Origin of the sequence: Nocardia sp. NPDC049737 (assembly GCF_040674755.1) — a bacterium.
GTDB lineage: Bacteria > Actinomycetota > Actinomycetes > Mycobacteriales > Mycobacteriaceae > Nocardia.
Genome location: NZ_JBFANH010000008.1, coordinates 1 through 230,686, shown reverse-complemented (window position 1 = coordinate 230,686; position 230,686 = coordinate 1). Strand labels below are relative to the sequence as shown.

At 65.0% G+C, this 230,686-nt stretch carries 204 protein-coding genes, 1 tRNA gene, 1 other RNA gene and 8 pseudogenes (1 of these 214 cut by a window edge); 122 read left to right on the top strand and 92 right to left on the bottom strand.

Features of this window, described 5'->3' with window-relative positions:
• The 5 genes from AB0J47_RS13990 to AB0J47_RS13970 form a co-directional block, all read right to left on the bottom strand.
• On the bottom strand, positions 1–1,037 hold the 5' portion of the coding sequence (locus AB0J47_RS13990) for an acyl-CoA synthetase (RefSeq protein ID WP_364345140.1). 589 nt of this gene lie to the left of the window's left edge; 1,037 of the gene's 1,626 nt are visible here — the first part of the coding sequence; it begins with the start codon at positions 1,035–1,037; its stop codon lies beyond the left edge, outside the window.
• A 183-nt stretch (positions 1,038–1,220) separates the two neighbouring features.
• Positions 1,221–1,730: a winged helix-turn-helix domain-containing protein gene (locus AB0J47_RS13985; protein WP_364345138.1), complete on the bottom strand. Its 510-nt coding sequence runs from the start codon at positions 1,728–1,730 to the stop codon at positions 1,221–1,223.
• Positions 1,731–1,830: 100 nt separating this feature from the next.
• Positions 1,831–2,457: a hypothetical protein gene (locus tag AB0J47_RS13980; RefSeq protein WP_364345136.1), complete on the bottom strand. Its 627-nt coding sequence runs from the start codon at positions 2,455–2,457 to the stop codon at positions 1,831–1,833.
• 238 nt (positions 2,458–2,695) lie between these two features.
• Complete coding sequence (locus tag AB0J47_RS13975; protein WP_364345134.1) at positions 2,696–3,916, bottom strand: acyl-CoA dehydrogenase family protein; 1,221 nt, start codon at positions 3,914–3,916, stop codon at positions 2,696–2,698.
• Positions 3,917–3,949: 33 nt separating this feature from the next.
• Positions 3,950–5,341: an acyl-CoA dehydrogenase family protein gene (locus tag AB0J47_RS13970; protein WP_364345132.1), complete on the bottom strand. Its 1,392-nt coding sequence runs from the start codon at positions 5,339–5,341 to the stop codon at positions 3,950–3,952.
• Between the two features lie 132 nt (positions 5,342–5,473).
• On the opposite strand from AB0J47_RS13970, the gene AB0J47_RS13965 reads away from it, so the two are divergent.
• On the top strand, positions 5,474–7,018 hold the full coding sequence (locus tag AB0J47_RS13965) for a glycosyltransferase family 39 protein (protein ID WP_364345130.1): 1,545 nt from the start codon (positions 5,474–5,476) through the stop codon (positions 7,016–7,018).
• 300 nt (positions 7,019–7,318) lie between these two features.
• A complete protein-coding gene (locus tag AB0J47_RS13960; RefSeq protein ID WP_364345128.1) occupies positions 7,319–8,257 on the top strand; it encodes an SMP-30/gluconolactonase/LRE family protein in 939 nt (312 codons plus the stop codon).
• Between the two features lie 233 nt (positions 8,258–8,490).
• Here the strand turns inward: AB0J47_RS13960 and hisN are convergent, their stop codons facing one another.
• Together hisN and AB0J47_RS13950 are read right to left on the bottom strand one after the other, a co-directional pair.
• A complete protein-coding gene (gene hisN, locus AB0J47_RS13955; RefSeq protein ID WP_364345126.1) occupies positions 8,491–9,273 on the bottom strand; it encodes a histidinol-phosphatase in 783 nt (260 codons plus the stop codon).
• A gap of 93 nt (positions 9,274–9,366) precedes the next feature.
• Positions 9,367–9,954 (bottom strand): NAD(P)H-dependent oxidoreductase, encoded by a 588-nt coding sequence (locus tag AB0J47_RS13950; RefSeq protein WP_364345124.1) that lies wholly within the window; start codon positions 9,952–9,954, stop codon positions 9,367–9,369.
• A gap of 129 nt (positions 9,955–10,083) precedes the next feature.
• Here AB0J47_RS13950 and AB0J47_RS13945 point away from each other — a divergent pair, with 129 nt between their 5' ends.
• From AB0J47_RS13945 to AB0J47_RS13890, 12 genes are all read left to right on the top strand, one after another.
• Complete coding sequence (locus AB0J47_RS13945) at positions 10,084–10,941, top strand: helix-turn-helix transcriptional regulator (protein WP_364345122.1); 858 nt, start codon at positions 10,084–10,086, stop codon at positions 10,939–10,941.
• Between the two features lie 64 nt (positions 10,942–11,005).
• Positions 11,006–12,121, top strand: coding sequence for a peptide chain release factor 2 (gene prfB / locus AB0J47_RS13940; protein ID WP_364345120.1), 1,116 nt, complete (start codon positions 11,006–11,008; stop codon positions 12,119–12,121).
• Positions 12,122–12,979: a mechanosensitive ion channel family protein gene (locus tag AB0J47_RS13935; protein ID WP_364345118.1), complete on the top strand. Its 858-nt coding sequence runs from the start codon at positions 12,122–12,124 to the stop codon at positions 12,977–12,979.
• 193 nt (positions 12,980–13,172) lie between these two features.
• A complete protein-coding gene (gene ftsE, locus AB0J47_RS13930; protein ID WP_063041415.1) occupies positions 13,173–13,862 on the top strand; it encodes a cell division ATP-binding protein FtsE in 690 nt (229 codons plus the stop codon).
• Positions 13,862–14,767, top strand: a complete 906-nt coding sequence (gene ftsX / locus AB0J47_RS13925; protein WP_364345115.1) for a permease-like cell division protein FtsX — start codon at positions 13,862–13,864, stop codon at positions 14,765–14,767. Before ftsE ends, ftsX begins: the two co-directional genes overlap by 1 nt.
• 164 nt (positions 14,768–14,931) lie before the next feature.
• A complete protein-coding gene (recQ, locus tag AB0J47_RS13920; RefSeq protein WP_364345113.1) occupies positions 14,932–16,815 on the top strand; it encodes a DNA helicase RecQ in 1,884 nt (627 codons plus the stop codon).
• Between the two features lie 147 nt (positions 16,816–16,962).
• The gene (locus AB0J47_RS13915) at positions 16,963–17,208 is read left to right on the top strand and encodes a hypothetical protein (RefSeq protein WP_364345111.1); all 246 of its coding nucleotides are present in this window, start codon (positions 16,963–16,965) and stop codon (positions 17,206–17,208) included.
• Positions 17,209–17,259: 51 nt separating this feature from the next.
• Complete coding sequence (gene smpB / locus AB0J47_RS13910) at positions 17,260–17,733, top strand: SsrA-binding protein SmpB (protein WP_227996102.1); 474 nt, start codon at positions 17,260–17,262, stop codon at positions 17,731–17,733.
• A complete protein-coding gene (locus tag AB0J47_RS13905) occupies positions 17,730–18,593 on the top strand; it encodes a DMT family transporter (RefSeq protein WP_364345108.1) in 864 nt (287 codons plus the stop codon). Before smpB ends, AB0J47_RS13905 begins: the two co-directional genes overlap by 4 nt.
• Before the next feature lie 254 nt (positions 18,594–18,847).
• Positions 18,848–19,218: a transfer-messenger RNA gene (gene ssrA / locus AB0J47_RS13900) on the top strand.
• Between the two features lie 176 nt (positions 19,219–19,394).
• On the top strand, positions 19,395–19,763 hold the full coding sequence (locus AB0J47_RS13895; protein ID WP_364345106.1) for a type II toxin-antitoxin system RelE/ParE family toxin: 369 nt from the start codon (positions 19,395–19,397) through the stop codon (positions 19,761–19,763).
• Positions 19,760–20,089 (top strand): helix-turn-helix transcriptional regulator, encoded by a 330-nt coding sequence (locus tag AB0J47_RS13890; RefSeq protein ID WP_364345104.1) that lies wholly within the window; start codon positions 19,760–19,762, stop codon positions 20,087–20,089. Before AB0J47_RS13895 ends, AB0J47_RS13890 begins: the two co-directional genes overlap by 4 nt.
• A gap of 35 nt (positions 20,090–20,124) precedes the next feature.
• Here AB0J47_RS13890 and AB0J47_RS13885 read toward each other — a convergent pair whose 3' ends face one another.
• Together AB0J47_RS13885 and AB0J47_RS13880 are read right to left on the bottom strand one after the other, a co-directional pair.
• Positions 20,125–20,274 carry a hypothetical protein gene (locus tag AB0J47_RS13885; protein WP_364345102.1) on the bottom strand — a complete coding sequence of 50 codons (150 nt, stop codon included), beginning with the start codon at positions 20,272–20,274 and terminating at the stop codon, positions 20,125–20,127.
• A gap of 235 nt (positions 20,275–20,509) precedes the next feature.
• Positions 20,510–20,749, bottom strand: a complete 240-nt coding sequence (locus tag AB0J47_RS13880; RefSeq protein WP_364345100.1) for a hypothetical protein — start codon at positions 20,747–20,749, stop codon at positions 20,510–20,512.
• A 116-nt stretch (positions 20,750–20,865) separates the two neighbouring features.
• Between AB0J47_RS13880 and AB0J47_RS13875 the strand changes: the two are divergent.
• A pseudogene (locus tag AB0J47_RS13875) lies at positions 20,866–22,388 on the top strand (ISL3 family transposase).
• A gap of 288 nt (positions 22,389–22,676) precedes the next feature.
• Here the strand turns inward: AB0J47_RS13875 and AB0J47_RS13870 are convergent.
• From AB0J47_RS13870 to AB0J47_RS13860, 3 genes are all read right to left on the bottom strand, one after another.
• Positions 22,677–23,480, bottom strand: coding sequence for a hypothetical protein (locus AB0J47_RS13870; RefSeq protein ID WP_364345098.1), 804 nt, complete (start codon positions 23,478–23,480; stop codon positions 22,677–22,679).
• A gap of 23 nt (positions 23,481–23,503) precedes the next feature.
• On the bottom strand, positions 23,504–24,703 hold the full coding sequence (locus AB0J47_RS13865) for a cytochrome P450 (protein WP_364345096.1): 1,200 nt from the start codon (positions 24,701–24,703) through the stop codon (positions 23,504–23,506).
• Between the two features lie 467 nt (positions 24,704–25,170).
• Positions 25,171–25,605: a hypothetical protein gene (locus AB0J47_RS13860; protein ID WP_364345094.1), complete on the bottom strand. Its 435-nt coding sequence runs from the start codon at positions 25,603–25,605 to the stop codon at positions 25,171–25,173.
• 251 nt (positions 25,606–25,856) lie between these two features.
• Here AB0J47_RS13860 and AB0J47_RS13855 point away from each other — a divergent pair, with 251 nt between their 5' ends.
• The 3 genes and pseudogenes from AB0J47_RS13855 (at position 25,857) to AB0J47_RS13845 (ending at position 28,026) form a co-directional block, all read left to right on the top strand.
• Positions 25,857–27,134 carry a serine hydrolase domain-containing protein gene (locus AB0J47_RS13855; RefSeq protein ID WP_364345218.1) on the top strand — a complete coding sequence of 426 codons (1,278 nt, stop codon included), beginning with the start codon at positions 25,857–25,859 and terminating at the stop codon, positions 27,132–27,134.
• 18 nt (positions 27,135–27,152) lie between these two features.
• Positions 27,153–27,290 (top strand): annotated as a pseudogene (locus AB0J47_RS13850) (FAD-dependent monooxygenase); the annotation flags it as partial.
• A 385-nt stretch (positions 27,291–27,675) separates the two neighbouring features.
• Entirely contained in the window at positions 27,676–28,026 is a 351-nt protein-coding gene (locus AB0J47_RS13845; protein ID WP_364345092.1) for a hypothetical protein, read from the top strand.
• 246 nt (positions 28,027–28,272) lie between these two features.
• On the opposite strand, the gene AB0J47_RS13840 is transcribed toward AB0J47_RS13845, so the two are convergent.
• On the bottom strand, positions 28,273–28,401 hold the full coding sequence (locus AB0J47_RS13840; RefSeq protein ID WP_364345090.1) for a hypothetical protein: 129 nt from the start codon (positions 28,399–28,401) through the stop codon (positions 28,273–28,275).
• Positions 28,402–28,729: 328 nt separating this feature from the next.
• Here AB0J47_RS13840 and AB0J47_RS13835 point away from each other — a divergent pair, with 328 nt between their 5' ends.
• A complete protein-coding gene (locus tag AB0J47_RS13835) occupies positions 28,730–29,629 on the top strand; it encodes an aminoglycoside phosphotransferase family protein (protein ID WP_364345088.1) in 900 nt (299 codons plus the stop codon).
• Positions 29,630–29,683: 54 nt separating this feature from the next.
• On the opposite strand, the gene AB0J47_RS13830 is transcribed toward AB0J47_RS13835, so the two are convergent.
• Positions 29,684–30,433 (bottom strand): SDR family oxidoreductase, encoded by a 750-nt coding sequence (locus AB0J47_RS13830; RefSeq protein ID WP_364345086.1) that lies wholly within the window; start codon positions 30,431–30,433, stop codon positions 29,684–29,686.
• A 102-nt stretch (positions 30,434–30,535) separates the two neighbouring features.
• On the opposite strand from AB0J47_RS13830, the gene AB0J47_RS13825 reads away from it, so the two are divergent.
• Complete coding sequence (locus AB0J47_RS13825; protein ID WP_364345084.1) at positions 30,536–31,399, top strand: helix-turn-helix transcriptional regulator; 864 nt, start codon at positions 30,536–30,538, stop codon at positions 31,397–31,399.
• Between the two features lie 144 nt (positions 31,400–31,543).
• On the opposite strand, the gene AB0J47_RS13820 is transcribed toward AB0J47_RS13825, so the two are convergent.
• On the bottom strand, positions 31,544–31,741 hold the full coding sequence (locus tag AB0J47_RS13820; RefSeq protein WP_364345082.1) for a hypothetical protein: 198 nt from the start codon (positions 31,739–31,741) through the stop codon (positions 31,544–31,546).
• A gap of 111 nt (positions 31,742–31,852) precedes the next feature.
• On the opposite strand from AB0J47_RS13820, the gene AB0J47_RS13815 reads away from it, so the two are divergent.
• The 3 genes from AB0J47_RS13815 (at position 31,853) to AB0J47_RS13805 (ending at position 34,562) form a co-directional block, all read left to right on the top strand.
• Positions 31,853–32,245, top strand: a complete 393-nt coding sequence (locus AB0J47_RS13815) for an ankyrin repeat domain-containing protein (protein ID WP_364345080.1) — start codon at positions 31,853–31,855, stop codon at positions 32,243–32,245.
• A 64-nt stretch (positions 32,246–32,309) separates the two neighbouring features.
• The gene (locus AB0J47_RS13810; protein ID WP_364345078.1) at positions 32,310–33,614 is read left to right on the top strand and encodes a glycosyltransferase 87 family protein; all 1,305 of its coding nucleotides are present in this window, start codon (positions 32,310–32,312) and stop codon (positions 33,612–33,614) included.
• A gap of 39 nt (positions 33,615–33,653) precedes the next feature.
• Entirely contained in the window at positions 33,654–34,562 is a 909-nt protein-coding gene (locus AB0J47_RS13805; RefSeq protein WP_364345076.1) for an EamA family transporter, read from the top strand.
• A gap of 84 nt (positions 34,563–34,646) precedes the next feature.
• Here the strand turns inward: AB0J47_RS13805 and AB0J47_RS13800 are convergent.
• Together AB0J47_RS13800 and AB0J47_RS13795 are read right to left on the bottom strand one after the other, a co-directional pair.
• A pseudogene (locus AB0J47_RS13800) lies at positions 34,647–34,907 on the bottom strand (Rieske (2Fe-2S) protein); the annotation flags it as partial.
• A 144-nt stretch (positions 34,908–35,051) separates the two neighbouring features.
• A pseudogene (locus AB0J47_RS13795) lies at positions 35,052–35,486 on the bottom strand (Rieske (2Fe-2S) protein); the annotation flags it as partial.
• A gap of 249 nt (positions 35,487–35,735) precedes the next feature.
• On the opposite strand from AB0J47_RS13795, the gene AB0J47_RS13790 reads away from it, so the two are divergent.
• The 3 genes from AB0J47_RS13790 to AB0J47_RS13780 all read left to right on the top strand — a co-directional run bounded on the left by AB0J47_RS13790 (position 35,736) and on the right by AB0J47_RS13780 (position 37,912).
• Positions 35,736–36,644, top strand: a complete 909-nt coding sequence (locus AB0J47_RS13790) for an NADP-dependent oxidoreductase (RefSeq protein ID WP_364345074.1) — start codon at positions 35,736–35,738, stop codon at positions 36,642–36,644.
• 97 nt (positions 36,645–36,741) lie between these two features.
• Positions 36,742–37,455, top strand: a complete 714-nt coding sequence (locus tag AB0J47_RS13785) for a helix-turn-helix domain-containing protein (protein ID WP_364345072.1) — start codon at positions 36,742–36,744, stop codon at positions 37,453–37,455.
• Between the two features lie 91 nt (positions 37,456–37,546).
• Positions 37,547–37,912, top strand: coding sequence for a hypothetical protein (locus AB0J47_RS13780; RefSeq protein WP_364345070.1), 366 nt, complete (start codon positions 37,547–37,549; stop codon positions 37,910–37,912).
• 3 nt (positions 37,913–37,915) lie between these two features.
• On the opposite strand, the gene AB0J47_RS13775 is transcribed toward AB0J47_RS13780, so the two are convergent.
• Both AB0J47_RS13775 and AB0J47_RS13770 read right to left on the bottom strand, forming a co-directional pair.
• Entirely contained in the window at positions 37,916–38,518 is a 603-nt protein-coding gene (locus tag AB0J47_RS13775; RefSeq protein WP_364345068.1) for a TetR/AcrR family transcriptional regulator, read from the bottom strand.
• Between the two features lie 27 nt (positions 38,519–38,545).
• Positions 38,546–38,989 (bottom strand): MarR family transcriptional regulator, encoded by a 444-nt coding sequence (locus AB0J47_RS13770; RefSeq protein WP_364345066.1) that lies wholly within the window; start codon positions 38,987–38,989, stop codon positions 38,546–38,548.
• A gap of 83 nt (positions 38,990–39,072) precedes the next feature.
• On the opposite strand from AB0J47_RS13770, the gene AB0J47_RS13765 reads away from it, so the two are divergent.
• Both AB0J47_RS13765 and AB0J47_RS13760 read left to right on the top strand, forming a co-directional pair.
• Positions 39,073–40,233 (top strand): MFS transporter, encoded by a 1,161-nt coding sequence (locus tag AB0J47_RS13765; protein ID WP_364345064.1) that lies wholly within the window; start codon positions 39,073–39,075, stop codon positions 40,231–40,233.
• Positions 40,234–40,346: 113 nt separating this feature from the next.
• Positions 40,347–40,637 carry a hypothetical protein gene (locus AB0J47_RS13760; protein ID WP_364345216.1) on the top strand — a complete coding sequence of 97 codons (291 nt, stop codon included), beginning with the start codon at positions 40,347–40,349 and terminating at the stop codon, positions 40,635–40,637.
• Here the strand turns inward: AB0J47_RS13760 and AB0J47_RS13755 are convergent.
• Genes AB0J47_RS13755 through AB0J47_RS13745 form a run of 3 tightly spaced genes read right to left on the bottom strand, consistent with a single transcriptional unit; the run spans position 40,634 to position 42,362 of the window.
• A complete protein-coding gene (locus AB0J47_RS13755; protein ID WP_364345062.1) occupies positions 40,634–41,176 on the bottom strand; it encodes a thioredoxin family protein in 543 nt (180 codons plus the stop codon). The genes AB0J47_RS13760 and AB0J47_RS13755 overlap by 4 nt on opposite strands.
• A 39-nt stretch (positions 41,177–41,215) precedes the next feature.
• Entirely contained in the window at positions 41,216–42,148 is a 933-nt protein-coding gene (locus AB0J47_RS13750) for a threonine/serine dehydratase (RefSeq protein ID WP_364345060.1), read from the bottom strand.
• 46 nt (positions 42,149–42,194) lie between these two features.
• Complete coding sequence (locus tag AB0J47_RS13745) at positions 42,195–42,362, bottom strand: hypothetical protein (RefSeq protein ID WP_364345058.1); 168 nt, start codon at positions 42,360–42,362, stop codon at positions 42,195–42,197.
• Between the two features lie 175 nt (positions 42,363–42,537).
• On the opposite strand from AB0J47_RS13745, the gene AB0J47_RS13740 reads away from it, so the two are divergent.
• On the top strand, positions 42,538–43,020 hold the full coding sequence (locus AB0J47_RS13740) for a hypothetical protein (protein ID WP_364345056.1): 483 nt from the start codon (positions 42,538–42,540) through the stop codon (positions 43,018–43,020).
• Here AB0J47_RS13740 and AB0J47_RS13735 read toward each other — a convergent pair.
• Together AB0J47_RS13735 and AB0J47_RS13730 are read right to left on the bottom strand one after the other, a co-directional pair.
• Positions 43,007–43,600, bottom strand: coding sequence for a dihydrofolate reductase family protein (locus tag AB0J47_RS13735; RefSeq protein ID WP_364345054.1), 594 nt, complete (start codon positions 43,598–43,600; stop codon positions 43,007–43,009). The genes AB0J47_RS13740 and AB0J47_RS13735 overlap by 14 nt on opposite strands.
• Before the next feature lie 63 nt (positions 43,601–43,663).
• Positions 43,664–44,308 carry a winged helix-turn-helix transcriptional regulator gene (locus AB0J47_RS13730; RefSeq protein ID WP_364345052.1) on the bottom strand — a complete coding sequence of 215 codons (645 nt, stop codon included), beginning with the start codon at positions 44,306–44,308 and terminating at the stop codon, positions 43,664–43,666.
• 23 nt (positions 44,309–44,331) lie between these two features.
• Here AB0J47_RS13730 and AB0J47_RS13725 point away from each other — a divergent pair, with 23 nt between their 5' ends.
• Together AB0J47_RS13725 and AB0J47_RS13720 are read left to right on the top strand one after the other, a co-directional pair.
• Positions 44,332–45,285 carry an alpha/beta hydrolase gene (locus AB0J47_RS13725; RefSeq protein ID WP_364345050.1) on the top strand — a complete coding sequence of 318 codons (954 nt, stop codon included), beginning with the start codon at positions 44,332–44,334 and terminating at the stop codon, positions 45,283–45,285.
• A 31-nt stretch (positions 45,286–45,316) separates the two neighbouring features.
• On the top strand, positions 45,317–46,027 hold the full coding sequence (locus AB0J47_RS13720) for a helix-turn-helix transcriptional regulator (protein WP_364345048.1): 711 nt from the start codon (positions 45,317–45,319) through the stop codon (positions 46,025–46,027).
• A 7-nt stretch (positions 46,028–46,034) separates the two neighbouring features.
• On the opposite strand, the gene AB0J47_RS13715 is transcribed toward AB0J47_RS13720, so the two are convergent.
• The 3 genes from AB0J47_RS13715 to AB0J47_RS13705 all read right to left on the bottom strand — a co-directional run bounded on the left by AB0J47_RS13715 (position 46,035) and on the right by AB0J47_RS13705 (position 48,098).
• Entirely contained in the window at positions 46,035–46,424 is a 390-nt protein-coding gene (locus AB0J47_RS13715) for a VOC family protein (protein WP_364345046.1), read from the bottom strand.
• A gap of 48 nt (positions 46,425–46,472) precedes the next feature.
• A complete protein-coding gene (locus tag AB0J47_RS13710; RefSeq protein WP_364345044.1) occupies positions 46,473–46,886 on the bottom strand; it encodes an arsenate reductase ArsC in 414 nt (137 codons plus the stop codon).
• A 306-nt stretch (positions 46,887–47,192) separates the two neighbouring features.
• Positions 47,193–48,098, bottom strand: coding sequence for an oxygenase MpaB family protein (locus AB0J47_RS13705; protein ID WP_364345042.1), 906 nt, complete (start codon positions 48,096–48,098; stop codon positions 47,193–47,195).
• A 124-nt stretch (positions 48,099–48,222) separates the two neighbouring features.
• On the opposite strand from AB0J47_RS13705, the gene AB0J47_RS13700 reads away from it, so the two are divergent.
• Positions 48,223–48,969: a Sir2 family NAD-dependent protein deacetylase gene (locus tag AB0J47_RS13700; protein ID WP_364345040.1), complete on the top strand. Its 747-nt coding sequence runs from the start codon at positions 48,223–48,225 to the stop codon at positions 48,967–48,969.
• Positions 48,970–49,290: 321 nt separating this feature from the next.
• Here the strand turns inward: AB0J47_RS13700 and AB0J47_RS13695 are convergent, their stop codons facing one another.
• Together AB0J47_RS13695 and AB0J47_RS13690 are read right to left on the bottom strand one after the other, a co-directional pair.
• On the bottom strand, positions 49,291–50,586 hold the full coding sequence (locus tag AB0J47_RS13695) for a D-arabinono-1,4-lactone oxidase (protein WP_364345038.1): 1,296 nt from the start codon (positions 50,584–50,586) through the stop codon (positions 49,291–49,293).
• A 56-nt stretch (positions 50,587–50,642) separates the two neighbouring features.
• Entirely contained in the window at positions 50,643–51,317 is a 675-nt protein-coding gene (locus AB0J47_RS13690; RefSeq protein ID WP_364345036.1) for a TetR/AcrR family transcriptional regulator, read from the bottom strand.
• A gap of 119 nt (positions 51,318–51,436) precedes the next feature.
• Here AB0J47_RS13690 and AB0J47_RS13685 point away from each other — a divergent pair, with 119 nt between their 5' ends.
• The 7 genes from AB0J47_RS13685 to AB0J47_RS13655 all read left to right on the top strand — a co-directional run bounded on the left by AB0J47_RS13685 (position 51,437) and on the right by AB0J47_RS13655 (position 58,447).
• Positions 51,437–52,936, top strand: a complete 1,500-nt coding sequence (locus AB0J47_RS13685) for an MFS transporter (protein WP_364345034.1) — start codon at positions 51,437–51,439, stop codon at positions 52,934–52,936.
• A gap of 352 nt (positions 52,937–53,288) precedes the next feature.
• The gene (gene crcB / locus AB0J47_RS13680; protein ID WP_364345032.1) at positions 53,289–53,747 is read left to right on the top strand and encodes a fluoride efflux transporter CrcB; all 459 of its coding nucleotides are present in this window, start codon (positions 53,289–53,291) and stop codon (positions 53,745–53,747) included.
• A gap of 33 nt (positions 53,748–53,780) precedes the next feature.
• A complete protein-coding gene (locus AB0J47_RS13675) occupies positions 53,781–54,155 on the top strand; it encodes a DUF190 domain-containing protein (RefSeq protein ID WP_364345030.1) in 375 nt (124 codons plus the stop codon).
• A complete protein-coding gene (locus AB0J47_RS13670) occupies positions 54,152–54,514 on the top strand; it encodes a CrcB family protein (RefSeq protein WP_364345028.1) in 363 nt (120 codons plus the stop codon). Before AB0J47_RS13675 ends, AB0J47_RS13670 begins: the two co-directional genes overlap by 4 nt.
• A gap of 47 nt (positions 54,515–54,561) precedes the next feature.
• Positions 54,562–56,202, top strand: coding sequence for a phosphoglucomutase (alpha-D-glucose-1,6-bisphosphate-dependent) (gene pgm / locus AB0J47_RS13665; RefSeq protein WP_364345026.1), 1,641 nt, complete (start codon positions 54,562–54,564; stop codon positions 56,200–56,202).
• Between the two features lie 85 nt (positions 56,203–56,287).
• Positions 56,288–57,583 (top strand): MFS transporter, encoded by a 1,296-nt coding sequence (locus AB0J47_RS13660; RefSeq protein ID WP_364345024.1) that lies wholly within the window; start codon positions 56,288–56,290, stop codon positions 57,581–57,583.
• Between the two features lie 162 nt (positions 57,584–57,745).
• Complete coding sequence (locus AB0J47_RS13655) at positions 57,746–58,447, top strand: thioredoxin domain-containing protein (protein WP_364345214.1); 702 nt, start codon at positions 57,746–57,748, stop codon at positions 58,445–58,447.
• A 36-nt stretch (positions 58,448–58,483) separates the two neighbouring features.
• Here AB0J47_RS13655 and AB0J47_RS13650 read toward each other — a convergent pair whose 3' ends face one another.
• Positions 58,484–60,442, bottom strand: coding sequence for an MFS transporter (locus AB0J47_RS13650; RefSeq protein WP_364345022.1), 1,959 nt, complete (start codon positions 60,440–60,442; stop codon positions 58,484–58,486).
• Between the two features lie 396 nt (positions 60,443–60,838).
• Entirely contained in the window at positions 60,839–61,171 is a 333-nt protein-coding gene (locus AB0J47_RS13645; RefSeq protein WP_364345020.1) for a transglycosylase family protein, read from the bottom strand.
• Positions 61,172–61,912: 741 nt separating this feature from the next.
• Between AB0J47_RS13645 and AB0J47_RS13640 the strand changes: the two genes are divergently transcribed.
• Positions 61,913–62,230: a TetR/AcrR family transcriptional regulator C-terminal domain-containing protein gene (locus AB0J47_RS13640; RefSeq protein ID WP_364345018.1), complete on the top strand. Its 318-nt coding sequence runs from the start codon at positions 61,913–61,915 to the stop codon at positions 62,228–62,230.
• A gap of 391 nt (positions 62,231–62,621) precedes the next feature.
• Here AB0J47_RS13640 and AB0J47_RS13635 read toward each other — a convergent pair whose 3' ends face one another.
• Positions 62,622–63,020 carry a PPOX class F420-dependent oxidoreductase gene (locus AB0J47_RS13635; protein ID WP_364345016.1) on the bottom strand — a complete coding sequence of 133 codons (399 nt, stop codon included), beginning with the start codon at positions 63,018–63,020 and terminating at the stop codon, positions 62,622–62,624.
• Positions 63,021–63,558: 538 nt separating this feature from the next.
• On the opposite strand from AB0J47_RS13635, the gene AB0J47_RS13630 reads away from it, so the two are divergent.
• Positions 63,559–63,631 (top strand) — tRNA-Ala (locus AB0J47_RS13630).
• Positions 63,632–63,708: 77 nt separating this feature from the next.
• On the opposite strand, the gene AB0J47_RS13625 is transcribed toward AB0J47_RS13630, so the two are convergent.
• The 5 genes from AB0J47_RS13625 to AB0J47_RS13605 all read right to left on the bottom strand — a co-directional run bounded on the left by AB0J47_RS13625 (position 63,709) and on the right by AB0J47_RS13605 (position 71,715).
• Complete coding sequence (locus AB0J47_RS13625) at positions 63,709–64,989, bottom strand: tyrosine-type recombinase/integrase (RefSeq protein WP_364345212.1); 1,281 nt, start codon at positions 64,987–64,989, stop codon at positions 63,709–63,711.
• A gap of 330 nt (positions 64,990–65,319) precedes the next feature.
• Positions 65,320–67,035 (bottom strand): replication initiator, encoded by a 1,716-nt coding sequence (locus AB0J47_RS13620; protein ID WP_364345014.1) that lies wholly within the window; start codon positions 67,033–67,035, stop codon positions 65,320–65,322.
• A 288-nt stretch (positions 67,036–67,323) separates the two neighbouring features.
• Entirely contained in the window at positions 67,324–68,745 is a 1,422-nt protein-coding gene (locus AB0J47_RS13615) for a cell division protein FtsK (RefSeq protein WP_364345012.1), read from the bottom strand.
• 193 nt (positions 68,746–68,938) lie between these two features.
• On the bottom strand, positions 68,939–69,388 hold the full coding sequence (locus AB0J47_RS13610) for a hypothetical protein (RefSeq protein WP_364345010.1): 450 nt from the start codon (positions 69,386–69,388) through the stop codon (positions 68,939–68,941).
• 1,199 nt (positions 69,389–70,587) lie between these two features.
• Positions 70,588–71,715 carry a helix-turn-helix domain-containing protein gene (locus AB0J47_RS13605; RefSeq protein ID WP_364345008.1) on the bottom strand — a complete coding sequence of 376 codons (1,128 nt, stop codon included), beginning with the start codon at positions 71,713–71,715 and terminating at the stop codon, positions 70,588–70,590.
• A gap of 863 nt (positions 71,716–72,578) precedes the next feature.
• On the opposite strand from AB0J47_RS13605, the gene AB0J47_RS13600 reads away from it, so the two are divergent.
• From AB0J47_RS13600 to AB0J47_RS13580, 5 genes are read left to right on the top strand one after another with little or no spacing between them, the layout of a single operon-like run.
• The gene (locus tag AB0J47_RS13600; RefSeq protein WP_364345006.1) at positions 72,579–72,860 is read left to right on the top strand and encodes a hypothetical protein; all 282 of its coding nucleotides are present in this window, start codon (positions 72,579–72,581) and stop codon (positions 72,858–72,860) included.
• Positions 72,857–73,189, top strand: a complete 333-nt coding sequence (locus AB0J47_RS13595) for a hypothetical protein (protein WP_364345004.1) — start codon at positions 72,857–72,859, stop codon at positions 73,187–73,189. The genes AB0J47_RS13600 and AB0J47_RS13595 overlap by 4 nt, the downstream gene beginning before the upstream one ends.
• Positions 73,186–73,404, top strand: a complete 219-nt coding sequence (locus AB0J47_RS13590; protein WP_364345002.1) for a hypothetical protein — start codon at positions 73,186–73,188, stop codon at positions 73,402–73,404. The genes AB0J47_RS13595 and AB0J47_RS13590 overlap by 4 nt, the downstream gene beginning before the upstream one ends.
• Positions 73,405–73,458: 54 nt before the next feature.
• On the top strand, positions 73,459–73,968 hold the full coding sequence (locus AB0J47_RS13585; RefSeq protein ID WP_364345000.1) for a hypothetical protein: 510 nt from the start codon (positions 73,459–73,461) through the stop codon (positions 73,966–73,968).
• 33 nt (positions 73,969–74,001) lie between these two features.
• A complete protein-coding gene (locus AB0J47_RS13580) occupies positions 74,002–75,105 on the top strand; it encodes a hypothetical protein (RefSeq protein ID WP_364344998.1) in 1,104 nt (367 codons plus the stop codon).
• Between the two features lie 496 nt (positions 75,106–75,601).
• Here AB0J47_RS13580 and AB0J47_RS13575 read toward each other — a convergent pair whose 3' ends face one another.
• On the bottom strand, positions 75,602–77,353 hold the full coding sequence (locus tag AB0J47_RS13575) for a TOPRIM nucleotidyl transferase/hydrolase domain-containing protein (protein ID WP_364344996.1): 1,752 nt from the start codon (positions 77,351–77,353) through the stop codon (positions 75,602–75,604).
• A 127-nt stretch (positions 77,354–77,480) separates the two neighbouring features.
• Entirely contained in the window at positions 77,481–78,731 is a 1,251-nt protein-coding gene (locus AB0J47_RS13570) for a hypothetical protein (RefSeq protein ID WP_364344994.1), read from the bottom strand.
• Positions 78,732–79,881: 1,150 nt separating this feature from the next.
• On the opposite strand from AB0J47_RS13570, the gene AB0J47_RS13565 reads away from it, so the two are divergent.
• The 7 genes from AB0J47_RS13565 (at position 79,882) to AB0J47_RS13535 (ending at position 86,698) form a co-directional block, all read left to right on the top strand.
• The gene (locus tag AB0J47_RS13565; RefSeq protein ID WP_364344992.1) at positions 79,882–80,724 is read left to right on the top strand and encodes a hypothetical protein; all 843 of its coding nucleotides are present in this window, start codon (positions 79,882–79,884) and stop codon (positions 80,722–80,724) included.
• A 448-nt stretch (positions 80,725–81,172) separates the two neighbouring features.
• Positions 81,173–81,454: a hypothetical protein gene (locus AB0J47_RS13560; protein ID WP_364344990.1), complete on the top strand. Its 282-nt coding sequence runs from the start codon at positions 81,173–81,175 to the stop codon at positions 81,452–81,454.
• A complete protein-coding gene (locus AB0J47_RS13555; RefSeq protein WP_364344988.1) occupies positions 81,447–82,499 on the top strand; it encodes a polyprenyl synthetase family protein in 1,053 nt (350 codons plus the stop codon). Before AB0J47_RS13560 ends, AB0J47_RS13555 begins: the two co-directional genes overlap by 8 nt.
• Positions 82,500–82,550: 51 nt before the next feature.
• The gene (locus AB0J47_RS13550) at positions 82,551–83,705 is read left to right on the top strand and encodes an oxygenase MpaB family protein (RefSeq protein WP_364344986.1); all 1,155 of its coding nucleotides are present in this window, start codon (positions 82,551–82,553) and stop codon (positions 83,703–83,705) included.
• Positions 83,706–83,736: 31 nt separating this feature from the next.
• Positions 83,737–84,720: a zinc-binding dehydrogenase gene (locus AB0J47_RS13545; protein WP_364344984.1), complete on the top strand. Its 984-nt coding sequence runs from the start codon at positions 83,737–83,739 to the stop codon at positions 84,718–84,720.
• A 30-nt stretch (positions 84,721–84,750) separates the two neighbouring features.
• Positions 84,751–85,125 (top strand): DUF2255 family protein, encoded by a 375-nt coding sequence (locus AB0J47_RS13540; RefSeq protein ID WP_364344982.1) that lies wholly within the window; start codon positions 84,751–84,753, stop codon positions 85,123–85,125.
• Between the two features lie 502 nt (positions 85,126–85,627).
• Positions 85,628–86,698: an acyl-CoA desaturase gene (locus tag AB0J47_RS13535; protein ID WP_364344980.1), complete on the top strand. Its 1,071-nt coding sequence runs from the start codon at positions 85,628–85,630 to the stop codon at positions 86,696–86,698.
• A 648-nt stretch (positions 86,699–87,346) separates the two neighbouring features.
• Here the strand turns inward: AB0J47_RS13535 and AB0J47_RS13530 are convergent.
• Positions 87,347–87,868: a DinB family protein gene (locus AB0J47_RS13530; protein WP_364344978.1), complete on the bottom strand. Its 522-nt coding sequence runs from the start codon at positions 87,866–87,868 to the stop codon at positions 87,347–87,349.
• 703 nt (positions 87,869–88,571) lie between these two features.
• Between AB0J47_RS13530 and AB0J47_RS13525 the strand changes: the two genes are divergently transcribed.
• Positions 88,572–89,534: an NADP-dependent oxidoreductase gene (locus AB0J47_RS13525; RefSeq protein WP_364344976.1), complete on the top strand. Its 963-nt coding sequence runs from the start codon at positions 88,572–88,574 to the stop codon at positions 89,532–89,534.
• Between the two features lie 158 nt (positions 89,535–89,692).
• Here the strand turns inward: AB0J47_RS13525 and AB0J47_RS13520 are convergent, their stop codons facing one another.
• Both AB0J47_RS13520 and AB0J47_RS13515 read right to left on the bottom strand, forming a co-directional pair.
• The gene (locus AB0J47_RS13520; protein WP_364345210.1) at positions 89,693–91,207 is read right to left on the bottom strand and encodes an alpha/beta fold hydrolase; all 1,515 of its coding nucleotides are present in this window, start codon (positions 91,205–91,207) and stop codon (positions 89,693–89,695) included.
• Between the two features lie 205 nt (positions 91,208–91,412).
• Positions 91,413–92,261: an alpha/beta fold hydrolase gene (locus tag AB0J47_RS13515; protein WP_364344973.1), complete on the bottom strand. Its 849-nt coding sequence runs from the start codon at positions 92,259–92,261 to the stop codon at positions 91,413–91,415.
• 76 nt (positions 92,262–92,337) lie between these two features.
• On the opposite strand from AB0J47_RS13515, the gene AB0J47_RS13510 reads away from it, so the two are divergent.
• Positions 92,338–93,225 (top strand): helix-turn-helix domain-containing protein, encoded by an 888-nt coding sequence (locus AB0J47_RS13510; protein ID WP_364344970.1) that lies wholly within the window; start codon positions 92,338–92,340, stop codon positions 93,223–93,225.
• A 101-nt stretch (positions 93,226–93,326) separates the two neighbouring features.
• On the opposite strand, the pseudogene AB0J47_RS13505 reads toward AB0J47_RS13510, so the two are convergent.
• A pseudogene (locus AB0J47_RS13505) lies at positions 93,327–93,747 on the bottom strand (ATP-binding cassette domain-containing protein); the annotation flags it as partial.
• On the opposite strand from AB0J47_RS13505, the gene AB0J47_RS13500 reads away from it, so the two are divergent.
• Positions 93,723–93,959, top strand: coding sequence for a hypothetical protein (locus tag AB0J47_RS13500; protein WP_364344967.1), 237 nt, complete (start codon positions 93,723–93,725; stop codon positions 93,957–93,959). The pseudogene AB0J47_RS13505 and the gene AB0J47_RS13500 sit on opposite strands and share 25 nt — an antisense overlap.
• A gap of 54 nt (positions 93,960–94,013) precedes the next feature.
• On the opposite strand, the gene AB0J47_RS13495 is transcribed toward AB0J47_RS13500, so the two are convergent.
• Positions 94,014–94,244: a hypothetical protein gene (locus AB0J47_RS13495; protein ID WP_364344964.1), complete on the bottom strand. Its 231-nt coding sequence runs from the start codon at positions 94,242–94,244 to the stop codon at positions 94,014–94,016.
• Between the two features lie 393 nt (positions 94,245–94,637).
• Here AB0J47_RS13495 and AB0J47_RS13490 point away from each other — a divergent pair, with 393 nt between their 5' ends.
• The 10 genes from AB0J47_RS13490 (at position 94,638) to AB0J47_RS13445 (ending at position 115,066) form a co-directional block, all read left to right on the top strand.
• Positions 94,638–101,585, top strand: a complete 6,948-nt coding sequence (locus AB0J47_RS13490) for an SDR family NAD(P)-dependent oxidoreductase (protein ID WP_364344961.1) — start codon at positions 94,638–94,640, stop codon at positions 101,583–101,585.
• Positions 101,578–106,014, top strand: coding sequence for a beta-ketoacyl synthase N-terminal-like domain-containing protein (locus AB0J47_RS13485; RefSeq protein WP_364344958.1), 4,437 nt, complete (start codon positions 101,578–101,580; stop codon positions 106,012–106,014). The genes AB0J47_RS13490 and AB0J47_RS13485 overlap by 8 nt, the downstream gene beginning before the upstream one ends.
• Complete coding sequence (locus AB0J47_RS13480) at positions 106,011–106,319, top strand: acyl carrier protein (protein WP_364344955.1); 309 nt, start codon at positions 106,011–106,013, stop codon at positions 106,317–106,319. The genes AB0J47_RS13485 and AB0J47_RS13480 overlap by 4 nt, the downstream gene beginning before the upstream one ends.
• Positions 106,319–107,059, top strand: a complete 741-nt coding sequence (locus AB0J47_RS13475; protein WP_364344952.1) for an alpha/beta hydrolase — start codon at positions 106,319–106,321, stop codon at positions 107,057–107,059. Before AB0J47_RS13480 ends, AB0J47_RS13475 begins: the two co-directional genes overlap by 1 nt.
• Positions 107,052–107,867: an alpha/beta fold hydrolase gene (locus tag AB0J47_RS13470; RefSeq protein ID WP_364344949.1), complete on the top strand. Its 816-nt coding sequence runs from the start codon at positions 107,052–107,054 to the stop codon at positions 107,865–107,867. Before AB0J47_RS13475 ends, AB0J47_RS13470 begins: the two co-directional genes overlap by 8 nt.
• The gene (locus tag AB0J47_RS13465; protein WP_364344946.1) at positions 107,864–109,072 is read left to right on the top strand and encodes a nucleotide disphospho-sugar-binding domain-containing protein; all 1,209 of its coding nucleotides are present in this window, start codon (positions 107,864–107,866) and stop codon (positions 109,070–109,072) included. The genes AB0J47_RS13470 and AB0J47_RS13465 overlap by 4 nt, the downstream gene beginning before the upstream one ends.
• Positions 109,065–110,126, top strand: coding sequence for a hypothetical protein (locus tag AB0J47_RS13460; RefSeq protein ID WP_364344943.1), 1,062 nt, complete (start codon positions 109,065–109,067; stop codon positions 110,124–110,126). Before AB0J47_RS13465 ends, AB0J47_RS13460 begins: the two co-directional genes overlap by 8 nt.
• A gap of 64 nt (positions 110,127–110,190) precedes the next feature.
• Complete coding sequence (locus tag AB0J47_RS13455) at positions 110,191–112,056, top strand: class I SAM-dependent methyltransferase (RefSeq protein WP_364344940.1); 1,866 nt, start codon at positions 110,191–110,193, stop codon at positions 112,054–112,056.
• Positions 112,053–113,246 carry a nucleotide disphospho-sugar-binding domain-containing protein gene (locus tag AB0J47_RS13450; protein ID WP_364344937.1) on the top strand — a complete coding sequence of 398 codons (1,194 nt, stop codon included), beginning with the start codon at positions 112,053–112,055 and terminating at the stop codon, positions 113,244–113,246. The genes AB0J47_RS13455 and AB0J47_RS13450 overlap by 4 nt, the downstream gene beginning before the upstream one ends.
• Positions 113,243–115,066 carry a class I SAM-dependent methyltransferase gene (locus AB0J47_RS13445; protein ID WP_364344934.1) on the top strand — a complete coding sequence of 608 codons (1,824 nt, stop codon included), beginning with the start codon at positions 113,243–113,245 and terminating at the stop codon, positions 115,064–115,066. The genes AB0J47_RS13450 and AB0J47_RS13445 overlap by 4 nt, the downstream gene beginning before the upstream one ends.
• A 38-nt stretch (positions 115,067–115,104) precedes the next feature.
• On the opposite strand, the gene AB0J47_RS13440 is transcribed toward AB0J47_RS13445, so the two are convergent.
• From AB0J47_RS13440 to AB0J47_RS13415, 6 genes are all read right to left on the bottom strand, one after another.
• Entirely contained in the window at positions 115,105–115,647 is a 543-nt protein-coding gene (locus AB0J47_RS13440) for a hypothetical protein (protein WP_364344931.1), read from the bottom strand.
• Positions 115,648–115,684: 37 nt separating this feature from the next.
• The gene (locus AB0J47_RS13435) at positions 115,685–116,380 is read right to left on the bottom strand and encodes an MspA family porin (protein ID WP_364344928.1); all 696 of its coding nucleotides are present in this window, start codon (positions 116,378–116,380) and stop codon (positions 115,685–115,687) included.
• A gap of 62 nt (positions 116,381–116,442) precedes the next feature.
• Complete coding sequence (locus tag AB0J47_RS13430) at positions 116,443–117,048, bottom strand: MspA family porin (RefSeq protein WP_364344925.1); 606 nt, start codon at positions 117,046–117,048, stop codon at positions 116,443–116,445.
• Positions 117,049–117,326: 278 nt separating this feature from the next.
• On the bottom strand, positions 117,327–118,178 hold the full coding sequence (locus AB0J47_RS13425) for a class I SAM-dependent methyltransferase (RefSeq protein ID WP_364345208.1): 852 nt from the start codon (positions 118,176–118,178) through the stop codon (positions 117,327–117,329).
• Positions 118,175–118,519: a VOC family protein gene (locus tag AB0J47_RS13420; protein WP_364344922.1), complete on the bottom strand. Its 345-nt coding sequence runs from the start codon at positions 118,517–118,519 to the stop codon at positions 118,175–118,177. Before AB0J47_RS13420 ends, AB0J47_RS13425 begins: the two co-directional genes overlap by 4 nt.
• A 20-nt stretch (positions 118,520–118,539) precedes the next feature.
• Positions 118,540–118,698 carry a ribbon-helix-helix protein, CopG family gene (locus tag AB0J47_RS13415; RefSeq protein WP_062985155.1) on the bottom strand — a complete coding sequence of 53 codons (159 nt, stop codon included), beginning with the start codon at positions 118,696–118,698 and terminating at the stop codon, positions 118,540–118,542.
• 133 nt (positions 118,699–118,831) lie between these two features.
• Between AB0J47_RS13415 and AB0J47_RS13410 the strand changes: the two genes are divergently transcribed.
• The gene (locus AB0J47_RS13410) at positions 118,832–119,419 is read left to right on the top strand and encodes a hypothetical protein (protein ID WP_364344918.1); all 588 of its coding nucleotides are present in this window, start codon (positions 118,832–118,834) and stop codon (positions 119,417–119,419) included.
• 6 nt (positions 119,420–119,425) lie between these two features.
• Here AB0J47_RS13410 and AB0J47_RS13405 read toward each other — a convergent pair whose 3' ends face one another.
• Positions 119,426–119,818: a cupredoxin domain-containing protein gene (locus AB0J47_RS13405; RefSeq protein WP_364344915.1), complete on the bottom strand. Its 393-nt coding sequence runs from the start codon at positions 119,816–119,818 to the stop codon at positions 119,426–119,428.
• A 389-nt stretch (positions 119,819–120,207) separates the two neighbouring features.
• On the opposite strand from AB0J47_RS13405, the gene AB0J47_RS13400 reads away from it, so the two are divergent.
• The 3 genes from AB0J47_RS13400 (at position 120,208) to AB0J47_RS13390 (ending at position 122,522) form a co-directional block, all read left to right on the top strand.
• Positions 120,208–121,227: a winged helix-turn-helix domain-containing protein gene (locus AB0J47_RS13400; RefSeq protein WP_364344912.1), complete on the top strand. Its 1,020-nt coding sequence runs from the start codon at positions 120,208–120,210 to the stop codon at positions 121,225–121,227.
• Positions 121,228–121,251: 24 nt separating this feature from the next.
• Positions 121,252–121,854, top strand: coding sequence for an ElyC/SanA/YdcF family protein (locus tag AB0J47_RS13395; protein WP_364344909.1), 603 nt, complete (start codon positions 121,252–121,254; stop codon positions 121,852–121,854).
• A 65-nt stretch (positions 121,855–121,919) separates the two neighbouring features.
• Positions 121,920–122,522 (top strand): hypothetical protein, encoded by a 603-nt coding sequence (locus AB0J47_RS13390; protein WP_364344906.1) that lies wholly within the window; start codon positions 121,920–121,922, stop codon positions 122,520–122,522.
• A 5-nt stretch (positions 122,523–122,527) separates the two neighbouring features.
• Here AB0J47_RS13390 and AB0J47_RS13385 read toward each other — a convergent pair whose 3' ends face one another.
• Positions 122,528–123,058, bottom strand: coding sequence for a phenolic acid decarboxylase (locus AB0J47_RS13385; protein WP_364344903.1), 531 nt, complete (start codon positions 123,056–123,058; stop codon positions 122,528–122,530).
• Between the two features lie 103 nt (positions 123,059–123,161).
• Positions 123,162–124,043 (bottom strand): LysR family transcriptional regulator, encoded by an 882-nt coding sequence (locus AB0J47_RS13380; protein WP_364344900.1) that lies wholly within the window; start codon positions 124,041–124,043, stop codon positions 123,162–123,164.
• A gap of 128 nt (positions 124,044–124,171) precedes the next feature.
• On the opposite strand from AB0J47_RS13380, the gene AB0J47_RS13375 reads away from it, so the two are divergent.
• On the top strand, positions 124,172–125,512 hold the full coding sequence (locus AB0J47_RS13375; protein WP_364344897.1) for an MFS transporter: 1,341 nt from the start codon (positions 124,172–124,174) through the stop codon (positions 125,510–125,512).
• A gap of 209 nt (positions 125,513–125,721) precedes the next feature.
• On the top strand, positions 125,722–126,675 hold the full coding sequence (ligD, locus tag AB0J47_RS13370; RefSeq protein ID WP_364344894.1) for a non-homologous end-joining DNA ligase: 954 nt from the start codon (positions 125,722–125,724) through the stop codon (positions 126,673–126,675).
• Positions 126,676–126,679: 4 nt separating this feature from the next.
• On the opposite strand, the gene AB0J47_RS13365 is transcribed toward ligD, so the two are convergent.
• Positions 126,680–127,720, bottom strand: a complete 1,041-nt coding sequence (locus tag AB0J47_RS13365) for a DUF4389 domain-containing protein (RefSeq protein ID WP_364344891.1) — start codon at positions 127,718–127,720, stop codon at positions 126,680–126,682.
• Between the two features lie 290 nt (positions 127,721–128,010).
• Between AB0J47_RS13365 and AB0J47_RS13360 the strand changes: the two genes are divergently transcribed.
• Entirely contained in the window at positions 128,011–129,228 is a 1,218-nt protein-coding gene (locus AB0J47_RS13360; protein ID WP_364344888.1) for a hypothetical protein, read from the top strand.
• A 16-nt stretch (positions 129,229–129,244) separates the two neighbouring features.
• Positions 129,245–130,477: an MFS transporter gene (locus tag AB0J47_RS13355; RefSeq protein ID WP_364344885.1), complete on the top strand. Its 1,233-nt coding sequence runs from the start codon at positions 129,245–129,247 to the stop codon at positions 130,475–130,477.
• A 4-nt stretch (positions 130,478–130,481) separates the two neighbouring features.
• On the opposite strand, the gene AB0J47_RS13350 is transcribed toward AB0J47_RS13355, so the two are convergent.
• From AB0J47_RS13350 to AB0J47_RS13335, 4 genes are all read right to left on the bottom strand, one after another.
• Entirely contained in the window at positions 130,482–132,521 is a 2,040-nt protein-coding gene (locus AB0J47_RS13350) for a LuxR C-terminal-related transcriptional regulator (RefSeq protein WP_364344882.1), read from the bottom strand.
• A 221-nt stretch (positions 132,522–132,742) separates the two neighbouring features.
• The gene (locus AB0J47_RS13345; RefSeq protein ID WP_364344879.1) at positions 132,743–133,654 is read right to left on the bottom strand and encodes a hypothetical protein; all 912 of its coding nucleotides are present in this window, start codon (positions 133,652–133,654) and stop codon (positions 132,743–132,745) included.
• Positions 133,655–133,657: 3 nt separating this feature from the next.
• Positions 133,658–134,707 (bottom strand): 3-oxoacyl-[acyl-carrier-protein] synthase III C-terminal domain-containing protein, encoded by a 1,050-nt coding sequence (locus AB0J47_RS13340; RefSeq protein WP_364344876.1) that lies wholly within the window; start codon positions 134,705–134,707, stop codon positions 133,658–133,660.
• A gap of 71 nt (positions 134,708–134,778) precedes the next feature.
• Entirely contained in the window at positions 134,779–135,615 is an 837-nt protein-coding gene (locus AB0J47_RS13335) for an SDR family oxidoreductase (protein ID WP_364344873.1), read from the bottom strand.
• Between the two features lie 401 nt (positions 135,616–136,016).
• On the opposite strand from AB0J47_RS13335, the gene AB0J47_RS13330 reads away from it, so the two are divergent.
• From AB0J47_RS13330 to AB0J47_RS13320, 3 genes are read left to right on the top strand one after another with little or no spacing between them, the layout of a single operon-like run.
• The gene (locus AB0J47_RS13330; RefSeq protein ID WP_364344870.1) at positions 136,017–137,117 is read left to right on the top strand and encodes an aminotransferase class V-fold PLP-dependent enzyme; all 1,101 of its coding nucleotides are present in this window, start codon (positions 136,017–136,019) and stop codon (positions 137,115–137,117) included.
• 32 nt (positions 137,118–137,149) lie between these two features.
• A complete protein-coding gene (locus AB0J47_RS13325) occupies positions 137,150–138,496 on the top strand; it encodes an ATP-grasp domain-containing protein (RefSeq protein ID WP_364344867.1) in 1,347 nt (448 codons plus the stop codon).
• Entirely contained in the window at positions 138,490–139,965 is a 1,476-nt protein-coding gene (locus AB0J47_RS13320) for a pyridoxal-dependent decarboxylase (RefSeq protein ID WP_364344864.1), read from the top strand. The genes AB0J47_RS13325 and AB0J47_RS13320 overlap by 7 nt, the downstream gene beginning before the upstream one ends.
• Positions 139,966–140,140: 175 nt before the next feature.
• Here the strand turns inward: AB0J47_RS13320 and AB0J47_RS13315 are convergent, their stop codons facing one another.
• Complete coding sequence (locus AB0J47_RS13315; RefSeq protein ID WP_364344861.1) at positions 140,141–141,712, bottom strand: FUSC family protein; 1,572 nt, start codon at positions 141,710–141,712, stop codon at positions 140,141–140,143.
• Positions 141,713–141,917: 205 nt separating this feature from the next.
• Between AB0J47_RS13315 and AB0J47_RS13310 the strand changes: the two genes are divergently transcribed.
• The 5 genes from AB0J47_RS13310 (at position 141,918) to AB0J47_RS13290 (ending at position 147,122) form a co-directional block, all read left to right on the top strand.
• A complete protein-coding gene (locus AB0J47_RS13310) occupies positions 141,918–143,282 on the top strand; it encodes a glutamine synthetase family protein (protein ID WP_364344858.1) in 1,365 nt (454 codons plus the stop codon).
• Positions 143,263–144,003: a gamma-glutamyl-gamma-aminobutyrate hydrolase family protein gene (locus tag AB0J47_RS13305; RefSeq protein WP_364344855.1), complete on the top strand. Its 741-nt coding sequence runs from the start codon at positions 143,263–143,265 to the stop codon at positions 144,001–144,003. The genes AB0J47_RS13310 and AB0J47_RS13305 overlap by 20 nt, the downstream gene beginning before the upstream one ends.
• A complete protein-coding gene (locus AB0J47_RS13300) occupies positions 144,000–145,358 on the top strand; it encodes an aldehyde dehydrogenase family protein (RefSeq protein ID WP_364344852.1) in 1,359 nt (452 codons plus the stop codon). Before AB0J47_RS13305 ends, AB0J47_RS13300 begins: the two co-directional genes overlap by 4 nt.
• A 10-nt stretch (positions 145,359–145,368) precedes the next feature.
• Positions 145,369–146,136, top strand: coding sequence for a 3-oxoacyl-ACP reductase (locus tag AB0J47_RS13295; protein ID WP_364344849.1), 768 nt, complete (start codon positions 145,369–145,371; stop codon positions 146,134–146,136).
• 329 nt (positions 146,137–146,465) lie between these two features.
• Positions 146,466–147,122: a TMEM175 family protein gene (locus tag AB0J47_RS13290; protein ID WP_364344846.1), complete on the top strand. Its 657-nt coding sequence runs from the start codon at positions 146,466–146,468 to the stop codon at positions 147,120–147,122.
• 244 nt (positions 147,123–147,366) lie between these two features.
• Here the strand turns inward: AB0J47_RS13290 and AB0J47_RS13285 are convergent, their stop codons facing one another.
• Positions 147,367–147,573 carry a hypothetical protein gene (locus AB0J47_RS13285; protein WP_364344843.1) on the bottom strand — a complete coding sequence of 69 codons (207 nt, stop codon included), beginning with the start codon at positions 147,571–147,573 and terminating at the stop codon, positions 147,367–147,369.
• Between the two features lie 302 nt (positions 147,574–147,875).
• On the opposite strand from AB0J47_RS13285, the gene AB0J47_RS13280 reads away from it, so the two are divergent.
• Entirely contained in the window at positions 147,876–148,022 is a 147-nt protein-coding gene (locus AB0J47_RS13280) for a DUF1059 domain-containing protein (RefSeq protein ID WP_063813334.1), read from the top strand.
• Positions 148,023–148,085: 63 nt separating this feature from the next.
• Here the strand turns inward: AB0J47_RS13280 and AB0J47_RS13275 are convergent, their stop codons facing one another.
• Positions 148,086–148,805, bottom strand: a complete 720-nt coding sequence (locus AB0J47_RS13275; RefSeq protein ID WP_364344839.1) for an SDR family oxidoreductase — start codon at positions 148,803–148,805, stop codon at positions 148,086–148,088.
• Between the two features lie 91 nt (positions 148,806–148,896).
• Between AB0J47_RS13275 and AB0J47_RS13270 the strand changes: the two genes are divergently transcribed.
• From AB0J47_RS13270 to AB0J47_RS13240, 7 genes are all read left to right on the top strand, one after another.
• On the top strand, positions 148,897–149,481 hold the full coding sequence (locus AB0J47_RS13270) for a TetR/AcrR family transcriptional regulator (RefSeq protein WP_364344836.1): 585 nt from the start codon (positions 148,897–148,899) through the stop codon (positions 149,479–149,481).
• A 34-nt stretch (positions 149,482–149,515) separates the two neighbouring features.
• On the top strand, positions 149,516–149,701 hold the full coding sequence (locus AB0J47_RS13265) for a hypothetical protein (protein ID WP_364344833.1): 186 nt from the start codon (positions 149,516–149,518) through the stop codon (positions 149,699–149,701).
• Positions 149,698–150,075, top strand: coding sequence for a P-II family nitrogen regulator (locus AB0J47_RS13260; protein WP_364344830.1), 378 nt, complete (start codon positions 149,698–149,700; stop codon positions 150,073–150,075). Before AB0J47_RS13265 ends, AB0J47_RS13260 begins: the two co-directional genes overlap by 4 nt.
• A 384-nt stretch (positions 150,076–150,459) precedes the next feature.
• Complete coding sequence (locus AB0J47_RS13255; protein WP_364345206.1) at positions 150,460–151,728, top strand: MFS transporter; 1,269 nt, start codon at positions 150,460–150,462, stop codon at positions 151,726–151,728.
• Positions 151,729–151,848: 120 nt separating this feature from the next.
• Positions 151,849–152,199 (top strand): HPF/RaiA family ribosome-associated protein, encoded by a 351-nt coding sequence (locus tag AB0J47_RS13250; RefSeq protein ID WP_364344827.1) that lies wholly within the window; start codon positions 151,849–151,851, stop codon positions 152,197–152,199.
• Between the two features lie 216 nt (positions 152,200–152,415).
• On the top strand, positions 152,416–154,050 hold the full coding sequence (locus tag AB0J47_RS13245; protein WP_364344824.1) for an MFS transporter: 1,635 nt from the start codon (positions 152,416–152,418) through the stop codon (positions 154,048–154,050).
• Between the two features lie 27 nt (positions 154,051–154,077).
• Positions 154,078–154,785, top strand: coding sequence for a TetR/AcrR family transcriptional regulator (locus tag AB0J47_RS13240; protein ID WP_364344821.1), 708 nt, complete (start codon positions 154,078–154,080; stop codon positions 154,783–154,785).
• On the opposite strand, the gene AB0J47_RS13235 is transcribed toward AB0J47_RS13240, so the two are convergent.
• Positions 154,786–155,325 (bottom strand): nuclear transport factor 2 family protein, encoded by a 540-nt coding sequence (locus tag AB0J47_RS13235; protein ID WP_364344818.1) that lies wholly within the window; start codon positions 155,323–155,325, stop codon positions 154,786–154,788.
• Between the two features lie 285 nt (positions 155,326–155,610).
• Here AB0J47_RS13235 and AB0J47_RS13230 point away from each other — a divergent pair, with 285 nt between their 5' ends.
• The 8 genes from AB0J47_RS13230 to idi are packed head-to-tail and all read left to right on the top strand — an operon-like array spanning position 155,611 to position 170,291.
• A complete protein-coding gene (locus AB0J47_RS13230; RefSeq protein WP_364344815.1) occupies positions 155,611–161,931 on the top strand; it encodes an SDR family NAD(P)-dependent oxidoreductase in 6,321 nt (2,106 codons plus the stop codon).
• Positions 161,932–161,941: 10 nt separating this feature from the next.
• On the top strand, positions 161,942–163,321 hold the full coding sequence (locus AB0J47_RS13225; protein ID WP_364344812.1) for an aminotransferase class I/II-fold pyridoxal phosphate-dependent enzyme: 1,380 nt from the start codon (positions 161,942–161,944) through the stop codon (positions 163,319–163,321).
• Between the two features lie 38 nt (positions 163,322–163,359).
• Positions 163,360–165,327 (top strand): CRTAC1 family protein, encoded by a 1,968-nt coding sequence (locus AB0J47_RS13220; protein ID WP_364344809.1) that lies wholly within the window; start codon positions 163,360–163,362, stop codon positions 165,325–165,327.
• Positions 165,324–166,826, top strand: coding sequence for a hypothetical protein (locus tag AB0J47_RS13215; RefSeq protein ID WP_364344806.1), 1,503 nt, complete (start codon positions 165,324–165,326; stop codon positions 166,824–166,826). The genes AB0J47_RS13220 and AB0J47_RS13215 overlap by 4 nt, the downstream gene beginning before the upstream one ends.
• A 40-nt stretch (positions 166,827–166,866) precedes the next feature.
• Positions 166,867–167,832: a DUF1702 family protein gene (locus tag AB0J47_RS13210; RefSeq protein WP_364344803.1), complete on the top strand. Its 966-nt coding sequence runs from the start codon at positions 166,867–166,869 to the stop codon at positions 167,830–167,832.
• 2 nt (positions 167,833–167,834) lie between these two features.
• Positions 167,835–168,647: an SDR family oxidoreductase gene (locus AB0J47_RS13205; protein WP_364344800.1), complete on the top strand. Its 813-nt coding sequence runs from the start codon at positions 167,835–167,837 to the stop codon at positions 168,645–168,647.
• Entirely contained in the window at positions 168,647–169,660 is a 1,014-nt protein-coding gene (locus AB0J47_RS13200) for a UbiA family prenyltransferase (protein ID WP_364344797.1), read from the top strand. Before AB0J47_RS13205 ends, AB0J47_RS13200 begins: the two co-directional genes overlap by 1 nt.
• 34 nt (positions 169,661–169,694) lie before the next feature.
• Complete coding sequence (gene idi / locus AB0J47_RS13195; RefSeq protein WP_364344794.1) at positions 169,695–170,291, top strand: isopentenyl-diphosphate Delta-isomerase; 597 nt, start codon at positions 169,695–169,697, stop codon at positions 170,289–170,291.
• Positions 170,292–170,389: 98 nt separating this feature from the next.
• Here idi and AB0J47_RS13190 read toward each other — a convergent pair whose 3' ends face one another.
• From AB0J47_RS13190 to AB0J47_RS13180, 3 genes and pseudogenes are all read right to left on the bottom strand, one after another.
• Positions 170,390–170,605, bottom strand: a complete 216-nt coding sequence (locus tag AB0J47_RS13190; RefSeq protein ID WP_364344791.1) for a hypothetical protein — start codon at positions 170,603–170,605, stop codon at positions 170,390–170,392.
• Positions 170,606–170,712: 107 nt separating this feature from the next.
• Positions 170,713–170,854 (bottom strand): annotated as a pseudogene (locus AB0J47_RS13185) (DUF397 domain-containing protein).
• A gap of 76 nt (positions 170,855–170,930) precedes the next feature.
• Positions 170,931–171,440 carry a DUF5753 domain-containing protein gene (locus AB0J47_RS13180; protein WP_364345204.1) on the bottom strand — a complete coding sequence of 170 codons (510 nt, stop codon included), beginning with the start codon at positions 171,438–171,440 and terminating at the stop codon, positions 170,931–170,933.
• Positions 171,441–171,690: 250 nt separating this feature from the next.
• On the opposite strand from AB0J47_RS13180, the gene AB0J47_RS13175 reads away from it, so the two are divergent.
• Positions 171,691–172,257 carry a nuclear transport factor 2 family protein gene (locus tag AB0J47_RS13175; RefSeq protein WP_364344788.1) on the top strand — a complete coding sequence of 189 codons (567 nt, stop codon included), beginning with the start codon at positions 171,691–171,693 and terminating at the stop codon, positions 172,255–172,257.
• Between the two features lie 85 nt (positions 172,258–172,342).
• On the opposite strand, the gene AB0J47_RS13170 is transcribed toward AB0J47_RS13175, so the two are convergent.
• Both AB0J47_RS13170 and AB0J47_RS13165 read right to left on the bottom strand, forming a co-directional pair.
• Positions 172,343–173,551, bottom strand: a complete 1,209-nt coding sequence (locus tag AB0J47_RS13170; RefSeq protein WP_364344785.1) for a cytochrome P450 — start codon at positions 173,549–173,551, stop codon at positions 172,343–172,345.
• Positions 173,552–173,840: 289 nt separating this feature from the next.
• A complete protein-coding gene (locus AB0J47_RS13165) occupies positions 173,841–174,725 on the bottom strand; it encodes an NmrA/HSCARG family protein (RefSeq protein ID WP_364344782.1) in 885 nt (294 codons plus the stop codon).
• A 112-nt stretch (positions 174,726–174,837) separates the two neighbouring features.
• Here AB0J47_RS13165 and AB0J47_RS13160 point away from each other — a divergent pair.
• Both AB0J47_RS13160 and AB0J47_RS13155 read left to right on the top strand, forming a co-directional pair.
• Positions 174,838–174,993 (top strand): annotated as a pseudogene (locus AB0J47_RS13160) (XRE family transcriptional regulator); the annotation flags it as partial.
• A gap of 62 nt (positions 174,994–175,055) precedes the next feature.
• Positions 175,056–175,883, top strand: coding sequence for a helix-turn-helix transcriptional regulator (locus tag AB0J47_RS13155; RefSeq protein WP_364344779.1), 828 nt, complete (start codon positions 175,056–175,058; stop codon positions 175,881–175,883).
• Here AB0J47_RS13155 and AB0J47_RS13150 read toward each other — a convergent pair.
• The 3 genes from AB0J47_RS13150 to AB0J47_RS13140 are packed head-to-tail and all read right to left on the bottom strand — an operon-like array spanning position 175,876 to position 177,030.
• The gene (locus AB0J47_RS13150) at positions 175,876–176,064 is read right to left on the bottom strand and encodes a DUF6886 family protein (RefSeq protein ID WP_364345202.1); all 189 of its coding nucleotides are present in this window, start codon (positions 176,062–176,064) and stop codon (positions 175,876–175,878) included. The genes AB0J47_RS13155 and AB0J47_RS13150 overlap by 8 nt on opposite strands.
• Before the next feature lie 3 nt (positions 176,065–176,067).
• Positions 176,068–176,433, bottom strand: coding sequence for a hypothetical protein (locus AB0J47_RS13145; RefSeq protein ID WP_364344776.1), 366 nt, complete (start codon positions 176,431–176,433; stop codon positions 176,068–176,070).
• Positions 176,434–176,466: 33 nt separating this feature from the next.
• Positions 176,467–177,030, bottom strand: coding sequence for a TetR-like C-terminal domain-containing protein (locus AB0J47_RS13140; protein ID WP_364344773.1), 564 nt, complete (start codon positions 177,028–177,030; stop codon positions 176,467–176,469).
• A gap of 100 nt (positions 177,031–177,130) precedes the next feature.
• On the opposite strand from AB0J47_RS13140, the gene AB0J47_RS13135 reads away from it, so the two are divergent.
• The 3 genes from AB0J47_RS13135 to AB0J47_RS13125 all read left to right on the top strand — a co-directional run bounded on the left by AB0J47_RS13135 (position 177,131) and on the right by AB0J47_RS13125 (position 179,756).
• Complete coding sequence (locus tag AB0J47_RS13135; RefSeq protein WP_364344770.1) at positions 177,131–177,568, top strand: hypothetical protein; 438 nt, start codon at positions 177,131–177,133, stop codon at positions 177,566–177,568.
• Between the two features lie 278 nt (positions 177,569–177,846).
• Positions 177,847–178,950, top strand: coding sequence for an MAB_1171c family putative transporter (locus tag AB0J47_RS13130; RefSeq protein WP_364344767.1), 1,104 nt, complete (start codon positions 177,847–177,849; stop codon positions 178,948–178,950).
• 47 nt (positions 178,951–178,997) lie between these two features.
• Complete coding sequence (locus tag AB0J47_RS13125) at positions 178,998–179,756, top strand: dienelactone hydrolase family protein (protein WP_364344764.1); 759 nt, start codon at positions 178,998–179,000, stop codon at positions 179,754–179,756.
• A gap of 137 nt (positions 179,757–179,893) precedes the next feature.
• On the opposite strand, the pseudogene AB0J47_RS13120 reads toward AB0J47_RS13125, so the two are convergent.
• Positions 179,894–181,000: pseudogene (locus tag AB0J47_RS13120) on the bottom strand (transcription termination factor Rho, short form); the annotation flags it as partial.
• A gap of 410 nt (positions 181,001–181,410) precedes the next feature.
• Here AB0J47_RS13120 and AB0J47_RS13115 point away from each other — a divergent pair.
• The gene (locus AB0J47_RS13115; protein ID WP_364344761.1) at positions 181,411–182,268 is read left to right on the top strand and encodes a cyclopropane mycolic acid synthase family methyltransferase; all 858 of its coding nucleotides are present in this window, start codon (positions 181,411–181,413) and stop codon (positions 182,266–182,268) included.
• A gap of 67 nt (positions 182,269–182,335) precedes the next feature.
• Here AB0J47_RS13115 and AB0J47_RS13110 read toward each other — a convergent pair whose 3' ends face one another.
• The 4 genes from AB0J47_RS13110 to AB0J47_RS13095 form a co-directional block, all read right to left on the bottom strand.
• Entirely contained in the window at positions 182,336–182,737 is a 402-nt protein-coding gene (locus AB0J47_RS13110) for a PaaI family thioesterase (RefSeq protein ID WP_364344758.1), read from the bottom strand.
• A 4-nt stretch (positions 182,738–182,741) separates the two neighbouring features.
• Positions 182,742–183,941 (bottom strand): MFS transporter, encoded by a 1,200-nt coding sequence (locus AB0J47_RS13105; RefSeq protein WP_364344755.1) that lies wholly within the window; start codon positions 183,939–183,941, stop codon positions 182,742–182,744.
• Positions 183,942–184,086: 145 nt separating this feature from the next.
• On the bottom strand, positions 184,087–184,836 hold the full coding sequence (locus AB0J47_RS13100; RefSeq protein WP_364344752.1) for an SDR family oxidoreductase: 750 nt from the start codon (positions 184,834–184,836) through the stop codon (positions 184,087–184,089).
• Between the two features lie 54 nt (positions 184,837–184,890).
• Positions 184,891–185,256 carry a hypothetical protein gene (locus tag AB0J47_RS13095; RefSeq protein ID WP_364344749.1) on the bottom strand — a complete coding sequence of 122 codons (366 nt, stop codon included), beginning with the start codon at positions 185,254–185,256 and terminating at the stop codon, positions 184,891–184,893.
• A 166-nt stretch (positions 185,257–185,422) separates the two neighbouring features.
• Between AB0J47_RS13095 and AB0J47_RS13090 the strand changes: the two genes are divergently transcribed.
• The 4 genes from AB0J47_RS13090 (at position 185,423) to AB0J47_RS13075 (ending at position 189,385) form a co-directional block, all read left to right on the top strand.
• On the top strand, positions 185,423–185,998 hold the full coding sequence (locus AB0J47_RS13090) for a sigma-70 family RNA polymerase sigma factor (RefSeq protein WP_364344746.1): 576 nt from the start codon (positions 185,423–185,425) through the stop codon (positions 185,996–185,998).
• Between the two features lie 207 nt (positions 185,999–186,205).
• Entirely contained in the window at positions 186,206–187,714 is a 1,509-nt protein-coding gene (locus tag AB0J47_RS13085) for an N-acetylmuramoyl-L-alanine amidase (protein WP_364344743.1), read from the top strand.
• Positions 187,715–187,933: 219 nt separating this feature from the next.
• Complete coding sequence (locus AB0J47_RS13080; protein WP_364344740.1) at positions 187,934–188,995, top strand: CobW family GTP-binding protein; 1,062 nt, start codon at positions 187,934–187,936, stop codon at positions 188,993–188,995.
• A 198-nt stretch (positions 188,996–189,193) separates the two neighbouring features.
• Positions 189,194–189,385, top strand: coding sequence for a hypothetical protein (locus tag AB0J47_RS13075; protein WP_364344737.1), 192 nt, complete (start codon positions 189,194–189,196; stop codon positions 189,383–189,385).
• 33 nt (positions 189,386–189,418) lie between these two features.
• Here the strand turns inward: AB0J47_RS13075 and AB0J47_RS13070 are convergent, their stop codons facing one another.
• The 4 genes from AB0J47_RS13070 to glp form a co-directional block, all read right to left on the bottom strand.
• Positions 189,419–190,429 carry an AraC family transcriptional regulator ligand-binding domain-containing protein gene (locus tag AB0J47_RS13070; protein ID WP_364344734.1) on the bottom strand — a complete coding sequence of 337 codons (1,011 nt, stop codon included), beginning with the start codon at positions 190,427–190,429 and terminating at the stop codon, positions 189,419–189,421.
• Positions 190,430–190,577: 148 nt separating this feature from the next.
• Positions 190,578–191,015 (bottom strand): molybdenum cofactor biosynthesis protein MoaE, encoded by a 438-nt coding sequence (locus AB0J47_RS13065; protein WP_364344731.1) that lies wholly within the window; start codon positions 191,013–191,015, stop codon positions 190,578–190,580.
• Positions 191,002–192,042: a bifunctional molybdenum cofactor biosynthesis protein MoaC/MoaB gene (moaCB, locus tag AB0J47_RS13060; protein ID WP_364344728.1), complete on the bottom strand. Its 1,041-nt coding sequence runs from the start codon at positions 192,040–192,042 to the stop codon at positions 191,002–191,004. The genes AB0J47_RS13065 and moaCB overlap by 14 nt, the downstream gene beginning before the upstream one ends.
• Positions 192,039–193,307 (bottom strand): gephyrin-like molybdotransferase Glp, encoded by a 1,269-nt coding sequence (gene glp, locus AB0J47_RS13055; protein ID WP_364344724.1) that lies wholly within the window; start codon positions 193,305–193,307, stop codon positions 192,039–192,041. Before glp ends, moaCB begins: the two co-directional genes overlap by 4 nt.
• A gap of 140 nt (positions 193,308–193,447) precedes the next feature.
• Here glp and moaA point away from each other — a divergent pair, with 140 nt between their 5' ends.
• The 3 genes from moaA (at position 193,448) to AB0J47_RS13040 (ending at position 195,232) form a co-directional block, all read left to right on the top strand.
• A complete protein-coding gene (gene moaA, locus AB0J47_RS13050; protein ID WP_364344721.1) occupies positions 193,448–194,506 on the top strand; it encodes a GTP 3',8-cyclase MoaA in 1,059 nt (352 codons plus the stop codon).
• The gene (locus AB0J47_RS13045; protein ID WP_364344718.1) at positions 194,499–194,741 is read left to right on the top strand and encodes a MoaD/ThiS family protein; all 243 of its coding nucleotides are present in this window, start codon (positions 194,499–194,501) and stop codon (positions 194,739–194,741) included. The genes moaA and AB0J47_RS13045 overlap by 8 nt, the downstream gene beginning before the upstream one ends.
• A gap of 83 nt (positions 194,742–194,824) precedes the next feature.
• Positions 194,825–195,232 carry a DUF1003 domain-containing protein gene (locus tag AB0J47_RS13040; protein WP_364344715.1) on the top strand — a complete coding sequence of 136 codons (408 nt, stop codon included), beginning with the start codon at positions 194,825–194,827 and terminating at the stop codon, positions 195,230–195,232.
• Here the strand turns inward: AB0J47_RS13040 and nadE are convergent, their stop codons facing one another.
• Both nadE and AB0J47_RS13030 read right to left on the bottom strand, forming a co-directional pair.
• Positions 195,233–196,099, bottom strand: coding sequence for an ammonia-dependent NAD(+) synthetase (gene nadE, locus AB0J47_RS13035; protein WP_364344712.1), 867 nt, complete (start codon positions 196,097–196,099; stop codon positions 195,233–195,235).
• Between the two features lie 6 nt (positions 196,100–196,105).
• Complete coding sequence (locus tag AB0J47_RS13030; protein WP_364344709.1) at positions 196,106–196,747, bottom strand: helix-turn-helix domain-containing protein; 642 nt, start codon at positions 196,745–196,747, stop codon at positions 196,106–196,108.
• 115 nt (positions 196,748–196,862) lie between these two features.
• Here AB0J47_RS13030 and AB0J47_RS13025 point away from each other — a divergent pair, with 115 nt between their 5' ends.
• The 4 genes from AB0J47_RS13025 (at position 196,863) to nrdE (ending at position 200,791) form a co-directional block, all read left to right on the top strand.
• Complete coding sequence (locus AB0J47_RS13025) at positions 196,863–197,477, top strand: NAD(P)H-dependent oxidoreductase (protein ID WP_364344706.1); 615 nt, start codon at positions 196,863–196,865, stop codon at positions 197,475–197,477.
• A 426-nt stretch (positions 197,478–197,903) separates the two neighbouring features.
• Positions 197,904–198,137, top strand: a complete 234-nt coding sequence (gene nrdH, locus AB0J47_RS13020; protein WP_062985026.1) for a glutaredoxin-like protein NrdH — start codon at positions 197,904–197,906, stop codon at positions 198,135–198,137.
• A gap of 48 nt (positions 198,138–198,185) precedes the next feature.
• Positions 198,186–198,647, top strand: a complete 462-nt coding sequence (gene nrdI / locus AB0J47_RS13015) for a class Ib ribonucleoside-diphosphate reductase assembly flavoprotein NrdI (protein ID WP_364344702.1) — start codon at positions 198,186–198,188, stop codon at positions 198,645–198,647.
• Between the two features lie 38 nt (positions 198,648–198,685).
• Positions 198,686–200,791 carry a class 1b ribonucleoside-diphosphate reductase subunit alpha gene (nrdE, locus tag AB0J47_RS13010; RefSeq protein ID WP_364344699.1) on the top strand — a complete coding sequence of 702 codons (2,106 nt, stop codon included), beginning with the start codon at positions 198,686–198,688 and terminating at the stop codon, positions 200,789–200,791.
• Between the two features lie 60 nt (positions 200,792–200,851).
• On the opposite strand, the gene AB0J47_RS13005 is transcribed toward nrdE, so the two are convergent.
• The 4 genes from AB0J47_RS13005 to AB0J47_RS12990 all read right to left on the bottom strand — a co-directional run bounded on the left by AB0J47_RS13005 (position 200,852) and on the right by AB0J47_RS12990 (position 204,245).
• Entirely contained in the window at positions 200,852–201,220 is a 369-nt protein-coding gene (locus tag AB0J47_RS13005) for an RDD family protein (protein WP_364344696.1), read from the bottom strand.
• 247 nt (positions 201,221–201,467) lie between these two features.
• Positions 201,468–202,460, bottom strand: coding sequence for an LLM class F420-dependent oxidoreductase (locus tag AB0J47_RS13000; protein WP_364344693.1), 993 nt, complete (start codon positions 202,458–202,460; stop codon positions 201,468–201,470).
• A gap of 61 nt (positions 202,461–202,521) precedes the next feature.
• Complete coding sequence (locus AB0J47_RS12995; protein WP_364344690.1) at positions 202,522–202,965, bottom strand: RDD family protein; 444 nt, start codon at positions 202,963–202,965, stop codon at positions 202,522–202,524.
• Positions 202,966–203,252: 287 nt separating this feature from the next.
• Positions 203,253–204,245, bottom strand: coding sequence for an LLM class F420-dependent oxidoreductase (locus AB0J47_RS12990; protein WP_364344687.1), 993 nt, complete (start codon positions 204,243–204,245; stop codon positions 203,253–203,255).
• 156 nt (positions 204,246–204,401) lie between these two features.
• Between AB0J47_RS12990 and AB0J47_RS12985 the strand changes: the two genes are divergently transcribed.
• From AB0J47_RS12985 to AB0J47_RS12975, 3 genes are all read left to right on the top strand, one after another.
• A complete protein-coding gene (locus AB0J47_RS12985) occupies positions 204,402–204,911 on the top strand; it encodes a hypothetical protein (RefSeq protein ID WP_364344684.1) in 510 nt (169 codons plus the stop codon).
• Positions 204,912–205,245: 334 nt separating this feature from the next.
• Positions 205,246–206,610, top strand: a complete 1,365-nt coding sequence (mgtE, locus tag AB0J47_RS12980) for a magnesium transporter (protein WP_364344681.1) — start codon at positions 205,246–205,248, stop codon at positions 206,608–206,610.
• A gap of 165 nt (positions 206,611–206,775) precedes the next feature.
• Positions 206,776–207,240: a hypothetical protein gene (locus AB0J47_RS12975; RefSeq protein WP_364344678.1), complete on the top strand. Its 465-nt coding sequence runs from the start codon at positions 206,776–206,778 to the stop codon at positions 207,238–207,240.
• A 61-nt stretch (positions 207,241–207,301) separates the two neighbouring features.
• On the opposite strand, the gene nrdF is transcribed toward AB0J47_RS12975, so the two are convergent.
• Together nrdF and AB0J47_RS12965 are read right to left on the bottom strand one after the other, a co-directional pair.
• The gene (gene nrdF, locus AB0J47_RS12970) at positions 207,302–208,264 is read right to left on the bottom strand and encodes a class 1b ribonucleoside-diphosphate reductase subunit beta (RefSeq protein WP_364344675.1); all 963 of its coding nucleotides are present in this window, start codon (positions 208,262–208,264) and stop codon (positions 207,302–207,304) included.
• 58 nt (positions 208,265–208,322) lie between these two features.
• On the bottom strand, positions 208,323–208,475 hold the full coding sequence (locus tag AB0J47_RS12965; protein ID WP_364344672.1) for a hypothetical protein: 153 nt from the start codon (positions 208,473–208,475) through the stop codon (positions 208,323–208,325).
• Between the two features lie 225 nt (positions 208,476–208,700).
• Here AB0J47_RS12965 and AB0J47_RS12960 point away from each other — a divergent pair, with 225 nt between their 5' ends.
• Positions 208,701–210,821, top strand: coding sequence for an MMPL family transporter (locus AB0J47_RS12960; protein ID WP_364344669.1), 2,121 nt, complete (start codon positions 208,701–208,703; stop codon positions 210,819–210,821).
• Between the two features lie 87 nt (positions 210,822–210,908).
• Positions 210,909–211,322, top strand: a complete 414-nt coding sequence (locus tag AB0J47_RS12955; RefSeq protein WP_364344666.1) for a hypothetical protein — start codon at positions 210,909–210,911, stop codon at positions 211,320–211,322.
• Positions 211,323–211,378: 56 nt separating this feature from the next.
• On the opposite strand, the gene AB0J47_RS12950 is transcribed toward AB0J47_RS12955, so the two are convergent.
• The 5 genes from AB0J47_RS12950 to AB0J47_RS12930 all read right to left on the bottom strand — a co-directional run bounded on the left by AB0J47_RS12950 (position 211,379) and on the right by AB0J47_RS12930 (position 229,313).
• Positions 211,379–212,323 carry a dioxygenase gene (locus tag AB0J47_RS12950; RefSeq protein ID WP_364344663.1) on the bottom strand — a complete coding sequence of 315 codons (945 nt, stop codon included), beginning with the start codon at positions 212,321–212,323 and terminating at the stop codon, positions 211,379–211,381.
• Positions 212,324–212,689: 366 nt separating this feature from the next.
• Complete coding sequence (locus AB0J47_RS12945; RefSeq protein ID WP_364344660.1) at positions 212,690–225,997, bottom strand: amino acid adenylation domain-containing protein; 13,308 nt, start codon at positions 225,995–225,997, stop codon at positions 212,690–212,692.
• Positions 225,998–226,261: 264 nt separating this feature from the next.
• Complete coding sequence (locus AB0J47_RS12940) at positions 226,262–226,720, bottom strand: hypothetical protein (RefSeq protein WP_364344657.1); 459 nt, start codon at positions 226,718–226,720, stop codon at positions 226,262–226,264.
• A gap of 462 nt (positions 226,721–227,182) precedes the next feature.
• Positions 227,183–228,352, bottom strand: coding sequence for an ABC transporter substrate-binding protein (locus tag AB0J47_RS12935; protein ID WP_364344654.1), 1,170 nt, complete (start codon positions 228,350–228,352; stop codon positions 227,183–227,185).
• 136 nt (positions 228,353–228,488) lie between these two features.
• The gene (locus AB0J47_RS12930) at positions 228,489–229,313 is read right to left on the bottom strand and encodes a VOC family protein (RefSeq protein ID WP_364345200.1); all 825 of its coding nucleotides are present in this window, start codon (positions 229,311–229,313) and stop codon (positions 228,489–228,491) included.
• A gap of 299 nt (positions 229,314–229,612) precedes the next feature.
• Here AB0J47_RS12930 and AB0J47_RS12925 point away from each other — a divergent pair.
• A partial coding sequence (locus tag AB0J47_RS12925; protein WP_364344651.1) for a cbb3-type cytochrome c oxidase subunit I occupies positions 229,613–230,686 on the top strand: 1,074 nt, incomplete at its 3' end.

The following is a 230,686-nucleotide window of genomic DNA, read 5'->3' as shown; positions in this document are numbered from 1 at the left end:
GTCGAGCCGTACAGGTTGTAGAGGACCGGACCGAAGATCTGCGTGGCCTTGACGCACAACTCCGGTGCGAGCGCCGAACCCGCGACCAGAATGCACTTCAGCGAGGTGGTGTCGTATTCGGCGCGGATCTCCGGTGCCAGCTCGGTCATCCGGTGCAGCATGGTCGGCACCGCGACCAGCATTTCGGCCTTGTGATCGGCCACCATCTTTAGCGTGGCCTCGGCGTCGAAGCGGCGGCGCACCACCACCTTATTGCCCATCGCCGAGGCGACCAGATAGGTACCGAGCCCGGTGCTGTGGAAGATCGGCGACACGATGACCTGAGTTCCCCTGACCGGGAATGGGATTCGGTCCACCATCTGCGCGGTGGCCAGCGGGGTCACCTTGCTGCGCGGTGCGCCCTTCGGCAGGCCGGTGGTGCCACTGGTGAGGATGACGAAACCGCCCGGCTTGGACGGTGCGGGCAGGTCCGCGGTCGAGTTGGCGGCGATGAGATCGTCGAGAGTCTGTGCGCCCTCGGGCAATTCGGTGCCCTGGTCGACCCAGGTGAGGTAGCGCGGCAGGTTCGGCGGCAGTGCGTCGAGCAGACCCAGGAATTCGCTGTCGTGCAGCACTGCCTTGACCTTCTCGCGCTCGCAGACCTCGGCGAACTGCGGTTTGGCGAAGCCGGTATTCATCAGCGCGACCCGCACGCCGAGCTTGCCCGCTGCGGCCATGGCCAGGATGAGGCCGCGATGGTCGCGGGCCAGCACACCGATCACGGACCCTTCGGTCAGATTCGCCTGTCGCAGCCCGCGCGCGATGGCCGTGGACTGCTCGTCGAGTTGCCGGTAGGTCAGTTCGCCGCGCTCGTCCACCAGCGCTGGCGCATTTGGCACGACTCGGGCCGAATGCCGGATCAAGGTCGCCTGCGGTCCGTAGACCTTCGATTCTTTCACCGTCCGCAAGGTTTCCAGCGGCTTCTTGGGATCGCTGACCCCGCGAGCCCGCAGCACCCCGAATGCCTTCACAACCTCCAGCGCATGCGCCAACTTCATCGTCGACCACCTCTACCAGCAACTCGCGTCGGCACTTGCCCAAGCGATCTCGAACCACCGTTCTGTCTCACCAACCGTATCAGCGCTATGACCCACATCACACCCGAAGCCGGGCGGGCTGGACAAAAACCGAGCCGGCGAAAGGTGAGAGGCTCCCCACCACCAGTTCCCACCTGGTCTTGATCATCTGCGTGCGGTAGCCAGCGCGACGAGTAGCGCGACGACCCGATTCGGGGGGACTTCGAAGTGGCTGCTGCCCACGGTGTGGAGCCAGCCGGTAGCCGCCAGTTGACGGAGGTGGTGGTAGATCTCGCCGGAGGTGCCCACCTCACCGAGGTCTGTGAGTTCGGCGGCGGTTCTGCTGCCCCGAAGTATCTCCCGAAGAATGCGCAGGCGGACCGGACTACCAAGGGCGGCGAGGCATTCGGCGGCATCGTCCCAGTCGTAGCCGACGATGTCATCGGTGCTGAACTGGACTTGCCAGTCGAACTCTTCCGCGCTGGGTAATGAGCCCGAACCGGCGAACATCACCCCGCCATTGCGCTGATCCGCATTCGTGAACTCCTCATGAAGCCGCCGCAGTGCCCACCCTCCCTGCGGGGCGGATCCACTCGCTTGCCCGCCGCCATCCTTGATGAGGTCCTGGGCCGCAAGTCGGCGTTCGAGCTTCGCTAGTCGGTCCTCCACGCTCACGAGCGCAAATTTACGGAGTTACGTAATTGCTGGCAATGGTTAGCTGATGTGATGCAAAAGCCCGGCACGAAAATCCGTGCCGGGCTCGCGTGCCGGATGGTCAGTTGTAGATCGATCCGAAGGACGGGACCGAGATGGTTGCGAGTTTGTACTGGAAACCGTCCGGGTTGGCGTCGCTGACCGGGACGGGCCAGCGGTGCAACAGAGTGCCGTAGACCGCGCCGACGATGAGGCCGCCACCGGTTTCGACCGGACGGGTGCGGATCGTGGTGTCGACCGTGGCGTCGTTGTGCTCGGAGAGCACCTCGGTGCCGCTGCGGCCGTTGGACAGATTGATCCACAGGACCTGCAGCTTGGCCCCGGTCTGATCCGGTGCGATCGTGCCCGGTCCGCCGAAGAATCCGAATCGCAACCCGTCGTAACCGAGGGCGACGCCGGACCCGTAGACACCCGGCCCGTCACCGCGTCCGATATCGGATTGCGCCGGGATCTGGAACGGCTGTGCGGGCACTGCCACCTGGGTGGCGACCTGCCCGGATGCCAGCAGCCGGTCCACTGCCTGTTCGGCGGCGGGATTGCCGATGGCGGCCTTCCGCAATTGCTGCGTGGCCGTATTCCAGTCGATCGTCGCCGGCTCGGCCGCGGCATGACCCGCGAAGACGGCGACGAATGCGGTGGTTGCCGCGATTGCGGCGGTGAAGCGACGTATCAAACCCAGCCTGTGCATAACCAGTCTCCTGTTGGGGTTCTTGGTACTGCTCGATGGAATTCGTCCGCTGAATCTCAGCTCGCCAAGATACCTTCCGTTACTTCACCGTTTACGGCGGGTGCCTCGAACCCGCCGTGGCCGTGATCGCGGGGCCGAGGTGCGTCGGCGTCGTAGCACGCTGCACAGCCGAGAAAATAAAGAAAACCGGTGCGCATCGTTCGCACCGGTTTCCTATGCAGCACTTGCTATTTCGGCATCACTTCAGCTCGGCGCTGGTCTTGCCGAGGATGCGGCGGGCCACGATGAGCTGCTGGATCTGCTGGGTGCCTTCGAAGATGTCGAGGATCTTGGAGTCACGGCCCCACTTTTCGAGCAGGGTGCGCTGCGAGTAGCCGATGGTGCCCGCGAGTTCGACGGCCTTGAGGGTGATGTCGGTGCCCGTGCGGCCCGCCTTGGCCTTGGACATCGAGGCTTCCAAGGAGTTCGGCTTCTTGTTATCGGCCATCCACGCGGCACGCAGCGACAGCAGGTACGCGGCCTCGTAATCGGCCTCCATACGCAGGAATTCGGCGGCGGCCGCGGGCTGGTTGTTGGCCGGGATGTCGTAGGACGGCTCGATGCCCGCATCCTTCAGGATGGCGCGCAACTCCTCGAGCGCCGCCCGCGCGACACCGACCGCCATCGCGGCCACCAGGGGGCGGGTGTTGTCGAAGGTCTGCATGACCCCGGCAAAACCCTTCTCCACGTTGACTTCCGGACTGCCGAGGATGTTGTCCTTCGGAATCCGGCAGTCCTGCAACAGCAGTACGGCGGTATCGGATGCCTTGATGCCGAGCTTGTGCTCGAGGCGGGCCACCGAAAGTCCGGGAGCGTCGCGCGGCACGACGAACGACTTGATCGCCGCGCGGCCCAAGCTGCGGTCCACCGAGGCCCAGACCACGATGTGGGTGGAGCGCTGACCCGCGGTCACGAAGATCTTCTCGCCGTTGAGCACCCACTCGTCGCCGTCGAGTACGGCGGTGGTGGTGACGGCGGCCGAGTCGGAACCGAAGGACGGTTCGGTGATGGCCATCGAGGCCCACACCTTGCCGAAGCGCTTCAGCTGCTCATCGGTGGCGACGGCCGCGATGGCCGCATTGCCCAGACCCTGGTAGGGGATCGACAGCATCAGGCCGACGTCGCCCCAGGAGGTCTCGAGCGCGTTCAGCAGCGCGGACATATTGCCGCCGTTGGAGTTTCCGAGCAGCTCGGTGGCGTGCTCGTCCGAATCGGAACGGCCACCGGCCGCGCCGCCGATCTTCTGGGTGCCGGAGTCGGCGAGACCCTCGACCATGGCGGCCATGGTGTCCAGCTCGACCGGGTACTCGTGTTCGCCGAGGTCGTACTTGCGCGAGATCGGCCGGAAGATTTCCTGGGCGACCTGGTGGGCCTGGTTGGCGCTGGCCCGCAGCTTCTTGGGGAGTTCGAGATTGATCATGGTGATGTCTCCTGGAAGTAAGGAACCAGCCGGTCAGACGAGCACGACACCTTCGGCGATGCCGATCGCCCGCAGATCGCGGTACCAGCGCTCGACCGGGTGTTCCTTGGTGAAGCCGTGGCCGCCGAGCAACTGCACGCCATCGAGGCCGATCTGCATGCCCTTGTCGGTGGCGAGCTTGCGCGCCAGTGCCGCCTCGCGGGCGTAGGAAAGGCCCTGCTCCGCGCGTGCGGCACCCCGCAGGGTCACCAGGCGCAGGCCGTCCAGTTCGATTGCCATATTCGCGACCATGAACGCGACCGCCTGACGGTGCGAGATCGGCTCGCCGAATGCCTCGCGCTCGTTCACATACGGAATCACGTAGTCGAGCACGGCCTGTCCGGTACCGATGGCCAGCGAGGCCCAGCCGAGGCGGGCCAGGCGCACCGCATCGGCGTATTCCTCGGCGCGGGCCGTGGCATCGCCGTCGCCGAGGATGGCGTCGGTGCCGACCGCGACACCGTTGAGCAGTAGGCGACCGAGACCGGCGGCGCGCAGACCCATGCTCGGATCAGCCTCGATGACCAGCCCCTGGCTGTCCGACGGCACGATGAACAGGGCGGGGCGGCCGTCGAGTTCGGCGGCCACGATGAATAGTTCGGCATCACCGGCGGCCGGGACCAGGCTCTTCACACCGTTGAGGCGGTAACCGCTGGGGGAGCGGGTGGCCTTTGTCTGCAGGGCGAACGGGTCGAACAGCGCCCGCGGCTCGCTGATCACGACCGAGGCCTGTGGCACATTCTCGCCGGTGAAAGCGGGCAGGTAGGTCTGCTGCTGTGCGTCGGTACCCCACTGGGACAGGGCGACCGCGACACCGCTCGGCGCCAGAATCGGCAGGGCCAGACCCATGTCGCCGTGCGCGAGCGCCTCGGCGACCAGCGAGTTGGTGACCGCGCCGCGCTCGGCGGCCGCGCCTTCCAACTCCTCGGGCACATTGATCAGGGTGATGCCGAGTTCGGCGGCGCGCTCGAGCAGGTCGCGCGGGGCCTTGGCGGCGTTGTCGGCCTCGTAGGCGGCCGGGCGCAGGATCTCGGCGGCGAATTCCTTTACCGTCTCGACGATCATCTGCTGCTCGTCGCTCGGGGTCAGATCGAAGAAGTCCTTGTGCTTGGACTCGTTGTCCGCCAGGCGTTTCGGGGCACCGCCGCCGGCGACCTTGCCGAATGCGCGAGTGGCGGCACCGAGGGTGCGGAAACCGGTCTTGGTGCCTTCGTAGGTGACCCGCTCGATCGGCTTGCGCAGGTTGTACTTCTCGGCGAGCTCCGACCCGGTAATGGTCGTCATCACCCGCATGGCCGCGCCCATCCAGTCCCGCTTGGGGTGGGTCAGGCCGACCGCGGACGTGTCTGGACGTCGCGTCGTTGCGCTGTCTCGAGTGCTCATCATCACCTGTTTTTCTCGGGTGGGTGGGTGAGGTCTTTTCCCAGCTATCTTACTCCTGAGTAAGGCTATCTTACTCCAGAGTAAGAAGTGCGTCGAGGGGCGGCATACGCCGCCGAACTGTGTCAGGCTGGACAAGTGCCCAAAGTCGTGGGGCGACCGCTGTGCGTCGTCGCTGTGCTGTTCGCCGCGCTACTCACCGCATTCGCCCCGCGCTACGGCTATCACCGAGACGAGCTGTACTTTTTGGCGTCGGGCAGACATCCGGATTGGGGCTACCCGGACCAGCCGCCATTGACTCCGCTACTGGCCCGCGCGATGTCGGCAATCGATGCCGATTCGTTACTGCTGCTGCGGCTTCCGTCGGTCTTGGCCGCGACATTCGTCGTTGTCGCAGCGGGCTTGATGGCGCGCGAGCTCGGCGGCGGGCGCGGGGCGCAGGTGTTGGCGTCGGTTGCCGTCGCGAGTGCGGCGATGGTGATGGGGATCGGTCATCTGCTGAGTACCGCGTCGTTCGATATGGCGGCATGGGCGTTGGTTTGTCTGCTGGTGCTGGTGTTGTTGCGAGGTGCGGAGGGGGGTGCTGAGCGACTCGGGCAGAGAGCCCGGGCGGACGGGTGCGCGGGCGGGGGTGTTCCTGCGGCGCCGAATGGGTGCTCGGGTGTCGGTAGGTGGTGGCTCGGGGTGGGGCTGGTTGTGGGGATCGGGTTGCAGAACAAGGCGCTGTTGATCTTTCCGGTGGTGGCGCTGACGCTTGCGCTCGTTCTCGTCGGCCCGCGAAAGATATTCGGCACCAAGTACTTTCCGATGGCAGTCGGGTTGGCGTTCGTGATCTGGCTACCATATCTGTTGTGGCAGTGGTGCAATGGCTGGCCGCAGTGGGAGATGAGTCGGGCGATCGCGGGCGGGTCCTCCGGAACATCGGATTCGCCGGTGATGTTCATGCTGTCGCAATTCGGGCTGATGGGCCCATTGCTGCTGCCGCTGTGGGCATTCGGGCTCTGGCGACTGTGGCGAGATCCGCGTCGGCGCGCGTTTCCGGTCGCGTATGCGGTGCTTTTCGCGGTTTTCCTGGTCAGCGGCGGGAAGGCGTACTACCTGGGCGGGATGTATCCGATTCTGTTGGCCGCCGGTGCGGTGCCGGTCGCCGCTCGGCTGGGGGATCGGCGAGCCCGTTGGGCGGCAGTCGGTTCGGTGATCGCGGTGAATGCAATCGTCTCGGCGGTGCTGTTCCTACCGGTATTACCCGTCGCGGCCTTGAGGGATTCGCCGGTCCTCGCGATCAACTACGACGCGGGCGAAACCATCGGCTGGCCGCAATTCGTGCACCGAATCGCCGAGGTGCGCGCCACGCTCGGACCCGATACCGCGATCCTTACCGACAACTATGGCGAGGCGGGGGCGATCGAACGGTTCGGTGGCGAATACGGATTGCCGACTCCGCACAGCGGTCACAACTCCTACTGGTGGTGGGGCCCGCCCAGCGACACAGCCTCCGCGGTGATCGTCGTCGGCCTCGATCGTGACCACCTGACTGGGTACTTCGCCGAAGTCCAACCCGCCGGTTACATCGACAACGGTCTCGGCATCGACAACGACGAACAGGGCCAACCGCTGTTCATCTGCCGCAAACCGCGAGCGCCAATGTCCGAAATGTGGCCTGCGGCGAAACATCTGACCTGAGCGGTCCCGTTGCGGCCATCCACGAGTCCGACCGCAACGAAGAACGATCGACGCCTATCTACAAAGGTGCCGCCCACAGTGCTCGGCCGTTTTTCCGTCGAGGCTGAATCCTGCTGTACGAGTAAGGAGATGTCATGGTTCTGCGCATTGTCGATCAGTTCGTCTCCGGGGTCCTCAATATGATCGCGACGCTGTTCATTCCGTGAGTCGAGTCGCCCGGGGCGGACTGTCCGTCCCGGGCAACATTCCAGCGCGGCTGTTAGGTTGTGCCGCATGGCAAGACGGCCGCGGAGTCGGCGATTGAGGGCAACGCTGCTGACCGCGGCGATTACGGCGGGCATCTTGTCTGGGGGGACGGCCGAGGCGCAGACGCCGTCCGGATCATGTGCGGATGGGTGGGACGTCTCGACGATCGTCAGCGGGGTCGGCAATCTGGAGAATCTCGATACCGACGGGTCCGGTGGTTTCTATGTCACCGGAATCCTCGACGGGTACCTGGCTCATATCGATGCCGCGGGCAAGTTCGAGAAGCTGGTGACCGGTCTGGATCACCCTGCGGGCGTGCGGGTTGTCGGACGGTCCGTGTACTTCGTCACCGGCGATGGTTTGGCGGAGTCGCCGGGCACCTTGCAGCGCTATGACATCGACACCCATGCGGTGACGATTCTGCTCACCGAGCTGAACGGTCCGAACGGACTGCTCGAATTGCCCGACGGCGACCTGGTATTCGCCACCATCGGCATCACCGGCCCGCCGACCGGCATCTCGCGGTATCGGCCGTCGACGGGGGAGTACACCGAGACCTGGTCCAACCTGCCATGGACCAACGGGCTGGCGCTCGCCCCCGACGGCAACTCGATCTACACCGACAATATGACCCTGCGCGTCTTCCGGGTTCAACTCGATGATCCCGATAACGCGACGGTCGTCGCCGGTGCTCCCGATCTGGTTGCGCTGCTCGACGATATGGAAGCGACCCGCGCGGGCCAACTCTTCGTCGCCGACCACATCCAAGGCGCGGTCTTTCAGATCGACCCGGCCACCGGCGCGGGCTGCACGATCATCACCGGCCTGATCAAACCCGGCCCGATACGCAATCCACCGGACGGCGCCACTTCCGTGCGGATCGCTCGCGACGGTAATGGGTGGGCGCTGTTCGTCACAAGCATGGACGGAACCCTGCGTCGACTACGTCCACCCGCAGGCATCGACCTGACCCCCGCCGATTCCAGGCGATAGGAAAGCGACTGCGCCCGAACGTGACTCGCTAGCACCCGCAGAGACGATCGCGGCCACCCCCGACCGATGCCGCCGACATCGCCAACCCGCGTGATCGCCTCGCGCACTGGATGATCGACAACCGCATCGACCAGTAGCTGCCCGACGAATGATTCATCCGGCGCGCCAGCAGCCGCTGAGAATGCACTGGTGGTGGGGCCACTCGTTTGCCGCCCCCAATACATTCTCGAAGCTCAGTTCAAGCGGGTGAGGACAGCGTCGTGGAGTAGCGAGTTGGTGGCTATGGCGTCGCCGTTGTGGGGGCCGGGGGTGCCGGAGAGGGAGCTGAAGCGGCCGCCTGCTTCGCGGACGAGAATGTCGAGGGCGGCCAGGTCCCACAGGGAGACTTCGGGTTCGGTGGCGATATCGACCGCGCCCTCGGCGAGCAGGCAGTAGGTGAAGAAGTCGCCGTAGCCGCGGACCCGCCACACCGCGTCGGTGAGGTCGAGGAACTTCTCCCGCAGACCGCGTTCGCGCCAGCCCGACAGGCTGGAGAAGGCGAGGCTCGCCGAGCCGAGCTCACTGACCGCGGAGACCGAAATCGGTTTCGGCGCATCGGAATCGATGCTGGCCCAGGCGCCGGAACCGGCCGACGCCCACCACCGCCGCGCCAATGCGGGGGCGCTGACCACACCGACCACCGGAACGCCGTCTTCGAGCAGCGAGATCAACGTCGCCCAAATCGGCACCCGCCGCACGAAGTTCTTGGTGCCATCGATCGGATCGATCACCCACTGCCGCCCGCTGAACTCGACGTCACCGCCGAACTCCTCACCGAGCACCGAATCCCCGGGGCGCTCCTGCCCGAGGACCTGGCGTATCGCCTTCTCCACCGCCAGATCCGCATCCGACACCGGCGTCAGATCCGGCTTCGAATCGACCCGCAAATCCAACGCCCCGAACCGCGCACGGGTAATCCCATCGGCCTGATCGGCCAACCGCAGGGCGAGTTCGAGATCGGAGGAGTAATCAGTCACCCTCGAACCCTATCGCCCACACCCTGCCCCGCCAGACGCATCCCCGCTGCCGCAAAAGCAGTGCCCACGGCGCACTGTTCGAGATACCACAAGCTATGCGGCAGCGGAGACGGAGCGGGCGGCGGCGAGGGCATTTGCCCACCAGTGGAGTTGGTCGAGCATGGCCTGCGCGGCGGACGCGGGTTCCGTCGGCTCGCGGAGCTTGCCTTCGGCATCGAAGAGCAGGTAGTAGCGGGGGAAGCTGACGTAATTGCGAACGGTGTGAGCATTGAGTTCGTTGAAGACCTGACGCAGGTGCTCGATGGCGAGCAGGCCCCCGCTCCCACCGCTGTAGCCGACGAAACCGATTGCCTTGCTGTCCCATTGGGTGAAGTGCCAGTCGATGGCAGCCTTCAGCGCGGCCGGGTAGCTGCGGTTGTAGTCCGGAGTGAGGATGACGAAAGCGTCCGCTTCACCGAGCCGCCTAGTGAGGTCGGACATCCCGGCCGGGCGTTCCGGATCGGGGTTCATCGCCGGGGAAACGGCGGGCAGTGCCAATGGCAGGTCGGCCTCGGCAAGATCGATCAGGTCGATCTCGAATTGTCCGTGCCGGGCGGCCTCCTCGACGAACCAGTTGGCCACGGTCGGCGCGAAGCGTCCCTCCCGGACGCTGCCGATGATCACCGCGAGCTTCAAGGACATGGTGTTCTCCTTCGATCGGAAATTGTTCGAGTCCCAATTTGCTGCCCGGCGGCAACACCAGGAAGGCCGCACGAAGAGTGGTAGTGGCAGGGACACCCTCGGCGCCGGTCGCGCTTGTACCGTCGAGGAGTGAGCGACAACGAGTTGGGCCTTTTTCTGCGCACCCGCCGCGAGGCGGTGACACCGGCCGAGGTCGGCCTGCCCACCGGACCGCGTCGTCGAACCCCCGGCCTGCGTCGCGCTGAACTGGCAACCCTGGCGGGCGTGAGCGTGGAATACATCACACGCCTCGAGCAGGGTCGTGACCGCCGCCCCTCACCGCCGGTGCTGTCCGCACTCGCCGACGCCCTCGCCTTGACGCCGAGCGAACGCATCCACCTGCACCGTCTCACCAAGGGCGCTGATCCGGGATTCAGCTGCATGGGCGGTGCGCAACCGCCGCGTGAGGTGCGTCCCGCGGTCCGCGCCATCCTCGATCGCCTGGAACCCGCGCCCGCGCTGGTCGTCAACCGACTGCGCGAGGTGCTCGCCTGGACCGAGGGATACCAACGCCTGATGGCGCCGATCGGACTGCTCCACAACGAACACCGCGCCAATCTCGCTCTGTTCGCCTTCACCGACCCGCGGGCCCGCACCGCCTATCCGGACTGGGACCACCTCGCCGACGAACTGGTCGCCGCATTGAAACAGGGTCCGTTCCGCAGCGACCCACACATCGCCGCTTTGGCCGACGAACTCACCGTAGCCGCAGGTGCCGAGTTCACCCGTCGGGTCGAATCCGTCCCCAGCCTCGCCGCCGCCACCGGCACCACCCGCCTCGCCCATCCCGAGGCGGGCAACCTCCGGCTCACCTACGAAACCCTCGAACTCTCCGCCGACGACGACCAGCAGCTCATCGTCTACCTTCCCGCCGATGACGCCACCGCGACCGCCCTCGACGCCCTCGCCGGTCGCCGCCCAGGCGGGCTGCGTGCCGTCTCCGGCTGAGGACGGCACCCGCGCAGCACCGCGTGTTTCACCGTCTGCACCCCGCCCAGTAGGCTTGAGCATCGTGCATCCTGACGTCTCCGCTGACCTCGCCGAACTCGACGCCACACTGAAGACCGTCGAGTCGGTCCTCGATGTCGAGGAGCTGCGTCGACGGATCGATGAACTCGAGCACCAGGCCGCCGATCCCGATCTGTGGAACAACCAGGAGCACGCGCAGCAGGTCACCAGTGAGCTGTCGCACGCTCAGAGCGAGTTGCGCAGGGTCGAGGAACTGCGCCAGCGCCTCGACGATCTGTCTGTTCTATACGAATTGGCCGAGGAAGAGGAGGGCGAGGCTCGGGTGGCCGCGCTCGCCGACGCCGATGCCGAGCGGGCCACGCTGCACAGCGATATGGAGGCCATGGAGGTCCGCACCCTGCTCTCCGGCGAGTACGACAAGCGTGAGGCGCTGGTCAATATCCGCTCCGGCGCGGGCGGTGTGGACGCCGCTGACTGGGCCGAAATGCTGATGCGCATGTATATCCGCTGGGCGGACCGGCACAAGTACTCGGTTGAGGTCTACGACACCTCCTACGCCGAAGAGGCGGGCATCAAGAGCGCCACCTTCGCGGTGAAATCACCGTATGCCTACGGCACCCTCTCGGTGGAAATGGGCACGCACCGCTTGGTCCGCATCAGCCCGTTCGACAATCAGGGCCGCCGCCAGACCTCCTTCGCCGAGGTCGAGGTGCTACCGGTGGTCGAAACCACCGACCACATCGAAATTCCCGAGGGCGAGATCCGCGTGGACGTCTACCGTTCCTCGGGTCCCGGCGGCCAGAGCGTCAACACCACCGACTCCGCGGTCCGGCTCACACATATCCCGACCGGCATCGTCGTGACCTGTCAGAACGAGAAATCCCAGCTGCAGAACAAGATTTCGGCCATGCGGGTGCTGCAAGCCAAACTGCTGGAACGCAAGCGGCAGGAGGAGCGCGCCGAAATGGATGCGCTCAAGACCAATGAGGGTGCGTCATGGGGCAACCAGATGCGCTCCTACGTGCTGCATCCGTACCAGATGGTCAAGGATCTGCGCACCAACTACGAAGTCAACAATCCGACTGCCGTGCTCGACGGCGATATCGATGGTTTCATCGAATCCGGAATTCGTTGGCGAATGCGAGAGCAGGCGAGCTAGTTGGACGTACCCCAGGCCTTCTCCACGTCCACCGACTTCACCACCTGGCTGCGGTCCGCCGGTCTAGAGATCGTCCTGCTGCTCCTCGGCGCGACGCTGTTCAGCCGTTTCGCCACCTTTATCCGGGATCGGATCACCCGCAGGATCGACGCCGGGTTCCGCAGCAGCGACGCACTGGTGCGTTCCGAGGCGGCCAAACATCGGCATGCGCTGGCCCAGGTGGTCACCTGGGTGGTGCTGACCGTCGTCTATGTCCTGGTCGGCATGGAAGTGCTGCGGCGGATGGGTTTCGCGGTCACCGGTCTGGTCGCGCCCGCGGCCGTGCTCGGCGCCGCACTCGGCTTCGGCGCACAGCGGATCGTGCAGGATATCCTTGCCGGATTTTTCCTGATTACCGAGCGGCAGTATGGATTTGGTGATGTGGTTCGCATCGCTGTTACTGGATCCGCGGAGCAGGCCGAGGGTACGGTCGAGGACGTCACGTTGCGGATCACCACACTGCGCAATGCCGATGGTGAGGTGATCACCGTGCCCAACGGGCAGATCGTCAAAGTGACGAATCTGTCGAAGGATTGGGCGCGCGCCGCGATCGACGTTCCGGTTGCGGCCAGCGTCGATATCACCAGGATCAACGAGATCCTGCACGAGGTCGGTACAAAGGCGTACGAGGACCGCAGATTGAAGCCGCTGCTGCTCGACGAGCCCAGCGTGATGGGCGTCGAAGATCTGACAGTGGACCAGATGAATATTCGAATGGTTGCCAGAACATTGCCAGGCAAGCAGTTCGAGGTCGGTCGCGAGTTGCGGGTGCGAGTCGCCGCGGCATTGCGCCGGGAGGGAATCAGTGAGACCACGTAGATCCACGGCGATCCTGATGGCATCATGGGTCGCCACGTTCGTGTTGTACCTGTTCGTCAAGCCCGATCAACCGATCGTGACATCGCCCGAAAAACTCAATACCGTTCCCGTGGTAATGAATACGGCTACGCCCGGTCATTGACCATGATGTAGCTGGTGGCTGCGCGGCGGTTGCTGGTTACACTGACCAACCGTGATCGCTATGCGGAACGTGACCAAGTCGTATCAGACCTCGACGCGACCCGCGCTGGACAACATCACCGTCGGTGTGGGCAAGGGCGAATTCGTCTTCATCATCGGCCCGTCCGGTTCGGGCAAGTCGACCTTCATGCGACTGCTGCTCAAGGAAGAGGCCCCGACCGCGGGCGAGATCCGGGTCGCCGACTTCCAGGTCGACCGGCTGCCCGGCCGGAAGGTGCCGAAGTTGCGTCAGCGCATGGGTTGCGTCTTCCAGGACTTCCGGCTGCTGCAGCAGAAGACCGTCGCCCAGAATGTGGCGTTCGCGCTGGAGGTGATCGGCAAGCGGCGCCAGTTCATCGACCGGACCGTCCCCGAGGTGCTCGATATGGTCGGGCTCGGCGGTAAGGCCGATCGGCTACCGCACGAATTGTCCGGTGGTGAGCAGCAGCGCGTTGCGATCGCGCGGGCCTTCGTGAACCGCCCGCTGGTGCTGCTCGCCGATGAGCCGACCGGCAACCTCGATCCCGACACCAGCGGCGACATCATGCTGCTGCTGGAGCGGATCAACCGCATCGGTACCACCGTGGTGATGGCCACCCACGACAATCACATCGTCGACGCGATGCGTAAGCGAGTGGTGGAGCTGGACCGGGGTCGTCTGATCCGCGACGACGCGATCGGCGTCTACGGGGTGGGCCGGTAATGCGCGCTGGATTCCTGTTCAACGAGGTCCTCACCGGCCTGCGTCGCAATGTCACCATGACCATCGCGATGATCCTGACCACCGCGGTATCGCTGACCATGCTCGGCGGCGGTCTGCTCGCGCTGCGAATCGCGGATAAGACCCAGAACTACTTCATGGATCGGGTCGAGATTCGGCTCTACCTCACCGACCTGGTTTCGGCGAGCGATCGGGACTGTTCGCTGAATCCGTGTCAGCAGCTGATGTCGGATCTGAAGAAGACCGACGGTGTGGTCTCGGTCCAGTTCGTCAACAGCGACGAGGCGATGAAGGAAGCCACCGAGGTGACCTTCAAGGACCAGCCCGAAATGCTGGACATGATCAAGGACACCCGCTTGCCCGCGTCGTTGCGCGTGAAAATGACCGATGCCGATCAATACCCGCGGATCTACCAGACGTTCAACGGTAAGGACGGGATCCAGAGCGTACTCAACGACAAGGACACTGTGGACCGGCTGGTCGGAGTGTTCGACGGCCTGCGGAACGCGGCCTTCGCGTTGGCGGCGTTGCAGGCGTTGGCGGCGTTGCTGTTGATCGCGAATATGGTGCAGATCGCGGCGTTCAGTCGACGCGAGGAGGTCGCCATCATGCGAATGGTCGGTGCGACGCGTTGGTACACGCAGTTGCCGTTCCTTTTGGAAGCGGTGGTCGCGGCCTTGGCCGGGTCGATTCTGGCGGTCGTCGGGTTGTTCCTCGCGCAACCGTTGGTGGTGAATCGTGGGCTCGGTGCGCTGTTCAACAGCAATGTCTTCCCGCATCTCGCGGGTGAGGACATCGCGCTGGTCTCACTGACCATCGCGCCGCTCGGCATCGTGTTTGCCGCGATCACCGCCTATGGCACGTTGCGTTACTACGTCCGGGACTGACAACTCGCGCTGACGGTCTCGATGTAGCTTGTGCGGGGCCGTCAGGGGAACCCCCGCGCGGTGATCGAAATTGGTTGTCCACATGTGGGCAACTCGGCCGATCACCTGGGATCCGCGCTGACGTAGGAGTTCCGTTGTCCGACCGCGCTCGTAGGATGGGCCGCGTGGAATCCCCCGATGCTTTCGCGGCTGTATCGAACGACGGCGCGGTCGCCGAATCCGGTGCGGCACAAGAGGTGCTACGCCGGGTTTTCGGCTACGACAGCTTCCGCGGTGATCAGCGGGAGATCGTCGAGCATGTGGTCGGCGGCGGAGACGCGCTGGTGCTCATGCCGACCGGCGGCGGTAAGTCGCTGTGCTATCAGGTGCCCGCGCTGGTGCGGCCCGGCGTCGGGGTGGTGGTGTCACCACTGATCGCATTGATGCAGGATCAGGTGGACGCACTCAGCGCACTCGGCGTGCGCGCCGGATTCCTGAACTCGACGCAGTTCCCGGATGAGCGGCGGATGGTCGAGGCGCAGTTCGTCGCGGGGGAGTTGGATCTGCTGTATCTCGCGCCTGAGCGCTTGCGCCTGGAGTCGACCGCCGCGCTGCTGGATCGCGGCAAGGTGGCGCTGTTCGCCATCGACGAGGCGCACTGCGTCTCCCAGTGGGGCCACGACTTCCGACCCGACTATCTGTCCCTGTCGATGCTGCACGAGCGCTGGCCGGATGTGCCGCGCATCGCGCTCACCGCGACCGCGACGGCGAAGACCCGCGATGAAATCATCCAGCGGCTCGACCTCGGCTCGGCCCGCCGTTTCGTCGCCAGTTTCGACCGGCCCAATATCCAGTACCGGATCGAACCCAAGAACCGGCCGGATCGGCAGCTGCTCGACTTCATCAAAACCGAGCACGCCGGAGACGCCGGCATCGTCTACTGCTTGTCGCGCAATTCGGTGGAGAAGACCGCAGCTTTCCTCACCGAGAACGGCGTCGAGGCGGTTCCGTATCACGCGGGCCTCGACACGCGCACTCGCACGGTCAACCAAGCGCGGTTCCTGCGTGAGGACGGCCTCGTCGTGGTCGCGACAATCGCCTTCGGCATGGGCATCGATAAGCCCGATGTGCGTTTCGTTGCCCATCTCGATCTGCCCAAGTCGGTGGAGGGCTATTACCAGGAGACCGGGCGAGCGGGCCGTGATGGCCTGCCGTCGACCGCGTGGATGGTCTACGGACTCGCCGACGTAGTGCAGCAGCGCAAGATGATCGACTCGTCCGACGGCGACGCCACTCACCGCAGGCAATTGCAGTTGCATCTGGATGCCATGCTCGCGCTGTGTGAAACGGTGTCCTGCAGGCGAACTCAGCTACTGGCCTACTTTGGACAGTCGGGACAGTCGTGCGGCAATTGCGATACCTGCCTGATCGCGCCGGAAACTTGGAACGGCACCGTGCCCGCACAGAAGGTGCTCTCGACGGTGCTGCGGCTGAAACGCGAACGCGGACAGAGCTTCGGCGCGGGCCATATCGTCGATATCCTGCTTGGCAAATCGAATCCCAAAGTGCTGCAGCATGATCACCACGAGCTGAAGGTCTTCGGCATCGGCACTGATCTGCGCGATGTCGAATGGCGCGGTGTCATAAGGCAATTGCTCGCACAGGGACTACTCGCCGTGCACGGCGACTACGGTGTGCTCATCCTCACCGAGGCCAGCAACGAGGTGTTGTTCGACGGCCGCGAAGTGCTACTGCGCCGCGAACCGGAGCGTGCGGTCAAACCGGCCAGGACACCCAAGGCAGCCAAGGGCAAGTCTCCAGCTGCCGACCTGGCTTCCGTGGACGTGCCGGTCTTCGAGAAGCTGCGTGAATGGCGGGCCGCGACGTCCAAGGAGCAGGGCGTACCCGCCTACGTCGTCTTCCACGACGCGACGCTCCGGGAGATCGCCGCACGCAAGCCCGAGAGCCTGTCCGAACTCGCGACGGTCGGCGGTGTCGGCGAGAACAAACTGGCCAAGTACGGCGAAGGAGTACTCGCGGTATTGGCCGGAGAAGCGAGCAACGCGTGATCGGGCAATGCGTGCGCACCATCGACCCGGGATAGTAGCCGTCGATCTCGTGATCGGTGGTGCCAGTGAGGCATTTGCGCGCCGAATTGCCTGAATCGCAATGAAATTGCGCGGCGTCGAACCGGTTTCACGGCTAGCGTGCAAGATATGCATTCCGGTGATGGCCCCACCGACGACGGGCCCGACCTGGGCGGCTCGCCGTCCACGGACCCTGGTGATCCGCCGCCGCATCGGCGCGGCACCCATGACCCCGCGGTGGAATCGGTGTGGCTGCGCCGCACCCCGCCGTTACCGCTGCGCCCGCGCGGCATACCCCGCATGACCACGGTATTGCTGGTCGCGGCCTTCATCGCGGTCCTGCTGCTGTATCTCGCGGTCCGGCCGGGTGGCTAGCGCGACAGGCACGGAATAATCCGGTTGCCGAGTCACCTAGAGTTGACCGTTATGAAGGAACAAGGGCGCAAGGTCATCGCGACCAACCGCCGGGCGCGGCACAACTACACGATCCTGGACATCTACGAGGCCGGGATCGCGCTGGTCGGTACCGAGGTCAAGAGTCTGCGCGAGGGTAAGGCCTCGCTGGTGGACGCCTTCGCGACCGTCGACAACGGCGAGGTCTGGCTGCGGGGTCTGCACATTCCCGAGTTCAGCCACGGCACCTGGACCAACCATTCGCCGCGCCGGGTGCGCAAGCTACTGCTGCACAAGCGTGAGATCGAGCGGCTGGTCGGCAAGTCGCGTGAGGGCAACCAGACATTGGTGCCGCTATCGATGTACTTCTCCGACGGCAAGGTCAAGGTCGAGCTCGCGCTCGCCAAGGGTAAGCAGGACTACGACAAGCGACAGGATCTGGCCAAGCGCACCGCTGAGCGCGAGGTCACCCGGGAATTGGGGCGGCGGATCAAAGGCATGCGTTGACCGCTGTTCTACTGGCGCTGGTGGCGGCGGTCGGCTATGGCGTGAGTGATTTCTTCGGTGGTGTTGCGTCACGGCGGGTGACCGCCCTGCGCGTCGTTGTCGTCTCTTATCCGATGTCGACGCTATTCGTCCTCGCGCTGTTACCACTGGTCGGTGGAACCCCGGACACCGCATCGATGCTGTGGGGACTGGCCGCCGGTGTCGCGAGCGGCTTAGCGGTGTGGTGGTTCTATGCCGCGCTGGCCAGCGGCCCGATGGCGGTGGTGTCGCCGTTGACCGCTTTGTTGGTCGCGGGAATTCCGGTGCTGGTCGGTCTGTTGATCGGCGAACGTCCGGGTCCACTCGCCATCGCCGGCATCGTGTTCGCGCTCGGCGCGGTTTACCTGGTGAGCCGGGAGTCGCCCGATGACGTCACCGAAGAGATAACCGGCGGGCGAAAGCTGCGCTTCACCAGGAAAGTCGCGCTGCTCACCGTCGGCTCGGGCGCGGCCTTCGGACTCGCCTTCGTGTGCCTGCACGAAACTCACGCGAGCGCCGGGGTCTGGCCGCTGCTGGCCCAACGCGGCGCCGCAAGTCCGATGGTCTGGCTCATCGCGTTATCAGCGGGGGAGTTGCGACCGCTGCGCGGTGAACCATTGCGGTTGGCGGCCTATATCGCGGTGCTGGACACCATCGCGAATGCCGCGCTGCTGTATGCATTCCACGGTTCGCTGCTCTCGCTGGTCAGCGTGATCGGCTCGCTGTACCCGGCCGCGACCGTCCTGCTGGCGATGGTCCTACTCGGGGAGCGGGTCGGGCGACAGCAGCAGTTCGGGATGGTTTTGGCGCTCGCGTCGGTCGGATTGATCGCGGCGGCCTGATCGCCGTCCACGCATCCAGCAAATCAGAGCTCGCCACCTGCCGAGATCAAGGCGCACTCATGGCGGAACGTTCCCGGGCCGATGCCGTCACAGCATCCGTTGATCTTGGCCGACTCGCGTAGCAGGCCGGAGCCAGCCCCGGTGCGACTGCATCCGTGCAGGTCGGAGGCGTGATTCGCGCCGCATGGATAATGGAATGAACGCGGCATGGCCGAGTGTTAAAGTAACTAGCCCGACAAGGTGTCGGGACGTACGGGGCTGAACGGTTTCGACTGCGTACGTAGATTTAGGGGAAGCGTGTCGGTGCAGGCAAGAGACCACCGTAAGCGTCGTTGCAACCAATTAAGCGCCGATTCCAATCAGCGCGAGTACGCCCTCGCTGCCTAAGTAGCAGGCGTCTCTGTCAGTCCGGGTTCGTCCCTCGACCCGGGTACTGGCATCAGCTAGAGGGAATTACTGTCCGGCTCGGTCGCGGAGTCGGATGGGACATCCAACAGCGACTGGGATCGTCATCCGAGCTTGTTCGCGAGACCCGGAGATCCGAGTAGAGACCTAGCGAACTGCACACGGAGAAGCCCTGAAGACGCGGCGGAGGACCCGGGTTCGATTCCCGGCAGCTCCACAAGATGGGAACCCGCAGGTCAACAACCTGCGGGTTTTCGTTTTTCGATGGCTGGATCGAGTCAGGTGGTGGTCGGTGCCTGTACCTGCGGATTTGCACCGACCGCGGTTCGATTCCCAGCACGTCTCTGAGGCTGCATCGAACCCCCGACGGGCATAAGGATTAGTTATAATCTTCTCGTGCGATGGGGCATTGTGCTGCTAGAGCCAGTCAACGACTGGTTCCTTGACCTGGTGAAGAACGAGCCGATGATCGCCGACAAGATTGAGATAGCGCTGGACGAGCTCGCCGAGCGTGGACCGGAGCTGGGAAGACCTTTGGTCGACCGGATCCAGTCCAGCAAGGCACTACACAACCTCAAAGAACTTCGCCCTCGAACCCCGCCAGGTTCCGAGATCAGAATGCTGTTCGTCTTCGATCCGACGCGGGAGGCGATCGTCCTGGTTGCCGGGGACAAGACCGGCCAGTGGAATCGTTGGTACCGAGACGCGATCCCCCTCGCCGAACAGCGCTATAACGACTACCGAGCAACGAAGGAGGAGTCATGAAGGGTGTGTCTTGGGAAGAGACCAAGCGTCGAGCTCGCGAAATCGACCCGACATGGGATTCCCCTGAGCGCATCGCAGCGCGAGATGAGAGCCGCGAGCAGATGCGCGCGGAGCAGCGCGGACACCAGCTCGCCGAACTCCGCAAGCAGTGCGGAGTGACGCAGGCCAAGGTCGCTGAGCTGATGGGGGTTTCGCAGGCCAGGGTGTCGCAGATCGAGCACGGCAAGATCACGTCCATGGACTTGGTTCGCGAATACATCGCCGCGCTCGGAGGAACCCTGGATGTTGTTGCTCACGTTGGTGATTGGAGCGTCAAGGTCGCCTAGCCTGTTCGGGGCACGTTCACCTAGCCCCACGGTATTCAGCGTTCCCGTGCCTCAATGTCGCGTTGTGCCTGCACGTGGCTCATGAGCGCCAGCGCCAGCTTCTTCAAATCCGGCTGACCACGCAGCGCGCCAACAACAACGACCTGCCGTTCCCGCTTGGGCCGTTTACTTTTCTGTTTTCCCATACCAGCCCTCCGGTCACTACAAGCTGGTGCCAGCTAGTGATCGCCCGTGGCGAGTTCCTGCTCGCGGTCGGATACTCATCAAAACTCGCTAACGATAGAATTAGTCACTGATGTTGTCGTTTGCGTTAAAGCGAAGCTGAAACACAAACGGCGATACTAGATTTCTTCCAGTTTGGCCTGTGAATTCTGCATCGACTATTTGAATCAGGCTCAGGCCCGGACCAAGTTCCACCAACTAGCTGTGACTGGCGAGCCATCGCTGGTAGCTCTGGTGCCGGAACTGGTAGGCAGCGCCGGTTACTCTGAGCAGGCCCGCGCGGCGTGCCCAATCCAGGAAAGGCCCTGGTGCAGAGGTGAAAGATGTTCCGGTGGCGAATAGTAGCTTCGCGCAGGCGTAGCGGACGCTGGCCTTAGCGCGAGCCAAGAAGATCAAGGTAATGATTATCACCCCGATCGGCGTCGCTACCACCTTCATGATAGGCACGATGGTTCCGCTGATTCCGCGAGCCTCGGGTTGAAAGGGACTGTCAGATAGTCGGCTCTGGCTCACTTCCGGTGGTAGCTGAAGCAGGGTGAGGGCACGATGCCTCGATGGCCGAGGTGAATATCGCTGTCGGACTTGTATTTTCAGGGTTGTCGCCGCTGGTTGTCGAGGACGTGGTCGATGAGGGCAGCCGGATCGTGGTGTCGGCCAGGACGGGGCCCGGTCCGGCCGTGTGCCCGCGGTGCGGCGCTGGGTCGGTGAGGGTTCACAGCTATCACAACCGGACCCTTTTCCGACTTGCCGATCGACGGCCGGCTGGTCGTCGTCCGAGTGCGGATCCGGCGGTTAGCCTGCCCAACACTGCAGTGCTGCAAGACTTTCCGTGAGCAAGTCCCTGGAGTGCTTGAACGCTACCAGCGCCGCACCGCCCGGCTGACCTGCCACGTGCGGGCGGTGGTGCGCGAGTTGGCCGGGCGGGCCGCGGTCCGGCTGCTGACCGTGTTGCCGGTGCGGATGTCCCGCCCCACCGCAGTGCGGATGCTGCTACGCATCCCGCTGCCGCACCGGCCGGTTCCTCGCGTGGTAAATGTGGACGACTTCGCGCTGCGTCGCCGAAACCGTTACGGCACAGTGCTGATCGACGCGGTCACCCACGAACGGATAGACGTCCTCGGTGACCGGAAGTCCGAGACACTCGAGGCGTGGTTGCGCAATAACCCCGCCGTCGAGGTCGTCGTGCGCGACGGATCGGCCACCTACGCCGAGGCCATCCGGCGGGCCCTGCCCGGCGCGGTGCAAGCCAGCGACCGCTGGCATCTGTGGCACGGGCTGGCCCGGTCAGTGGAGAAGGTTGTGGCCGCACACGGTCGATGCTGGGCGGCCGTGGGGCCGAAACGGCAGACGCTGGTCCGCGAGACGACCACTTTGGAGCGTTGGCACGCGGTGCACAACCTGCTCGATCAGGGAGTCGGATTGCTCGATTGCGCACGGCGGCTGGGGTTGTCGCTGAACACGGTGAAGCGCTACGCCCGAGCGGCCGAGCCCGACCAGCTTCGCCGCCCGCCGCAATACCGATCCTGCCTGGTCGACCCCTACCGCGACCACCTCCGCCGACGTCGCGCAGAGCAACCCGGTGTCCCAGTGCTGCACCTGTTCAACGAGATCAAGGCCCTCGGCTACACCGGCGGCCTCAACCTGCTGCACAAATACCTCAACCAGGGCCGTGCCGAAAGCGAGCGACTCAGTCCCTCGCCACGGCGGCTGACCTCCTGGATCATGAGCCGGCCCACCGATCTGCCCACCGGGCGCCGCGCTCACCTGGACGAACTTCTCGCATCCTCTCCGGAGATGACGGATCTGGCCAGACTCGTCGGCGAGTTCGCGGCGATCCTCGTCGAGCGCCGTGGCACTGATCTCGACACGTGGATGAAACAGGTCCGAGAGGCCGGGCTGACCGAACTCGACCCGTTTCTGCGCGGACTCGACCAAGACCACGACGCTGCAATCGCTGGTCTGACCCTGCCCTACAGCAACGGCCCGATCGAGGGCGTCAACACGAAAACTGATCAAACGACAAATGTATGGCCGAGCCAGCTTCCAACTGCTCCGACACCGCATCCTGCTGGCATAGCCCCAGCGACCACCGGAAGTGAGCCAAAGCCGTTCATCTGACAGTCCCGGTTGAAACCATTGCAGCCCAATATAATCGGTACTTATCCAACCTGCCTGACCCGGGTTGGAGTCGGTCTGGTGAGGCGAGTGGACGGTCGGAGTGCTGGCGTGCACGGTGGCGACGGGGCAACGGCCGAGAGACCCTGCGCCGCAGGAGTGGATAGGTGCTCCTGGGTTCCTCGGAGCGATCGACGCATCCCGCCACCAAGTGCGCGGCAGGCCGGAACCTGTAGGTCTGCTGGATGAGTCAGCCCTGAGCTACGACAACACGGACTGGGAGTTCGGGGTCGTCAGTGTTGATATCGTGCTCGAATCCGGCTGGGTTGTCGATTCGCCGAGTTGGGTCGTAGATCACCGCGACCAGCGCGGCGACGTTCGCTTGCCCTCGATAGCCGAACATGTCGTCGATGAGTTGGCTCCGAATCTCCTTCGCTCCCAACGATGGCCGGGTCATCTTTGCTTCGACCGCCACCTGTTCCTGACGTAGCACGAAGTCAATACGGTACGAGCCGCCTGCTCTGCGTGGGGTTGTCTCCTCCGGCTCTACGTCATCGAAGTGAAGCCGGAGCACGGCATGCAGGATCTTCTGAAGGTCATACTCGTCCGACACGGTAATGAGGCCGGGGCCGCGACGATTCGGGCGTTCCATAATGGCCAAAGCAGGTGGGAGTCGGCGAAACAGCTCGGTCAGCTGATTCATCGTGTCGTGGACTTCGGGATTGATGGCTAGCCGCCCTTTGGCTTCCAACAGCAGACGGCGCTGTTCAAGCAAGGGCTCCTCGTAGCTCTGCTTCAGTGAGTGTTGCCATCGGCCATGGCTCTTCAGGAAGCGGGGAACGGAGTTGTACAGTGCCCACGGCTTTCTGGGGTAGGCAATGAATTGCTTGATCCTGGGACTTGCGTTCGGATATCTGGCCTCGAACTGCTCGATAAACCGCCCACGGAGATCGTCTGACAGCGAGGAGAGTGAAGCCGAGTACCACAATGGATAGCGGTCCTGTAGCTGGCGTACCGCCAGCACGGCGTCTGACTCGTCCTCGCCTTGGGCCATTCTGCCGAGTTCAGCCAGCTCCTCTATCTGAGTCCGTTCAACGGAGCAGAGGGGGGAAAGGTGACCGGTAGAGCCGCCAAGGACCGGTGGAAGGGGCCAGGCCGCCAGGTCGGTGCGTCGGCCGGTATGGCCAGCTGGATCTCGGGCAGCGCATCGAGAAGCTGATCGATGGCGTTTTGAGCGAGCAGGTAGGCCAGCGACTGCGCGGGGCAGGCGTGTGGGCCGATGCCCCACGCCAGATGCGAGCGATTGCCTGTGTGATTCTCGGTCCGGATCGCGGGGTCGTTGTTGCAGCCGGCCATGCTGATGAGGATCGGCTGGTGCGCGGGCAGCCAGACGTCGTCGATGAGGATCGGCTGACGGGGATAGGTGGTGAGGAGGTTTGCCAGCGGCGGGTTGTTGAACAAGACTTCGTCCAAGGCGTCTCGGGTGGATAGGTTCCCGCCGACGACACTTCCACCGAAACGTTCGTCGGTGAGGATCAGCAGCAGGGTGTTGCCGATCAGGTTCTGTTGCAGTTCGATCCCGGCGCCGTAGACGCTGTTCAGTTGGTGGATCATCTCCAGTTCATCGAGTTCGGCCGGATGCCGCAGTAGTAGCGAGGTGATGTCGTTGCCAGGATGGGTCCGTTTGAGGGCCAGCAGTTCCAGCAGCGCCTCGACGATCATCTTGTTGCCGTCCTCGGCATCGATCCCCTCGAACATCGCGGCCATGCCTGCGGCGACCCGCTGTCCGATCTCCGGCGGGCAGCCCAGCAGAGCATCGGTGACCGCGAATGCGAGCGGTAACGCGTACTGACTGATCAGATCGGCTGTACCGGCCTGGCAAAAGGTGTTGACCAGCGGGATGGCGATCTTCTCCACGGTGGCATCGAGAGCATATAGATCTACCGCGTTGATACTCGTGGTGATTGCCTGCCGGTAGCGCTGGAGGACCGCTCCGTCGTTTCGACTCCCGGTGGGACGCCACTCCATAAGCGGCCGGACGGGGCAGTCGGCCGGGATGTTCTGCTGCCAGGTGCGCGGATCGACAGGGAAGTGCTCGGGATCGTTGAGGATCCGCAGCGCGGTGTCATACCCGACCACCAATGTGGCCGGCACGCCCGGCGCCAGCTCAACCGGAGCCAAAGAGCCGTATTGTCTTCGCATTTCGTCGTAAACACGGTGCGGATCCGCGGCGAATTCCGATGAGTACAGCGACACCCTTGGACCTTCGGTAGCCATCGGCGAGCCGTGGACGACTGGACAGGCCGGGGTGTCCAGTCGGGACTGTGGCGTACTCAAGAATGGAGCTCCAGATGTTCGTGTGTGCTGTTCTGGGGACGCGGTCTTCAGCGCATCCCTGCTTTCGGTCGCCGAACCACTGCTGCAAACTTCGAGAAGCGTACTGTCCAAGGGAATTTCGTGCCACTCGTTCCGCGCCGCGTTGACAGCAGCCGATTCGAAGTATCGTGCGTCGAACGCGGTTGGTGAACGTCTGATGGGGTCGATGGCGTGCTTTCTGGCCGCTTACGGCCTGGCCCGCGGCGCGCCCCTGGCACACGACCGCTCACATCCGCCGAGTACCTACCGGCGTGATTCGAATCGCCAGCCCTGCGACCGTCAGCGGGTTCGAGTTGTGAAGCGTTAGGCCCACGAAAGGCCCGGTCCACATGGACCGGGCCTTCGTTGTTTCGGTTGATCGTTCGGAACTACACGCAGACGCCGCCGAGGTTCAACGCGGTGACGTTGGTGTACCCGGCTGCTGGTTGGTAGTCGGGAAGACCGTCGTAGTAGACGGCGCTGACGATGTGCTGGCCCGCGATATCCGGAATCCAGAGGATGCTTGCGGTGCCGTTGGAGACCGGGACGGTGCCGACGATGTTGCCGCCGAGGCCGGGCAGGCGGCTGGTGAATTCGACGACACCGCTTTGCACCGGGGTGCCGTCGGGACGCTGCACCCTCGCCTGCGCAGTCTGCCCGCAGCCGACCGCCGCAACACTGGTAGCGCCGAGTGCCGGGCCGGTCATCGTTACCGACAGTGTTGGGGCGATCGCCGCATTCGCTTGGGGTGCAAAGGTTGTCGGTACTGTCAGACACGCCGCCGCCAGCGCCACACCGGCCGCGCCGCGCGAGAGTCCGCCCATCATGCCTGCCTTTCGCTGTGCCGACCGAGCCCCTCATGGCCCGGTGTAGGTCGTCGCACGGTACCTGAGACGCGGATCACATATGCGCAGGCCGCGCCGAGAATCTGATGTTCAGAGTGCCGAGGATCGGACGGTCCGAGCTGACGGAGCCCGGTATTCCCGTCCGAAACCGCGTCGCGCGGAGTTAGTGTTGCACCGCGCTACATAGCCACGTTCCAGCAAACCGCGAACGGAGCGTTATGGGACACAGGATGGGTATCGCCGCGTGCATGGCAGCCGGGCTGTTGTTCGTCACGGGCTGCGGAACGTCGACGGACTCCACCGGAACTTCCACGCAATCGACCTCGCCGGGGGCCGAGCCCGCGTATGCCGCCGCTCTTCGGCCGGTGATAACCACGTTGATGAAGGACAACGTCATTCCGGGTGCTGTTGTGGTTGTCAAATCGCCGAAGCAAGGCAATTGGACTGCGGCATTCGGTACTCGAACCATCGACTCGAATGAGCCGATGACGGTTGACGACTATTTTCGGGTCGGCAGCAATACGAAGACGATGACGTCGACGGTCATCCTGCAGTTGGCGCAGGATGGCAAGCTCTCGCTGGACGACCCCATCGACAAGTATTGGCCCGGCGTGCCGAACGGCGATCGGATCACGATTGCTCAGCTGAACGAAATGCGCAGCGGGCTATACAGTTACACGTTCGACCCGCAGTTCAATGCCGCGCTCGACAACGAGCCGCAGAAGGTGTGGACACCGGAGGAGTTGCTGGCCATCGCGTTCGCGCACCCGGTGAACTTCCAACCCGGGGAAAAGTTCGAGTACAGCAATACCAACTTCATCCTGCTCGGCCTGGTCATCGAGAAGCTCACGAAAACGACGGCCGCCGAGAGTTTCCAGAAGCGTATCTTCGAACCGCTGAGCCTGAAGCACACATCACTGCCCGCGGCCACGGACTCCTCGATTCCGAATCCGCATCCCCAGGGCTATGCCTTCGGCACCAACGTTTCCACCATCGACACCTACGCTCTTCCTCCCGCGGAACAAGCCGAGGCCTTCGCGGGCACATTGAAACCGAGCAACCAAACAAATATCAACGTGTCTTGGGCGTGGACAGCCGGTGGCGCGATCTCGACGGCCGACGATATGGCGACCTATGTGAAGGCGCTCGTCGGCGGTGGCCTGCTCGATGCGAAGATGCAGAAGACTCGGGTGGACAGCATTCAGCCGATCGATCCGGCCAATCCGGAGCAGGCCGGATACGGTCTCGGCATCGTGCGTTTCGGTACGCACCTGATCGGACACGACGGTCAGCTCCCGGGTTTCATGACCTTCATGGGCCATGACCCGGCATCGGACCTCACGATCGTGGTCACCACGAACCTCGCGGCAGTTCCGTCGGGTGAGGGGTCCGCCCTGGTGCTGGTCAAAGGCATGCTGCCGACCTTCTACGGTGCTGATGCCCTGCCGGGCAAAGCGACTACGAGCCCGACGAGCAGTTCCACCGAAACAACGACGACCGGTCGATGACAGTACGAGTGATGCCGGATGGATGAGACCGCCGTACTCATCGCGGGCGCAGGCCCGATCGGACTGACCACCGCGATCGAGTTGCGCCGCAGGGGAGTGTCGTGCCGGATCATCGACCCGGTACTGGAATCGCCCCAGTATGCGAAAGCCGTTGGTGAAATCGACATTCGTATTTGAGCCTGTTGCGGAACAGTGGCGCGACGTCGGGAACCGTGCTGTTCATACTGCCGCTGTGCATGAATGCGGTGGGATTCCAGAACTTGGAGTCCTCGAAGACTCCGCGCTCATTTGGTGTATCCGGACAGGCTCGGCGCGAACATTTGGGGGCGGTCATTTTGCGCGGGCGATGTCCACGATCGGCGCGGCTCCCGGGCTGTCTGTGTGCGAGACAGCCGAATCCTATGCTCCGTGGTTGTGATCCGAGCCGCCGGAGACAGTAGCGACGGCGATCATGACGGTCAGCGCATGGAAACCGGAATTTACGCGCCGACGACCAGTCCCGGCAGATAATGCGACGTAGCGGGCAGACGAGGAGGAAGCCGTGCGGTACCAGGCCGGGCTGGCGGGGACGTTGCGAGTCACCGTCGAATTCACCGATACCGCGCGTCGATTGCTCGACATTACGTGGTCGGCCGCCAACGCATCGGCCGCCCGCAAGAAGTTCGAGTACGCGCGGATCTTCCTGGTGACACTGGGTGGCGATCCGGAGCGGATGTACCTGGACCTCGTGGACCGACGGCCGTCGGCATCGGTGCAACTGCCAGCGGAATTGGCCGAGGGCGCATACGCCATCGAAGTCGACGCCTACGGCAGTGCGAGTTGGGGTGATGGGCGGCTCGACGCACGCGGGCGAAGTGCCTCGTTCATGATCGACCCAGGCGAATCAGGCTAGTGCCGCGTCCAAACAGCCCCTGCCGTATCGAGCCTGGTTCGAGGGGTTCCGTCGAAGGCAGTCGAAGGGTGGTCGCCCACGCCGCATCGACTGTCATATGACAGCCCTGCGAGCGGTCGGAGCGGGTGGCGCGGCAAGCTATCTGGAAGCGGCACTAAAAGAACTGTGTGCGGGATGCCAACTGTTCGACGTATGCGACCGAGTTATTCGACCGTGGTCAAGTGCGAGCGCGGTGAGCGGTGAGTATCACTCGGGCCCAAGAAGTTTCGACTGGTTGTGAGGCAGTGCCCGGGAACCGCGTTGCGGCTCAGCGAGCATGGCGGCGATGATGCCGCGCTGTTCGGCGGGTCCGAGATCGGCGATCAGGGTTCTCATCGCGCCTCCATCGGCGTAGCCTCTGAGCTGTGCTGCGCCGCCAGCGAATGCACCAGATAGATCAGATTGCCTACGGTTACCAGACTGTGCACCTGATCATTTCGCACTGGGCCGGCCAATGAATCGCGGTGGAACTGCGGTAGTACTCGCCCGAGATGGGCCGGCCCCGCCTCGCTGACCACCTGGACCTCGAGCCGATCCGAACAACCTGGTTGCCGGGCATGCAAGACCGCGGCCTATGGGCGCCCTCTGGTCGATGTGGTGGTTGATACATCAGATTGGTTGTGAATCAATGCAATTCGTCAGATCGAACCGATACCATGGGAAAATGACCGCGATGCGGCTCGGTAACGGTACGTGGTCGATTCTGCGGGACGCCTGCGCGGGCGTGGGCATCAATTCCGCAGACGCCCAACTACTTCGAGTGACCGGGGAGATCGACTATCGGTTGCCCGGCGGTGTGATAGCGCGGATCGGTGCGCCCGGACAGCAGGGTGCCGCCAAGCGCGCAGTCGATGTCGCCCGATGGTTGACCGCCGCCGAAATCCCAGTGGCACAGGCGGTTTCCGACATTCCGCAGCCGGTAGTGGTGGACGGTCGCCCGGTGACGTTCTGGCATGAGTTGCCGCAGCACCGCGCGGGCACACCCGCGGAGGTGGCCGCGGCGCTGACCCGATTGCACCGACTCGCGCCGCCGACCGATATGGAAATCGGACAGGTGGCGCCCTTCGTCGGACTCGATGAACGCATCGACGCCGCGCACACCATGAGCACTGACGACAGATCCTGGATGCGTAGGCATTTGGCGGAACTACGTGGTCGCTGGGCCGCGCTGCCGACCGGACGACCGTGGTGCGTCATCCACGGCGCCGCGTGGAGCGGCAATGCGGTTGTCGCGGCGGACGACAGCGTGATTCTGCTCGATACCGGACTGTTGTCGTTCGGTCCGCCGGAATGGGATCTGGTGCATGCGGCGATCGAATGCGCCTCGTTCGGCTGGATCACCGATGCGCAGTACGGCGAGTACTGCCGGGCCTACGGCAGTGATGTGATGCGCTGGGACGGCTTCTATCTGCTGCGTGATATCCGGGAGTTCCGGATGGCCACCATGGCCGCGCAGGCGGCGGCCGCGAATTCGGAGTACCAGGAGCAGGCGGATCTCCGACTGGCCTGTGTGCGCGGCGATATCGGCCCACGGGTGTGGGACGGGTGGACAGCGCTGTCCTAACGCGCTTGCGATGCCGAGCGGCGGAGGTCCGGGAGGGCGTCCGCCGCATCGGGTTCAGCCCTGCTGGGTCGGCACGACGATGAGCTCGGCCACATTGACGCGCGGCGGTGCGGCGACGGCGTAGGCGATCGCATCGGCGATATCGTCCGAACCCAGGATTTCGAGTTCGCTGCGCCACTGGGTGAGCCCAGTGCGCTGTTCTTCATCGCGCATACCCGCGCCGAGTTCGGTCTCGACGAAACCGGGTTCGATATTCTTCACCCGGACACCGCGCGGGCCGAATTCCGCGCGCAGATTGCGGGTGAGATGGGCAACCGCGGCCTTCGTCGCGGTGTAGACGCCGTAGTTGGGGAATACGGTGTGTCCGCCGATCGAGCCGACATGCACCAGATCCGCGCGGCGGCCGTCGCGTGCCGCGGCGAGCAGGTCATCGATGAAAGCTCTTCCGGTGTAGAGCAATCCGTTGATATTGGTGCCGACCATCTGATCCCATTCGTCGGTGTCAGCGGCTTCGAACGGCGCGGCGAGCATGACGCCCGCATTCGCGACCACCAGATCGACCGGGCCGAATGCAGCGCGCACCGTCGCCGCGGCATCGCGCACGGATCGCTGATCGACCACATCGGCGACCACCGCGAGGGTCGGTCCACCGATCTCGGCGGCCAGTTCTTCGATCCGATCCTTACGGCGGCCGAGCAGGGCCACCCGTGCGCCATTGTGTGCGAGCTGTCGGGCAGTGGCGGCGCCGATACCACTGGACGCACCGGTGACGACCGCGGTGCGGCCTTCGAGGTTATTTGTCATGAACACCACGTTCGTATCCGCCGCGGCCATCCGCCAGGCTGCGGACTTCCTGGTAGTCGCAGGGCCACCCAGGTCCGACCAGGTTGTCCTACCCTCGGGTACATGGACTCCGAGAACCGATTGGGCGTATTCCTGCGCGCCCGCCGCGAACTAGCGCGTCCGGAGGAGTTCGGGATTCCGGCCGGCGGGCAACGGCGGGTAGCCGGGCTGCGTCGCGAGGAAGTGGCCATGCTGGCGGGTATGAGCGCCGACTACTATGTGCGGCTGGAGCAGGGACGCGATAAGCATCCGTCCGAGCAGGTTGTCGAGGCATTGGCCCGGGTCTTCGCGTTGGACGAGGAGGGGGTCGCGCATCTGCGCGAGTTGGCACGGCCGACGGCTCGGCGCAGGCGGGCAACGCGACGGCCCGAGCGGGTTGCGCCCGGGCTGCTGCGCCTAATGGATTCCTGGCCGAATACGCCCGCATTGGTCCTGGGCCGACATATGGATGTGCTCGCCGCGACTCCACTGGCCACCGCGGTCAATTCCTGTTCGGCCAAGGGCGTCAATATGGTGCGGGCGATCTTTCTGGACCCCCAGGCGCGTGAGTGTTATGCCGACTGGCCCACCATTGCCGCCGATACCGTTGCCAGTCTGCGTGCCACCGCGGGCACCGATCTCGACGATCCACGCCTGACCGAACTTGTCGGAGAGCTGACGCTGAAGAGCGAGGATTTCCGGCGGCTGTGGGCCCGTCATGACGTGCGGGCGAAAACCGCAGGCGTCAAACATTTTCGCAACCCGCTGGTCGGCGATCTCACGCTGTCGTACGAAACCTTTGCCGTGAACGGTGCTCCGGGTCAGATCCTCATCGCCTATCACGCCGAGCTGGATTCGGCCGATGAGCGCGCGCTCGCGCTACTGGGCATGATCGTCGCGGGTGCGGTGCCCGAACCCACTTCCGTACCAGCCGATTCCGATAACTGATTCAGTCTTGGTCGCGCGACGAACCCCGGCGATCCGGAGCGGTCGGTCCTGGTCATCGCGGACTTCGAAGGGGCCGAGCAGCAGTACACGCACGGCAGCAAGCCTGCCGTATCAGGTAGGGGAGTCGACGTTCTGGTGGATCGGCTAACGACTGTGCGGCAGGATGCCGAGTGTCACGGCCAATCCGGCCGCGATGCATCCAGCGGCCGCGGCGCTGGTCGGGAAGGAACGGGTGATGGTGGCGATGCCGGCCACGAAAATCAGGCAGGTTGCCGAGGCCAGCAGCGCGGTTCCGCGATCGACACCGGCCCGCCGGTGAATTCGCTTGTGCGTCACTGTCATGTTCGCTGATTACCCGATTGCCGAGTTATGAAACTGTTATCGACCGCGACAGGCCGAATCATTCCGTGACAACTGCCGTCTCCGACGCGCCTCGAGTGGTAGGACTGGCAGATGGGCAATGACGAGACGGACGCGGACCTGATCGAACTCGCCACCAAGATCTTCGATCTAGCTCGGCATGGCGATGCCGAGCAGCTCACGGCGTACCTCGATGCCGGTGTCCCGGTGAACCTCACCAACGACAACGGCGACACGCTGCTCATGCTGGCCGCCTACCACGGTCATCAGGACGCGGTGCAGGTGCTGCTCGGCCGCGATGCCGACCCGAACCGCGCCAATGACAAGGGACAGACACCGCTGGCCGGTGCCGTCTTCAAGGGCGAGACCGAGATCCTGCGCGCTCTGCTCGCCGCCGGTGCGGATCCGGATGCCGGGACACCGTCCGCGCGGGCCGCGGCCGCCATGTTCGGCAAGAACGATCTGTTGAGCTTGTTCGGGGCGTGACCGATTGGCATGAGCCCGAACGCCGATTCGGCTGCGTTCGGGCGGATCGGTATAGTCGCCGCGGATGAGTAGTGTCACCACCCCAGATAGGTCCAAGCCCGTGAACCGACGATTCGGGCGCGCGGTGTGGCTGGTGCCGGTGCTGCTCGTTGCCTTCGTCACCTGGTGCCTGCTGGCGCCACTGTGGCCCTTCCACCGGATCACCGGTGGGTTCATCGACCTGCAGGTGTACCGGCTCGGTATCGAGGCGCTGCGCGACGGCGCGGATATGTACGGTCAGCTGCCGCAGACCACCATCGGTATCGGCCTGCCATTCATCTATCCGCCGTTCGCCGCGCTGGTGCTGAGCCCGTTCGCACTGCTGCCGTGGGACGCCGCGGCGTTCACCTTCTTCATCTCCTCGACGCTCGCGCTGGCCGTGACGCTGTATCTGGTCGCGCGGCGGCGCTGGCCCGAGCGTGGCGGATTACCTCTTGCGCTACTTGCCACCTCCTGCGCGACCCCGCTGGCCATGCTTTTGGAGCCGGTCCGCTCGACGTTGGACTTCGGACAGGTGAATCTGCTGCTGATGGTGTTGGTCGCGGCCGACGCACTGACCGCGAAGCCGAAGTGGCGGCGCGGCATGCTGGTCGGCGTGGCCGCCGCGATCAAGCTGACGCCGGCCGCGTTCGTCCTCTATTTCCTGGTGCGCCGGGACTATCGCGCCGCGATCACGGCCGCGATCACCGGTGCGGTGGCGACCGCCCTCAGCTTCGCGATCCTGCCCAAGGAATCGGTCAACTACTGGTTCGGCGGACTCGGCAATGTCTCCGGGCTCAGCGGCTCGTCCTTCCATACCAACCAGTCGATCCAGGCCGTGCTCGCCCGCTTCGGCGTGGAGAAGCCGCTGTTCACCGTGCTGTGGCTGCTGCTGAGTGCGGCGCTGCTCGCGCTGGTGGTCCCGGCCATGCGTCACGCCGCCGAGGTGCCCGCGCTCGCGCTGTCGATCAACGCCGTCTTCACGCTGCTGGTCTCGCCGATCTCCTGGTCGCACCACTGGGTGATGATCGCGCCCGCGCTGTTCGCGATGGTCTGTTACGCGACCACACTGCCGCGCGGCCGGGCGATCGGCTGGTATGTGGCAATCGTCCTCACCACGGCAGCATTCGTCTACGGGCCGCAGAATTGGCTGCCCGGCGATAATCGCCGCGAATTGGCTTGGACCCCTTGGCAACACCTGTGGGGGAATACCTACGTGTGGTTGAGCGTTTTGCTGGTGGTTGCGTACCTCGTTGCCAGCAGGCGGACGAAGTCGCAAGTGGGCGAACGCGATCGCGCGTCGAAGGATGTCGATCTAGTCGATCTGGCAGGTCCTCGCCCGGCGGCCTGACCATTTCTGGGATGCCGGGTTTTGGACGGAGGGTGCCGCGTGGTCGCGATCGATATCGAACGGAATCCGAAGCCGGCGTGGCCGCTGACGCCCCTGCGCGCGGTGCACGCGCGCGGGCTCGGCGGGGTGCCGCCGACGGCACTGGTGCTGATCGGGATCGTCAGCGTGCAGGTCGGTGCGGCGCTGGCCAAACAGCTGTTCACTGCCACCGGTGCTGCGGGGGCGGTCACGCTGCGCCTGTTCTTCGCCGGAGTAGTGCTGCTGGTCATCTGGCGGTCCTCGCTGCGAATCGAGCGGCGCGCGCTACTTGTCGTGCTCGGCTACGGCACCGTGCTCGCCTCCATGAATCTGTGCTTCTATCAGGCCATCGACCGGATTCCGCTGGGTATGGCGGTCACCCTCGAATTCTTGGGGCCGCTCACCGTCGCGCTGGCGGGCTCGCGGCGATGGACCGATCCGGTGTGGGCGGTGCTCGCCGGTGGCGGCGTGCTGCTGCTGACAAAGGCGGGCGGTGATGTCGGCTGGTCGGGTGTGCTGTTCGCGTTGGCCGCGGGAGCCCTGTGGGCGAGCTACATTCTGCTGAGCGCCGCACTCGGTGACCGGACCAGCGGCGGCGGGGGATTGGCCATTGCGATGGCCTTCGGCGGTGTGCTCATGGTCCCGGTGGGCATTGCCGACGCGGGGGCGACGTTGTTCCAGCCGTCGGTCCTCGCCGCCGGTTTCGCGGTCGCGATGTTGTCGTCGGTGCTGCCGTATTCCGTGGAACTCGAAGCGTTGCGGCGCATTCCACCGCGCGTCTTCAGCGTGCTGATGAGCCTGGAACCGGCGGCCGCCGCACTCGCCGGACTGATCGTCCTCGGCCAGATCATGCATGCGGCGCAATGGGCGGGCGTCATCTGCGTGGTGGCGGCCTCCATCGGAGCGACCCGCACAGCGCGGCGGAAATAGTCAGCACCCTGCACTACCCGGGGCGAAGATCGGGATTTCGCACCACCACGGCTTGATCACCGGCGGTGTCGCCGGTGCGCCCGCGACGATCCAGTCGCCCTGTACGGATACCTCGCGGGGTGACAGCGGTTCGTTGGCCGGACCGGTGGCGACGGACCCGTCGAGATTGAATTTGCTGCCGTGACAAGGGCAGTTGATGGTGCTGCCCGCGATTTCGTTGAGGGCACAGCCCTGATGTGTGCAGATCACTGAGAAGCCCCGGTAATTACCGGGATTCGGTTGGGTCACCACGGTGTCGCCGAGGATGAGGCCCGAGCCGACCGGTACATCTGAGGCGCGGGCGATGGCGTTCTCCGGTGCGCCCTCCTCGACCCGCGGCGCAGGTGCGGGTTGTTCCGGGACCTGTTGATGGGTGGCGGGTAGCGGTGCGAACGCGCCCGCGACGATCCATTCGCCCTGAACCGAGATGGTGCGCGCGGCGAGCGGCTGAGTGGCCGGACCAGTGGCCACGGATCCGTCGAGATTGAATTTACTACCGTGACAAGGACAGTTGATGGTGCCGCCGCTGATCGTGCCAACCGCACAGCCCGCATGCGTGCAGATCACCGAAAAGGCTTGGTAATTACCGGGACTCGGCTGGGTGACGACGGTATCGCCGAGTAGCACTCCGGAACCGATCGGCACATCGGAGGTGCGGGTAAGCGCGGTGCCGGGAACCGGTTCCGGCCCGGCCTGCACCTCGGTCGGGGGCGGCGTCGGTTCCGCGGACGGCGCGGCGGCGACCGAACTCGACGAACTCGGCACCGCGGTGGCAGTGGAAGTGGCTTGGTTCGAGGAGGTTTCGCTCGTAGAACAGGCCGCGACAACTGCCGCCGCCCCTGCTCCGATGACGATTGTTCGACGGTTGACGTGTTCGACGCTCATCGGGACCTCGGCGTTGTCGGCTCGTTGTTGTAGGTGTTACGAGATGGCCGCCGATTCGGTTCGAGGTCGTTTCGGATTCTTGCCGAGGTTGGCGCTGCCTACCGCCCGGGTGAGACCGGACCGGGCGGGGCAGCCACCGGCCATTGAACAGAACAGTTCTGAGACCAGAGGTAGGTGTTCGATGAGACTCTCCTGAGAAACTCGGCGGCGCTACCCATAGGCGCGCGGTGTGACCCGTAGGCTGGAATGATGCGGGCGATTGCGTTCTACGAATTCGGCGGTCCGGACGTACTGCAGATCGTCGACATCCCGATCCCGGAACCGGGCCCGGGCCAGGTCCGGGTGGCGGTGCGAACCACTGCGGTGAATCCGGTGGATTGGAAGATCCGTTCTGGCGCATTATCTTTCGGCGAACCGGTGTTTCCGCAGTATCCGGGTGGTGAGATCGCGGGTGTGATCGATGCGGTCGGTCCCGATGTCACCGGGGTCGCGGTCGGCGACGAGGTACTCGGCTGGGCGGTCGCGGCGTATGCCGAATACACCCTCAGCAACGCCGTTGCGAAGAAACCCGAGGAATTGTCCTGGCCGGATGCCGCATCGCTCCCGGTCGCGGTATCGGCAGCGGAGAAGTCATTGGCGGCACTGAAAATACAGCCGGGCGAAACACTGTTGATCAACGGTGCGTCCGGTGCGGTGGGGTCGATGGCGGCGCAACTGGCCGCGGCCGAGGGGGCCACCGTAATCGGCACCGCATCCGCGGCCAATCAGGATATTGTGCGCGAACTCGGCGCCACGCCGATCACCTACGGCGTCGGATTGGTCGAGCGCGTGCGCGAACTCGCGCCCAATGGCATCGACGCGGTCTTCGATGCGGCCGGATATGGTGTGCTGCCGGCCGCCATCGAATTGCGCGGCGGCACCGACCGGATCGTGACGATCGTCGACCCGACAGCCCGCGAACTCGGCATCACTTTCCTCGCCGGTAGCGGTGCCCAGCGGCCGACCGAACTCCTCCACCAGGTCGCCGAACGGGTCGCCAGTGGTGCGTTTCGGCTGCCGGGCCCGGCGCGGACCTTCCTGCTCGAGCGCGCGGCGGCCGCACAGGAGGAGAGCGAAAAAGGGCGTGGCCCAGGCAAGGTCGTCCTCAACGTGAGCTGACCCCGTCCCGGAACGCCTTGTTGCGAACGACAACCGGCGTACCATCTTTTCTTGCCGTGTGCCGATCGGAGCCGCGGCAAAGAGGAGGACGGGCGCGATGGCCGGTAGTCCATCGGCGGACGGAACGGGCCGCGGTGTGCTCGATGCCGGTTTCCAGATCCTGGAGGCCATTTCGGCGGCACCGGAGGGCTGTGGACTCTCGCAACTGGCCCGCACCACCGGATTGGCGAAGGCCACCGCATATCGGTTGACCGAACAATTGGTGGCGCTCGGTGCCGTACAGCGAGTGGAGCAGCGGTATTTCGTCGGCGAGCGGATGGCGGAGCTCGGGCGGCATTGGCAGGCGGCGCCGATCCTGCGCCGGGCCGCGCAACGACCGGCCCGGGTATTGTCCGCATTAACGAATTCGACTGTCGCGGTGTGCATTCTCGACGCGGGCGAGGTTCGCATGGTCTCCGGGATCAAAGGTGCGGAGTTCTTCGTCAACACCACCGCGGATCCGGAGTTGGTCTACCGCACCGCGCTGGCACAGGTGCTGTTCGCGGGACGCGCCGACAATACTGTCCCGCCACCGACATATTCGGCCGCGGAATGGCAGCGTGTCTGCTCCGGAATCGTCGACGCCGGAATGGTTTCCGTCGACCATCACAAGCTGATCGCCGGGATATGTTGTGCCGCAGCGGCTATCCGTCAACCGGGCAGGTGTGATGCGGCCGCGATCGGCTGTATCTCTCTGGCCCAACAGTTTCCGCCGAATCTGCCCGGTCTGGTCGCACATACCGCCCGTGAAATCGAGAAGAATCTTCGCTGATCGGTTCGTTCAGTGGACCGGGCCGTTCCTGCATGCTCGGCGGGCGAACCAGGATAGATGGGCTGTCGAACGCTGAAGGGCCGATCCACCGATGCAAGACTCCGATCTCTGGGGCCACCGCTACGTCTCCTCATCCGTCACCGAGAATGGCCGACCGCGATTCCTGGTCCGCGGCACCCGGATCACCCTGTGGTTCGTCGACGAAACCCGCCGCCTCTCCGCCCACGCGGGTGCCAATACCGTGATGTTCGAGGTGGATCCCGACAGCGGCGTCCTGAAAACCCGATCCCCGTTCTCCACCGTGCTGTCCTACCCTCGGGAATTCGCCGCCCAGGACTCCTGGCTCACCGAATTCCTGCTGCTCGCGCCCACATGGACCACCACCGGTGACGGCACCCTCATCCTCAGCGACGACCGCATCAGGATCGAGCTGCAACAAACCGCCGACTGCCCCTGATACCTAGCTCGCCGGAATAAGAAAGCTTTCGACAACTCGGCGGACCTTGGACACCGCATCGGCTTCGCCGAGGCGCAGTGCGGTATTGGCGGCGCAGAGGACGGCGTCGATCTGGAAGGCGGCGAGATCGATATCCAAATCGGCGATTTCGCCCGCATCGACGGCATACCGGAGTTCGCGCGCCATGGTTGCTATCCAGTCGCGCTGATCGCGCACCAGGGCAGCGCGCACCGGGCCGGGGCGACTGTCGAACTCCGCCATATTCGCGACCCGATAGCAGCCGCCCGCGAACAGCGGTGTCTGCGCGTAGACGATCCAGTGTTCGATCAGGGCGCGAAGTCGTGCCACCCCATGCGGTTGTGCGCGGGCGGGCTGGATGACGGCATCGACGAACATATCGCGGGCGAAATCGAGCGCCGCGAGTTGCAGCGTCTCCTTGGTCTTGAACAGGGTCTGCACCCCCGCTTTGCTGAGCCCGGTATCGGTCGCCAACTTGCCGAAGCTCAAACCGTCGAGACCATCGAGGGAGGCCGTGTCGACTGCCTGGCGCAATACGAGCTGGCGACTCCGGGCACCGCGCAGCAGGCGCTTGTCCTCTGTAGTCATAACCAAAGAGTACGTCCGACCGTATAGCTAATCAACCGGCGTCACCATAGCGTGCAATAGATCGCGCAGAGTTCGCTGCTGAGTGGCGGTGAGCGAGGTCAGTGGCGACTGCGCCCCGAGTAGGTCGAGCGCCTCGGCGCGCCGCCGCTCCCCGGCTGCCGTCAGCACGATCTGCTTGGCGCGTCGGTCGGTCGGATGTGGTTGTCGCCGAACGAGATCCTGCTGTTCGAGGCGGTCCAGCACGAAGGTCGCGTTCGACGGCTCGCACGACATTCTGGTGGCCAATTCGCGCGCGGTAATCGGCTCCGACAGTTCGCGCAGGGCGATGACCTGCGACGGCGTCATATCCAACGTCTCGGCGACGCGGCGAACATGCACGTCGAGGCGGTGGGTGAACTGATGTACCAGCTTGCAGACATCGCGGTCGATCTCGGTATCCACGGCGAGATTCGGTGGTGCCTGCTCCTTCATGCCGCCGAGTCTAGTGCCATGCTTCGAACTGTGATAGTTCTAGTTCAAATCATTTGAGTTGTCACTATCTGGGGAGTGAATGTATGCGTCCTGCTGTCTTTGCGCTCATGCTGGTGGTCTTCAGCCTGACCACCGGCGAATTCGTGATCGCCGGAATCCTGCCCGAGGTGGCGGGTGGACTCGCGGTATCGGTGCCCGCGGCGGGTCTGCTGGTAAGTGCCTATGCGCTCGGCATGATCGTCGGCGGGCCGGTGGTGACCGCGGCGACGGCGCGGCTGCCGCGCAAACCACTGGTGGTCGGTTTGGTCGCGGTGGCGGTCGTCGCGAATCTGGGCTCGGCTCTCGCACCGAACTATTCGACCGTGCTGCTGGCCAGATTCGCCGCGGGACTCGTGGTGGCAACGTTTTTCGCCGTCGCCATCGCGGCGGTCATCTCGACGGCCGAACCCGGCCGCGAGGCATCGGCGGTGGCGCAGGTGGCACTCGGCATGAATCTCGGTATTGTCGGCGGCACTCCGATCGGCGCGGCTATCGGCCAAACTTTCGGCTGGCGTGCGACATTCGTGTCGGTTGCGTTGTGCGCGGCGGTCGCGCTACTGCTTGTGCTGCGTTTCCTGCCGACGATGCCCGCGCTGTCGAGCGGATCGGTGCGCGGCGAGCTGCGCGTATTCGCCGATCGCCGTGTGCAATTGGCGATTGCGCTTACCGCGCTCGGCAATGTCGGTGTGGTGACGGTCTTTACGTACTTCACCCCGCTGCTCGCCGAGGTGAGCGGCTTCGCGGCGGGGGTGGTTCCCGCGCTGCTGCTGGTGTACGGAGTCGGCGCGGTGCTCGGCAATTATCTCGGTGGACGGCTGGCCGATAGGGCGCTGATGCCATCGCTGGCCGTTCTGCTCGCAGCCCTGGCGGGCACGCTGGTGTTGCTGTGGGGAGTCGCCGATATTCAATTGATTACGGTGGCAATGATTTTCGTACTGGGTGTGCTAGCCTTCGCGATCATTCCCGGTATGCAGACCCGGGTCGTGACCTCGGCGGGCGGGGCACCCACACTGGCGATCGCGGTCAATGCCGCCGGATTCCAACTCGCCGCCGCATGCGCGGGCCGCATCGGCGGCTGGGCCATCGATGACGGACCGGGGCTGCGTTCGATCTATCCGATAGCCGCTGTCCTCACGGTATCGGGCTCGGCGATGGCACTGTACATGCTGCTGCGTGATCGCAAGCCCGCGGTGGAATCGAGCTGACCGGTATGTCGTTGAATCCGATTGCTGCACAATCTGTCTCGAGTTGAGCCGCTATTATCTGGCTAGACGCTTACCAGCGTCGCCGATATCAGAAGAGGGGTACGACTGTGAGCATGATTCTCGCCGCGGCACATGACACGTATGGAGCAGTCCTGGCCCAACTCGGCAATCCGACACCGGAGGCGCCGCCCCTCGCGGACAAGATCCTGCAGATGGTCCGCTATTTCACCTGGTTCATCCTGCTCGCGGGCATTACCGCCATCACCTACGCGGGCGGTCGGTTCGCCTGGGAGAAGTGGTCCGGTGGTGGCCTGCAGTCGCCGAAGATGGTGGCCGGAGCCATGATCGGCGGCGTCGTCGCGACCAGCGCGGGCACCATCATGAATGCCGTAATCGGCAGCTAGGCACGCCATTTGATGGAGCAACCCATGCTCGGCCGGTGCGGCTCGGGCACGGGTGCTCCGGTGAGTACCGCCTCGACGGCGGCGCGTAATTCGTTGCCGGTCACCGGTTTACCGTTGCCGGGGGTGGATTCGTCGAAGGCGCCGCGGTACGCGAGTTCGAGGCGTGCGTCGTAGAGGAAGAAGTCCGGTGTGCACGCGGCGCGGAAATCTCGGCCCACCTGCTGTGTTTCGTCGATCAGGTAGGGAAACTTCCAACCGGCGCGATCGGCTTGGGCCCGTAGGTGTTCCGGCGCGTCATCCGGGTAGGCGTCGGCATCATTGGTGCAGATCGCCACGGTCGGGATGGTCAGTGTGCCGAGCACCTCGCCGAGCTTCGACTCGAGGTGTCGCACATACGGGCAGTGGTTGCAGGCGAAGACGACCAGTAGCCCGGACCCGTCCGCATAGTCGGCGCGGGCATGCAGGTGACCGTCGAGGTCGGGCAGACTGAATTCCGGAGCGGGTGTTCCGATCGGGACCATCAGGGATTGGACCGACATGAGGTGCCTCCATCCGAGTCGATATCGAGCGTAGTGCGTTTATCGCGCCAGATCCGCCGGATCGGTGTTGGCCCCGCACAGTACGACGCAGACCCGTTCACCCGGCTCGGGCCGATAGGCCTGGGTGGTCAATGCCGCGAGAGCCGTTGCGGCGGCGTGTTCCACGGCAACGCGGCGGTCCTGCCACAGCGCCAGCCGGGCCGCGATAATGTCGGCGTCGGGGACGAGCACCGAGGTCACGTCATAGTTCTGCGCCGCGTGTAGTGCCAGTTCGGTGGCGCGGCGGGCGCCGAGAGAATCGGCGGCGACCGAATCGACCGGCGCGTCGACGATCCGTCCGGCCTGGATCGCGTCGTGCAGCGCCCGGCAGCGTTCCGGCTCCACCGCGATCGTCCGGACGCCGTAGTGCTCCGCGGCCGTGGCGACTCCGGCGAACAGACCACCGCCGCCGACCGCGACGACAACGGTGTCCAGCCGTGGGAGCTGATGGTGGATCTCTACCATCAGCGTGCCCGCCCCGGCGGCGACGTAGGGGTTGTCGTAGGCGTGTGAGGGCAAAGCGCCACTGGTATCGGCGAATTCGCGACAGGCGGCGAGTGCTTCAGCGTATTCGGTGCCGACCAGGCGTACATCCGCGCCGTAGCCGCGCAGCCGTTCGACCTTCACCGTCGGCGCGGTAGTCGGTAGGAATACCGTCGCCGGTACTTCCTGTTCGCGGGCCGCCCACGCACACGCGAGTCCGGCGTTTCCGCCGGATGCGATGGTTACGCCCGCATCCGGCAGCGTCCCGTCGTCCTGGTGCGCCTGGATGAAGTTTCGGGCGCCACGGGCCTTGAACGAGCCGGTGTGCTGCATGAATTCCAATGCCAGCCACAGCTCACCCGTTGCGTCCCCGGGTGCGATGGCGACCGGCCGCACATGCCCGGTGATCCGATCGGCGGCGGCCTTCACATCGCCGTAGCTCAGCTCCATTCGCACTCCTGTCCTCGGGTTGCTCATTGCTCATCCTGCCCTCTCATCAGGCGTTGGGGAGCGCCCGGTGCAGGGGGTCGAGTAGATCGGTGAGGTGGTGGTCGTAGGGCGCCTGATCGAAGACCGTGGTGTCGCGCATGGTGAAGCCGTAACGGGTATTCGGGGAGGGCGCCGAGGCGTAGCGGACGTGCGCCACGTCGAGGGCGCTTGCCAAACGGGCGATCTGCTCCGGAGTATCGAATCATCTTGGCTCGCATGGGCGATCAACAATTCGGTGGTAGATATCCATCGAGTCCTCTTATTTGCGAACAAATTGCTGATATTCCCACCATGTAGTCTGCGTCCCATCTGGAAGTTGTAGTCATGCTCTGTCGAAGAGAGGTTGACCTGTGAAACTGATCTGGATGACGGTGACGGCCGCACTTGCCGTTGCCGTGGCGGGCTGCTCCGATGACAAGTCCACGACGACCGCATCGAGTTCGTCCGTACCTGCGCAGACGAGTTCGGTGAGTGCGACACCGATCGAAAACGAGGAGCCGGGCGAGGGCGTGCGGATTCCGTTGGGGGAGACCAGGAAAGTGCCGATTCCCGCCGATGCCGTGATGGATATCAGGGTGCCCGTCGACTGGGGCGCGGCTGGCGCCGGACTGCGCTGCGCGGTAACCGACAGCACCGGACGCAACGAAGACCTCCGTTCCACGAATACGAAAAAACAGGAAACAATCGGCGGAAAAGAATGGATGACGTTGTGGACCTTTTCCTCACCCGCGGGCGCCGAGGTCACCGTCGGATGTAAGGATCCGGAGGCGAAAATCGCCGCGGGCGACGATCATCTGATCCGGGTCGTCCCGCGTGGCATCACCCCGCACTGAATCGCTGTGACGCGGGCGCCCACCCCGCCTCCCGGGCCTGTGGTACGCCACCGCGATTGTCTACCGTGTAGACGATTTCCACCGATCCGCCGGGCAATGCGCGCGAACTGTCGAGGGTGAGGCCGGTGTCGATATCCAGGGCTTCGGTCAGCCGCATCCCGCCGCCGACGAAGAAGGGCAGCACGACCAGTTCGAGCTTGTCCAATGCGCCTAGTGCGCGGAAGGTTTCGATGGTGCGCGGACCGCCGATCAAGTGGACATCACCACCGCGATTGGCCGCGCGCAGCTGCTCGAGCAATCGCGTCGGATCGCTGTCGACGGTGACGTGATCGGGAGTGCCCGCGGGGCGCTGCGATGCGAGCACGAACACCTGCAGTGTCGGCCACGGCCAGCGGTCATTGGTCAGCGCGGGCGCGAAGGTGGTGTGCCCCATGAGCGCGGCCTCGCAGGTCGCGACGAATTCCGGAACGCCGTGGCTTTCGCCGGGCACATACGCCGGGTCGACTACCTGTGGCGGCCACCCAGTGGGCGTGGTGATGTAGCCATCGGCGCTCATGCACAAGCGAGAACGGATTCGCATACGACGTGCCTCCTCGGTGGTGTGGTCCAGTCTGCTCGATACGACGACGCGGCCGCCGGGAATTCATCGGCGACCGATCACCAATCCCAGTAGGCGCAAGGCGAGTTCGGTATCGCCCGTGACGTGCACGCGGTCGACCACATCCGCCGGATCGAGTTGGCGCGTGCCGAGGCGACCGAGGGTGTTCAGGTCGGTGGTGACGGTGGCATCGGCATTGGCGAGTTCACCGGGTGTCACGGTGGCTCGTCCGTCGTCGATGACGATGGCCGCAGCGGAACCGTCGATGTGGAACTGGATCGTCGCCCGCATGTCGGCGGGAGGGTCGATCAGTGTCGCGAGGAAGACGAGCGTCCATTCGGCGCGGTAGCTCTCCTCGGGCCGTCGCGGTTCGTCGAAATGGTGCCGCATGCCCCACATGGCAAGGGGGACAAGCGCTGCCGCGAGTTCCCGACCGGCCGGGGTGAGTTCGTACACCTGCGACGCTGCCGGTGGCGGCAGGGTGGTCCGGCTGATCAGGCCGTCGTCGTCGAGCTGTTTGATGCGCGCGGCGAGCAGGCTGGTCCCGATGCCGTCGAGTGCGTCGGCGAGGTCGGTGTAGCGCTTCGGGCCCGCCATGAGTTCGCGGATGATCAGCAGCGTCCAGCGTTCGCCGACGAGATCGAGGCTGCGGGACAGTCCGCAGTACTGGTTGTAGGTGCGCCGCGCCATCGCCATCCTTTGAGTTCGAAATCATGGTGTGCTTACTTCTAAATCTTATGTTAGCTTCGAGTTGGGGGGTTGGTCGAACTCAGGAGAGACCCGTGACTACATCGCTGACGAATTCCGCCGAACTCACCGCACTTTCCGCCGATATCCCGACTGCCGTGCGCCACCACTTCGTTCAGATCGATGGCCTGCGCATCCACTACGCCGAGGCGGGCGCGGGTGAACCGCTCATCTTGCTGCACGGCTGGCCACAGCACTGGTGGGAGTGGCGGCACGTGATCGCACCGCTCGCTCAGCGGTATCGGGTGATATGTCCGGATATCCGCGGCCTCGGGTGGTCCGAAGGATCCGGTGACGGCTATACGTTCGAGCGCTTGGCGCGTGATCTCGTCGAATTGCTGGATCGGTTGGAAGTGGATCGAGCGCGGGTGGTCGGACGTGATTGGGGGCTGGTCGTGGGGTATCGCGCCTGCCTGAACTGGCCGGAGCGGTTCGACCAGTTCGTCGCGCTGGCCGGTGTGCATCCGTGGACTATCGATGGGGTGCGTCCCGCGGTATTCACCAGACCGTGGCACGTCTACGCGCTTGCCGCGCTTGGACGTTCGTCAGCACTCCAAACGGTGCTGACAAAGCGGAGTCTGCGCGCGTGGCGGCACCAGGGGCGCTTCAGCGATGCGGAGGCCGCGGTCTATCTGTCCCGGATGCGCACACCGAGTGCGCATGCGGCGACCATCGACTTCAATCGCAATGTGATGTTGCACGAGGTACCGCATTTCGCACGGCACTACCGCATGATGCGGCTGCGGGTGCCGACCCTGCACCTCAACGGCGCCTGCGATCCGCTCTCCGAGGGCGTGCCGGACAGCTATCGCGATTACGCCGACGATATGCGCCTGGAACGGATCCCGGACTGCGGTCACTACGTGCCGGAAGAGCGGCCGCAGTGGCTGGCCGACCGGCTGCTGACCTTCCTCGGCTGAGGCGCGAGGCGGCGCGGGTAGCCTCGGATTCGTGGCAGAGGTAGTGCCGGGATACCGGGAGCAGCCGTCGCGGCTGCCGGGCGCCGTGGTGTGGACGAATACCAATGTCACCGGGGCCGCAGCCTTACCGGTGTTGCCGGACGGATGTATGGATCTGCTGTGGAGCAATGGCAGGTTGCTGGTGGCCGGACCGGACACCCGGGCGTATATGGCCGATGGTGCGACGGGCACTCGATGGGTCGGGATTCGATTCGCACCGGGCAGCGCGCCCACACTGCTCGGGGTGCCCGCGCACGAATTGCGCGATAAACGAGTGGAGTTGCCGGATCTGTGGCCCGCGGCGGCGGCTCGGCGGCTCGCGGAACAGGTCGGGGCGGCTGCGGATCAGACCGCCGCATTGGAGGCGATCGCAATGCGGCGGGCCTACCACACCGAACCGCCCGACCCGGTATTGCGACGGATCGTCGATGCGCTGAATGCCGGATGGTCGGTGGCGGCGACGGCCGAAGCAGCGGGGCTCGGTGCGCGGGTATTGCATCGACGTTCGCTCGCGGCCTTCGGCTACGGGCCCAAGACATTGGGCCGAATCCTGCGGCTGCAGCGGGCGCTCGCGGTGGCCCGCAGCGGAGTACCGCTCGCGGACACCGCATTTCGTACCGGATTCGCCGATCAGGCCCACCTCGCGCGCGATGTGCGCGAACTGACAGGTATGCCGTTGAGCGAGTTGCTCACCCGCTCATAGCGAAGGCTCAATCGGACAGCGGGGCGTACAGATCGACGCTATTGCCATCCGGATCCAGGATCGTCGCGTAGCGCTGGCCCCAGAAGGCGTCCCATGGCTTCAGTTCGCCGCGGTATCCGGCATCGATGAGTTCGCTGTAGACCGCGTCGACCTCGGCGGGGTCCGCGCACTGGAAGGCCAGGCCGAGTCGCCCTGCGGAAGTCGGCGGCTGCCACTCGGAGTGGAACGACTTGATCACGGCCTCGGTATCCAGCGTCAGGCGCATACCGCCGGGCAAGGGGGCCTCCATATGCCCGTCATCCGCCTCCGGGAATTCGAGACCCAGGCGTCGGTAGAAGGCGAGGGAGGCGGCCATATCGCTGACGACAATGCCGATGACATTGAGTTGTGGAGTCATACCCGCAGCGTATGCCGCCCTTCGGTGGGCGTCTTGAACAAATCGGACTCAGCAGGCGGTGGCCGGGATCAGTTCCGCGATGAGGTTCTCGACCAGGATGCGGATCCGGTCGCGGATCGAGCGCACGATGGCGATGTCCTCATCTGTCGCCTCCGGCAGCATCCAATCGCGGTAGCTGATACCGGGGAAGAACGGGCACACGTCGCCGCAGCCCATGGTGACGACGACATCGGACATGGCGACCGCGTCCACGGTCAGCAGCTTCGGCGCGTGCGCCGAGATATCGATATCGAGTTCGGCCATGACCGCGACGGCGGCCGGATTGATGGTGTCGGCGGGCGCGCTCCCCGCGGAGTGCACATCGATGCGGTCGCCGGCGAGCGCATCGAGGAATCCGGCGGCCATTTGCGACCGGCCCGCATTGTGGACACAGACGAACAGCACGCTGGGCTTGTGAGCCATGTGCGGGAATACCTTTCAGGCTGGTGCGTGGTTCTGGGCGCAATGTCGGGATTGTCGGACGGTTGCACCGGGTCTGCGTCGTAGGGTGCGTGATACGTATACCAGGATGGGTGGAATATGTTTCGCGACGAGGGGGGCGACTTTGTCCGCCAAAGCATCTCGAGGCCCGTCGCTCGAGAGTTGTTGCCGCACGCGGGATATCGACCGAGAAGAAACCGGTCGGTCAGAAATTCAGTGTTTTGCCTGGATATGACGCGGCCCGCGGTGCCGGAGCGGCAACCGCGGGCCGTGCACGCGCGCGAGGCGTCACATGGGACGCAGGTTGATGACCTTGCGCAGCCGCGCCCGATCGCGCTCGAGCCGCCGCGCCTCGTATGCGATCGGGAAATAGCGCACCCGCTCCGGTAGCAGCGGCACCGTGCGGGCGATGAACCACCCCAATGCCTTCAGCTTGCGCTCATCGGACTCCGACCACGTCAGGCCGAGCTTGCGCCGGGCTGCCTCCGGGGTGGTGCCGACGGTGACGAAGTACTGCAGCCACCCGACGGGTGCGGATGCGCTTTTCCAGACCGGGTGCAGTACCCGTGGCAACTGGGTCGGCGGTGCGATCGTCCGGATCACCTTCAGGTAATCGTGTGCAGTACCGGTCGCCTGCAGGTGGTTCTCCACCATATCTGTGAAGAATTTCTCGAATTCTGTGTAGTCCGCCGGAATCTCCTTGGGGGCGACCGAGAAATTTCGCATGAGTTGCACCGTCTCCTGGAAGTACGCCTCCTTCTCGGCCGCGGTCAGTGGGCGGCGGGCGAAGTATTCGGTGCTCACGGTGAAGGCGAAGGTGCCGGTGTGCAGCACCCAGGCCCAGGGCCCGGAGGCCAGCGCCTTGTGCCGGACGCCGTCCGGAGTGGTGGTATTGAGCGAGGCGTGCATCTTGCGCAGGCGATCCGCCTCGGCGATCGCCTCGTCGCCGCCGTAGATCCACATCATCACCGAACCGAGGCTGCGCACCGCGCGTCCGAGTGGATCGGTGCGGAAAGTGGAGTGTTCGTCGACGACGGCGGCAATGGTCGGTTCCATGGTCTGCAGCAGAAATGCCGAACCGGCGGTGAGGGAGAAGGTGATCAAGCCGGTCTCGTCCCACATGCGCGTCCCCGGTGCGAACGGGCGGCGCTCCGGTGTGGTCCGCGAATCGGCGTCCGGTGCGACGGCTGTCATTGCGATCTCCTTTGATCGACCATCTAAGAACTTGAGAGACTTAGTGTAACAATCTCTCACAAATTTGGCTTGTCGACCGCTCTGTCCTGGGCACCGCTGACACGGCCCCCTAGGCTGAATCAATGTGACGACCGACTGGCGCAAACGGGACGGGCGGATCGGCGTGCTCACCGGCGCGGGCATCTCCACCGATTCCGGCATTCCCGATTTCCGCGGCCCCCGCGGCGTGTGGACGAAAGACCCCATCGCCGAACTGTTGTCGACCTACGATGCCTACCTCTCCGATCCGGAGCTGCGCAAACGCTCCTGGCTGGCCCGCCGCGACAATCCTGCCTGGCAGGCCCAACCCAATGCCGCGCATACCGCACTGGCCGATCTGGAACGGGCCGGACGCACCATCACGATCATCACCCAGAACATCGACCGGCTGCATCAGCGCGCCGGATCCTCACCGGGCCGGGTGATCGAAATTCACGGCAATATGTTCGAAGTCGTCTGTATCGGTTGCGAATACCAGACGAGCATGGCCGCCACCCTGGCTCGCGTCGCGGCGGGCGAGGCGGATCCGCCCTGTCCGGCATGCGGCGGCATTCTGAAATCCGCGACCATCATGTTCGGCCAGCAAATGGATCGCCGCACCATGACCAAGGCCGCGCTGACCGCCGAGTCCAGCGATGTCTTCTTGGCAGTGGGTTCCTCGCTGCAGGTCGAGCCCGCGGCATCGATGTGCGCGATCGCGGTCGACAGCGGCGCGGATCTGGTCATCGTCAATGCCGAACCGACGCCCTACGACAGCATCGCCACCGAGGTCATCCGCGAACCCATCGGCACCGCCCTACCACGCTTGGTCGCTGACGTACTGGCAAGTTGACGCTAACCCGCTTGGTCGCCGAACTAGTACTGGCGAGTTGACGCGCGACTCTGCCCCAACGGAGCGAGTTTTACGGGCGACACCTTGGCGGTCCAAGCGCACGCGACGCAGGCGCGCAGGACTCAACCATCCACCGTGCATCAGGTGCCGAACTCCCCCGCCATCACCGACCGCCACGGAGTGTCTTACAAAGAGTCAAGGACAACCGCCGCAGGGCTCTCATCCATAATCTCTGTCTTACGAGCGGCCCGTTCGCGGCCCGACGCGAGACACCAGGGGGCCGCCAACACGCGGCGCCCGCGCCGCCAACAACACAGCAAATCAAACACAACCGAGTACCCGCTCGACGTAGCCGTTGGCGAAGCGGCCTTTGGGATCGAAGCGGCGGCGCACCTCGGCGAAGTGATCCCAATCCGGGTAGCGCGGCCGCAGTGTTTCGGCGGTCTGGAAATGGCGTTTGCCCCAGTGCGGGCGGCCGTTGTATTTATCGAAAACCGCCTCGCAGGCGCGGAAATACGGCTCGAAGTCCATACCGCGGTACTGGTGCACGGCGATGTAGCACGTATCGCGCCCGTTCGCGGGGGAGAGATACGCGTCATCGGGGGCGACCCAGCGCACCTCGATCGGCATCGGCGTATCGAACCGTGTCGCGAGCTCCTTGATCTCGCGAATGGCGGCGACGGAATGTTCGCGCGGGATCGCGTATTCCATCTCGGTGAAGCGAATCAGCCGGGGCGAGGCGAAGACTCGATAGGAGCGGTCGACCTGGCGGCGGTAGCTGCCCGCATATGCCGCGCCGCGATGAATCCACGGGACCAGCCGGGGCCGGCGCTTGCCGAGTCGGCACAGCGCGTCGAAGGCGTAGTTGGACATCAGGATGTCGGCGAACCAGTCGGCGGCCCTACCGCGCGGCTGTTCCGGCAGGTCGACGGGGTTATTACGCTTGGTCATGGCCAGCGGGCTGTGCCCGAACATGTAGAACTCGAAATGCTGGTTGCCCTCGACGTAGGAGTCCAGATCCGCGAGGACCTCCTCGACCGGTACCGGGCGTTCGATCCCCTCCAGCACGAATGACGGCACCAGTTGCAGGGTGACCGCGCTGATCACGCCGAGCGCCCCCAAGCTGACCCGCGCCGCGCGCCAACCCTGCGGATCGGACTCCTCGTTCAACTCGACCCGGCTGCCGTCGGCGAGTATCAGCTCGATGGATTGCAGTACGGCCGAAAGGTTTTGCAGCGTCGCGCCGGTGCCGTGGGTGGCGGTGGCGGTCGCGCCCGCGATGGTCTGTACGTCGATATCGCCGAGATTGGGGAAGGCCAGGCCGAGCGGATGCAACGCATTGCTCGCGGCATTGAGGGTGATGCCCGCCTCGACTCGGGCGCGGCCGGTCTCCCGATCCACATTGAGGATGCGGTTCAGCTTCGCGAGGTCGAGCAGAATCCCGTCGGTGAGGACGGCATCGGTGAACGAATGACCCGCACCGGCGACACGTACAGTCTGTCCGGTGGCGGCGGCGCGGCCGATGATCTCGGCCAATTCTTCGGTATTGCGCGGGGCGGCGATGGCAGCGGGCGCGCACTGCTGATCCCCGGTCCAGTTCCCCCACGAGTTGGTCATGCGTCCAACTGTAAGGGCTGGCTCGGAGCAGCGCTAGATATGTCCGGTTTTCTGCGCTAGCGCTTGCGGCCCGCGCAGACGAACGACTTGGCCTGTTCGACTTCTTCGTCCGTCAGGGGCGGTGCCGGCAACGGTCGGCGTGGAGTGTCATCGCTGCGTACGCCGTTGAGTGCGATGGCCATATAGCGCTGCCACGCATTCGGATTCACCGGCTTGGAGAACTCGGCGAGCGCGTCGACCATATGGATCAGTGCGAAGAAGTCCGAGGGCTCGATATCGGGCTGCAGTGCGCCGGCGTCACGCGCGCGATCGATGACCGCGGCGACGGTCGGCTTGATCCGGTCGCGCAACTGGGCGAAGCGCTCCAGATCCTCCTCGAGTTCCAGCATGACCTCGCTGAAGCCGCGATTGGTAGCCAGATGAGTGCAGGCGTACTCGAAGAATTGGACCAGCCCCAGCCACGGGTCGGGATGCTTGGCCGCGGTATCCGCGGCGACGGCGAACTCGCCGACATTCTGTTCGAAGACCTCGGCGATCAGTTCCTTCTTGTTGGCGAAGCGCCGGTAGACGGTGCCGACGCCGACCCCGGCGCGTTCGGCCACGTCATCGAGGGTGATCTCCAGGCCGTGATCGGCGAAGAGCTGACGGGCTGCCTCGACGATGCGCTGCTGATTGCGGGCAGCGTCGGCGCGTAGCCGCCGAGGTGGAGGCACGGTAGTGGCGGGATTCACAGGCACATCCTAGCAATAAGCGGGATTAAGTGGAGGAGTTGTCTCCGTTATTGTGTTAGCTTAACTCGGTAAGCGGAGGAAGTTCCTCCGGATCAAGCCTCGAGACAAATAGGGGACACATGACTACCACGTTGGACCGTGGGGCACCCGCCCCCGAGACAACTGACTCGGGCCGCCGCGGTTCGCACGCTCTGCGCTGGTGGGTGCTCGCCGTACTCGGCGTGGCTCAGCTCATGGTTGTGCTCGACGCGACCGTCGTGAATATCGCGCTGCCCGCAGCGCAACAGGACCTCGGTTTCAGCGATGGCGACCGACAGTGGGTTGTCACCGGCTACGCCCTGGCCTTCGGCAGCCTATTGCTGCTCGGTGGCCGACTCAGTGACCTGTTCGGCCGACGTAACACCTTCATTATCGGCCTGATCGGATTCGCCGGCGCCTCTGCGGTCGGCGGTGCGGCCACCAGCTTCGAAATGCTGGTCGCGGCCCGCGTCGGACAGGGCGTCTTCGGTGCGCTGCTCGCGCCCGCAGCACTGTCGCTGCTCACGGTGACCTTCACCGAACCGGGTGAACGCGCCAAGGCCTTCGGCATCTTCGGTGCGGTCGCCGGTGCGGGTGGCGCCATCGGTCTGCTGCTCGGCGGCATGCTCACCGAATGGGCCTCGTGGCGCTGGGTGATGTTCGTGAACCTCGCCTTCGCGGCGGTCGCACTGGTCGGCGCGGTGCTGCTGCTGGCCAAGCATGTGGTCGTCGAGCGGCCCAAGCTCGACATCCCGGGCACCGTCGTGGTGACCGCCGCACTGTTCGGCATCGTCTACGGATTCTCGCACGCCGAATCGACCAGCTGGGGCAACCCGGTCACCCTCGGTTTCCTGATCGGTGGCGCGGCCCTGCTCGCGATGTTCGTGTGGATCGAGACCCGAGTCGCGAATCCGCTGTTGCCGCTGCGCATCGTGCTGGACCGCACTCGCGGCGGTTCGTTCCTGACGGTTTTCGTCATGGGCATCGGAATGTTCGCGATCTTCCTGTTCCTGACCTATTACATGCAGCTGAGCATGGGGTATTCGCCGATCAAGACTGGTCTGGCGTTCCTGCCGATGGTGGCGGGCATGGTCGTCTCCTCGACCACGGTGCCCTCGCTGCTGCTGCCGAAGGTCGGTCCGAAAATGGTGGTCGCCGGTGGCTTCCTGGTCGCCGCGCTCGGCATGGCATGGCTGACCCAGATCAGCCTGGACAGCAGCTATGTCGCGAATATCCTGCCCGCCCTGATCCTGATGGGTCTCGGTCTCGGTGGCGCGATGTCGACCGCCTTCCAAGGCGCGACCGCCGGTGTGCACCACGAGGATGCCGGTGTCGCCTCGGCAATGATCAACACCAGCCAGCAGGTCGGCGGGTCGATCGGCACGGCGCTGCTGAGCACCATCGCCGCGTCGGCCGCGACGGACTACCTGTCATCGCACACGCCGGGTCCGCTGGCCGTGGCACAGGCGCAGATCGAGAGCTACACGACCAGCTTCTGGTGGGCCACCGCGATTTTCGCGGCGGGTGCGGTGATCACCGGATTCCTGATGCCGAATACGGTTCCGGCTCCGTCGGAAGGTGAACCGGTAATCGTGCACTGATCTGTTCTGCTCGAACAGCACAACGCCCGCATCAATGATGATGCGGGCGTTGTGTTTTCCGGAATGTTCAGCAGTCCGTCCGGCTACGAAAGACCACACTTGCCACGAATCGATCTGCCGAACAGTTGCTGGCGTCCGCTTTTCGCCGTCTTCCGAGGCGCTGCGGGTACCGCCCTTCGTGCCGCCATCATCGCTGCGGACCTGTGTCCGTAAGCGGAGGTGGAAACTTCGGCCAACCTTCCCGGCATTCGTGTGCCCTCGACGCCGCCGTGTCAACGAACGATGCTGTTCATCGGGTGTGCCGCCGTGCCGGATGTTCGGCTCGGCCGACCCGACCGTTAGCATTGCGCCGGTGACATTCGGCTCGGCAGGAGGTCAGCGGATGGGTCAGCGGGCCCGCAACCCTGCCGTCGAACCGTTGGTGCTGGTGGTGATCTCGCTCGGCGGTGGTCTCGGCGCGCTGGCGCGCTACGGCATCGGCGTGTGGTGGCCTTCGCAACCGCATCAGGTCCCCTGGGCGACCTTCACGATCAATGTCGTGGGATGCTTTGCGATCGGAATTCTGATGGTTCTGATCACCGAGGTGTGGGTAGCCCACAGACTGCTCCGCCCATTTCTCGGTATCGGCGTGCTCGGCGGCTTCACCACTTTTTCCACCTACAGCCTCGAGGTTCGTAGACTGCTCGAATCGGGTGCCGCGGTCGAGGCGCTCGGCTATCTCGGGGGGACGGTGGTGGCCGGACTGGGGGCGGTTGTGCTCGGCATGTTTTCGGCACGGTGGGCTACTGGTACGGCACGGCGGACGAGTTGAATAGTGGACAGCGCGACGGAAGGGGGTCAGGCGATGAAAGATTCACCGACGGGCACTGGTCCGGCGGCGGGACAGTGGCAGTCGGCGGCGCGGCTGACGGTGCTGCTCGACGAGGACGACAAGTGGCGGCACGGGCCCCTGTTCCACGAGATCGTGCGGCGCGCCCGCGACACCGGCCTGGCCGGCGCCAGCGTGTGGCGTGGCGTGGAGGGTTACGGCTCGTCCTCGCGCATCCACACCAGTCGGATCCTAGATCTGGCCGAACATCTACCCGTGCTGGTGATGATCATCGACGAGGTCGAGCGGTTGCGTGCCTTCGTCGAACAGAATTCCGAGGTACTCGCCGGGGTGACAGTCGCATTGTCCGAGGTCGAGGTCTGGCAGCCGAGTCTGGGAGTCGCCCGATGATGGTGGTGCTCGTCCTGGTCGGCGGCATGGTCGGTGCGCCTGCGCGGTATCTCATCGACCGTGCGGTGGCCGCGCGATTCGAATCTCTGCTGCCGCTGGGCACATTGACCGTTAACATTGTCGGTTCGGCGTTGCTCGGTGGACTGATCGGCGCCGGCGCGAACCACTGGCTGTTGGCCGCCGCGGGAACAGGTTTCTGCGGTGCGCTGACCACATTCAGCACCTTCGGCTACGAGACGATCAGGCTCGCGGCCGAGGGCGCCTACGCCTATGCGGTGGGCAATGTGGTGCTCAGCGTCGCGACCAGCTTGACCGCGGTGTTCGTCGCCGCGGCCACGACCCAGTGGTTGTGGACATGATTTTGATGACGAGCCGGGCGCAGCCGACACGGAAGGGAGACCCGAGCATGGCCCATGATCGAGCCGGGCGACCCGCGCGTCCCACCGACCTGGAGGACATCGCGCGTCTGGTGACGGCCTACTACAGCCGCATCCCGAATCCGGCCGAGCCCGCGCAACAGGTGGCGTTCGGGACCTCGGGACATCGGGGCTCCAGTCTGGACACCGCGTTCAACGAGGCGCATATCCTGGCCATCACGCAGTCGATCGTGGAATACCGTGCCACGCGCGGGATTACCGGTCCGGTCTATCTGGCCCGCGATACCCACGCATTGTCCGAACCCGCGTGGACCACCGCGCTCGAGGTGCTGGCCGCCAATGATGTGACCACGATGATCGATGCCCGCGATCGCTACACCCCGACGCCCGCACTGAGTCATGCGGTGTTGCGGCACAACCGCGGTGGGGCCAAGCATCAGGCCGATGGCATCGTCGTCACGCCGTCGCACAATCCGCCGCGCGACGGCGGCTTCAAATACAACCCGCCGCACGGTGGTCCGGCCGATACCAAGGCCACCGATGCCATCGCCAACCGTGCCAACGAACTGTTGCGCAGCGGACTGGCCGGGGTGCGGCGGACCACGCTGCGGCATGCGCTGGAGAACTGCGTCGAGCGCTACGACTACCTCGACCACTACATCGCGGATTTGCCGAATGTGTTGAACCTGGATGCCATTCGTGGCGCCGGGATCCGGCTCGGCGCCGACCCGATGGGTGGGGCCAGTGTCGACTATTGGGAGGAGATCGGGCAGCGCTACGACCTCGAACTCGAGGTTGTCAACCCGTTCGTCGATCCGACCTGGCGGTTCATGACGCTGGATTCCGACGGCAAGATCCGGATGGATCCGTCCTCGCGCTATGCGATGGCCTCGCTGATCGCGATCAAGGACGATTACGACATCTCCACCGGCAACGACGCCGACGCGGATCGGCACGGCATCGTCACCCCTGATGGCGGACTGATGAATCCGAACCACTTCCTCGCGGTCGCCATCGAATATCTGGTCGCGAATCGGATGGGCTGGGATGCGCTCACCAAGATCGGCAAGACGGCGGTGAGTTCGTCGATGATCGACCGGGTGGTCAGCGTGCTCGGGCGCGATGTGTACGAGGTGCCGGTCGGCTTCAAATTCTTCGTGCCCGGATTGTTCAGCGGCAGTCTGGCTTTCGGCGGTGAGGAGAGCGCGGGCGCATCGTTCCTGCGGATGGACGGCACCGTCTGGACCACCGACAAGGACGGCATCCTGCTCGCCCTGCTGGCCACCGAAATCGCCGCGGTCACCGGCCAGAGCCCGTCCGCGCGCTATGTCGAACTCGAGAAGCGCTACGGCAGTCCGGCCTACGCCCGCATCGACGCCGCCGCGACCCCGGAACAGAAAGCACTGCTCGGGAAGTTGACACCGGACATGATCAGCACAAAGGAGATCGCCGGTGAGCCGATCACCGCGGTCCTCACCCGAGCCCGCGGCAATGGCGCCCCCCTCGGCGGACTCAAGGTCACGACCGAAAACGCCTGGTTCGCCGCCCGCCCCTCCGGCACCGAAGACAAGTACAAGATCTACGCGGAGTCCTTCCAGGGGCCCGAACATCTGACCCAGGTCCAAGCGGCCGCGGAAGAAGTGGTGGGGCAGGCGCTGTCCGGTGAGTGATAGATCGACTGCGGGGTCGTCGGGGTCGCTAGGTTCGAGAGCTTCAGCGGGGGAGCAGGGCGGCGCGGGGGCCGGATGGGGTGGGGTGGCATCCAGGGCGCTGCCGGTTGAGATCTGGGTGTTGGTGGGGGCGTCGTTTGTCATCGCCGTCGGGTTCGGTCTGGTGGCGCCGGTGTTGCCGCAGTTTGCGCGGGGGTTCGGCGTCGGGGTTGCCGCGGCTTCGGCGATTGTGAGTGCGTTTGCGTTGATGCGGTTGTTGTTCGCGCCGGTCAGTGGGCGGTTGGTGCAGCGGCTGGGGGAGCGGTCGGTGTATCTCGGGGGGTTGTTGATTGTCGCTGTTTCGACCGGGGCCAGTGCGTTTGCCCAGAGTTATTGGCAGCTGCTGGTTTTGCGGTCGGCGGGTGGGGTCGGGTCGACGATGTTCACGGTGTCGTCGCTGGCGCTGGTGATCCGGATGTCGCCGCCCGCGCAGCGCGGGCGGGTCTCCGGGCTGTGGTCGACGAGTTTTCTGATCGGTTCGGTGAGCGGACCGTTGGTCGGCGGTGCGCTTGCCGGGCTCGGATTGCGGGCGCCGTTCCTGATCTACGCGGCGGCGTTGCTGCTCGCTACCGCGGTGGTCTATGTGAATCTGCGGCATTCGACCCTGGCCGCACCCGAACCGGTGGGCGGGCTGCGGCTGATGTCGTTCCGCGAGGGATTGGCGCGGTCGGAGTATCGGGCAGTACTGCTATCGAACTTCGCCAATGGTGCGGCGGTATTCGGCGTGCGAATGGCGCTCGTGCCGCTGCTCGTTGTCGAAGTGCTGCATCAGAAACCGGGCATGGCCGGTGTGACACTGACAGTGTTCGCCGCAGGCAATGTGGCGGTGCTTTTCGCATCCGGCAGGCTCTCCGACCGTTTCGGACGCAAACCATTCCTGATCACCGGATCGCTGATCTGTGCGGCCGGTACGGCCGGACTCGGTCTCGCGTCGAACGTGCCCTGGCTGCTGGTGACCTCATTCGTGGCCGGGCTGGGTTCGGGCATGTTCACTCCCGCCCAGCAGGCCGCGGTCGCGGACGTCATCGGACCGAAGGCCCGCGGCGGCCCCGTCCTCGCGGGCTTCCAAATGGCCGCCGACCTCGGCACCGTCATCGGCCCGGTCGCAGTGGGTGCCGTGGCCCAACACTTCTCCTACGCCCTCGCCCTCGCCCTGACCGGCGCATTACTTGCCATCGCCGCCGCCATCTGGGCCTTGGTCCCGGAACCACTGCACCGACGAGGCGTCGAATCGAAAGTGGAGATCGCCGCGGATCACCCATCCGACTACATCTACCGCCCCGACGGCGCCGAGTGCCTCGTAGACACCCCCGCCCCAGCTCCTCAAAACGCCGCCCGCTGACCTGGACGTCTGATCACCAGGTAACCCTGGAGGGGCTCTCCGTTTGCCCGCATAAACGCATGGTGATCAGTGGTCCAGCAGCACCCCGTGCGCGGGGTGGCGTGTGATTGGGGCAGAGTGTTCGGGGTGAGCGAATCGGGATCGAAGTACACGCCGCGGCCGATGTCCAGTGCGGCGACATATGCCCTGGGTGGCGTGGCGCTCGCGCTCATCGTGTTGATCGTGATCCTCGCGTTCCGGTGGGGGCGCGACGACGCCACGATCCGCAATGACGGCTACGGATCGGTGCACAGCGCGGACGTGCACGCGGTCCTGGACCAGAACAACGGCACGATTCTGCTCGGCCGCCCGGACGCGGCGAAGACCATCGATGTGTACGAGGATCCGCTGTGCCCGTCCTGCGGCGCGCTGGAGCGACTCTACGGTCAGGAGATCGCGCAGCAGATGGACGAGGGCAAGCTCGCGGTCCGATACCACCTCGTGACCTTCCTCGACCCGAAGTCGAAGAGTAAGGACTATTCGACCCGCGCGGTCGCCGCGAACGAATGTGTCGCGGAAACCGGTTCGGGTCCGGTGTATTCGAAATTCCACGCGCTGCTGTTCACCTCGAAGCAGCCGGAAGAGGGCGGCGCGGATCTCAGCAATGACGATCTCGCCAATGTCGCGAAGGAATCGGGCGCCTCGCTGGCGGCGGTGCAGTGCATCGGCTCCGGCGCGAAACTCGATGCGGCGAAGATCCACGCGCAAATGGCACGCGCGGCGTTGACCGATGCCAACGGCGAGGTCGCCACGCCCGCCGTCTTCGACGGCAAGAACAAGGTCGAGGTGAACAACCACGAGTGGGTCCTCGACCTGACGAAGTAATCGTGCCGGGCGGTGGCGCCGCCCGGCACGACGCACCTACCCGGCGGGCTCCGGCTCCGGCTCACCCTTCGCGATCGCGCTCAGTTCGCGCTCGACGAGTTCGTCGTGCGCCCTGGCCTGCGCGGCCGCCTTCTTCGGGCTCCAGTGTCCGGCCATCAGGAAGACGAACGGTAGGAACACCACCTGCGCGACCAGGCAGATCCACCACCAGCGTTCCCACTGCTTCGGCGAATCGGCTTGCGCCTGCTGTACTTCCTTGGCGTGCGCGGCCAGATAAGCCTGATCATCTGCCGGGATGGTGCCGACCGACTGCAACTGCGTAGTCGCCTGCGCCAGTTTGGGGCCGACGGTCGCGGCCACCGCGAGGTCGGCGGCCGGAATCTGCTGCACGGCTTGCAGGCGCGCGATCGCCTGATCCACCGGAATACCGAACTTCTTCGCGACCTGTCCGACCGCCGCCAGACCCGCGTTCGCGTCGGCCGGATTCGTGGTCAGTGTGGTCAGTGTCGCCGAATCGATGGCCTGCAGCGTCGCCAACTCCTGCGGATAGCGGGTGTTGAGACCGACCGTGGTCTGGATATCGGCGGGTGACGCCCCGGTCAGCTTGGTCAGCGCGGTGACCTGTGCGGCCTGATCATTGGGGTTGTGCTGCAGTGCCGCAAGGGTTTCCGTGCCGACCGTCTGGATGGTCGCGAGTTGCTGGGCGTATTTGTGTGCGATCTCCGATAGCCGCGGTCCGTAATTGACCAGCGGACCGGCCGCGTTCACCACGATCAGCAATCCGAACAGCACCACGGTGACGACGCTGCGCAGCGTGCCGCCCCACACCGCGAGACCCACCGCCGTCGCGGCGGGATTACGGGCCTCGACCGTCTCGGTGAAGCTCGCCATCCAGGTGGAGTAGGCGATGCCGGTGCCGACCGCGATCACTACGAAAACCGTCGCGAACGAGTAGTAACCGGTATCGGGCTGATCGGTGTAGCCGATGAACAGGTACATGCCGACGATGCTGATGAGCGCGCCGACGATCATGAACGGCTTGCGCACCTTCAATTTGTCCGACACGATCCCGGCCAGCACCAGGGCGATCGCATTGGCGGCCCAGTACCAGTTGCCGAGCGCATTGGCCTTGGCCGGACTGAATCCGAAGTTCGTCGCCATATACACCGGAAGGAACGACACGATGGTGTAGAAGAAGGCGAGGAACAGGCTGATCGCCAAGGCCGAGCCGATGATGTCGGGGCGCAACATCTGTCGCCACACACCCTGCTCGAGTTCCTTGACATCCAGACCGCGGGCGCGGGCCTCGATCAGCGCACGGTCGCGCAAGGTCACCATGATCTGGTCGCGCAGTCGCGGATTCAGCTCGCGCAATCCGATCACCGCGACTACCGCGATGACGAGGCTGATCACACCGCACAGCCGATAGTGGTACTGCCAATCCGGATGCGCGTCGAGCGTGTGAGTGGAGATCTGCGTCGTGACCAGGGCGCCGATGACCGGCCCTAGCGTCCAGAAGCCCATTGCCGATGCCCGGTCCAGCTGCGGGGAGAAGTCGCGAATCAGAGCCGGTGTGGCCACCAGCACCGCACCCTCGACAATGCTGACCAGGCAGTACACGAGCAGGTACTGCTCTTTGGTGGTCGTCGCGGGCACCGCGAACAGGGTCAGCAGCGAGCAGATCACCACGCCGTAGGCGACGATATTCGCCCGCCCCCATCGATCCAGCACGCCCGCGAGCACCGAGGCAACCGCGCCGAAGGCGGCGCCGATGATGAAGATCCAGACGAAGTAGGCGAAGGACAGGTCGAAGTAGCCGATGAGTTCATTGCCCACGGCGCCGGTGACGAATAGTTGGTAGTAGAGCGCGATCGAGGCGATGACCACGACGGCCAGGTACCAGGAGCGGGCGGGTGTATCGGGATAGTGCGGTAGTTTGCGTTGCCACAGCCCTGTGAGCAGGGTCGGCGGATCCGCAATCTGGGTCGAGCTCATGGTCGAGATGCCTTTCTAGCCACGGCATTTCGTAAAGGACCTGAACCGTGTGTGGATCAGGGCGATTTGCCGGGTGGACACAGGGTAGTGAGATGGATCACTGCCCGCAGGTGTTTCGGACCATGAGAACGCTCGATTTGCGCAATTGGAATAGACGGTACCGATGAGTGGGACCATTGGTTGACGCCGCAAGCATCTCGAGCTGGGGTGGGGATTATGAATTCGGCCGCCGCAGTAAGGGTTTCGATTCCGAGGCGGGGGCGGATATTCGCCGGAATAGCACGGCGGTTGCGCACGGGGGCTGGAAATAATTCCGGCAGTGGCGATTTCGTTGCTCGTACCGACGACAACGGGGCCCGTGCACGATGGCACGGACCCCGTCAGGTCTATCCGGGCTTACAGGTAAGCGCCGCACACGGGCCAAGCGCCCGGGCCCTGGGTGGCGAGCACATTCTCCGCGACGCGGATCTGCTCCTCACGGCTGGCGCCGCTCGGGCTGCCCGAGCCGCCGTTGGCGGCCCAGGTGCTCTGCGTGAACTGCAGGCCGCCGTAGAAGCCGTTACCGGTCGCGATGCCCCAGTTGCCGCCGCTTTCGCACTGCGCGACGGCGTCCCAGTTGTGGCCGGAGGCCGACGCGGTGGCGGTGGACAGGCCGAACGGAACGGCGGCGATGGCACCGGCGACGGCGGCGAGACCAAGGGCACGGGTGAACTTGCGGTTCTGAGTCATGTGGATTCCTGGCTGCGCCCGCTCGGCTCCGGCGGACTTCCGCCGTGTCCCTGCCCCCAGCGATGTCGGGGACCCTCGAAACCGCGGGGCAGGGTTACCGGCGTTCAGCGATTCGAGTTCGAGCCCGTCGCATTGATCCGGGCTGTCGACGACGACGCTAGCGAAGAATTCGCGACAGATCACGTTGAGATAACGTCCGAATTGCCTCGACCCTAACTGCGGATTATCGACATTCACGCAGTTCGAATGCGTAAAAATGTATATATACGACCGTTCGTGATAGTTACGTTATGTGTTCGGGATCACTACGAAATAGTGATCTGGATCGCGTTTGAGCGCTGGATCCTGGGGTCTATGTCTGGTTTCGCCGCCAGTCCGGCTCGGTGCGGATGGTGAAGTTGTGACCCGCTGGGGTATTTGTGAATCCCGCTCGCCCTCGGATCGAAGTCGACAAATCGAGCTTTGCGGCATGTGGGTGTTATGTGACGCTTCGAGCGCGAGCTGCCTTACCGATGTCGACGTGGCGCCGCACGGGGCTTCGACGCACACGGCCCGAGTGATGCCGACAGCACATAGCTCGTGGCGACTGGAGACGTGCAAATGGAATGTTGCGCCGCAAACGGCGATGGGTGCCGAGCGGTCACGTGAGGGGCGCGCAACCTGGAGGTGTCAGGGGCCAGTCAATGGGGCAACGGGCGGGGGCACCGCGCCCCCGGCCATACGGCCGAGCGTTGGTGAGGGATGCTCCGTCTCGGTATCGCCGAGGCCGACCGAATGCCTGAGCTGGCGGCGGGCCTCTACGACGTCCTCTTCGGGATCACGGTCGGCGATCTCGCGTCACATTTGGTGGCAGCCTTCGGCCTCGCGGCCGACAAGGCAGAGGTCGTGGCGAACGAACTGATCGGCCTCGTCATCCACCCAACGCTTCCCCGCCTGCTGTTCGGAGTCGAACCCCTCGTGGACGCGATGCCAGAGGAGACCCGGCTGGCGGCCGATGTCGACCTCGACGAGATCAGGCACCTCCTCCGCATCGTGATGCCTCCGCCGGCCGCAGCGTGAGGCCGGCGACTGTCGACGGCCACCGCACTCATGCTCGGCCTTTCGCGCAGGAGCGCGGCACGACCGCTGTGCTCACGCAGGCGCGCCGGTCGGCTGCAGCAGGCCCGGCGCGCCCAACCTCGCAGCGAACCCGATCCATCGCCCGGAACTACCGCTCCCGAGCCGGAATGTGTTCGGCGGTGGCACACTTCGCGGAGTGCGAACGCGTCGCGCACCGACCAAGAGGATCCTGCGGGCAGCTCGAGGCGGCTATGTGTCAGCTCCGCTGTCGTACGCCCGCTGGCAGTTCTGGATTTCCTCGCCGTGCTCGACAGTCCAGCTGTAAAGATGCCCAAACGGCTCGCGCAGGATGGACGAGGTCGTCCGGTTCGCGATCGCCCGCGATGCCTGACTACTCGGCGCCGCGACTGGTGAAGTCGAAGGATTCGCTGTCGATGCCCCAGGAGATGACCCGTTCGGGGTGAATTCGGATGACCGCGCGTTCCTGGGGTTGGAACGGTGGCTCCTCGTCGTCGAGCGCCTCAGCCGTGCCGCGTACCTCGATGCCGCGAATCACGTACGGCTCCAACGAAACCTGTTGGTCGATGACGAACGACACCCGGCTGCCCGCCTCGACATTGCGGTACTTGCGACTGGCACGCATCCGCATGCCCCCGATGTCGATCGTGCCGTCGGCGTTCACCCGATAGCTGGTCGGGTTGTTCTGCACAACGCCGTCGGGCGACACCGTGGCCAGCCGCCCGATCCCGGCCTCCGCGAGGAACTGCTGTTCATTGATGGTGAAGGTCATGTCAGGTACACTCCTGGTGAATTCTATGTCTAGCAGCGCTAGATAGTGGAGCAACGGTAGCATTCGTCCACTAGCTTGTCTAGCGTTGCTAGATTTCAGCTCGCTACCGCGGGGTCGCACTCGGATCAGCAAGCTGCACATGCCCGTTCCGGCCGAGCGCCTTGGTCCCGGCCTCGGGCAAGACTTGCTTCCAGTTGCCCACCGACGCCGTACTTGCATCCGCCCCCGTGCTGCCTCCGCCGCGCTCATCTCTCCGTCAACACCGACAACACCACCCGCACCTTGTCCTCGACCGGAGGCTTCAACCGCTGTGACCGCGCCACAGACCGACTCCTCCCCGGCTCGATGTGCCCGGAGCGCAAACCGAGCAACCCTGGCAAGAATCTTGACGCACTAGAGACCAACACTATCGAACATGCGTTCGATAGTGTTGTTGGACAACCCCCTACGTCCCCCCGAATCGAGGCGATTTGGTTGCCGACACGCCAGTGGTGTAACTTCGTTCAGGCAGTCAGGGAAACCCGACGGCAACCCACTCGGGGCTATGGCGCAGCTGGTAGCGCACCACACTGGCAGTGTGGGGGTCAGGGGTTCGAGTCCCCTTAGCTCCACTCTTTTCGCAGGTGAGGGCCGCTTTTTGGTTCGGTGAGACGACCCGGAAGCGGCCAATCCTCCAACAAACTCCCAACTAATTCCCCGGACCATTGACGGCGCGTTCGAGTGCTTCCGCCGCCGCGTGGTGAGTTCGCCCGCGTGCCATGTAACGCCGCTGGGTCATGGCGGGGTCCGCATGGCCGAGTACGTCAGCGGTGATCCGTGCCGACAGGCCCGCGTCATCGAGAATCGTCGCGACGGCGTGGCGGAAGCTGTGCGCGGTGATGTCATCGGCCATGCCCAGCGCTTCGCGTACCCGCTGCCATTCGTGGCCGACGTTCTGGGGATCGCGCAGCGTCCACACGGCCGAGGGAAAAACCAGGTCGAGTGTCGGTGTGTCCGGGTCCGGCGGGGCGGCCAGCTTGCGGGCCGCTAGTACCGCTTTGCGCCGCTTGAGCATCTCGACGGCGAAGTCAGGCAGGGCGATTGTTCCCCGGCGGTTCTTGGGGTCGTCGTCGCGGTCTATGCGTACCAGGCCCTCACCTTTGACGCGCACGACCTTGCCAGTACTGCGCAGAGTCCGGGCCTCGAGATCAATGTCAGTCCAGAGCACGCCGAGAATCTGACTGCGCCGCAAGCCCGTTGCCGCCAGCAGGGTTACCACATCGGCCAGATCGGCACTGTCGCAGTAGTCCGCGACCGTGGGCGGGGTGTACGCCTTCACCGGAGTTTTCCGGCTGCGCTCGGCGCGCGAGAGCTTGCGCGGGCACGGCACTTGCGAAGTCCGCACCGCCACGAGGATGAACCGCAGTTCATCAATGGTGATGTCACGTGCGCCGCCGGTACGGCCCTTGGCCTCCACGTTCTTCGCCATCTCCGACTCACGGACAGGGTTGACCGTGAGGGTATCTTTACGCACCGCGTAGCGGAACATGCCCGACAAGACATTGCGGCCGGTCCGCATCGAAGACGGGCCTTTTGCCGCGCCGACCTGCTTGAGGAATGCCTCAACCGATGACGTGGTGACCTCCAGTAGCCGCCGCTGCCCGAACGCGGTGGTGAACAGTTCCGCTGCCACGTCGTAGCGTTCCAATGTGCTGCCCGCGCGGCCCTGTTCGACCAGATAGCCCCGGTACAGAATCCACAGCTGTTGCACCGTGGTGGAGTCCGACAGTTCCCCGCCGAGGTCCACCCGGATAGCCGCCGCAGCCGCCATCACCGAATCCAGAGCGTGAGACCCGTTGCGGTCGGGTATCTTTCGGCCGCGTGTGTCGAGCCTGACCGGGGAGACCCGTCTCAGGTCACGCCGTTTGCCGGAGGCGTCGCGGACGAGTATCCGCGCTTCCCAGTGCCCGGCCGATAACTCGGTCAGCATCGGCGTACCGGGGACGCCGATAGGGCGGGCCGGTCTGCCCCGCCTCACCGCCGCATCTTCTCAGCGGCGCGGTTCACTCGTCGGTGCGTGCCTCTAGCGCCGCGTCGAGCGCGTTCAAATCCCACCGAAAATCCTTTCCGACCCGCTTGGGTCGCGGTAGCCACGGGTACTTGTCACGATTGCGATTCCAGCGGCGCAGCACTTCGGGATGTACGCAGATGTGCGCCGCAGCGGCTTTAGTGGTGGCCCACTGTCGAACCGGCCATGATCGTGCGTGTTCAGAAGACCCCGGACCGGCAGGAAGATCAATACTCATTTGATTGCTCCAGATTAGCTGTGTTGGATGGCGGTCGATCTCTCCGGGCCGGGTGGAGGTTCGGCGGCGAGTATGGCCCGGTCGTATTCGGCGCGCCAGGCGATGCGTTGGGCGATGGCGGCCATGAGCAGATGTGCCCATGATGGGATTCGGGTGCCCGGTGCGAGTTTCGACCAGGTGTAGCGGTGCGGGTCGGGGGCGGGTTTGTCGATCCCTGCCGCCGCGAGGGTGGCGCGGACGAATTCCATCCGGTCGGCTTGGTGGTCGCCGAGGGTTTTCCCGGTCCATAGTTCCGAGGTCAGTACCCGGTTACCGGGCAGGCCCAGGGTTTCGCGTCGGTGTGCTCGTGCCTTGCAGCGGCCGGGTTGCATCCTGGATTTCGCGCCTTTGGGGACGATCCCGTACAGCAGCCACACCGCGCACCGTTCCGAACATGGTGTGCGGCACAGCGCTTGGTGTAGCCGGTCGTAATGGGCGTGTTGCCGAGGAGTTTTCGCCTCCAGAACCTCACTGACCGATTTGGTGAGGTACTTGCACAGGTAGCCGATGTGGCGGGTGGCTTCCTCTGTGCCGCCGAGGATGCCTTTGGAATGGACCTGTATACCGAACCACACCAGATGCGCAGGGTCCTCGTGATCCCAGGTGGTTTCCATCGCGGCATCCCAACTTTGCAACGGTGTGCGCGTATCCGGGTCGACGAACGTCTTGGCCTCGCGGTCCCACAGCGGCACCCGCACTCCGTCGTAGAGCATGCGTTCAGGTCTGGGCCACCACACCTGGTGGTAAGTCGCGGCCGTGACTTGTCGGATGATCCGGTGCGGGATGTCGCCGCGGATTGCGATGTGTACGTGCGGTGCGCCGCGTCGTTGGGGTTCGACGCTGGCGAAGTACTGCACGTTCCAGCCGACCACGCGGCGCAGGTTCTGTATCCAGCGCGAGAACAGCCGCGCGAACCAGATCGCATCCCACGCCGCCCGCTCATAGTCGTAGCTGTCAGGATCGATGGGAGTGCCGTCGTCACAATCCACGCGCCCGTAGCTGTCCAGCGTGAGAGTGATCATCATCGACGGTTTGAACTTGCCCGCGTACTCGCGCCCAATCGTGCGGTTCTGAATCGGATTACGCGGCAACTCCGGCACATCCGGACGGCGACGAGTCGACCTGGCACGCCCGGAATCCTGCTCACCATCCCCGCAATCAGAATCAGAATCCCCGTCGGTGCCGTCGTCGCTGGCGTCGACCGCTTCGGGTGCGGGTGTTTTGCCTCGCATCCCCAACGCGGTCAGTTGTTTATCCGCCCACGCGATGTCAGCGAGCAATTCCGGAATCTCGCCCAGGTGCCCGGCTTCCCCGGCACGGACCCGTTCACACTCGGCGATCAGATCCGCACGATACGCCATCAGTCCCGTCTGATCGAAACTCGGTCGCGCACGCGGGATTTCGGGCTCGTGGTCCAAATGCCAGCCTTCCCGGATTTGGGCCAGCCGCAACGCTTTTGCCTTCTTCGCGCACGCCGGGCACACCCCTTCCATCGTGTTGCCGCACGGCACCGGGATATGCGAGATAGCCCCGGTTATGGTGTCGGTGCGTTCGAGGACCATCGGCCGGATACACACCCCGAACCGTTTCGCGGTCTCCACCGCCACCTCATCGAACGACGGCCCCCGCCGAGATGGTTGCTCGTCGTCCTCGTTGGCGTGTGTCTGGCCGTCATCGACCGTGTCTGTCATGAGATCCACCTGTCCCGTAGTAGAACGCGGCACCGCGCCGGACGCACCGAATGAGCACAGACATCGGCGCGATGCCGCAGAGAACGAAAGAACTACTGCCGGAACAGATTTCAAAGATTGGATGTGACGCCGCCGGTACGACAGCCACCAGGCGCTACCCGCGCCGAAAGATTTTCCAGATGCGCTACCCGCGCTGGAATCAAAGATTGAGATGCGCTACCCGCGCTGAATGAGAATGCCGCTCGCAGAGGATGTTTCGTACTGTCGCCCGGCGCGGCTTATACCAGGCTACCTGTGATTTTCACGATGAGGTGAGGCCGGTTCACGCCGCGTCGGGGTTGTCCTCGAGTCGGGGTGTGCCGTCAGGATGGCGGGGCAGGGTGGATAGGTGCGCATGATCCACTCGATATCGTCATCGGTCACCCAATAGGCGCGAACCCTGGTGATTTCCACCGATGTCTCGTGCTCGATGTAGGCCACGCCGGGGGTGGTTTCGGGGATTTCATCACACAGCGCGCCCCGGTCCCGCCCGCTCTGGCCGAACAGCATGTTCGGTTGCGTCGGCTCACTCATCCGCAGACCTACCCGGTAGGGGTATAGCTGCCGGAGTTCGAGGACGTCTTTGGACGGGTCTTGCAGGCATCCGACCATCGGCACCGCCACCGCCCGCGACTGGGTGAGCACGACCCCCATCAACCGCGTGATCTCGTCTTTGATCTTGCGGTCGCTGTAGTAGGCGGTCAGGCTCGCGGCTTCATCGATGATCACCACGACCAAGGGTTCGGCCATGGTCGGGGTGATCTTGCGTTCGGCTCGGGGCATGTAGAGCACACCCCGGGATTGCACCAACGCCGCCGCGTCCCGCAGCAGTTCCAGCGCCATGGGGCCGTTGTCGTAGGCGAAGCGCGCGAACCACTCCCGAGCCGCCCCGTACTCCATTCCGCCCTTCGGGTCGATGACCCACAACACGACGCGCCCGTCGCGGATGGCCGGACCAAGTGCGGCGATCAGTGACCACACCACCGACCCTTTACCCGAGCCCGTCTTTCCGGCGACGAGGACTTGATTGCCGAGCAGCCGCAACCGCCAGGGTTCCCCGAGTTCGGTCAGCCCGATCGTCAGTGCTTCCAGATCAACGGTTTTCGGTACCACCCGAGGCAACGGGATCGGGCCGATCAGGCGATCGGTGTGGATGACTTGGAGCCGCACGAACCCGGACTCGGCGTTACGCACCCGGACCCCGACCGCACCGAAGGCGTGGCGCAGCGCATCGGACTGCTTGGCCCACATCGCCACGGTTTGACCGCCGACCAGCTTGACCACCAGTTCATCGGCGGTGTCACTGATAGTGGTCCTCACCAATCGGGGGGTTTGGACGCCGCTGTCGAGGATCTTGGTCAGGCCGTGGATCGCGGTCAGTGTCTGCCAGCGCCGTTTGTACCGCTTCCACGACAGATAGCGTGAGGTCATCCGACCCCACACCCAGCGCCGCCACGAGCGTGGCCACCAAGCCCACCACCACACCCATCCCGCGACCGAGAATGCCACCGCCCCAACGGCATAGGGCCAGCCTCGCCACCACCACAATGCACCCGCACCGGCCAGCGGTAGCGAGATCATCGGGAACAGCACCGCCCACCACAGCAGATGCGCCAACCCCAATACCGTCATTTCCAGCGCGTAGAACACTGCCTTCCCGAGCTCATCCATCACCGTGGGTGTCGGGGACGGAGGTTTCTGATACTCCGCAGAGCGAACCATGATCAAACCCTTCTTCAAATGATGTGTATGAATGTTGTTGCCCTACAGGTGATTACGATCACGCGATCGGTAGGGTTGTGCGGGGTGGGTCCGCTCATGAGACGAGTGGACCCACCCCGCTTTTGTGTGTCACCGCCTGAGATCAGGCGCTTTTCGCAGTCGAACCGCTCGAGCGCGGGCCGGGAGCCGGGGCATACCCGGTCGCGCGCACGGTGTAGTCGAGATACTTGAATTCGTTCTGACCAGCGGTCCGGGGTTGTAGCGTGACATCGGTCAGCGTGATCGGCCGGAGGTTGTTTCCGATCTCCGCTGTCGTGGGTACCGGTTCCTCATTCGCCAGCAAGGTGATTTCGTAGCTGGCGCGGCGGGCGTTGCGTACGGCGGGATCACTCACGGTGATCTTCCATTGCAACAATCCGGTCACCGGGTCGCGCTTGTGCGGTCCCACCCGGTTCGGATCACCGGTATATTCGGTATCCGCACGGACCTCTCCCAACTGGTAGAGACCAGCGTGGAAATGACTTTCGAACGGCACCGGGAACCGATATTCCTTGCGTGGGTCCTTTTGATCTTTCAGTGATTCGGTAGTCAAGGGCGTAGCCTTTCTGGGTTCTGTTCTGATGTGTCTCGAAGAAGACCGTCAGCAACCTCACAGACGGTCACGACACGGCACGACAACCGCGCCGTCAAGGGCTCATGACCAGCACAACCGGCGGACCACGCGCCCCGCAACACACCCCAGTACCTGGGCACCAGCCCGCCAGCTCCCCACACCTGACAGCACCGTCCGACTTTCCACGCACGCCCCCATGCACTACTGTGGACACAGCAGAACCTCTGTTTCTGCGACAAGTGATAAGAGGGGACTCCAACACCGACCATCAATCGCATTGGAGTTTCTTTTTCGTTCACGGCTGTCCCCTCGTTGGCGCGGGGGGACAGCTCACAAAAATTATCCGGAATTACCGATATGTAATTCTTTCCGCATAATTCTCACCTCCTTTTCTCCTGCAACCATGATCACCCGATGAACCGCGGATGTGTCGCCTACCCACACTCGCGGTGTGCCATCGATTGCCCAGGACATACGTCCACGCGAGGTCACAGCCTCCAAGCACATGGCAGGACAACAGAAATCGCGCGGGCAAACCACACCATCACGTACCGCGCAACACTCAGCGGCACGGACACTTCCGCGCATGAATCGGGACTCACCCATGATCGGGTGCCACTCGACCGATTCGTACCAGGGCAGGCCGGAACCCGGCGTCACCGGAACAACCTCCTTTCTCCCAACACCGATCCGTAAGCCATCCCCTGGCACTTCCATTGGACCCGTCCCACCAGCACGCGTCAAGCAAGCCCGCGACAAACCCACACACAAATCATGGGAAACCTCAACGCATGTCGCGTGGATCACACTCCATGCCATGCATCGGCACTGCCGCCTGATAGACCTGCTCAGCACTGAATCTCCTTGTCCGTCAGTAGAAGGCGCCCAACCGGCCGCGCGCATCACACGCAAACAGCAAGGCATCCGCATCGGAAAATCCGCTACCGGAACAAGGATTCAGAAGAAGGGTGACACCGCCGGGTCGACGCCACGGGCGCTACACGCGAAAAGGATTCGGTGACAATGCAAGCGCTCTACCGCGCGGGGGCCGCACTAACACGTATCGCTCACAAACAAGACGGCACCATCGAGCATACCCCCGCCCGGGGGTTAGCCCGGATCCGACCGAAACTGATTGTGTACCAACAACTTCCGATCAATGACCGGACGGGGACGGTTTACCAGCCGCCGCGCCCGTTGAGCATCAGCTCAATCTCAACAACCCGCCGCTCCAACCGCGCCGAATGAATACCATCCGTAGCCTTCCGGGCAGCTCCGATAGTCTCCTGCGCCGCGTCGAAATCTCGGTTTCGCGCGTACGACTCCGCCAGCCAAGTCTGATAGAGCGCGACCTCCCGCGCTCGCTCCTTCGGATAGTTGTCGATCGCCTGTTGCAGCAAAGGCCGGGCGCGCGACGGATCACCCAGTTCCACGAAGCATCGACCCGCCATCACATCGATTTCGGATCGGTCCACCCAGTACACCCATTCGGGTTCCTCGACAGCAGCTGTCCGACGCTCATAGGTGTCGTCCACGGTGTCTAGGGCGCGCATTGCCCCATCACGATCCCGGGCGCGGGCCGCGGCCCATGCCACGCGCTCAGTCAGCAGCGCTGCGACCACCGGTGTGGCCCCCTGTGCTCCTTTGACCGCAGTGCGGGCCAGAAGGACTGCCTCATCCGGGTGGCCGACGTTCGCGATCTGATAACTCAAGCTCGAGAGCAGTTGGCCCGTGAGTATGCGATCCCCTGCCTGACTAGCCGCTTTCGCACCGTCCAGGTAGGTGTACTTGGCGTGCCCGTAGTACCCGGCATCGCTGGCGACCCATCCAACGAGCTGCGATAGCTCGCCAGCCGCCGTCAAGAGTCGTCGGCCGATGTCCTCGGCATAGCTGCATTCGTTGATCACCGTTCGGAGGTCTTCAAGCTCCTTGACGACCAGCGGGAACAGATCCTTGCCGCCGACCGAGTCGTCGAGATGGCGGAGGTCAATAACGCGCTGTTCAACATCGTCGGCGAGTGAACGCCCAACCCGGTGCCCAACCGCCGAGTGAGTGACCGGAGCGGAATCGGACACCAGCCACTCATGAGCCAGCCGGATCGGGTCATCCGGCGGTGCCGTCAAGGCTGATACGGGGATGTTCAACGCACGCGAGTAGGCAACGATGTGCTCCGGCTTCACGTCCCGCTGATCATTCTCCAACATGCCGAGCATCGACTTGGAGAAGTGAGTCCTGGCCGCGACAGCCGACAGGCTGACCCCCTGTGATTCGCGGGCCAGCCGAAGCAGTGAGCCGGGCTTATCCATGGATCTGCGGCACCGATCTGTGGACTCTAGTGGACGCTGAACTTCTTCTGTGTCAAGCCTTCTGACACGAGACTACTACTCAGTGCACGTCAGCCGACGTTTCATCAAGAAGCCCGACGCCCGTGCACTGCGCTCATCACCCGGATATCGGCCGATTCCCGTGCCCTCATCGGCACGCCAACATTCGGGACGGGTGCAACTAGCCGCCGTACTGAGGGAGTCACGATGTCCAGCCCAGATCTACCACGCCGCCCAGCATTCGTTGGCCCGCCGATCCCATGGCCGGTCGACCGCCGTCGCGATGTCATCGAGCAGTGCATCAACGCTCTACACGAGTGGCAACCCGAGCAAACCCACACCGAACCCGACGCAGAGGTCTAAACCGATGGACCACACACCTTTTGGCGATACCGCGATGTCCCGCTGCCACTTCTACAGGCGGGCATGCGATCTGCCCGCGAACGTCGACCCGCCTCAGCTCGGCCGAATCGTGATGAAGGTCGAGCACGTAGGGGCGCTGACCATGCCCGCTCGCCTCGGCCAGTCCGTGAAAACCCATATGCAGCAGCGAGGTTCGGACGTTGGCCCGGTGTGCTCACACCCACGCCAGAACAGGTGGACATTCCTGATTCGACCGGACATCCCGGATGATGTACGCCTGTTCGCCGAGATGTACCGCCTCGATGTCCAGGTCATACGAGAGGGCGGCACCGTGGCGTTACCGTCGCCAGCCGACCAAGGCACACAGTTCCGACGCTGGATCGAACCGCCACGGTGCACGTTCCGGCCGTCCGGGCTTGTAGTGGTCGATGCGATTCGAGCGTGTTCGGGTCGGTATCGGCCCGTGCGGAGGTGGGCTGCTCATGTCTGAATGTGACTGTGGGCCGTGGCTCAAACTCTCGATGTGCGGGATTGGGAGCTTCAACGGCAAGACCGGGGAGTTGGAATCCGTACGGTGCCCGTCCCGGTTCTGTATGACCATGGCCCCGCTGGTCGACGGGAAGATCGGCGACCCCTACGGCATCACGGACATGCTGTCACCGTTGCCGTGCCCGTGGATCGGGGTTCGGGTTGTGAATGACGGCGACGACTTCATGCCCGATGACTCCGCACCGGTCCCCCCGACACAGGCGCAGCGGCCATGACAGTAAATACCCTGGCGCCGAAGGCGATCGGTGTTCTTTCCCTCGATGTGAGCGGCCCGCACCGGTTGCGGGACGAGCAAGTGATCACCGAGTTGGCGCAGCGACGCGGTTACGCCCTGACTGGGTTGGTCACCATTGGTGATGACACGTTCATGCCGACAGCTCTCATCGTCGGGACGGCACGCGGCAAGGGAGCGGCAGCGGTTATCGCGCCGAGCATGGCCCACTTCAGCAGCCGCGTCCGGGCTATCGCTCTGGCGTGTGACCTGATCACGCCAACCAAGTTCGTAGCCTGCACCAGCACCGACCGATTACGAGGGACGTCATGAGTGAACAGGTTTCCCCGCTACCGGACGTACCCGACGTACACCTGAGCGTGTTCGTGCACGGGGTGCGGATGGACTTCGCCGCATGTCTGACCGCCGCACTGACTTTCATCGAAGAGCATCGGGCACGTCACTACGTCGACGCGGTAAATGTGCTTCCAGGCGACACCACCGGCCTTCAGCGCCTACCGAATGAACGGCTCTACCTTTCACCGTGAGATGAGAGACTGACCGGGCACGGACAGTGACGACCATACGGAGGGATGATCGGCGTGGGAAATGACGAACAGATCGGTTTCGATATCGAATTCGATGACAAAACCCAAGCGTTCTTGGATTGGGTTGCGCCGGAGCGGATGGAATCGGAGATACGAGCTTTCCTTACCGAAACAACACCCGGCGTCGCTGATTATGCGGATACATGGTGGAAGCCGCCAATGACGAAAGAGATCTTGGAGGCCGTCAAAGAATTCTTCCGCGACCGCGAAGGGTTCTTTGCACTCGCAAATCGGGAAGCTGCGGACCGATTCATCCGATTCTACGGTGAGTGCTTTGTTCGACGTGCCGGGATGAAATGGACTAACCGCCCCGAGTGGAGCGGCGCACCACTGTATACCGATTTCAGTCCGGCCGTAGACGACGGCAACGGCGAGGATGTCAGAAGTCTGGTCTCCATGTCGGATTACTTGTTCCTCGAAGATGATGGTCCAGACATGGCGGATTACGTGATCACGTCGGCTGCTCGCGACATGCGGGGAGCCCGAAACCGCACAAAGAACTGATCTAACACTGCATAAACGGGGGTGGGTACAGCCGTGCCCGACGAATACGACGCCATCCGATCAGAGCTGTCCAACTACGAAAAGGGTCTGTATTTCGAACTCGGGCGGGCACATATACGCGGCGAAACCCCTGAAAAAGGATGGGTGCGGCAATTCAAGATAGAAACCGGCAAAGGTGCTCGTATTCTGGATTCGGCCCGGACCGAAGGCCGAGGCACGCGCGGTGTGGAGCGCAAATCCGGACGGGTCAATGAACGGGATGCACGAGAGCAGTTACAAAAAGAGCGGGCAGGACTCGACTCCAGGCAGCTGACTCACAGCACATGGGAAACGGTCGAAGGTGAAAAAGTCCCGGATAAAGTGCGCGAGGACATGCACGCATTGGAACGTGACTTTCCCGGCAGGTTCCGTCACGAGATCGTTTCCCGCGCCGATGCGGCGCGGGCGATACGACTCGGGCAATCCCTCGTGTCCCAACAGCTCGAATTGATCAGGGCTTACGAGCTGGTGCGTGCCGACCGTGCACGTAAACGGTTAGGAAAGATCCGGGAACTCGTGCGGGCGCGGGAAGCCAAGGCGAAAGACGAACGCGCTCAAGAGAAAGAACCTCAGCAGCGAGGAATAACAAAAGAGCGAGACGAGCAGGTACGGGAGAATAAGGCGCGAGACGAACGTGCCAGGGTCGAACCCGAGCCTGCCACACGGGTAGTGCGGGAACTTCCGACCTGGGCGCAGATACTCACCCGAGAAGACAACCGAAATAACGCGCAACCACCCACCCGCGCTGACCGTGACGCGCAAACGGTGGAGATGCCCAGTCTTGAGATTAAACCGGGACGCGCACAAGAACCCCCAGCACCGCCACCCGCACCGCAACGAACGCCGGAGCAGGAACACGAAAACTCCCGAGCGCGAGCTATACAGGAACGCAACAACGCGCGAGCACTAGCACGAGAGAATGGGCTATCGCCGCAGATAATGGGCATTCTCGGACTCAACAGCAATGAACCGCCCAAGATGATTAACGTTGACCAGGCCCGAGCACACGCCGAGTCCGAACGGGACCGGTCGATACATCAGCAGCGCGAACGTGAACGGGCCGAACGCGAACGTGAGGGTCGACACCGTGGCGAGTAGCGCTGGAATACTGAGCCCCGCTGTGCCGGATTCGGCTACCCCAACCCTAAAACCCTGCGTGCGGGGTGCCTGCCGGGGGTGCGTCGCGGATCGAGCGGGATTCCCGAACCGTCCCGCGAAATCTGTTGTGCCGCAAGCTTGATGGTTTCATGTAGAGAGTGAAAGAAGATTGGGAGACCCCCGTAAGAGAAAGAAAAGAAGAAAGAAGCCGGAAACCCCAAGTAAGAGAACTTGCCGAATTTCCCTCTACGAAGATCAAGAGCGGCGCGCATGCGCGCGCCGCCCGGGGTGCCCGCCCTCCCACTCCGCTCCCAGGCGGGCACCCCGGACCAGACGCCAGGATGGGGAGCCGAACTTCCACCACGGGCCATGCACACACCACCGCGGAGTTGATCAGGTCGGCTCCGTTCCGAAATGCTGCCGCACCCCTCCGGGGCTTGCCGCCCGCGACACTGCTTCAGGTCCAGCGTGTAGAAGATCCGGGTAGTCGTTAGAGCTACTGCGAGGTGGTGTCCGAATCGCGAGCGCTTTCCCCGATCGCAGCTTGCTGCGCCCTGTTATACAGATCAAGAACGAAATCGCGTAGCTGGGGAAGATTTCGTCCCTCATGCAACTTTCGAGCTAGCACTTCGGATGTCCAACTCGGTCCATGGCCCGATACTTGTGGAGCGAATCTCTCAAGTTCACCAACCGGAACGACGAATATTCCGAAGTCGCGAAGGGCCGACACAAGTTCCGTGCAGGCCCGGTAAGGATCTCCTTGGGGTACCCCAGCCAATCCTGTCCGTTTCACCTTGTCCCATCCCGAGTTGATCTTGAGTAGCCCCTTCAAGCTATTCAAAGACTTTCGGTCCAGTGGGTCGGGCATAGAATCTATTGCGCTTTTAAATGTGCCGAGGAGGTCTGCATGAGTAAGTTTCTCCTCGGCAGATCGCAACGCGGAGTCGAGAATTCTATACGATTTCTCGATAGATGAGAAATCTTCGCCCAACTCATTCAATATGCGATTGATATCTTCCTTTTGGCGCAGCAAATCGAAATCGGCAATAACGAACACCGGAACTGACACCGCCTTGAGGGCCCTAACTAATGTATGTAACCGTTGTTTGCCTCCGCTAGGAACGAAAAGTATTTCAGGCATACGGGAGGTTGGCAACTTTGTACCTTCGTTTCGGATACTGTCCAGAACTGCCGAGTAAAGTCGGCAATCTGAATCAGCCTCACATATAACTACAGCATCGTGAAATAGGCCATCGAGCACGTTGGAATGTTTAAGCAGGGGGTCATTCCAGAGGTCGGTGAGATCTTCATTAAGAAGTACCGAGGCCTCGTTGTGGTCGCCATTCCGTGTGATTCGCACGATGGTGGACGGCACCTCTGCGTTCAACACCCCCTGGACGATATCGCTGCTGTGCGTGGCTATCACGACGTGCTTATCGTCTACGCTACGCTGCGCAAGCAGCTTCCCCAACATCCGCGCCTGTGGTGGATGTAAAAAGGCTTCCGGCTCGTCTACTAAGGTTATAAAATGATTCCCAGCCATAACGTGAATCATTAATCCCATAAAACTTTTCATGCCGTCGCCCTGATCGTCGATAAGTGGCATGACATGTAGCTTATGAAGGTATTCTTGATCAGGGACTCCATTTTCGTGGGTGAAATCCGGCTTTGCAAGTCCTACACGCAGGCTAACGCGCGAGCCACCCTGCCTGTCAACGACAGTTCTCAATCCGAACGCTGACCGTGAAATCTCATCAAATGCACGCTCAAGCGAGCCGTCGAGATACGCTTTTTGGAGCGGACTAACAGGCGGTTCCTGAGCGTAATCCAGATTGCTGGTACTGTTGGCACCTGTTAAGCGATTCATCGCATTGGCGTGAAAAACAAACATATCTCGCATTTGCTCAAGGCTGCCAGTTTCGGCATTCCAAAGCTTGCCAAATTGCTCAAGAGTGTTAGTCATCCAATTGGGCGCATGGTACATTTCTAAGTCTGACCCCTGTCTACGCCTAGGGACATTATTGGTTACCCACGTCTCAAAGTCATCTCGAGTGCCACTCTTGCGGATTGTCACACCCGCAACGCAGCGTCCAGACCTGGGTTGTTGGCAGTGCTCGTAAATATCGCGTAGTGCCTGGCTCTTGCCTGCGTTATTAGGGCCGACAAGGACAAGGACCCCAGCAGGCGGCAGACTGACCACTGTATGGTCGCTGAAAGTAACAGTTTCGAGGCGCACTTGAAGCGGCATATCTAAATAATATATGACTATGGTCTCGCCCGCCGAAACCTGTTAGCAAGTGAGCTCTGCCGCGCCGCTGGAGTTTGCTGCATGCTGATACAGGTCCAGTATATGGCGAACTCAGACACTGAAAGGCTCAATATAGACCGGCCGTATCAACGCCGATCGGTTGGGCTGATTCGAACACGAAGTCCTTGATATCGAACAAGAGTGAGCAATCTTCCATGTACTGGTCCATAAGATCCTCATATGAAGCCCCTCCACGCGCGAGGTGGTGGACTGCGCTATTCCGCAAAGTATTGAAAGTTCGCAATCGACTGACCAGACCGCCGGGAAATCCATTGTTCTCAGCTAGCTGTACTGTTTGTCCGAATGTAATTCGCTCGCTAGGGTGGAACTCTCGACTGCGGTGAACGATGAGCCAGTTCCGGAGTTCAATCTCGATTAGTGTGGCGTCGATCGAGACGACTTCAAGAAGGTGTTGCCCCTTGGCTGCGAGCGTTCGCGTGGCGCTGATTCGCCGAGCATTACTAGCACCGATCTGCTCATCTATAAACCCGAATGACTGAGCGTTGCTAACAATGCGTAGACCGCCCGTGAGGTCACCAAGTTCTGCCAACTCTTCGCTGGTCAAACCCTTTGCGTGCCGCTTCCGTCTTATTTCAACAATACGATCCCGGACGACCTTGAGTTTGCCGAGCTTGGCAACCTCGGAGTCCATGAGTTGACATTCGAGTGCAAGATCAATTATGTCCACGATCGGAGCCCTGCTGTCGATGGTTTCCTTTGTCATCTCTTGGCCGACTTGGATCAAGTCCGGCGTCACTGCCTCGATGGTGCTGTGTGCGGCTAATTTGCGGTGCGCGATTACGATGCTGCGTGTACCGGCTGGAAATGACTGCACGGCGTTCTTGACAGAATCCCCGAACGCGTCGGGAGTCTTGCGGTATTCCTGCCGTCCGACCACTGAATATCCGGTCGCGAGCTTGAGGCCGATTCGGATTGCACTTTGAGCGACATCCGCACTTTTAGTAGAGGCGAATACGATTGGTTTTTCGGATGCACAAAGGTGAAGCACGAGTTCGCGCAGTCCAGATCGGGGTGTCGGCGGGTTCTCCAGCAACCAGGTGCGCTCAAGCTCCCGATACACGTCATCCGCTCTTGATAGGTACTTGGGGGCAGCTTCTGCAATTAAAGTCATGAATGCGAGCGGATCGCGCGTGCCTAAACTATGTAGGCTCGAATGCATTCCGTGTTCCCTGAGTTTTCTTGCGATACGCTCTGGGATTATCGGGCTTTTGTCTCGAAATGCGATCTCTTCGGCGACGATTATCACGGCATCAAAGGTGGATGCGAATGCCGGTGGATTCTCGCGGTAGCTGCTCATCTTATTGCGCTGGTTGCCAGTTTCTGTGAGGCGAGTTGACGGAACCTTTCATCGTACCTGCGGTAAGGGCCGTATCAGGTTGTAACGCAAGGGCTGTCACCCTGTGGTGGCCAGATGTCAGCGCCGCGAGCTGTGTGCCATCCCGTCGTTGCAAAGCCGGTGTGCGGCCTGGTCTCGGTGAGTCAGCGTCGCGTGAGCCACCTTCAAACCGATGGTGCAGCCGTACTCTGTGCTTACACCGGCGAACTCGCCGTCAGCCGTCACAGCCAAACCGCCGCACCTACCGCATTGACCGCTGCCTACCGCCGCCCTGCCAAAACCAGGTGAGAAACCCGGTCCGCGTAGCTGATGGTTAACCAGTGATGGAAAGTCGTGGCGTGTCACGGATTAGACACGCCGATGCCAGCCGCAGGATGCTCCCAACTAAGTCCCAACAAATTCCACCAACGTAGCGATCTACCGAATGTGTGTTCGATGGTCCTCAGTAGTCGATTGTCGTCGTATGAGCTGGTCAGATGATATTTTTCCGACAGTAGAGTCGTTCGTAGTTGTCTGTGGTAGTCATGAGTTCTCGTAATGTGGGGGTCAGGGGTTCGAGTCCCCTTAGCTCCACTGAATGACAAATCCGCAGGTCAATGGCCTGCGGATTCTTTGCGTTTGTGTATTAATCCGAACCATTTCGGTTCTGTAGCGGGCACGGCCCGGGGCAGAGCGGCATGTCGTGTAGAGCTTCCGGATGGGCTTGTGGCTGTCTGCTCGCTATCGATGGTGTCGGCGCCGGCGCAACCGGTGCAGAGGGGTACTGGTGCAACTGCGTCGTCAGGGGGCGGTCAGGCCGTACATGCTCGGCCTCGCGCACTGGCTATACCTGCAACGAGTGAGCGGTAATGCCGATGTCCGAGCAGCCAGAGCCGTCGATATACGGAGCCCGTGCGGCTCGCGGGTTCGCCCGTGATGACAGATTGGTCAACCTCCGCGAGCTAATTGTGCGGATCGGCGAGCACGCTGGGCCGCCACCTCAGCAGGGCCGAGGCCCAGGATGGGACCGGTCGGCGACTGTGGATTCGGGAGGTGATACCGGTCTGCTGCTTCGAGTGTGGCGAATCCATTTGCGATCACCTGCTGCCGCCTGCCGTGCCAACATCGAGGTATGACGCAAATCCCTAGAGGCAGAACACCTTTCGACGACATCTATGACCAGCCGGATCCTCGGGGGTTCTTCGGCGGTCTCGGCCGGTTCGACTACCAGACCCCGCAGCATGCCCAACAGGTATTCCGCCGTCTGGCCGCGGCACGCGCACGATCGGGACCGGTGACGGTGCTGGACCTGTGCTGCTCGTACGGCATCAATGCGGCGTTGCTCAACCACCACCTGACCCTCGCCGACCTGTACGCCCGCTATACCTCCCCGGGGATGGCCGCGCTGGACACGGCCGAACTGATCGAGTCCGACAAAGACTTCTACGCCGCTCGTCGCCGTGATGATGCCGTGCCGGTGGTCGGGCTGGATATCGCCGCCCCGGCGATCGACTACGCGCTGGCCGTGGGTCTGCTCGACGCCGGCTTCTCCGAGAATCTGGAGACCGACACCGCTTCCGCGGCCCTGCTGCGCGCGGCCGGAGCCGCCGGTTTGATCACCGTGACCGGTGGCGCGAGCTTCCTGACCGCCCGCACCATCCACCAGTTGCTGTACGCCGCAAAGGAGCCGGTGTGGGTCGCCGCGTTTGTGCTGCGCACCGGCTCCTACCAGCCCATCGCCGATGCTCTGGCCGAGCATGGGTTGGTCACCGAGGTCGATTCGGAACGCACGGTCGTTCAACGTCGATTCACCGATCCCGACGAACAGCGCTACGCCGTCGCGGCCGTCGCCGCGACCGGCGCCGACCCCACCGGAAAGGAGACCGAGGGCTACTACCATGCCGCATTGCATCTGTCCCGGCCTCGGGACCGGACCGTGCCCTACGCCAGCCTCGCCGGGCCCGAAACCAGCTGAGCGATGCCTGGATACCACGCGAGACTCACACACCCGCGGCATCCGCTCACGCCGCTGGCGCGCGCCGAAGCCGGGCTGCGGCCTGCGCTCAAGTCGACTCACCAGCGAACGCGCACATGCCGATTTCAGGTCGTCCGGTGTGCTCGAGATGAAGCCGGATTCCCGTAGCTGTCAAGACCATCCGCGAGCTTGCGGGGCCAGACAAAACGAAATGTGCTGGTACACCTCGGTGTTCGCGGTTCTCCCAGTGGCACCATAGGGATGGTTCCGAGTCTTCGCGAGCCTGCTGATCTTGGGTGATGGGCGAGAATCTGCTTTGTTGTTGTGGCCAAGATTCTCGGCGTGTCCGAGTGGAGCCGGTGTCACACTGTGTTGGCCGGGCCATTCCATCCTGTTCTCGGGACCGCACGGCGTCAGATACCGGTCGTGTGGATGGAGGCGTGGTCGCATGTCGCAAAAGTCGGATCATCCCGGATCTCGTGGCGAGGACGCCGTGCTTTTAGCAGCCGGTCTAGCCGAACTGACACTCAGCCGCATCGGACCGATGGTCGGCCGGATGTGGGGACTACTGCGACGGTCGGACCTGGTGGCGCTGGCCGGTGCGGCGGACGCCGATTTGAAGGCGCGCGGCAGGCTGGCATTGGACAGGTATGCCACAATTCCCCCGGCCCACCTGGAGATCCTCGCCCAGCGGGTTGCGGCGCGACGTGCTACCCCGCGCGATGTCTGACCGATACGACCCCGCTGCGTTCAAGGCCCGCATCGACACCACACTCGAGCAGTTCGTCGCGCAGGAGAATGACCAACTCCTGGCGGTCGACCCGCAACTGCGGCCGGTGGCCGATCAGATCGTGGTGGCGACAACGCACGGCAAACGGTTGCGGGCGGCGTTTTGTTACTGGGGCTGGCGGGCAGCGGGACAACCGGACAGTGACGCGCTCGTGCGGGCCGCGGCGGCGATGGAGTTGGTGCACGCGGCGGCCAGCGTGCAGGACGACATCATCGACGACAGCCCGCTGCGGCACGGCCTGCCCACCGCACAGATCGCCCTGCGCACACCGTTGCGCGGGCGCCCGAACGCCAAGAAGTCTGCCAGGGCCCTCGCCATGCTGGTCGGGGATCTGTTGATGGCGTCGGCCGGGCAGTTGTTCATTCTCAGCGGACTGCCCGCGGCATATCTGTCGCGCGCGCGTCCGCTGTGGGCGGCGCTGGCGCGGGAGTTGATCGCAGGTGAGTGCTTGGAGATTCTCTGCACCGGCGCGGCACCGGACACCGCAGAATCGTTGAAGGTGGTCCGGTACAAGACGGCGAAGTACACCGTCGAACAGCCGTTGCTCATCGGCGGCGCGCTGGCCGGCGCCGATCCCCGGCTGCTGAAAGCGTTCTCTGCGTACGGGTTACCGCTCGGCGAGGCGTTTCAGCTGCGCGACGATCTGCTCGGCCTGTTCGGCGATCCGGCCCGGACCGGCAAGGCGAGCCTCGATGACCTCCGCGCCCGCCGTCCGACTGCCCTGCTCGCCGAGACTTGGCGGGCCGCTGATCGCGGACAACGAAAACAGTTGCACACCTTGCTGGATCGACCCGATCTCGGTCCCGACGATCTCCGGGAGATGCGCGAGCTGATGAGCTGTGTCGGATCTCCCGAACTGATCGAACGGATGATCGGCGAGCGGGTCGAGGAGGCCACACACGTATTGGTCGGCCTGGATGTTCCACCGCCCGCCGCCCGAGCCCTGACCGAGCTCGCGCACGCCGCCACCACACGCAGGCATTGACCTTGCCGCAGAAGCACTTCCACCGTCTCGCCGTCGACACAAGGAGCCATGGTGACCTACACCCACACGTCGATGGACGCACTGCGGCAATACGGTGACGAACTCGCCGACTCAACGGTGGCCACGTTGTTCGAACGTGGCGAGCTCGGCACGTTCAACACCCTCATGCGCTATGTCTCCACCGTTGGCGCGCCCCTACCCGACGGTCTGCCCGATATCGCCCGTGAATACCTGCACGAAACCAGCGCTCCGCCTTCCTGGGTGGACTGGGGCGAGATGGAGAAGGCCCGGCTGTTCTTCATCGACAACAACGTGCACATCTCCACGGCCCTGTCCTTCGCCTCTATGCCCGCCTGCTACCTCGTCCCGCATATCGCGAAACTGCTGTCGGCCACGCACTCCCTGGAGTACCCCGCCAAACGCATGGCCGAGACCGGGCAGTTCACCGTCTACCTGATGCAGCCCGACGCCTTCGAAGCAGGCAGCCGCTTCATCCCCGCCGTCCAGAAAGTCCGGCTGCTGCACGCATCGATCCGCTACCACCTCTCCAGGGAAAACCGTTGGGACACCAACACCCTCGGCACGCCGATCTGCCAGGAAGACTTGATCGGCGGCCAAATGCTGTTCTCCATCCTCGTCCTCGACAGTCTGCATCGGCTCAACATCCACATGAGCGTCGACGGGGCCGAGGCGTACTACTACGCATGGCGGGTAGTCGGCGCAATGCTCGGCGTCGACCAAGCGCACGCGCCCAAAGACCTCGAATCCGCTCGAGAATTCCTCGACACCTACCTGACCCGCTACATGGGTCCCAGCGACGAAGGCGTCCACCTCACCCGCCAACTCATCGACCTCTACGAGGAGGTTGTCCCTGGCACCCTCTTCGACCCCGTCGTCTCCGCCCTCATCCGCTACCTGATCGGCGACACGAGCGCTGACTGGCTCCAAGTACCCCGCACCGCTTGGGATACCGCCGTCAAAACCGTGCCCGGCCTGCTCGGAGTCCTCGAAACCATCGAGGACAAATCCCCGCTGGGCGCATGGGCGCTGGACCGCCTCGGCCACCTCACCACCCGCTTCGAACTCAGTTCCCTGACCCGCGGCCGCGTCATGCAATACGCCATCCCGGAACATCTCAAACAAGACTTCGGCGTCTCGTCCACACTCCCACGCACACGGCGCTGGACACCCCCGCCTGCCACCTGAATCAACCGCGAAGCCGCACAACCGTGGCCAGGTGGGCATCACCACGTTCACGGTGATGACCACCCTGGGCACGCGGTCGCGACGTCGCCACTCGCCCGCGCTCGGCGACAACGTCGGTTTCGGCTGCGTGCCCGGACAGCGTGGCATACCCATGCCGTCGGGCGGGATCGTCGAAGACGTCGGCAGCGATGTGCGCACCGTGCGGAAGGGCGACTTCGTGATCGCGCCGTTCGCGTGGTCGGACGGCACCTGCGACTTCTGCCGCGAAGGACTGCAGACCTCCTGCCGGCACGGAGGCTTCTGGAACTCCGGCGACGTCCGCGGCGGCCAAGCCGAGGCCGTGCGCGTGCCGCTCGCGGACGGCACCCTCGTCGCGGTCCCGGTCGAGGAGAACTCGCCGCTGATCCCGTCACTGCTGACCCTCTCCGACGTCTACGGCACCGGCTACCACGCGGCGGCCAAGGCCCGCGTCACCACCGGCACCACAGTGACGGTCATCGGCGACGGCGCGGTCGGTCTCCTGGCGGTACTTTCGGCCAAACAACTTGGCGCGCAACAGGTCATCCTCATGGGACGGCACAAGGACCGTACCGACCTCGGCCGCGAATTCGGCGCCACCGATGTGGTGTCCGAACGTGGTGCCGAAGGCGTCGCCGCCGTCCGCGAGCTGACCCGCGGCGACGGCACCCATGTCGTCATCGAAGCTGTCGGTCACCTGCCCGCCTACGAGCAGGCGATCGGTGTCGTGCGACCCGGTGGCACCATCAGTCGTGTCGGCGTCCCCCAATACGAGTCCGCCCCAGTCGGTTTCGGCAGCCTGTTCGGACCCAACATCACCCTCACCGGCGGGCCCGCGCCTGTCCGCGCCTACATCGACATCCTGCTGCCCGCAGTCCTGGCCGGCAGCGTTGAACCCGGCAAAGTCTTCGACCGAGAAATCGCCCTCGCGGCAGTCCTCGACGGCTACCGCGCGATGGACAATCGGGAAGCCCTCAAGGTGCTCGTCCGCCCCTGACCCACCGACCGAACCAGAAGGAGATTCGGCATGACCGCATGGACCCCGGCCCAACTCGACACGATCGAGCGCGTCGACGAAATCGGCATCAGCTCCCTCCGAAAGGACGGAACCCTCAATACACCGCGCACCATCTGGGCCGTCCGTGACGGCGACGACGTCTACATCCGTTCGGTCAACGGGCCCACCGCCGCCTGGTATCGCGGAACGCGAAGCCGCCACAAAGGTCACCTGCAAGCCCCCGGCGTCGACGCCGATGTCACGTTCACCGATGTCGACGGTGCGATCAACGACCGGGTGGACGCCGCGTACCGCGCCAAATACCGCCGCTACGCCGCCTCGATAATCGACGCGATCACCGGCCCGCCCGCCGCCGAGACCACGATGCGCTTGGACGCACAGTAACGGCACACGCCCGGTCGAATTCGGTGTTGTGGGATGGTAGCGCTCAGCGCGAGGACACCGATCATCCTGGCGAGCTTCTCCAACCAGGCGACACGCTCATCTATGCCGGCACCGGGGTTGGGCTCAGACGCCCGCGCCTTGCTCCACCTCTCATGGGCGGCCCCCAGGATCTGCTCGGCTACGCGCCGGGGAACAGCGGGATAGCCGTGCCACGATTGGCGTGCGGGCAGCCTAAGAGACTGTGCGGGCTGCGCGATATGAAAACCGCCAGGTCTCAGTGAGACCCTCGGTCTGCGGTGCGCATTCGCTATCACACCGCAGTCCGATTCCATGTCATACCAAGGGCTTACATCGAACGAGAATCCGGCCGATAGCTTCGAATCGTCACCTCCCCGACACACCGAGCAGTTCCCGCTGAAATCAAATCTCCGATCGACATCGACCGGGCCGGTATAGAGGACGGGCCGAGGTGGCATCTCCGACCCAGCTCTCAGGAAGATCTATGACGACACCGGCCTTGGTCCCCGAGTCATTTCCACGATCATCGCGGCGCGGCGGCGCCGACGGTGATTACGCCCGTCTGTTGCGCCGGATCTCCGACGCGGGACTGATGAACCGGCGTCCCCTCTACTACGCGGTCCGGCTCAGCCTCGTCGGGATCGCGTTCGTGGCCGCCTGGGCGGCGTTCGTTCTCGTCGGCGACTCGTGGTGGACGCTCACGATCGCGGCGTTCATGGCCGTGACGTGCGCTCAGGTCGCCCTCGTCATGCACGATGTCGCGCACCGCCAAGTCTTCCGGTTGCGGCGGCCGACGGAGGTCGTGGGCCGACTCGTCGGCAACGCAGGCATAGGCCTGGCGTACGGCTGGTGGCAGGACAAGCACACCCGGCATCACGCAAACCCGAACCACGAGGAACTCGACCCCGATGTCGCACCCGACATTCTGGTCTGGTCACAACGGCAGGCGCGGGCCAGCCGTGGCGTGGCTCGTCTCATCGGGAGGGCGCAGGCATTCCTGTTCTTCCCCCTACTGATGCTGGAAGGCCTGAATCTCCATGCGGCCGGTGTCCGCGCGCTCAGAAACCGATCCGTCAAACACCGCGGATTGGAGGGCGCGCTGCTCTTCGGCCACTTCGCCGCCTATCTGGCCGCACTGTTCGCGGTGTTGCCCGCCGAGAAAGCCTTCGCGTTCCTCGCTGTCCATCAAGCGCTGTTCGGCCTGTACATGGGCTGCATCTTCGCCCCGAACCACAAGGGCATGCCAACTCTGATCGGCGACGACCGCCCCGACTACTTGCGCCGGCAGGTGCTGACTTCCCGGAACGTACGGGGTGGCGTATTGACCGACCTCGCCCTCGGCGGGCTCAACTATCAGATCGAGCACCACTTGTTCCCGAGCATGCCGACGCCGAATCTGCGTCACGCCCGGGTGATCGTCCGCGACTACTGCGCCGAAATCGGCGTGCCATACCACGAGACCGGGCTGATCTCCTCTTACAGCGAGGCGTTGAAGCACCTGCACCACGTCGGCGCGCCGTTGCGCACCACCGACCGACACCAGGAGCCCGGATGACCTCTTCCCCGGCCGGGCCGCGGCGACACAACAGCGCCGGGCCCGAGAATTGGGTGCGGACAAGGCCGCTCGCGGATACTCGAGATATGGCTCGACGCCTTGGCCGGCATTGCCCTCGATGTCGTTGCTGCGGGTGTTGTCGATGCGCCCGGGGCCGCTTGGATCTTCACTGATGTCGAGGTGCGGAAGGCGTCGAAGCCGCTGCGTCGCAACTTGTTCGGTGGATTCACGTGCCCGGCCGGAATGGGGTGCCGAGCTCATCTGGTGGCTTGCCGGCACGGACAACCATTTCGTCACGAGTCGAGTCATCTTCGCGGACTGCGGCGGTTCGCGAGCGACCGTGCTCGGCGACCATCATCGGCGGTAACCGAAACGGGCCGGTCGGGCCCTGACTCGACCGCGTAATGCGCTGCGCTGTGCCTGGATTCACGAATGAGTACGACTTGGATCCCTCCGGCGAAGGATGACGAACTGGCCGCTGTCGCACAACTCCGATGGCAATGGTTCCTGAAACGCCGAGCGGGGCTCCTGCAACGACATCGACGGCAGCGGTGATTGCGCTGCATCGATTCGCGGCGTGCAGACGTGCGACGTGAACGCGTGAGTGTGCTGCTTTTCCGTCTGGATGATTCGGCATAGGTCGCTCGGCTAGCGCTGTTCTGGGACATCGGTGCTCGGCGCGGCGGGATGTTCGATCTGCTCGCGGAGGATGTCGCCGTGGCCGGCGTGACGTGCGAAGTCCTCGATGGCGAGCAGATAGATGAATCGGAGGTTGACGTCGCCGGCGCGCGGGTGTGTCCTGATGTCGTCGAGGTCGAATTCGGCGGCGATCACGCGGGAACGGTCGCTGGCGCGTTCGAATTCGGCGATTACGTCGGCCAAGGTCTCGCTGTCGTCGACGACGAAACTAGCGTCGCCCGGTGTCGTGCCGCCGTCGCATTCGCTCTTGGGTAGGCCCGCCAATACGTGCTGGAACCAGATCCGTTCGGCGACCGCGGCGTGCTTGAGTAGTCCGATCGGGGTTGTCATCGACGCAACGAGCCGGCGGCGGGCGTCTTCTTCGGACAGACCGCGCACTGTGTTGACCAATTCGGCCCGGTTGCGGTCGAGCATGCTCTCGAGCAGGTGTCGTTCAGCACCGGTGGTGATTCGTGGTATCGACCATGTCATTGTCGGCTCGCTTCGGTTGGGTAGGGGGTGGATCTGCTTGTCGTACTTGTGGTTTCGGTTTCTCGGCGCATCCCTTCGGCCTGGGCCGATGACCTGCTGCCGTGGAGGTGGCAGGCGGTCACGGTCGGATTTGAGAATGCTGCGGTGCGGAGTCGCTGGATTTCGTCGTGCTGGGCGGCGATTCTGCAAGAGCCCGGGTCCGGAATTCGGTGAGTTCTGCCGCTGGCCTGGGCGAGCTGTTCGCTGAGTGCGCGGTTGTCGGCCTCGAGTCGCAAGATCTGCGCGTCGCGGGGGTCGCGCGCAGGCGTTGCTCGAATTTTATCCCGAGGTGTGCGGGCCGGTTCGACGAGGCTGTCGCGTTGTTCGATGACCAGCGTCGCCGACCGTCTTCTTCGATGCCGGACCGAACTGGTCTGGGTGTCTTGGCCTTTCAGCACGCCGAGAGGCTCTCGGCCAGCGGCCTGGCTGCGGTGACTGGCTCCTCAGCTGGTGCTTTCGCCGCACAGCCGGGCCGGACCTGAGTTGCGTGCCACGCAAGTATTCCTTACCGATGTTGCGCTGCAGATCATGCCTGGGTGGGTCAATACTGATCCGCGGGAGTTCTCGACAGCGGATGTGCCGCTCCCGATGAGACAACCGATAGGTCGCGCCACCCTTCGCGGGGCAGTGCCGACTGCCACCCCACCAGGACAGGAGCCCAGTCATGCCCAGAATCGTGCGTCCAATCGCCTACGGCACACCCGATGTGCTGGCCGTAACCGAGGTGCCGACTCCGCGCGCGACCGCCGGGGGCGTGGTCGTCGAGGTCCGGGCCGCGGGGGTCAACCCGATCGACTGGAAGCTCTACAGTGGGGCTTTCCACGCCGTGGACGACGACCACAAGGACGCCGCCGGGGTCGCCGCCTCGATGCCCTCGATCGGTCTGGAGTGCGCGGGCGTCGTCACCGAGGTTGGTGCGGAGGTAACCGGGGTGCAGGTCGGGGACGAGGTCATCGTGTACCCCGTGACGGCCGCCTACGCCGACTACGTCACGGTCCAGGCCACGTCGATCTTCACCAAGCCCGCGGGGATCGGGTGGGCCCAGGCCGGGGCGCTGATGCTGACCGGCACCACCGCCGTCCACGCGCTGCACGCTGCAGGCGTAGGTGCTGGCGACACGGTGCTCGTCCACGGCGGGGCCGGCGGGGTTGGCCTGATGGGCGTGCAGCTGGCCACCGCTGCGGGGGCGACGGTGATCGCCACCGCCGCCGAGCGCAACCACGCACTGTTGCGCGAGCTCGGCGCCATCCCCGTCGTCTACGGCCCTGGGCTCGCCGACCGGGTGAACTCCGCTGCGCCGCAGGGCATCACCGCCGCAGTCGACTTCGCCGGTACCGACGAGGCGCTCGACGTCTCGCTGGAGCTGGTGGCCGACCGCACCCGGATCGCCTCGATCGCCGGGTCGCCACGACGTGCCGCGGCCGGCATCAAGCTGCTCGGCTACGGGCCGGGGCAGGACGCGGGCACCGAAGTCCGCGCCGCCGCCCGCGGTGAACTCGTCGAGCGGGCCGGGTCCGGCGCGCTGCGCGTCATCGTCGATACCACCTTCCCGCTCGCCGAGGCCGCGAAAGCTCACGAGGTCGGCATCGCCGGACACGCACCGGGCAAGCTCGTACTGATTCCGTAACCGTCACATCCATTGTGCTGCAACAGTTCTCGCACGGAAAGGGCGAGCTGTGGTCGTCTGAAATTCTCGCAACCGGGCTGGCTTGCCAGCGCGGCGTGGTATGTGCCAGGAGAGTGTGTTTGGTGCGAATCCGACGAAACCCGTCACGGTCAGTACAACTAGGGCGTGGAATGATCCGCGTAGCAGGTGATGTCGGTATCCGGCATGGTTCCCAGGCTGAAGTATGTGTTGATCGCGCGATTTACGCAGCTGCTGAGTTCGGGCCGAAATGTCATGTGGATACGGACATCCTGCAGCGTCACCATCCGCGACTCGGACATGTCCTGATGCAATCGGACGCCGTGGGCATAAGGAGTCCGGGGATCCCCCGTCGCCTGCAAGATGAGCGCGGGCACCGAATTCCGGACGACAGTCGCAGGCTCGACCGGGCGAGACCAGAAGGCACACGGCTGGATGTTGTTCGCCAGCGCGCCGAACACCGGCTGCGTGGCACGGGTCTCTTCGATGTTGCGCCAGTACCAGGTCGGATCAATCGGTGCCCCGACATCGCCGCAGGCGATCTCCGCAAGCACCGAGTTCTCATTGTCGCGCAGCGCTTCAACGATGGCGCGAAGCCGGGGTGTTCGCGATGCAGTGGGCGGACCGCCCGCGGCATCGGCGATCTCGCGCACAGTGGCGGCCATCGCTTCGTTCAGCCGGAAGTTCATCAGCAATCCGTGCAGGATGAACGGAAGCCAATGATCGTCAATGGCAAACCCATCGATGACAATCGGTTGGCGTGCGGCGATACGAACGAGCTCCTCGATTTTCGCGCGCACTTGCTGTGGAGTCGCACCGAGCCGGAATTCGTCATCCCGACCGGAAACCCAGCCGGCCCAGTCGTCCAGCGCGATCTCGTCTGCCGGACCCCAATCCTGAACCAAGCCCTCCCAATACCGGTCCGGGTCGATCGTGCTATCGAGCACGACGCGGTCAACCCTCTCGGGGAACATCTGCGTGAACACGGCACCGAGGTAGGTGCCGTAGGACACGCCGTAGAAGTTGGCCTTCTCCTCACCCAGGGCGCCTCGCACAATGTCCATGTCACGCGCGGTGTTGCGAGTGGTGAATTGCCTCAACTTGTTCGGATCACGAATCAGGCAGGTCGCGGCCATCCCCGCGGACTGAACGGTGTCGTGCACGAATCCCAGCGGATCCAGACCCGCCGACCGAATCATCTCGCCTACCGGCCACCCGCACCGCGGACTCCGACCGGATTCGCCGACGCCGCGCGGATCCATGCCGATCAGGTCGTAACTCGCCAAGACCTCCGGCGAGAGCACATCACCGAGCAGATCCAGACTGTCCAGCCCCTCCGTACCGGGACCGCCCGGATTGGACAGCAGAATTCCCCGCCGCTGCAGCGGATCGCCGGCCTTCACCCGCGAAATCGCCACGGTCATTGTGCGATCGTCGGGATTCCCGTAGTCGAGCGGCACCAGTACATCCGCGCACTCGCCACCGGCCTTGTCGACATTCTCGACGCCGCAAGGCTTCCACTCGAGCCGCTGGTGATAGAACCGGTCCAACCCGATCGGGAGGGCGTCGTCCACCGGGTCGGCCTGGCTGTAGGCTGGCGCAGCCACCAGCAGGGACACCGCGACTACAGACATCGAACGCCAGAACAGGTTCACCGACAACAGACTTCGCCTCTCGACCTGAGGGATCACGAAGGTTGGTGCGACGTGAACCGTAGCCGATACGGGGGTTCGGTTGTGGTAACCCGCACCCACTCAGGGTGAGTCGAGCATTTCGGCGCGCATCGAGTCCGTCCAGCACGCGGTGCAACCCGAAGTGGAACTTCCGCTCGCGCATCTCCGCCTGGGCCCTGTCCCTCATTCAGTCCACCCGTACGGCGTGGATCGCGGTGAAGGCCAGCAGGGGAGTAGCGGTCCGCGGCGGATCCTCGAGCAGGGGCGAGTGCCCGAGACCGGGCAGTAACTCGACCTTCGCGCCCGGAACAGTTCGGTAGGCGGAAGCGGATGAGGATCGCCATCTGCGGTCGTCCGCACCGAAGATCACCAGTAGCGGCTTGCCCAGGACCGTCAGCCGATCCGGAAGCGCCTGCTGCTCCATGTAATGGCGGGTGGCCTGCATCGTCGCGGTGAGCGTGTGAAAGGTCATGGCGCGCACCTCGTCCAGGAGCTCTTGTGAGATCTGGTAGCCCGCGCGGCTGAAACCGGTGCTCGCGAATTGACGGAGCTGCTCGTCGTTCGGCGGCCACTGCGCGGGCCCGAATGCGGCGGACTCCGGTGCGATGAAGGCGTCCAGGCTTGGACCGGTGTTGATGAATGCGAGCGCGGTCACCAGGTCGTGGCGCTGTTCGGCGAGGGCGGTGGCGACCGCGCCGCCGCTGGAATGGCCCACGACTATGGTGTGCTCGACGCCGAGCCGGTCCAGGGCCGCGCCGACCCTGCGTGCCTGGTCCGGGAGCGCGTAGCTGCGGTCGGCAGGTTTGGCCGACCTGCCGTGCCCGAGCAGGTCGATCCGGATGACGCGGTGCGATCCGGTCAGCAGCGGAACTATCGGGTCCCACGATCGGGTCGAGGAGGCGGACCCGTGGATGAGCAGGAGTGTGGGGGCGTCATGAGGGCCGTCCTGGCACACGTAGATGTCACCGTCATCCATAGGCAGGGTTGAACTCTCGGCGCCGCCATTCACATTCGGTCCGCCGTCAGAAACAGTCATGAGCCCACTGTCGCCGCCAACACACACCGGCGTATTGGACAAATGTTCCCCTCCATCGACTCACTAGCATGGGACGATGCGGACGTTCGTGCACGATGCGGCTGTGTGGGGTGTCGCGTGCCCGCGGCAGCCCAGCCGGGTGGTCGGTGTCACCATGGCCGGGTTCCGTGTTCGTGACTTGGACGCGCTCCGGATGGTCCCGCACCCGGCCGTGACGCTGCTCGTGGAGTTCGGCGCCGGTTCACCGGTCGTGGGCGATGCCGCCGGACGGCAGCAGCGAGGAAGTGTCGTGGCCGGGCCGGGGGTCGGGTCCGGAGGCGCGCTCTGGGCGTGGGGTGAGAACGTCGAGTGCGTGCAGGTGCGCCTGTCCCCCGTGATCGCACGCGCGGTTCTGGGCGTCGCCCCCACCGACCTCGACGACACCGTGCTGGCCCTCGAGGACCTGTGGGGCCGGGAGGCGTCGCGGATCCGTGAACGACTGGGCGATGTCTCGTCGTGGCAGGATCGCTTCGCGTTGATGGACGCGATGCTCGCCCGCCGGCATGAGGCGGGGCCGCTGGTGGACCCGGAGGTGGCCTGGGCCTGGCACCGGATCGTCGGCAGCCATGGCCTGACCCGGGTCGACGGACTCGCGGCCGAGGTCGGGTGGAGCCGTAAGCGGCTGTGGTCCCGGTTCCGGTCGCAGCTCGGCCTGCCGCCCAAGCGCGCCGGGAAGCTGGTTCGCTTCGACCGTGCCGCCCACCGCCTGATCGCGGGTGAAGGCGCGGCCCAAGTCGCGGCCGAAGCCGGCTACGCCGACCAGTCCCACCTACATCGGGACGTCATGGCGTTCACCGGGGCGACCCCCGCGACCGTGGCCGGCGAGCCGTTTCTCGCCGTTGACGACATCGCATGGCCCAGCGGCCGAACACCGCCGAACCTCACGTCTCCAGGGCACTCCGGCTCGGTCGCTGGCCGGAGGTGAGACGGCTTCCGGCTGTGAACGTCGCCGCTGTCCCGTGCCGGCCAGCACCATCGCCAGCGATTTCGACGGTGCGGCCAAGGACGGAAACCCTACCGCCTTTCGCGGTCGAGATTGTTCGTCGGCTCGTTGAGTAGGGTGATCGGCGTGCGCTGGATCCGCAGTCCGGTGATCGCGATGAGCACCGTCCGGCCGCCGGAGATCTCCACTACCTTGCGGTCGAGATCGGCTGCGCTGAAACCGATTTCATGCAGCGCCTGGTCGGCACGGGATTCGATGCCCCAATCGTCGCCGATCGTTTCGAAATGCACCTCATCGACCGCGCCGCCTCGACTGCGCGCAGGCCGCGAGTTTGCCTGCGATTCCGAGCAATTGCGCGATGGTGGTGTCCCGGCCGAGGGTGAGCGTCTGCGGCAGATAACCCACCGCGCCGCTGGTTTCGATGCGTCCGGATGTCGGTGTGAGAATTCCGGCGATGAGGCGCAACCTTCTGGCATCTGATGCGATCCGCCCTGGCCACGACACCGCGCCACGATGCCGCCGCGGCATGGCTGTCCAGTGGGTTCGATGACGGTGTCCGCGAAGGCCCTTCGCGTGTAGCCGAATTGGCGGCGCTGGCGGCCTCCGTCGCCGCCGAAGAGATCTTCCACAACCGTCAGCGCCGTCGTTCTGCCCTGCGCATGCGCACCTCGATCGGGTACGAGATGATTTCGCCGTCAATCCAACTCGTGGCCTAGAGTCCAATAATTCCTGTGATCGGTGAACGGATTTGATATGGCAGACTCTCTTCGTCACTTGGCGAGTTCACGCTGTTCGGCTGCGTCGTGGGCTAACTCGACATTATTATTCTGAGTATCTTCCTGATTGGCGACATTTCGCTTATCGGCACGGGTGTTATTGAAGATTAATCCCCATAGCGTGACTCCGGCGATCAATGCGTACCGAAGATTTGTAGCCATGTAACCCGCCATTCCGGAGAGGGCTTTAGGCGATGTCGATAAACGTTGAGCCCACCTCGTCATCCCATCGAATCTAGCTGCAGCACAGTGCTTCTGGTGCTGGTGGTGCGCGGCCGAGTACGGCAGTGCTCCGCCCTTGCGAGGGTGAGATGGTAATCCTCGAATAGACCATAATTCTCACCTGTTCCGCATGGCCGCGGCATTTTACCCTTCCTCGGTTGCAGGCATTGCATCCTCCGTCGTAGGAGGCGGTTGGTGTGTCTATCGCGGCCTCGACAGCGCGCTACCGCGCTGGCGCAGGAACGGTTTTCGTGCATGGCCGCTCCGTTTTATCTTTTTCGCGGGGGTAGGCGCGCCTGCCCCCAGCGAGTAGCATTTGTGTTCGGTCGAAAAATTGCCGGACGCGTGAGCGTGTACGGCCGGCGCATCTTATGTCCATCGCGGAGGAAGATGCATATGCCTAGCACACCGAATACGCGAGATCTCGTCGTCGTCGTCACCCCATTCACGGAGCCGAACGCAGCGTTGGTTGTGGCGGTGGAGCGTGCCGGTGGGCTGGGCGTCCTCGACCTCGGGCGCAGGCCGGACATCGCACGTGCCGGTCTAGCGGATGTGTGCCGGTGGTGGACGGGACCTTTCGGCGTCCGGGTCCCCTCCGGCTGCGACCTCACTCCCGCCGATCTGCCCGACCGAGTCGACACGATTGTGTTGCCAGCACCCCTGTTGTCACCGGGTGCCCAATCGCCGTGGCGGACCGCCGGTGTGATGGGCAAGCGGCTACTGGCCGAGGTGGTCTCGCTGGCCGAGGCGAGCACGGCAGTGGCGGCCGGTGCACACGGCCTGATCGTCCGGGGATGTGAGGCGGGTGGCCGAGTCGGAGAGTTGACGACATTCGTGCTGCTGCAACAGCTCTTGTCCGAGCCGCGAATTACCGTGCCGGTCTGGGCCGCGGGTGGAATCGGGGTGCATTCAGCAGCGGCCGCCATTGCCGGTGGGGCAGTAGGGGTGGTGCTGGACGCCCAGCTGGCGTTGGTAGCGGAAATGGATCTGCCCCCCGCCGTCGCCGCCGCGATCCGGGCTATGGACGGCAGCGAGACGGCGGTCGTCGGCGGTCATCGGATCTACGTACGCCCCGACTTGCCCGTAGCTGGAGCGGGCGCGACCGAACCAGATCCGGCCGCGCGACTCGGTGCGCGTGACCTGCGTACTCAGTTGCTGCCGGTCGGCCAGGAAGGCGCCGTGGCCGCAGGGCTGGCGCAGCGGTATGTCACCGCCGCAGCGGTGGTCCAAGCGGTACGCGCCTCGGTTGCCGCTGACCTGAACACCGTTGTCGAACGCCGGCCCCTGGCGGCGGGGGCGGTATTCGCCGCGGCACATGGCCTGCGGTATCCCGTGGCACAGGGACCGATGACGCATGTCAGCGACAAGTCGGCGTTCGCCGCAGCCGTCGCCGACGCCGGCGGTCTTCCGTTCCTCGCGCTGTCGCTGCTGTCCGGCGAAAAGACCAAGGCGCTACTCGAACAGACCGCAGCCCTGCTGGGCGACGCCCCTTGGGGAGCCGGGATCTTGGGGTTCGTCCCGGGTGAGGTACGGGATGCCCAGATGGAGGCGATCTTCGCGATTCGTCCGCCGTATGCGCTCATTGCGGGCGGACGGCCCTCGCAGGGGGCGGAGCTCGAGGCGGCAGGCATCCCGACATTCCTGCACGTCCCCTCGCCTGGGCTGCTCGACCAGTTCTTGGCGCAGGGTTCGCGGCGGTTCGTATTCGAAGGGCGCGAGTGCGGCGGCCATGTCGGTCCGCGCAGCAGCTTCGCACTGTGGGATGTCCAGGTGGAACACCTGCTCGCTTTCGGTGAGCGAGCCGCCGATGAAAGATTCTTCGAGGACCTGCAGATCCTCTTCGCGGGCGGAATTCACGATGAGCGATCCGCGGCGATGACGGCAGCCTTGGGCGCTCCGCTGGTCGAGCGTGGCGCAGGGATCGGGGTGCTGATGGGCACCGCCTACCTCTTTACCGAGGAGGCGGTGGCGGCGGGCGCCATCATGCCGACCTTCCAGCAGGCGGCATTGCAGTGCGACGGCACCGTGCTCCTCGAGACTTCGCCCGGGCATTCCACCCGGTGCGCAGACTCGCCCTATGTGCGGGCCTTCCAGGACACCAAGCGACAGCTCGTCGCCGATCGGGCACCACAGCAACAGATGTGGGCGCAGCTGGAGCAACTGAACCTCGGCCGGCTGCGCATTGCTAGTAAAGGGCTGCGACGCGAGGGCGAGCAGATCGTCCCGGTCGGCGAGGACATCCAGCGTGCCGACGGGATGGTCATGATCGGCGACGTCGCTGCACTGCGGTCTGCCACAACGACGATGCCCGTGCTGCACTCCCAGGTGAGCGAGGGTGCCACCGGACTTCTCGGCGCGCGCGCGGCCGAGCTGGGCTTCGACGCCGACTTCGGTTCGCCCCGAGAGCGTGCGGCAGCACCATTGGATGTGGCGATCATCGGAATGGCCGGTGTATTTCCGGAGGCCGGGGATCTGGCGCGGTACTGGACGAACATTGTCAGCGATAGGGACACCGTTACCGAGGTGTCGCCGGACCGGTGGGATCCCGAGCTGTATTACGACCCGGAAGCGGTTGGACACGCCGGCGGGCGTAAGACCCCGTCCAAATGGGGCGGCTTCCTACCCGACGTGCCGTTCGACGCACTCGAATTCGGTATCCCGCCCGCATCGCTCGCCGCCATCGAACCGGTGCAACTGCTCGCGCTGGAGGTGGCCGCCCGCGCGCTGCGCGATGCCGGATACCGGGTGTTGGATGACAGGGCCGGCGGCGGGGGCACTGGTCGCGAGTTCGATCGGGAACGCGTTTCGGTGGTGTTCGGCACGGAGGCGGGCACCGACCTCGGCACCGCGTACGGCTTCCGCTCCCTGTTCCCCAGCTACTTCGGGACCCTGCCGGAAGCGTTGGATGCTCATTTGCCCGCCTTGACCGAAGACAGCTTCCCGGGCGTACTCGGCAACGTGCTCGCGGGCCGTATCGCCAACCGGCTCGACCTCGGCGGCGTCAACTACACGGTCGACGCGGCATGCGCCTCATCGCTGGCGGCCCTGGACACAGCATGCAAGGAACTACAGGCCGGAACGAGCGACATGGTGCTGTGCGGTGGCGCCGACACCCACAATGGCATCTGCGACTACCTGCTTTTCGCCGCGGTCGGCGCGCTGTCGAAGAGCGGTCGGTGCCGCACGTTCGATGGTGCGGCGGACGGCATCGCGCTCGGTGAAGGGGTTGGGTGCGTAGTGCTCAAGCGTCTGACCGACGCCGAACGCGACGGCGACCACATTGTCGCGGTGATCAAGGGCCTGGCCGGCTCCAGTGATGGGCGCTCGCGCGGATTGACCGCTCCGCGGCCGGAGGGGCAGCGGTTAGCGATGGAGCGTGCCTACCGCATGGCTGGTGTGTCGCCCGCTCGGCTGGGCCTCATGGAAGCGCACGGCACCGGAACAATTGTCGGCGATCGAACCGAATTGTCCACATTGACGACGTTTCTGACCGAGGCCGGTGCACCTGCCGGAGCCTGTGCCCTGGGATCGGTGAAGTCCCAGATCGGGCACACCAAATGCGCTGCGGGTTTGGCCAGCCTGATCAAGGCGGCGCGAGCAGTGCACGCGGGAGTGCGCCCGCCGACCGGTAACCTACAGAATCCGAATGGATACTGGCAGCGCGAGAACAGCCCGTTCTTCTTCGATACAGCTGCCCGGCCGTGGTGCACACCGGCCGCCGAACGGATCGCAGGGGTGAGCGCGTTCGGCTTCGGTGGCACCAACTTCCATGCGGTGGTCGCTGGCTATGGCGGCGCACCAGAGCCCGCGCACGGCCTCGATGAATGGCCCGCCGAGCTGTTTTTGTTCCGCGGTGTCGACCAGGCCGAGGCGGTGCGGGACATCGATCGCTTGGCCGAGCTGATTGCGGCAAACGACGCAGCGGGGCGGCCCTGGCGGCTGCGCGACCTCGCACTTACGGCCGAGCGGCATCCCCCGACCGCCGATGTGCCGGTACAGGTTGCACTCGTGGCCGGTGACCTGGACGAACTGGCCGAGAAATTGGAGTTGGCCCGCGCGTTCCAGACCGATACTTCCGCTGGACTGTACGTCCGCGCGCCGCAGGTCGAGCCCGGACAGGTGGCCTTTCTATTCCCCGGTCAGGGCTCACAGCGGGTCGGGATGCTCGCCGACCTATTCGTGGCCTTCCCCAGGCTGCGAACTCTGATAGCCGACGACAAGGTGGCCGGCGCGATGTTCCCGCCCGCGGCGTTCTCGCCGGAGGATGTGGCAGGCCAGCGAGCCGCCTTGGCCGACACCAGGGTCGCGCAGCGGGCACTCGGAGCGGCGGGCATAGCCATGCACCAGCTGCTTACCTCGCTCGGTGTCCGGCCCGACGCGGTTGCGGGTCACAGCTATGGTGAGCTCGTCGCGCTGTATGCGGCCGGCGTATTCGATGCGGATGAGTTGCTCGATCTGAGCATCGCGCGTGGGGAGGCGATTCACGCCGCGGCAGTGTCCGCGGCAGACGGGGATCCAGGGGCGATGGCAGCCGTAGCCGCAACCCCGCAGCGGGTCCGAGCCGTCTTCGCCGGAAACTCCGGCTGCCAAGGTGCAGTGGTGGCAAACCACAACGCTCCCGCGCAAACTGTCATCTCTGGGCCCACTCCCGCGATCGAAGCCGCAATCGCCGGTTTCGGCGAAATTGGGCTGAAGGCCACCAAACTTCAGGTCGCGTGCGCCTTCCACAGCCCGGTCGTCGCCGGAGCTGGCGAGCAGCTGGCCGCCGATCTGGGCCGGTACTCGGTGGCCGAACCGTCGATCCCGGTCTGGTCGAACACGACCGCGTCGCCGTATCCGGGAGTGCCCGGATCGATCCGAGCGATGCTCATGCGCCAGCTCGCCGAGCCAGTGCGCTTCGCGGACCAGATCGAGGCAATGTACGACTCCGGCATTCGCGTGTTCGTCGAGGCCGGACCCGGTCGAGTGCTGACCGGGCTGGTCGGTCAAATTCTCGCCGGGCGCCCGCACACGGCGGTCGCCTGCGATGTGCCGGGCGAGCCCGGGCTGCGCCGGTTGCTGCTCACAATCGGCGAGCTCGCGGTGGCGGGCGTGCCGGTCGACCTGACGCCGCTGTTCCACGGCCGGGACGCGACGACCGTGTCGACGTCCTCCGTTGCGCGACGACCCGGATGGATCGTGAACGGCCACCTGATCCGGACCGCCGCAGGCGAGTACCTCCCAGGTGCATTTAAGCCGGCCCGCGAACTTGCAATCCAGCCCATTCCAGCGGCGGGGCGATCCGAACCCGACCGTGATGGCGCGGTCTTGGAGTACTTGCGGTCCACGCGCGAGGTGATGGGTGCCCAGCGTGACGTCATGCTGGCGTACCTCGGCGCGCCGCTGCCGGCACCACCGGCGCAGACGCTGGTGCCTATCGAGGCCCCCGCCCTGGTCGCCGTGGAAAGTGCTGCAGCGGTCACGGACATCATCCCGGTCACGCCGGAGCGCGCACTCGATGCGGTGCGCAAGATCGTCAGCGAACGCACCGGCTATCCAGAGGACATGCTGCAAGCCGATCTCGACCTGGAAGGCGATCTGAGCATCGACTCCATCAAACGCATCGAGATCGTTGGCGCCTTACAGGAGCACACATCTTTCTTGGGATTCAGCGCGGCCGCGCCCGACGAGTCGGTCGTTGAGGAACTCGCCCAGCTGAAGACGCTGCGAGCGATCGTCGATTGGCTCCTGGCCCGTGTGGGCGAATCCCTTCGGCCACCCGCGCCCAGCGAGGCGACCACGGACAGCGAGCAATCCGGTTCGGAACCGCCTGCCGCAGCAAGTTGTTCGCGTTACGTGGTTCGGGTCGCTCCGCTACCCCCGCCAGGCGGCACCAACGGGTCCGGTCCGGCGAGCTTGTTGGCCGGGCGTCGGTTCGCGATCATCAACCCCGATCACGGCGTGAGCCGAGAACTGGCAGGGCTCCTGCGACGGCATGGCGCCGAGGTACTGCTGTCGCCGGATGGTAACGGGCACGGGTCGCTTTCTGACGCCGATACGGTCGTTCACCTGGGCGCCATCGCTCTGGAGGGGCCGCCCGTGCTGCCAGGCGGCTTCGGCGAGATGCGCGAGGTCTTCCTCGGCGGGGCTCAGCGGCTGTTGGTCGTGACCGCGTTCGGCGGCCGCTTCGGTCAGGTTTCCCCGGACGGCGGGCGAACCGCGGGCCTAGGCCTGCACGGGCTGGTGCGAACGATCGCGCAGGAATTCCCCGAACTCGTCGTGCGCGCCGTCGATGTCGATCCCACGGATGCCGCGGAGCGGATTGCCGCGCACCTACTGGCCGAGTTGCTCGGGGCCGATGAGGAATCGCCCGTAGTTGTCGGGTATCGCGACGGCGAGCGCGTCTCCCGGCGTATCGAGGCGGCCCCGCTGGAGCGTGTGCAAGGCGCACAGGCGGAACCGGAACTGGGGCTGAATGCTTCCTCGGTTGTCCTGTTGACCGGAGGCGCTCGCGGCATCACCGCCAAGGTTGCGATCGGATTGGCCCGCGCCAGCGGGTGCCGTATCGAGTTGCTGGGTCGTACACCGCAACCGATCGAAGACGAGGATCCCGCAACCGCGGACGCACCCGACTCGGTAGCGCTGCGGCGTGCCGTGATCGAGCTGGGTACCCGGGCGCCGGCCGAGGTCGAGGTGCGCACACGCCAGTTGCTCGTTCAGCGGGAGATCCGTTCCACGATGGCAGAGCTGAACCGGTATGCCGCTTCCGTGTGCTACCACGCCGTCGATGTCCGAGATCCCGACGGAGTGCGCGGTGTCGTCGAGAATATCTCCGAACGACACGGTCGGCTCGATGGCGTGATCCACGGTGCGGGCGTGCTGGACGATCGGATGCTTCGGGACAAGAGTCCCGAGGGATTCGAACGGGTCTATTCGACCAAGGTCGACGGGGCCAAGGCGCTCGCCGACGCTGTGGACCCCGACCACCTTGCCTTCCTCGTACTTTTCGGCAGCGTGTCGGGCGTTTACGGCAACCGTGGTCAGGTGGATTACGCGGCTGCCAACGACGCCCTCGATACCCTCGCGCACATCTGGGCAAAACGTTTCACGGGACGCGTCGTGTCGGTGGATTGGGGTCCATGGACCTCGTCCGGGGGCGGCATGGTCTCGGCTGAGCTGTTGCGGGAGTACTCCCGCCGGGGCATCGAGGCGATCGACCCCGACGAGGGCGTCGCTTGCCTTCTGCGGGAGCTGGCGCAGGGCGATAGCGCACAAGTCGTGTACTTGTGTGGATCTCCCGAGGCGTACGGCGCCGATTCCGGTGCACCGGCCAGGCTGCGGCGCAATGGTTCCCGTGATGGCTGAGAGCCGGGGCCCCACCGGCCAGGACGTCGCCGTCGTCGGGATCGGCGCGGTGTTTCCGGCTGCGCCGAACGCCCAAGCGTTCTGGCGAAACATCGTGGCGGGCGTGGACGCCATCACCGAGGTTCCCGCCACCCGCTGGGACCCCTCGTACTTCCAGCCGGACTTGCCTGCCGCGAGTGACCGGATGTACTGCCGCCGAGGCGGATTCGTCGATGATCTGGCGACATTCGACCCCGCGGCGTACGGCATCATGCCGGTCGCGGCGGCGGGCAGTGAGCCGGACCAGCTGCTGGCGCTGCGCGTGGCCACCGAGGCGGTTGCCGATGCCGGCGGCGAGGACCACCTGCACGATCGCAGCCGAGTCGGGGTCATCGTGGGCCGCGGCGGCTACCTGTCGGCGGCCGGCGCACGCCTGGACCAACGGGTTCGCACGGCGCATCAGCTCGTAACGACTCTCCGCGAGCTGGTACCGGGGCTTGCCGAGGACGAACTGGTGCGCGTGCGCGAGGCCTTCCAGGAGAAACTCGGCCCCGATCGGCCCGAGGCCGCGATCGGGTTGGTGCCGAACCTGGCGGCTTCGCGCATCGCCAATCGGCTCGACCTACACGGCCCCGCCTATGTCGTGGATGCTGCCTGCGCCTCCGCGCTTGTCGCAGTCGACCTGGCCTGCTCCGAACTGGCCACCGGCCGCTGCGACACGGTGATCGCCGGTGGGGTGCACCACACCCACGACATCGTGATGTGGTCGGTCTTCACCCAGCTCGGTGCCATCAGCCGCCGACAGATGATTCGCCCGTTCCATCGCGAGGCCGATGGCCTGCTCATCGGCGAAGGCACGGGGATGGTTGTGCTCAAACGGCTCGCCGACGCTGAACGTGACGGCGACCGGATATACGCCGTGATCCGCGGTACGGGCGTCTCGAGCGACGGACGGGCGGCCACCCTGATGGCCCCCCGGATGGAGGGCCAAGTGCTCGCAGTGGAGCGGGCGTGGCGATCCGCCGGCTTGGACCCCACCGAACCGAACGCGATCGGTCTGATGGAGGCCCATGGCACCGCGACGCCTGCCGGTGACCAGGCCGAGCTGGCCACCCTTACCAGCGTTTTCGGGCCGGTCATTGCAGCGGCGCCGGACATCGGGATCGGTTCGGTCAAATCCATGATCGGCCACGCCATGCCGGCCGCCGGGATCGCTGGCCTGATCAAGGCCATCTGCGCCGTCCATGACGGTGTTCTGCCGCCGACCCTGCACTGCGAGGACCCGCGCCGCGGGTTTACCGGCAGCCGGTTCGTCCCCATCATTCAGGCTCGGCCCTGGGACAGCCGGGCACACGTTCCGCGCCGAGCCGCAGTCGACGCGTTCGGGTTCGGCGGGATCAATGCCCACGTCATCGTCGAGCAGCCGTCCGAAGGGCACACAGTTCGCAGGCGGCTCGCCGGTTCTGCCGGTGCCGTCATCGAGGCCGATGCTCGTTCCGGCCGGAATGGGAACAGTTCCGTTGAATGCCTGCTGCTCCTCGCCGGGGCCGGCCCCGAAGATATCGCGCGCCAACTCGACGCCGACGACGAGGCGCTGCTCGCGCAGGCGGCCACCGGCCCGCGCATCGACGGCAGCCCCGCCCGGCTAGCCATCGTCGGCCCGAATAATCAGCGGCTCGCGTTGGCGCGCAAGATCGTTGCTCGGGGTACGCCGTGGCGGGGCCGAAACGACATCCACTTCGCGCCACAACCCCTGCTCACCGACTCCAGTGGCCTCGCTTTCGTCTTCCCCGGTCTGGAAGCTGGGTTCGAACCCCGCGTGGACGAAGTGGCGTCGCACTTCGGGCTACCTGTGCCGGCGTTACGGCACGGCACCGACTTCATCGAGCAGGCTGTCGACCTCATCTCGATGGGTCGAATACTCGCCGCAGCGCTCAGTGAGCTCGGCGTGGTCCCCGGCGCTCTCAGTGGGCACAGCCTGGGCGAGTGGACCGCGATGATCGTCGGCGGCCTGTACCAGCGCCAAGAAATTGACGCATTCCTCGACTCGTTGCGGCCAGGTTTCGCGAACGCGCCCGACTTGGTCTACGGGGCGCTCGGCTGCTCGGCCGCGCAGGCGACGTCTGCTCTCGGCGAGCTTATCGGCCCGGACGGTGTCGTCCTGACGCACGACAACTGCCCGCATCAGTCGGTCATCTGCGGCCGACCGGACCGCATCGACGCTGCGATCATTCGACTCCGCGGAGTCGGTGTGTTGGCCCAGATGGTGCCGGTCCGTACCGGATTCCACTCGCCGATGATCGAGCCTTTCCTAGGGCCCGCGCACGAGGCGTTGCGCCGCCTCCCGTTGGGACGGCCCCATATTCCGGTGTGGTCGGCCACCTCCCTCGAACCCTTCCCGGATGCCGCCGATGAGATCCGGGCGCTGGTCATCCGGCATCTCATCGAGCCGGTTCGGTTCCGGCAACTGATCGAGCGCTTGCATGCCCGAGAGGTGGTGGCCTTCGTCCAGGTCGGGCCGGGCAGCCTGCCCGGATTCATCGAGGACACGCTGCGTGGCCAGGAGCACCTGGTCGTGTCCGCGGACGTTGCGAAGCGTGGCGGGCTCGACCAGCTCCGCAGGGTTGCTGCCGCTCTGTGGGTGGCCGGACTTTCACCGCGGTTCGAGCGGCTGCCCGGCACCCCGCCGCCCGCAGGGCCGCAGGTCACAACGATGCGACTCGATTTGGGCAACCCGCTGATCCGCTTTGACGGAGCCCTCCAGCCGCTCACTACTTCGTCCGAACGGTCGGCCGGTGCACGAGCCACCGGTCACCCCGTTCTCGTTGAGCTGGACGCCCTGGTTACCGAGGTAACTTCGGATGCCCAGGCGGTTGTCGACGCCTGGAGAGCCAGCGGCGTCCCGGCTGTGCCGGTCACCTCCGCAGGCGATGCCGTGACCGAGGTGAAAGCGACCACTACCCAGGTGTTCTCGCTGGAGCGGATGCCCGAGCTCTTGGACCACTCGCTGCGGCCCGTGCCTCCCGGTTGGCCGGACCCCTCCGACGGTTTCCCTGTGGTTCCCCTGACGGTGATGCTCGAGGTGATGGCTGACGCGGCTCGCGACCTGATTCCCGGCCGCGCAGTGATCGGGTGGGCGAACGTCCGCGCCCTGCGCTGGCTGTCCGTGGCGCCGCCGACGACCGCGACGATCCGGGCAGTCGCACAGGGCCGGGGGACCGATGGCGTCGACCAAGTCGCCGTGACGATCGAGGGTCATTCGAGCGGTACGGTCCTCCTCGCCGCAGAGCCCCTGGAGCCGCCGGCGCCGAGCTGCGAGCCGCTCACCGGTGAGCGCCCGCCTGTGGTCGACGGGGCCGAGTTGTACACCGAACACTGGGCCTTCCATGGCCCACGTTTCGCCGGCGTCGCCGATATCCTGTGCAGCGCCGAAAACGGCCATCGCGGCGTTTTGGTGAACCTGCCGACGCGGGGCGCGCTGCTCGATGCGGCGGGCCAACTCATCGGGCATTGGGCGCAGATCAGCCTGGACGCCGACAAGACAGTTTTCCCCGTGGGCTTCGCGGCGATTCATATGTACGGTCCGTACCCCGAAGTCGGAGAACTGCTGACCCAGATGGTCTGGATCCGCGAGGTCACGGCCCAGCAAGTCCGCGCCGACTCCGAGCTCGTCGACAGTTCGGGCCGGCTGTGGGCCCGGATCGAGGGCTGGACCGACCATCGATTCGCCAGCGACGAGGTCACCTGGCCGATGAAATTCGCACCGGAGTCCCGCGGTGTCGGCGAGATGCAAACCGGCGGCTGGTGTTTGGTCAAGGAACGGTGGCCGGACAGCGGGTCGCGTGAGCTGGCCATGCGTAGTTACCTCTGTTCCGCCGAGCGTGCCGAATACACCCGACTCGATCCGATGGAGCAGCGGCGCTGGCTCCTCGGCCGGATCGCCGCCAAGGATGCCGTGCGCAACTGGCTGTGGGCGCGCGGCGGCAGTTCCATGTATCCATGTGAACTCGCAGTAGTCGACGGCGAGGCCGGCTCGCCGCACGTTAGCGGCGGTCGGGTCCCTCGTGACCTGCGGGTCTCGATCGCGAACACCAACTGCCGCGGGCGCACACCCGGTCTCGGGGTCGCACTCGCCGGGACAGGCCCCATCGGGATCGGCGTTCAGGCGCTTACCGAACGCGGCGATGGTGATCCAGCAACGTCGGCAACCGCGTTCTCCGCGGCCAAACAGGCGGTCGTCGAGGCACTGGGACCGCCCACATGCCCAGACGACCTCGTGGTCACCGACTCGACCCCAACCGGCGGGCCTGACGCCGTTCTCACCGTGACCCTCAGGTCCCCCGATCACTCGGTTTGGCGGGTTCGGACCACCCTCGTCGGACAGGCGGATGCGGCATTCGTCGTGGCGTGGACAGACCCGGCTTCGGAAGAAGGAGAGGGACAGCTATGACAGCCGATGGCACCGACCACCGGGTCTTCGACGAAGTGGTCAGCATGCTCACCGAAGTGATCGGCGCGGACTTCCTGCTGGATGTCGAGATCAGCCCGTCCACGACATTCAGCGAAGACCTCGCGATGGAGAGCATCGAGTTCGTGGCGCTGGGGGGCAAGCTCGAGCAGCGCTACGGCGAGCAGGTCAACTTCGTCGAGTTCGTCGCCGACATGGACATCGACGAGATCATGGCGATGGACATCGGCCGCCTGGTCTCCCATATCGAGGGGTGCCTCGCGCGCCCCTCTGAGGTGATCGACTGATGGCGTTCGTGACCGCACGTGGGGCACGGTTCCACACGGTGGAGCTGGGGTCGTCGGGACCGCGGGTGGTGATGCTGCATGGGTTGTTCACCGCAAGCCTTGCCTCCTGGTATCTGACTGTGGCTCCGGCCCTTGCCGCCCGAACTCGAATCCGGCTTATCGACTGGCGCGGCCATGGCCTGAGCGAGCGCACGCAGTCCGGCTACGGCTCCAACCAGATGGCGCGGGACCTCGCCGCGCTGACCGAGGACCTGGACCGGTTCGCCATCGTCGGCCATAGCTTCGGAGCGATCGTCGCGGTGCGCTTCGCGCTTGCCCAGCCCGACCGCGTCACCCGAATGGCACTCGTCGATCCGCCGCTCGCGGACGGCGCACGTCCCTGGTGGACACGTGATGAAAGCCGCCTGACACGTGAGCAAGCACGTGCTGCATCGCCGCGCCCCGGCGGGCAGAACCGGGCCGGACTTGCTTTGTGTCGGTTGATCGAGGAGACATCGATCCTGTCCGAGCTGGAGGCCGAACCCCCGCTGTCCGGCGTCGGCCTGCGAGAACTAGCCCAAATTCCGACGCTGATGGTCGTGGGGGCCGAGTCGCCGTACCGCGCGGCGGCCGAGGGAATCGCCCAAGGTAGCCCGGGAATGTTCTTGCGGGTTCTGCCCGGCGGCCATGATCTGCAGGTCGCGGCCAAGCGACCACTGGCTGATCTACTGGTCAGCTTCCTGGAGGTGCCCGATGGCTGAGGCTTTCGCGAACGGCGTGCGCTTCCATGTGCAGCGGGTGGCATCGGCGGCGGGGCGTCGGCACACCCCGGGCGATCACACGGCCGTATGCCTGCACGGGCTCGCCGTCGACGACCTGTCGAGCTTCTACTACACACTTGCTGACCCGGTTGCCAAGGCCGGCGTCGAGGTGATCCTTTACGACCAGCGTGGTCAGGGCCTGTCGGAGCGGCCCCCGGAAGGCTATCGCCTCGAAGACGCCGTGGCGGATTTGTTTGCGATCCTCGACGCCCTGGATATCCACGATCCGGTTGTCCTGATCGGCAACAGCTACGGCGGAATTCTCGCCGGGCATGCGGCGCTGGCTCGGCCCGACCGCGTAGCGGGTCTGGTACTGATCGATGCCGGATTCGCCGGCGAGATCGTCGGTGAGTGGCTGGAACGCATGATCAACACGCTCAGTGTTGCTGGCCTGCAATATGAGCACGAACGGATCGGCGAACAGTGCGCCGCCGTGGGATGGCGCAAGTTGGCTAGGCAAGCCATCGGCATCAACGCGCTGCTCAACGAGACGACACTGATCGAGGACCTCGCCGCCGCGCCGGTGGTCGACCCGGTCCGGCTGGGCGAAATCAGCTGTCCGGTGTTGGCGGTGTTCGGCGAGCGTTCCGACATGATCGGCGCTGCACGCGAGCTGGCCGGTCAGGTCCCGGATTGCACGGTGAAGGTGTTGCCTGGGCTGGCCCACACTCTGTTACGGGAGGCGTCCGACCCGCTGGGCGAGGTAGTGGTGTCCTGGCTGGGTTCGCACGCGGGTGCACAACGATGAGCCGCTTCCTCTTCGTCGTCCCGCCGCTGGCCGGGCATATCAACCCAACGGCGGCCATCTCGGTAGAACTTGCCGAACGCGGCCACGAAGTGGCCTGGGTCGGCCACCGGGTAGCCCTCGAACCGCTGCTGCCGGCGGGTACCCGGATTTTCCCGGTCGCGGACGCGGTATCCGAGGAACGGCTGCGCGCCTTCCATGAGCGCTGGCTGCGACTGCGTGGTATCGCGGAGCTCAAGTTCTTCTGGGAAGAGTTCTTGATTCCACTCGGACACGTGATGCTGCCCGCGGTCGGTGCCGCGATCGACACGTTCGTCCCGGACGTCATCGTGTCCGATCAGCAGGCGCTTTCGGGTGCGCTAGCCGCACGCCGGGCCGGGTTGCCGTGGGCGACCTCGGTGACCACCTCATCCGAGCTGACCCGGCCGCTCGCCGCTATGCCCAAGGTCGAGTCGTGGGTGATCGAGTGCATGGCAGCTTTCCAGCGCGCTCACGGCGTCACCGACCCAGTTGATCTCCGCTGGTCGGACTACCTGGTCATGATCTACTCGACCACGGCGCTGATCGGCCGACGCGACGGTATTCCCGGACACTTCGTCTTCCCGGGACCGGTTCTGAACACCACGCTGCGGGATGTGGCCTTCCCCTGGGACTGGCTCGATCCGGTGCGCCGCACGGTGTTGGCGTCGCTGGGCACGCTGAATGCCGGAGCCGGCGGGCGCTTCTTCCGCACGCTGGTAGACGCGGTCGCCGATGAAGCGGACCGATTGCAGCTGATCATCGCGGCTCCGCCGGCGCTGATCGGCTCGGTCCCGCCGCACGTCTTGGTTCGGGAGTACGTACCCCAGTTGTCGCTGCTCGCCAAGGTTGACGCCGTCGTCTGCCACGGTGGTCACAACACGGTCTGCGAGGCACTGGCGCACGGCCTGCCAGTGGTCGTTGCACCGATCCGCGATGACCAGCCCGTCGTCGCCGCACAGATCGAGTGCGCCGGTGCGGGGGTCCAGGTGAGGTTCGCACATGTGCGGACGCCGGAGCTTCGCGAGGCCATCCGCGCGGTGCTCGACAACCCGGCCTACCGGTCGGCTGCCCGGCAGGTACAGGCGTCGTTCGAAGCGGCCGGTGGCGCCGTGGCGGCGGCCGATCACTTGGCGAAGTTGGCGGACCGTTCGCTTGCCCAGGCGCGGCATGGAGGTAACCATGGCTGACTTGGTTTCGCAGCTGGATGCGGCCCTCGACCTGCGGCTCGTTGCGCACTTCTACCAGAAACTCCACGGTCGGAATCCTGCCGGGATCTGGCAGGCGCCAGGTGCTGTCCCTTTGCTGAGCGACAATGGCGGGTCAGTTGCGACCGCGACCGAGTGGGGTGCGATCGTGGCCGTCGAACCACGAGATGGCGACACCGTCGAATTGCGATCGCTCAGCCGGTTGGCCGAGCGGGCCTCGGTGGACTTCGCGAGCTACTCGCCCGGCCGCGGGGTCGCATCGGGTCCGGACTGGGCGGTCGAACCACTGGCCGTCGTGTGGGCATTTCGCGAGTCCGGGTATTCGCTGGGCGGTGCGGCGATCACCGTCCAGACCGACCTTCCGCGCGGCAGCGGACCGGCGGTGCCGGTGGCGGCGGCGTGCGCGACTGGACTTGCCCTGCGCGACCTGTGTGGACTCGAAATTTCCGACACCGATCTGATCGACCTGGTCAGCGACGGGCTCCACGCATTCTCGGTTGCCGTCGCAGCGTCGGGACTGGTGGCCGCGTCGCTGCTGTTGGGCGGTGGTGAGGCGCTCGCCTGCGACAGCCGCGGCGGCTCGCTGGACCGCCTCACTTTGGAGTTGAGGGATGCGGGGCTTCGGCTGCTGATTGTCGATACCCGAGTGCGCCGACACCTCGGTGAGGGCGATTTCGCCGCGATGACCCGGATCGACGCCGGTGGCCGCAGCCTGCCTGATCAGGCGGGAGCGCTGCTGCGCGCCGGTGACGTGCGAGGCCTTGGACCGCTGCTCACCGCTGCACACGACGTCCTTCGGCATGCGGGGTGGAGCAGTCCTGAGCAGGACCTGGTGGTGGCTGCCGTGCTGGAGGCGGGGGCGCTCGGTGCCCGCATGGTCATCGAGGAAACCGGCCTCCCGGTGATCGCGCTGGTGCCTATCGAGCAGGTCGGCGCGGTCCGATCGGCGGTAGCGCACGCATTTCGCTGGTGGGGCCGGCCGCCACCGCGGTCGCTATCCACCGCCACCGCACGGCGCGCGCGGCGCGTCGCCTGAGGTAACACTGGAAGGGGCACCCGACATGAATTCGCTCGTAAGGGGTCGAAGGCGTTGGGCCGATATGTTTCCCCCGCTGTTCGCGACCGGAGTTCTCGTCAACGGTGTCCGGCTTCGCCGGCGCCTGCGCCGCCTGGCCGTGCTGGAGCCGGCCACGGAACCAGTTGCGGATGGCCACAGTTTCCTCACCGCAACAGGTGTGGAGCTGGACGAGGCCACCAGGCGGGCCGCGAGCGCCTTCGCGCGCTTGCACGGGTTGGACGTCGTCGACCTGGTTCCGGCGAATCTGTCGGTTGACCTGGCGATGGACTTGGGACGGCGGATCAACCCAGCTACTTTCCGGGGCGACGCGTTCGCGCTGGGGCGAGGGGCCCATCACGCGATTCTCGCCGACCGGGCTGTTCTCCAACGTGCGGGCGTTGCGCAGTTCGATGAGCTGGAGCTGACCGAGCTGGCCCGGATCACGATTCTCCTGAAACGGCAGGCCTATGACTCAACCGAGGTAGTGGTTGCGCCGGGTCTGCGGGCGCTGCCCGAACGGACCGACAAGGGCCGCGCACTCCTGCGGGTGCTCTTCCCGTTCGAGCACCAGGTCCGCTTGGCACTGCCGGGTGTTCAGTACGCCGCTTTGGCTCTGAGCGTTCTGGTAAATCCGGCCCGGGGCTTGATTGCCGCCGCAATGTTCTGTCTCCAGCCCTACCTTGTTTTCGCAGGCCGGCACCACCCCCTTGCCCCACCCGATCTGCACCGTGCGGTACTGGTGCGTTCGGTACTTGCTCCGCGGCGATGGTGGCGTGCTCTGCGAGGTCCCGCGCCCCAGGCCATGGCCAGACGCGCGCTGGCAGCCGATCGCCGGCCGGTGTACGCCGCCGAGCTAGCTGCCGGGATCGAGCGATTCTTCGAATCCCGCCGGATCAGCTGTCCCTGGTGCGGCGGGACCGACCTGTCGGTCCGGGTGGCCACGCCCGATCTCCTTCAGCACAAGCCGGGACGGTTCACCCTGGAGCAGTGCCGGCAATGCGGGCACATCTTCCAGAACCCGAGGCTGACCGCAGCTGGGCTGGAGTTCTACTACCGCGATTTTTACGACGGCCTCGGCGCGGAGTTGCAAGAGGCGGCCTTCGAGCACCCCTATCCGAGGGGCGTTTATCAGGCTCGGGCCACGATGCTCGCGCCGTTCACCACGCCCAAGTCGTGGTTGGATGTCGGCACCGGCCACGGCCACTTCTGCGCCGCCGCCCGCGTGGTCTGGCCTCAAACGCTGTTCGATGGGCTGGATATGTCGAACAGCATCGAGGAGGCTGAGCGGCGGGGTTGGGTCTCGCGGGGCTACCGGGGACAGTTCCCCGAGCTGATCGAGCAGTTGGCGGGTCGGTACGACGTAGTGAGCATGCACCACTACTTGGAGCACACGCGCGAGCCATTGGCCGAGCTGGATGCGGCGGCCCGAATACTGCGGCCCGGCGGCTACCTCCTGATCGAGGTGCCCGATCCCGAGTGGCCATTGGCTCGGCTCCTCGGACGGTACTGGCTGCCCTGGTTCCAGCCGCAACACCTGCACATGTTCCCGGTCGCGAACCTCGAGCGGACCTTGGCCGAACGGGGGTTCACGACCGTCGCCGAGGAGCACGGCCGAGCGCACATGGGCGTCGGCCTCACTCTCGCCGTCGGGCTGTTCCTGCGGGATCTCATGCCGCAGGTGGACTATCCATGGTCACAATCCTCTGCGACGCTCCCGCGTCGACTCTGGCAGGCCGGCATTTGGCTAGCGGGCTCGCCGCTGGTCGTCGTCGGCTTCGTGGCCGACCAGATCCTCGACGGAGTGACCCGCCATACGGGTCGCGGCGATGCCTACCGAGTGCTCGCCCGGATGGACGAAGGGCACGGTCCGGCCGAAATACCCCCAGCGGCGGAAGAAGGTGCCCCGTGAGTCGGTTTCTGTTCGTTGTGCCTCCGCTCGCCGCCCACGTCCACCCGACTGCGGCGGTCGGCGCGGAGTTGGTCGCTCGCGGCCACGACGTCGCCTGGGTCGGCCACCTCGAACACATCAGCCCCATGCTGCCGCCGGGGGCCCGCGCGATCGAGGTGGGTTACCCGGACAGCGGATCCCCCGAACCGGTGGGGTCGCGGCAGTGGGGGGAGTCGATGCAGAGTCGTCGCCGCGGGATGCGTGGGCCTGCGGCGTTCCGGTTCCTGTGGGAGGAGTTTCTGATCCCGCTCGCCACCTCGATGGTGCCGGGTGTCGAGGCCGCGGTTGATGACTTCTGCCCCGACGTGGTGGCTGTGGATCAGCACACCCTCGCCGGCGCGCTCGTCGCCCACGCCCGTCGCCTGCCATGGGCGACCTTGGCGATCATGTCCGCTGAGCTGGTCGACGCCCCTGGGCCCAAACTGCAGGCCTGGGTCACCGAGCGCGTGAACGGCTTTATGCGCCGATTCGATGGTCTGGGTGTGGACACTTCCGAGGCGGGTGACCTGCGCTTCTCCGAGCACCTAGTGCTCGCCTTCACGACGGCGGCGCTCGTCGGCCCGCTCGAGCGGTTCCCCGGCCACTACCGGTTTGTCGGACCCTCGATCTATCCGCGTGGCGGTGACTTCCCCTGGGATCGCCTCGACCCTGCCCGCCAACATGTGTTTCTAACGCTCGGGACCGTCGCCGGCGACGTAGGGCAGCGCTTTCTTTCCACGGCGATCGAGGCGGTGGAATCCGTGACGGATCGAATCCAGCTGATAGTGGTCGCCCCACCAGGGGCGATCGACTCGTCCAAGGCGGACGTGCTGGTGCGCGACTTCGTGCCCTATCTGGAACTGCTGCCACATCTCGATGTCGTGGTGTGTCACGCCGGGCATACCACGACCTGCGAGGCCCTCGCTTTTGGCGTGCCGCTGGTGGTAGCCCCGATCCGCGATGACAACCCGGTCGTCGCGGGGCAGGTCGAGGCCGCTGGGGCCGGGATCAGGGTGAAGTTCGGCCGGGTGCGGGCCGCCGAGCTGTGCGAGGCGATATTGACGGTCCTGGACGATCCGTCGTACCGCCGGGCGGCGTTACGGGTGCAAGCCTCCTTCGCGGCCGCCGGTGGGTCCGTGGCCGCGGCCGACTGCCTGGAGAAATTGGTATGAGCCGCCCGCGACTGCGCACAGTGTTGCCGTTGCTGGTTACCGGTGGGCTGATGTGCAACGGGTGGCGGCTGCGCCGCCGGTTATCCGCGTTGCGGACCTTAGCGCCGGCTGACGAGCCGGTCGGCGAGGGGCTGCGTTTCGTTACTGCGGAAGGAGTCGCTCTGGACGACGCCGTCCAGCGCTCGGCGGCCGCTTATGCACGCAAACACGGGGTGGCGGTGCTTGATCTCGTGCCAGCGGACCTGCCTGTCGAAGCCGCGCTGGATCTGGCCCGCGTAGTGGATCCCGCAACCTACCGCAGCGCACGGTTGCGTCCCGGACGCGGTGCAGCGCATGCCCTGGCAGTCCAGCCCGCGGTTCTGGAGCGAGCGAAGTTCAACAAGATCGCCGACCTGGATCCGGTGGAGATCACCGAGTTCACCGCCGAGGCAAAACGATGCGCCCCCTCGGACTCGGATCTGGTGGTGGCAGCCCACCTCGCGGCGGTTGATGTCGACCTCGGCAAGCGGCGAGCCGCTCTGGAAGCCACCGGATTTCCTGGGGTGTGGGCGTTGGCCCCCCTCGTGGTTCGATACGCGCTACTGGCTGCCGGGTTCTGCGCCCATCGTGGCTGGGGTGCTGCGGCGGTACTGATGTACTGTGTCCAGCCCTATCTCGTCGTGGCCGGTGGCCCGCTCCGTCCCCGGGACCTCGCATGGGCTTGGCTGCGGCCAGTGCGTGAGCCCTACACCTGGATCAGGACGACTTCGGGCAAGTGGCGCTCGCCGGAACAGGAGCGGGAGCGCGCAGGGGCCGCCGCTGCCAGGCAACGTTACGCGCGGGATCTCGCGTCCGGCACGGCGCGATTCTTCGAGACACGTCGAGAGACCTGTCCGTGGTGTGGCGGTCATGTGCTGAGGAAATGGGTCGAATCGCCGGACTTCAGTCAGCGTAAGCCCGGAATCTTTCGGCTGGACAAGTGCCTGGAGTGTGGCCATGTTTTCCAGAATCCGCGGCTGTCTGTGGCCGGCTTGGAGTTCTACTACCGCGACTTTTTCGACGGTTCCGGTGCGGCGATGGCGGATTTCAGCTTTACGGTGACGGCGCCGGTCTATCGGGATCGGGCGGTGATGTTGGCTCCGTTCACCACACCCGAGCGCTGGCTGGATGTCGGCACGGGGCAGGCCCACTTCTGCAATGCCGCTCGCGAGGTGTGGCCGGAGACGGTCTTCGATGGGCTGGACATGAGCGTGAATATCGAGCGTGCGCAGCAGCGCGGCTGGGTCTGTCGCGGCTTTCGCGGGTTCTTTCCCGAGCTGGCGGAGGAGTTGGCTGGGCGCTACGACGTGGTCAGCATGCACCACTACTTGGAGCACACGCGCGAACCCTTCGCCGAGCTCGATGCCGCGGCGCGGGTGTTGCCGCCCGGTGGCTACCTGCTCATCGAGGTTCCCGACCCCGAGTGGCCGCTGGCGCGGCTGCTCGGGCGGTACTGGCCGGGCTGGTCGCAGCCGCAGCACCAGCACCTCTTCCCGCTCGCCAACCTCCGAACGGCTTTGGCCGCACGGGGTTTCACTTCCGTGGCCGAACAACGTGCACAAGCTCAGATGCCTTTGGACTTCAGCGGATCCGCTCTCTTCCGAGTCGCCACGCTCATGCCGGACCTGTCTACGTGGTCACCGTTCGCCGCGACCCGTTTCCGTCGGCTGCGGCGCGTTGGGACCTGGATAGTGGGAGCGCCGGTCATCCTCGCAGGCGGGGTTGTCGACCAGGCGATCAAGGCGGCGCTGCGCGATGGAAGCGGGAGTAACTGCTATCGACTGCTGGCCCGCAGAGACTGAACGAAATCCATTGCCCTGCAGGTTGTGCACGGCTCCCGCTAACTCTGGTACGGGTGATTGGTGAACTGGACTTGGCCCGACTCCGGGAAGTGGGCCGCGCTGAGGGTGACGCTGCCGACGAAATTGTCGTGGCCGGGGCTGAACAAGGCTGAGTAGCCGCTGTTGCCCCAATAGCCGGGGCCATTGGCATGTGCGGTGAAGCTGCCGGTTTCGCCGGTGTCGACGTTGCGGTAGTTCAGGGTGATGTCGAGCGAGCAGGGGCCGAGGCCGATCATCTGGGCGGACACGGTGAACGCGGCCATGCCCGGGTAGGCATTGCCGTTGACCGACGAGTCGACTATCGCGACGCACGGGCCGTTGGTCAGTGCGTAGATCGTCGCGAACTTGCCGCCGCTCGAGTCAGCGGAAGCCGGTGCGGCCGAGGCGATTACGGCGGCTGCGGTAATCGCGGAGAGAGAGAAAGCGGTGACGGACCGGATCGAACGCATCAATACCCCCAGTTGTGGGTGCTGGTCATGCCGTGCGACGGTACCAGTTCTTCCCTGCGCCCCAAGACCGTTCGCGCAGAACAGTGCTGGCATCCACGACACTGGCTTCGGTGAATCTCGCGCGATGATGTCAGCCGAGGCCGAAGGGTTGGCCCCATAGGGTTTCGGAGTCGTCCATGACATTGTCGTGCACGGTGACCGTGGTGTAGGCGCGAGCTTCGGCGGCGCCGGCGCAACCTTCTACCGACAGTGTGTGGTCCACGTACTGGGTTATGCCCGATGTGCCGGTGAAGGTGTAGTCCTCGATTTCCTTGGTGGCTACCTTGCCGGGCTTCAACTGGACGCTCAGGGAGGGGTCGGCATAGGGCGAGATCCCTGAGTCGCCTGCGGTGCCACCGGCGTACCCGCCCGCGGTGATGCCGCCATTGCCCCCGCCGCCACCACCGTCGCCGTTGTCGGTACCCGCGGGCGCGTCGGTTTTCGGTTGCGGCGGCGGCGTATCGCCGCTGCCGTCCGCGTGCGTGCCACTGCCGAGATCGACCTGGCAGCCGACGAGGTAACCGGTCTCGATCCGACCGCCGGTGACCGTGATATCGGCGGGTGCGGTGATGTGCACGGAGGTCACACCGGAAACCCACGCATTGCGGGAGAGTGGGCTCGCGGCCATCGACCCGGAGATCGTCGCATGTTCACCGGTGCGGTCGACCGCGACGACTAGGCCATCGCGAGTGATGAACTGGTCGTGGCCATCGGGCAGGGGTACGGAGGTATCGGCTTGTGCCGCACCGGATGTCACCAGTGCCAGGGGCAGGACTGCGCACGTCATGATTGCGGCGCCGACTGAACGGCGCATCGCGCTGTTCCTCTCATTCGATCGCATTACGCCGCTCATCCGACGCTGAACGGGTCGCCGTACAAAGTCACTTCGGCCGACCCTTGGTCGTTGGTCACGGTCAGGGAGCTGAACGCGCGCGCCTGCGCGTATCCGCCGCACCCGCTCAGCTGGACACCGCGATTGCGGTAGGCGATACCGACGGCACCCGCTGCGGGGTCGAGCTTCTTCGTGCCGAACTTCACCACGGCGACGCCGCCGGGCAACAGTTTGATACTCGGAGTCAATTCCGGCGATACCGAGCCGGGCGATAGGTAGACATCACCGCCGAGTGACAGCCCGCCGGACAGATCTGCCTGGCAGCCGATCAGATAGCCGGTCTCCAAACTGCCTGCTGTCGCGCCCGGAGCCGTCGCGTACGCGGTCGCCGACAGCTGCGCTGTGCGTGACATGCCATTGGCGGCGAGGGACTGGGAGATGATCGCGGTCTCACCGGTCCTGGTCAGATCCACCGGAATACCCGTTGCGGTCGTCAAGGCTTGCTCGCCGTCGGGCAGCGGCACCACCGTGTCCGCCTGCGCGAACCCACCTCCGAGCATCAGCACCGCCAACCCGACGCTGATACCGGCCGACCACCGGCCGACGCCATCGATCACCCTCATCAAACCTCATCCTCAACCCGCCAGCAGCTACCGGAGAACTTCGCACGCAAACCTGGGCGTGAGCTGGGAATCAGCATTGTGGTTGCTGTCGAACGCGACGGGGCGGTACTTCTATCACGGTGCCGTTCCGGTGGGGCGTATCCAGCGTTCAGGTGCGATGACGTAGGGCGTCGATGACGGTGCGCGCCGCATTGGACGGAGTGCGCCGGGCACTGTAGGCGATGGCGAGTTTCCACGGAATCGGTTCGGCCGCTTCGGAATACGCGATGCCGGGGTCGTTAAGTCGTCGCTACCAGGAACTGCTCCGCGCTCGGGGGACGCAGGCCGTCGGTTCGGTCGGCGAAGTAGCGCTGGGTCAGGATGGACGTCGAAATGTGTTGCGCCGATGCGAAACCCGCTGCCTCGGCCAGCTCGATCAGTTCATCGGGACTGAAGAGGCTGAGGAATGGCACTCCACTTGCGCGTGCGGCATTCTCCACGGCCTGGCGTATCGCGCGTTCCTCCGCATCCAGTAGGTCCAGCGGCAGTTGGAAGGTCATGGCCAAGGTGGAGCCGGGTGCGAGGGCCGAGATCCGCTGTAGTGTCTGAATATTCGCTTCGCGTGTGAGGTACATGGAGACGCCGGTTTCGGCGACCACCGCGCGACGGGACGGGTCGAAGCCCGCCGAGATGAGTCGGTCCCACCAGGATTCGGCCTCGAAATCGACCGGAACCAGCCGCAGCCACTTCGGAATTCCGAACCCGAGTTCGTCCAACCGCTGCCGTTTCCATGCCTGTGGGCCCGGCTGATCGACCTCGAATACGGTTAGGCCGGAAGCGATTTCGGGTCGACGCTGGGCGAAGGTGTCGAGTCCGGCGCCGAGGATGACGTATTGGTCGACGCCGTGCGCCGCCTGCTCGACCACCAGATCCTCGACGAATCGGGCGCGCGCCACGACGCACGCGCGCGACAGGCTCGTCGTCTCGGGATCCATATCCCCTCGCGCGCGCCATCCGGCGTCGGGGTCGATGAGCCGCAGCCCGATCTCGTCTTCGAGTACATGCGGCGCCGGATCGATCTCGACGTGCAAAGCCCGCCACAGTGCCACGCGCTCCGCCGTGCTCTCGGGGCCGATGACCTGTTGCATCAGCCGACCTTTCCGACCTGCAGACTCCACACCCGTCCGTCCGGGTCGCGCACCGTCATTTCCTTTGTCCCGTAATGGGTTTCCTCGAACGGCGTGACCACCTCGACGTCACTGCTCGGTCGGAACGCATCCGGTTCGGTCACCGTCAGTACGAGTTGTGTCTGTGGGGTCTGGCTGCGTGGGACCTCGGCGATGAATACATAGGGACCGTCGCCATTGCGGAACAGTCCGGAGTTGTGGTCGGTGGTGAATTCGGGTTCGAAGCCGAGCGCCTGAAAGAACCGCGCCGACTTGCCCCAATTGTGCGTCTCGACGAATACGCCTTCGATACCCTGCGTCGTCATATCGTCTCTCCTTGTCGCGCTCACGGTTGCTGATCGTGGGTGTCGTCGAGGTATCCGCGCAGCGCCTCCGCGACCAATGCCGACAGTGACATCCCGGACTCGATGGCCCGGAACTTGACCTGCTTGATCAATCCCACCGGCAAATACACGTTGAACTGCTTCACATCCTCGTCACCCACACACCGATGCTAGCATTCTAGAAAGCTAGTAACAAGATCATCGTGTGTGCACAGCCATGCATGGTGATCTTGATCAGGGGCCGGAATGTGGGGGCATTCGGCGGGCCGCGGGGCGGCGCGATAACTTGAGCGGGTGATCAAGAGTTCGGTATCCACGACGGCGGGGGCATGGCGGGCAGGTGACGGCGTCCCGGTGACGTTGCGGGAGGCGACGGTGGCATGGGCCTTTGCGGCACATGCGGAGCTGTCCGAGGTCGCCACGGGGTACGGGAACTTCATCACTGTGGATGAGTTGGCCGAGCGGGTGCAGGAAACGTCCGGGGTGCATACGGGTGCGCCGACGCGGACGTGGATGGAGGCGATTCTGCGCAAGGTCGCGCGGCGTTGCCACAATGCGGGCGAGCCACCGCTGACTTCGCTGTGCGTGCAGGCGAACCACACCGTCGGCGACACCTACAAGTACGTGCTGGAACTGGCCGGGTTGCCGATTCCGAAGGACCTCGAGCTGCACGCCTCCTACGCCAGGTGGCAGTGCTACGAGCATCATGGTGCCGCCATGCCCGCCGAGCCGACCGCCCCGCCGCTCACGCCGAAGGTCGCGGGCCGCCGCTCCGCGAGCACCGCCGCGCAGGAGGCCAAGCCGGAGCCTGTCCGCGCGCCGGTGTGCGAACAGTGCTTCATCCAGCTGCCTGCCAGTGGGACCTGCCAGTACTGCGTGTAGGCGGCGTCACGGCGAAATGGACCTCCGCACGCTCAAAGCGCCCTCCATGTTCGCGTGATACCGGCAGTAGAAGGGGTGCGAGCCGACTTCATCGGGCGCGGTGAAGGTGATGGTCTGGCCCGGGCCGATCTCGTGATCGAACAGGCCCGGGCGTTTGCTGGTGATGCTGTGTTTCACCGAATCGTGGTTGACCACCGTGAGCACCGCACCCGGTGCAATCGGGGGTGTGCCGCTGTAGTTCTCGTGTCCGATGGTGATGGTGACCGCGGATATCGGCGCGGGGCCGGACCACGTGGGTGCGGCGCTCTCCTGCGAGGAGCCGCACCCTGCCGCCCAGGCGGTGATGAGCAAACCGATCGCGATTCGATGTCGCCACGGCGAGGTTCGAGTGCTGTTCACCTAGACCGGCTGCCCACAATTCGAGCTGCCATGCCCACCGGCTATAACAAGTTGACGATCGGTGATGTCTCCGTGCTCGGCGGTGTTTAGGCCACGACCGAAACATGGTGGGGGTCGGGCCCGCCGATTCCTAGGCTGCTGAACAGTGCGGATTCAGGAGTCGACGATGGTGAACGATGTATTGGCGCGGCCGGTAGGCCTGATGCTGGGATGGCCGAGCGTGACCGGTTGGCGGAAACGGTGGCGACCGAGCTGGTTTCGTTGGACGGCCACGCAGTCGGCCGCCGATCAAATCCTGAGTATGGATCCGGTCCTCGCGGTAATGCTGCGAGGACCGCGGTGATCGCGGGTACCGTGAGGTGCCTCGGTACCACGATGCGGGGCAGCGTATGAAGCGGATCTACTGCACACCCGAGGATCTGACGCGCATCCGGATCGGGGCGCCGCTCGGCGCGATGGGCGAAACAATGCTGGCCACCCGGGTGGTGCAACGCACCGACGCGACGTTGTACAGCGGCTGGCGCGGGCAGGTGCGGCGCGCGATGCCGGACAACTTCGGCGTGCTCGCGGATATCTTCCCCGGCGTGCACCACTTCGTCGACCTGATCACACCGACCCGTGGTGCGCGGTCGATATCGGCGGGGATCGAGGCATTGCATCTGGCCTCCCGTGACGAACTCCGCCGCGAGGTGGAGCACGCAGGCCGCCGGCGGGCACTGACCGACCACCCGCTGCCCGCGTGGACGCGGCATCTGTCCGACCGCGACAGCGCCGCCCGCCACGATGTCGCGCTCGCCGTCGAGGCATTCCATGCGGTGGCATTCGCCGGTCGGTGGGCGCATGTGCAGTCGTATCTGGAGGTGGCGGCCGAGCGGATGGCGCGCAGCATCGCGACCGAGGGCGTCGAACGGTTCTTCGCCGGACTGGCACCCTTCGCGCGGTGGCGCGCGCCCGCGCTCGAGGTGCTCACCCCGATGGAATGCAACGACGAACATCTCGACGGGCGCGGCCTGAGCATCATTCCCTCGCTGTTCATCTGGCCCGGACCGAAGCTGCTGAAGTCCGCCATCGATAAGGACGCGCCGATGACGCTGGTGGTTCCGGTGCTACGTGATATCGCCGATTTCGCCACGGCCTGGGGTCCCCGCGCGACCAACGAGGCGCTGAGCGCACTACTCGGCCGGACGCGCGCCGCCGCCCTCCAGGAGATCGCCGAGGGCTGCACAACGACCGAACTCGCTCGCCGACTGGGTATTTCACCCGCGACGGCGAGCGAACACGCATCGATATTGCGCGAGGCCGGGCTGATCGAGAGCTGGCGGCACCGCAATGCGATGCGGCATCAGGCGACCACCTTGGGCATTGCATTGCTCGACGGTGATCTCGACAGCGGGGTGCGCATCGCCTAGTGCCCCGCCAGTATCGTCGGGCGGGTGCAGCTCATAACCGACCGGAAGACAGTGCTTCGGATGGGTGTCGGTCTGGTCGCGTCAGCGGCGGTGGTCGTCGCGGGTGCCAATGTCCGATTGTGGCTGGTCTCGGCCGGATATCGGTCCATGGCCGCGGCCGCGCCGTCGGCTCCGGTAGTGATCGTGCCGGGCGCGAAGGTCGGACCCGACGGTGCGCCGATGGCCTATATGCGTGGACGACTCGATGTCGCGATCGAACTGCTGCGGGCCGGAAAAGTGCGCGAGATCCTGGTGTCCGGTGATGCGGCGGGCACTTCCGGTGACGAAATCGCTTCGATGACAAAGTATCTCGCCGACCACGGCATCGATCCGGCGGTTGTGCGCTGCGATGGCGCAGGGCTGTCGACCCGGGCTACATGCGAGCGGGCCAAGAATCTGTTCGGTGTCGACCGCGCCATTATCGTCACCCAATACCAGCATCTGCCACGGGCGGTCGCATTGTGCCGTGGCGCGGGCATCGATGGCCACGGCGTCACGGCATACTGCGAGTGTAGGCGAAAAACCTTGGTGCGTAACACTATTCGTGAATGGTTGGCCGCACCCAAAGCGGTCGCCGCGCTGATCTGAGCGCTACCGGGGGTCCGGCAGCGCCGGATCCATCGGATCTACCGGACCGCCAGGATTCGGGATCGGTGGCGGTCGCATCGGATCAGGACTCGGCCGTGGATCGGGGATCGGTGGCTCGGGTGTCGGGCCGGGGTCCGGTGGTGGTACCGGCTCGGGGTGCGGAACGGGGCCGGGCACCGGTGGGATGGGATCTGGTGAGGGGCCGGGTACCGGCTCAGGGCCGGGCACCGGGGGGATGGGATCTGGTGAGGGGCCGGGTACCGGCTCAGGGCCGGGCACCGGCGGTATCGGATCCGGTGAGGGGCCGGGTACCGGTTCAGGACCGGGCACCGAGTCGGGACCAGGCCTCGGCGGAATCGGTTGCGGCGCCGGACCGGGTATCGGTTCCGGCTCCGGATACGGTTCCGGCTCCGGATACGGTTCGGGCCCGGGCACCGGTTCGGGGCCGGGTTTCGGTGGTACCGGATCCGGGATCGGTGTCGGTGGCACCGGCTCTGGAATCGGCGTCGGCGGGATGGGGCTCGGATTCGGTGGCACGGGACGAGTCATGCGCATACCTCCTGGGCACAGCGGTACCCATCCGATTGCGGGTGAATCAGCCATACCGCGGTGCACGGCAGCATGCCGACGACTTCGACCTGGCCGCATTTCCGGTGTACCTCGCCTGACACGCTCAGTTGGTGCGCGTGGCGTACCCCGGCGGAAGTTTGTGCGGCGGACAGTCGATCACGGTGTCGTCGTCGAGATCCCGGGATTCCAGGAAGGTGATGCGCCCGGATGCGGAGACCAGGGTCAGCGGGTAGGTCGGTCCTCGGTCGCGCTCGGCGATGATCGCGTCGAGATTCTCCTCGTAGCGGGTAAGGGTGCAGTCGGGATAGTCGAGCATCCACTGCGGATAGGAGATGGTGGTGTGCACCCGACGGTCACCGAGCCAAACGATGAGTACGGTGGTGGTTCCGGTCGCCTCCACCCAGGCGATTTTGTACATATCGTCGTTCAGTTGGACCAGCTTCGCCGCCTGATTCTTGGACCAGCGCCCGAACATCGGCCCCATCAGACTTCGCGATTCGATCGTCTGCGCATCGCGCACGTACAACTCGTATTTCCAGCCGTTCTCGTAGGCGTAGATGAGGTGTTTGCCGAGGATGCCGGTCAGATCGCCGTGTAGTGCCAAGTGCGTGGTCGCCAACCGCTGCGCGCTCATCGCCTGACTCCTCTCGGTTGACCTACGAGGTCGGGACCTGCGTCTTCTTCGCAGCCTAATCATTGCCGCGGGTATTGCGGCCGGTTTGCCGGGAACGGCGCAATCATGGCCGCGCGGCCGCGTAGAGGACCTCGCGCATCTCGGGCAGCGATTCCTGATCCGCCCGCCACACCAGCCGCAGACTCAGATCGGGCACCGGAAAGTCCAACCGAACCAGCGTGCCGTGCGCGAGTCCGTCGGCGACCGCGAATTCCGGCAGCAGGGATATGCCGAGTCCGTGTTCGGTCCAGGCCCGCATGACCGGAACCGCACCGGCCTTGACGCGCCGCGGACCCGAGCCGAGCACCTTTTCACCCGCCATCCAGAACGAGCATTCGGGCACATTGACCAGCAGCCGCTCATCGATGAGGTCGGCGGGCGTCAAGCCGGACCGCGCCGTCAGCGGATGCGTCGGCGCGGCGACCAGGGCGAGCGGCACCCGATCAAGGTCGAGGAAGGCCAGCGGTTCGGTGGGCGCCGGGAAACCCAGATCGCCAACGGCGCCACCGGAATCCAGCAGCAGTGCCGCATCGAGATCACCGCCGACCACATCGGCGAGTAGGCCGTCGCGGGCCCGATCCGAGCGCACCTCGACCTCGATATCGGGCCGCCGCTCGGCCAGCCGCGCCAGCACCTGCGGAACATACGCACCCGCGAGGGTTTCCAATGCGCCGAGTCGCAGGACGGGCCGTTCCTCCCGTACGTCGCGCACCGCCTGTTCGGCCTGTTCGAGCAGTCGCCGCGCCCATCCGGTGAGCCGCTGACCCGCGGGCGTGAGCCGCATGCCCTTGGGATCGCGCACGAAAAGTGTCACCCCGAGCGCGGTTTCGAGTGTGCGGATCTGCTGGGACACCGATGACGGCGCGAGCTCGAGTGCGACCGCGGCCTCGGTGACCGTGCGGTGGCGCACGACGGCCTCGAAGGTCCGCAGCTGACGTAACTCCATGGCCTGGCCAACACCGCCGCAGCATTCGGATATTCCGAACGCGGTATGCGCCGCGGCCGGTGGAGCCGACGTGCCCGTCCAACGAGAGTCGATCGCGTCATCACCGAACCGAGGAGCTGTTGCACCGGATGAGCATTCTGCAATCGCGGGCGAGTACGTCCGCATCAACCAGAGCCCTGCTGGGGATATCCCTCGGGTACTTCATGGTGCTGTTGGATATGACGGTGCTTTCGGTCGCCGAGCCGGATCTGGCGGCGTCCCTGCACACCTCGGTCGCCGGACTGCAATGGGCGACCACCGGCTATACCGTCGCCTTCGCCGCCCTGCTGCTCTCGGCGGGCGCCGTTGCCGATCGCCATGGCGCGCATCGGGTATTCCGTTTCGGCACAGCGGCTTTCGGTCTGGTCTCGCTGCTGAGTGCCTTCGCGCCGAACCTGTGGGTGCTGGTCGCGCTGCGGGTGCTGTTGGGCGTCGCGGCGGCGGCGTGTGTGCCCGCATCGATGGTGATGATCACTCAGCTCTATCCGGATCCGGGTCGACGCGCGCGGGCGATTTCGACGTGGGCGGCGATCAGTGGCGCTGCGGTCGCCGCGGGGCCGATCGTTGGTGGTGCACTGGTCGGCCTGGCCGGTTGGCGGTCGATATTCGTGGTCAATGTTCCCATTGCGGTGGTCGTGTTGGGGCTTAGCATCGGATCCGCTGTGACCTGCGCGCGCGGTGATCGCCGCATCGACTGGGGTGCGCAGTTGACCGCGGCCCTCGCCCTGGCGCTGTGCACCGATGCGCTGATCGCGGCGGGCGCGCAGTCGTGGGGGCATACGGCGTGGTCGCTCGGCGGCGCGGTGCTCGCTGGAAGTATTTTCGCATTTCTCGAACGACGCAGTGCCGCACCGGTATTGAATCGGGAACTGCTGCGCGCGGGCCGAGTGCGGGCGGGGCTGCTGGTGGGTGCCGCGGTGAATTTCGCGCTCACCGGTGCGCTGTTCGTCCTGCCGTTGCTGTTGCAGCGACAGCTGAATCCGCTGCAGACCGGGCTCGCCTTCCTGCCGCTGACCGTGCCGTTCGCCGTCATCCCGCCGCTCGCGGGCAAACTCGTGGCCCGCATCGGACCGCGTCGCCCGATCCTGACCGGACTCGCCCTGCTGACAGCGGGCGGTGTCGTGCTGGCCGCGGCAGTATTCGCGGGCCTCGGCTATCCGGTGCTGGCGTTCGGCCTACTGTTTTCGGGATTCGGTGTCGCCTTTGCCCTTCCAGCGCTGGTCACTGCCATTGTCAATGCGGCACCACCGGGGACCACGGGCGCGGTCGGTGGCCTTCTCAACGCCGTCCGCCAAGTCGGCGCGACCCTCGGCGTCGCAATCATGGGTGCACTCGTCACCCCGGGCATCGGCTGGTCATTGCTGACCTCCGCGGCGGCCTGTGCCATCGCCTTCATCGTCTTCGGCTACCCCCGCGCGGCCGAATCCTGATGTTGGCGAGGAGAATCGGTCCAGCGAACAACTCGTCGTCTGTCCCAACTCGGACGCCGATCTGGACAGAGCTGACGCCATTTCAGTCACACGGATCAGCGTTCGCGACACGGAGACGTCCGGAATGGGCAAGCCTCGCGAGCCGACGGTCCGCGACGCGCGAGCGTCGAAGGTTGACCGTGCCCCGAGCGGCGGTGCATGGTTGGCCGATGAGCGGGGAAGAGGTTCGTGCGGGTGTCAAGCTGACCAATCTCGACGCACCGCTGTTCGACGGTGCCGATGCGACGAAGCGGGATCTGATCGACTATCTCGAATTCGTCGGGGATCGGCTGGTCGGGCAATTGCGTGACCGTCCGCTTTCGGTGGTGCGCATCCGGCCGGGGCAGGAACCGTTCATGCAGAAGAATCTGCCGAAATACACGCCGGAATGGGTGCGCCGGGTGACGGTGTGGGCCGAGACCTCCAAACGCGAAGTGACCTACGCCCTCTGCGATGATGTGCGCACGCTGGTGTGGTTCGGCAATCAGCGCGCGGTCGAATATCACCCGACGCTGCTGCTGGCCGATCACGCCGCGGGCCCGACGCATCTGATCCTGGATCTCGATCCGCCCGAGGGCGGCGCCTTCCGGCAGGTCGTGCTGGCAGCCGAGCTGATCCGGCAGGCGCTGTCGGATGACGGACTCGCGGGCGCGGTGAAAACCAGCGGCGCCAAGGGCGTGCACATCTTCGTACCGCTCCAGCCGCGAATCGCGATCGAGGATGTCGCCGCCGCCACCCGGGCGATCGCGGCGCGGGCCGAACGCATCGATCCTGATCTGGCCACCACCGTATTCATCCGCGAGGACCGTGCGGGGAAGGTCTTTCTCGATTCGACGCGCGCGGGCGGTGCGACAGTGGTCGCGGCCTACAGTCCGCGCGTGCGTTCGGGGGTACCGGTGTCCTTCCCGATCGAATGGGCCCAGCTCGCCGATGTCAGCCCGGGTGATTTCACCGTGCGCACCGCACCGAAGCAGTTGGGCGATCGGGATCCGTGGGCGCGGGAGATGCCCGCGCCGCAGGCCTTGCCCGCCGATCTCATCGAGGAGGGCCACACCATCCCGGTGGCCCGGGTCCAGGCGATGCACGAGGGCAAGCGCCGGGCCCGGGCCCGCAGGCAGAGTTAGCTTTTCAGTGCTCGATGACGGTGCGGAAGTGCGCCGCCCCGTCGGTGATCGCGTCGACAGTCACCAGGGCACGCAACTCCATGCCGTTATCGGTCACCGTGCAGACCTCCGTCGCGCCGATATCGGCGTCGAGGGAATCGGGGCAATGCACGTGCTGCGGGGTGTGCCCGGTCTGGTCGGTGAAGTCGATGGCGACCCGCCGGGCGAGCTGTGAACTGGAGATCGCATCCGTGTCGTTGTCATCGTCATTGCCCCAGCCCGCGGAGGTTTCGCCGAAGCTGCCGAGAATGCCGACGATGAGCATGACGATCAGCAGTGTCCGGCCGCCGCCGGAGAGCACAAGCGGGCGGGTCGGCGACTGCGCAGCCGGTTCCGGCCCACCCGTCACCCGACCAGCACCTCCCATCGGACCGCTCGGCGATCCGGTATATATCGGACCGGATGGCGCCGCCCGCTTATCGCCGAAAGCGCCTTTCAGGTATGTCGGGGTCAGCAGGTACGCGTAGGCGGACACCCGCATTTCGGTGCGCAGCACCGCCGCAGTGGCCTCGAAGATCGCGCTCGGCATCCGTCCGGTGATCAGGACGATCAGCCACAGAATGAACGAGATGATCCCCCATCCGGTGGTGAACCAGCCCGACAGCACCAGGATCGGGAAGGCCAGAATGAGTCGGAACAGCACCGCGAGTCGGTTCAACGGCGTGGGTGCGGGGAACAGCAGGCGAATCGGATAATCCGGTGCGCTCCACGCGAACGGCGGGTAGTCGTCGACCAGCAACATGACATACCCGTGCACCCGCACGGTGTAGCCGTAATATCCGCGCAGGAATTCACCGCACCAGTCGGGCAATCGACCGAGCACCAGCGCGCCGAACCAGCCGCAGACGATCACCACGAAGGCGGCGATGCTCAGGAACCAGAGCACGATCAGCTGGGGTATGGCCAACAGCAGCCGCAGCAGAACGGTCCAGCGGCGGTGTTGCTCCGGTGGAAAGACATCCAGTTCGACCAACGCTTCGCGACTGGTCGGTGATCCCTCGTTCATTACCACGGCGACCCACTCACTTCCTTCGTCCAGCGGAATTGTCCAGAACTCGGATGAGTGAGATCGAATGTAGCCCGTGGGTTGCCGATAGATCGGTAACCGCGCCGCCCGCGGCGGCCCCGAGCTCTCTGTTAAGGGATCTTAAATAGCCGTCTCCGAACAGGCGCCACCGATGGGTGCGGCGCACAATTCCGTTGTCGGAGAGAACGATCCACTCTCGACGGTACGGGTCCTCAGTGGATCTATTGAGACTGTTGTCAGCGGAGGAACCAGTGCCCCCACATGTGACCGTGATCCATAGAGTTCGCGGCGTCGATGTCCCCTACCTAGAGCGAATCGACCACCATGCCAATGCCGTCACCTACGTTTGCGCGAAGGATCTGATCGACGGAATACCGCGGCATGCGGCCGCCGCCGTCGAATTACTCGAGGATATGACGAACGTGCCCGAGGCCGTGCACGCGCTGGCGGCTCGATTCGGCGCGCCGGAGCGCATTGTCGCGCTGCACGAATTCGATTTGCTGACTGCGGCAGAATTACGGAGGGAATTCGGTATCGCCGGTGACCGCCCGGACTACGTGCTCCCGTTTCGCGATAAACTGGTGATGGGGGTGACGGTCGCCACCGCGGGTGTGCCGACTCCCGCCTTCACCCATGTCGGCGATGTCGAGTCGATTACGGACTTCGCTGCGGTGCACGGCTTTCCGCTCATAGTCAAACCCCGTCTCGGTGGCGGTAGCAAGGACATCATCCGGCTGAATTCCATCGATGATTGCGCGGCATTGCCCGACCTGAGCTCGGAACCTTTTCTCGTACAACGTTTCTGTCCGGATGAGGTCGGCGCCGTCGACGGCGTGTGGACCGGTACCGAGCTCGGCCCGTGGCGGGCTTCGCAATACCTCGGCACTTGTCTCGAATTCGCCAATGGTGGAACAACTCTCGGTTACGTCGAGATCGACGAGCCGGAATTGGTCGACCCGCTCACGAGCTTCACCGAGGCCGTGCTCACCGCGCTCAGCGCCGATGTACCGACGGTCTTCCACCTCGAATTCTTCCTCGGTCGTGACGGTGCCGCACCGCGTATCCAATTCCTCGAAGTGGCCGCGCGGGCCTCGGGTGGGGAAACCACGCATATGTGGCGGGAGGTGCACGGCTACGACCTGCTCGGTGCAGCCGTGGATATCCAACTGGGCCGGATTCCGGCCGCCGATCCGCTTGCCGACGAATCGGTGGTCGGTGAGTTGCTGATCCATCCGCCGGTGACCCCACCGTGCACCGTGGTGGACGTCCAGCTGCACGTACCGCAGCAGCATTCGCCATACCACGTCTCGGTCCCGCAGCCGGGGACCACCATCACTCAGACGTTCGGCTATGCCGATATCGGTGCCGCCTTCCGCTTCCGTGGTAAATCCACGGTGGAGGTCATCGACTCGCTGCGACGCACCGCGGCGGGTTTCCGGATGGATTGCGTGGCCTACGATCCGGCTGTCGACGCGGCCGTCGCCTGAGTCGCGGGAAGGGATCGTGTCGCGGTTCTCTGCTGCCCTGCCGCCGGTCGGCACGCAGCGTGTATTGACGCTGATCGCGGCGGCATCCGCCGTTTTCAGCGGTATCTATCTGTCCACCGTCGTCCTCTACTTCACACGGATCGTGCATATTTCGCCGATGCGGGTCGGTATCGGCCTCAGCGTCGCGGGAGCCGTGTCCATCGTCGTCTCGATACTGGCCGGGAAGCTGTCGGATCGACGCGGCCCGCTGGGTGTGCTGCGGGTCAGTCTGATTCTCGCGGCGTTCGGCACCCTGGGCTTTCTCACCGTCGATGAATTCGCCTGGTATCTGATCGTCATACCGGCCACGGCCGCCGCGCAGACCTGTGTGCAGCTGATGATCTCGACGATCATCACCCGTGTGGTCACCGAACGGGCCAACGAATTCCGGGCCTATATCCGCTCGATTCTGAATGTGGGCATAGCCATCGGCATCGGCCTTTCCGCGGTGGCCGTGCAGTGGGATTCGGCGAATTTCTATCACGCGGCCATTGTCATCGGTGCTGGTTGCGTCGCCGGGGCCGCGCTACTGGTCGGGCGGCTACCCGTATTGGGGCCGGTTGCGGTGGAATCCGAGGCGGGCGGACAGCGCTGGGCGGTGTTGCGTGATCGGCCGTATCTCGCGCTCACCTTATTGGATGGGGTGTTGTCGCTGCAGTACCGGATTCAGTCGGTCGCGATTCCGCTGTGGATCATCGGTGCGACGACGGCTCCGCGCTGGTCGATCGCCGCGATCGACATGCTCAATATCTTCATCGTGGTGTTCTTCCAGGTCCGTGCGAGCCGCAACGTCGCGACCGCGCGCGCGGGCGGTGCCGCGCTACGGCGCGCCGGATGGGCATTCCTGCTGGCCTGCATTGTGCTGGCGGCGGCCGAAGGCCAGTCGGGCTGGCTCGCGGTGCTCACTCTCGCCAGTGGTGCGGCGGTCTTGAGCGTCGGTGAATTGTGGCAGACGGCAGGCGGGTTCGAGGTCTCGAATGCCTTGGCACCGCCGGCGGCCGTCGGTGAATACCTCGGGGTATTCGGCACCGGACTGCGGTTGGCCGATGCGCTCGGCCCGGCCTTGCTGACCTGGTTGTGCATCGGGATCGGGGTCGCGGGCTGGTATGTCGCGGGGCTGATCCTGCTCGCCGCCGGTCTGCTCGCCCCGGTTTTCGTCGCCAAGGCGGAGTCCCGGCGAGACGGGCACACACTCGTGGCGGCATCGTAGGCCGCTACCCGGTGGCCGAGACCGCGGTATCAGCCGGACCGATCGATAGGACGAAGTACAGCTCACTGCGCCGAGCCACCCCGAGTTTTCGATAGACGCGGGTGAGATGTTGTTCGACGGTGCTGGTGGTGATGGTGAGCTTATCGGCGATCTCGCGATTGGCCTTGCCGCGGGCCGCCAGTTCCGCCACCCGGCGCTCGGCGGGACTCAGCATGGCGAGCCCGCCCGGAATCCGGCGCAGTGCGGGCATCGGTTGGGTCGGCTGCGTCGCGGTTTGCGGTTTGCCGTCGAGCAGATCGTGCAGCAGAACCTCGGCGCCGCAGGTTTGGGCGATGCGTGCCGCATCGCGGAGCAGTGCGCGGGATCGCTCATGATCGCCGACGGCGCGGTGTGCCTTGCCGAGTTCGCCGAGGGCCGTGGCCAATTCGACATCGTCACCGCCGGTGCGGGCGATCGCGGCCGACTCGCGCAGCAAGCGGAAGGCCTGATAGCGATCGCTGGTGCTGGCGAGCAGCCGGAGTGCGACGCCACCGGAGCGGTGCCGGTCCGCGGCCCCGAGCAGCTCGATATGTCTGGTCGCGAATTCCTGTGCCTGCCGGTGCTCGCCGAGTGCGAGATGGGCGGCCGCAATGTCATTGCGCCACGGCACCAGCCAGGGAAAGTCCATATTCCAGCGGTCCATGAGATAGCCGCAGCGGCGGAAACTGCGCAATGCCTCGTCGGCGCGTCCGACCGCGAGGTGATGGTGGCCGTGTGCCTGTAGATACGGCAGTCCGAAGCGGGATTCGAAAATGGTTCGGGGCACCGGCCTTTCGAGTTGAGTCGCGGCCTCGGCATGACGACCCGAGATCGTCAGCGCGTGCACCATCGTGGCGATCGGCGTGCCGATCCAGAGTCCGAGGTGTTCGGCGGGCACATAGTTCAGCGCCAGCGCCGCATCGCTGATCGCATCACGAATATTGCCCTTGCGCAGCATGGTTTCCGCGCGCAGCCCGGCGAAGATCGACTGCCAGGTCGGGGCGCGGCGGGCATCGGCCTCGGCGAGTAACGATTCGCACCAGGCCGCGGCGGTATCGAGCCGATTGCTGTAGATGAGGCAGTGCACGGCCGCGACCAGGGTTTCGATGGTGGTCGAGGTGAGGCGGTGACTGGTGAGCAATCGCTGTGCGAGCGTGGCGATCTCGTCGAGCCGATGGGTGAATAAGCCGGTGAGCAGATCTGCGCCGTGTCGATGCGGTGAATACTGGTCGGCGCACACCTTGGACGGCCGGGCTGGGGCCGCGAACAGTCGCGGGTGACGTTGGACGTGTGGGGGATAGGAGTAGCGCAACCAGGCGCGCAAGAAGTCGATCTCCGGCGTCGCCTCCTCCGGCTTACCGCTGTTGAGCTGACCGAGTGCGTGATCGGCCTGTTGCACCTGCCCGTGCCACAGCAGATACATGACGGCGGCCGGCAATTCGTGGTGCGGCACCCGACCCGCGCGCAGCGCCGCCTTCAACCGGGTGAACTGGCGCGAACGAGTCGACGGGTTGATCCGCCATTCCAGACAGACCAGCCGGATCGCGATGGTGGCCCGTTCGCCCACGTCCCGGGTGGCGCGATAGGCCAACTCCAACCGATCGACCGCAGGTTCGATCTGATCATTGGTGATCGCGTCCTCGGCGGCGGTGCGCAGTACCTCGACCGCCCACGGGTAACCGGCGGCACCGGCGTCGACCAGATGGTCGGCGACGGTGCTCGCCGGAAAACCCCGATGGTGCAGCAGTTCCGCCGCCCGACTGTGCAATTTCCGCCGGACCTCGTCGGGGGTATTGCGCAGAATCCGCGCACCGACCTCCGCATGTTCGAAGCGCGCGGTTTCGGCGAGTTGTCGAACGACGGTCCGCACCGCGGCCTCGTCCACCTCCAGCAGCTCGGCGACCAGGCCGACCGTGCTCGCGGTGCCGAGTACGGCCATGGCCTGACCGACCCGGGATTTGGCGAAGTCGGCCCAGTGGTCGCGGTGCGCTAGGGGGTCGCTGTGTGGCGGGACAGGCTGACACATTCTCGCAAGGCCCTTCGTCGAGGTGGTGAGCCCGACTGTGGGAGAGCACCATCGAAAACGAGCAGCTCGGGTGCACTGAGGATGCGGCATCGTCGCAGCGGGAAGGACGCGTCCACGCGCCCGATGATCCAGCCGGTGAACACAGGTTAATTCGCCCGCCCGATCCTGTCACGTCGACTGATGACACCTACGTAATATGAGGTGTTTCAATGCCTTTCGTGTCATCGACTCCCGGCGCGCGCGAGTACTTGCTGGTGGTAGGCCAGACAGGCGGCCGAGGTGTCATCGGCGGCCAGGAACAGCACCGTGCGTGCCGCGGCGAGGGCGCCGCTGTCGCGCGCGCTCACATACGCGTGCACCGGAGCCGCGGAGTACGGATTGTCCACCGAGGGATCGATCCCGACGATCGCTTCCGACGTGAACCCGAGTGCAGACGCCAGACGGGCACGGAAGGCGAGGGTCCAGGTTGGCGCGAGTAGCACCGCGCGGCCCTCGGCGAAATCGGTGGCGTCCAATCCTTCGGCCCTCAGGCAGTCGCGCACCGCCACCGCGGCCAATTCGACCAGATCGTCGGCACCGGCCTTGGTGCTCATGGCCGAGCGGCCGTTCGCACCCACCTCGCCCATCGCTACCCAGGCGATCGGATCGGCGGGACCGGCGGTGTCGGTGGTGTGTAGTGCACCGAATCCGCCTGTGGTGTTCGATGTTCCGAGCAGGATCGCGGCGGCGCTGGTGCTGTAGGGGAAACCGTCGACATGACGTTCGGTCGACGGATGCGTATCACCGGCGACCAGCAGCGCATACGACACTTCGCCGCTGACCAGGAAACATTCGGCGGTCGCGATCGCGTGTAGTAGGCCGGTCCCGCCGTTCATCAGATCGAAAGAGAAGGCGGGCACCCGGCCGGGCGCGTATTCGAGGCCGATGCCGATTCGCTTCTGGATCAGCGCGGACACTGCGGGTTCGCAGATGTTCTGATCGCGGAAGACTCCGGCATTGATCAGCATTCCGACCTGCTCGGGGGTGATGCCGGCCTGTTCCAGGCAGGAGGCGGCCGCGCGGGTCGCCAGTTCGAAATAGCTGCCGGTATCGAGATCGGCATTGATGGCTGCCGCGAGGATGGTGGTCGGCATGGCTCAGGCCTCCAGACGGGAGATGGTGGCGGCTAGGTGCCCGGAGACGATTCCGGATGCCTCCGGAATCATCAGCACCTTGGAGCCTTTGGGGATCTTCTGCTGCGCGAGATATTCGTGCAGGACCACGAAATGCGAGGTCGACGCGGTATTGCCGAAGTCGTGCAGCACATTCAGGGCCTGGGGCATCGGGGTGCCGAAGTGGCGTTCGGTTAGGTGCGAGATGTACTCGATGGCGGGTGCGCTGAATTGGTGGTGGATCCAGTAGTCGAACTTCTCGCTCTCCCAGGTGCGCCCGGTCTCCTCGAGAAACGTGGACATGCGGTTGATGGCCTGCAGATAGCGGCCCTCGTTCTGCATCGCGCGGTTATCGGTGTAGAGCGCGACTCCGGGGGCCTGGTCGCTGGGCATGCCGATGCAGTGTTCGGCGCCGTCGGCGGAGGTCATCAGTTCGACGTAGTGGATTTCGTCGTCGTCGTCACCGCGATCGTCGAGCATCACCGCGACCGCCGCATCGCCGACGGTCAGCGCGGCGAACTGCGGGTCGTATGGTTTGTTGATCTCGCGCGCCGCCGTCTCGGCGATCGGGGTGATCTGTTCGCCGCTGACCACCAGTCCATTGCGCACCACGCCGGCCTTGATCATCCGATCCAGCACCAGCACCCCGGTCATCATGCCCGCGCAGGCATTCGACACGTCGAAGTGCCGAGCCTTCGTCGTGCCGATCTCCTTGCCCAGCATGACCGCGAAAGACGGTGCGTAGCAGAAGATTTCCTTGCCGCGAGTGCGGGTGATGGAGGCCGAGATGACTACGTCGATCTCATCGGGGGCGTAGTCGGAGTGCGCCAGGCAGTCCTCGATGGCGCGCAGCGCCAGATCGAAGGAGGATTCGTAGCCCTCGTCGCTGGAGTCGTAGACCCGACGATTCTTGATACCGGTAATCCGTTCCAGATCAAGGGATCTCGGTACCGCAAGTCCGGCGATGATCTCCTCGGTGGAACGGACGGTGGATGGTGTGTACGAGCCGATGGACTCGAAACGCGTGCGCAGCATTACCCCTGCTTTCTGTGTCGCGTGATTTCCCTGTGTTGCCAGGAGTTTCGACGGCGCTGTCGTGGATCGCCTTATCCGGGCAGCCCGACCAAACTTGCGCTCACCTCGCACAATTGGCGGGCACGCGCATCGTCGCGGGCCAACCGCGACGGTTCGCGCTCGCGGGTCTTGCGGAAATAGGCGCCGGTCACCTCCGCGACGCTCGGATCGGTCGCGAGGAAGGTGAGTGCGGCGGCGCCCTCGGCCGCGGTGATGAAAAACAGCCGCTTGCCGAGCGCGATGATCGGTTGCCCGAACCACGGCAGCGAGTTCCAGATACCGGTCGCGACCGCGCCGGGATGGAAGGCATTGACCGTTACGCCGGTGCCCGCCAGCCGATCGGCCAGTGCGCGGGTGTAGAGCACATTGGCCAATTTGGACCGGCTGTAGGCCTTTTCGCCCGAATAGCCCTCGCGGAACCCGAGATCGTCGAAATCGAGGGTCGCGCCGTAATGCATCACCGAGGAGGTGAACAGAATGCGCGCGGGGGCGCTGTGCACCAGCAGATCGATGAGCAGTTCGGTGAGCAGGAATCCGCCGAGATGGTTGGTGGCGAAGGTCGCCTCGATACCGTCCTCGGTTTCGGTGCGCGTCGGGTGGTAGCCGCCCGCATTATTGGCCAGTACATCGATGCGGTCGTAGGTGGCTTCGACCGCCTTGGCGAGTTGGCGCACCGACGACTGCGATGCCATATCGCATTCCAGCGCATCGACGGCCCCCGCCCCCGCGGCCCGTACCAATTCCGCACTGTCGGCGAGCTTCTGCGGATTCCGGCCGACCAACACCAGCCGATCGCCCCCTGCGGCGAGCTGTTGCGCGGCTTCGAGACCGATGCCCGAGGTGGCCCCCGTAATCAGGATCGTCTTCATGTTCGATCACCTTGCCATTGATGGCATGTCCGAAATCCGCTCTCGGGGTGGCTTCGGCGAGTTGCCCGATGTGTGCGAATGGCCAGGTGGCCGCGGGCGGTTCATCGATTGTGCAGATCAGCGCGCGCGTGCCGAATTCGGTCCGATGATGCTGCGCCGGAGTTGTAGCCATCGTGCATGACTGCCGATAGGGGTGGATAGGGGGAGGTCGTTCCATCTGAGCGGCAATCCCCGATCCGGGTGCATATCTGGCTGCCACCACGACGGCATAGGCCGCACGGTCGGGAAACCGGCGCACCGGAAGTACAGTGACCGTCATCGGAACACCGAGGAAGGGCGGATATATGCGAGATGCTCAGTGGTCGCCGGCGCCGGAAGCCGTCGATCCTGCGCCCAGGCATATGACCGCGGACGAGTTTCGGGAATACGGTCGCGCGGTGGTGGATTGGCTTGCGGACTACTGGGACCGAGTGGAGTCCTTACCCGTCCTCGCACAGGTGAAACCGGGACAGGTGCGAGAGCAACTACCGGCCCGGGCGCCGGAGCACGGTGAAGATTTCTATGCGGTGCTCGAAGATATGGACACGATTGTGGTGCCAGGTCTCACACACTGGCAACATCCGAGTTTCTTCGCCTACTACCCGAGCAATACTTCAGGACCGGCAGTGCTGGCCGAATTGCTCACTGCCGGACTGAATGTGCAGGGGATGATGTGGCAGACCGGCCCGGCATGTACCGAACTGGAGCAGCACGTCCTCGATTGGCTGGCCGGACTGTTGGGGTTGTCCGATCGGTTTCTTTCCACCGGCAGCGGAGGTGGTGTCATCCAGGACACCGCCTCCAGTGCAATACTGGTGGCCCTGCTCGCCGCGCTGCACAGGGCTTCGAACGGACGGGCGACGCGTGACGGTGTGGCAAGCGGTCGGTTTACCGTCTACACATCCGCCGAAGGGCATTCGGCATGCGAGAAAGCCGCCCGCGTCGCCGGGCTCGGTGCCGCGGCGCTGCGAACGATCGACACTCGCGCGGACTTCTCGATGGACCCGGACGCACTTCGGAACGCGATGAAGCGCGATATTGCTGCGGGTTATACCCCCGCAATGGTGCTGGCGACAATCGGTACGACCTCGACCGGCGCTATCGATCCCGTCCCACAAATAGGATCTGTCTGCACGGAATTCGGTGCCTGGCTGCACGTAGACGCCGCACACGCCGGAGTGGCCGCCATATGCCCCGAACTGCGCTGGATTCATCACGGCGTCAACGACTATGCGGACTCGTACGCCACCAATCCGCACAAATGGCTGCTCACCACATTCGACTGTGACGCCTGCTATGTAGCTGATCGTAGCGGTATGCCGACGAGGGTGGCGAGTACCGGAACGGACAGTGCCAGAGCAAATCTCGAGTTCATCATGGCGGTGAGATTAGCAATGTCCCGTCGCAGTCATGGTCGCCGCTACCCTACCCGCGGAGTGACATCTCGCGTCGCTGATCCATAGCCGATAAAACGGCTCGGATAGAGTCACGGGCCATGACGATCAGCCAGGCGACCGGTTGCGCAACGGCCGAATCCCGCCTTACCCCAACAAGACTCGCGAAGATCGACGGGGTGGGCCTGGAGGCGGGCATCGGCTTGTTGCAAGCAGTGGTCGACGAGATTTACTGGCTGGACCGTTCACCCTTCCTGGCCGCATCCGCTCGGCCTGCTTTCCGTGCCGGATGTGGGCCTGAGCTGCATGCCTTTTCACCATTTTCGAAAACCGAGAATAATGGTTTCGGGACTGCCGGGCGTGCGGTGTGCGTGGCGTTCGCCCCCGAACATGGTCCGACGGCCATTGAGTGGGCCGCGTCCAGGGCCTTGCCGTTGCTGGCGCCCGACCGGGCGGTTTCGGCATTCGCGGCGGACAAGCTCGACGCATTGGCCTTGTTCGCGGCAGCCGACATCGAAACGCCGGAATTTGTGCGAGTGCCGCCGTTCGGCCGTGCCGCCGCGAGACAGTACTGGCCCGACGCCTGGGAGGCGGTGGTGGTCCAACGCCGCGAGAACAATCTGATCGGCAGGGGCACTCGTTTCGCGCGGAATCACGACGAGTTGCAGGAGTGTCTCGATGCCTGGGCCGCAAGGGAATTGCGAGTGGGCCGGTACGTAGACGGCCCCTCGGTAACCGTCACCGCATGCGTCGCCGGAAACGCCACGATCGTAACGGCGGTGTCGCATCAGCTGGTCGGCATCCCCGGGTTGACCACCGTCTGGGGCGCCCACTGCGGCAATCAGCTCATCGCCCCCGCCGATCTACCCGACGGCGCCTACGAAGCCATCCGCACGGCCGCGGCTCGGGTGGGGGATCAGCTTCGTCTGCGCGGATACCGCGGGGTCTTCGGCTTGGACCTGGTACTGGATGGGAATCGGCCGTTGGCCATCGAGATCAATCCCCGATTCCAGACGGTCGTGTCGTTGGTGCAGGCAGCCGAGCAGCGCGCAAACCTGCTGCCGTGCCTTGGTCTGCATGTGCTCGCCTGTCTGCTGCCGGAGCTGCCGGTGCAGACCGTCGTCGCGCCGGTGCCGATGCTCGGCCAGCTGGTTGTGCACGCCGAGCGCGACGGGCGGCTGGGCGCACTGCCGGAATCTGGAACTTATCGGCTGGCAGGCGGTGCCCTTGTGTCAGCGGAAAACCGTTGCCTGGCAGACCTTCCGGCCGGTCACGCATTGCTGTGGGCGCAAGCCCAACCCGGGGTGGAGGTAGCCGAGGGAGACGAGCTCGTCTTGCTCCAGCTCGCCGAAGCTGTCGCCGGCCTGCAGGCGCATCCGCACCTCACCGCGGCCGGGTCCCACTGGGTGAGGGCCGTGTCAGCCTGCGTCGAAGCAGCGTCATGCTGACCCGGCCACCGCTGACCCTGCCGGTCGACCAGATGCGTGCGGCGGGCCGACGTGCGATCGAGTTGATCATCGAGCGCATGAGCGAAGGTGAGTTCGGTCCGGTGCTCGTCCGCCGGTCTCGCGATGACCTCGAACAGAATTGGGATGAGCCGATCCCCGAACACGGCCAAGACCTGGTGGGGTTGTTGGAGCGGCTGGCCGGCGACGCTTTGCCGTCCGGTATGCATTCCGACCATCCGCGGTGCTTCGGCTTCGTGCCGACCTCCGGCAACTATCCGGCGGTACTCGCGGACGCGTTGGTGGCGGCTTTTTTGTCGGTCCCGGGGGCGTGGCTGGTCGGCTCCGGGCCCACCCAACTGGAGTTGGTCACGCTGCGTTGGCTGCGCGAACTCCTCGGTCTCGAACCGTGTTTCGGCGGACTGTTCGTCTCCGGTGGCTCGATCGCCAACCTCACGGCATTGACCGCGGCGCGTGACAGCTTGCTCGGCGGCGATCTCAGTACAGCGCGCGCCTACTGCTCGACCCAAGCCCATCCCTCGATCGCCCGGGCACTGCACATCGTCGGCCTGAAACGTGACCAACTCGTGGTCCTGCCGCCTGATGACCGGCTCCGACTGGACCCGGTGCGAGTGGCCGAGCGTATCTGTTCCGACCGCGCCGCTGGATGGCATCCATTCCTGGTCGTCGCGACGATCGGCACCACCAGTACCGGCGCCGTGGATCCGATCGAGGAACTCGCCGACGTATGCCGTCGAGAAGGGATGTGGCTGCACGCCGACGGCGCGTTGGGTGCGGCCGCCGCCGCCACCGCCCGCGGTCGCCGCACCCTGGCGGGTCTCAATCGTGTCGATTCGCTTACCTTGGACCCCCATAAGTGGCTCTTCCAGCCCTATGAACTCGGGTGTGTCCTACTTCGGCAGCCCGAGCAGTTGAAGGAAACCTTCGCGATGGCCCGGCACTTCCTCGACAGTGGCTACCTCGCGGTTTCCGAATCCGATGGCAGAGAACCGAATCTGTCCGACTACGGCCCGCAGCAGACCCGCGGTCTGCGTGCGCTCAAACTGTGGTTGTCGCTGAAAACCTTTGGCGCGAACGCCTTCCGCGACGCCGTCGACCAAGGAATTACTCTGGCCGAGCACGCGGCCGCACGCATCGGCAACCACCCCGAACTCGAACCGGCCAGCGAGCCGGGGCTGGGGATCGTCACTTTCCGATATCGCCCGCCCGGTGTGGCGCCGGGCGCAGAACTCGACTCCTTCCAAGCCGAGCTGGCGCGCACCGTGCTGGACGGCGGATTCGCCATGATCACCACCACGGCGGTGCGCGGCGAGACCGTCCTGCGCATGTGCACCATCAATCCGCGAACGAGCGTCCGGCACATCGACAACACCCTCGATCACATCGTTGAGTGCGGCCGAGTTCTCGCCGCTCGTACTGACCGTTCGGCAGCAAACGACGTGCCGCATTGACATCGCGAGCCGGGAGCATACGCGTCGGCATTACGGTGCGTTCGACTTGCGGCGTAGGCAGTTCGGTCGGCTCGCCAGTACTCGCGACCCGCGTGGCGGGTCTCGTCCAGCAGGTCGGCGAGTATCGGATCCGCCACCGCCCCTGGAGATGCCGCCCCGCGCTGTCGTGAACCAACTACGACGAACTGGACGTGTCGATCGGTCCAGCGCTGTTCGCCATTCGGCCGATCTGTCGGGCCAGGTCGTCGGGATGGGTGAGCAGTTGTTTCGCCGGTGTCAGCCAACACCGCGCGAGCAGGTCGTACCCGATCCGCCCGATCTCCGCATGTCGAGACCACTGCGCCCGGGCCCACGCCGGTTCATCGCGATATGCGGCGACACCGCTGAGGTGATTGCCGACCAGTTCGAACTGTAGATCGCGACGCAAACGCATGGCGGCCGGATCGGCCGGTGGCTTCGTGCGCAGCGTCTCGACCAGGTCCGCGGCCACCCGCAGCACCCTGGATTCGTTCCATCGCAGGTCGTGCCGATGTGCACGTGGCACGATCACCCACATGGCCGCGACCGCGACCAGCGCGCCGACCAGCGTCTCGATAAAGCGATCCCGGATGGGAACCAGTATCGGCCCGACCAGCGCACCGCCGATCAGCAACGCCAACGGCGTAATGAAGACGACGGCGATCCCGTAGTTGCGCACCACGAACAGATCTGTCAGGAACATCAGCGTCATGAGAACCAGCACGAGGACCACGCCCGACGGTGCTAGTGCGTGCAGCGTCGCGAACACGATCAGCCCGACGACTGTGCCGCCGACGCGATGCAATGCGCGCACGGTGCCGACAATGCGATCCGGCCCCAAGTTCAGCACCAGGACGCCGGTGATCACGGCCCAGTCCGGTCGGCCGAGATCCAACAGCACACTGAGGCCACCCGCGATCACGGCGGCGGCCAGCGTGCGCAGCGCCGTGGTCGCCGCATGCGAGCGGATGGTCAGGGAGCGCCGCAGTCGCTGACCGACGGTCGGACGGGTCATCGGTACCGGCGCGTCGAGTACGTCCGGTGCGGAGTCCGATATCCCGATGAACTGGCGATGTGCGGCCAGCAGCGTCCGGACGATTTCCGAATCCGGTTCGCGGGCAGGCAGACCCGCATCATGAACCGTGGCCCACGCCGAATGTAGCGCCGCACCCGCCGCGTGCCGCTCGGCGGCGGACGGCTGCCCGCCCTTCCGGTATTCGATATAGGTATCGACGGCACGCAAGGCCGATGTCATCGCCGCCTTTTCCGGCGCACGCGCATCGCGCAGCATCGGACTCATCGAAACCAGCACCGAACTCAGCACGCCGAGCGCGGTATATCCCACGATTACCGGCACCGAAACACCGGCGACGGCCATCCGCGTTGCCACCGCGCAGACCAGCACGAAGAAGAACATGCCCGGCGGTCCGGCCCGCGTCGCGACCATGACATAGCTCGCGACCAGCGCCACCACGGAAAGTGCCGCCACACCGACGATTCCGGCCGTCCCCGCCTGCCCCGAATCGCCGATCACCGCACCTAGCGCCGCTGTCGTGAGAAAGCCCGCACCCGCGATCAGCACTATCCGCCAACGCATTCGGTAGGCGCGCGCCTCGCCGTAGAGAACGGCGAAGGCACCCAGCGCGACGATCAATGCCTGCTGCCGTTGACCCGCCGCGAGCACGATCAGCGCGGGCAATCCGAATGCGAGCGCGGACCGCGCCGCCACCGGCCACCGCCAACCCGTTTGCGAAGACCTGAAAAGCAGCGCTCGCCGGCGCGGCGGTGTCGGCACCGGGTGGTGTGACGGATCGAAGCTCGGGTCGTCCACCAGGCCATTCAACACCAACCGACCATTGGGTTTTGTGTGTCGGGGCACGCGCTCGACCCTTTTGCTCTAGCGTTGGCAAGGTTGCTGCCGAGAGGGGTTATCGATGCGTACGGGGATGCTGGAGCTAGTGCAGTTGCGGGCGCTCGTCGAGGCCGGGGAGATCGACACGGTGCTGGTGGCAATGACCGATATGCAGGGCCGATTGCAGGGAAAGCGTTGTGCGGCAAGGTTTTTCCTGGACGAGGTGATCGGGCACGCGACCGAGGCGTGCAACTATCTGCTCGCGGTGGATGTCGATATGGCCACAGTCGACGGGTATGCGATCTCCTCCTGGGAAACCGGCTATGGCGACTTCGTACTGCGGCCGGATCTGAGCACCCTGCGGCTGGTGCCGTGGCAGCCGGGAACCGCGCTGGTGCTGTGCGATGTGGAGCATGTGGAACCCGCACGTCAGGCGGTCACGGTTTCGCCGCGGCAGATATTGCGGGCGCAATTGGCGCGGCTGGCCGAGCGTGGGCTGCGGGCTTATGTCGGGACCGAACTCGAGTTCCTGGTCTTCGACGACAGCTACGAGGACGCGTGGAACTGCGGCTATCGCGATCTGCGGCCCGCGAACCAGTACAACGTCGACTACTCGATGCTCGGGACCGCACGCATCGAGCCGCTATTGCGTCGCATTCGCAATGAAATGGCCGGTGCGGGACTGTATGTCGAATCGGCCAAGGGTGAATGCAATCCGGGCCAGCACGAAATCGCCTTCCGCTATGACGAGGCGCTGGTGACCTGCGACAACCACAGCATCTACAAGAATGGCGCCAAGGAGATCGCCGCCCAGGAGCGGCGCAGTCTCAGCTTCATGGCGAAATACAATGAGCGCGAAGGCAATTCGTGCCACATCCATATAAGCCTGCGCGCCGATTCGGGGGCCGCGGTATTCGCCGGTGACGGCCCGCACGGCACCTCCGCACTAATGCGGCATTTCCTCGCCGGACAACTGGACTGCCTGCGTGAGTTCACCTATCTGCTCGCTCCGAATATCAACTCCTACAAGCGATTCATGTCAGGAAGTTTCGCCCCGACCGCACTGGCCTGGGGACGCGACAACCGGACCTGTGCGCTGCGCGTGGTGGGCCAGGATCTGTCCCTGCGGATGGAGAACCGGATCCCGGGCGGCGACGTGAATCCGTATCTGGCCGTCGCCGCGACAATTGCCGCCGGATTGCACGGTATCGAGCACGCGCTCCCGCTCGAGCCGGAGTTCCATGGCAATGCCTACCGGTCCCAGCGCCCGCGGGTGCCGCGTACGCTGCGGGAAGCGGCGCAATTGTTCGGCGAGAGCAAGGTGGCACGAACAGCGTTCGGCGACGACGTGGTGGACCATTACCGGAATGCGGCACAGGTCGAGCTGGACGCCTTCGACGCCGCGGTCACCGATTGGGAGCGAATCCGTGGTTTCGAGCGGCTCTGAGCAGATCCGTCCGATCATCGGCCTGCCGACCTACCTGGAACAGGCCCGGTTCGGCGCCTGGGATGTCCCGAGTGCGGTACTGCCGCACAATTACCTGCAGCTGGTCGAGCGCGCGGGCGGTATACCGGTGCTGCTGCCGCCCACCGGCGTGGCGCGCGCGGAGCTGGTGGATCGACTCGACGGGCTGGTGCTGACCGGCGGTGCCGATATCGATCCGGCCCGCTACGGTGCGCCGCCGGATGCGGCCCTCGGCCCACTCCGCGCCGACCGCGACGATTCCGAATTCGAGCTGTTCGCCCTGGCGCGCGCGGCCGGTCTGCCGACCCTCGCGATCTGTCGCGGCCTGCAACTGGTCAATGTCGCCTTCGGCGGCACGTTGATCCAGCACCTGCCGGATCTGCTCGGCCACGACGACCATTCCGGTACGCCGGGCGGTTTTCACCCGAACCGGGTCACGACCGTGCCCGACAGCCTGGTCGCCACGATCGCCGGACCGGAGGTGAAGGTGAATTGCCACCATCACCAAGCAGTCGCCGTCCTCGCCGATGGTCTGGTCGCGACCGCACATGCTTCGGACGGCACGATCGAAGCGGCGGAGGCGACCGACGGTCCGTTCCTGGTGGGTGTGCAGTGGCATCCGGAGGCGGACGCGACCGATACGCGGCTGATGCGAGCACTGGTCGAGGCGGCGGCCACCTATCGAAAGGAACGTAATTCGTGACGACAACGCAGGTGGTCAACCCGGCGACCGAGCAGGTCGTCACGACGCTCGAGCTGCTGAGTGCGGCCGAGGCCGATGCGGCCATCGAGCGGGCGCAGCGTGCCGGTGCCGATTGGCGCGCGGTCGCGCCGGGGGATCGTGCTCGGCTGCTGCGTCGATTCGCCGAGGCTGTCGATGCGAATCTCGAGCAGCTGGCCCAGCTGGAGGTCGCCAATGCCGGACACACCATCGGCAATGCACGCTGGGAGGCGGGCAATGTCCGCGATGTATTGCATTTCGCGGCGGGGATTCCGGAACGTCTGCTGGGCAACCAGATTCCGGTCGCGGGCGGGGTGGACATCACCTTCCACGAACCGCTCGGCGTGGTCGGGGTGATCGTGCCGTGGAACTTCCCGATGCCGATCGCGGCATGGGGGTTCGGGCCTGCGCTGGCCGCAGGGAATACCGTGGTGCTCAAGCCCGCGGAGCTGACGCCGCTGACCGCTATCCGGTTGGGTGAGCTCGCGCTCGAAGCGGGTGTGCCGGAAGGGGTTTTCCAGGTGCTGCCCGGAAAAGGGGCGGTGGTGGGTCAGCGGTTCGTGACCCATCCGGCCGTGCGGAAGGTGGTCTTCACCGGGTCCACCGAGGTGGGCAAGGAGATCATGGCCGGATGTGCGCGTCAGGTGAAGCGGGTGACGCTCGAACTCGGTGGTAAGAGCGCGAATATCGTTTTCGCCGATGCCGATTTGGAGCGTGCGGCCGCGACCGCGCCCTACGGTGTTTTCGACAATGCCGGACAGGATTGCTGTGCGCGATCGCGAATTCTGGTGCAGCGCAGTGTTTTCGACAGATTCTTGGCGTTGTTGGAACCGGCGGTTCGTGGCGTTCGGGTGGGTGATCCGGGCGATGAGTCCACCGAAATGGGGCCGTTGATTTCGGCCGCGCATCGGGACCGGGTTGCTTCGTTCGTCGAGCCGTCCACCAAGGTCGCATTCACCGGCACGCAGCCCGACGGTCCCGGATTCTGGTATCCGCCAACGGTTGTGCTCCCCGACGCGCCATCGGATCGGGTGCTCACCGAGGAGGTCTTCGGGCCGGTGGTCGCAGTGGTGCCGTTCGAAGACGAGGCCGATGCCCTTCGCATTGCCAATGACACCGAATACGGTCTGTCCGGCTCCATCTGGACCAATGATGTCGGCCGGGCGCTGCGGGTGTCGCGTGGTGTGGAGGCCGGGAATCTGTCGGTGAATTCGCATTCCTCGGTGCGGTATTGGACGCCGTTCGGCGGATTCAAACAGTCCGGCCTCGGGCGCGAACTCGGACCCGATGCAGCACTTGCCTTTACCGAGACCAAGAACGTCTTCATCGCCACCTAGTTAAGGAGATGTGTTGCAGCGCTTACAGGATCGAGTCGCCGTCGTCACCGGTGGTGGGAGCGGTATCGGCCTCGCCACGGTGCGCCGTTTCGCGGCCGAAGGCGCCAAGGTCGTCGTCGCCGATGTCGATGCCGCCGCGGGACAGGCCGCGGCCAGTGCAGCGGGGGGCCTGTTCGTGAAGGTGGACGTCACCGACGAGGCTCAGGTCGAGGCCATGTTCCAGACCGCCGTCGACACCTACGGCGGACTCGATATCGCCTTCAACAATGCCGGAATCTCACCGCCGGAAGACGATTCGATCCTGACCACCGGCATCGAGGCCTGGCGTCGGGTGCAGGAGGTCAATCTGACCTCGGTGTATCTGTGCAGCAAGTACGCCATCAATCACATGCTGGAGCGGGGGAAGGGCTCGGTGATCAATACCGCGTCGTTCGTCGCGGTCATGGGTGCGGCGACCTCGCAGATCTCCTACACCGCATCCAAGGGCGGTGTGCTGGCGATGAGTCGTGAACTCGGAGTGCAGTTCGCGCGCAACGGTATTCGGGTCAACGCGCTGTGTCCCGGACCGGTGAATACGCCGCTGCTGCAGGAGCTGTTCGCGAAGGACCCCGAACGCGCCGCGCGCCGCCTGGTGCACATCCCCGTCGGGCGCTTCGCCGAGCCGGAGGAAATCGCCGCGGCCGTCGCATTTCTGGCCAGCGACGACTCCTCGTTCATCACCGCATCGCAGTTCCTGGTGGACGGTGGCATCTCCGGCGCGTACGTCACACCGTTGTAAAGGTACGGTTGATCCGGGCGGACCGCTGAGCAGCGAGCCAGGGTCCGCCATACGTCGCCGATCAGAGGGAGGCTCGTGAGATGAGTACGGAAGATGGGCGATCGCCCGGGTTGTTCAGCCACGACGCCCTGTCGCCGGAGCCGTCCGTCCAAACCGACACCGGCGGTGCCGATTTTCGCCCGGTGTTCAGCCGCAGCGACGGCAGCGGACCGGGATCGTATCCGCAGCCGGATCAAGGGAATTGAGTACGCGTAGCGCCGGATCATAACGGCGCTACGCTCACAGCGATAGCAAGGGCATGGGTAACGCCACAGCGTTACCCTGCACATATGGTCGACGAAGGGCAGTTCCCGAGCGCGCATTTATCGGGCACCGCCCGGGTGGAGGCATTCAGCGATGGCGTGATGGCCATCGCGATCACCCTGCTGATCCTCGAGATTCGGGTGCCCGAGCACGAACCGGGCCACCTGCTCGAAGCGCTCGGCCACATCTGGCCGTCGTATGTGGCATATCTGGCTTCATTCCTCACCATCGGCATCATCTGGATGAACCACCACAGCTTCTTCGGTCGCCTCCACCATCTCGATCACGTGATCCGTTGGTGGAACCTGATGCTGCTGCTCGGCGTCTCCGTGTTGCCTTTCCCCACTGGCCTTCTCGCCGAATACGTGGTTCACGGCGAACATCGCGACGCCGCCGCGGCCGCCGCCGTCTACGGGATCGCGGGCGTCATGATGACCATCCCCTGGGCCCCCTTGTGGTGGCGCCTGGTGCACCATCCCGAACTCTTCGAACCCGGCTACGACGCAGCCTTCGCCCGCCGCGAAACCACCCGCGCCTACCCTGGCATCCTCATCTACGCCCTCTGCATAGCCGTAGGCCTCTTCTGGCCCGTCGTCGCCCTCATCCTCTACCTGCTCATCGCCATCTTCTACGCCATTACCAGCCAGGGGTGGGCGAAGCAGTCCGCGCAGGACACCGAATAGGTCGACGTGTGCGTCTCACGGTCGAGCCGGCATATTCGACTGCCGCCATCGCGGCCCAGGCTCGGCTGTGTGGAACTCCCGTTGCGCACGCCGAGCCGTTTCTCGTTGAATGGGATGGCATGCCCCTGGCAATGCCTGTCGTGGCCGGTGCCGCTGCGGTAGGTGGTCGGCAGGTGCGCCGATGCCTGCGGTGGCACGCGGAAATTCGGCGGCGCGTCCGACGTCGAAGAGCCCAGGACGGTCTTCAGGGAAGGTGCATCAGCTGCCCAGCGAGCGTGAACAGGCGGCGGGCGAGCCGCATGACAGGGAGCCCCAACGGAATGAGGAGCACTGTCACGCACAGCACCGCGCCGACGAGCCAGACCACGGCCGCGAGGATCCCGACTACCGTGCCGAGCACGGCTGTCACGATCCCCAACACCACGCCGAGCAGGCCCTTTAGCAGTTGCATCATGACCTCCTGCTCCCATTCTGCGCTCTTTCGAGCGCGGTGCCGAGTTCGAGGCCGCCGGATTATGTTCGGGCCGTGATGGGCCGTTTCGTCCGGTATCGGCCGCCGTCGATCGACGCGGCGCGACGGACGAATCAGGCGTGCCCGTCTCGGCCGAATTACACGACAGGGCTTGCAGCTACAACCCGGGCGCCGAATGGGATGGCAGAATCCGACGGTGCCGAGCTTGGCCCGGATAGGGTACGCATCGGCTCGTGCGTGCGGCGCGTGCTTAGACTGACGGGGAGAAGGAAGGACCGCTGATGAAGCGAAATCTGAACTGCCCCTGCGGCGAACAGATCGTCGGGACGGATGAGGACGACCTGGTCGAGAAGACCAAAGCGCATCTGGCCGCGAACCACCCGGGGCACGACTATTCCCGGGACGAAATTCTGTTCATCGCTTACTGATTCACCACACCCCGGCCTTTCGTCACGCGAACACGTTCGTGACGAAAGGCCGGGTGAGGTGGATTATTTGGGGGAGCCCAGGCGTGCGCCGCCGTCCACCCGAACCACCACGCCGGTGGTGAAGGTGTTGTCGGTGAGGAATTCGATGGCCTTGGCGATATCGTCCGCGCTGCCGATCCGGCCGACCGGAGTCTGCGCCGCGATTCCGGCGAACACCTCGGCGCGGGCATCCTCGGGGAGAAAACTCCACCATTCGGTGTCGATCACACCCGGGGATACGGCGTTCACGCGGACGGGTGCCAGTTCGACCGCGAGCACGGGGACGATGGCCTCGACACCGGCATTGACGGCGGCCAGTGCGGCGGTTGTCGGCATGGCGCCGCCCGCGGATGCGGCGGAGACCAGTGTGATGGATCCGTCCTGCGCGAGGTGCGGCAGCGCCGCCTGAATGGTGGCGACGTGCGGCACAAGTTTGCCGGAGACGTGGGCCTGCAAATGGTCCAGGCCGAGTTCGCGGAACGGGGTGGTGCCGGACGGTCCGGTCACGGTAACTACCACATGGTCGACCGGTCCGACCTCCGAAAACAGCTGTGCCAATTCATTTTCGGCACGCGCATCCACGACCTTGCCGGTGACCTGCGGGCCGAGGTCGGCAAGTGCGGCGGCGAGTCGTTCTTCGTTGCGTCCGGCGATGACGACCTGCGCGCCGTGCGCGGCGAGTCGGCGAGCGGTCGCCAGGCCGATTCCAGAGGTTCCGCCAACGATGACGACTTTGTTGTTCACAAGATCCTCCTGAAGTTCGAATCACGATGATTTTCGAACCACCGTGCCTCGTTAATATATTCGAGGCACAGTGTCTTGTAAAGTGATGTGCATGACGGGAACCCGCGGTCGACCCCGCAGCGAGGACGCCAGGCGCGCGATCCTGCACACGGCGCTGCAGCTCTGCGAGCGGGACGGCTACCAAGACCTGACCATCAAGGCCATCGCGGACGGGGCCGGCGTCGGGCGGCAGACGGTGTACCGCTGGTGGCCGGATAAGGCCTCGATTCTGATCGAGGCGCTGATCGGATTGGCCGAAGAGCATGCGGCGCTGCGGGTTTCGGACGAATCGGTGGATGTGCTCGTCGCGGTCGAGCGCCTGCTCACGGCCACGTTCGAACTCGCCCAGAAAGTGACGGGTCAGGCGCTGGTCGGTCTGATGGCCGACGCACAGCGCGATCCAGCCCTGTCCAAACGATTGCAGGACACCGTGATCGGCCCGCGACGAGCGACACTGCGCGCACTGCTCCAGCGCGGTGTCGACGCCGGAACGCTGACTGCGTCGGTCCCGCTGGATCTCGTCGTCGATTTCGTCTTCGGTGCTATGTGGTACCGACTGCTCAGTCACCATGCGCCGGTGAACGCCGCGCTCGCGGAGGATGTCACGCGCAGTGTCGCGACGATGCTCGCGCCGTGAGATCCTTTGTAATCCTGAAGATCTTGGGTTGTCCATGAGTCTGCGCATGCCGGACCATGTATTGGAGACCGGTGATGTCGCGGCCCGCGAAGAAGCGGACTATCCGGACTGGACCCTGGTCTCCGCCCATGTGGGGACGTTCCCCGCTGCGCCCGCCCTGCCCAAGCCGGCGCCGGACAAACCATCGGGTGAGGCGCCCGGGAACCAGGCGGCCACGTGAATGCCACCATCCATCTCCAGGGCAGTGTCGGGTACGGCATCGATGACCCGATGAGCCCAGGTGACGGCGTCGATGCGAAGCTCATCACGTTGGTTTTGCCCGCCGCCCTGTTCGACCACATCAAGCAGGCGCTGGCCATGTTCGGCGTGCGGCGGATGGTGGTGTGCCAGGTCTACCGGGTGGACGACCGGGCCAGTCGAGTCGAACGCTATCGGGGCCAAGAATTCGTCACCGATGTCGAGGCGGGGCTGCGCATCGAATTGCTTGCCAAGAATGACGATGTCGCCGATCTGGTCCGGTTGATCGATCGGATCGGTGAGAATGCCAGGCCGTCCGGAATTCAGATCTGGATGATCGACGCGCGCTCGTTGTGAATCGTCCTCGCTCGCGAGGATGAGGGGCGTGTCATCCGGGTGCGGAAGGCGAGTTGGTCCGCTCGCGGAAGACGCTGGGTTCGCTATGCCCCAGAAGGGCTGGCAACGAACAGCATTCGTCGCCCAAAAACGCAAGTGTGACCATGATCACATTTGCCATCGATTCCGCAGGTGGCGGCGGGCCCGTCGCCACCTCGGCGGGCCCGCCGCTTGTTTGCCCAGTTTGGAACGTGGGTACCGGTTAATTCCGTGCCTGAACTCGGAAAAATCGGATCGGGCCGGTCGAACGAATCGAGGCCCGTGACCGGGGCTGGTGAGGAGGCGCAGGTGACGGATCGCGAATCGGAGAAGAAAACGCTACGCCGATCGGTCGCCGCGTCCGCGATGGGCAATGCCACCGAATGGTTCGACTACGGCGTCTACGCCGCGACCGCCACCTACCTCACTGACGCATTCTTCCCGGGTGAACTCGGCACCCTCGGCACCATGCTCGGCTTCGCCATCTCCTTCCTGCTGCGCCCGCTGGGCGGCATGGTCTGGGGACCGCTCGGCGACCGACTCGGCCGAAAAGTCGTGCTGGCCACCACAATTCTGTTGATGGCGGGTGCGACTGGATGCATCGGTCTGCTCCCGACCCATGCTCAGATCGGTTGGTTCGCGCCGGTTCTGCTCATCGCCCTGCGGGTGGTGCAAGGCTTCTCGACCGGCGGCGAATATGGCGGTGCCGCAACATATCTGGCGGAATGCGCCAATGACCGCAGGCGCGGATTCCTCGGCAGCTTCCTGGAATTCGGCACCCTCGGCGGATTCGTCGGCGGCTCGTCGGTCGTGCTGCTGTGTCAGCTCATCTTCGGTTCGGATGCGATGCACGACTGGGGTTGGCGTCTGCCGTTCCTGTTCGCGGTGCCGCTCGGCCTGATCGGCTGGTATCTGCGCTCACATCTGGACGAGTCGCCGGTCTTCGCCGAGGTGGCCGATAAACCGCACCCGCCGGGCGGCGTATGGGAGGTGCTGACTACCTATCGCCGCGAAACCCTGACGCTGATCGGCCTGGTGGTCGCCCTGAACGTGGTGAACTACACCCTGCTCACCTATCAACCGACCTACCTGCAGAACACCATCGGCGTCGGCGAATCGACCACCACCGCCATGATGCTGATCGGGCAGTTGGTGATGATGATCGTGCTGCCGTTCTTCGGCAGGCTGTCCGACCGGGTCGGCCGCCGTCCGCTGTGGCTGGTCTCGCTGGTCGGACTCGCGGTACTCGCGCTGCCCATGTACTGGCTGATGGGGCAGGGAACCGGTTGGGCCATCACCGGATTCATCGTGCTCGGCCTGCTGTACGTGCCGCAGCTGGCGACCATCAGCTCCACCTTCCCAGCGATCTTCCCGACACATGTGCGCTATGCGGGTTTCGCCCTCGGCTACAACATCTCCACCGCCGCATTCGGCGGCACCGCTCCACTGGTCAACGAGGCCGCGATCGAATCGACCGGCTGGTCGCTGTTCCCGGCCGCGTATATGGTCGGCGCCAGCCTGATCGGACTCGTCGCCTGGTCGTTCCTGCGCGAGACCGCGGGAACCTCGTTGCGCGGCACCGTTGTTCCCGACGCTCAGGTGCTGAAGCCGCCGATCGCGGCGCAGCCGGTCTGAACTCGGGAATCTGCTGGGCACGCACCGACGCGAGTAGTGTCGGCATTGCTGACGGATTGCCGAGTTCGCGCTCTGCGGGTCGGTGACCGTGGGCGAACACCTATCGGATTGGAGACGCTCGTGCAGATTCAGGTCAACACCGGCAGCAATATCCACGGCGGCGCGTCGCTGGCCGAGCGCGTGGAATCGACGCTCTCCTCGACACTCGATCGCTTCGGTGAGCAACTCACCCGACTGGAAGTCCACCTGACCGATCTGAACGCCGATAAGGGCGGCCCGGATGATAAGCAGTGCGTATTAGAGGCCCGGATATCCGGTCAGCCTCCGGTCGCGGTAACCCATCGCGCGGCTTCGGTCGAAGAGGCTTATACCGGCGCCGCCGACGCTATGGCGAACCTCCTCGACAGTCGTTTCGGCCGCCTGCATCACACGAAGGGTGGCGAATCCATCAGGCACTTGGGCGTCGAATAATAGTCGACCTCGGCCATATTTCCACCAGTGGGAAGGTTGTGCGATATAGGCGCAGCAGGTTACCCCCCCGACTGCGGTCGTAACCATTCTCATAGGTAACTCCGCCGCGTCCCGAACTTGTTGATGCCGAACAGATTAAAAAGCCCACACCAGCACAGAACTCGTGTGTAATACCGATCGGTAACTGGTGTACGGGGGGCTGATCAGGGTTCGGTGATGTCTGTGAGCGCCGTCGATATCGCGCATCGATCGGAGGATCCGATCAACCGTCGGCGTACGGGAGCCTTCTGGTTCGGTCTGGTGTTGACGGTGCTCGGCACCACCCTGCACCTTCCGATGTATCTCATGGCCCGCGATATGGGCTATCGGTTGGTGGGCATGCCCATGGACGGCGCCATGATCACCGGGATGATCCTGATCGTGATCGGTTTGGGCGTCACAACTTACGGTCTGTTTCCGCGGCGCGCGGTGCACGATACGGTGGCCGGGCTGCGGGTGCAGGCACTCGACGACGCGCCGATCAACCGGGTGCATGTGGTGCTACTGCTGATCATGGCCGCCGCGATCACCATCGACGTGATGAAGCCGACAACCCTGGCCTTCGTCGTTCCGGGTGTCGGCGCGGAGTACCACCTGCGCACACCGGCGAGTCCGCACCTGGACGCGCTACCGGTGGCACTGCTGCCACTATCCGGTCTCACCGGCACGGTGCTCGGGTCGTTCCTGTGGGGCTGGCTCGGCGACCGCATCGGGCGCAAGGCGGCGATCCTGCTGGCCGGAATCTTCTTCGTAGGAACCGCGATCTGCGGTGCCATGCCCAGCTTCGAGCTGAATGTCGCGATGTGCTTCATCATGGGCCTGAGCGCGGGCGGCATGCTGCCGATCGCCTTCACGCTGCTCTCGGAGACCATCCCGGCGCGCCACCGCGGTTGGCTGCTGGTGCTGATCGGCGGCGATATCGCCGGCGCCTACGTCATCACCAGCTGGCTGTCATCGACGATCGGCGAGACCTACGGCTGGCGCAGCCTGTGGCTGATCGGCTTGCCCACCGGACTGCTGCTGGTGCTGCTGGTCCGCTGGATTCCGGAGTCGCCGCGGTTCCTGATGGCCATCGGCAGGCACCGCGAGGCCGAAGAGGTGCTGCGCACCTACAATGCCGAGGTCATCGCGGTCGAGCAGCCGGAATTCGCCGCCGAGGATGATCTGCAGGGCGGGTTCGGTCAGTTGCTGCGCCGCCCCTTCGCCGGAATGACCATCGTGCTAGCTCTTTTGGGACTCGGGGTCGGACTGGTCACCTACGGCTTCCAGCTCTGGCTGCCGACGAATCTGCGCAGCCTGGGCTTCACCGGCGTCACCGCCGACAAGATCCTGCGTGACTCCGCGCTGATCGGCTTCCCGCTCAACTTCCTGGTCGCCTACTGCTACCACCGCTCCACCAAATGGACACTGATTACGCTCAGCGCGCTGCTCGCCGTCGCGCTCGGCGGGTTCGTAATCCTCGGCGATCACGTCGCCGACAACACCACTCTGCTGTATGCCCTTCTCGTGGTGCCGATCTGGGGTTCCAGTTCGGTAGTCGCGGTCATCGTGGCCTACGGCGCGGAGGTTTACCCGACTCGGATCCGGTCCCGCGGCAGCGGTGTCGCGGCGGCGATGACCAAGGCGGGCGGTGTGCTGGTCGTCGCGCTGGTGGTGCTCGCAGTCGCCACGCCGTCGATCGCGGTGACCGCGCTCATCAGCGCGGCGCCGATCGCGATCGCGGCGGTGGTGGCCGTCGGGTTCATCGTCGAGACCCGGCGCAAGCCACTGGAACAGATCACCGCCGACGAGTTGGGCGTCGCGGCGGCATAGCAAGCACAAGCACTGCTAGGTGAGGTAATGATCGACACTGCAACAGCGTTGGAACCCGCACTAACCGGCTCGATGCGCAATCGCCTGATAGCGGCCACAGTCCAACTCATCTCGACCGAAGGACTCGCCTCGTTGACCGTGCGTCGCGTGGCGCGGATATGCGGGGTCTCGACCATGGCGATCTATTCCAACTTCAGCGGTATGCCCGGCTTGATCCAGGCGGTCGGCTCGGAAGGTTTCGCGCAATTGGTCGCGCGGCTGGACGAATGCGAGATCACCGACGATCCGATCGCCGAAATCCTGGTGCTCGGCTTCATCTTTCGCGATGAGGCGCTGCGCAAACCCGAGCTGTTCCGGCTGATGTTCGCCACCGAGTCACCGAAGGCGGAGGTCAAGGTGCACCGCGGCAATGTGCTGGCCGATAGCAGCGATTCCGACTTCGAGAACTTCTCGGAGAGCTTCGATTTCGTGGTGCGCGCGACCCGGCGGGCACTGGAGGCGAATCTGTTGCACAGCACGAACGAGCGCTCGGCCGCGGCACAGTTCTGGACCGGGCTGTACGGGTTCATCCAGTTGGATATGGCTGGCCTGTATGGCGACCAGGGTGTGTCGGAGGTGCTGTTGCCCTCGATCGTCAACATTCTGATCGGTATGGGCGCCGAACGCGCGACAATCGAGCGGTCGGTGGCGCGTGCCCTCGAACAGGTCACCGCGCTGACCGGTCCGCACACCTGATCAGCCACGCAGTTTGACCGCGAGGCGCTGGGCGCGGGCCATTGCGCGCTCGGCGAAACCGTTGCGCTTGGGCAGCAATTCGAGTTGCAGCAGTAGCTCGTTCAGATCCCAGGTGGCCTTGCTGCGCCAGATGAGTCCGGAGCGGAACTGCCAGATGTCGACCACGAACAGGTCGAATTTCTTATTGGTGCCAGCGAATCCGGGCGGGTCGATCATGCCGAGGTGGGTGCCCGTCATTCGCCAAGGCACGATTGCCGCCAGCGCGTCCGAGGTGACGACCGGCTCGAAGACGGTGGTGTAGTTGACATCCGGAAATGCGCGTTTGGTGTCGTGCACGAACTTCGCGACCCCGGCGCGGCCGATGATCAGCTCGCCCTCGGACGGGTCGAGCCAGCGGGTGTCCTCGGTGACGCAGGCTGCTACCGCGTCGCCGTCGCCGGTGTTCCAACCGGCGATATAGCGCTCGACGAACTCGCGCAGCCAGTCGGTGTCCTCGATGGGCTCGGCGGCCGGGTCGAGGGCGAATTCACCAGAGTTCATGGCCGCCACCGTACTTGGATAACAATGTCATGGGTTCGAATAACAATGTAATTCGAGCCCATGACATTGTTATTATTCGAGTCGGCTGGCAGGTGCTCCGACGTATAACAGTGTCCGCCTCGGCAATAGCAATGTCATGGCCTGTCCGATAACACCGTAATTTCACTATGTGGACCACAATCGGCCGTGGTTGCAACAGGTTTCAGTCATTTTGCGCTGCCGATCGAATATCGAAAGTATGCTGCCTACCGTTCAATGCTCAGGGTAGAAATCGAGGACTGCGCAATGTCCGATGCAGCAATCGTCGGTATCGGCTGTCGATTTCCGGGTGGGATCGATGGTCCGGGTGCCTTTTGGGATTTCGTGATCGGCAAGGGCGACGGCATCGTCGAGGTGCCGCCGGATCGCTGGAGCCTGGACAAGTTCTACGATCCGGATCCGGATGCGCCCGGCCGGATGTACACCCGCGGCGGCGGATTCCTGACCCAATCGCTGTGGGAGTTCGACGCCGACTTCTTCGGCATCTCCCAGCGCGAGGCCTCGATCATGGATCCACAGCAGCGGCTGCTGCTCGAGGTCGCATGGGAGGCGCTCGACGATAGCGGGATGGCCGGGCGGATCGCCGGCCGCGATGTCGGCGTCTTCGTCGGCGGCTTCATGAACGACAATGCGGTGGGCCGCAACGTGGTCCGCTCCGCGATCAACAGTCATACCCCGACAAGCTCCTCGCACACCCTGCTCTCGGCGCGCATCGCATTCCTGCTCGACCTGCACGGTCCGACCATGACCATCGACACCGCCTGCTCGTCGTCGCTGGTGGCACTGCACCAGGCCGTCCAATCGCTGGCGCTCGGCGAATGTAGCGCCGCCATTGTCGGCGGCGCCAATGCCATGCTGCAGCCGGAAACCTTCATCTCCATGTGCAAGGGCCGATTCCTGTCTGTGGACGGTCGCTGCAAATCGTTCGACGCTGCCGCCGACGGCTACGGCCGCGGCGAGGGTGCGGGTGTGGTGATCCTCAAGCCGCTCGAGGCCGCGGTGCGCGACGGTGACCGTATCTATGCTGTTGTCCGCGGCAGCGGCGTGAACCAGGACGGCCGCACCTTGGCCATCCCGGTCCCCAATCCCGAAGCGCAGGAAGCACTTGCCCGGCGCGTGCACACCAGCGCAGGCATCGCGCCACATGAGATCGGCTACGTCGAGGCGCACGGCACCGGGACACCGGTCGGCGATCCGGCGGAGATGACGGCCCTCGGCAAGGTGTATGGCGCGATCGATGGCCGGACCGAGCCGCTGCCGGTCGGATCGGTCAAGAACAATATCGGTCATACCGAGGCGGCGGCGGGCGTGGCCGGAGTCATCAAGGCCGCGTTGACCGTTCACCACCGGACGATCGCGCCGCAGGCCCGGCTGGACCAGCTCAATCCCGAGATCCCGTTCGACGAACTGCGGCTGCGGGTGCCCATGACGGCCGAACCGCTGCTCCGGCCGCTGGTGGCGGTCAATAGCTTCGGCTACGGCGGCACCAACGCGCACGCACTCATCGGGCCCGCGCCCGTCGAAACCCGTTCCGATGCAACCACAATGCGGCAGAACAGCGTGCCGATCCTACCGCTGTCGGCGCGCAGCGAACCGGCGCTGCGCACGCTCGCAGCGGGGCTGTTGGCCGCGGCTGACACCGAACCGCTCGACGTCCTGACCGAGGCAGCCTGGGTGCGCCGCGCGCATCACCCGTTGCGAACCGCCTTCCGCTACCGCGAAATCGGCGAATTGCGTTCCCAGCTGGCCGAATTCGCCGCTGGCGGTGGTCAACCGCCCGCTCGTGCCATCGCGGAAGGACACACCGACCCGGTATTCGTCTACAGCGGTATGGGACCGCAGTGGTGGGCCATGGGCCGCGACCTGCTCGCGGGGCAAGGCCCGGCAGCCGAATTAGCGCGCGAAATCGATGGGAAATTCACCGAACTCGCGGGCTGGTCGATCCTCGAGGAGATGGGCCGCGACGAGGCGGAGTCCCGGATCTCACGCACCGAGATCGCGCAACCGGCCAACTTCCTGCTTCAGGCCGCGCTGACGGCCGAACTCGCCGAGTTCGGCATTCGACCCGCCGTCACGGTGGGACACAGCGTCGGCGAGGTGACGGCCGCCTACGTGTCCGGTGCGCTATCGCTGGCCGAGGCGGTCACGGTCAGCTACCACCGGTCCCGACTGCAGGCCACAACGGCGGGGACCGGCGGCATGCTGGCGGTCGGGCTGGCCGAGGCCGAAGCGCGCGAACTGCTGACGGACGTCGACGGCGTGTGTATCGCCGCGGTGAACAGCCCGTCGGCGGTGACCCTGGCCGGGGACCGCCAGGTATTGGCCGCCCTCGGCGAACGTCTCACTGCCGACGGTGTTTTCGCCAAGGCGCTGCGGGTCGAAGTCCCGTACCACAGCCATCTGATGGACCCGATCCTCGATGATCTGCGAACCGCACTGGCGGCGCTCGCACCGGGTGATACCACCATCCCGGTCTACTCGACGGTCACCGGTACGCAAGCGACACAACAGGATTGGGGTCCGGATTACTGGGCTCACAATGTCCGCGACCAGGTCCGGTTCGCGGACGCGATCGGCGAACTGCTCAATGCCGGACACCGAGTCTTCCTGGAAGTCGGCCCGCACCCGGTATTGAGCGGAAGCATTCGGGAAATCCTTGTACAGCAGGGCGTTACCGGTGCCGCTATCAGCACGCTCACCCGTGGCGGCGACGACCGCGAGAACACACTGGCCGCGATCGGCGAGTTGTACCGAGCGGGCGCGCTGGACGGTGACCGCCTGCCCGGCGCGATCGATCCGGGCGCCGGGCATGTCGACCTACCGCGCTATCCGTGGCAGCGCCGGTACGTATGGACCCAGGAGCCGGAAACGGAGCTGGATCGGATCGGCACACCGAACGGATTCGCGATGCTCGGCGATCGCACCGCGTCGGTGGCCACGGAATGGGAAGTGCAACTGTCGGTTTCGAACCTGCCGTGGTTGCGTGATCATGTCGTGGCCGGTGCCGTGGTGCTGCCGGGTGCGGCCTACCTGGACACCGCCATGAGCGCCATCGCGTTACGCACCGGCCGGGAGTCGTTCGGGCTGGAATCCGTCGAATTCATCAGCCCACTGGTCATCGACGAGCACGATGTGCCGGTCGTCCGGATCGGCGTGGAAGAGAGCACCCGCCGGTTCACCATCCAGTCCCGACCCGCTAGCGGTGGGGGATGGACACCCAACGCGCATGGACGTCTCATCGAGGCGGATGCCGACGCCACCACCGTCGCTACCGCGCCGCAGGCGGACGCTGTCGAAGTCGCCGTCGACGAGCTGTACGAGAGCATGGCCGAGCACGGACTTCGCTACGGCCCTGCTTTCCGGTTGTTGAGCGAGGTCTGGGTTGGCACGGATAGCGTTGTCGCACATCTCGATTCGTCGGTAACCACGGGGCACCGGCACCTTGCCCACCCGGCGATAGTCGATTCGGCACTCCAGTGCTTCGCCGCCTTGTACGCGAGAACAGCTGCCACACAGGCAGATTCCGGCGCCGGCGCCGATGTGGTTGTGCCGTCCGCGATCAACGGGATCCGGTGGACCGGGCCGATGCCGGCCGATCCGGTCGTGGTCCTCACCCGCGTATCCGATGATCCACTGCGCGCCGATATCCGCATCGCGTCCGCGAGCGGCGATGTCGCACTGACCATGTCGGGGGTGCAATTCCGCGCGCTCACCCCGCGGTCGTCGCTCTACGAGCAACTCGACCGGCTGTTCTACGAGCCGGTGTGGGAGATCGTGACGGACACCGCGGAACCGGCACCGCAAGACCTGCCCGGTGACGAAGAGTTCCTGCTCGTCGTCAACCTCGGTGCGGAAATCTCCCAGCGGGCCAAGGAAATCGCCAATATGCGCATCCGGGCCGAAGTGGTGACGGTCGGCGAGCATGCCTCGGCGGCCGACACCGAACAGCTGCTCGAGCTGCTGCGGACCGCACACGCCCGGCCCGAGGTCGAGTGCCTGCGACTGGTTGTCGTCGCCGGGGCAGAACTCGACGGCATGCGCAATGTGTACGGGCTCGCACAGGTCGCGCAGGCGCTCAAGGCCCTGCTGTCGGACGAACTGCCTGTCGTGATCCACGCGGTCGTGGTCACCGAACACGCGCTGTGCCTGCCGATCGACCGGTTCGCCCGGCTCGAGCATTCGGCCCTGACCGGCGCGCGCCGCGAACTGCTCAACGAACTTCCGGCCGGACAGTGGCGGCTGGTCGATACCGAACCCGCCTCCGCGGCGGCCGACATCCTCGAGCAGATCTACACCGACACCACCACCGACGAGGTGGCGCTGCGCGCGGGCGCGCGCTGGACGATCCGCTGGCGGCAGACCCTCACCGACCGGTTGGCCGGCTGGGATGTGCCGCGACCGCTCACCGATCCCGAGCAGTCCTTCCGTCTCGATATTCCACGTTCGCGCCTGCTACCGGAACTCGCCCTGCGCACCTGCGAGCGGATCGCACCGGGACCGGACGAGGTCGAAATCCGGATGCAAGCGGTCGGCCTGAACTATAAGGACACCCTCAAGGTGCTGGGTGTACTCACCGAAAAAGAGCTGGACGGAACATTTTTCGGCACCGAGATCGGCATGGACGGCTACGGCGTCGTGACCCGCGTCGGCGGCGATATCACCGATATCGCACCGGGAGATGAGATTTCGGTCGTGGCACCCGGAATCGTCCAGCGCTATGTGACGATTCGCCCCGACACCGGCGCGACAACTCGGATGGATATCTTCCCGCCCGGCACCTTCGACCCGCTGCACTGCACCTCGGTAATGCCGCTGTTCACCGCCGAAATCGGGCTCGGTGAACTGGCTCGGGTGCAGCCGGGCGAAACGGTGCTGATCCACGGCGCGGCGGGCGGTATGGGCATGGCCGCCGTTCAGGTCGCGCTGCGGATGGGAGCGCGGGTGATCGCCACCGCCGGCACCGAGGAGCGGCGCGCCCAGGTGCGGGCGCTCGGCGCACATGAGGTGCTGGGTTCGCGGTCGATCGGTTTCGTCGACGAGGTGCTGCGCCTGACCGACGGTGCGGGCGTCGACGTCGTCTACAGTTCCGCGCCCGGCGAGATCCTGCAGCAGAACTTCCGGGTGGCGGGCGAGTTCGGCCGCATCGTGGATATCGGCAAGGCCGATATCTACGGCTCGGGCACTATCGACCTGCGCCCCTTCGACCGGAATCTGGCCTTCTTCGCCGTCGATATCGACCGCATCCTGGCCCGGCGACCCGAGCAGGTCCGCCGGGCGGCCCGGCGCGTGGTGGACGCGATGTTCCACGGCGAGTACACCGCATTGCCGAACACACCGTTCGCGCTGCACGAGCTGACCGCGGCATTCGAAACTGTGGCACGCTCCGCCCAGATCGGCCGGGTGGTGCTCGATCTGCGCGAAGCACATCCGGCGGTGCGCCACATCCCCGGCGAATTCGAATTCGACCCCGCCGCAAGCTATCTGGTGTCCGGCGGCTTCGGTGCCTTCGGCCTGGCCACCGCACGTCAGCTGGCGCGTGCCGGAGTACGGCACCTGGTGCTCGTCGGTCGCAATGGCGCGTCCACCGACGCGGCGCGAGAACAGTTGGCGCGGTTCACGAACGAAGGAATCGATGTGCGCGAGGAATGCGTCGACGTCGCCGACTACGACGCGGTCGCCGACCTCGTCGCGCGCATTCAGGCAAGCGGTGCACCGTTGCGCGGTGTGATCCATGCCGCGGGCGTGGTCAACAACACCGAGATTCCTGAGGTCACCACCGAATCCCTGCGCGAGATCTTCGATCCGAAGGTGATCGGCGCGACCAATCTCGATAGAGCCACCACCGCCGCAGGCGTCGAGCTCGACCTATTCGTGCTCTACTCCTCGGCCAGCGGCATTGCCGGGCTCTCACCCCAATTGGGTTATGCGTCAGCCAATTCCGCGCTCGATGCACTCGCCTGCGCGCGACGCGCACAGGGCAGGCCCGCGCTATCTGTGGACTGGGGATTCATGCGCGGCGACGGCGGTATGGCCGACTCCCGCGCAGTGTCCCGCTATGCCGAAATGACCGGATACGGCTCGTTGGATATGGATTTCGCGACCCTGCTGCTGCGGGAATGTCTGCGGTTCGACATCACCCAGCTCGCCCTGCTCGATATCGACTGGGCGCAGTGGGCACTCGCGCATCGTTCTTCGGCTCGCGCGCCTCGTTTCGTCGAACTGGTCACCGCCGCGGGCGGTGGCGCGGCGGGTACAAGCGCCCTGCGCGCCGAAATCCTGGCGCTGGACCCGGAATTTCGCGGCGAGGTGGTCGCCTGTCTGCTCGCCGAACAACTCGCGGTCGTACTCGGCGTCGATGCGGACACCGTGGACCTGGCCACTCCGACCATGGAGTTGGGGCTGGATTCGCTGATGGCCATGGAATTCGGTGCGCGCGTGGTGAAAAGTCTCGGCGTCAAGATGTCGGTCCTGTCCATCGGGGCCGGGCTCTCGCTGGCGGGCCTCGGCGTCAAGATCGCCGCTCAGATCGCGCACGAAGAAGCAAGTACCGAACCGACAGCAGCGTGAGGACTACTGCATGACAACTGAGAGCATCGATCCCCGTGCGCTCGCCCGTGCCCTGATGGCCAAGCACGATGCGGGCAATGGCGCGACCACTGCGACGGCGCCGGGACCCGACCGCGGTGCGGCCGATGTGCGGACCGCTCGCGGCCCGAGCCTGCAGACCTCCTTCCGTGATCATCCGGGTGTGCTCGAAGCCAATGAAAAGTTCGCCGCTTTCGACGCCTGGACCCGCGAGGCCGGTGTGCTCAATCCCTACTACCTGCCGCACGACGGCATCAGCGGGGCGGTGACCAGCTTCGCGGACCGTGACATGCTGAACTTCAGCAGTTTCGGCTATCTGGATCTGGCCGCCGAGCCGCGCGTGCATGCCGCCGCGATCGCCGCGATCGGGCGTTACGGGACATCCGCGGCCGCCGTCCGGATGGTCGCGGGGGAGTTACCGCTCTACGGGGAGTTGGAACGCGAGCTCGCGCGGATCTACGACACCGAGGCCGCCATCGTGACGGCGAGCGGCTTCCTCACCAATGCGGCGGCGGTCGCCTTCCTGCTCGGGAGGCGCGATATCGCGGTCTGCGACTCACTGATCCATAACAGCATCGTCTCCGGCACCGAATGGGCGGGCTGCAAGCGAGTCACCTTCCGGCACAACGATCCCGAATCGCTGGACGCGATTCTGGCGATGTCCCGGCGCAGCTTCGATCGGGCCCTCGTGCTGATCGAGGGCGTGTACAGCATGGACGGCGATGTGGTCCGGCTGCCCGAAATCATCGAGGTGGCGCGGAAATACGACTGCTCGATCATGATCGACGAAGCGCATTCCTTCGGTGTTCTCGGCGAGCGTGGGCTCGGCGCGCGTGAGCTGTTCGATCTGCCCGGCGATGCCGTCGATGTCTGGATGGGCACACTGTCGAAGGCGCTGGGCAGCGTCGGCGGCTACCTGGCGGCCAATCGCGAACTCGTCGAAGGGTTCAAATACTCCGCCGCCGGTCTGAGCATGTACACGGCCTCACCCGCACCGTCCGCGGCGGCGGCCGCACTGGAGGGCCTCGCCGTCCTACACGACGAGCCGCAACGCGTGGCGGCACTGCGCCGCAACGCCGAGTACTTCCACCGCCGGGCCCGCGAACTCGGCTTCGACACCGGCAACGGCCAGGCCACACCGATTACCCCGATCATCACCGGCGCGAACGAACCCGCGGTGCGCGCATCGATGGAACTGCTGGAGCGCAATGTGATGGCCAACGCCATCGGGCATCCGGTGGTCCCCGAGGGCGAGGCGCGCTTGCGGTTCTTCATCAACTGCCGTCATACCGAGGCGCAGCTCGATCATGCGTTGGACACCCTGCGGTCGGTGTTCGACGGTCTCACCACGGAAGAGAGTCACCACTCGTGAAATTGTCGGTCAGTTCTTCTCTGCTGCGAAAAGCGTTGGTGCCATTGGCATCGTTGACGCTGATGGCGGTGCTGTTCGTACCGGCCCACTCGGCCATGATCGCCCCGGTCGAGACCGATCCGAGCAGCCCGCTGGCGAGCCGGTTCCATTTCACCGAGATGCCGATCGCGCTGCCGCCGGGGCTGCCCGAGCGCAAGATCCGGCATATCGAGCCACGGTATGAGCATGTCGTCGCCTGGATGTCCTCGGTCAACTCGGCGGCGGCGATCAACGATATCGATGGCAACGGTCGCGCCGATGATCTGTGCCTGGTCGATTCCCGATCCGACACTGTCATCGTGACGCCGACGCCGGACAGCGACACCAGCCGCTACGCACCCTTCGTGCTCGATCCGGCACCGCTGCCGACCGACGACCGGATGGCCCCGACCGGCTGTGTCCCAGGCGATTTCGACCACTCCGGCCGCATCGGTCTGATGGTGTACTACGGCGGACGCACCCCGGTCCTGTACCTGCCGCGCACGGGTGCCAAGCACCTGGACAACAAGGCATTCCGGCCGGTGGAAATGGTGCAGCCGCCGACCACCGCGGACGGCAGTTACCAGGGCGCGCGCTGGTTCACCCTGGCCGCCTCCGTCGCCGACTTCGACGGTGACGGCAACCCGGACGTCTACCTCGGAAACTATTTCCCGGACAGCGATTTCATCGGTCCGGACGGTCAGCACAGCCTGACCCTGAACGAATCCTTCTCCAAAGCGACCAATGCCGGGACCGACCGCATCCTCACCTTCCAGCAGGGCACCGGCGGCGCCGAGCCGACCGCGGTGTACCGCGAGGTGGTCGATGCGCTCCCGGAGGGGAAGGCGAACGGCTGGACGCTGGCGTCGGCCACCCAGGACCTCACCGGCGACCAACTGCCGGAGCTGTATGTCGCCAACGATATGGGTCCGGATCGCCTATTCGTGAACAAGTCGACACCGGGTCACATCGGTTTCGGCCTCGCCGAAGGTGAACGCGGCCCGACCGACCCGAAGTCCTTTGTGCTCGGCCATGATTCGTTCAAGGGCATGGGCGCGGACTTCGCCGATCTCGACGGCGACGGTATGCCCGATCTGTTCGTCAGCAATATCGCGCAGCGATGGGGCATCGTCGAGGCCAACCTCGCCTTCTACAACACCGCAGCCGATCCGAAACAAGCTGCGGCGCAACTGGAGTCGGGCATCGCACCGTTCAAGAACCAGGCCGTGGAGAAGGGCATCGCCTGGGACGGCTGGTGCTGGGACACCAAGGTCGCCGATTTCGACAACAGCGGCCGACCGCAGATCGTGCAGTCCAACGGCATGTTCAAGGGTTCGAGCACCCGGTGGCCGCAGGTGCAGGAAATGGCCACGATGAACGACGATTTCAGCAAGTACCCGTGGGCCTGGCCGAAGTTCACCGAGGAATCCGACCTGGCGGGCAATAACCGCATCGGTTTCTTCGCCCAGGACGACAACGGCAAGTTCACCAATATCTCGCCCGCCCTCGACACCTTCGCGGCGACACCCACCCGCGGCATCGCGGTCGGAGACTCGATCGGTACCGGCAACCTCAGCTTCGCGGTCGCCAGGCAGTGGGAAGCGCCGGTCTTCTACCGCAATGACGCACCGGATCCCGGGCAGTACCTCGGCCTGCGGCTGCTCACTCCGCCGACCACCGCTGCCTCCGGCGAGACGACGGTCGCGGGCAAGCCCGTGCTCGGGTCTCCGGCCCTCGGCGCCGAAGTCACGGTGACGATGCCGGACGGCAAAACCCATGTGGCACAGGTCGACGGCGGCAGCGGGCACGCGGGTAAGCGGTCCACCGATATCCACGTCGGACTCGGCGATATCGCTCCCACTACCGCACTGTCGGTACAACTCGCGTGGCGCGATAACCACGGCGCCGTGCGCACCCAGCAGTTGCAGCTGCAACCGGGGCAACACACCCTCGTTCTCGACTCCGATGCCCGGGAGGTGCACCAGTGAGTGTTCAAGGAAACGGTACACATTCGAACGGAACAGCCGTCATCGAAAACACCAACGGCTCCGCGCCCGAGCCCCCGCCGTCACCGGCGCAGGCCTGGCGGCGAAAGTGGTTGGGCGTCAATATCGAAGGGCGTGACCCGCGCTATCTCGCGCTGCGCAACTTCGCGGCCTCGCTGACGATCTTCAATATTCTGGGATTCCTGTGGCTCGGATTCGAGCAGCCGTGGCTGTGGCCGTTCCTCAGCGCGGGCACCGCGTACGCGGTGGAGATGATCCTGGAAACGCTGGCGGCATGGGCCTATCGCCGCCCGGCGGGCTACCGGGGCAACGGACTTCGCGGTCTGATCGTCTTCCTGCTGCCCGCGCACATCACCGGTGTCGCCTTCAATTTCCTGATGTACGCGGCGGACCAATTCCTGCCGATCATGTTCGGCATCACGGTCGCGGTCGGCACGAAATGGGTGCTGCGGGCCAAGGTCAACGGCAAAGTCAAGCACTTCATGAACCCGTCGAACTTCGGGATCGTGGTTGCGCTGCTGGTCTTCCCGGCGATCGCCGTTGTCGGTCCGTATCACTTCGTCGAGAACGTCTCGGGTCCGGCCGACGCGCTGATCGTGCTCGCTCTGCTCGGCGCGGGCACCATGCTCAACGCCAAGCTGACCAAGAAGACACCGATGATCATGGCCTGGCTCGGTGCGTATGTGCTGCAGGCGGTGGTGCGCGGTCTGCTGGACCACAACATCTCGATCATCGCGGCGCTGCTGCCGATGACCGGTATCGCCTTCGTGCTCTACACCAACTACATGATCACCGACCCGGCGACGACACCGTTCGCCAAGCGCGATCAGATCATCTTCGGTGCCTCGGTCGGCCTGATGTACGGCGTGCTGATGGCCCTGCACGTCTCGTTCGGCTTGTTCTTCGCCCTGGTGATCGTCTGCGCGAGTCGCGGACTGTTCTGGTGGAGCCGGAATATTCGGGAGTGGCTGGCCAAGCGCGCGAGCGTCGCGGTGGTGGACGTCCAGGAGGCGGAACCGGAGCCGGATGAACTGGCGGCGGTTGGGTCGGGTGAGTCGGCGGCAGGTGAGTCGGAAGTACCGGTGACAGCTGAGTCGGGTGAACTGGCGGCGGTTGAGTTGGGTGAGCTGGCGGCGGTTGAGTTGGGTGAGCTGGCGACGGTTGAGTCGGGTGAGCCGGTGACAGCTGAGTCGGGTGAGCCGGCGGCGGTTGAGTCGGGTGAGCTGGTGGCGGCTGAGTCGGAAGTACCGGTGACAGCTGAGTCGGGTGAGCCGGTGACAGCTGAGTCGGGTGAGCCGGCGGCGGTTGAGTCGGGTGAGCCGGCGGCGGTTGAGTCGGGTGAGCCGGCGACGGTTGAGTCGGGTGAGCTGGTGGCGGCTGAGTCGGAAGTACCGGTGACAGCTGAGTCGGGTGAGCTGGTGGTGGCTGAGTCGGATGAACCGGCGGCTGTTGCCCCGGAGAAAGAACCGGCTCGGTCCTGACAACCCGGAACCACCACCACCGCAACAGAATCGAGGTCATATGCCATCACTGATCGGACCACTTCGCTCCACCCTGCTCGGCACCGATATCGAGCAGGAACCACTGAAACGGCCCGGCTTTGCGACGCCGAGTCCGGCGACCGCCGCCGAACTGGAGCGGGTCGCCACCCACCTGTCCACCAGCATCCACGTCGCCGTATGTAGTAAGAACAACGCGGAGTTGATCGAGCAGATCCAACAGCTGCCCGAGCAGTACCAGGGCTTCGCATTCGAAGGCGCCGCAACGGGTCTGGCCGCCGTCGATTCGATCACCCCGTTCAGCCATCGCGCCGCGGACCTGTTCACCGGCCCCGCGGCCAAGCACGACCTGACCATGTATGTCGGCGTTGGTCTGGCGATGGGCAAGATTCCGAAACCGATTTGGAAGAAGGTCTTTCCGAAGCATCCGGTGTACCGCTGGCTCGCGATCGACGGATACGGCTTCTACAACGCCTTCTTCCGCACCGAGAAATACATCAACCGCCAGCACGTCGACGAGCGGTATCCGTCCTGGATGGGAGATACCGCACCGTTGAAACGGGCTTCTGATCAGGGCATCGGACGCGCACTCTGGTTCATCAGCGGCGGATCGGTCGACGGCGTCGCATCGCGGATCGCGGAGTTCGACCCGAGCAGGCATGCCGACCTGTGGAACGGCATCGGCATCGCGACCACCTTCGCAGGTGGTGTGGAAGTCGCCGACCTGGAAGCTATCCGGTCCCTGGTGCCGCAATTCCATCAGCAGTTGGCGGCGGGCTCGACCATGGTCGCGAAGATCCGGCAGCAGGCCGACAGTGCCACCCCGCACACCGAGGTCGCGGTGCGGACCTACACCGGTCGCACCATCGACGAGGCCGCGGCCCTGATCGATAAGGCGTTCGTCGGCATACCGGAGGACGGCACGGCCACCAGCTATCACGCCTGGCGTGACCGTCTCGGTGAGCTGGCCGTACCCGGCGGGAGTTGAAAATGACTGTGCGCTGGACGGATAAGCATGTGATCGTCACCGGCGGCTCCGACGGTATCGGGGCCGCCGTGGCCGCCGCGTTCGCCATGCGCGGCGCGCGCGTCTCGGTCATCGCTCGGCGGGAGGCGCCGCTGCGCGCCACCGCCGAGCGGATCGGAGCCGACTGGCGCAGCGCCGATGTCACCGACCGATCGGGGCTGGCGGTCGCCGTGAAAGAACTGGAGGAACGCAACGGAGCCTGTGCGGTGATCGCCTGCTGCGCGGGCCTCACCCTGCCCGGACTCTTCCTCGATGTCGACAGCGACGAGTTCGGTATCCAGAGTGATGCGAACTATCTGGGTTCGGTCAATGCCATTCGGTGTGTACTGCCCGGCATGGTCGAACGTGGCGAAGGGCATGTTCTGCTGACCAGTTCGACGGCGGCTTTCCTCGGCATCCCCGGATATTCGAGCTACGGTCCGACCAAGGCCAGCGTGCGTCAGCTCGGGCTGTGCCTGCGCTACGAGGTCGAGCCCGACGGGGTGACGGTATCGGTGCTGTACCCGGCCGACACCGACACTCCCGGACTCGCCAGGGAGAATCTGCGCAAACCGGCTGAAACCAAGGCGATTACCGGTTCGATCAAGCCGATGCCCGCCGACAAGGTCGGCGAAGCGGCGGTACGCGGGCTGGAGCGAGGCCGCCATCACATCACGGTGGATCCGCTGACCACGTTTTTCATGCGGTGGGCCAATCTCCCGGAGGATCTGTCCCGGCCGTTCTTCCGTCGCAGTATCGCCCGCGCACGTCGACATGCACAGCAGGAGCACGCCTGATGTCCACCACGGTCAGCGGCGGGGAAGCCTCGTTGCGTGCACGGTTACACCGCATTTTCACCGCGGGCCCCGGCGAAGAGGGGCGACCGCTGCCGCTGCGCACGAAGATCGACTACGCGCTGTGGCTGACCCGGCCGGAAATCGCGCCGATGTCCGGTGCTGTCATGGTGGCCGATGTCCTGTTCAGTGCGCACACCGCAGCCGAGATCTGGTCAGCGCCGATGATCGTGGCCGCGGTGATGCTGGCCGCCGCCATTCAACTGTTGCACGTCGCCAATTGCCTGGCCGATCGCTGGGTGGACGTCGAATACAAATCCAAGTTCTCCCGCATCGTTCGAGATCTCGGCGTGCGATTCGTGGCCTGGCAGATCTACCTCACCACCGCCGGCATCGGTGTCGCGGGCGTCTACCTCGCGGTGGCGACCGGACATTTCGATCTGCTGCTGATCATTCCGGTCGGAACTCTGTTGCTGCTCGAATATTCGCTGCCGCCATGGCATTTCAAGGCCGCCGGATTCTGGCAGATCCCCTGGACCTACATCATGACCATGGTCTTTCCGGGCGTGGTCGTGCTCCGGTTGTACGACCGGCCGATCGAAATGCCCGCGCTCATTGCCATTCTCGGCTTGGGGCTGACGACCACCGGAGTTTTCGTCGCGAACACCGCCGAGGACATTCCGGAAGACACCGAGCACGGATTCCGGACCTCGGTGGTGGCGCTGGGTCTGCGTGTCTCGCTGTTCGAGTCGATGACGCGGGTCACCGTCGGCGCCGCACTCGTGGCGGGGTCCGTCGTCGCCATGGTGGGATTCACCTGGACATTGATCGTGTATGCCGTTGGCGTGCTGATCGTTATCGGCTATCTGGGCCGGACCCAGCTCGGCACCTGGGGTAAGCCTGTGGAGGACGCTATGCCGCTCGTCCGATCGCAGGCGAAACTGTTCGTATACATGGTCGCGCTTGTTGCCTGGGCGGCCGTCGTACCCGCGGCCGCCGTGTTCTGCCAACGGTGAGCGAATCACGAGAGACCATGGAGCCAAGATCGTTATGACCACCGAGATTCGCTCCGATCGTGAGGCTCTTCTCGTCGAACTGGTCGATGAGCACGGCCGAGCGATCGGAGCACGTTCCGTTGCCGAGGCACACCGCCCGCCCGGGCAGCTGCACCGCGCCTTCTCGGTACTGCTGTACGACGCGTCCGGGCGGATCTTGCTGCAGCGTCGCGCTGCGGTCAAAACTCGTTTTCCGCAACGGCTTTCGAACTCCTGCTGCGGCCATCCCGCCCCCGGCCAGGACGTGATCGCCGCCGCATCGATCCGGCTGATGGAGGAACTGAACCTGACCGTCACGGAGCTGACCGAGGCGGGCATCTACCGCTATCGGGCCGCCGACCCACGCGGCGATCAGGTGGAGCACGAATGGGACCACGTGCTGGTCGGTGTCATATCCGGCGACCTGCCGCACCCCGACCCGGCCGAGGTCTCCGAATGCATCTGGGCCGACCCCATCGACCTGCTCGAAGACATCGCGGCGGCAGCCGACTCCTACACGCCGTGGCTGCGCGGTGTCCTCGATATTGCCACGCGTGCAGCCGATTTCACTCATGCAGACAGCAAGAAGGCCTGCTACCGGGGACTCGGCTAAGGCGCACCTGAACAAGCGAGCGCAGCCGCGGAACATCCCGCACGCCGACTACGGCGCTTTCGATGCTAGGCACCGTTGATACTGGACCGGCGACGAGATCACAGCAGGCTTATGAGCCCCCACAACACGCCCACCAGGACTAGGAGCAGCAGCGGGATCATTCCTCTGAGCTCTGGCCAGTTCGGACGCCAATAGCGTTGCGCCACAGGCATGGTCTGCAAGCTGCGCGATAGGCGAGGGATGCGGTAGACGATGATCAATATCGTCATCAACGCAATGTCCAGGACCGCCAGCACCAAGACGAGGTTCGTCATCGGTCTCACCCTCTACACTTGGCAATGATTTGCCTTGCAGCCTAAATGGATTGGCAAGTCGCTGCCGTTTGTAGGCGAGTGGTGGGGGCAGAGACGTGAGACATGACCTATGGCCGATCGAACTCGCCATCATTGACGCCAGCGGTGAAGGCATCCCACTCGCCAGGAGTGAACACCAGTGCCGGGCCGGTCGGGTTCTTGGGAGTCCCGTACGCCGACCATGCCCCTGTCCAGATGCGCCACCGCTATGCAATCCTGGCCCCCGCCACTGTGGCTACTCTTGAACCACTTGGGGCGAGGTCGATGGTCGCCAGCATTATCTGGTTCACCTCGTACGCGCCAAGCGATCGGACGGGCGAATAGCGGGGCGAGTTTGCGGGCGCCATAGCCGAGCAACGCCCACGTTCGAACTCCTTCGCAACTTCCGTAATAGGTCTCGGCTTGGTCGGGCATCGAGCGCCTCGCGCCGGAGGACCCCATACGCCTCACGGTACCTGTCCAGATCCGCTGGTCGCTCCAGGAAGATGCCCCCGGTGAAACTCTCCACGTAGACGGGGCTGGGCTCCTCGGGCTTGCCCTTCCGATCCACATCGAAATCCAAGATCAGGAACGGGCCGGTCGACAGTCCAGCCCGGAACGGAAGCACCCGTATGTCTACATTCGGATGACTGCTCAGGTCCGCAGGGTTCCGCAGTTGTGCCGCCATCACTTTCCGTGACCTGATGACGGTTCGTAACACCGACTCATGCAAGACAGCTGTGTACGTCGCTGGCTTGTTCCTCCGAGTGAGTCGATCAACGTCGCTGACAACGAAAACGCATGAGCGAGAACATATCTCGACACCCAGGAGAGCCCGATGTGCATCTGAGTGTATTCCTGCATGGCGCCCGATTCGACTTCGCCGCCTGCCTCACCGCGGCTGATCTTCGTACGTGAGCACCAGGCGCAGCATTACGTCGACGCCGTCACCGTCGACCTCTGCGGCACCGGCACCTACCCGAGGCTTCCATCCGAACGCCCCTACCTCGCCCCCCAATCTCGTCAATAAGAGTGTAATGATATGCCCGGATTGGGAACAAGATCAGGTGGAACTGGTGGCGGCGGCTTCTCGGGCGATGCCGCCATGGATTCCACCTGATCTTGTTCGGGGGACTACTCGAGCACCAGGAGAGGCTGAGATGACGAGCAGCGAGCTGGCCGACATCGCTATCGAAGCGATGCGATTGCAGAACGGATATGCGCGTGCGATCGACACGCGCGACTGGGATCTCTTTCGGGCGTTGTTCACCCCCGACGTTGTCGCGGAGTATCCGGGCATGCCGTTCGCGGGGATCGAGCAGTGGTTGGAGTTTTTCGTGCCCTTTCACGACGACTGCACATGGATCCAGCACGCCATGACCAATCACGTCGTGGGTGTGGACGCCGACGGTATCTGGGCGACTTGTTACGGGTTCGTCGAGTGGACGATGCGCGATCGACCGAAACTCATCAATCGCTCACGAACGCTATACCGTGACCGATTGATTCAGCAGAACGGATCGTGGGTCATCGCCCGGCGCAAGTGCGATCTTCTGATGCATCAGCCCGATGCCCCCATTCCTGATGGCATCACCTACCCCAGCTCCGTTCTCGACCTTGCCGACATCTCGTAGACCCATAGGCGCGCAGCCGATTTCACGGCTTCCAGGTCGTGGCACCTCGCTGAAACCGCATCGGTGCCACCGGCGACTCCCGGCGCTACCCGCGGGGGTCGAGAACCATCGGTAGGGCGAGCGGCCCGCAGGTGATGAATTGCGGGCTATAGGGAATGGCGGCGGGGTCGCAGGCCAGGCGCAAGCGCGGGAACCGGTTGAACAGGGCGGACAATGCCGTACGGCCCTCCAGTCTGGCCAACGGCGCACCGAGACAGAAATGCGGTCCCCGGCCGAACGCCAGCTGGTCTCGGTGATCGTGGTCTATGTCGAAGTTATCCGCGCTCGGGTAATGACTCGGATCCCGCCCGACGCCGCCGTACCATCCCACAATGGCCCCGGCGGGAATATCGACGCCGTCGATCGTAACGTCCTGTAGCGCATACCGGTTGAACATGTTGCCCACCGGGGAGCGGAAACGCAGCATTTCTTCGACGACATCCTCCCACCGGTCCTCGGCCCGAGCCTTGGCCAGCTGCTCGGAGTGGGTACACAGTGTGACCATCGCATTGCCGAGCAGATGCACCGAGGTCTCATGTCCGGCCATGATGACCAGCCACAACATGTCGACCAGCTCCTTGTCGGTCAAACCGTTGTCGGCATTGGCCTGCAGCAGGGCAGAGGTCAGATCGTCGCCGGGACGTCGGCGCTTACTGTTCAGCAACTCGGTGAGGTAGCCGACCATGGCACCCATCGCGGCCTGAATCTCCTCGCCGGTGCTCAGATGCGACATGATCGTGGTCGCCCAGCCGCGGAATTGCCGTTGATCGGATGTCGGTACCCCGAACAGTTCGCAGATGACCCGCACGGGGAACGGCATGGTGACGTTGGCGACGAGGTCGACCTCGGCGGTGGGATCGGGAATGTCATCGATGAGTTCGGTGATGATTCGCCGGATCCGAGGTTCGAGGGTGGCGACCCGGCCCGGGGTGAACGCCTGGCCGATCGTCTTTCGCAGCCTCCGATGTTCGGCGCCGTCGAGGTTGAGCATGTGATCGATGTCGGTAAAGGCTCGCATCGGCCAATCCGCGGGAATCGTACCGTCGTGCAGCGCCGGGCAGTTTCGCGCATTCTTGCTGAACAATGTGCCGTCACCGGCGAGGATCTCACCGACTGCCTGGTAGCTCACCGCGACCCAGGCCGCGACGTTGCCAGCCAATTCGATCGGAACGACCGGACCGCGCCGGCGGATTCGCTCGAACGTCTCGAACATTGGCTCGCCAGCGGTCGGCAGCTGAATGACGGACTCGTTCATTGTGTCTCCAAGGGTGCGATCGGTCATGCGAGACCCGGCCGGTGTGTGCCCGACCAGTGTCGCGCGCGGCCGCTCATCGGACGGTGGGAACCGTGATCCGTTGCCTCGCAACGAAACTTTGACGCCACCTCGCCGAAGTTCGGGCAACCGCCATCAGCGCCCACCTGCCCTGGCCTTCGGCACCGTCATCTTCCGGCCAGGTGTCCTCGATGACGAGGCGGCCGGATTGCATTGCCTGCATGCACTTTCCTGTGCAGTGTGCTCGATATCCACACGCGCGCAGCCATTTTCACGGCTTCCAGTTCGTCGCCCGCAGCCAGGTCGCCAGATCCATCAGCTCCGGGTGCTCCGACCGCAACGCCGCGAGATCGAGCGGCTCGTCCGGCCGCTCGTTGAAATAGCCGAACATCTTGCCCACCTGCTCGTCGAATGCGCGGACCTGTTCGACCGGCACCTGGAAACTGCGCGCGGGCAATCCCGCTGTCCGGCCGAATGTTTCGGCGATCTGCGGTGGAGTCAGCCGGTCGCCTGCAATGGGGACCGTGCGGCCGAGGAAGTCCGTCGGCCGGTCGAAGGCGATGGCGGCGAAGGCGCCGATATCGTGTACCGAGATCAGTGATACCGGAATATCCGCACGCACAGCGAGATTCAGTACGAGCCCGTCCGCGTCGAGCACCGGACGGTTGAACGCGTTGAAATTGTCCATGAAGAAGACCGGACGCAATACGGTGGCCGGAAGGTCGAGTGCTTTGATGTGTGCTTCGATCGCTTCCTTTGCCGCGTAGTACTCGACACCTGAATTCTCGCCCGCACCCTTGAGCGAGCTGTATACCAAATGCTCGATGCCGGACTCGGCGGCGATCTCGGCCACCGCCTTGCCCCGCCGTTGTTCGGCCGCAATGCCCTCGGCGGTGATGTGCACGCCAGTCATCATGGTCAGCATCAGGAAGATGCCGTAGGTGCCGTCCATGGCCGCTCGCACCGACGCGGTGTCGTCCAGATCGCCTTCGATGAGGTTCGCACCGCTTTCGCGCAATGCGCTGGCTGCGGGCGAGGTCAGATCACGCACGAATGCGTGGACTTCCCAACCGCGTTCGAGCAGTTGTCCCGTGGTCGCCCGGCCCTGCTGTCCGGTCGCGCCGATGACGAGAACCGGTCCCTTGCTGCCTGTCATGCCAAACTCCTTGTGCTGGGTGATCGTTTCTCGATCTCCTGTTGCACTCGACGCTAGAGACGGGCGGTGGCGCGGTCCTGTTACCGATACTGCTACCCACAGAGGGCATGTGATGACAGATAACGACCGCGCCGAACTTGCCGCATTCCTGCGTGCGCAACGCTCCCGGCTGCGGCCGACCGATGTCGGGATGCTGCCGGATCTGGAACCGGGCCGACGGCGCACGCCCGGCCTGCGTCGTGAAGAAGTCGCCGAACTCGCCGGGGTGAGATGTCGGTTACACACTCCGAGTGTCCAACTCGGCAAACGTGCAACCCACAAGGGATCTCGATGACCGACAAGCATCGCGCCGAACTCGCCGACTTTCTCAAGGCGCACCGCTCCCGGTTGCAGCCCACCGATGTCGGTCTGCCCGGGGATCTGATCCCGGGGCGTCGGCGCACCCCGGGCCTGCGTCGCGAAGAGGTTGCTGAGTTGGCCGGGGTAAGTCTCACTTGGTACACGTGGCTCGAACAGGGCCGCAAGATCGCGGCGAGTCCGCAGGTGGTCGACGCGCTGGCCAGGGCATTGCGTCTCGATGACGGACGGCACCGCCATCTGCGCCGCCTCGCCGGTCTCGCCGATCCGGTCGCCGCGCCTCAGCCTGGAGAGGCGATATCGCGCCTACAGCGTCTGGTCGATTCGATGATGCCGAGTCCTGCGGTAATCCACGACGGGCACTTCGATTTCGTGGTCTGGAACGAGGCCTACACACGCCTGCGCCTCGACCCCGCCGAATTCGACCCGGATCACCGCAACCTGCTCTGGATGATGTTCACCCACAAGGAGAACCGCGCCGCCATGCGCAACTGGGAGCCTGCGGCCCGCGCGGTCCTCAGCCAATTCCGTGCCCTGGTCGGCCGCCGCCCCGACGACCCCCGCCTCACTGCCATCGTCGGCGCACTGACCGAGGCCAGCCCCGAATTCCGCACCTGGTGGTCGGAATACCCGGTCCAAGACTTCCGCGCCGCCACCATCGGCATCGACCACCCCGAAGCGGGCCCGGTGAACTTCGAACTATTCCAACTCCGCCTCGCAGAAAACCCGGATCTCCTTCTGGTACTACAACTCCCAGCCGCCGATACCGATCACACCACCATCGCCACCCACCTCACCTGACCCGCGGCTGCGCCCTCCCCAGCCGAATCCCACTGAAGCCGAGTGAGCTTGCGGTCACCGCATCCCGGAACGCACACAGGTTGGCCAGCATCCGGAGTTGAATTCCCGCCTGCGCGTGCAGCGCTAGAAGGTCGCCGACCTGTTCGGGCGGTCCGAGCGGATCTGACCCGGGTCGGGGTATACCTCAGTCGCCCTCAGCGGCGTCGCCCTCGTCTGGCCAGCTGTCCTCGATGATCAGGCGGCCGGATTGCATTGCCTGCGTGTACTGTTCGGCGACTACGGCGGTGGGGTAGGTGGGCCAGTAGGAGATGGCGCCGGTGGGTTTGTCGATGACGCAGACCGAACCGCCGATGGCCGGGGGGAGTGGGGGTTTGTGTGGGTCGATGCCCGGTGGTGGCGGGAAGATGGCGACGACGGTGAAGCCCACCTCGAATTCGGTGAGCAGGTTGCTGATGCCGTCCTCGGTGGGCAGGTAGTGGTCGGCGAGGCGTTGTGCCTCGGGGAGATCCACCGGGATGTTCGCCTCGGTGGGGTAGGCGTGGATATCCATGCCTGAGAATTTACGGCCAAGGCGAACGGGTGGTCATTCGAAGTGGACGGTGGCGATCATCCGGCGGGCCAGGGTTTCCGGATCGGAGCTATCCGCCGCATCCTGTAGTGCCCCGTCGCGCCATAGTGCCGCGAAGCCGTGGACCAGCGACCAGGCGGCGAGGCGGATGGCTTGTTGCTGCTCGACGGTGTTGTCGGGTTGCATGAGCGAGACCCCGGAACGCAGCGCCGCACCTGCCGCGGTGCGGGCGGCGACCAGGCGCTCGTCGTCGGCGTGCAGGAGCTCGCGTCGGAACATCACATCGAAATGGCCCGGATGTTCGCGGGCGAAGCGGGTGTAGGCGACCGCGACCTCGCGAAAGTCCGGTCCGGCCGCGGTCAGCTGTTCGGCGAGCAGATCGAAACCTTCGATGGCGAGCGCGGTCAGTAGTCCGGCGCGATCACCGAAGTGGTGCGCGGGGGCCGCGTGCGAGACATCGGCGCGGCGCGCCAGCCCACGCAGGGATATCGCGTCGATGCCATCGATCGCGATCTGGTCGGCGGCCGCGGCCAGGATGGTGGCCCGCAGATCGCCGTGGTGGTAGCCGCTCTTCGCCATGTCTCGATGGTCGCCGAAAATCTAGTCATTGACAAGTTCCCGGCCGAAACCCTAATCTAGTCACTGTCAAGATTAGGTGTTCGACCCACAGGAGACTCTGATGGCACCGCTGGTTGTACTCATCGTCATCGCCGGACTCGCGCGGTTCATCGGCTGGCTCGGCAACCTCGGTTGGCTCGACTCCTGGCCACACGCCGCCGCACTCGGACTGGCCGCGATGTTCGCCCTCACCTCGAGCGCGCACTTCGTCGAGCCGAAGCGCGGCGCACTGATCGCCATGGTTCCGCCGCGGTTGCCCAATCCGGCGGCCTGGGTGAGCTTCACCGGCCTGCTCGAAATCGGCGGCGCGATCGGCCTTTTGATCCCGCCCATCGCCAAACTGGCGGCTGCGGGCCTGATCCTGCTGCTGATCGTGATGTTCCCGGCGAATATCCGTGCGGCACGGGCGGATATCGGCATCAAGACCATGCCGCTGCCGCTACGCACCATCGTGCAGTTCATCTTCCTCGGGGCAGGCGCGCTCGTCCTGCTCGGCTGACCTCTAAACCACCGTCGGCACACCGGATTCCGGTGTGTCGACGCTTCTTTGTGTCGGAGCCGCACGGGCTGCTGGTGTAGTGATACGCATCGTGTGTTGCGGCTTGATCGGCAGCACTGCGACATCCCTTGATAGCGACATCCCTAGATTTGGATACCGACCTGCGACAGTTGCTCGGCCTGACTCGTGCCGAGGCCAGCGGTCCGCAGCGCGATGGCGTGGGGGTTCGCAGCTGTATCCTCCGACAGGCACGAGTTCCGCGGCCGAGGAGGGTATCGATGGCATCACTGATTCCCGCGACACTCGGCTGGCTGGTCCTCGGCTACGTCGGCATCATCACGCTGGGTCGGCTGATGTTGTTGCGGGACACGATCATCGATCAGCTCATCAATAGCAACCTGCTCTGGAGCATCGCCGCCCTGCTGTGCTACCGATGCGCCCAGGCGAGTGTCACCAGTCCGGTCTACGTCCTCGCGCTGGGATGCGTGGTAATGACAACCATGCACCTGTTTGTCATAGCCCGATATATTCTCGCCGAGACCGATTCGACAGTGGTGTGGCGGCGGCTGCGTCGGTGCGGTTTCGTCGCCGCGGCGGCCACTGTCGTCATGTTGCTCGCCGGGATGATGGCACAGGACAACGGACGACCGGTCGATCTGAGCGCACACGGGCCCGCGGCTATCTTCGGGATCGCCTATGCCGCACCGCTTGCGGTCAGTATGGTCGTTTTCCTGCTCTCGGGCATCCACGAGCTGCGCTTGGGCGACCTCAGCGCCAAGATGCAGGTGGTCTGCTGGATTCTGGGCATCAGCGGCGGCTTCGTCTTGAGTAGTCAGGCACTTTCCACCGCGCAGTTGCTGACGGGGCGACCCGCCCTCGGTCCGCATTTGCCGCGTGGAGAACTCGATTTCGTGCTCTGCGTGACCCTCAACGTGACCCTGCTCGCCATCCCTTTGCTCAGCGCGCTACTCTCGCTGGCCGGTTGGGATCGCGACGCTCGAATCTGTCGCCGACTGCGGCCGCTGTGGCGCGACCTCACCGCGGCGGTCCCGGAGATCGTGCTGCCCGCCGACGCACGACACGGGGCGGATTCGGTCACCCGACTGTTCCGCATGACCGTTGAAATCCGCGATGCACTGCTGCACCTCGGCTCATACCTTCCCGCCGAGACCGCGAAACCGCAGCATCAGGTCGAATCGGACTGGGAGATAACCGATTACGCTCACCGCTTGGCACACGCCGTACGCGCCAGAAAGGCAGGCGAACTCCCCGCCACCGTCGGATCCAGCTCCCGGCTGGCCATAACCGCACACGATTTCGACGCCGAACTCCGGCATCTGCTCGGCCTGGCCCGCGTCTGGCCGAAGACGGCGGTGCGTTGAAGTTTGCATCAGGTGCCGCACACCACGCACGGCCATAGGCTGTATCCATGACCTACAAGATCGTTTCTCGGCAGTTCGACCTCGATGTGGACGGCTCACCGCTGACCGGCTATCTGGCCCGCCCGGAAGGTGACGGCACTTTTCCCGCCGTGCTGGTCGGCGCCGAGCTGTGGGGACTTACCGAGGACGCGCGCCGGATCGTCGATCGGGTCGCTGAACTCGGCTACGTGGCCTTCGTGGTGAACGTCTATCACCGCTCGGGTCCGGAAACGGCCGCGGGACTGGCCGAGACCGATGAGAACCGGACGCGTGCCTTCGGCCTGCTCGGCGAGCTGACCCGCGAAGGTGTCGAGGCCGACTTCCGGGCCGCCATCGCCTACGCCCGCGAGCACGGTGGCGCCACCGATAAGACCGGTGTGCTCGGCTTCAGCCTCGGCGGCCACCTTGCTTACTTCGCGGCCACCCGACTGGAACTGGATGCCGCAGCGATCTTCTACCCGGGCTGGCTGACCACCGCGGGCACCGCCCTGAGCAGGCCGGAGTCGTTGCTGGCCGCGACCGAGAACATCGCCAAGGGGGATGTGCGGATGCTGCTGTTCTTCGCCGAACTCGATCACGTCATCGATGCCGAACAGCGCGAACAAGTCGAGGCGGCCTTGAATCAGGCCGGTGTGCGGCACGAATCGGTGGTCTTCCCGGGTGCGAAGCACGCCTTCTTCTTCCCTGGCCGGGAACCGTACGACGAAGCCGCCGCTCAGGATTCGTGGCAGCGGACCGCCGAACTGTTCGCCACCGAATTGGCCTGAGACCGAATCGAATACGACGAGAGCCCGACCGGCCCTGTCTCCCCCTCCGAAGACAGGCCCGATCGGGCTGTAATGAATATTCCTCGGAGAACTTGACAGGGCCTTAAAGGAGCCTTAATGGAGACGTGTCAGGCGGATCAGTGCCGCTTGGCACCGAGTTGGGCCAGGAACTCGGCATTGGTCGGAGCCTGACGCAGACCCTCCAGCAGCAGGTCGATGCTCTGCTGACCGTCCACTGCGGCGAGGGTGCGCCGCAACAGGTGCGTCGCCGCCAATTCATCCGGGGTGAGCAGCAATTCGTCCTTGCGGGTGCTGGAGCGTGCGATATCGATGGCCGGGAAGACCCGGCGGCTCGCGGTCGCGCGATCCAGTTTCACCTCGGCATTGCCGGTGCCCTTGTACTCCTCGAAGATCACGGTGTCGGCCAGCGAACCGGTCTCCACCAGCGCGGTGGCGATAATGGTGAGCGAGCCGCCGTTCTCGAAATTGCGTGCGGCGCCGAGAAATTTCTTCGGCGGCGCGAGTGCGGCTGCATCGACGCCGCCGGAGAGTACACGTCCGGAGGACGGGGCAGCGTTGTTGTAGGCGCGGGCGAGGCGAGTCAGCGAGTCGAGCAGCACGACGACATCTCGGCCCATTTCGGCCAGGCGCTTGGCATGTTCGATGGCGAGTTCGGCCAATGCGATCTGCTCACGCGGGGTTTGATCGAAGGTGGCGGCTGCGACATCGGCGGGAACCGACCTGGCCAGATCCGTAACCTCCTCGGGGCGCTCACCGACCAGTACGAGCATTAGTTCGCACTCCGGGTGGTTCTTCGCGATTCCGTGCGCGATCGCTTGCAGCACAGAGGTTTTGCCCGCCTTCGGCGGTGCGACGACGAGTGCGCGCTGACCTTTGCCGATGGGCATGACCAAGTCGGTGACCCGGGTGGTCATGGCATGCGGTTCGGTTTCCAGCCGCAACCGCTCATTGGGATAGATGGGAACGAGATTCTCGAAATTGGGCCTGGCCGGGGCCCGCTTGGGGTCCTGTCCGTTGACCGATTCGATGCGGGTCAACGGGTCGAGTTTGCCGCTGTGCGCGGGTTCGGCGATGCCGACGATGAAATCGCCACGGCGCAAACCGAATTCGCGAATGAGCCGAGGTGGCACGTGCACGTCATGCGGGCTGGGGAGGTAGCCGTCGACCCGGAGGGTGGCGGCGCGGTTGTCGGTGATATCGAGGATGCCGCTGACGGATCGGACGGGGTGCGCAGCGGTCTCGGCCGCCGTATCCCCGTCTTGTGGTACGGGAAATGCGTTGTCTTTCATGGTTTTCCTTTGCGTGGGTACGGCGAGCGGCCGTATGAGGCAGCGGCGATCGGGGTCGCTGCGGTGAAATGCCCTCTAGGCTCCGGGAACGAGGTGGACTACCATCGTGATCGGGGAATTGAGAGATCTTGTGGGGGTCCGGCGCTGATCGGCCGGGATACCAACATCCACAAGGACAAGGCCGAGGGTACATCGTCGAACGGCTGTTGCGCAACGATTACAGCCCGACTATGGCAACCGGAAAAGGCCACATTTTCGTATCGGTAGCCGACCATGCGAACGGTTCGGCGGTGTGTCTCGTATCAGTCCATATCCGGCCAGACCGACGGAAGGTAGGAGCTGCAATGGCCGAGTTCGAACCGTTCTACCGGCAAGTCCAATCGCACTACGACGTCTCCGACGACTTCTACCGGCTATTCCTCGACCCGTCGATGACCTACAGTTGCGCCTACTTCGAGCACGACGATATGACCCTCGAGCAGGCTCAACTCGCCAAGATCGATCTCGCGCTCGGCAAATTGGATCTGCGGCCCGGGATGACCCTGCTCGATATCGGATGCGGTTGGGGTGCGACGATGTTCCGTGCGGTCGAGCGCTACGGGGTGAAGGTCGTCGGTCTCACCTTGAGCCGCAATCAGTACGAGCACGTCCGCTCGCAGATCGATCGGCGCGGTGTGGCAGGCGTCGAGATTCGGCTGCAGGGCTGGGAGGAGTTCGACGGGGGTGCGGACCGGATTGTCAGCATCGGTGCGTTCGAACATTTCCGCCGCCAGCGGTATCCGGCGTTCTTCGAGTGCTGCAGCCGCATGCTCCCGCCCGACGGCCGGATGCTGCTGCATACGATCATCGGCCATACCCTCAACGACCTGCGTCGCATGAATATTCCGGTGACCCGGGAGGCCGCGCTTTTCCACATCTTCATGAAGCGCGAGATCTTCCCCGGCGGACAGTTGCCCCAGCCCGCCGAGGTCACTCGCTTGGCCGGGCAGGCCGGACTCGGCACCGAACAGATCCAGCCGCTGCGCCTGCATTACGCGCGCACGCTGGATCAGTGGGCCGACGCGCTGGTGGACCATCACGATGAGGCGGTGCGGATCGCCTCGGAGGAGGTCTATGCCAGATACCTCGAGTACCTCACCGGATGTGCCCAGTACTTCCGCAGCGGGCACCTCGATGTCATGCAGTTCACAATGGTGAAGTGAGCCTCGAGGCTCCGGCGGTGAAGTGAGCCTCGAGGCTCCGGCCGTGAAGTGAGCCTGGGGCTCGGCGTCAGAGTACGGCCTGGGTCTGAGTGACCTTGGCGACGAGTTTGTCTGCGTCATTGTGGATTTCGGTTTCCACCACGATGAAAGACCGGCCCGCGTGTAGCGGTCGTGCCGTCGCGGTCGCATAGCCGGAACGCACGGCCCGCAGGAAATTCGTCTTGGACTCCACCGTCGTGGTCCCCTGCTTGCCCTCCGGCAGATTCAGGAACGCACACACCGCGGCGGTCCCATCGGCAAGCGACATCAGCACCCCACCGTGCATTACCCCGCCCAGCGTGCACAGCGACTCGTCCCACGCGATCCGACTGCGCACCAGTGCGACACCGTGTTCGAGCACCTCGACCCCGAGGCGCTCGGTGAACGGCATGGACTGGTGAAAGAGCTTGGTGCCCACTTCATCGATCATGGAGTCAGCTTGCCCGATCCACCCGCCGTGCGTCGATTACTCCAGAGGTAATGAGCAGTACGAGCAGCGCCGTCGCGCCGCCGCAGACCAGCACCGTCCCGGGTGAGGTCCGATCCACGATCACCCCGCCGACCAATGCACCGACACAGAAGGTCGCCTGGAACGAGGCGGTGAACAGCACCGACGCCACCTCGGGGGCATCGGGCTGCGCTACGGCGAACCAGGTCTGCAGTACCACCGGCACACCGCCGTATCCGATACCCCAGACGATGAGCAGCGCCACCGCACCGAACTCCCAGCGACCCAGCGTCGGCAGCAGTAGCATCGCGGCCGCCATCGCACTCGCCGCGAAGCCGAGCGCGAGGCGGGGACGACCGAGCAGAGTGCCGCCGAGGAAGTTCCCGGCAATGCCCGCCACACCGTAGATCAGCAGCAGCACCGTGATCGTGGCAGCGGTCACGTCGGTGACCTGCTCCAGGAACGGCGTGACGTAGGTGTAGCTGCCGAACTGCGCGATCACCACGAAAAACGTTGCGAGCAAAGCGGTTCGGACTTCCGCACGGCCTAGACCGACGCGCAGTGTGGTCAGGCGAAGAACCTGCTCGGCGGGCAGCGCGGGCAATGCGACCGCGAGCATCACCAGCACCACCCCGGACAGCACGCCCAAAACCACGAACGCGGCCCGCCAGCCCGCGATATTCCCGACGAAGGTGCCCACGGGCACGCCGAGCACCGAGCCGAGCGGGACGGAGGAGAAAATCACCGCCGTCGCCCGGTGCACCGACTCCGCCGGCACCAATCGTCCGGCCAGTCCGGCCGCGATCGACCAGTAGCCGCCGATGGTGATCCCGATCAGTACGCGCGAAGCCAGCATCACCCAGAACTCAGGCGCGCTTGCGGCCACCGCATTGGCGATCACCAGCAATAGCGTGCAGCCGCACAGCAGCAATCGGCGATCGATCCGGGCTGCCGCGACGGTCACCATGGGCGCGGCGATCGCGGCCAGCAGTCCGGGCAGGGTCATCATCAGCCCAGCCATGCCATCGGAGATCGTGAAATCGGCTCCAATCGAGGTCAGCAGGCCGATCGGCAGAATCTCGGTGGTCACGATCGAGAAGATGCCGAGCATGACCGCGACGACGGCGAGCCACCGGATCAGCGGCGGCCGGGCGACGGTGGGGGAGGGCGCAAGGACTGTGGACATGTGCTCCAGTCCAGCAATCCCGCGCGCCGAGTTCTGGCGGGTTCCAGCCGCGAATGCCGCTGTGGTGCCAACTATTCGGCGCGAGTGCGGTGCCCGGCGTCCGTCAGGAAGTCGACGGAGCCGATCGCTGTCGCGTCGACTGGCTTCAGCTCATGCGGGCAACGACCGCGCGCGGCAGATGTGGCAGCACCACATCGATGAGTCGCCACGGCCACCCCGGCACGCAAGCGCGAATCTTCTCGTGCTCGATCGCCCGCACCATCGACGCCACGCCCTTCGCCAGTGGCGCGACCATGCGCGCGTCACCGGCCTGCGCCGCCATATCGGTGGCGATGAATCCCGGAAGCAATGTGGTCACCGCGATCGGTGAGTTGGCGAACTCGACCGTGAGCGCCTCGCCGAGTGCGGCCAGTCCGGCCTTGCTCGCGGAATACGCGGCCTTCTTACCCGGCAGCCCGCGCACCGCGCTCATCGAGGACACCAGCACCAGGTGTCCCGACTCCTGGGGGCGGAAGATCTCCAAGGCCGCCTCGGTTTGGGCGAGAGCGCTGACGAAATTGGTGGTGGCCGTGGCGATATTGGCATCCGCACGTCCGGTGCCGAGCCGCGCGCCCTTGCCGATACCCGCATTGACGATCACCCGATCCAGTCCGCCGAGTTCATCGCGCAGTTCCGCGAAAACCCGTTGGACGGCCGCATGGTCATCGACGTCGAGCGCGCGGACCGCGACGGTAATGCCCGGGTGCGCGGCGGTGAGTTCGTCGCGCAGGGCTTCGAGCGCATCCAGGCGTCGGGCGCACAGGGCCAAGTTCCGGCCCTTTGCGGCGAAATCCCGCGCCATGGCCGCACCGAGTCCGGCGCTCGCGCCGGTGATCAGGATCTTGCTCCGCGTCATGGTTGCGAACCATAGCGGTTACTGAACGCGAGTCAATATCCCGTGGGGTTCGACTCAGCCGCCGAATGAGCCGGTGCTCGGTGGCAGCATGTGCCAAGCGCCGCAGTTCACGGTCTTGAAGGCGACATCGGTCGGCGCGATCTCGGCGCGGACCGGACTGTTCCTGGTGAACTCGTTATTGATGATGTAGTGCTGATCGGTGTTATCGCCCTCGACCTTGCGCAGCCGCCGCCAGTCACAGCCGACGGCCGGGTCGGGAGTGCCTTGGCCCTCCCAGACGCCGGGGAAGATATCGACGCCGACCAGATAGACACCGTCCTCGGTGATGGTGTTGCGGGGCTGGGCGGCCGCGGTGCCGGTGCCCAGCAGTGTCACGGTGGACGCCATCGCCCCCGCGATCACGAGCGTGCTTGCACGCATACTGCTGTCTCCTCGAATTGCTCTGGCCGCCACTGGCGGCTGACCTGCGGAGATCCCCGTATCTCCGGGGCCAAGGTCTACCAGACTCAGTGGTCGATTTCGGGGGAATCGTCAGATTTCGGTCGGGCGTGATTCCACTTGGCCGGATTCCCGCGATATCTGTTGTATGAGTGGTATTTGTCCGGTGGTCGATGTCGTGGGCCGGCGGTCGACTTGCGGGATGGCATGTGCTGGGCTCTGTACCGACGATGGGCTCGCCGCCGTGCTAGCCGCGGACCGGGCGCTCCTACATTGGCGCGCCATGCGTGGACTCGGCGATTCGGGCCTCGCCGAGCACGCGGTGCAGGAGACGCTGCTGCGAGCCTGGCGCTCATGCTCAGTGTTCGATGAACGCAAGGGCACGGTGCGCACCTGGCTGCTCGCGATCGAACGCAACGTCGTGATCGATATCGCCCGCGCCCGCGCCGCCCGGCCCGCGGATACCGGCTGGGATGAGATCACCGAACTCAGCGATGTCCGCTTCGCGAAGCCGGACTTCGCCGAGCGTCTCGTCGACGGCCTGCTCGTCGCCGATCTACTCGCCCGGCTGCCCGAATCGCAGCGCGCGGCGGTGGTGGAGGTGATCCTGCGGGACCGGGCCTATCAAGAGGTGGCCGACGACTTCGGAGTTCCGGTCGGCACGGTCAAGACCCGGGTGCACTACGCTCTGCGGTCTTTGCGCCGCTTGCCGATAGGCGCTTGAGCCCGCATCCGGTTGGCAAACCCCGTCTAACGGCGGTGTGACCCGAGTTTTGGTCGTCTGATCAGCGCTAATACGCTCGAATGTGCCGATAACATTTTGATAACGGAGCTTGCTTTGCTGATGCTGGCGTTGCCAGAGTGAACCACTGGGTTTGGTGTTACTAGTGGGAAGGGAGGGGTGCTCCGTCCCGGGGCACCGACACCGCACATGAAGCCAAGCATCATCAGTACCGGTATCTGCGGCGCCGTCACGGCCGCCGTGGTGGTGACGCTCTCGGGGCTGACCCCCGCCGCGATCGCCGATCCGACATCGCCGGACATGTCCGTGAAACTCGCAGGCAAGACAATATTCCTCGACCCGGGTCATCAGGGTCCCAACCACGCCGAGAACTTGGCGAAGCAAGTCGGCGACGGTCGCGGCGGCACCAAGGACTGCCAGACCACCGGCATGACCACCGTCAACGGCGTGCCCGAGCACACCGTCAACTGGAAGGTGGCCGAGCTGGTTCGGGCCGCCCTACAGGATCTGGGCGCCAAGGTGGTGCTCAGCCGTCAGGACGACTCCGGATGGGGCGGCTGCGTCGACGAACGCGCTCAGGCCGCCAATGTCTCCGGCGCCGATGTCGCGGTGAGCATCCACGCCGATGGCGCACCGGCGCAGGACCGCGGCTTCCATCTGATCGTGCCGCAGCTGCCGATCCCGGATCCGAAGGTCGATCAGGTCCAGTCCGGACTCGGTCTCGCGGCGAGCAAGGCGGTGCGCGACGCGTATATGGAGGTCGGATTCCCGGCCGCGAATTATGCGGGCGCACAGGACGGTCTGCAGACCCGTGCGGATGTAGCAGGTCCGGCAATGACCACCGTGCCAGATGTATTCATCGAGATGGGCAATGGCGCCAATGTCGAAGATGCCGCACTGCTGGAGACTCCGGAGGGGCAGGTCAAGCACGCCCTGGCCATAACGACCGGCCTGGTCGGCTTCCTGCTCGGCGCGCAGCAGCAGGCGACGACGGCACTCGGCACGATTCCGGCGCAGACCGGGTCGACCGATCGGCCGGCCTCGGCTCCGCTGTCGAATACACCGCAGGAACAGTCGGTTCCGCAGGATTCCGCCGCAGTTCCTGGTGGAGCACAGGCTGCGGCCGTCCCCGAACCCGCAACGGTGCCGAATGCCGCGGGGACGGTGCCGACCGCCCCCGCATCGTTGAATCCGCCGCAAGGGTATGCACAGGCACCGGGGTACGCAGAGCTGCCGAACTCGCCGGGCACGCAGACACCGGGGTCGGCGCAGTCCCCCAGTGCTCCGCAAGCAGGCACACCACAGTCGCAGGGGTTCGGGGTCTCGCCCAACACCTCACAGTCGCAGGGGTTCGGGGTCTCGCCCAACAGCCCGCAGTCGCAGGGGTTCGGGGTCTCGCCCAACAGCCCGCAGTCGCAGGGGTTCGGGGTCTCGCCCAACAGCCCGCAGTCGCAGGGGTTCGGGCTCTCGCCCAACACCCCGCAGTCACCCGGTTTGGGTCAAACACCCGGTTCCCAGTTCTCGCCGGGCCAGACCGCGCCGAGCACGACCGGCACCCTGCCAGCCCTCGTCGGCACGATCATGCAAATGATGCTGCCGTTGGCGAAGTCCCTCGGCATGGACAACACCGTGATTACCTCGGAGCTGATCAACCTGGCCTACACCTTGGCCAGCACCCTGCTCGGTCCAACGAAGTAACACGGCCGCCGGACTGTGGACAAGTCGCGAGTGGCCCGCATTCGTAACTACCACGGAAGCGAGTCCTACGAGCGACGTTCGCCGCCCGTCTCGCATCCGCGCCGAAGGCGCGGCCATCGAACACTTCGTCAGCGACTGCTCGCAGGTCGCTCGAAGGTTCGGACGCGAGACGGGCCGCGAACACGCAGCGCCGAAGGCGCTGCCAATAGACTCAGCCGGGTGGCTCAGCGGATTCCTGTTCTCATAGTCGCCGGGTTTCTCGGATCCGGGAAGACGACGCTGCTCAACCATCTGCTGCGCAACAACCGGGGTACGCGGATCGGGGTGGTGGTCAACGACTTCGGAGCCATCAATATCGATTCCATGCTGGTGGCAGGCCAGGTCGATGCGATGGTGTCACTCGGCAACGGATGCGTCTGCTGCGCGGTGGATGTCGGCGAACTCGACGATTTGTTCACCAGGCTCGCGCAGCCGCGCGCCAAGATCGACGTGATCGTGGTCGAGGCCAGCGGACTTGCTGAACCGCGCAATCTGATTCGGATGGTGGTCGGTAGCGAGAACCCGCGCATCCGCTACGGCGGTTTGGTCGAGGTGGTCGATGTCGAGCAGTTCCCGGACAGTCGCGAGCGTCATCCGGAACTCGCCACCCATCTGCGCTTGGCGGATCTGGTTGTACTCAACAAAGCCGATCGAGTGTCGCCGGAGCGGCTGGACGGGTTGCGGCAGGAGATCGCCGAACTGATCGGGCAGGCGCCGGTTTACGCGACCACCCATGGCCGCATCGACCCGGGCCTGTTGTTCGACGAGCCGCTGCGGGAAATCCCGCGGGTCGCCGAACAATTGAGTTTCGACGAACTGCTTCACGACCACGACCATGACGATCTTGTCGAGCGGCCTGCAAGCAGTCGCTACGGGCCGCACCGGCATCTGCACGACGACTACACCAGCGTGTCCTTCACCAGCGACCGGGAATTGGATCCGCGCCGCCTGGTCGAATTCCTCGAGGATCCGCCGCCCGGACTGTTCCGCGCCAAGGGATTCGCCGCCTTCGGGGTCGCCGCCGAGCGTCGGAAGTTCGTGCTACACATGGTCGGTCGCCATATCGTCTTCGAACCGGACTCCTGGTCGCGCGGCGAATCGCGCACGACCCGATTGGTGCTGATCGGTGCGGGGCTGCCCGCCGACGCGGCTTTGGCGCGGCTGCACGATACCGTGCACACCGCCGCCGAACCGCTGGACCAGCAAGCCATGCTCGGCGTCTGGCGCTATACCCCGCACTGATGCCCGAAAGGTTGGCGCGTTCCGCTAGAAGCTGGCGCGTTCGGTACTTGGCGCGGCGATCGCACGGACATAGAACTGACGTATTGCCCCGCCGCGCGCGGCATGTGCGCAACGGAGCGAACGTGGCGCGTGCGGTGTCGGTTCGACCCACGAACCGTGATCGACCGTATTTGTCTCTACGACCGATTGGAGAGTTCCGTGTCAGAGACCTGGGAGAGTGCCACCGCGTACGTGGTCGCGGCGTTGGAGGCCAAGGGCACCGCGACTCGCGATGATTTCGATGTGCCCGCCATCGTCGCCGCCACCCGAGATATCGCCGATGGCTGGGATTTTCGTGCCATCGAGGATTCGACCTTCTGGCGGATCGCGGCGACCTTCCTGAAGGTCTGACCGAGCACGGGTGACGGTACGGGATGCGGCGTATCAGGCCGGTAGTTCCGATCGGTGTATGAGCTGGGTCATGGATCGACGGCGGGCTGCCCGCCGCATCGAACCCACATCCGAATATCCGAGCAATTCGGCTTGGCGCGATCGGCTCAGCGTGATGCCATTCGCGCTCGACTGCGCGAGGCGGGCATCACGAGCTCGCTCCAATTCCGTCCGCCATGTGGTACCCGCCTCCGTCAGCCGACGCTGCAGCGTCCGCGGACTGGTGGCGAGCCGGTGTGCTACCCGATCCAGCGATACCGCACCCTCGGCCAATGTCTCGGCCAGTGCGGCCGCCACTCGATCCGGCCATGCGGTCGCCAAGGGCGGCGGTGGCGGCAGGGCGTTGGCGAGCGGCCGCAGTACGGTCGCCAGTACCGGATCGCTGGTGGTCAGCGGCAGTTTCATATCGGCGGCGCGGAAGGTCATGGTATCGACCGGTGCGTCGAATTCGATGGCGGTCGTGCCGAACACCTCGACGTAGGTGTCGATTTTGTCCGGTGCCTGCTGCCGCAGCATCACCCGCAGCGGAATGAGCGGATCGCGGACCACGCGTCGCGCGCGGCTGAGCACCGCGGTCAGTCCCCACAGCTGGGTCAGGTCGCGGCCGCGGCCCTCGCCATTGATCATGTCCAGATAAAGCGTGACCTCGTGCTCGTTCTCGGTGACCAGGTCGAAGCGATGATTGGTGGTCACTGCGGCCACGTAGGGACCACAGGTGGCCAGGCCCGCACCGAGCGTCGGCGCGGTGGAGAACAGATAGTCGTAGAGGCCGAGACTGTTGAGTTTGTAGCGGCTGGCCACATGCAATGCGACATTCGGATCACCGAGCCCGTGTTCGCCCAGTTCCCACAGTCGCGAGAAGGTGTGACTCGGCAGGTGGACGTCCTCGCCGACCATGGTCCATTCAGGTAGGCCGGTCTCGCGGATCAGCCGATCCCGATCCAGCCCGGCGTCCGTGAGTTGCGAGATGACGAATCTGTGCAGCAGTACCTGATCGGTTCCCAATGCGCCCCCTCTACCGCGGACCGACGTATCTTGTCCGGGGAGAACGCTATCCCGCGCCTATTGAATCGTCACTGAATTCGCGTCACAGTGTTGTTTCGGGTAACAACAGCAGGCGCTCACGTCGCGGTTATGCACAGGCAATGGGCCTTTACCCGCAGGCGTTCACCCATTCCGAGAGTCCGTCGGCGAAGAGCTGGCGCTTCCAGATCGGCACCTCGTGTTTGATCCGATCCACCAATTCCGCACAGGTGGTGAAGGCTTCGGCGCGGTGTGGGGCCGCGACGGCGACGACGATCGCGAGATCGCCGATGGTCAACTGGCCGATTCGGTGGACGGCCGCGACCGGGAGTCCGGAGCGCTCGGCGAGTTCCGAACAGCAATTTCGCAGGAACCGTTCAGCTTCCGGATGCGCCGAATATTCCAAAGCGGAAACCGCTTGTCCGCCATCGTGATTGCGCACTTTGCCGGTGAAAACCACAACGGCGCCGTGTTCCGGTCCGGTCACCGCCGCCTCGACAGCCGCCGGATCGAGTGGCTGATCGCTGATACCGGCCAGGTGTACGGCCGCGAATTCACTTGTTGTCATGGTTGCCGCCTCCGGCTACTTGCGCGAGCAGATGATCCAGCAGCGGCTCGAGCACCGCCATACCGTCTTTGACCCCACCGGGAGAGCCGGGCAGATTCACCACCACCGATCGGCCCGCCAGTCCGGCCACCCCGCGACTGAGCGCGGCAAGTGGGAATTTCGCGGTGCCGCGTTGCCGAATCGCCTCGGCGACACCGGGCAATTCGCGATCCAGGACGGCCAGCGTCGCCTCGGGTGTCGCATCGGTGGGCGAGGCGCCGGTGCCGCCGGTGCTGATCACCAGCGACGGTCCGAACCGCAGGGCATCGGCCAAGCCGATATCGATTTCGGCGTCGGCGTAGATCAGCGGGCCGCGCACCGAGAAGCCGAGTTCGCCAAGCCATTCCGCGAGAACGGGACCGGTGGTGTCCACCCGGGTGCCGCACGCGGCGCCGGTGGAGGCGACCAGGACGACGGCGGAGCGCTGATCGAAATCCGAGATCTCCTCCGGCGCAACGTCTTCCGTGTCGGGCTCTGGTTCGTCGGAAAGCGCGGGAATGTCCACGAACTCCCGCTCCGCGGGCCGCTCCCAATGTCCGTGCTTGCCACCCTCTTTGGTGAGCAGTCGGACGCCATTGAGCGTCGCGGCCGGGTCGACCGCCTTGACCATGTCGTGCAGGGTGAGTCCGGCCACCGCCACGGCGGTCAGTGCTTCCATCTCGACACCGGTGGGGCCCTTGGTCTTCGCGCTCGCCTCGATCGTGATGCTGTCCTCGGTGAAGCCGAATTCGACCTTCACCGAGGACAAGGCCAACTGATGGCACAGCGGAATGAGTTCGGAGGTCTTCTTCGCACCCGCGATACCGGCGATCCGCGCGGTCGAGAGCACATCGGCCTTCGGCATATCGTCGGCCCGGACCAGTGCGACCACCTCGGCGGTGGTCTGCAGCTCACCGGCCGCGACCGCGATCCGAGTGGTGTCGGATTTCGCGCTCACATCGACCATGCGGGCGCGACCGTCCTGATCGACATGGGACAACTCGCTCATAATGACCACACTCGCACAGGTGCGCCGACCGGCAGCGAGGTGACCTCGGCGGGCACATCGATCAGGACATCCGCCCAGGCCATGCCCGCGATTAGATGCGAACCCGGGCCGGAGGCGACCTCGACGGCCGTCGGCCTGCGATGTAATCCGGGCGCCGCGGCGTCCTCGCGCACCAGTTGACCGCGCAGGAATTGGCGTCGTCCCTCGGGGGAGCGCACCGCATTGCGCAGCGGCACCTCGTAGATCTCCACCTCGGGCAAGCCAGCGATGTGACGCAGTATCGGCCGCGCGAACACCTCGAACGACACCATGGTGCTCACCGGATTCCCGGGAAAACTCAGCACCGGTACGCCGTTGACGACGGTAAGCCCTTGTGGTCCACCGGGTTGCACCGCGACCGAGCCGAATTCGCCGCCCAGCGGTTGCAATACGTCCTTGACCACCTCGAAATCGCCTTTGGACACCCCACCGGAGGTGAAGACGATATCGGCGGATTTCGTTGCGGCGGAGAGCAATGCGCGGAACTTCGCCGGATTGTCGGTACTGTGCTCCACCGAGACGACGTTGACGCCATTGGCGCGCAGCGCGGCCGCGAGGGCGATGCCGTTGGAGTTGTAGATCTGACCGGGGCGCAATGGTGTTCCGGCGGCGACCAATTCGTCACCGGTGGTGATGACCGCCGCCCGAATCGGTTGGAAAACCGGCACATTCGGCAGTCCGACCGCTGCCAGTGCGGCAATATGGCGGGGGGCCAGCGTGGTGCCCGCGCGGGCCAGCAGCTCGCCGGTGCGCACATCGGTGCCCGGTTCGCGCACGAACTCACCCGCCGTGCGGCCTTGTTCGACCGTCACTGTCGCGTCGTCACTGTGCGCATCTTCTACCGGCACCACACAGTCGGCGCCAGGCGGAATCGGCGCACCGGTCATCACCTTCATCGCGGTGCCGTGCGGCAATGGCGTCTGTCCGGCAGCGCCCGCCGCGACCACACCGACCAGCGGCAGCGTCACCGGAGTGACCACCACCGATTCGGCACGCACCGCATATCCGTCCATCGCCGAGTTGCGGAACACCGGCAGGTCGACCGGTGCGTGGATATCGTCGGCCAGTTGTCGGCCCAGCGCCGCGGGCACCGGGACGGATTCGACCGCACGGGCGGCCAGCGGGCGCAGTAGCGCCTCGATGGTGTCTCGGTATGCGTCGACGGACCGAGCGGTGGCGGGCGGGCTGGGCCGGTGGCCACCGGAGGTGTCGGCACGCGAGGTCATATGGTCAGCCTAATCGCCGAGCGGTAGCGAGTTCTCTTGTCGTATCGCACGAACGCTCACCCGTTGAACTCGGAGTCTGTGAGCTCGAGATGGTGCGGTCCGCCCATGGGCACAGCGTCCGGACCGGTCATAATGGACTGGTGACGTTGGTCGAGATGGGGATTCCTACCGTGCGGCCCAGGCTGCCCTCACTCGACGGACGGCCCGATACGCCGTATCTGGTTGATCGATTCGGGCGCACCGCACGCGATCTGCGCGTATCGATCACCGAGAAGTGTTCGCTGCGATGTACCTACTGCATGCCCGAGGAGGGCCTGCCCGCGATTCCGCAGGACGAACTGCTCACGGTCGAGGAGATTGTGCGACTCGTCACGCTCGCGGTGCGGGAGTTGGGGGTGCGCGAGGTCAGGTTCACCGGCGGTGAGCCGCTGCTGCGCCGCGATCTGGAGCGGATCATCGCGGGCTGTCATGAGCGAGTGCCCGAGGTCCCGCTGTCCATGACGACCAATGGCGTCGGGCTCGCTCATCGGGCCCGCGCTCTCGCGGCCGCCGGGCTGAGCCGGGTGAATGTTTCGCTGGATACCGTGGATCGGCTCGGCTTCGCCCGCCTGACCCGCCGCGATCGGCTCGAATCGGTCTTCGCGGGCATCCGAGCGGCCAGAGATGCCGGATTGGCGCCCATGAAGATCAATGCCGTACTGATGCGCGACACCCTCGCCGGGGCGCCGGATTTGCTGCGCTGGTGTCTGGACGAGGGCTGTGAACTGCGGTTCATCGAGGAGATGCCGCTGGACGCCGATCACGAATGGGCCCGCGCCAATATGGTGACCGCGGCCGAATTGCTCGCGGTGCTCGGTACCCGGTTCACCCTGACCGAGGTCGGACGGTCGGATCCCGCCGCCCCCGCGGAGAAGTGGCTCGTAGACGGCGGTCCGGCGGCGGTCGGCATCATCGCGACGGTGACCCGCAAATTCTGCGACACCTGCGACCGGACCCGGCTCACCGCCGACGGCATGCTGCGGTCGTGCCTGTTCAGCGATCAGGAATTCGATGTGCGCCAAGCGCTGCGGATGGGCGCGGACGACGATGAGATCGCGACGATCTGGCGCGGCGCCATGTGGAACAAATGGGCGGGACACGGGATCGATGCCGAGGATTTCGTCCCGCCGGAACGCACGATGGGAGCCATCGGTGGTTGAGATCCGCTACTTCGCCGCGATCGCCGACGCCGTCGGCAAGGACCGGGAAACCCTGGACTTTCCGGCCGACGCCACCATCGCCGACCTGCGCACCACCCTCGCCGAGTCCTACGGTCCCGACCTCGACAAGATGCTCGCCGTCTGCGCCTACCTCGTCGGCGACGAACTCACCCGTGACCCGTCGGTCGCGCTGACTCCGCGAGTCGACGTCCTACCCCCCTTCGCCGGTGGCTGACGGTGTGTGTGGGCAACTAGGTGCTCCTCGACCGGGTTAGCATCTGCGCCAATGCAGTGCGCCGGACCGGATCAGGAGTCGATATGCCCCAGCCCCCGAATCAGGTACTTGCGCAGCACCCGGTGGTGGTGCGGTTCCACCAGGTGCGGGGCGAGAGTCTGCAACTGCGGGTGGCGGACTGGATCACGAAGTTCGCCGGGTCTATGCGGTTCGTCTATATCCACGCCATAGGTTTCGCGATCTGGATGATTTGGGCCGAACAGAGTCCATGGCCGACGCTGACCCTGGTCGTCTCCCTGGAGGCGATATTCCTGTCCACCTTCGTGATGATCGGCCAGAATCGGCAGGCCCAGTTCCAACAGATGAAGGCCGATCACGACTTCAACGAGCAGGAGTTGGAGCTCAAGACCAATACCGAGCTGACCAGGGCCATTCATGAGATGACCAAGGAACTGCACCGCAGGCTGCTGGAGACTCCGAATCCGAAGTAGTCAGCGCCACCACGTGTCGAGCGGGGTGACCGGGACGGTGCGCTTGTGCCGGGTATTCACGAAGATCGTTTCGAGCTTCTCGGCGACCTCGGCGGTGACGTCCTTGCCCTCCAGGTAGTCATCGATCTCGCTGTAGCGCAGGCCGAGTGCCTCCTCGTCCGGCAGGGCGGGGCGGTCGTCCTCGAGATCGGCGGTCGGCACCTTGGACCAGATGCTCGATGGTGCGCCGAGTTCCTGCAGCAGCGCCGCGCCCTGGCGCTTGGTGAGGCCGGTGAGCGGCGTGATGTCGACGCCGCCGTCGCCGAATTTGGTGAAGAAACCGGTGACCGCCTCGGCTGCGTGATCGGTGCCGACGACGAGCATATTCTCCTGGCCGGCGATGGCGTACTGGATGACCATGCGTTCGCGGGCCTTGATATTGCCGCGCACGAAATCGCGCAGTTTGTCCACCTTCTGGGCGACGGCAGTCGGCGCAGTAGACGGGATGGATGAACTCAGCGCCGAGGCCACCTCGGCGGCAACGGCATTGGCGCCGGGGCGGATATTCACCACCACAGAGCGGTCGGGCTGGATGAACCGCAGCGCGATCCGCGCATCGGCCTCATCGGCCTGCACGCCGTAGGGCAGTCGCACCGCGATAAAGGCGGCATCCGCGCCGTCCGCACGCAGTTCCTCGACGGCGAGCTGGCACAGTCGTCCGGCCAGCGCGCTGTCCTGACCACCGCTGATGCCGAGTACGAAACCTCGTGCGGGACTTGCGTTCAGATAGTCCTTGAGAAAATCGACCCGACGGCGTACCTCGAGCTTCGGTTCGATATTCGATTGGACGCCCAACTCGGCGATGATCTGTTCACGCAGGTTCCCCATGACGCATCACTCTACTGGCCGCGCCGAGATGACAACCCGTCGAACGAACGCCTCCCAGTTATCGCCGATCCGACAGCGGTCGTAACCCAGGACATGCATTTGATGCATCACCAATGCGGCGCCGAGCAGGCCGAGCAGACCATCGGCGACCAACACCACATCGTCGTCGATCCGCGCTTGCCGCAACAGCATCGTCACGTGCGCACGCAGCAGTCCGTAGGGCGGGCCGGTGAAACGGTCGCCCGCCTCGCCGATTTCCGCGGCGCGATGCAGTTCGCCCGCGACCTCTATATCGAGTAGCCGGGCCCGGCCGAAGGCGACCAATCGCTCCACCGGTGCGGCGCCCGGTCCCAGCGGTGGTGGCCCGAACATGAACTCTTCCTGGAACTTTCGCTCGGCGTGGTCCAGGAGCGCGCGCAACAGCCCCGACCTACTGCCGAACCGTCGGAAGACGGTGCCCTTGCCGACGCCCGCCCGCTTGGCGAGTGCGTCCATGGTCAGGCTGTCCACACCTTGTTCGCGCACGATCTCCTGCGCCGCGTCCAGCAGTAGCTGGCGGTTGCGCGCGGCATCAGCGCGTTCGTGATTTCCGGGCAGGGGCGCACCGATGCCGAGCAACGGGCGCTCGGGCATCATTCCGTCCGGCATGGATGTGCTGTAGCTCACAGGCCTCTCGCGGTTCTCCCGGGAATGGAATCGGACCATGGTCCGGTTAGTGTAGGCAAAAGACCGGACACCACATTCAGTACACCAGGAGTCATCCATGAGCGAGCGAATCAACAACACAGCGCCCTTGGCGGACGGCGAAGCCGGGACCCGGACCCGGATCCTTACCCTTGTCGGCAGCCTTCGCGCCGCCTCGATCAACCGCAGGCTCGCCGAGGCCGCGGCTCAGACCGCGCCCGACGGCGTCGAGATCTCCATCTACGGCGGCCTCGGTGATATCCCCTTCTACAACGAGGATCTCGACGTACCCGGCTCCGTACCCGCCGCCGCACAGGCGCTGCGCGACGCGGTCGCCGCATCCGATGGCCTGCTCCTGGTGACGCCCGAGTACAACGGCAGTATTCCCGCCGTGCTCAAGAACGCCATCGACTGGGCCTCGCGCCCGTACGGCGCCGGAGCGATCAAGGATCAGCCGGTCGCCGTGGTCAGTGGTTCGATCAGCCCGAATGCGGCCAAGTGGGCGCACGGCGATGTGGTCAAGGCGCTCGGCGTCGCGGGCGCCCGGGTTGTCGAGACCGCCCACCTGCACTTCGCCGGATTCGGCGAGCGGTTCGCCGCATCGCATCCGCGCGAGGATGCCGAGGCGCTGACGCAGCTCGGCGCGACCGTGCACGAACTGGTTCAGGCGACCGGCGAACTGGTGTCCGCCTAAGCGCCGAGGTCCCGCCGGCAGGGTCGCCCCCGACTCCATCCGTGGAGTACGGGGGCGACCCTTTTCGTTCGTCGAAAGAGGTTTGCTGGAAGGGCGCTACGGTATGAAATTGTGATCTGCGCCACTGTTGTGTCGGGTTGCGAATCGAGCGTCCAGGTACTTACCGCTTGGGAATTTCATCTTTGTGACTCGCAACATGTCGTGTTGTATGAATCTGTCGGCCACTAGGTGTAGTGTCTTCGATACTGGAAGACGGGATGAGATCAGCTTCGGCCGCGAGCGGCTGAGCAGGGATTTCAGGTACGGATCCAGGAGTTTGCGCAGCGTAGTCGGATCAAAGCGCCGCTAGCGACTCTTGCAGGTCGCTCGCAACGGTCAGCATACGGATCACAGGCTGTGGATCAGGCATAGGAGAGAGGGACATCAATGACCATCACCGTGTACACCAAGCCCGCTTGCGTCCAGTGCAATGCCACCTACAAGGCGCTCGACAAGGCTGGGGTGGACTACGAAGTCATCGACATCTCCGAGAACGACGATGCGCGTGATTACGTCATGGCGCTGGGGTACCTGCAGGCGCCGGTCGTCGTCGCCGGTGAGGACCACTGGTCCGGCTTCCGCCCCGACCGCATCAAGTCGCTCGCGACCGTGGCTGCCTGATCGCATCCAGCTTTCTGGTGTATCCGATGGAAGGGGGAGGAGGTAGCCATGTCTACAGGGACAGCGCTGGTCTACTTCTCCAGTGCCTCGGAGAATACGCACCGCTTCGTCGAGAAGCTGGGACTCCCGGCGACTCGCATACCACTGCACACCGCTGACTCACTGCGCGTAGACGAACCATACGTGCTGATCGTCCCCACCTACGGGGGCGGTCGGCACGTACTGGGGGGAAATAGATCCGATAGGGATTTCGTGCCGCGGCAGGTCGCCAAGTTCCTCAACGATCCGCACAACCGTGCGCTGCTGCGCGGCGTCGTCGCGGCGGGCAACACGAACTTCGGCGATACCTATTGCTATGCGGGCGAGGTGATCTCGCGCAAGTGCGGGGTGCCCTACCTGTATCGCTTCGAACTCATGGGAACCGCTGAGGACGTCGAGCGCGTCCGCGAGGGATTGGGATTGTTTTGGCAACAGCAACGACAGCACCGACCGGCAAGACAGCTCGCTTAGAGCAGCCTCCGGTCCGTACCGCCGAGACGGGCGAGGTCATGGACTACCACGCCCTCAACGCGATGCTGAACCTGTACGGCCCCGACGGAAAGATCCAGTTCGACAAGGACCGCGAGGCCGCGCACCAGTACTTCCTGCAGCACGTCAACCAGAACACCGTCTTCTTCCACAATCTGGACGAGAAGCTGGACTACCTGGTCGACGAGAACTATTACGAGGCAGAGGTTCTCGACCAGTACAGCCGCGCGTTCATCAAGTCGCTGTTCCAACAGGCCTACGCCAAGAAGTTCCGGTTCCCGACCTTCCTCGGCGCGTTCAAGTACTACACCTCCTACACGCTCAAGACCTTCGACGGTAAGCGCTACCTGGAGCGGTTCGAGGACCGGGTTTGCATGGTGGCGCTGACGCTGGCGGCCGGCGACGAGGTGCTCGCGAGCAAGCTGGTCGACGAGATCATCGACGGGCGCTTTCAGCCGGCCACCCCGACCTTCCTCAACTCGGGTAAGAAGCAGCGCGGTGAGCCGGTGTCCTGCTTCCTGCTGCGCATCGAGGACAATATGGAGTCGATCGGCCGCTCCATCAACTCGGCGCTGCAGCTGTCCAAGCGCGGCGGCGGAGTTGCCCTGCTGCTCACCAATATTCGTGAGCACGGTGCGCCGATCAAGAAGATCGAGAACCAGAGCTCGGGTGTCATCCCGATCATGAAGCTGCTCGAGGATTCGTTCTCCTACGCCAACCAGCTGGGCGCTCGCCAGGGTGCGGGCGCGGTGTACTTGCACGCGCACCACCCCGACATCTACCGGTTCTTGGATACCAAGCGGGAGAACGCGGACGAGAAGATCCGCATCAAGACACTGTCGCTGGGTGTGGTGATCCCGGACATCACCTTCGAGCTGGCGAAGAAGAACGAGGATATGTACCTCTTCTCGCCCTACGACGTGGAGCGCATCTACGGCGTGCCGTTCGCCGATATCAATGTCACCGAGAAGTACTACGAGATGGTCGACGACAAGCGCATCCGCAAGTCGAAGATCAAGGCGCGCGAGTTCTTCCAGACCATTGCCGAGCTGCAGTTCGAATCCGGTTACCCGTACATCATGTTCGAGGACACGGTGAACCGGGCCAATCCGATCGCGGGCAAGATCACCCACTCGAATCTGTGCTCGGAGATCCTGCAGGTATCGACTCCGTCGCTGTTCAACGACGACCTGTCCTATGCCAAGGTGGGTAAGGACATTTCCTGCAACCTCGGCTCGTTGAATATCGCCAAGACGATGGATTCACCCGACTTCGCGCGGACCATCGAGGTGGCGATCCGGGCGCTGACCGCGGTATCGGACCAGACACACATCTACTCGGTGCCCTCGATCGAACAGGGCAACAACGAATCCCACGCGATCGGCCTCGGTCAGATGAATCTGCACGGGTATCTGGCTCGCGAGCGGGTGCGCTACGGGTCCGAAGAGGGGATCGACTTCACCAACATCTACTTCTATACCGTGGTGTACCACGCGATTCGGGCCTCGAACCTGATCGCGAAGGAGCGCGGTGCCTACTTCGGCGGCTTCCCCGAATCCAAGTACGCCTCCGGTGAGTACTTCGACAAGTACACCGATCAGGTGTGGGAGCCGAAGACCGAACGGATCGCGCAGCTGTTCGCCGATGCGGGCGTGCACATTCCGACCCAGGACGATTGGCGTGAGCTGAAGGCCTCGGTCATGCAGCACGGCATCTACAACCAGAACCTGCAAGCCGTCCCGCCGACCGGCTCGATCTCCTACATCAACCATTCCACCAGCTCGATTCACCCGGTGGCGTCGAAGATCGAGATCCGCAAGGAAGGCAAGATCGGCCGCGTCTACTACCCGGCCCCCTACCTCACCAACGACAACCTCGAGTACTACGAGGACGCCTACGAAATCGGCTACGAGAAGATCGTCGACACCTACGCCGCCGCCACCCAACACGTGGACCAGGGCCTGTCGCTGACCCTTTTCTTCAAAGACACCGCCACCACCCGCGACCTCAACCGCGCCCAGATCTACGCCTGGCGCAAGGGCATCAAAACCCTCTACTACATCCGCCTGCGCCAAATGGCTTTGGAGGGAACCGAAGTAGAGGGCTGCGTCTCCTGCATGCTGTGATTTGCGGCTCTGCGGCAACGGATTCCGTTGCCGCAGGCCTGCGTCCGGTCATCGTAAGGCTCAGCCGAAGAGTTGGAGGGGAGTTACTACGACGGTGAAGGTGCCTACACACCAGAGCTTGATCAATTGCCAGAGGGTGGGGAAGGTGCCATCGGGGTAGCGCAGGCGCAGGTCGAAGAAGGCTTTGCCGAGGGTTGTGCCGGTTATGCGCTGGATGAATGTGCGGTGCACGAAAGATGTTGCGACGGCGGCGGTTACGGCCAAGGGTATGGCCTGCTTGGGGTCTGGGGAGTATTCGGTGATCGTGAGCCAGACGGCGCCGCCGATTGCTGCGTGCAGCAGCAGATCGATGGCGAAGGCGATCAGCATCGACCATCTCGGCTCTTCGATGGTGCCGTCGGGGCGCGGCCGACCGGCGTTCAACGACATCGAATCGTATTTTGTCGCTTCAGGGTCGGGTACCGGCTCGACGTAGCGCAGTGACCCGTTCGGGTCGTGTGCGAATTGCGACTGCATAGCCGGAGGCGGCGCGTCCGCATAGTGGCCCGGATTGCCATGCACTACAGATATCTCCCAGGTCATCGTGTCGTGAGCTGATCGCCGACCATTGTGTCATCGGTCCCAGTGGTGGGAAGTCCGAGGTCCACAGGCACAGCGGCTTGCGGACCTCCAGCGCTTACCGCAGGGCTGGGGCTATTTCGCGTTCGAACAGGTCGATTCCGCTGGTGTCGTAAGCGGCTTCGGGGAAGTTGAAGATGGCGTAGCCGAGGCCGAGATCACGGACGTCGGAGAGGGTTTCGATGATCTGTTCCGGGGTGCCGACGGTGCGGGAGGTACGAAATATGTTGTCGACAAAGGCGGTCGCCTGGTCAGCGCCGACGACGGTGGCCACGCGGGCATGCACGGCGGAAAGACGTTCTTCGACTTCGGCTTCCGTTGACCCGATGATCGTGTTGAAGTTCGAGGATCGGACGATGGCGTCGAAGTCGGTGCCGACATCGGCGCAGTGCGCGCGCAGGATTTCGGATTTGCGGGTGAACTCTGTGGGATTGCCGCTGAAGTTGGTGTATTGGGCGTACTTTGCCGCAATGAGCAGGGTCTTCTTCTCCCCGCCGCCGGCGATCCACAGCGGAATTCCTTTTTCCTGCAGCGGAAGAGGGCGGACAATGGCACCGTCGACCTGGTAGTACCTGCCGTCCATGGTGGCCGTGCCCTCGGTCCACGCCTGTCGGAAGATCTGCACGCCCTCGTCCAGGCGACCGAGCCTCTCAGCGGTCGACAGGAAACCATAACCGTAGGCGCGCCATTCGTGTTCGTACCAGCCGCCGCCGATACCCATCTCGACCCTGCCGCCAGAGATCAGGTCCACTGTCGCCGCGATTTTCGCGAGGTAGACGGGATTTCGATAGCTGATCGAGGTGCACATCTGGCCCAGTCGCACTCGCGACGTCGATGCGGCGAGCGCCGACATCAATGTCCATGCCTCATGCGTTGCCTCCTCGGTCGGCATCGGCACCGTATGGAAGTGGTCACAGACCCAGATCGACTCCCAGGTGTCACTCGCATCGATTCGATGGCCGAGACCGCGCAGCACTCCCCACTGCGCCGCCGGGTCGATGTCAACCAGATCTAGCCACCACCCCTGCGGAATGAAGATCCCGAATCGCACAGATATCTCCTTCGTGTGTTTGCAGAATCTGCTCAGCACAGGGGCCGGGTATTTCTCGTGGTCACCCCAAAAACTGCAATGGGGTCGCGACGACGGCGAAGGCTGAGAAGAGCCAGAGTTTGATGAGTTGCCACAGGGTGGGCTGAGTTTCGTCCAGGTAGTGGAGCCGGAGGTTGAACAGGGACTTGCCGAGTGTGGTGCGGCCGATGCGTTGGATGACGGTGCGGTGCATGAAAGATGTTGCGATCCAGGTGACTACGGCCGCAGCCACGGCCTTGTCCGGGTTGGCGTATTCTGTGACGACAAGCCATGCGGCTGTGCCGACGCCGCTATGTAGAAGCATGTCGATCATGAAGGCGATCGTCGTCGGCCCGCCGGGGTTCTCGATTGATCCGTCCGTCCGACGGCGTCCTGCTGTCAGCGAGGTGGACTCGCGGTCGGGCTTCTGTGTCGGGTCGACGTAGCGCAACGACCCGACCGACGGGTGCTCGAAGCGCGCCTTCACCGCGGCAGGAGTATTCATACCGCAAGAGGTCGCCGGTTGCTCGTGGCCCCATTCGCCGATGACCGAGTATGCGGGCAGGATGCGCTCGGTTCGGTCGTCGGTTGGTGACGGCCTTGTCTCAGGACCGGTCTGGCGGCTGTCTGTCGAATTATCGTGGTACACAGTCGGAATCCCCCCGGAGTCGTGCATTCGCAGTCACCGCGAATCGTATTCGATGCCATTGTGCCAGCAGTGTCGTGCCGAAAGCGGCGGCCGCCGTCGGGGCGGCCGCCGCTTTGGCGGTGGCCTCAGCGCAGGGGCGAGGCTATTTCGCGTTCGAAGAGGTCGATTCCGCTGGTGTCGTAGGCGGCTTCGGGGAAGTTGAAGATGGCGTAGCCGAGGCCGAGTTCGCGGACGACGGACAGGCGCTCGGTGATCTGTTCCGGGGTGCCGACGGCGGGGGAGGTGCGGAGCATACCGTCGACGAAGGATTTGGCCCGGTCGTCGCTGATCACCGTGGCCAAGCGGGCTTGCAGGGTCGAAAGGCGTTGCTCGACTTCGGCTTCGGTGGATCCGATGACCGCGTTGAAGTTCGAGGAGCGCACGATGGCATCGAAATCGGTGCCGACCTCGGCGCAGTGCGCGCGCAGAATTTCGGACTTGTGCGTGAATTCCTCGGGTGCGCCGCTGAAGTTGGTGTACTGGGCGTACTTCGCCGCGATTCGCAGCGTCTTCTTCTCACCGCCACCCGCGACCCAGATCGGAATACCGCCCTCCTGCAACGGAAGTGGCCGCACTATCGCACCGTCGACCTGGTAGTACTTACCGTCCAGCGTGGCCTTGCCCTCGGTCCAGGCTTGGCGGAAGATTTGCACGCCTTCGTCGAGCCGCCCGAGTCGCTCACCCGCCGACGGGAATCCGTAACCGTAAGCGCGCCACTCGTGTTCGTACCAGCCGCCGCCGATGCCCATCTCCACCCGGCCGCCGGAGATCAGATCCGTGGTCGCGGCGACCTTGGCCAGATATGCCGGATTGCGGTAGCTGATCGCGGTACACATCTGCCCCAGCCGAATGCGTGATGTGGTGGCCGCGAACGCCGCCATCAGCGTCCACGCCTCGTGCGTGGCCTCCTCGGTCGGCACCGGCACCGTGTGGAAGTGGTCGTACACCCATAGCGATTCCCAGGTATCTCCGGCATCCGCCCGCTGGGCGAGATCGCGCATCACCCCCCACTGCGCCGCCGGGTCGATATCGACCAAATCCAGCCGCCACCCCTGTGGAATGAAGATGCCGAAGCGCACAGATCTCTCCTTCGTGTGTTTACACAAAAACTAGCCGCAACGATCCTCGCGGGCCTCCCAAGATTGGCGCAGAGTTCGACTCGGCCTGCGTCGAATCACCTCCCGACCGGGAAATCGCTGGCGGGGCAGGCGCGGTACGGGTAATGCTGAAGGTCGATGAACAACGAAAGACAACAGCGACTCGGCATCGACTTCGGCCGGGTCATCCAGGGCGCGGCCTTCGCGGCGGGCGCCGCGGACACCGTATTTCTGTCCGGGGGTATCGAGCAGGCGCTGGCATCACCGCCGAGTGCAGACGCGTTCGAGGTATTGGCCCGGTTGGTGCGTCGGTTCGACGGTCAGGCCTGGGTCATCTCGAAATGCGGGCCACGGGTTCAAGAACGCACCCTGCAGTGGCTGGACCACCACGGGTTCTACGACCGCACGGGCGTGCCGAAGGACAATGTGCGGTTCTGTCGGGCCCGGTCGGATAAGGCGAAACACTGCGCGCAATTGGGGATCACACACATGATCGACGACCGCATGCAGGTGCATGAGGCCCTGCGCGATCTGGTGCCGCATCTGTATCTGTTCGGCGTACAGGATGGGCCGATACCGGACTGGGTCGAGCACACCCTCACCTGGCCCGATGTCGAGATCGCCGTCGGTGCCACGCTGACAGCCTGACACCGGATGTGGGTCCGGTCATATCCGAGCGGGATATCGTCGATCTTTACGCGATTCGAGTGTGAACACCCGCCTCAGCGCATGTATCCTTCAACCGGAAGCTGTGCGGTCGGCCCGATCCGGGCGGCGCCTTCGAGTAATCCGCAGTGGTGACGGCCCTGTGGCGGCATTGAGGAGGTGGGGTTGCGATGCGCAGCGAACCTCCCAGTCGAAGGCCGCGCGGCGCCGCCCCTTCGTAAAACCGTCCTGCAGTAGTCGGTCCAGGGGTTGGTGCCCGCGGTGTGACTTCGTTTTCGATTCACTCGCTTACTCGCCCGCGTGCTGAGGACCTCCCATGTCGCAGACCGATCTCATCGAAGCACGTCCGACGCTGTCCGCATCCCTGCAGGACATCGTGGACACCCATCGTGTCGCCGCCGCGCTCGACTGGCTCGACAACCAGCAGCCGCATGTCATAGCGGACGAGCTCGCGCGCATGGACGCCGTCCAGGCGGGCATCGCCTTCCGTCTGCTCGACAAGGATCTGGCGCTCGCCGTGTTCGAGGAACTCGAACCCGTTGACCAGCAACAGATCCTGGAGGGTCTGCGTGATCAGAGCTTCCGCGATCTGGTCGAGGCCATGGATCCTGACGACCGAGCCAGGATGCTGCGTGAGGCGCCGGCGAAGGTCGCCAAGAAGGTGCTGGCCGGACTGAGTGCGCGTGAACGCCGGATGACCGCTTCATTGCTCGGCTATCCGGAGGGTTCGGTCGGGCTGTACATGACGCCGGAAGTCGTTGCGCTGCCGCGGAATTTGAGTGTGCCGGATGCTTTGCAGACCGTGCGGATAAAGGGCATCAATGCCGAAACGGTGTACACGCTGCCCGTCGTCGACGCCGGTCGCCGACTCACCGGCATTGTCGAATTGCGCGAGCTGGTACTGAGTCGTCCCGACGCCATGGTGTCGGATCTGGTCGTCACCGAGCCGACATTCGTGCGCGCGACCGACTCCGCCGAGAAGGCGGCGCGGCTGATGCGCGAAACCAATGTCATCAACCTGCCGGTCGTCGACAGCGAGGACCGGCTGGTCGGACTTCTCACCATCGATGACGCCGTCGAGGTCATCGAGGCCGCCGACAGTGAGGATGTCGCCAAGCAGGCGGGTTCCGCACCCTGGGAGGGCCACTACATGGCGGCCAAAGTGTTCCAGCTGGCCCGCTACCGCGCACTCTGGTTGCTGCTGTTGCTGTTCGCGGCCACCCTGACGGTCAGTGTCACCGACTTCTTCGAGGGCACCCTGCAGCAGGCGGCGCACCTCGCATTGTTCATACCGCTGCTCATCGGCGCGGGCGGGAATGCGGGGGCCCAGGCGGCGACCGCGTGCGTGCGCGCGCTCGCCGTGGGTGAGGTACGCGGCTCCGACCTGTTCAAGGTGATCTGGCGCGAATGCCGCGTCGGCCTGGTCCTCGGCATCATGCTGGCCACGGCGGGCATCGCCATCGGCGCGCTGTTCGTCGATCCGGGCACCGCCCTGGTCGTCGGCATCACGTTGGTCATCATCTGCGGCTGGGCCGCGACCATCGGCGGCACGATGCCATTGCTCGCCAAGCGATTCCGCATCGATCCGGCGGTGGTCTCGGCCCCGATGGTCACCACCCTGGTCGACGCCACCGGCCTGATCATCTACTTCACCACCGCCAAACTGGTCCTCGGCATCTGAGGCGAATCGCCCTGACGCACAAGGCTTGCCGTCTCTCGAACGTGCGTGTCCGCGTGTCTCCCGTGTGTCGGAAAAGCATTCCGACCGAAGCTTGGCAGTTGTCAGAGCCGAACGCTATTGTCGAACATGCTTTCGATGTCGAGTGGCCAAGGGGAGGGTTCGACCATGAGTACCAGCGGGAAGTCTCTTGAACAACGGGTATGGGAACTAGAACTGTGGCGCGATCACCAGATCACCCGGGATACTGTGACGGTGACGCAAATCCACGAGCAGTTAGCTGCTATCCACGCCAGCATGGGCGGCATCCGCACCAGCATCGGTGATCTGGATGGCCGTTCGGTCGCGTCGCGCTTGATTTCGATGAATGTCGACATGGGAAATATGGCTTCGCGTCAAGACGTGATGGATGTACGACTGGCATCGATAGAGTCGGATGTGGGCACACTCAAGTCGGATGTCGGCACACTCAAGTCGGATGTGGGCACGCTGAAGTCGGATGTGGGCACGCTGAAGTCGGATGTGGGCACGCTGAAGTCGGATGTGGGCACGCTGAAGTCGGATGTCGGCACACTCAAGTCAGACGTTGCTCAGATTCTGCAGATTTTGCGGAAACCCAACGACGACAAGTAGTTTCAGGCGAAGAAATCTGGCTCGGCTCCTCTGGGGCCGAGCCAGATTTCGTTGCGGTAGCTCAGAACTCCCAGTCTTCGTCTTCGGTATTGACGGCCTTACCGATGACGTAGCTGGAGCCGGAGCCGGAGAAGAAGTCGTGGTTCTCGTCGGCATTGGGGGACAGGGCCGAGAGGATGGCCGGGTTGACTTCGGTTTCGTCCTTGGGGAACAGGCCCTCGTAGCCGAGGTTCATCAGCGCCTTGTTGGCGTTGTAGCGCAGGAACTTCTTGACGTCCTCGGTGAGGCCGACCTCGTCGTAGAGGTCCTGGGTGTATTCGACCTCGTTGTCGTAGAGCTCGAAGAGCAGCTCGAAGGTGTAGTTCTTGAGGTCTTCGCGCTCGGCCTGGCTGAGCAGTTCCAGACCCTTCTGGTACTTGTAGCCGATGTAGTAGCCGTGCACCGCCTCGTCGCGGATGATCAGGCGGATCAGGTCGGCGGTGTTGGTGAGCTTGGCCCGCGAGGACCAGTACATCGGCAGGTAGAAGCCGGAGTAGAACAGGAAGCTCTCCAGCAGGGTGGAGGCCACCTTGCGCTTGAGCGGATCGTCGCCGCGGTAGTACTCCAGCACGATCTCGGCCTTGCGCTGCAGGTTTCGGTTCTCCTCCGACCAGCGGAACGCGTCATCGATCTCGCGGGTGGAGCACAGTGTGGAGAAGATGGAGCTGTAGCTCTTGGCATGCACCGACTCCATGAACGCGATATTGGTGAGCACCGCCTCCTCATGCGGTGTCACGGCGTCCGGGATGAGGCTCACCGCACCGACCGTGCCCTGGATGGTGTCCAGCAGCGTCAGGCCGGTGAAGACCCGCATGGTCAGTTGCTTCTCGTCGGCGGTGAGGGTGTTCCAGGACGGAATGTCATTGGACACCGGCACCTTCTCGGGCAGCCAGAAGTTGCCGGTCAGGCGATCCCAGACCTCGGCATCCTTCTCGTCGGGCACCCGATTCCAGTTGATGGCCGACACCCGGTCGATCAGTTTCATCCTGCCTCCACACCCTTCCCGAGCACGCTGCCGTCACGGAATTGCTACGCCCTGAACACTACTCCTTGGGGGTGACAAGTCCGTGCAGCACAACACCTTGTGTCGCAGCGGCGTCTTTCGCGATGGCGCAGATGCGCCGGTGACCACCGCGTGCGGCACCCATTGTGCGGCACGCGATGTGAAATCCGTGCATCGATACCGGCGCTGTCATCGTGGTCGCCTGCCGTTTGCCATCCGGACCGTCGCGGGCCCGGTGCACCGGGGATGCGTGGTTGTGGTGTCGGCGCCGAGATTGCCGCAATTGCTCGGTGACAACCGCTGGTGCGCCTGGCAGCCTCGGCCGCACCGAAGTGGGCGCAGTGTCACATTTTCGCTCGCGGGTGTCGGAGCCCGGCAGTAGCATCGGTCCGACTGTGGCGGCGACCGAGAGGGCCAGATGTCCGCACCGACCGATCCGGATATGTCCGATCTGCTCGGCCGACTCTCGCGTGTGCCGAGTGGCCGCCGGAGCAAATGGGTGGTGCTCGGCGTTTGGATCATCGCCCTGCTCGCACTGGGCACCTTCGCTGGAAAGCTCACCGGCGCGCAGAAGAACGACAATGTCACCTGGCTGCCGGACAGCGCCGAATCCACCCAGGCATTCAAGCTGGCCGAGAAATTCGGCAATAGCGATCAGGTTCCGGTAGTACTGGTGTACGAGCGCAGGGACGGGATCACCGAGGCCGATCGACTTGTGGTCGGCGCCGATGCCAAGCGGTTTCGGCAGGTCGAGCATGTGGTGTCCGATGAGGTGCTCGGCCCGATCCAGTCCGGCGATGGTCAGGCGCTGGAGATTCTGGTGCCGATCTCGATGGGATCCGAGGGCTTCAACCGACTGACGAATGTCGTCGCTGCGATCAATGATGCGGCAGGGGAGCGACCCGACGGATTGTCCTTCTACGCCACCGGACCGGCCGGGTACGCGGCCGAATTCGGCGAGGTGTTCAAGGGGATCGACGGTTTGCTGCTGTATTCGGCCGCCGCGGTTGTCATCGTCATTCTGCTGATCACCTACGGTCCGATGCTGTGGCTGTTTCCGCTGCTCACGGTCGGTTTCGCGCTGGTGATATCGCAGGCCGCCGTATTCGGCGCGACCAAGGTGGGGCTGACCGTCAACGCGCAGAGCCAGGCCATCCTCACCGTCCTGGTCTTCGGCGCGGGCACCGACTATGCGCTGCTACTGGTTGCGCGCTATCGCGAGGAACTGCGCCGCCATCCCGATAAACATGAGGCGATGGCGGTCGCGCTGCACCGCGCCGGACCGGCGGTGCTGGCCAGCGGTTGCACCGTGATCGTCTCGATGCTGGCGCTGCTGGTAGCGGAAATGAACTCCACCAAGGGCGTCGGGCCAGTCTGTGCCATCGGGATCGCGGTGGCGCTGCTGGCAATGTTGACCCTGCTGCCCGCGCTGCTGGTGATCGTCGGCCGGTGGATCTTCTGGCCGCGGCATCCGAATTTCGGCACCGTCAACGAGACCGAATCCGGTATTTGGGCGCGCGTCGGATTCGCCATTGCCCGGCGGCCGCGCACCGTCTGGATCGGCACCGCACTGGCACTCGGTGCACTCGCACTCGGTGTCAGCGGGTTGGAGGCCGAGGGCGTCGCGAATAAGGATGCCTTCGTCGGCTCATCCGCCGCAGTCACCGGAACCGAAGTGCTGGAACGGCATTTCGAGGCGGGCACCGGTCAGCCGGTGATGGTCGTCGCCTCGTCCGCACGCATCAGTGCGGTCGGCAGCGCCTTGGGATCGACACCCGGAATTACGGCGCCGTCGCGACCGATCGTCAAGGACGATCTGGCCTATCTGGAGGGCACGCTCACGGATCCGCCGGACAGCCGGGCAGCCGAGGCCACCATCGACCGGGTGCGTGCGGCTGTGCACGCGGTGGATCCGCAGGCCAGGGTCGGCGGGCAGACGGCCGTCGTGCTGGACATCAAACGCGCTGTGGCACATGACAATCGGGTCATCGTGCCGGTGGTGCTCGCCATCGTGATGGTGATCCTGATGGTGCTGCTTCGCGCGGTGTTCGCGCCGATTCTGCTCACGGCGACGGTGGTGCTGTCCTATTTCGCCGCGCTCGGGCTGAGCCGCTGGATCTTCGATCTGGCTGGTTTCAAGGGCGCCGATGCCGGACTGCCGCTGCTGACATTCGTCTTCCTGGTGGCACTCGGAATCGACTACAACATCTTCCTGATGTCGCGGGTGCACGAGGAGGCGGTAAAGCATCGCACCAAGGCGGGCGCACTCATCGGTTTGGCCGCAACGGGCGGGGTGATCACCTCGGCCGGACTGGTCCTGGCAGGCACATTCGCGGTATTCGCGACCATGCCGGTGGTGACCTTCGCCGAAATGGGCATTGTCATCGCCGTCGGCGTGCTGCTCGACACCGTGATCGTGCGTTCGATCCTGGTCACCGCCCTGACGCTGGATATCGGCGATCGGATCTGGTGGCCGAGTGCGCTGGCCCGGCCGCGTGTGGCGGCCGAACCCGAGCCGGAGATCAGTCTCAGTAGGTGACCCGCCGCCGCGCTGCGGCGTTTCGGGCGCGTCGAAGGTTACGTTGTGGCCGTCGGTTACCACGCGTTTCGCCAAGGAGGGTGTGTTATGACCAGTCCCGGCCCGACCAAAACCGGACCCGTGCTCAATGACATGACGATCTTCGCGGGCGTACTGATTCTGATCACCGGCGCGCTGCATCTGCTCACCGCCATAGCGGCCATCGCCAAGCGTGACTTCTTTGTTTTGACCGAGGATCAGGTTTTCCAGGTGAATGTCTCGGCCTGGGGCTGGGTCCACCTGGTGATCGCGGTGCTGATCATTATCGCGGGCATCGGCATTGTCACCGGACAGACCTGGGGTTATCTCGCGGGTATCGTGATGGCCTCGATCAGCCTCCTGGACAACTTCCTGTTCGCGCCCATGTACCCGTTCTGGTCATTGGTAATGATCGCGCTCGATGTGCTGGTGATCTGGGCGCTGGCGCGGCAGATCGGCGCGCAGAGCACAGTCGTCCGATAGGTTTCGCGTAATCGGCCCCCGATCCGTCGAGTACGGGTCGGGGGCCGAGTTGTTGCCTAGCGGGTGCGCGGCGGCGGTCCGCCCGGTCCGCCTTGTCCGCCGGGACCGCCCTGTCCGGGCGGCGTGCCCTCGGCCTGGGTGTTCTGCGATTTCTCTGCGACTCCGATGGTGATCGAAACGGTCATCCCCGAACTCGGCGTGCCGGTGACCGTGGCCAGTTCGGCATCCCAGCCGTCACCGAAGACATTGTCCGAGGCGAGTGAGATCTGGGAAAGGTTGCTGATGCTCTGTGCGTATCCGGAGTCGGCGGCGAAGACGGTGCTGCACACGTCCTGAGGCAGTGCGATCTGTGAGGTGAGGTGGGCGTTATCGCCCGCGACGGCGGTGCTGAGCGAATCGTAGACCTCGAAGTGGATATGCGGCCATCGACCGGAGTAGCAGGCGGGGAAGATCGAGGTGAAGCTCACTTCGCCATTGGCATCCGCGACCTGCACGCCGCGCAGGTAGTTCTGGTCGGTAATGCTCTTGCCGTAGAGCGAGTATTCGCCGGAGCGGTCGCAATGCCACACGTAGACGGCCATACCCGCGCCCGCCGCGCCGTTCTTGGTCAGGTCCTGCAGCTTCAATCGCAGCGTCATCGGAACACCTTGTGCGACACCGGAATACGAGCCGAAGCTGGTGGTGATGTCGGATCGGACCACACCGGATTGAATCAGCACATTGGGCCCGTTGGAGCCGTCGCCCGGGTACGGGCCCGCGGTCTCCTGCGGTGCCGCAGCGACCGTGCCGGTGCTGGTGGTCGTGGTGCTCGCGGCGGCCGTGGTGGCGGAGGTGGCGCTGGTGGTCGTCGCCGATGCGCAGCCCGCCGCCACGGTCGCCGCACCAGCGGCGCCGAAGAAGACCAGGGCGCGGCGACGCGACATCACCTTCATATCGTGGGCGAGTCCGAGATCGTGCTCGTGTACGTCGCCGTCGCGGTGGTGCGCGGGCTGTGCGCTCACTGCGTTGTCCTTCCGTCGTATCGATTGCCGTCGATTGTGACGCTATGGACGCAGGCTGGGCGGTATGTGGGCCTGGGCTGGGAGCGAGCTGTGAGCGAGCGGGCCATCAACACAGCGCGCAATCGCGCACGACGGAGCCGAGTACCAGCGAGGCGCAGTCATGAGCGGGCGCCGACCGCCACCAGCCCGGTCTGGCGAGCCGCGTTTCGGCGCGCTGCTCGATCAGCGAGATCTGATCGCGCCGCCCTACGCACAATTTGGTTCGGCCGGGTAGCTGCGGTGTACCGCCGTCACGACCTCGACCCGCATGGACGGTGGTATGCCACCGCTACGCGCGCCCTGCGCTGATGGGAACAACGATTCGGGTCATGTGCGCGGTTGCGGCGATGGGGCTGCCGCGAGATGCTCATCGAGTACCGGCGCGATGATCGAGAGTGCGTGCGGTGAGGTCAGGTCGTTGTGGGCGAGCTCGATATCGTGGTTGATCACCCGGCCGGAGGCGTAGGGCCGCCAACCGTCCGGCCCGACGATATCGGAGCTATCCACGGTGGCGCTGAAATAGAGCAGGTCGCCCTGGTAGACGGGGCGGTGGTAGCCGGTGCGGGTGCGCGTGGACGCGTTGTAGGAAGCCGCCATTCGCTCGATGATCTCGGCGTCGATCAGTTCCACACCGAGCCGGGCCTCGATGAGTTCGGCGGCTTCCTTGGCACTCGCCTCGGCGGGCACGTCGTCGATGCCGAAGATCGCGCCGAAGCTATTGACGAATGCGCCCGCGGACAGCTGTTCGATGGTATCGCTGTCGATGTCGGCATGGTCGGTGTCCAGAAGGGCCACGACACCGACGGTTTCGCCCTCGGCCTGCAGCTTCGCCGCCATGGCGTGCGCGATGAGGCCACCGAAGGACCAGCCGAGCAGATGGTACGGTCCGGTCGGCTGGACGGCGCGGATTTCGCGGATGTACCGGTCGGCGGATTCGTCGATGGAACGCGCCGCCGGTTCGCGGCCGCTGAGTTCCGGGGCCTGTAGACCATAGATCGGGCGGCCGGGCCGCAGTCGTTCCGCGAATCCGAGGTAACTCCAAGACATTCCGGACGAGGAGTGGATGCAGAACAGTGCGGGCTCGGTGCCGCCGAGTCGGATCGGCAGCAGCACGTCCAGACCGAGTCCGCCTGGTGCGGCGGCGGTTTCGCGTGCGGCCACCTGTGCGGCGATGGTCGCCGATTCGTCGTCTGCGGCGCGCTGCGCTGCCGGGGTGTGCACGAAATGGGCTGTAGCAGAGAGTATTTTGCGCCAGAGGCGAGCCAACGCGAAGATCTCGGCGCGGTCCACAAGTGTTTCGGGGAAGCGGAGACTCGCGTGCAACCGATCATCGATGACGACTGCGCTGATCTCGAGTGCGGACGCGACCGGGAGTTCGGGATCCGCATCGGCGTGCAGATCGCCGAATTCATCGGTGGGGGACCAGCCGAGCCCTTCGAGTCCGGCGGGAATATCGACCTCCGAGTGCCGACCGAGGTATTCGAAGCTGACACGTCCTGGTGATCGAGACGGAAGCTGTTCTGCCGCAGTTGGATTGAGGTAACGCAGCATCCCGTATCCAATGCCCTGGTCCGGTATCGCGAGTAGTTGATGTTTGATCGCGCGGATCGCCGCGCCCATCGCAGCACCGCCCGCGCAGGCATCAGCGATATCGATCGCGGACAGATCCAGCCGCGCCGGGTAGCTATTCGTGAACCAGCCGAGTGTGCGGCTCAGGTCCGCACCCGGGATCACGTCGTGCCTGCCATTGCCCGTCAAACGCAGCAGGGTCGTCGGTTCGCCTGCACGCCACCGCGCCAGCGCCAATACCAGCGTGGCAAGCAGGGCGTCGGTAACCATGCCCTGGAACAGTTTCGGCAGTGTGGTGACCAGTGCGGTGGTGACCTCCTCGGATGCCTCGAATTCGACCGTGCGCGTTGTGTGCGCCTGATCGATCGCCGGATCGAGCTCGCGAGCGCCGATCAGCGAATCGGGACCGTCGATCATGCCCCGCCAGTAGTCGAGTTCGGCGCTGCGGCGCTCGGTCCGCGCTTGCTCGACGAGGGCATGCGCCCACCGCCGCATCGACGTACCGACGTCGGCGAGCACGGGTGTGTTCCCGACCGATACCTGCGCCCACGCGGCGATCAAGTCCGCCGCCAGAATTCGCCACGACGCACTGTCTACGGCGAGGCGGTGCACCACCACGATCAGGCGGCCCGATCGCGTTCTCGCCCCGGCATCACCGACCGGATCCAGCCAGACAGCTTGCAGCACAATGCCACTCGCCGGAGACAGTCGGTCTGTCGCTGAACTCAGCTCGGCGACGGCGTATTCACGCAGATCGAGCAAGTCGGCGGCGGCATCGAATTCGATGCGGTGCACCAGTGCGTCGACGTCGACCGAGCCGGGCGCGTCGATCTGCCAATTCCAGCCGTCTTCCGCGGGCCAGAGTCGCGAGCGCAGTATGTCGTGCCGATCGACCACGGCGGCGAGTGTCGCGACGAGCTGTGCACGCTCGATTCCGACCGGAAGTTGCAGCACCACGGACTGCGCGCAGCGGTCGATATCGCCGCCGCGCTCGACCAGATCGTGCATGTTCGGGGTGAGCGGCACCTCGCCGATACTGCCACCGGGCAGTTCGTCGAGCCGCGCGACCGGCCCCGCCACCACAGCGGCCAATGCGGCCACCGTGCGATGTTCGAAGACCTGCAGCGGCGTGCACTGGATTCCGTGCATTTTCGCGCGGGAGACCAGTTTGATCGCCATGATGCTGTCACCGCCGAGCGCGAAGAACGAATCGTCGACGCCGACCTTGTCGCGACGGAGCAGCTCGGCGTAGATCTGCGCCAGGATCTCCTCGGTCGGAGTCGTCGCAGCGCGATATTCGGTCTCCTCCACGACGAATTCCGGTTCCGGCAATGCTCGTCGGTCGAGTTTGCCCACGGCATTGAGCGGGATGGCATCCATGACCACGAAGGCGGCGGGCACCATATACGCGGGCAGGGTATCGGCGGCGAGCGCGCGCACCCGGGCGGTATCGAGTTCGACACCGGGCTTGCGCACGAGATACGCCGCAAGCGCTGTGGCTCCGGTCGGCCCGGGAACGCCGAGGGTGACGGCGAAGTCGACCCCGTCCGCGCGGCCGAGAACGGCGTCGATCTCACCCAACTCGATGCGCTGACCGCGCACCTTGACCTGGAAGTCGGTGCGGCCGATGTACTCCAGCTCCAGTCCCGTCGCCCGGATCCAGCGCACCAGGTCACCGGTGCGGTACATGAGTTCGCCGGGACCGCCGTAGGGGTTCGCGATGAAGCGCGCGGCGGTCAGACTCGGCCGGGCGTGATAGCAGCGGGCCAGTGCGGAGCCCGCGAGGTATAGCTCACCCGCGACACCGACTGGCACCGGACGCAGCCGATCGTCGAGGACCAGTGCGGCCGCACCGCGAATGGGCGCACCGATGGTGACCGGTGCGTTCGCGACCAGCGGCGCGGAACCCGTTGCCCAGATGGTGAATTCGGTCGGACCGTACAGATTCAGCATGGTCCGGCCGTCACACCAGCGTTCGACCAATTCGGCGCCGACCGCCTCGCCCGCCACCGCGAGCACCCGCACACTCGACACCTCGGCGGGATCGACGGTGGCCAGCGCCGATGGAGTGATAACCATATGCGTGACCTGTTCGGCGGCAATCAATTCGGCGAGTGCGCTACCACCGAAGACTTCCGGCGGTGCGACCACCGATGCGCCGCCGGAGCCGAATGCCATCAGCGCCTCGAAAACTGATGCGTCGAAACTCGGTGAGGCGACCTGCAGTACCCGCGAGTTCTCGTCTACGCCGAGCGATTCTCGTTGTGCCGCAATGAGGTCGGCGATACCCCGATGGGAGACGGAGACGCCCTTGGGTGTTCCGGTCGAACCCGATGTGTAGATCATCCAAGCAGGGTTGTCCGGACGGATCGACCCCAATGACAAAGCGGCGTCACTTGTCGCCTGTTGGCGCGCAATGAATTCGGCATCGTCGAGCACCAGCCACTCGGTGCTGTCGGGCAGCAGCGGCCGGTAGGCGGTGAGGGTGAGACCGACCCGGGCACTCGAATCGGTGAGCATGTGATCGATCCGGTCCACCGGATGTTTCGGATCGACCGGTAGGAAGGCGGCACCGGCCTTGGCGGCCGCCCACATGCCGATCAGCAGTTCGGCGGAGCGGGGCAGACCCAGCGCCACGACGGTTTCCGCGCCGCTGCCAACCTCGAGCAGGAGCCGGGCCAACCGGTTCGACTGGGCGTCTAGCTCACGGTAGGTCGTTGTCCGCCCGTCGGCGACCAGGGCTGGGCGGTCCGGATAGGACGTGGTGGATGCGGCGAGCGCCTGGGTGAGCGTCGTGGTCCCCGCGGTTTCGGTGCCGCGTACCGGAACCAGTTCGGTGCGTTCGGATTCGGCGAGGATATCGATATCGGCCAGGCGGATATCGATATCCGAGACGATCGCGGCGAGCACACGACGCCATCGATCGGCAAAGGTCGCCACGGTGGCTTCGTCGAAAAGGTCCGTCGCGTATGTCAATACACCCTCGACGCCGTCCGGGCCGTCGGCGGTGAAACGTTCACGCAGATCGAGCGTCAGATCGAATTGCGAGGCACCACGATCGAAATCTTCCACCTCGAACCGCAATCCGGGCAGTTCCAGGACCGGTTCCACGAAATTCTGCAGTGACAGCGATACCTGGAATATCGGATGGTGTGCGGTCGATCTGGTCGGATTGAGCACCTGGACGAGCCGTTCGAACGGCACATCGGTATTGCCGAAGGCATCCAGATCCGCGGACCGCACGCTCGCGAGGAACTGCCGGAATCCAGTCCCCTGATCGACCGGCGTGCGCAGGGCCAGCGTATTGACGAACATGCCGACGAGGTCGTCGAGGGCCTGCTCGCCACGCCCCGCGACGGGCGTGCCGATCACGACATCGTCGGTACCGCTGAGCCGTGCCAGCAGCACCGCGAGCGCGGCGTGCACGACCATGAATACGCTGACATTGTTGGTGGCGGCGAATTCAATTATGGCGCTGTGCAATTGCGCGTCCAGCGTGAAATCGACATCGGCGCTGCGCATCGACTGCACTGCGGGGCGCGGGCGATCGGCGGGCAGCTCCAACACATCCGGCGCACCGGTGAGGGCATCGGTCCAATACCGGGTCTGCCGGGCCGCAAGCGATTCCGGATCCGCCTCGTTACCGAGCAACTCTCGATGCCACAGTGCGAAGTCGGCGTACTGCACGGTGAGTGGCACGCGGGAGGTGCCGGCCCCGCTGGTCCGTTCGGAGTACGCCGCGACCAAATCGGCTGCCAACGGCGCCATCGATGCGCCGTCGGCGCTGATGTGATGCACCACGAGCACCACGACATGCACCGAGGGCACTTCGGTCACCACTGGAGCCGGGGCCAGGACCGGACTCGACGACACCGGCGAAACGTCCATCGACGCATGCGAAGCCACCGGCGAAACGCCCACGGTGGGGCTGGAGGACACCGGCACCAAACCCTTGCCGTCCGCACCGGTGCCCTCGGCGATGCGGAAGATGCCGACCCGCAGCGGCGGTTCCTTGGTGATATCGAATCCGGTGCCCGCCAAGGCGGTGATCCGATGACGCAGGGCGGCAGTGTCTTCGGCAGCGATCACCGTCAACTCCGGCGCGGCCGCCGCGGTGCTGATCACCACCTGCCGGGGTCCCTCGGCGTCGGCGGGGTAGATGGTGCGCAGACTCTCGTGCCGCTCGACCACATCGGCCAGCGCATATTGCATCGCCGCCACATCGAGGTTTCCGGTGAGTCGCAAGGCGATCGCGATGTTGTAGGCGGGCGAGGTGGGATCCATCCGATTGAGTACCCACATGCGTTGCTGCGCCGGAGACAACGGAATTCGGTCCGGACGGATCCGCGGTGCCAGCGCGAACCGGCCAGGCTTGCCGTCGGTGGCCGGGATGACCCGTGCGGACAGTTGGGCCACGGTCGGCGCGTCGAAGAGATCGCGCAGCGCGATGGTGGAGCCGAGGGACGAATTGATTCGGGCGACAACCTTGGTCGCGCTGAGCGAATTGCCGCCGAGTTCGAAGAACGACTGGTCGACGCTCACCTGCTCGTTGCCGAGCACCTCGCCGAATACCGCGGCGACCGCCTGTTCGACCGCCGTCCTTGGCGCGAGATACGGCCGGTCGGTGGCCGAGAAGTCCGGCACCGGAAGGGCTTTGCGATCCAGTTTGCCGACTGGGGTCAGCGGAATCTTATCGAGCACGACCAGGTATCCGGGCACCATATAGCTGGGCAGTTCGGCCGCCACCTGTTCCCGTAGGCGCTCGGGATCGAGTTCGGCGCCCGGGGTCGGCAGGACATACGAGACCAGCACGGTCGCGCCCGCCGGTCCGGTGAGGCCGATGGTCACCGCGTATTCGACCTGTTCGTCGCGTGAGAGCACGGCATCGATTTCGCCGAGTTCGATCCGCAGACCACGGATCTTGACCTGGAAGTCGCTGCGGCCCAGATACTCGAGCACGAGTGCGCCATCGGCGCCGGTGACCCATCGGACCATATCGCCGGTTCGATACATCCTTTCCCCGGCCGCGCCATACGGATTCGCGATGAAGCGCGCCGCGGTCATCGCGAACCGGTTGAAGTAACCACGTGCCAGCGCCGGACCGGCCAGGTACAGCTCACCCGCGATGCCCACTGGAACCGGGCGCAGCCAGGTATCGAGCACCAGATTGGACGCGCCGCGGATCGGGCCGCCGATGGTGACCAGTTTCCCCGGCAGCAGTTCGGCGGGATTGGTCGCACATACGCTGAATTCGGTGGGGCCGTATAGATTCACCATCCGCCGCCCGACCGCCCAACGGTCGATCAGTTCGGGTGCGCCGGCCTCGCCCCCGATCCCGAGCACCCGCAGGTCGGGCAGATCGGTCGGTTCCATGGTGGCCAGCGCCGACGGCGTGATCGCGGCATGGGTGACCCGTTCGGTGCGCAGCAGATGTTCGAGATCGCTGCCGCCGTAGACATCCGGTGGCGCTACCACCAAGCGGCCACCCGTCGAATGCGCCATCAGCAGCTCCATGACCGATGCGTCGAAACTCGGCGAAGCGACCTGTAGCGAACTGGTAGAGGGACCGAGTTCGAGGGCCTCTTGTTGTGCGGTCGCCATATTCGTCAGGCCACGATGGCTGACCAGGACCGCCTTGGGCTTACCGGTGGAGCCCGAGGTGTAGATCAGGTAGGCGGTCTGGTCGATATTGATGGGGCCGCCGCGCTCTTCGTCGGTGATGGGTGCGTCCGAGACGAGCATGACCCGTCGAATCGTGTTCAGGTCGTCGAGCAGCAGCCAGTCGATGGTGCCGGGCAATGTTTCACCGGTCGCCGTGATGGTCACCCCGATCGGCGCCTTCGAATCGGTGAGCATGTGCTCGATCCGCTCCACCGGATAGCTCGGATCCAGCGGTAGGAAGGCCGCTCCGGACTTGGCGAGCGCCCAGACTGCCACCACGGATTCCAGTGATCGGGTGAGTGCGAGTATGACGAAGATCTCCCGACCGACACCGCGGCCGAGCAGTACCCGGGCGAAGCGGTTGGACCAGGCGTCGAGCTCGCCATAGCTCATGCTGAGATCGCCCGCGGTGATCGCGATGGCATCGGGATCGATGCGCGCGCCTGCCGACAGGATGTCCGGAAGTGTTTGTGGCGGAACCGACTCCGCGCCTCGTACCGGCAGCAGTGTGGCCAGTTCAGCGTCGTCGCAGTATTGCAGTTGGGAGACGAGGGCATTCGGGCTGTCGGCGATTTGGGTCAGCAGCCGGACGAAGCGATCCAGCAGTGGTTGTGCCGCCGTGAGATCGAGCTGGTCGGCCATGAATTTCAGGTTGATGCGCAGCGTGTCGTGCCCGTCTTCGCCGTGCACCGGAATGACCATGATGCCCAACGGGTAGGGCGTCGCGTCGGTGCCTTCGACATCTAGCACCCGCATACCCGCGATATCGAGCGCCTGCGACAGCGCCTCCCGGTCGATCGGATACGACTCGAATACTGTGAGCGTGTCGAAGAGTTCGGCGAGGCCGACGGCCCGGTGGATGGCGGCCAGCCCCACATGCTGGTGGTCCAGCAGGCGCGCCTGCTCGGCCTGGAGGCGGGTCAGTAGGTCGGCGACCTTCTCCGCGGGATCGAGCTGGACCCGTACCGGGAGCGTATTGATGAACAATCCGACCATCTCTTCGACACCGGGCAGCTCCGGTGGCCTACCGGATACGGTGCCGCCGAACACCACATCCGTGCGCCCGGTCGACATGGCGAGCAGCATTGCCCATGCGGCCTGCACCATCGTATTCACCGTCGCGCCGGATTCGCGTGCGATGGCCTCCAGCCGCTCGACCGTGGCGCGGGTCAGGTCGTGAGTGATCATTCCGGCCTCGGTCGATTCGATCCCGGCCAGCGTCGGGACCGCGCGCGTCGGCGTATCCACGCCGGCCAGCGATTGCGTCCAGGCTGCGATCGAGGCCTCGTTGTCCTGCTCATCGAGCCACGCCAGGAACTCTCGATACGAGTGCGCGGGCGGCAGTACGGCTGTGTCGCCCCTCGCGACGTAGAGCGTTAGCAGCTCGCGCACCAGCAGCGGCGTCGACCAGCCATCCAGCACCAGATGGTGATTGGTCATGACCAGCCGATAGATATCGGCCCCGGTGCGGATGAGGGTGAAGCGGATCAGCGGTGGGCGGTCGAGTTCGAATCGGGTACGGGCATCGAGGGCGATGAGACGGTCGAGTTCGCGGTCGCGTTCGTCGGCGTCGGCGATATCGGTGAGATCGATATCGTGCCAGCGGATTTCGCCATCGGCGAGAACGAGTTGGCGCGGACCGTCGTCGGTTTCGGCGAAGGCGACGCGCAGGTTCTCGTGCCGCTCCACCAAGACCTGCGCCGCACTGCGCAGGCGGGCGGCATCGACGGTGCCCGCCAGGGTGAGCAGTGATTGGACGGTGTAGTCGTCGGCGGTATCGGTGTCGTAGAGCGCATGGAAAAGCAGACCGTACTGCAGCGGTGAAAGCGGCCAGACATCGACGAGGCTCGGGTAGGTGCGTTCCCAGCTCTCGATCTGCTGTTGTGGCACAGCGACGAGTTCGAAGTCGGACGGGGTGCGTCCGCCCGCGCCCGGCGAGCCGGCGTGCACCGCGAGCGCGTGCAGCGCCTGCGACCACAGCTCAGCGAGTTGACCGACATCCGCCTGGTCGAGCAGCCGCGAGGCGTAGGCCCAGGTGACCTCCAAGCCGACATCGGTGAGCACGGCATTGATATCGACGACCGCGGCGAGCGGCGCCGACTCGTTGTGCGTCGCCGCGAAACGCTGTGGTAGCCACGCTCCCGCTTGCCCGCCGGTGAGCGCACGGCCGAGATAGTTGAAGCTGAGCTGCGGGATCGGCGCGTCCGCGAGGGCGCCGGCGGACTCCGGATGCTGATAGCGCAGCATGCCGTAGCCGATGCCCTTATCCGGCACCGCGCGCAGCTGTTCCTTGACCTTCTTGATCGCGGTGCCCGCCGCGCCGCCACCGGCGAACGCGTCGTCGAGATCGATGCCGCTCACATCTATAGCCAGCGGGTAGATGCTGGTGAACCAGCCGACCGTGCGGGCGATATCGGCGCCGGGCAGCAGCGTCTCGGAGCGGCCGTGGCCTTCCAGGGTGAGCAGCGCGGTATTGCGATCGCGCCAGCGGCTCACCGCGAGAGCGAGTCCGGTGAGCAGCACATCGTCTGCGCCACAATGGAATTGGTCGGGCAGAGTGGCCAGTACGGTGTTGGCGATATCCCGGTCGACGGTGGTCTGGTACTGGCCCATCGTGGCGACGACGTCGACCGTGGGATCCAGTGCCGCCGAGCCGATGACCGGATCCGGGGTGGCCAGCATCTGTTGCCACAGTGGCAGTTCGGCCACCCGCTCGGGCGCCTGTTCGGCTTGACCGTATGCCCATCGCCGGAAGGAGGTGCCGACGGGCACGAGTGCGCCGCCCGCCGCCGCGATCGCTAGGTCCGGCAACAGGATTCGCCAGGAGACGCCGTCGGTCACCAGATGGTGCAGTACCAGCCAGCACAGTGGATCGGCCCCCGCGCGCTCGATCAGCACGAAGCGCGTGACGACACCCGCCTCGGGATCGAGCAGATCCGCCGCCTGTTGTAATTCGCGCTCGTAGCTGTCGTCGGAGTCCGCGTCGGCCGCGACTACCTCGATCAAATCATCGGCAGTTATCGAATCAGGCTCGGCGACAATCCATTCCCAGCCTCGCTCGGTGTGCCGAAGTGTAGAGCGAAGCACATCGTGATGGTCGATGAGCGCTTGGACCGCGGCGCGGAGCTGGTCGCGGTCGAAGGCCTCCGGGAGACCGATCAAGACGGCCTGACCGAAGCGGTTCCAGGTCGGTCCCTGCTCCACCATGGCGTGCACGATCGGCGTGAGCTCGATGGTGCCGACCCCGCCACCGGGCAGTTCGGTGACCGTCTGCGCGCGCACGTCGGTCGCGATCGCGGCCAGCGCGGCAACGGTCTTGCGCTCGAACACATCTCTTGCACTGAAGCCGATCCCGGCGGCCTTCGCACGCGAGACCAGCTGGATGGAGACGATACTGTCACCGCCGAGTGCGAAGAAGCTGTCGTCGACACCGACCGTTTCGAGTCCGAGGGCATCGGCAAACAAGTCGGCCAGTGCCGCTTCGCGCGGCGTCGACGGCGCCCGGCTCACAAGTTCTCGGACCCTGAAATCCGGTGCGGGCAGGGCCCTGCGGTCCACCTTGCCGAGCGGTGTCAGCGGAATGCTGTCGAGCACCATGATGACCGAGGGGATCATATAGGCCGGAAGTGTCTCACCGGCAGCGGCTTTCAGCGCCTCGGGGTGAATCTCGGTGCCGGGCTTGCCGAGCACGTAGGACACCAGTGCGGTCGCTCCGGCGGGGGTCTCGGCGCCGATGGTGAGTGCGAAGTCGACATCGGGCTGTCGTTGCAGCGCCGCATCGATCTCGCCGAGTTCGATGCGGAACCCGCGCACCTTGACCTGGAAGTCGCTGCGGCCCTGGTACTCCAGTTCGTCGTCCGCGGTCCACCGTACGAGATCGCCGGTGCGGTACAGCCGCTCACCCGGCGCGTACGGGTTGGCGACGAAACGGCTGGCGGTCAGCCCGTTGCGCTGGTGGTAGCCGCGCGCAACGCCCGCGCCGGCCAGATACAACTCACCGACCACGCCGCGGGCCACCGGCCGCAACCACGGGTCGAGCACGACAGCGGTGACGCCGCGAACGATGCTGCCGATGGTTACCGGCCCGCCGGGGCGCAATGGCCCGCTCAAGGTTACGGTGACGGTGGTTTCGGTGGGCCCGTAGCCGTTCAACAGCGTCCGCCCGGACCAGGTGGTCACCAGCTCCCGCGGACACGCGTCACCACCGACGACGATCGTCTGCAGATCCGGCAGCGTCGCCGGGTCCAGTGAGCCCACCACCGTCGGGGTGACATTGAGATGGGTGACCCGGTGCGCGCGCAGAACTTCGGCCATCTCCTCGCCCGCATAGGCCGATGGCGGCACGACGGCGAGCGTCGCCCCTGCCGCGAGGGTGACCAGGATCTCCTCGACGGAAATATCGAAACTCGGCGAAACCGCATGTGCCACTACGGAATCGGCGTTGACACCGAATCCGGCGCCGGAACCGGTGACCAGATTCGCCAGGCCGCGATGCGACACCAGCACACCCTTGGGCAGTCCCGTCGATCCGGAGGTGTAGATGATATAGGCGATCTGATCCAGGTGTACCGGCCCGCGGCGTTCGACATCGGTGATCGCCGCAGAATCTTGCACGTCCACCGTTTCGGCGGTCGCGTCATCGTCGAGCAGCAGCCAATTCACGCGGTCCGGCAAGGACTTTCGCGCCGGGTGCACGGTCAAGCCCGCGACGACCCCGCTGTCGCCGACCATATGCTCGATCCGGTCGGCGGGATAGGTCGGGTCGATCGGGACGAATGCCGCACCGGATTTCGCCACCGCGAGCGTGGCGAGGACGGATTCGACCGAACGCGGAATCGAAATCGCAACGGTGCGTTCGGGTCCGGCGCCCGCCGCGATCAGCACGCGGGCGAGGCGGTTGGTGTACTCGTCGACCTGACGGTAGGTCATGCTGGTATCGCCGCTCCGCAGCGCTACCGCCTCCGGGTCTAGTGCGGCACCGGCCGCGATGATTTCGGGGAGGGTGCGCGGTGCGACCGCCTCGGGTCCACGCGCGGGCACCAGCCGATCCTGCTCCTGCGGGGAGACGACCTGGACGGTACACAGCGGCGCATCCGGTCCGGCGGCCAGGAACGCGTGCAGGAACATCAAGAAGCGGGCATGGTGTGCCGCCAATTCATCGGTGCTGTACAGGTTCCCGTTGCCCTGCAGATCGATGTGGGTGCTCTCGCCGCCGACGCCCGGATACAGATTGAAAAACACGTCATCGATCAACCCGGATGTCAGCACGTGCAGTCGTCCGGTGACCGAGCCGAGCTGAATCCTGGTGTCCACCATCATCAAATTGACGGCCGGACCGAACGACGACGCCTCGTCCATCGACCAGCCGAGATCACGAACGATGTCCTCCTGCCGGTAACGCTGTCTGCGCAGCGCCCCGGTCAGCTCACTCTGCGCTGCCCGGATCACATCACCGACCGTGGTGGTCGGTGACAACATCAGGCGCATCGGAACGACATTGGCGACCATACCGCCGGAGCGGCGCAGTGCCGCAGTGGTGCGTCCCGACACCGGCAGGCTCAGCACCACTTCGGGCGCACCGGTCATCGCGGCGAGATAGGCGCCGAAGGCGGCGACGATGGTCGGTGCGGCGTTCGAGTCGGCCGCCTTCGCCACGGTATCGAGCAATTCGGCCGTCGCGGCGGGCAGTGCGCCCGAGACCCGGCTCGGCGGTGCGTCGACATCGGCCTCGCGACCTGCGAGATTGACCGGGGCGGCCATCCCGGCCAGATGCTCGCGCCAGTACTCGCGGTCGGCGTCGAATCGGTCCGAGCCGCGGTAGGCCAGATCGGCGTCGACGATCTTCTGCAGTGGTTCGGCCTTGGCGGGCGGCGCCTCGCTGCCCTCGATGGCGGCGTTGTAGATCTCGCCGGTGCGCTGTACCAGTGCGAGCGCACCCATACCGTCCAGCACGATGTGGTGCATGCGCGAGTACCAGAACCAGCGGTCATCGGCCAGCCGCAGCATGGCCACCGCGACCAATCGGTCGTGCGTCAGATCCAGCGGCGCGGAGTACTCCGCGCGCATCCAGGCATGTGCCGCTGCCTCGGGATCGGGCTTATCGCGCAGGTCGATGACGGTGAGTTCGTCGACAATGGTGGTGTCGACGAGCTGGTACGGCTGACCCTCGACATCGAGCAGCCGGACATATCCGGTCCCGAATTCGCGCCCGGTCTGCTTGGCGGCCGCGGCGAGCGCGTCGAGATCTAGTTCGCCGATCAGTTCGACGTACTGTGCGATCGAGATAGGCGTGTCGCCCGCGATGTGCTGGGCGAACCAGATGCCGCGCTGGGCTGCCGACAGCGGGAACGCGCTGTCGGGCGGTGCGGTGCCTACTTTTCCGTTCGAGGACGATGGCTGTTGCATAAGCACACCTGCGTTCTGACGTCTGGAGCGGTGGCGCACCGCTGGTCCCGACCGTCGCGTAGTAGCAAGTTCATTTTGGACCGGCGCCGAGCCGACCGAAGGCGTATTGACAACACTGTGTTCGATCGGCGGCGTCCCCGGGGGTTCGATGGGCGACGTCCAAGGGGCTCGAGTGGTCGCGCGGTAGTGTCGCCTCCGGGTCCGGCATACGCGCCGCTGCGCGCCCGACCTCGGTGGGTTCGGGCGCGCAGGCTGAATAGCGGATCAGGCAGACTTCCGCTCGGTCAGCCGATCGGCAGCGGTGATCGGGGAGTCGGAGCTGACCAGGTAGCGCTGCAGCGTCGAGCGGTCGTCCAGGAGCAGCCAGTCGATCGCATCGCTGAGCTCAGGGCGGCGGGCCTTGGTGGTGATGCCGAGGTAAGCACCGGGGACGGCGGTCGCATCCTCGGCCACCGACGCCGGAGTCGCGCCGAGTTTGACGACGGCGGATGCGGCAACCGTGGCTTCGATCTGCGGGTCGATCGCCAGCGCGATCCGCGCGTTCGCGGCGGCGCCCCGGTCGATCAGCACTCGGGCCAGCCGGTTCGCCCAACGATCCAGCTCGACGTTGGCGAGCGTCTCGGAGTTGCTGGCGACCGCATGCAGCTCGCGCTCGGCAGCGTTGCGCAGGCGCGGCTGCAGCTGGATGACGTTGGTGGCGGGCGATTCGACCAGAGTGCTCATTGTGCTGTCCCCTCAAAGGATCCGTCTTGTTCTCGGTGTCCTTCTAATCTCGCTGACGGGAGGGTTTGGCGACAGCTACCCAAGCGCTGGTGAGAGCACTCCAAGGGTGAGCGAATCCATACCCAAGGTGTGCGCGCTCGAGGACGATCAAGTCACTCGCAACGGCCACGGAGCGAGTCTTACGAGCGACGCCCAAGGTGTGCGCGCTCAGAGGACGATCAAGTCATTCGCGACGACCACGGAGCGAGTGTTACGAGCGACGCCCAAGGTGCGCGCGCTTAGAGGACCGATCAGCTCACTCGCGACGGCCACGGAGCGAGTCTTACGAGCGACGTTCGCGGCCCGTCTCGCGGCCGAGCTGTCGAAGCGCATGCGCCGTAGGCGCGAGTCTCGACGGCTCGGCCGCGAGACACGAGGGGGCCGCGAACACGCCGCGCCGAAGGCGCGGCCAATTCAATACAGTCAGTCGGTGACGTAACCGTTCAGGCTGCTGCGCAGGTCGGCGAGCAGGGCACGGGCCGCGGTGAGCCCGGCACCGTGCCACACGGTGTCTTCGACCGCGAAGACGCGCTTATCGGCGGCAGCTCCGAGATCCTTCCACGCATCGCTGCGCAGCACCGTTTTACCGCGCTGCTCACCGGCTTCGCCCGCGAAGATGACGTAGATGATGTCGCCCTCGACCTCGAGCAGGTTCTGCTCGGTCACCTCGAAAGAGGTGCCGCGCTGCGCGGTCGGCCGCTGCACACCGACATCGGCGAGGACCTGTCCCGCGAAGCTATTGTTGCCCTGGACCTGATCCTGGTCGGCGGTGAAGCGCACCACCGAGGCCTGGGACTGGCTGGCGCCCAGAATATTACCGGTCTCGCGTGCTTCGTTGCGGTAGTTCTCCAATGCCGTTGCCGCGGCATTACGACGCCCGAGACCCGCTGCGAGCGTGCCGAATTCGGTCTGCCAGCCGCTGCCGGGATCGGCGAGAACGGTCGGTGCGATCGTCTGCAATGCTGCGAAACCGCCTGGGCCGCTGGAAATATCGCCGATGATCAGATCGGGATGCAAGGCGGCGATCTGCCCGATATCCGGCTGTGCCGGCGAACCGACCGCGGGAATCTTCAGCACGCCGTAACCGAGATACATCGGCTGAGAGCGGGGTCCGTCGATCGGGACCGCGCCGACGACCCGCTCCCACAGACCGACCGCGCAGGCGGCGTCCAAGGCGGAGGTGGACAGCACCACGATGCGCTGCGGATCGGCGGGCACCTCCGAGGTGCCCGCGGCATGGGTGACGGTGCGAGTCTTGCCGTTCGACGGATCGGGTGCGCTCGGCAGCGGGCAGGCCTGCGAGGTGTCGCGCTCCAGGCCGACCACACCCGCACCCGCGATATTCGTCGTGGTGCGAATGATCGAGCTGGCGTCGTCTTTCTGGCTGCAGCCCGCGATGAGCAATGCGGCGCAGAGCAGAGCGACCGCCGTGCCCCCCTGCCGGACCGCGCGATTGCTGGCGGTGCCGTATCGGCGGGAGTCTGCGTTGTTTCGAGCGACCTGCGAGCAGTCGCTATCGGTGTTGTTTCGAGCGACCTGCGAGCAGTCGCTATCGGTGCGGTTTCGGGTGCGAACAAGGGCGCTCACCGGCATGCGGGTGAGGGTACCGCGTGGTGTGGGTGCCGAGACGCGAAGGCCACCACCGCGCGCACATCGCATTCCGGACCGCAGTTGTGACCGCGCGGAATCCAGCTGTCGTACAGCGGATTCCGCGCGATCGTCGGATCGGCTACCCGGCGTTGCCGCCGATGCTGAAACGCGCCCCGGTCGGATCGGCGACCTGCGTGATCCGGCCGTAGGGGGTGTTCTCGGGCTCGGCCAGTACAGTGCCGCCCAGTTCGACGACCTTGGCGACGGCCGCGTCGACGTCATCGGCGCCGAAGTAGATCTTCCAGCCCGCGGGTACGCCCTCGGGCAGGAACGCCGAGCTATCCATGACACCGCCGAGCATCGGGGTGGTGGCGTGGATGGTGGTGTAGCGGAACTCCGGGGAGTCGGAGATGGTGAAGGTGTCGTTCCAGCCGAAGACGTCGCGGTAGAAGTCGAGCGAGCGCGCGTAATCGCGGGTGTGCAGTTCGAACCAGGACGGGATGCCGACGTGGTCGCTCCATTTGCCGCCGGAGGCGATGCCGATGGCCTCGAAACCGCCGAAGGTGCCGGTCTGCCAGATGCCGACACCCGCGCCGCCGACATCGCCGAGCACGGCCATCGCGCCGAGATCGCCCACGTCCATGGGCGGCACGACGACCGTGCCGCCGTGCTCGGCGGCCGCGTCGGCGGTGGCCTTGGCGTCGGGCGAGGCGAGGTAGACCGTCCATTGGTCGGGTCCTTCGACCCCGTCTCCGGTCTTGCCCATGCCGCCCGCGACGGCCTTTCCGTTCTTGCGGAAGGTGATGTAGCCGCCGAACTCCTCGTCCGCGCGGTCTGCGGTCCAGCCGAACAACTGGCCGTAGAAGGCAATGGCACCGTCTGGATCAGAGGTGTAAACGTCGCCCCAGCAGGGATCGCCGGTCTTCGGTGCGGGCCCACCTGTCGTCCGACCGCCACCACTCATGGAATCGCTACGCGATGCTGTGCTCATCAATGGTCTCCTTGCCGAGAGTGGATCACTGTCATCGATAGAGACGTCGGCCGCCCGGGAAAGTCATCGCAGGCATGGCGTCGGATTTCGATTGCCGCCGCAGTCGCCCGCACCGGGAAATACGACGCAGAGTAGGACCCGTGCGGATGGCTGCGACAGCACGGTTTACGATCTCAGGAGCGCAAGCGAACTCCTCGTCTGTCCCCGGTGGTGGGGCGGATGTGAGCAGCGGAGCCTGCGGAGCGACCTAAAGGCACCTTTCAGGAGGATCAGTGACTGCCGTAGAGCCAAAGCCAGTCCCTCAGTTGGAAGCGACTCGGCCGTATCCGGCTCGGACCGGGCCGAAGGGCTCGTTCATCGTCAAGATGGTCACCACCACCGACCCCAAGGTCCTCGGTGTCATGTACCTGACCACCTCGATGGCGTTCTTCCTCATCGGTGGTCTGATGGCCCTGCTGATGCGTGGTGAGCTGGCTCGCCCGGGTCTGCAGTTCCTGTCTACGGAGCAGTTCAACCAGCTGTTCACCATGCACGGCACGATCATGCTGCTGTTCTACGCGACCGCGATCGTGTTCGGCTTCGCCAATATCGTCCTGCCGCTGCAGATCGGCGCACCCGACGTCGCCTTCCCGCGACTGAATGCCTTCAGCTACTGGCTGTACGCATTCGGCGCGACCATGGCGACCGCGGGCTTCATCACCCCCGGCGGCGCCGCGGATTTCGGTTGGACGGCGTACGTGCCGCTGACCGACATCCTGCACTCGCCCGGCGTCGGCACCGACCTGTGGATCCTCGGCCTCGCGGTCTCCGGTCTGGGCACCATCCTCGGTGGTGTCAACATGCTGACCACCGTGGTCTGCCTGCGTGCCCCCGGTATGACCATGTTCCGGATGCCGATCTTCACCTGGAACATCGCCGTCACCAGCGTCCTCGTGCTGCTCGCCTTCCCGCTGCTGACCGCCGCGCTGTTCGGCCTGGCCTACGACCGCCATCTCGGCGGCCACATCTACGATCCGGCTACCGGCGGCATCCTGCTCTACCAGCACCTGTTCTGGTTCTTCGGCCACCCCGAGGTGTACATCATCGCGCTGCCGTTCTTCGGGATCGTCTCGGAGATCTTCCCGGTCTTCTCGCGTAAGCCGATCTTCGGTTACACCACGCTGGTCTACGCGACCCTCGGCATCGCAGCGCTGTCGATCGCGGTGTGGGCCCACCACATGTACGCCACCGGCGCGGTGCTGCTGCCGTACTTCTCGTTCATGACCTTCCTGATCGCCGTCCCGACCGGTGTGAAGTTCTTCAACTGGATCGGCACCATGTGGCGCGGCCAGCTGACCTTCGAATCG

Excerpts from the sequence above, each read along its gene's own strand:
- AB0J47_RS13455 (WP_364344940.1), top strand. The coding sequence starts at position 110,191 with ATGTTTCCCCCGCTGTTCGCGACCGGAGTTCTCGTCAACGGTGTCCGG.
- AB0J47_RS13310 (WP_364344858.1), top strand. The coding sequence starts at position 141,918 with ATGCGTACGGGGATGCTGGAGCTAGTGCAGTTGCGGGCGCTCGTCGAG.
- AB0J47_RS13525 (WP_364344976.1), top strand. The coding sequence starts at position 88,572 with ATGCCCAGAATCGTGCGTCCAATCGCCTACGGCACACCCGATGTGCTG.
- ligD (WP_364344894.1), top strand. The coding sequence starts at position 125,722 with ATGAGCGGGGAAGAGGTTCGTGCGGGTGTCAAGCTGACCAATCTCGAC.
- AB0J47_RS13400 (WP_364344912.1), top strand. The coding sequence starts at position 120,208 with ATGAAGCGGATCTACTGCACACCCGAGGATCTGACGCGCATCCGGATC.
- AB0J47_RS12965 (WP_364344672.1), bottom strand. The coding sequence starts at position 208,475 with ATGACAGCGCCGGTATCGATGCACGGATTTCACATCGCGTGCCGCACA.
- glp (WP_364344724.1), bottom strand. The coding sequence starts at position 193,307 with ATGACCTCGCGTGCCGACACCTCCGGTGGCCACCGGCCCAGCCCGCCC.
- AB0J47_RS13170 (WP_364344785.1), bottom strand. The coding sequence starts at position 173,551 with ATGAACGAGTCCGTCATTCAGCTGCCGACCGCTGGCGAGCCAATGTTC.
- AB0J47_RS13330 (WP_364344870.1), top strand. The coding sequence starts at position 136,017 with ATGACCGCGGACGAGTTTCGGGAATACGGTCGCGCGGTGGTGGATTGG.
- AB0J47_RS13375 (WP_364344897.1), top strand. The coding sequence starts at position 124,172 with ATGAGCATTCTGCAATCGCGGGCGAGTACGTCCGCATCAACCAGAGCC.
- AB0J47_RS13460 (WP_364344943.1), top strand. The coding sequence starts at position 109,065 with ATGGCTGACTTGGTTTCGCAGCTGGATGCGGCCCTCGACCTGCGGCTC.
- AB0J47_RS13475 (WP_364344952.1), top strand. The coding sequence starts at position 106,319 with ATGGCGTTCGTGACCGCACGTGGGGCACGGTTCCACACGGTGGAGCTG.
- AB0J47_RS13555 (WP_364344988.1), top strand. The coding sequence starts at position 81,447 with ATGTCTGACCGATACGACCCCGCTGCGTTCAAGGCCCGCATCGACACC.
- AB0J47_RS12935 (WP_364344654.1), bottom strand. The coding sequence starts at position 228,352 with ATGCCGGTGAGCGCCCTTGTTCGCACCCGAAACCGCACCGATAGCGAC.
- nrdH (WP_062985026.1), top strand. The coding sequence starts at position 197,904 with ATGACCATCACCGTGTACACCAAGCCCGCTTGCGTCCAGTGCAATGCC.
- AB0J47_RS13950 (WP_364345124.1), bottom strand. The coding sequence starts at position 9,954 with ATGTCCTTGAAGCTCGCGGTGATCATCGGCAGCGTCCGGGAGGGACGC.
- AB0J47_RS13975 (WP_364345134.1), bottom strand. The coding sequence starts at position 3,916 with ATGATCAATCTCGAACTCCCCAAGAAGCTGCGGGCCAGCGCCAACCAG.
- AB0J47_RS13790 (WP_364345074.1), top strand. The coding sequence starts at position 35,736 with ATGCGGGCGATTGCGTTCTACGAATTCGGCGGTCCGGACGTACTGCAG.
- AB0J47_RS13890 (WP_364345104.1), top strand. The coding sequence starts at position 19,760 with ATGAAGGGTGTGTCTTGGGAAGAGACCAAGCGTCGAGCTCGCGAAATC.
- AB0J47_RS13465 (WP_364344946.1), top strand. The coding sequence starts at position 107,864 with ATGAGCCGCTTCCTCTTCGTCGTCCCGCCGCTGGCCGGGCATATCAAC.
- AB0J47_RS13480 (WP_364344955.1), top strand. The coding sequence starts at position 106,011 with ATGACAGCCGATGGCACCGACCACCGGGTCTTCGACGAAGTGGTCAGC.
- AB0J47_RS13640 (WP_364345018.1), top strand. The coding sequence starts at position 61,913 with ATGCTCCGTCTCGGTATCGCCGAGGCCGACCGAATGCCTGAGCTGGCG.
- AB0J47_RS13695 (WP_364345038.1), bottom strand. The coding sequence starts at position 50,586 with ATGACCAACTCGTGGGGGAACTGGACCGGGGATCAGCAGTGCGCGCCC.
- AB0J47_RS12975 (WP_364344678.1), top strand. The coding sequence starts at position 206,776 with ATGAGTACCAGCGGGAAGTCTCTTGAACAACGGGTATGGGAACTAGAA.
- AB0J47_RS12985 (WP_364344684.1), top strand. The coding sequence starts at position 204,402 with ATGAACAACGAAAGACAACAGCGACTCGGCATCGACTTCGGCCGGGTC.
- AB0J47_RS13155 (WP_364344779.1), top strand. The coding sequence starts at position 175,056 with ATGACCGACAAGCATCGCGCCGAACTCGCCGACTTTCTCAAGGCGCAC.
- AB0J47_RS12955 (WP_364344666.1), top strand. The coding sequence starts at position 210,909 with ATGACCAGTCCCGGCCCGACCAAAACCGGACCCGTGCTCAATGACATG.
- AB0J47_RS13350 (WP_364344882.1), bottom strand. The coding sequence starts at position 132,521 with ATGTGTCAGCCTGTCCCGCCACACAGCGACCCCCTAGCGCACCGCGAC.
- AB0J47_RS13760 (WP_364345216.1), top strand. The coding sequence starts at position 40,347 with ATGATTCTCGCCGCGGCACATGACACGTATGGAGCAGTCCTGGCCCAA.
- AB0J47_RS13285 (WP_364344843.1), bottom strand. The coding sequence starts at position 147,573 with ATGCAACTGCTAAAGGGCCTGCTCGGCGTGGTGTTGGGGATCGTGACA.
- AB0J47_RS13735 (WP_364345054.1), bottom strand. The coding sequence starts at position 43,600 with ATGCGAATCCGTTCTCGCTTGTGCATGAGCGCCGATGGCTACATCACC.
- AB0J47_RS13535 (WP_364344980.1), top strand. The coding sequence starts at position 85,628 with ATGACGACACCGGCCTTGGTCCCCGAGTCATTTCCACGATCATCGCGG.
- AB0J47_RS13780 (WP_364345070.1), top strand. The coding sequence starts at position 37,547 with ATGCAAGACTCCGATCTCTGGGGCCACCGCTACGTCTCCTCATCCGTC.
- AB0J47_RS13500 (WP_364344967.1), top strand. The coding sequence starts at position 93,723 with ATGCGATCCGCCCTGGCCACGACACCGCGCCACGATGCCGCCGCGGCA.
- AB0J47_RS13650 (WP_364345022.1), bottom strand. The coding sequence starts at position 60,442 with ATGAGCTCGACCCAGATTGCGGATCCGCCGACCCTGCTCACAGGGCTG.
- AB0J47_RS13575 (WP_364344996.1), bottom strand. The coding sequence starts at position 77,353 with ATGCCGCTTCAAGTGCGCCTCGAAACTGTTACTTTCAGCGACCATACA.
- AB0J47_RS13340 (WP_364344876.1), bottom strand. The coding sequence starts at position 134,707 with ATGCTGCGCACGCGTTTCGAGTCCATCGGCTCGTACACACCATCCACC.
- AB0J47_RS13980 (WP_364345136.1), bottom strand. The coding sequence starts at position 2,457 with ATGCACAGGCTGGGTTTGATACGTCGCTTCACCGCCGCAATCGCGGCA.
- AB0J47_RS13645 (WP_364345020.1), bottom strand. The coding sequence starts at position 61,171 with ATGACTCAGAACCGCAAGTTCACCCGTGCCCTTGGTCTCGCCGCCGTC.
- AB0J47_RS13280 (WP_063813334.1), top strand. The coding sequence starts at position 147,876 with ATGAAGCGAAATCTGAACTGCCCCTGCGGCGAACAGATCGTCGGGACG.
- AB0J47_RS13600 (WP_364345006.1), top strand. The coding sequence starts at position 72,579 with ATGTCTGAATGTGACTGTGGGCCGTGGCTCAAACTCTCGATGTGCGGG.
- AB0J47_RS13085 (WP_364344743.1), top strand. The coding sequence starts at position 186,206 with ATGAAGCCAAGCATCATCAGTACCGGTATCTGCGGCGCCGTCACGGCC.
- AB0J47_RS13030 (WP_364344709.1), bottom strand. The coding sequence starts at position 196,747 with ATGCCGGACGGAATGATGCCCGAGCGCCCGTTGCTCGGCATCGGTGCG.
- AB0J47_RS13730 (WP_364345052.1), bottom strand. The coding sequence starts at position 44,308 with ATGGCGCGGCGCACCTACAACCAGTACTGCGGACTGTCCCGCAGCCTC.
- ftsX (WP_364345115.1), top strand. The coding sequence starts at position 13,862 with ATGCGCGCTGGATTCCTGTTCAACGAGGTCCTCACCGGCCTGCGTCGC.
- AB0J47_RS13670 (WP_364345028.1), top strand. The coding sequence starts at position 54,152 with ATGATGGTGGTGCTCGTCCTGGTCGGCGGCATGGTCGGTGCGCCTGCG.
- AB0J47_RS13240 (WP_364344821.1), top strand. The coding sequence starts at position 154,078 with ATGATCGACACTGCAACAGCGTTGGAACCCGCACTAACCGGCTCGATG.
- AB0J47_RS13675 (WP_364345030.1), top strand. The coding sequence starts at position 53,781 with ATGAAAGATTCACCGACGGGCACTGGTCCGGCGGCGGGACAGTGGCAG.
- AB0J47_RS13040 (WP_364344715.1), top strand. The coding sequence starts at position 194,825 with ATGCCCCAGCCCCCGAATCAGGTACTTGCGCAGCACCCGGTGGTGGTG.
- AB0J47_RS13205 (WP_364344800.1), top strand. The coding sequence starts at position 167,835 with ATGACTGTGCGCTGGACGGATAAGCATGTGATCGTCACCGGCGGCTCC.
- AB0J47_RS13245 (WP_364344824.1), top strand. The coding sequence starts at position 152,416 with ATGTCTGTGAGCGCCGTCGATATCGCGCATCGATCGGAGGATCCGATC.
- AB0J47_RS13595 (WP_364345004.1), top strand. The coding sequence starts at position 72,857 with ATGACAGTAAATACCCTGGCGCCGAAGGCGATCGGTGTTCTTTCCCTC.
- AB0J47_RS13470 (WP_364344949.1), top strand. The coding sequence starts at position 107,052 with ATGGCTGAGGCTTTCGCGAACGGCGTGCGCTTCCATGTGCAGCGGGTG.
- AB0J47_RS13915 (WP_364345111.1), top strand. The coding sequence starts at position 16,963 with ATGCATTCCGGTGATGGCCCCACCGACGACGGGCCCGACCTGGGCGGC.
- AB0J47_RS13870 (WP_364345098.1), bottom strand. The coding sequence starts at position 23,480 with ATGGCCCAAGGCGAGGACGAGTCAGACGCCGTGCTGGCGGTACGCCAG.
- AB0J47_RS13885 (WP_364345102.1), bottom strand. The coding sequence starts at position 20,274 with ATGGGAAAACAGAAAAGTAAACGGCCCAAGCGGGAACGGCAGGTCGTT.
- AB0J47_RS13445 (WP_364344934.1), top strand. The coding sequence starts at position 113,243 with ATGAGCCGCCCGCGACTGCGCACAGTGTTGCCGTTGCTGGTTACCGGT.
- idi (WP_364344794.1), top strand. The coding sequence starts at position 169,695 with ATGACCACCGAGATTCGCTCCGATCGTGAGGCTCTTCTCGTCGAACTG.
- AB0J47_RS13265 (WP_364344833.1), top strand. The coding sequence starts at position 149,516 with ATGAGTCTGCGCATGCCGGACCATGTATTGGAGACCGGTGATGTCGCG.
- mgtE (WP_364344681.1), top strand. The coding sequence starts at position 205,246 with ATGTCGCAGACCGATCTCATCGAAGCACGTCCGACGCTGTCCGCATCC.
- AB0J47_RS13655 (WP_364345214.1), top strand. The coding sequence starts at position 57,746 with ATGTCCAGTGCGGCGACATATGCCCTGGGTGGCGTGGCGCTCGCGCTC.
- AB0J47_RS13095 (WP_364344749.1), bottom strand. The coding sequence starts at position 185,256 with ATGCGTGCAAGCACGCTCGTGATCGCGGGGGCGATGGCGTCCACCGTG.
- AB0J47_RS13775 (WP_364345068.1), bottom strand. The coding sequence starts at position 38,518 with ATGACTACAGAGGACAAGCGCCTGCTGCGCGGTGCCCGGAGTCGCCAG.
- AB0J47_RS13705 (WP_364345042.1), bottom strand. The coding sequence starts at position 48,098 with ATGACAGCCGTCGCACCGGACGCCGATTCGCGGACCACACCGGAGCGC.
- smpB (WP_227996102.1), top strand. The coding sequence starts at position 17,260 with ATGAAGGAACAAGGGCGCAAGGTCATCGCGACCAACCGCCGGGCGCGG.
- AB0J47_RS13100 (WP_364344752.1), bottom strand. The coding sequence starts at position 184,836 with ATGACGCGGAGCAAGATCCTGATCACCGGCGCGAGCGCCGGACTCGGT.
- pgm (WP_364345026.1), top strand. The coding sequence starts at position 54,562 with ATGGCCCATGATCGAGCCGGGCGACCCGCGCGTCCCACCGACCTGGAG.
- AB0J47_RS13605 (WP_364345008.1), bottom strand. The coding sequence starts at position 71,715 with ATGGATAAGCCCGGCTCACTGCTTCGGCTGGCCCGCGAATCACAGGGG.
- AB0J47_RS13435 (WP_364344928.1), bottom strand. The coding sequence starts at position 116,380 with ATGACGTGCGCAGTCCTGCCCCTGGCACTGGTGACATCCGGTGCGGCA.
- AB0J47_RS13855 (WP_364345218.1), top strand. The coding sequence starts at position 25,857 with ATGGGTATCGCCGCGTGCATGGCAGCCGGGCTGTTGTTCGTCACGGGC.
- AB0J47_RS13830 (WP_364345086.1), bottom strand. The coding sequence starts at position 30,433 with ATGACAAATAACCTCGAAGGCCGCACCGCGGTCGTCACCGGTGCGTCC.
- AB0J47_RS13840 (WP_364345090.1), bottom strand. The coding sequence starts at position 28,401 with ATGAGAACCCTGATCGCCGATCTCGGACCCGCCGAACAGCGCGGCATC.
- nadE (WP_364344712.1), bottom strand. The coding sequence starts at position 196,099 with ATGGGGAACCTGCGTGAACAGATCATCGCCGAGTTGGGCGTCCAATCG.
- moaCB (WP_364344728.1), bottom strand. The coding sequence starts at position 192,042 with ATGAGCGAGTTGTCCCATGTCGATCAGGACGGTCGCGCCCGCATGGTC.
- AB0J47_RS13235 (WP_364344818.1), bottom strand. The coding sequence starts at position 155,325 with ATGAACTCTGGTGAATTCGCCCTCGACCCGGCCGCCGAGCCCATCGAG.
- AB0J47_RS13835 (WP_364345088.1), top strand. The coding sequence starts at position 28,730 with ATGACCGCGATGCGGCTCGGTAACGGTACGTGGTCGATTCTGCGGGAC.
- AB0J47_RS13130 (WP_364344767.1), top strand. The coding sequence starts at position 177,847 with ATGGCATCACTGATTCCCGCGACACTCGGCTGGCTGGTCCTCGGCTAC.
- AB0J47_RS13725 (WP_364345050.1), top strand. The coding sequence starts at position 44,332 with ATGGTGTGCTTACTTCTAAATCTTATGTTAGCTTCGAGTTGGGGGGTT.
- AB0J47_RS13110 (WP_364344758.1), bottom strand. The coding sequence starts at position 182,737 with ATGATCGATGAAGTGGGCACCAAGCTCTTTCACCAGTCCATGCCGTTC.
- AB0J47_RS13135 (WP_364344770.1), top strand. The coding sequence starts at position 177,131 with ATGGCACCGCTGGTTGTACTCATCGTCATCGCCGGACTCGCGCGGTTC.
- AB0J47_RS13345 (WP_364344879.1), bottom strand. The coding sequence starts at position 133,654 with ATGCCGACCACCATCCTCGCGGCAGCCATCAATGCCGATCTCGATACC.
- AB0J47_RS13005 (WP_364344696.1), bottom strand. The coding sequence starts at position 201,220 with ATGTCGTTGAACGCCGGTCGGCCGCGCCCCGACGGCACCATCGAAGAG.
- AB0J47_RS13590 (WP_364345002.1), top strand. The coding sequence starts at position 73,186 with ATGAGTGAACAGGTTTCCCCGCTACCGGACGTACCCGACGTACACCTG.
- nrdI (WP_364344702.1), top strand. The coding sequence starts at position 198,186 with ATGTCTACAGGGACAGCGCTGGTCTACTTCTCCAGTGCCTCGGAGAAT.
- AB0J47_RS13025 (WP_364344706.1), top strand. The coding sequence starts at position 196,863 with ATGAGCGAGCGAATCAACAACACAGCGCCCTTGGCGGACGGCGAAGCC.
- AB0J47_RS13230 (WP_364344815.1), top strand. The coding sequence starts at position 155,611 with ATGTCCGATGCAGCAATCGTCGGTATCGGCTGTCGATTTCCGGGTGGG.
- AB0J47_RS13105 (WP_364344755.1), bottom strand. The coding sequence starts at position 183,941 with ATGTCCACAGTCCTTGCGCCCTCCCCCACCGTCGCCCGGCCGCCGCTG.
- AB0J47_RS13145 (WP_364344776.1), bottom strand. The coding sequence starts at position 176,433 with ATGGATATCCACGCCTACCCCACCGAGGCGAACATCCCGGTGGATCTC.
- AB0J47_RS13430 (WP_364344925.1), bottom strand. The coding sequence starts at position 117,048 with ATGAGGGTGATCGATGGCGTCGGCCGGTGGTCGGCCGGTATCAGCGTC.
- AB0J47_RS13685 (WP_364345034.1), top strand. The coding sequence starts at position 51,437 with ATGACTACCACGTTGGACCGTGGGGCACCCGCCCCCGAGACAACTGAC.
- AB0J47_RS13210 (WP_364344803.1), top strand. The coding sequence starts at position 166,867 with ATGCCATCACTGATCGGACCACTTCGCTCCACCCTGCTCGGCACCGAT.
- AB0J47_RS13710 (WP_364345044.1), bottom strand. The coding sequence starts at position 46,886 with ATGGCTCACAAGCCCAGCGTGCTGTTCGTCTGTGTCCACAATGCGGGC.
- AB0J47_RS13810 (WP_364345078.1), top strand. The coding sequence starts at position 32,310 with ATGAGTAGTGTCACCACCCCAGATAGGTCCAAGCCCGTGAACCGACGA.
- AB0J47_RS13565 (WP_364344992.1), top strand. The coding sequence starts at position 79,882 with ATGACGCAAATCCCTAGAGGCAGAACACCTTTCGACGACATCTATGAC.
- AB0J47_RS13620 (WP_364345014.1), bottom strand. The coding sequence starts at position 67,035 with ATGACAGACACGGTCGATGACGGCCAGACACACGCCAACGAGGACGAC.
- nrdF (WP_364344675.1), bottom strand. The coding sequence starts at position 208,264 with ATGAAACTGATCGACCGGGTGTCGGCCATCAACTGGAATCGGGTGCCC.
- AB0J47_RS13440 (WP_364344931.1), bottom strand. The coding sequence starts at position 115,647 with ATGCCAGCACTGTTCTGCGCGAACGGTCTTGGGGCGCAGGGAAGAACT.
- AB0J47_RS13770 (WP_364345066.1), bottom strand. The coding sequence starts at position 38,989 with ATGAAGGAGCAGGCACCACCGAATCTCGCCGTGGATACCGAGATCGAC.
- AB0J47_RS13065 (WP_364344731.1), bottom strand. The coding sequence starts at position 191,015 with ATGACAACAAGTGAATTCGCGGCCGTACACCTGGCCGGTATCAGCGAT.
- AB0J47_RS13200 (WP_364344797.1), top strand. The coding sequence starts at position 168,647 with ATGTCCACCACGGTCAGCGGCGGGGAAGCCTCGTTGCGTGCACGGTTA.
- AB0J47_RS13570 (WP_364344994.1), bottom strand. The coding sequence starts at position 78,731 with ATGAGCAGCTACCGCGAGAATCCACCGGCATTCGCATCCACCTTTGAT.
- AB0J47_RS13515 (WP_364344973.1), bottom strand. The coding sequence starts at position 92,261 with ATGACTGTTTCTGACGGCGGACCGAATGTGAATGGCGGCGCCGAGAGT.
- AB0J47_RS13165 (WP_364344782.1), bottom strand. The coding sequence starts at position 174,725 with ATGACAGGCAGCAAGGGACCGGTTCTCGTCATCGGCGCGACCGGACAG.
- nrdE (WP_364344699.1), top strand. The coding sequence starts at position 198,686 with ATGGACTACCACGCCCTCAACGCGATGCTGAACCTGTACGGCCCCGAC.
- AB0J47_RS13530 (WP_364344978.1), bottom strand. The coding sequence starts at position 87,868 with ATGACATGGTCGATACCACGAATCACCACCGGTGCTGAACGACACCTG.
- AB0J47_RS13320 (WP_364344864.1), top strand. The coding sequence starts at position 138,490 with ATGCTGACCCGGCCACCGCTGACCCTGCCGGTCGACCAGATGCGTGCG.
- AB0J47_RS13290 (WP_364344846.1), top strand. The coding sequence starts at position 146,466 with ATGGTCGACGAAGGGCAGTTCCCGAGCGCGCATTTATCGGGCACCGCC.
- AB0J47_RS13380 (WP_364344900.1), bottom strand. The coding sequence starts at position 124,043 with ATGGAGTTACGTCAGCTGCGGACCTTCGAGGCCGTCGTGCGCCACCGC.
- AB0J47_RS13090 (WP_364344746.1), top strand. The coding sequence starts at position 185,423 with ATGAGTGGTATTTGTCCGGTGGTCGATGTCGTGGGCCGGCGGTCGACT.
- AB0J47_RS13335 (WP_364344873.1), bottom strand. The coding sequence starts at position 135,615 with ATGAAGACGATCCTGATTACGGGGGCCACCTCGGGCATCGGTCTCGAA.
- AB0J47_RS13540 (WP_364344982.1), top strand. The coding sequence starts at position 84,751 with ATGACCGCATGGACCCCGGCCCAACTCGACACGATCGAGCGCGTCGAC.
- AB0J47_RS13880 (WP_364345100.1), bottom strand. The coding sequence starts at position 20,749 with ATGAAGGTGGTAGCGACGCCGATCGGGGTGATAATCATTACCTTGATC.
- AB0J47_RS13825 (WP_364345084.1), top strand. The coding sequence starts at position 30,536 with ATGGACTCCGAGAACCGATTGGGCGTATTCCTGCGCGCCCGCCGCGAA.
- AB0J47_RS13615 (WP_364345012.1), bottom strand. The coding sequence starts at position 68,745 with ATGGATGAGCTCGGGAAGGCAGTGTTCTACGCGCTGGAAATGACGGTA.
- AB0J47_RS12940 (WP_364344657.1), bottom strand. The coding sequence starts at position 226,720 with ATGAGCACTCTGGTCGAATCGCCCGCCACCAACGTCATCCAGCTGCAG.
- AB0J47_RS12930 (WP_364345200.1), bottom strand. The coding sequence starts at position 229,313 with ATGAGTGGTGGCGGTCGGACGACAGGTGGGCCCGCACCGAAGACCGGC.
- AB0J47_RS13140 (WP_364344773.1), bottom strand. The coding sequence starts at position 177,030 with ATGGCGAAGAGCGGCTACCACCACGGCGATCTGCGGGCCACCATCCTG.
- AB0J47_RS13125 (WP_364344764.1), top strand. The coding sequence starts at position 178,998 with ATGACCTACAAGATCGTTTCTCGGCAGTTCGACCTCGATGTGGACGGC.
- AB0J47_RS13510 (WP_364344970.1), top strand. The coding sequence starts at position 92,338 with ATGCGGACGTTCGTGCACGATGCGGCTGTGTGGGGTGTCGCGTGCCCG.
- AB0J47_RS13225 (WP_364344812.1), top strand. The coding sequence starts at position 161,942 with ATGACAACTGAGAGCATCGATCCCCGTGCGCTCGCCCGTGCCCTGATG.
- AB0J47_RS13560 (WP_364344990.1), top strand. The coding sequence starts at position 81,173 with ATGTCGCAAAAGTCGGATCATCCCGGATCTCGTGGCGAGGACGCCGTG.
- AB0J47_RS13420 (WP_364344922.1), bottom strand. The coding sequence starts at position 118,519 with ATGACGACGCAGGGTATCGAAGGCGTATTCGTCGAGACGCACAATTGG.
- AB0J47_RS13860 (WP_364345094.1), bottom strand. The coding sequence starts at position 25,605 with ATGGGCGGACTCTCGCGCGGCGCGGCCGGTGTGGCGCTGGCGGCGGCG.
- AB0J47_RS13625 (WP_364345212.1), bottom strand. The coding sequence starts at position 64,989 with ATGCTGACCGAGTTATCGGCCGGGCACTGGGAAGCGCGGATACTCGTC.
- AB0J47_RS13765 (WP_364345064.1), top strand. The coding sequence starts at position 39,073 with ATGCGTCCTGCTGTCTTTGCGCTCATGCTGGTGGTCTTCAGCCTGACC.
- AB0J47_RS13325 (WP_364344867.1), top strand. The coding sequence starts at position 137,150 with ATGACGATCAGCCAGGCGACCGGTTGCGCAACGGCCGAATCCCGCCTT.
- AB0J47_RS13750 (WP_364345060.1), bottom strand. The coding sequence starts at position 42,148 with ATGGAGCTGAGCTACGGCGATGTGAAGGCCGCCGCCGATCGGATCACC.
- AB0J47_RS13755 (WP_364345062.1), bottom strand. The coding sequence starts at position 41,176 with ATGTCGGTCCAATCCCTGATGGTCCCGATCGGAACACCCGCTCCGGAA.
- AB0J47_RS13490 (WP_364344961.1), top strand. The coding sequence starts at position 94,638 with ATGCCTAGCACACCGAATACGCGAGATCTCGTCGTCGTCGTCACCCCA.
- AB0J47_RS13715 (WP_364345046.1), bottom strand. The coding sequence starts at position 46,424 with ATGACTCCACAACTCAATGTCATCGGCATTGTCGTCAGCGATATGGCC.
- AB0J47_RS12945 (WP_364344660.1), bottom strand. The coding sequence starts at position 225,997 with ATGCAACAGCCATCGTCCTCGAACGGAAAAGTAGGCACCGCACCGCCC.
- AB0J47_RS13365 (WP_364344891.1), bottom strand. The coding sequence starts at position 127,720 with ATGAACGAGGGATCACCGACCAGTCGCGAAGCGTTGGTCGAACTGGAT.
- AB0J47_RS13785 (WP_364345072.1), top strand. The coding sequence starts at position 36,742 with ATGGCCGGTAGTCCATCGGCGGACGGAACGGGCCGCGGTGTGCTCGAT.
- AB0J47_RS13115 (WP_364344761.1), top strand. The coding sequence starts at position 181,411 with ATGGCCGAGTTCGAACCGTTCTACCGGCAAGTCCAATCGCACTACGAC.
- AB0J47_RS13495 (WP_364344964.1), bottom strand. The coding sequence starts at position 94,244 with ATGACGAGGTGGGCTCAACGTTTATCGACATCGCCTAAAGCCCTCTCC.
- AB0J47_RS13820 (WP_364345082.1), bottom strand. The coding sequence starts at position 31,741 with ATGACAGTGACGCACAAGCGAATTCACCGGCGGGCCGGTGTCGATCGC.
- AB0J47_RS13255 (WP_364345206.1), top strand. The coding sequence starts at position 150,460 with ATGGGCAATGCCACCGAATGGTTCGACTACGGCGTCTACGCCGCGACC.
- AB0J47_RS13190 (WP_364344791.1), bottom strand. The coding sequence starts at position 170,605 with ATGACGAACCTCGTCTTGGTGCTGGCGGTCCTGGACATTGCGTTGATG.
- AB0J47_RS13485 (WP_364344958.1), top strand. The coding sequence starts at position 101,578 with ATGGCTGAGAGCCGGGGCCCCACCGGCCAGGACGTCGCCGTCGTCGGG.
- AB0J47_RS13635 (WP_364345016.1), bottom strand. The coding sequence starts at position 63,020 with ATGACCTTCACCATCAATGAACAGCAGTTCCTCGCGGAGGCCGGGATC.
- AB0J47_RS13970 (WP_364345132.1), bottom strand. The coding sequence starts at position 5,341 with ATGATGAGCACTCGAGACAGCGCAACGACGCGACGTCCAGACACGTCC.
- AB0J47_RS13270 (WP_364344836.1), top strand. The coding sequence starts at position 148,897 with ATGACGGGAACCCGCGGTCGACCCCGCAGCGAGGACGCCAGGCGCGCG.
- AB0J47_RS13865 (WP_364345096.1), bottom strand. The coding sequence starts at position 24,703 with ATGGCTACCGAAGGTCCAAGGGTGTCGCTGTACTCATCGGAATTCGCC.
- AB0J47_RS13385 (WP_364344903.1), bottom strand. The coding sequence starts at position 123,058 with ATGAGCGCGCAGCGGTTGGCGACCACGCACTTGGCACTACACGGCGAT.
- AB0J47_RS13815 (WP_364345080.1), top strand. The coding sequence starts at position 31,853 with ATGGGCAATGACGAGACGGACGCGGACCTGATCGAACTCGCCACCAAG.
- AB0J47_RS12960 (WP_364344669.1), top strand. The coding sequence starts at position 208,701 with ATGTCCGCACCGACCGATCCGGATATGTCCGATCTGCTCGGCCGACTC.